This is a genomic window from Haloarcula amylovorans, from assembly GCF_004681185.1.
GTDB lineage: Archaea > Halobacteriota > Halobacteria > Halobacteriales > Haloarculaceae > Haloarcula > Haloarcula amylovorans.
Genome location: NZ_SRIF01000004.1, coordinates 1 through 228,000, shown reverse-complemented (window position 1 = coordinate 228,000; position 228,000 = coordinate 1). Strand labels below are relative to the sequence as shown.

General features: G+C 61.2%; 211 protein-coding genes and 6 pseudogenes (1 of these 217 only partly in view). 111 read left to right on the top strand and 106 right to left on the bottom strand.

All coding sequences use genetic code 11. The annotated features are described in order from the left end of the window. Positions 1-374, bottom strand: a pseudogene (locus E4S61_RS17020) (Cdc6/Cdc18 family protein) (its annotated part extends 360 nt beyond the left edge of the window); the annotation flags it as partial. Positions 375-444: 70 nt separating this feature from the next. Then, positions 445-669, bottom strand: coding sequence for a hypothetical protein (locus tag E4S61_RS17015; RefSeq protein WP_135305153.1), 225 nt, complete (start codon positions 667-669; stop codon positions 445-447). Positions 670-925: 256 nt separating this feature from the next. On the opposite strand from E4S61_RS17015, the gene E4S61_RS17010 reads away from it, so the two are divergent. Continuing rightward, positions 926-1,486: an HTH domain-containing protein gene (locus tag E4S61_RS17010; RefSeq protein ID WP_135305152.1), complete on the top strand. Its 561-nt coding sequence runs from the start codon at positions 926-928 to the stop codon at positions 1,484-1,486. Between the two features lie 264 nt (positions 1,487-1,750). On the opposite strand, the gene E4S61_RS17005 is transcribed toward E4S61_RS17010, so the two are convergent. Continuing rightward, on the bottom strand, positions 1,751-2,107 hold the full coding sequence (locus E4S61_RS17005) for a group I truncated hemoglobin (RefSeq protein WP_135305151.1): 357 nt from the start codon (positions 2,105-2,107) through the stop codon (positions 1,751-1,753). A gap of 216 nt (positions 2,108-2,323) precedes the next feature. Next, a complete protein-coding gene (locus tag E4S61_RS17000) occupies positions 2,324-2,683 on the bottom strand; it encodes an NAD(P)/FAD-dependent oxidoreductase (RefSeq protein ID WP_135305150.1) in 360 nt (119 codons plus the stop codon). A 218-nt stretch (positions 2,684-2,901) separates the two neighbouring features. Here E4S61_RS17000 and E4S61_RS16990 point away from each other — a divergent pair, with 218 nt between their 5' ends. Beyond that, a complete protein-coding gene (locus E4S61_RS16990) occupies positions 2,902-3,162 on the top strand; it encodes a winged helix-turn-helix transcriptional regulator (protein ID WP_135305149.1) in 261 nt (86 codons plus the stop codon). Positions 3,163-3,182: 20 nt separating this feature from the next. Here the strand turns inward: E4S61_RS16990 and E4S61_RS16985 are convergent, their stop codons facing one another. The 5 genes from E4S61_RS16985 to E4S61_RS16965 all read right to left on the bottom strand — a co-directional run bounded on the left by E4S61_RS16985 (position 3,183) and on the right by E4S61_RS16965 (position 9,321). After that, positions 3,183-4,733 (bottom strand): TrkH family potassium uptake protein, encoded by a 1,551-nt coding sequence (locus tag E4S61_RS16985; protein ID WP_135305214.1) that lies wholly within the window; start codon positions 4,731-4,733, stop codon positions 3,183-3,185. Positions 4,734-4,841: 108 nt separating this feature from the next. Beyond that, a complete protein-coding gene (locus E4S61_RS16980) occupies positions 4,842-5,552 on the bottom strand; it encodes a potassium channel family protein (protein WP_135305148.1) in 711 nt (236 codons plus the stop codon). A gap of 250 nt (positions 5,553-5,802) precedes the next feature. Next, complete coding sequence (locus tag E4S61_RS16975; protein WP_135305147.1) at positions 5,803-6,567, bottom strand: Lrp/AsnC family transcriptional regulator; 765 nt, start codon at positions 6,565-6,567, stop codon at positions 5,803-5,805. A gap of 59 nt (positions 6,568-6,626) precedes the next feature. Then, positions 6,627-8,897, bottom strand: coding sequence for an amino acid permease (locus E4S61_RS16970; protein ID WP_135305146.1), 2,271 nt, complete (start codon positions 8,895-8,897; stop codon positions 6,627-6,629). After that, positions 8,890-9,321: a universal stress protein gene (locus E4S61_RS16965; protein WP_135305145.1), complete on the bottom strand. Its 432-nt coding sequence runs from the start codon at positions 9,319-9,321 to the stop codon at positions 8,890-8,892. The genes E4S61_RS16970 and E4S61_RS16965 overlap by 8 nt, the downstream gene beginning before the upstream one ends. Before the next feature lie 210 nt (positions 9,322-9,531). Here E4S61_RS16965 and E4S61_RS16960 point away from each other — a divergent pair, with 210 nt between their 5' ends. After that, positions 9,532-10,404: a universal stress protein gene (locus E4S61_RS16960; protein WP_135305144.1), complete on the top strand. Its 873-nt coding sequence runs from the start codon at positions 9,532-9,534 to the stop codon at positions 10,402-10,404. Between the two features lie 300 nt (positions 10,405-10,704). On the opposite strand, the pseudogene E4S61_RS16955 reads toward E4S61_RS16960, so the two are convergent. Then, positions 10,705-11,147 (bottom strand): annotated as a pseudogene (locus E4S61_RS16955) (DDE-type integrase/transposase/recombinase); the annotation flags it as partial. Between the two features lie 1,371 nt (positions 11,148-12,518). Here E4S61_RS16955 and E4S61_RS16950 point away from each other — a divergent pair. From E4S61_RS16950 to E4S61_RS26735, 3 genes and pseudogenes are all read left to right on the top strand, one after another. After that, complete coding sequence (locus tag E4S61_RS16950; protein WP_135305143.1) at positions 12,519-12,770, top strand: AbrB/MazE/SpoVT family DNA-binding domain-containing protein; 252 nt, start codon at positions 12,519-12,521, stop codon at positions 12,768-12,770. Continuing rightward, complete coding sequence (locus E4S61_RS16945; protein ID WP_135305142.1) at positions 12,771-13,205, top strand: PIN domain-containing protein; 435 nt, start codon at positions 12,771-12,773, stop codon at positions 13,203-13,205. It abuts the gene before it with no gap. A gap of 267 nt (positions 13,206-13,472) precedes the next feature. Beyond that, positions 13,473-13,685 (top strand): annotated as a pseudogene (locus E4S61_RS26735) (DUF262 domain-containing protein); the annotation flags it as partial. Between the two features lie 6 nt (positions 13,686-13,691). Here the strand turns inward: E4S61_RS26735 and E4S61_RS26225 are convergent. The 9 genes from E4S61_RS26225 to E4S61_RS16890 form a co-directional block, all read right to left on the bottom strand. Continuing rightward, positions 13,692-13,883: a hypothetical protein gene (locus E4S61_RS26225; protein WP_135305141.1), complete on the bottom strand. Its 192-nt coding sequence runs from the start codon at positions 13,881-13,883 to the stop codon at positions 13,692-13,694. A gap of 789 nt (positions 13,884-14,672) precedes the next feature. After that, positions 14,673-15,419: an SDR family NAD(P)-dependent oxidoreductase gene (locus E4S61_RS16925; RefSeq protein WP_135305140.1), complete on the bottom strand. Its 747-nt coding sequence runs from the start codon at positions 15,417-15,419 to the stop codon at positions 14,673-14,675. Then, on the bottom strand, positions 15,419-16,366 hold the full coding sequence (locus E4S61_RS16920; RefSeq protein ID WP_135305139.1) for an ACP S-malonyltransferase: 948 nt from the start codon (positions 16,364-16,366) through the stop codon (positions 15,419-15,421). The genes E4S61_RS16925 and E4S61_RS16920 overlap by 1 nt, the downstream gene beginning before the upstream one ends. Positions 16,367-16,402: 36 nt before the next feature. Continuing rightward, positions 16,403-16,858, bottom strand: coding sequence for a holo-ACP synthase (locus tag E4S61_RS16915; RefSeq protein ID WP_135305138.1), 456 nt, complete (start codon positions 16,856-16,858; stop codon positions 16,403-16,405). Position 16,859: 1 nt separating this feature from the next. After that, complete coding sequence (locus E4S61_RS16910; protein ID WP_135305137.1) at positions 16,860-18,086, bottom strand: beta-ketoacyl-[acyl-carrier-protein] synthase family protein; 1,227 nt, start codon at positions 18,084-18,086, stop codon at positions 16,860-16,862. After that, positions 18,087-18,332, bottom strand: a complete 246-nt coding sequence (locus E4S61_RS16905; protein ID WP_135305136.1) for a phosphopantetheine-binding protein — start codon at positions 18,330-18,332, stop codon at positions 18,087-18,089. It lies immediately after the preceding gene. 90 nt (positions 18,333-18,422) lie between these two features. Further along, positions 18,423-19,412, bottom strand: a complete 990-nt coding sequence (locus E4S61_RS16900; RefSeq protein WP_135305135.1) for a quinone oxidoreductase family protein — start codon at positions 19,410-19,412, stop codon at positions 18,423-18,425. A gap of 2 nt (positions 19,413-19,414) precedes the next feature. Continuing rightward, a complete protein-coding gene (locus E4S61_RS16895; protein WP_209309533.1) occupies positions 19,415-20,548 on the bottom strand; it encodes a ferritin family protein in 1,134 nt (377 codons plus the stop codon). Between the two features lie 517 nt (positions 20,549-21,065). Continuing rightward, positions 21,066-23,732 carry a PAS domain S-box protein gene (locus E4S61_RS16890; protein ID WP_135305134.1) on the bottom strand — a complete coding sequence of 889 codons (2,667 nt, stop codon included), beginning with the start codon at positions 23,730-23,732 and terminating at the stop codon, positions 21,066-21,068. Between the two features lie 393 nt (positions 23,733-24,125). Between E4S61_RS16890 and E4S61_RS16885 the strand changes: the two genes are divergently transcribed. Both E4S61_RS16885 and E4S61_RS16880 read left to right on the top strand, forming a co-directional pair. Further along, complete coding sequence (locus E4S61_RS16885) at positions 24,126-24,956, top strand: class I SAM-dependent methyltransferase (protein WP_135305133.1); 831 nt, start codon at positions 24,126-24,128, stop codon at positions 24,954-24,956. 351 nt (positions 24,957-25,307) lie between these two features. After that, a complete protein-coding gene (locus E4S61_RS16880) occupies positions 25,308-26,303 on the top strand; it encodes a DUF7351 domain-containing protein (protein WP_135305132.1) in 996 nt (331 codons plus the stop codon). A gap of 294 nt (positions 26,304-26,597) precedes the next feature. On the opposite strand, the gene E4S61_RS16870 is transcribed toward E4S61_RS16880, so the two are convergent. Continuing rightward, positions 26,598-27,647 carry an RNA-guided endonuclease TnpB family protein gene (locus E4S61_RS16870; protein ID WP_135305131.1) on the bottom strand — a complete coding sequence of 350 codons (1,050 nt, stop codon included), beginning with the start codon at positions 27,645-27,647 and terminating at the stop codon, positions 26,598-26,600. 363 nt (positions 27,648-28,010) lie between these two features. Between E4S61_RS16870 and E4S61_RS16865 the strand changes: the two genes are divergently transcribed. Beyond that, positions 28,011-28,553 (top strand): cupin domain-containing protein, encoded by a 543-nt coding sequence (locus E4S61_RS16865; RefSeq protein WP_209309532.1) that lies wholly within the window; start codon positions 28,011-28,013, stop codon positions 28,551-28,553. A 110-nt stretch (positions 28,554-28,663) separates the two neighbouring features. Continuing rightward, a complete protein-coding gene (locus tag E4S61_RS16860; RefSeq protein WP_394346455.1) occupies positions 28,664-29,272 on the top strand; it encodes a transposase in 609 nt (202 codons plus the stop codon). A 615-nt stretch (positions 29,273-29,887) separates the two neighbouring features. Here E4S61_RS16860 and E4S61_RS16855 read toward each other — a convergent pair. Then, the gene (locus E4S61_RS16855; protein WP_245180800.1) at positions 29,888-30,553 is read right to left on the bottom strand and encodes a DUF7509 family protein; all 666 of its coding nucleotides are present in this window, start codon (positions 30,551-30,553) and stop codon (positions 29,888-29,890) included. A gap of 77 nt (positions 30,554-30,630) precedes the next feature. On the opposite strand from E4S61_RS16855, the gene E4S61_RS16850 reads away from it, so the two are divergent. Continuing rightward, positions 30,631-31,026 (top strand): ArsR/SmtB family transcription factor, encoded by a 396-nt coding sequence (locus E4S61_RS16850; protein ID WP_135305130.1) that lies wholly within the window; start codon positions 30,631-30,633, stop codon positions 31,024-31,026. Positions 31,027-31,682: 656 nt separating this feature from the next. Here the strand turns inward: E4S61_RS16850 and E4S61_RS16845 are convergent. Continuing rightward, on the bottom strand, positions 31,683-32,057 hold the full coding sequence (locus E4S61_RS16845; protein WP_135305129.1) for a hypothetical protein: 375 nt from the start codon (positions 32,055-32,057) through the stop codon (positions 31,683-31,685). 539 nt (positions 32,058-32,596) lie between these two features. Between E4S61_RS16845 and E4S61_RS16840 the strand changes: the two genes are divergently transcribed. Beyond that, entirely contained in the window at positions 32,597-33,604 is a 1,008-nt protein-coding gene (locus E4S61_RS16840) for a hypothetical protein (RefSeq protein WP_135305128.1), read from the top strand. 67 nt (positions 33,605-33,671) lie between these two features. Here E4S61_RS16840 and E4S61_RS16835 read toward each other — a convergent pair. Continuing rightward, positions 33,672-34,073, bottom strand: a pseudogene (locus E4S61_RS16835) (integrase core domain-containing protein); the annotation flags it as partial. Between the two features lie 25 nt (positions 34,074-34,098). On the opposite strand from E4S61_RS16835, the gene E4S61_RS16830 reads away from it, so the two are divergent. Further along, positions 34,099-34,455, top strand: coding sequence for a DUF2891 family protein (locus E4S61_RS16830; RefSeq protein ID WP_135305127.1), 357 nt, complete (start codon positions 34,099-34,101; stop codon positions 34,453-34,455). Between the two features lie 49 nt (positions 34,456-34,504). On the opposite strand, the gene E4S61_RS16825 is transcribed toward E4S61_RS16830, so the two are convergent. Beyond that, positions 34,505-35,302 carry an alpha/beta fold hydrolase gene (locus E4S61_RS16825; protein ID WP_135305126.1) on the bottom strand — a complete coding sequence of 266 codons (798 nt, stop codon included), beginning with the start codon at positions 35,300-35,302 and terminating at the stop codon, positions 34,505-34,507. A gap of 202 nt (positions 35,303-35,504) precedes the next feature. Between E4S61_RS16825 and E4S61_RS16820 the strand changes: the two genes are divergently transcribed. Then, positions 35,505-36,191 (top strand): helix-turn-helix domain-containing protein, encoded by a 687-nt coding sequence (locus tag E4S61_RS16820; RefSeq protein ID WP_135305125.1) that lies wholly within the window; start codon positions 35,505-35,507, stop codon positions 36,189-36,191. Positions 36,192-36,281: 90 nt separating this feature from the next. Here E4S61_RS16820 and E4S61_RS16815 read toward each other — a convergent pair. Next, a pseudogene (locus E4S61_RS16815) lies at positions 36,282-36,754 on the bottom strand (permease); the annotation flags it as partial. 211 nt (positions 36,755-36,965) lie between these two features. Here E4S61_RS16815 and E4S61_RS16810 point away from each other — a divergent pair. The 3 genes from E4S61_RS16810 (at position 36,966) to E4S61_RS16800 (ending at position 40,361) form a co-directional block, all read left to right on the top strand. Next, positions 36,966-38,543 carry an ABC transporter substrate-binding protein gene (locus tag E4S61_RS16810; protein ID WP_135305124.1) on the top strand — a complete coding sequence of 526 codons (1,578 nt, stop codon included), beginning with the start codon at positions 36,966-36,968 and terminating at the stop codon, positions 38,541-38,543. Continuing rightward, a complete protein-coding gene (locus E4S61_RS16805) occupies positions 38,540-39,847 on the top strand; it encodes an APC family permease (protein ID WP_135305123.1) in 1,308 nt (435 codons plus the stop codon). Before E4S61_RS16810 ends, E4S61_RS16805 begins: the two co-directional genes overlap by 4 nt. A 316-nt stretch (positions 39,848-40,163) precedes the next feature. Continuing rightward, positions 40,164-40,361, top strand: a complete 198-nt coding sequence (locus E4S61_RS16800) for a hypothetical protein (protein ID WP_135305122.1) — start codon at positions 40,164-40,166, stop codon at positions 40,359-40,361. A gap of 376 nt (positions 40,362-40,737) precedes the next feature. Here E4S61_RS16800 and E4S61_RS16795 read toward each other — a convergent pair whose 3' ends face one another. The 3 genes from E4S61_RS16795 to E4S61_RS16785 all read right to left on the bottom strand — a co-directional run bounded on the left by E4S61_RS16795 (position 40,738) and on the right by E4S61_RS16785 (position 42,132). Then, positions 40,738-41,121, bottom strand: a complete 384-nt coding sequence (locus E4S61_RS16795) for an ACT domain-containing protein (protein WP_135305121.1) — start codon at positions 41,119-41,121, stop codon at positions 40,738-40,740. A 132-nt stretch (positions 41,122-41,253) separates the two neighbouring features. Then, positions 41,254-41,586, bottom strand: coding sequence for a hypothetical protein (locus E4S61_RS16790; protein WP_135305120.1), 333 nt, complete (start codon positions 41,584-41,586; stop codon positions 41,254-41,256). A 165-nt stretch (positions 41,587-41,751) separates the two neighbouring features. Then, positions 41,752-42,132 carry a YkvA family protein gene (locus E4S61_RS16785; RefSeq protein WP_135305119.1) on the bottom strand — a complete coding sequence of 127 codons (381 nt, stop codon included), beginning with the start codon at positions 42,130-42,132 and terminating at the stop codon, positions 41,752-41,754. A 159-nt stretch (positions 42,133-42,291) separates the two neighbouring features. On the opposite strand from E4S61_RS16785, the gene E4S61_RS16780 reads away from it, so the two are divergent. Beyond that, positions 42,292-42,597, top strand: coding sequence for a transporter associated domain-containing protein (locus tag E4S61_RS16780; protein ID WP_245180798.1), 306 nt, complete (start codon positions 42,292-42,294; stop codon positions 42,595-42,597). A gap of 288 nt (positions 42,598-42,885) precedes the next feature. Further along, the gene (locus E4S61_RS16775) at positions 42,886-44,844 is read left to right on the top strand and encodes an archaea-specific SMC-related protein (protein ID WP_135305118.1); all 1,959 of its coding nucleotides are present in this window, start codon (positions 42,886-42,888) and stop codon (positions 44,842-44,844) included. 5 nt (positions 44,845-44,849) lie between these two features. On the opposite strand, the gene rdfA is transcribed toward E4S61_RS16775, so the two are convergent. Together rdfA and E4S61_RS16765 are read right to left on the bottom strand one after the other, a co-directional pair. Further along, positions 44,850-45,458, bottom strand: coding sequence for a rod-determining factor RdfA (rdfA, locus tag E4S61_RS16770; protein WP_135305117.1), 609 nt, complete (start codon positions 45,456-45,458; stop codon positions 44,850-44,852). A 335-nt stretch (positions 45,459-45,793) separates the two neighbouring features. Beyond that, positions 45,794-47,722, bottom strand: a complete 1,929-nt coding sequence (locus E4S61_RS16765) for a GH32 C-terminal domain-containing protein (protein ID WP_209309530.1) — start codon at positions 47,720-47,722, stop codon at positions 45,794-45,796. Between the two features lie 252 nt (positions 47,723-47,974). Between E4S61_RS16765 and E4S61_RS16760 the strand changes: the two genes are divergently transcribed. The 6 genes from E4S61_RS16760 (at position 47,975) to glpR (E4S61_RS16735) (ending at position 54,836) form a co-directional block, all read left to right on the top strand. Beyond that, positions 47,975-48,154: a hypothetical protein gene (locus E4S61_RS16760; RefSeq protein ID WP_135305115.1), complete on the top strand. Its 180-nt coding sequence runs from the start codon at positions 47,975-47,977 to the stop codon at positions 48,152-48,154. 311 nt (positions 48,155-48,465) lie between these two features. After that, positions 48,466-49,305: an ATP-binding cassette domain-containing protein gene (locus tag E4S61_RS16755; RefSeq protein ID WP_135305114.1), complete on the top strand. Its 840-nt coding sequence runs from the start codon at positions 48,466-48,468 to the stop codon at positions 49,303-49,305. Positions 49,306-49,477: 172 nt separating this feature from the next. Beyond that, positions 49,478-50,689 carry a sugar ABC transporter substrate-binding protein gene (locus tag E4S61_RS16750; RefSeq protein WP_135305113.1) on the top strand — a complete coding sequence of 404 codons (1,212 nt, stop codon included), beginning with the start codon at positions 49,478-49,480 and terminating at the stop codon, positions 50,687-50,689. Positions 50,690-50,698: 9 nt separating this feature from the next. Beyond that, a complete protein-coding gene (locus E4S61_RS16745) occupies positions 50,699-51,733 on the top strand; it encodes an ABC transporter permease (protein ID WP_135305112.1) in 1,035 nt (344 codons plus the stop codon). 995 nt (positions 51,734-52,728) lie between these two features. Beyond that, positions 52,729-53,880: a PTS fructose transporter subunit IIC gene (locus E4S61_RS16740; protein ID WP_135305111.1), complete on the top strand. Its 1,152-nt coding sequence runs from the start codon at positions 52,729-52,731 to the stop codon at positions 53,878-53,880. 191 nt (positions 53,881-54,071) lie between these two features. Continuing rightward, positions 54,072-54,836, top strand: a complete 765-nt coding sequence (glpR, locus tag E4S61_RS16735; RefSeq protein WP_135305211.1) for an HTH-type transcriptional regulator GlpR — start codon at positions 54,072-54,074, stop codon at positions 54,834-54,836. Positions 54,837-55,133: 297 nt separating this feature from the next. On the opposite strand, the gene E4S61_RS16730 is transcribed toward glpR (E4S61_RS16735), so the two are convergent. Next, the gene (locus tag E4S61_RS16730; RefSeq protein ID WP_135305110.1) at positions 55,134-56,531 is read right to left on the bottom strand and encodes a glycoside hydrolase family 68 protein; all 1,398 of its coding nucleotides are present in this window, start codon (positions 56,529-56,531) and stop codon (positions 55,134-55,136) included. Positions 56,532-56,749: 218 nt separating this feature from the next. Then, on the bottom strand, positions 56,750-58,057 hold the full coding sequence (locus E4S61_RS16725) for a glycoside hydrolase family 68 protein (RefSeq protein ID WP_135305210.1): 1,308 nt from the start codon (positions 58,055-58,057) through the stop codon (positions 56,750-56,752). A gap of 1,292 nt (positions 58,058-59,349) precedes the next feature. On the opposite strand from E4S61_RS16725, the gene E4S61_RS16720 reads away from it, so the two are divergent. The 5 genes from E4S61_RS16720 to E4S61_RS16700 all read left to right on the top strand — a co-directional run bounded on the left by E4S61_RS16720 (position 59,350) and on the right by E4S61_RS16700 (position 62,551). Next, a complete protein-coding gene (locus E4S61_RS16720; RefSeq protein WP_135305109.1) occupies positions 59,350-59,613 on the top strand; it encodes a hypothetical protein in 264 nt (87 codons plus the stop codon). 282 nt (positions 59,614-59,895) lie between these two features. Next, entirely contained in the window at positions 59,896-60,186 is a 291-nt protein-coding gene (locus tag E4S61_RS16715) for a winged helix-turn-helix domain-containing protein (protein ID WP_135305108.1), read from the top strand. Positions 60,187-60,375: 189 nt separating this feature from the next. After that, a complete protein-coding gene (locus tag E4S61_RS16710) occupies positions 60,376-61,560 on the top strand; it encodes a LolA family protein (RefSeq protein ID WP_135305107.1) in 1,185 nt (394 codons plus the stop codon). Positions 61,561-61,860: 300 nt separating this feature from the next. Next, a complete protein-coding gene (locus E4S61_RS16705) occupies positions 61,861-62,232 on the top strand; it encodes an ArsR/SmtB family transcription factor (protein WP_135305106.1) in 372 nt (123 codons plus the stop codon). A gap of 1 nt (position 62,233) precedes the next feature. Then, positions 62,234-62,551 carry a DUF7521 family protein gene (locus E4S61_RS16700; RefSeq protein WP_135305105.1) on the top strand — a complete coding sequence of 106 codons (318 nt, stop codon included), beginning with the start codon at positions 62,234-62,236 and terminating at the stop codon, positions 62,549-62,551. A gap of 424 nt (positions 62,552-62,975) precedes the next feature. Here the strand turns inward: E4S61_RS16700 and E4S61_RS16695 are convergent, their stop codons facing one another. Next, positions 62,976-64,031 (bottom strand): TrmB family transcriptional regulator, encoded by a 1,056-nt coding sequence (locus E4S61_RS16695; RefSeq protein WP_135305104.1) that lies wholly within the window; start codon positions 64,029-64,031, stop codon positions 62,976-62,978. Between the two features lie 94 nt (positions 64,032-64,125). Continuing rightward, positions 64,126-66,117, bottom strand: coding sequence for a glycoside hydrolase family 15 protein (locus E4S61_RS16690; protein ID WP_135305103.1), 1,992 nt, complete (start codon positions 66,115-66,117; stop codon positions 64,126-64,128). Positions 66,118-66,213: 96 nt separating this feature from the next. Here E4S61_RS16690 and E4S61_RS16685 point away from each other — a divergent pair, with 96 nt between their 5' ends. Next, complete coding sequence (locus E4S61_RS16685; protein WP_135305102.1) at positions 66,214-67,707, top strand: extracellular solute-binding protein; 1,494 nt, start codon at positions 66,214-66,216, stop codon at positions 67,705-67,707. A gap of 110 nt (positions 67,708-67,817) precedes the next feature. Here the strand turns inward: E4S61_RS16685 and E4S61_RS16680 are convergent, their stop codons facing one another. Then, entirely contained in the window at positions 67,818-69,152 is a 1,335-nt protein-coding gene (locus E4S61_RS16680; RefSeq protein WP_135305101.1) for an aminotransferase family protein, read from the bottom strand. Positions 69,153-69,314: 162 nt separating this feature from the next. Here E4S61_RS16680 and E4S61_RS16675 point away from each other — a divergent pair, with 162 nt between their 5' ends. Continuing rightward, the gene (locus E4S61_RS16675) at positions 69,315-70,307 is read left to right on the top strand and encodes an ornithine cyclodeaminase family protein (RefSeq protein WP_135305100.1); all 993 of its coding nucleotides are present in this window, start codon (positions 69,315-69,317) and stop codon (positions 70,305-70,307) included. Positions 70,308-70,484: 177 nt separating this feature from the next. On the opposite strand, the gene E4S61_RS16670 is transcribed toward E4S61_RS16675, so the two are convergent. The 8 genes from E4S61_RS16670 to E4S61_RS16635 form a co-directional block, all read right to left on the bottom strand. Continuing rightward, the gene (locus E4S61_RS16670; RefSeq protein WP_135305099.1) at positions 70,485-72,020 is read right to left on the bottom strand and encodes an aldehyde dehydrogenase family protein; all 1,536 of its coding nucleotides are present in this window, start codon (positions 72,018-72,020) and stop codon (positions 70,485-70,487) included. Between the two features lie 22 nt (positions 72,021-72,042). After that, on the bottom strand, positions 72,043-73,407 hold the full coding sequence (locus tag E4S61_RS16665) for an NAD-dependent succinate-semialdehyde dehydrogenase (RefSeq protein ID WP_135305098.1): 1,365 nt from the start codon (positions 73,405-73,407) through the stop codon (positions 72,043-72,045). 25 nt (positions 73,408-73,432) lie between these two features. Next, the gene (gene pdxS, locus E4S61_RS16660; RefSeq protein ID WP_135305097.1) at positions 73,433-74,341 is read right to left on the bottom strand and encodes a pyridoxal 5'-phosphate synthase lyase subunit PdxS; all 909 of its coding nucleotides are present in this window, start codon (positions 74,339-74,341) and stop codon (positions 73,433-73,435) included. Next, positions 74,334-74,627, bottom strand: a complete 294-nt coding sequence (locus E4S61_RS16655; protein ID WP_135305096.1) for a MarR family transcriptional regulator — start codon at positions 74,625-74,627, stop codon at positions 74,334-74,336. The genes pdxS and E4S61_RS16655 overlap by 8 nt, the downstream gene beginning before the upstream one ends. Before the next feature lie 204 nt (positions 74,628-74,831). Beyond that, on the bottom strand, positions 74,832-75,842 hold the full coding sequence (locus E4S61_RS16650) for an agmatinase family protein (protein WP_135305095.1): 1,011 nt from the start codon (positions 75,840-75,842) through the stop codon (positions 74,832-74,834). Positions 75,843-75,844: 2 nt separating this feature from the next. Beyond that, a complete protein-coding gene (locus tag E4S61_RS16645) occupies positions 75,845-77,170 on the bottom strand; it encodes an aspartate aminotransferase family protein (protein WP_135305094.1) in 1,326 nt (441 codons plus the stop codon). 31 nt (positions 77,171-77,201) lie between these two features. Continuing rightward, positions 77,202-78,323, bottom strand: coding sequence for an ABC transporter ATP-binding protein (locus E4S61_RS16640; protein ID WP_245180792.1), 1,122 nt, complete (start codon positions 78,321-78,323; stop codon positions 77,202-77,204). Positions 78,324-78,325: 2 nt separating this feature from the next. Beyond that, the gene (locus tag E4S61_RS16635; RefSeq protein ID WP_135305093.1) at positions 78,326-79,558 is read right to left on the bottom strand and encodes an ABC transporter substrate-binding protein; all 1,233 of its coding nucleotides are present in this window, start codon (positions 79,556-79,558) and stop codon (positions 78,326-78,328) included. A 216-nt stretch (positions 79,559-79,774) separates the two neighbouring features. Here E4S61_RS16635 and E4S61_RS16630 point away from each other — a divergent pair, with 216 nt between their 5' ends. Next, positions 79,775-80,671, top strand: a complete 897-nt coding sequence (locus E4S61_RS16630) for an ABC transporter permease (RefSeq protein ID WP_135305092.1) — start codon at positions 79,775-79,777, stop codon at positions 80,669-80,671. Next, the gene (locus tag E4S61_RS16625; RefSeq protein WP_135305091.1) at positions 80,671-81,492 is read left to right on the top strand and encodes an ABC transporter permease; all 822 of its coding nucleotides are present in this window, start codon (positions 80,671-80,673) and stop codon (positions 81,490-81,492) included. The genes E4S61_RS16630 and E4S61_RS16625 overlap by 1 nt, the downstream gene beginning before the upstream one ends. A gap of 295 nt (positions 81,493-81,787) precedes the next feature. Here the strand turns inward: E4S61_RS16625 and E4S61_RS16620 are convergent, their stop codons facing one another. Beyond that, complete coding sequence (locus E4S61_RS16620; protein ID WP_209309529.1) at positions 81,788-83,068, bottom strand: glutamine synthetase family protein; 1,281 nt, start codon at positions 83,066-83,068, stop codon at positions 81,788-81,790. A gap of 233 nt (positions 83,069-83,301) precedes the next feature. On the opposite strand from E4S61_RS16620, the gene E4S61_RS16615 reads away from it, so the two are divergent. Next, positions 83,302-83,946, top strand: a complete 645-nt coding sequence (locus tag E4S61_RS16615; RefSeq protein WP_135305089.1) for a type 1 glutamine amidotransferase — start codon at positions 83,302-83,304, stop codon at positions 83,944-83,946. 39 nt (positions 83,947-83,985) lie between these two features. On the opposite strand, the gene E4S61_RS16610 is transcribed toward E4S61_RS16615, so the two are convergent. Beyond that, positions 83,986-84,477: an Lrp/AsnC family transcriptional regulator gene (locus tag E4S61_RS16610; RefSeq protein ID WP_135305088.1), complete on the bottom strand. Its 492-nt coding sequence runs from the start codon at positions 84,475-84,477 to the stop codon at positions 83,986-83,988. 104 nt (positions 84,478-84,581) lie between these two features. Next, the gene (locus tag E4S61_RS16605) at positions 84,582-85,088 is read right to left on the bottom strand and encodes an Lrp/AsnC family transcriptional regulator (RefSeq protein ID WP_135305087.1); all 507 of its coding nucleotides are present in this window, start codon (positions 85,086-85,088) and stop codon (positions 84,582-84,584) included. 193 nt (positions 85,089-85,281) lie between these two features. Here E4S61_RS16605 and E4S61_RS16600 point away from each other — a divergent pair, with 193 nt between their 5' ends. After that, positions 85,282-86,019: a hypothetical protein gene (locus E4S61_RS16600; RefSeq protein ID WP_135305086.1), complete on the top strand. Its 738-nt coding sequence runs from the start codon at positions 85,282-85,284 to the stop codon at positions 86,017-86,019. Between the two features lie 595 nt (positions 86,020-86,614). After that, on the top strand, positions 86,615-87,622 hold the full coding sequence (locus tag E4S61_RS16595) for a C-terminal binding protein (RefSeq protein ID WP_135305085.1): 1,008 nt from the start codon (positions 86,615-86,617) through the stop codon (positions 87,620-87,622). 36 nt (positions 87,623-87,658) lie between these two features. Here the strand turns inward: E4S61_RS16595 and E4S61_RS16590 are convergent, their stop codons facing one another. Further along, positions 87,659-88,636, bottom strand: a complete 978-nt coding sequence (locus tag E4S61_RS16590) for a TIGR03557 family F420-dependent LLM class oxidoreductase (RefSeq protein WP_135305084.1) — start codon at positions 88,634-88,636, stop codon at positions 87,659-87,661. Between the two features lie 196 nt (positions 88,637-88,832). Next, entirely contained in the window at positions 88,833-89,597 is a 765-nt protein-coding gene (locus E4S61_RS16585) for an IclR family transcriptional regulator (RefSeq protein WP_135305083.1), read from the bottom strand. Between the two features lie 289 nt (positions 89,598-89,886). On the opposite strand from E4S61_RS16585, the gene E4S61_RS16580 reads away from it, so the two are divergent. The 3 genes from E4S61_RS16580 (at position 89,887) to E4S61_RS16570 (ending at position 93,994) form a co-directional block, all read left to right on the top strand. Continuing rightward, positions 89,887-90,864, top strand: coding sequence for a TIGR03557 family F420-dependent LLM class oxidoreductase (locus E4S61_RS16580; RefSeq protein WP_135305082.1), 978 nt, complete (start codon positions 89,887-89,889; stop codon positions 90,862-90,864). A 103-nt stretch (positions 90,865-90,967) separates the two neighbouring features. Further along, positions 90,968-92,707 (top strand): thiamine pyrophosphate-binding protein, encoded by a 1,740-nt coding sequence (locus E4S61_RS16575; protein ID WP_135305081.1) that lies wholly within the window; start codon positions 90,968-90,970, stop codon positions 92,705-92,707. A 96-nt stretch (positions 92,708-92,803) separates the two neighbouring features. Beyond that, on the top strand, positions 92,804-93,994 hold the full coding sequence (locus E4S61_RS16570) for an MFS transporter (RefSeq protein WP_135305080.1): 1,191 nt from the start codon (positions 92,804-92,806) through the stop codon (positions 93,992-93,994). Positions 93,995-94,012: 18 nt separating this feature from the next. Here the strand turns inward: E4S61_RS16570 and iolM are convergent, their stop codons facing one another. The 3 genes from iolM to E4S61_RS16555 form a co-directional block, all read right to left on the bottom strand. Next, positions 94,013-95,170, bottom strand: a complete 1,158-nt coding sequence (iolM, locus tag E4S61_RS16565; RefSeq protein WP_135305079.1) for a scyllo-inosose 3-dehydrogenase — start codon at positions 95,168-95,170, stop codon at positions 94,013-94,015. 66 nt (positions 95,171-95,236) lie between these two features. After that, positions 95,237-96,040, bottom strand: a complete 804-nt coding sequence (locus tag E4S61_RS16560; RefSeq protein WP_135305078.1) for an aldo/keto reductase — start codon at positions 96,038-96,040, stop codon at positions 95,237-95,239. A gap of 46 nt (positions 96,041-96,086) precedes the next feature. Then, positions 96,087-96,869, bottom strand: a complete 783-nt coding sequence (locus E4S61_RS16555; RefSeq protein WP_135305077.1) for an SDR family NAD(P)-dependent oxidoreductase — start codon at positions 96,867-96,869, stop codon at positions 96,087-96,089. Positions 96,870-96,989: 120 nt separating this feature from the next. Between E4S61_RS16555 and E4S61_RS16550 the strand changes: the two genes are divergently transcribed. Further along, positions 96,990-98,492: a CoA-acylating methylmalonate-semialdehyde dehydrogenase gene (locus E4S61_RS16550; protein ID WP_135305076.1), complete on the top strand. Its 1,503-nt coding sequence runs from the start codon at positions 96,990-96,992 to the stop codon at positions 98,490-98,492. Positions 98,493-98,656: 164 nt separating this feature from the next. After that, positions 98,657-99,709 carry an alcohol dehydrogenase catalytic domain-containing protein gene (locus E4S61_RS16545; RefSeq protein WP_135305075.1) on the top strand — a complete coding sequence of 351 codons (1,053 nt, stop codon included), beginning with the start codon at positions 98,657-98,659 and terminating at the stop codon, positions 99,707-99,709. Between the two features lie 73 nt (positions 99,710-99,782). Here the strand turns inward: E4S61_RS16545 and E4S61_RS16540 are convergent, their stop codons facing one another. Next, on the bottom strand, positions 99,783-100,574 hold the full coding sequence (locus tag E4S61_RS16540; protein ID WP_135305074.1) for an HpcH/HpaI aldolase family protein: 792 nt from the start codon (positions 100,572-100,574) through the stop codon (positions 99,783-99,785). A 278-nt stretch (positions 100,575-100,852) separates the two neighbouring features. On the opposite strand from E4S61_RS16540, the gene E4S61_RS16535 reads away from it, so the two are divergent. The 6 genes from E4S61_RS16535 to E4S61_RS16510 all read left to right on the top strand — a co-directional run bounded on the left by E4S61_RS16535 (position 100,853) and on the right by E4S61_RS16510 (position 107,841). Next, positions 100,853-102,265 (top strand): extracellular solute-binding protein, encoded by a 1,413-nt coding sequence (locus tag E4S61_RS16535; protein WP_135305073.1) that lies wholly within the window; start codon positions 100,853-100,855, stop codon positions 102,263-102,265. Between the two features lie 94 nt (positions 102,266-102,359). Then, the gene (locus E4S61_RS16530) at positions 102,360-103,304 is read left to right on the top strand and encodes a carbohydrate ABC transporter permease (protein WP_135305072.1); all 945 of its coding nucleotides are present in this window, start codon (positions 102,360-102,362) and stop codon (positions 103,302-103,304) included. Further along, positions 103,301-104,218, top strand: coding sequence for a carbohydrate ABC transporter permease (locus tag E4S61_RS16525; protein WP_135305071.1), 918 nt, complete (start codon positions 103,301-103,303; stop codon positions 104,216-104,218). The genes E4S61_RS16530 and E4S61_RS16525 overlap by 4 nt, the downstream gene beginning before the upstream one ends. Positions 104,219-104,300: 82 nt before the next feature. Continuing rightward, a complete protein-coding gene (locus E4S61_RS16520) occupies positions 104,301-105,452 on the top strand; it encodes an ABC transporter ATP-binding protein (protein WP_135305070.1) in 1,152 nt (383 codons plus the stop codon). A 90-nt stretch (positions 105,453-105,542) separates the two neighbouring features. Then, positions 105,543-106,343, top strand: a complete 801-nt coding sequence (locus E4S61_RS16515) for a sugar phosphate isomerase/epimerase family protein (protein ID WP_135305069.1) — start codon at positions 105,543-105,545, stop codon at positions 106,341-106,343. Positions 106,344-106,605: 262 nt separating this feature from the next. After that, entirely contained in the window at positions 106,606-107,841 is a 1,236-nt protein-coding gene (locus E4S61_RS16510; RefSeq protein ID WP_135305068.1) for a mandelate racemase/muconate lactonizing enzyme family protein, read from the top strand. Between the two features lie 78 nt (positions 107,842-107,919). Here the strand turns inward: E4S61_RS16510 and E4S61_RS16505 are convergent, their stop codons facing one another. Beyond that, the gene (locus tag E4S61_RS16505) at positions 107,920-109,002 is read right to left on the bottom strand and encodes a Gfo/Idh/MocA family protein (protein WP_135305067.1); all 1,083 of its coding nucleotides are present in this window, start codon (positions 109,000-109,002) and stop codon (positions 107,920-107,922) included. A gap of 59 nt (positions 109,003-109,061) precedes the next feature. On the opposite strand from E4S61_RS16505, the gene E4S61_RS16500 reads away from it, so the two are divergent. Continuing rightward, positions 109,062-109,247 carry a hypothetical protein gene (locus E4S61_RS16500; protein WP_135305066.1) on the top strand — a complete coding sequence of 62 codons (186 nt, stop codon included), beginning with the start codon at positions 109,062-109,064 and terminating at the stop codon, positions 109,245-109,247. Between the two features lie 92 nt (positions 109,248-109,339). On the opposite strand, the gene E4S61_RS16495 is transcribed toward E4S61_RS16500, so the two are convergent. After that, positions 109,340-110,161: a sugar phosphate isomerase/epimerase family protein gene (locus E4S61_RS16495; RefSeq protein WP_135305065.1), complete on the bottom strand. Its 822-nt coding sequence runs from the start codon at positions 110,159-110,161 to the stop codon at positions 109,340-109,342. Between the two features lie 551 nt (positions 110,162-110,712). Between E4S61_RS16495 and ppsA the strand changes: the two genes are divergently transcribed. The 5 genes from ppsA to E4S61_RS16470 all read left to right on the top strand — a co-directional run bounded on the left by ppsA (position 110,713) and on the right by E4S61_RS16470 (position 119,561). Beyond that, positions 110,713-113,007 carry a pyruvate, water dikinase gene (gene ppsA / locus E4S61_RS16490; RefSeq protein ID WP_135305064.1) on the top strand — a complete coding sequence of 765 codons (2,295 nt, stop codon included), beginning with the start codon at positions 110,713-110,715 and terminating at the stop codon, positions 113,005-113,007. A gap of 1,341 nt (positions 113,008-114,348) precedes the next feature. Next, complete coding sequence (locus tag E4S61_RS16485) at positions 114,349-115,416, top strand: glycoside hydrolase family 88 protein (protein ID WP_135305063.1); 1,068 nt, start codon at positions 114,349-114,351, stop codon at positions 115,414-115,416. Positions 115,417-115,485: 69 nt separating this feature from the next. After that, complete coding sequence (locus tag E4S61_RS16480) at positions 115,486-116,820, top strand: glycerate kinase type-2 family protein (protein ID WP_135305062.1); 1,335 nt, start codon at positions 115,486-115,488, stop codon at positions 116,818-116,820. 103 nt (positions 116,821-116,923) lie between these two features. Further along, entirely contained in the window at positions 116,924-118,273 is a 1,350-nt protein-coding gene (locus E4S61_RS16475) for a DUF362 domain-containing protein (RefSeq protein WP_135305061.1), read from the top strand. Positions 118,274-118,463: 190 nt separating this feature from the next. Further along, positions 118,464-119,561 carry a Gfo/Idh/MocA family protein gene (locus tag E4S61_RS16470; RefSeq protein WP_135305060.1) on the top strand — a complete coding sequence of 366 codons (1,098 nt, stop codon included), beginning with the start codon at positions 118,464-118,466 and terminating at the stop codon, positions 119,559-119,561. Between the two features lie 101 nt (positions 119,562-119,662). Here the strand turns inward: E4S61_RS16470 and E4S61_RS16465 are convergent, their stop codons facing one another. From E4S61_RS16465 to E4S61_RS16440, 7 genes are all read right to left on the bottom strand, one after another. Further along, on the bottom strand, positions 119,663-120,472 hold the full coding sequence (locus E4S61_RS16465) for an aldo/keto reductase (RefSeq protein WP_135305059.1): 810 nt from the start codon (positions 120,470-120,472) through the stop codon (positions 119,663-119,665). 99 nt (positions 120,473-120,571) lie between these two features. Next, positions 120,572-122,617 (bottom strand): RICIN domain-containing protein, encoded by a 2,046-nt coding sequence (locus tag E4S61_RS16460; protein ID WP_135305058.1) that lies wholly within the window; start codon positions 122,615-122,617, stop codon positions 120,572-120,574. 141 nt (positions 122,618-122,758) lie between these two features. Then, positions 122,759-122,923 carry a hypothetical protein gene (locus tag E4S61_RS25515; RefSeq protein ID WP_167768544.1) on the bottom strand — a complete coding sequence of 55 codons (165 nt, stop codon included), beginning with the start codon at positions 122,921-122,923 and terminating at the stop codon, positions 122,759-122,761. Position 122,924: 1 nt separating this feature from the next. Next, positions 122,925-124,088: an ABC transporter ATP-binding protein gene (locus E4S61_RS16455; RefSeq protein WP_135305057.1), complete on the bottom strand. Its 1,164-nt coding sequence runs from the start codon at positions 124,086-124,088 to the stop codon at positions 122,925-122,927. Between the two features lie 6 nt (positions 124,089-124,094). Continuing rightward, positions 124,095-125,006: a carbohydrate ABC transporter permease gene (locus E4S61_RS16450; protein ID WP_135305056.1), complete on the bottom strand. Its 912-nt coding sequence runs from the start codon at positions 125,004-125,006 to the stop codon at positions 124,095-124,097. After that, the gene (locus E4S61_RS16445) at positions 125,003-125,953 is read right to left on the bottom strand and encodes a carbohydrate ABC transporter permease (protein ID WP_135305055.1); all 951 of its coding nucleotides are present in this window, start codon (positions 125,951-125,953) and stop codon (positions 125,003-125,005) included. Before E4S61_RS16445 ends, E4S61_RS16450 begins: the two co-directional genes overlap by 4 nt. A gap of 94 nt (positions 125,954-126,047) precedes the next feature. Beyond that, positions 126,048-127,568, bottom strand: a complete 1,521-nt coding sequence (locus tag E4S61_RS16440) for an extracellular solute-binding protein (protein WP_245180789.1) — start codon at positions 127,566-127,568, stop codon at positions 126,048-126,050. Between the two features lie 168 nt (positions 127,569-127,736). On the opposite strand from E4S61_RS16440, the gene E4S61_RS16435 reads away from it, so the two are divergent. Continuing rightward, entirely contained in the window at positions 127,737-129,791 is a 2,055-nt protein-coding gene (locus E4S61_RS16435; protein ID WP_135305054.1) for a hypothetical protein, read from the top strand. Positions 129,792-129,830: 39 nt separating this feature from the next. Here the strand turns inward: E4S61_RS16435 and E4S61_RS16430 are convergent, their stop codons facing one another. Further along, positions 129,831-131,435 (bottom strand): glycoside hydrolase family 28 protein, encoded by a 1,605-nt coding sequence (locus E4S61_RS16430; protein WP_135305053.1) that lies wholly within the window; start codon positions 131,433-131,435, stop codon positions 129,831-129,833. Positions 131,436-131,574: 139 nt separating this feature from the next. Between E4S61_RS16430 and E4S61_RS16425 the strand changes: the two genes are divergently transcribed. Beyond that, the gene (locus E4S61_RS16425; RefSeq protein WP_135305052.1) at positions 131,575-132,342 is read left to right on the top strand and encodes an IclR family transcriptional regulator; all 768 of its coding nucleotides are present in this window, start codon (positions 131,575-131,577) and stop codon (positions 132,340-132,342) included. 1,386 nt (positions 132,343-133,728) lie between these two features. After that, positions 133,729-134,550 carry an SDR family NAD(P)-dependent oxidoreductase gene (locus tag E4S61_RS16420; protein WP_135305051.1) on the top strand — a complete coding sequence of 274 codons (822 nt, stop codon included), beginning with the start codon at positions 133,729-133,731 and terminating at the stop codon, positions 134,548-134,550. Between the two features lies 1 nt (position 134,551). Here the strand turns inward: E4S61_RS16420 and E4S61_RS16415 are convergent, their stop codons facing one another. After that, positions 134,552-134,854: an L-rhamnose mutarotase gene (locus E4S61_RS16415; protein WP_135305050.1), complete on the bottom strand. Its 303-nt coding sequence runs from the start codon at positions 134,852-134,854 to the stop codon at positions 134,552-134,554. 75 nt (positions 134,855-134,929) lie between these two features. On the opposite strand from E4S61_RS16415, the gene rhcC reads away from it, so the two are divergent. Then, complete coding sequence (gene rhcC, locus E4S61_RS16410; RefSeq protein ID WP_135305049.1) at positions 134,930-135,799, top strand: L-rhamnono-1,4-lactonase; 870 nt, start codon at positions 134,930-134,932, stop codon at positions 135,797-135,799. Positions 135,800-135,823: 24 nt separating this feature from the next. On the opposite strand, the gene E4S61_RS16405 is transcribed toward rhcC, so the two are convergent. After that, the gene (locus E4S61_RS16405) at positions 135,824-138,004 is read right to left on the bottom strand and encodes an LUD domain-containing protein (RefSeq protein ID WP_135305048.1); all 2,181 of its coding nucleotides are present in this window, start codon (positions 138,002-138,004) and stop codon (positions 135,824-135,826) included. 2 nt (positions 138,005-138,006) lie between these two features. Next, the gene (locus E4S61_RS16400; protein ID WP_135305047.1) at positions 138,007-138,528 is read right to left on the bottom strand and encodes an LUD domain-containing protein; all 522 of its coding nucleotides are present in this window, start codon (positions 138,526-138,528) and stop codon (positions 138,007-138,009) included. Between the two features lie 135 nt (positions 138,529-138,663). Between E4S61_RS16400 and E4S61_RS16395 the strand changes: the two genes are divergently transcribed. The 9 genes from E4S61_RS16395 (at position 138,664) to rhcF (ending at position 148,731) form a co-directional block, all read left to right on the top strand. Continuing rightward, positions 138,664-140,118 carry an ABC transporter substrate-binding protein gene (locus tag E4S61_RS16395; RefSeq protein ID WP_135305046.1) on the top strand — a complete coding sequence of 485 codons (1,455 nt, stop codon included), beginning with the start codon at positions 138,664-138,666 and terminating at the stop codon, positions 140,116-140,118. A 60-nt stretch (positions 140,119-140,178) separates the two neighbouring features. Continuing rightward, the gene (locus E4S61_RS16390) at positions 140,179-141,105 is read left to right on the top strand and encodes a carbohydrate ABC transporter permease (protein WP_135305045.1); all 927 of its coding nucleotides are present in this window, start codon (positions 140,179-140,181) and stop codon (positions 141,103-141,105) included. Then, a complete protein-coding gene (locus E4S61_RS16385) occupies positions 141,105-142,070 on the top strand; it encodes a carbohydrate ABC transporter permease (protein WP_209309528.1) in 966 nt (321 codons plus the stop codon). The genes E4S61_RS16390 and E4S61_RS16385 overlap by 1 nt, the downstream gene beginning before the upstream one ends. Before the next feature lie 120 nt (positions 142,071-142,190). After that, positions 142,191-143,357 carry an ABC transporter ATP-binding protein gene (locus E4S61_RS16380; protein WP_135305043.1) on the top strand — a complete coding sequence of 389 codons (1,167 nt, stop codon included), beginning with the start codon at positions 142,191-142,193 and terminating at the stop codon, positions 143,355-143,357. A 184-nt stretch (positions 143,358-143,541) separates the two neighbouring features. Beyond that, a complete protein-coding gene (gene rhcE, locus E4S61_RS16375; RefSeq protein WP_135305042.1) occupies positions 143,542-144,573 on the top strand; it encodes a 2-keto-3-deoxy-L-rhamnonate dehydrogenase in 1,032 nt (343 codons plus the stop codon). Between the two features lie 116 nt (positions 144,574-144,689). Next, positions 144,690-145,895 carry an enolase C-terminal domain-like protein gene (locus tag E4S61_RS16370; RefSeq protein WP_135305041.1) on the top strand — a complete coding sequence of 402 codons (1,206 nt, stop codon included), beginning with the start codon at positions 144,690-144,692 and terminating at the stop codon, positions 145,893-145,895. A 2-nt stretch (positions 145,896-145,897) separates the two neighbouring features. Then, positions 145,898-146,929: a TIGR03560 family F420-dependent LLM class oxidoreductase gene (locus E4S61_RS16365; protein WP_135305040.1), complete on the top strand. Its 1,032-nt coding sequence runs from the start codon at positions 145,898-145,900 to the stop codon at positions 146,927-146,929. Positions 146,930-147,072: 143 nt separating this feature from the next. Continuing rightward, positions 147,073-147,831 (top strand): IclR family transcriptional regulator, encoded by a 759-nt coding sequence (locus E4S61_RS16360; RefSeq protein WP_135305039.1) that lies wholly within the window; start codon positions 147,073-147,075, stop codon positions 147,829-147,831. A 51-nt stretch (positions 147,832-147,882) separates the two neighbouring features. Then, positions 147,883-148,731 (top strand): 2,4-diketo-3-deoxy-L-rhamnonate hydrolase, encoded by an 849-nt coding sequence (rhcF, locus tag E4S61_RS16355; RefSeq protein ID WP_135305038.1) that lies wholly within the window; start codon positions 147,883-147,885, stop codon positions 148,729-148,731. A gap of 383 nt (positions 148,732-149,114) precedes the next feature. Here rhcF and E4S61_RS16350 read toward each other — a convergent pair whose 3' ends face one another. Further along, positions 149,115-149,525: a TRAM domain-containing protein gene (locus tag E4S61_RS16350; RefSeq protein ID WP_135305037.1), complete on the bottom strand. Its 411-nt coding sequence runs from the start codon at positions 149,523-149,525 to the stop codon at positions 149,115-149,117. Positions 149,526-149,701: 176 nt separating this feature from the next. Here E4S61_RS16350 and E4S61_RS16345 point away from each other — a divergent pair, with 176 nt between their 5' ends. Continuing rightward, a complete protein-coding gene (locus E4S61_RS16345; protein ID WP_135305036.1) occupies positions 149,702-149,908 on the top strand; it encodes a hypothetical protein in 207 nt (68 codons plus the stop codon). Between the two features lie 83 nt (positions 149,909-149,991). Here E4S61_RS16345 and E4S61_RS16340 read toward each other — a convergent pair whose 3' ends face one another. After that, a complete protein-coding gene (locus E4S61_RS16340) occupies positions 149,992-150,609 on the bottom strand; it encodes a class I SAM-dependent methyltransferase (RefSeq protein WP_135305035.1) in 618 nt (205 codons plus the stop codon). A 92-nt stretch (positions 150,610-150,701) separates the two neighbouring features. Beyond that, entirely contained in the window at positions 150,702-151,709 is a 1,008-nt protein-coding gene (locus E4S61_RS16335; RefSeq protein WP_135305034.1) for a DUF7544 domain-containing protein, read from the bottom strand. A gap of 173 nt (positions 151,710-151,882) precedes the next feature. Here E4S61_RS16335 and E4S61_RS16330 point away from each other — a divergent pair, with 173 nt between their 5' ends. Then, a complete protein-coding gene (locus E4S61_RS16330) occupies positions 151,883-152,398 on the top strand; it encodes a hypothetical protein (RefSeq protein WP_135305033.1) in 516 nt (171 codons plus the stop codon). Positions 152,399-152,411: 13 nt separating this feature from the next. On the opposite strand, the gene E4S61_RS16325 is transcribed toward E4S61_RS16330, so the two are convergent. From E4S61_RS16325 to E4S61_RS16315, 3 genes are all read right to left on the bottom strand, one after another. After that, on the bottom strand, positions 152,412-153,224 hold the full coding sequence (locus tag E4S61_RS16325) for a hypothetical protein (protein ID WP_135305032.1): 813 nt from the start codon (positions 153,222-153,224) through the stop codon (positions 152,412-152,414). Next, complete coding sequence (locus E4S61_RS16320) at positions 153,221-154,318, bottom strand: PQQ-binding-like beta-propeller repeat protein (protein ID WP_394346458.1); 1,098 nt, start codon at positions 154,316-154,318, stop codon at positions 153,221-153,223. Before E4S61_RS16320 ends, E4S61_RS16325 begins: the two co-directional genes overlap by 4 nt. Before the next feature lie 185 nt (positions 154,319-154,503). Then, complete coding sequence (locus tag E4S61_RS16315; protein WP_135305030.1) at positions 154,504-154,818, bottom strand: hypothetical protein; 315 nt, start codon at positions 154,816-154,818, stop codon at positions 154,504-154,506. Between the two features lie 126 nt (positions 154,819-154,944). On the opposite strand from E4S61_RS16315, the gene E4S61_RS25510 reads away from it, so the two are divergent. After that, a complete protein-coding gene (locus E4S61_RS25510) occupies positions 154,945-155,088 on the top strand; it encodes a hypothetical protein (protein ID WP_167768543.1) in 144 nt (47 codons plus the stop codon). A gap of 223 nt (positions 155,089-155,311) precedes the next feature. On the opposite strand, the gene E4S61_RS16310 is transcribed toward E4S61_RS25510, so the two are convergent. Next, complete coding sequence (locus E4S61_RS16310; protein WP_135305029.1) at positions 155,312-155,980, bottom strand: AIM24 family protein; 669 nt, start codon at positions 155,978-155,980, stop codon at positions 155,312-155,314. A gap of 213 nt (positions 155,981-156,193) precedes the next feature. Here E4S61_RS16310 and E4S61_RS16305 point away from each other — a divergent pair, with 213 nt between their 5' ends. The 5 genes from E4S61_RS16305 (at position 156,194) to E4S61_RS16290 (ending at position 159,746) form a co-directional block, all read left to right on the top strand. Next, positions 156,194-157,018, top strand: coding sequence for a YihY/virulence factor BrkB family protein (locus E4S61_RS16305; protein WP_135305028.1), 825 nt, complete (start codon positions 156,194-156,196; stop codon positions 157,016-157,018). 127 nt (positions 157,019-157,145) lie between these two features. Further along, positions 157,146-157,820, top strand: coding sequence for a hypothetical protein (locus E4S61_RS16300; protein WP_135305027.1), 675 nt, complete (start codon positions 157,146-157,148; stop codon positions 157,818-157,820). Positions 157,821-157,932: 112 nt separating this feature from the next. Continuing rightward, positions 157,933-158,082, top strand: coding sequence for a hypothetical protein (locus E4S61_RS25505; protein WP_167768542.1), 150 nt, complete (start codon positions 157,933-157,935; stop codon positions 158,080-158,082). Between the two features lie 65 nt (positions 158,083-158,147). Then, a complete protein-coding gene (locus E4S61_RS16295) occupies positions 158,148-159,089 on the top strand; it encodes a diacylglycerol/lipid kinase family protein (protein ID WP_135305026.1) in 942 nt (313 codons plus the stop codon). Between the two features lie 3 nt (positions 159,090-159,092). Next, complete coding sequence (locus E4S61_RS16290) at positions 159,093-159,746, top strand: PHP domain-containing protein (RefSeq protein WP_135305207.1); 654 nt, start codon at positions 159,093-159,095, stop codon at positions 159,744-159,746. Between the two features lie 39 nt (positions 159,747-159,785). Here E4S61_RS16290 and E4S61_RS16285 read toward each other — a convergent pair whose 3' ends face one another. Together E4S61_RS16285 and E4S61_RS16280 are read right to left on the bottom strand one after the other, a co-directional pair. Next, positions 159,786-160,739 (bottom strand): TIGR03557 family F420-dependent LLM class oxidoreductase, encoded by a 954-nt coding sequence (locus E4S61_RS16285; RefSeq protein ID WP_135305025.1) that lies wholly within the window; start codon positions 160,737-160,739, stop codon positions 159,786-159,788. A 108-nt stretch (positions 160,740-160,847) separates the two neighbouring features. Beyond that, positions 160,848-161,627 (bottom strand): GNAT family N-acetyltransferase, encoded by a 780-nt coding sequence (locus E4S61_RS16280; protein ID WP_135305024.1) that lies wholly within the window; start codon positions 161,625-161,627, stop codon positions 160,848-160,850. A gap of 181 nt (positions 161,628-161,808) precedes the next feature. Here E4S61_RS16280 and E4S61_RS16275 point away from each other — a divergent pair, with 181 nt between their 5' ends. Both E4S61_RS16275 and E4S61_RS16270 read left to right on the top strand, forming a co-directional pair. Further along, positions 161,809-162,261, top strand: a complete 453-nt coding sequence (locus tag E4S61_RS16275; RefSeq protein WP_135305023.1) for a hypothetical protein — start codon at positions 161,809-161,811, stop codon at positions 162,259-162,261. A 414-nt stretch (positions 162,262-162,675) separates the two neighbouring features. Then, entirely contained in the window at positions 162,676-163,236 is a 561-nt protein-coding gene (locus E4S61_RS16270) for a metal-dependent hydrolase (RefSeq protein ID WP_245180787.1), read from the top strand. A 49-nt stretch (positions 163,237-163,285) separates the two neighbouring features. Here E4S61_RS16270 and E4S61_RS16265 read toward each other — a convergent pair whose 3' ends face one another. From E4S61_RS16265 to E4S61_RS16230, 8 genes are all read right to left on the bottom strand, one after another. Further along, positions 163,286-163,609, bottom strand: a complete 324-nt coding sequence (locus E4S61_RS16265; protein WP_135305021.1) for a DUF7130 family rubredoxin-like protein — start codon at positions 163,607-163,609, stop codon at positions 163,286-163,288. A gap of 130 nt (positions 163,610-163,739) precedes the next feature. After that, entirely contained in the window at positions 163,740-164,018 is a 279-nt protein-coding gene (gvpM, locus tag E4S61_RS16260) for a gas vesicle protein GvpM (protein ID WP_135305020.1), read from the bottom strand. 30 nt (positions 164,019-164,048) lie between these two features. Then, the gene (gvpL, locus tag E4S61_RS16255) at positions 164,049-164,900 is read right to left on the bottom strand and encodes a gas vesicle protein GvpL (RefSeq protein WP_135305019.1); all 852 of its coding nucleotides are present in this window, start codon (positions 164,898-164,900) and stop codon (positions 164,049-164,051) included. Beyond that, positions 164,897-165,262, bottom strand: coding sequence for a gas vesicle protein GvpK (gene gvpK / locus E4S61_RS16250; protein ID WP_135305018.1), 366 nt, complete (start codon positions 165,260-165,262; stop codon positions 164,897-164,899). Before gvpK ends, gvpL begins: the two co-directional genes overlap by 4 nt. Continuing rightward, on the bottom strand, positions 165,249-165,758 hold the full coding sequence (gene gvpJ, locus E4S61_RS16245) for a gas vesicle protein GvpJ (RefSeq protein ID WP_135305017.1): 510 nt from the start codon (positions 165,756-165,758) through the stop codon (positions 165,249-165,251). The genes gvpK and gvpJ overlap by 14 nt, the downstream gene beginning before the upstream one ends. Further along, a complete protein-coding gene (locus E4S61_RS16240) occupies positions 165,751-166,647 on the bottom strand; it encodes a hypothetical protein (RefSeq protein WP_135305016.1) in 897 nt (298 codons plus the stop codon). Before E4S61_RS16240 ends, gvpJ begins: the two co-directional genes overlap by 8 nt. 94 nt (positions 166,648-166,741) lie before the next feature. Further along, positions 166,742-166,993, bottom strand: coding sequence for a gas vesicle protein GvpG (gene gvpG, locus E4S61_RS16235; protein ID WP_135305015.1), 252 nt, complete (start codon positions 166,991-166,993; stop codon positions 166,742-166,744). 1 nt (position 166,994) lies between these two features. After that, positions 166,995-167,624, bottom strand: a complete 630-nt coding sequence (locus E4S61_RS16230; RefSeq protein WP_135305014.1) for a GvpL/GvpF family gas vesicle protein — start codon at positions 167,622-167,624, stop codon at positions 166,995-166,997. 226 nt (positions 167,625-167,850) lie between these two features. Here E4S61_RS16230 and gvpA point away from each other — a divergent pair, with 226 nt between their 5' ends. From gvpA to E4S61_RS16215, 3 genes are all read left to right on the top strand, one after another. Continuing rightward, a complete protein-coding gene (gvpA, locus tag E4S61_RS16225) occupies positions 167,851-168,132 on the top strand; it encodes a gas vesicle protein GvpA (RefSeq protein WP_135305013.1) in 282 nt (93 codons plus the stop codon). 23 nt (positions 168,133-168,155) lie between these two features. After that, entirely contained in the window at positions 168,156-168,767 is a 612-nt protein-coding gene (gene gvpO / locus E4S61_RS26560; protein WP_135305012.1) for a gas vesicle protein GvpO, halophile-type, read from the top strand. A gap of 114 nt (positions 168,768-168,881) precedes the next feature. Beyond that, on the top strand, positions 168,882-169,544 hold the full coding sequence (locus tag E4S61_RS16215) for a helix-turn-helix domain-containing protein (RefSeq protein WP_135305011.1): 663 nt from the start codon (positions 168,882-168,884) through the stop codon (positions 169,542-169,544). A 52-nt stretch (positions 169,545-169,596) separates the two neighbouring features. On the opposite strand, the gene E4S61_RS16210 is transcribed toward E4S61_RS16215, so the two are convergent. Beyond that, complete coding sequence (locus E4S61_RS16210) at positions 169,597-169,797, bottom strand: hypothetical protein (RefSeq protein WP_135305010.1); 201 nt, start codon at positions 169,795-169,797, stop codon at positions 169,597-169,599. Between the two features lie 388 nt (positions 169,798-170,185). Between E4S61_RS16210 and E4S61_RS16205 the strand changes: the two genes are divergently transcribed. Beyond that, positions 170,186-170,821 carry a helix-turn-helix domain-containing protein gene (locus tag E4S61_RS16205; protein ID WP_135305009.1) on the top strand — a complete coding sequence of 212 codons (636 nt, stop codon included), beginning with the start codon at positions 170,186-170,188 and terminating at the stop codon, positions 170,819-170,821. Between the two features lie 9 nt (positions 170,822-170,830). On the opposite strand, the gene E4S61_RS16200 is transcribed toward E4S61_RS16205, so the two are convergent. Beyond that, on the bottom strand, positions 170,831-171,112 hold the full coding sequence (locus E4S61_RS16200; RefSeq protein ID WP_135305008.1) for a hypothetical protein: 282 nt from the start codon (positions 171,110-171,112) through the stop codon (positions 170,831-170,833). Positions 171,113-171,352: 240 nt separating this feature from the next. On the opposite strand from E4S61_RS16200, the gene E4S61_RS16195 reads away from it, so the two are divergent. Both E4S61_RS16195 and E4S61_RS16190 read left to right on the top strand, forming a co-directional pair. Further along, complete coding sequence (locus E4S61_RS16195; RefSeq protein WP_135305007.1) at positions 171,353-171,565, top strand: DUF4177 domain-containing protein; 213 nt, start codon at positions 171,353-171,355, stop codon at positions 171,563-171,565. Next, positions 171,562-172,638, top strand: coding sequence for a hypothetical protein (locus E4S61_RS16190; protein ID WP_135305006.1), 1,077 nt, complete (start codon positions 171,562-171,564; stop codon positions 172,636-172,638). Before E4S61_RS16195 ends, E4S61_RS16190 begins: the two co-directional genes overlap by 4 nt. Before the next feature lie 66 nt (positions 172,639-172,704). Here the strand turns inward: E4S61_RS16190 and E4S61_RS16185 are convergent, their stop codons facing one another. Beyond that, positions 172,705-173,259, bottom strand: a complete 555-nt coding sequence (locus E4S61_RS16185) for a hypothetical protein (RefSeq protein WP_135305005.1) — start codon at positions 173,257-173,259, stop codon at positions 172,705-172,707. 232 nt (positions 173,260-173,491) lie between these two features. Continuing rightward, positions 173,492-174,619 carry an AI-2E family transporter gene (locus E4S61_RS16180; protein ID WP_135305004.1) on the bottom strand — a complete coding sequence of 376 codons (1,128 nt, stop codon included), beginning with the start codon at positions 174,617-174,619 and terminating at the stop codon, positions 173,492-173,494. A gap of 114 nt (positions 174,620-174,733) precedes the next feature. On the opposite strand from E4S61_RS16180, the gene E4S61_RS16175 reads away from it, so the two are divergent. The 5 genes from E4S61_RS16175 to E4S61_RS16155 all read left to right on the top strand — a co-directional run bounded on the left by E4S61_RS16175 (position 174,734) and on the right by E4S61_RS16155 (position 181,396). Continuing rightward, complete coding sequence (locus E4S61_RS16175; RefSeq protein ID WP_135305003.1) at positions 174,734-176,050, top strand: hypothetical protein; 1,317 nt, start codon at positions 174,734-174,736, stop codon at positions 176,048-176,050. 62 nt (positions 176,051-176,112) lie between these two features. Further along, positions 176,113-177,099 (top strand): hypothetical protein, encoded by a 987-nt coding sequence (locus tag E4S61_RS16170; protein WP_135305002.1) that lies wholly within the window; start codon positions 176,113-176,115, stop codon positions 177,097-177,099. 90 nt (positions 177,100-177,189) lie between these two features. Continuing rightward, positions 177,190-177,447 (top strand): hypothetical protein, encoded by a 258-nt coding sequence (locus E4S61_RS16165; RefSeq protein WP_135305001.1) that lies wholly within the window; start codon positions 177,190-177,192, stop codon positions 177,445-177,447. Positions 177,448-177,701: 254 nt separating this feature from the next. Continuing rightward, a complete protein-coding gene (locus tag E4S61_RS16160) occupies positions 177,702-180,350 on the top strand; it encodes a heavy metal translocating P-type ATPase (protein WP_135305000.1) in 2,649 nt (882 codons plus the stop codon). A 56-nt stretch (positions 180,351-180,406) separates the two neighbouring features. After that, positions 180,407-181,396, top strand: a complete 990-nt coding sequence (locus E4S61_RS16155; RefSeq protein WP_135304999.1) for a ring-cleaving dioxygenase — start codon at positions 180,407-180,409, stop codon at positions 181,394-181,396. A 138-nt stretch (positions 181,397-181,534) separates the two neighbouring features. Here E4S61_RS16155 and E4S61_RS16150 read toward each other — a convergent pair whose 3' ends face one another. Further along, complete coding sequence (locus E4S61_RS16150) at positions 181,535-184,378, bottom strand: S8 family serine peptidase (protein WP_167768541.1); 2,844 nt, start codon at positions 184,376-184,378, stop codon at positions 181,535-181,537. Positions 184,379-184,711: 333 nt separating this feature from the next. On the opposite strand from E4S61_RS16150, the gene E4S61_RS16145 reads away from it, so the two are divergent. The 3 genes from E4S61_RS16145 to E4S61_RS16135 all read left to right on the top strand — a co-directional run bounded on the left by E4S61_RS16145 (position 184,712) and on the right by E4S61_RS16135 (position 187,155). Further along, positions 184,712-185,296, top strand: a complete 585-nt coding sequence (locus E4S61_RS16145; RefSeq protein WP_135304997.1) for a TetR/AcrR family transcriptional regulator — start codon at positions 184,712-184,714, stop codon at positions 185,294-185,296. Continuing rightward, complete coding sequence (locus tag E4S61_RS16140) at positions 185,293-186,780, top strand: MATE family efflux transporter (RefSeq protein ID WP_135304996.1); 1,488 nt, start codon at positions 185,293-185,295, stop codon at positions 186,778-186,780. The genes E4S61_RS16145 and E4S61_RS16140 overlap by 4 nt, the downstream gene beginning before the upstream one ends. 195 nt (positions 186,781-186,975) lie before the next feature. Further along, positions 186,976-187,155, top strand: coding sequence for a hypothetical protein (locus tag E4S61_RS16135; protein ID WP_135304995.1), 180 nt, complete (start codon positions 186,976-186,978; stop codon positions 187,153-187,155). Here E4S61_RS16135 and xacF read toward each other — a convergent pair. Beyond that, a complete protein-coding gene (gene xacF, locus E4S61_RS16130) occupies positions 187,145-188,587 on the bottom strand; it encodes a 2,5-dioxovalerate dehydrogenase (protein WP_135304994.1) in 1,443 nt (480 codons plus the stop codon). The two genes, E4S61_RS16135 and xacF, sit on opposite strands and share 11 nt — an antisense overlap. Before the next feature lie 92 nt (positions 188,588-188,679). On the opposite strand from xacF, the gene E4S61_RS16125 reads away from it, so the two are divergent. Then, on the top strand, positions 188,680-189,546 hold the full coding sequence (locus E4S61_RS16125; RefSeq protein WP_135304993.1) for a fumarylacetoacetate hydrolase family protein: 867 nt from the start codon (positions 188,680-188,682) through the stop codon (positions 189,544-189,546). Between the two features lie 272 nt (positions 189,547-189,818). Here the strand turns inward: E4S61_RS16125 and E4S61_RS16120 are convergent, their stop codons facing one another. The 3 genes from E4S61_RS16120 to E4S61_RS16110 form a co-directional block, all read right to left on the bottom strand. After that, a complete protein-coding gene (locus tag E4S61_RS16120) occupies positions 189,819-190,079 on the bottom strand; it encodes a hypothetical protein (RefSeq protein WP_135304992.1) in 261 nt (86 codons plus the stop codon). Between the two features lie 98 nt (positions 190,080-190,177). Next, positions 190,178-191,275: a Gfo/Idh/MocA family protein gene (locus tag E4S61_RS16115; RefSeq protein ID WP_135304991.1), complete on the bottom strand. Its 1,098-nt coding sequence runs from the start codon at positions 191,273-191,275 to the stop codon at positions 190,178-190,180. A 6-nt stretch (positions 191,276-191,281) separates the two neighbouring features. Further along, complete coding sequence (locus tag E4S61_RS16110; protein ID WP_135304990.1) at positions 191,282-192,457, bottom strand: mandelate racemase family protein; 1,176 nt, start codon at positions 192,455-192,457, stop codon at positions 191,282-191,284. 129 nt (positions 192,458-192,586) lie between these two features. On the opposite strand from E4S61_RS16110, the gene E4S61_RS16105 reads away from it, so the two are divergent. Genes E4S61_RS16105 through E4S61_RS16095 form a run of 3 tightly spaced genes read left to right on the top strand, consistent with a single transcriptional unit; the run spans position 192,587 to position 194,775 of the window. After that, a complete protein-coding gene (locus E4S61_RS16105) occupies positions 192,587-193,393 on the top strand; it encodes an SDR family NAD(P)-dependent oxidoreductase (protein ID WP_135304989.1) in 807 nt (268 codons plus the stop codon). 4 nt (positions 193,394-193,397) lie between these two features. After that, positions 193,398-194,270: an amidohydrolase family protein gene (locus E4S61_RS16100; protein ID WP_135304988.1), complete on the top strand. Its 873-nt coding sequence runs from the start codon at positions 193,398-193,400 to the stop codon at positions 194,268-194,270. A gap of 49 nt (positions 194,271-194,319) precedes the next feature. Next, positions 194,320-194,775 (top strand): universal stress protein, encoded by a 456-nt coding sequence (locus E4S61_RS16095; RefSeq protein WP_135304987.1) that lies wholly within the window; start codon positions 194,320-194,322, stop codon positions 194,773-194,775. A 14-nt stretch (positions 194,776-194,789) separates the two neighbouring features. Here E4S61_RS16095 and E4S61_RS16090 read toward each other — a convergent pair whose 3' ends face one another. Next, on the bottom strand, positions 194,790-195,587 hold the full coding sequence (locus E4S61_RS16090; protein ID WP_135304986.1) for an ATP-binding cassette domain-containing protein: 798 nt from the start codon (positions 195,585-195,587) through the stop codon (positions 194,790-194,792). 136 nt (positions 195,588-195,723) lie between these two features. Between E4S61_RS16090 and E4S61_RS16085 the strand changes: the two genes are divergently transcribed. Next, complete coding sequence (locus tag E4S61_RS16085) at positions 195,724-196,710, top strand: ABC transporter permease (protein WP_135304985.1); 987 nt, start codon at positions 195,724-195,726, stop codon at positions 196,708-196,710. A gap of 72 nt (positions 196,711-196,782) precedes the next feature. Next, entirely contained in the window at positions 196,783-197,868 is a 1,086-nt protein-coding gene (locus E4S61_RS16080) for a substrate-binding domain-containing protein (protein WP_135304984.1), read from the top strand. Between the two features lie 97 nt (positions 197,869-197,965). Here the strand turns inward: E4S61_RS16080 and gfo6 are convergent, their stop codons facing one another. From gfo6 to E4S61_RS16055, 5 genes are all read right to left on the bottom strand, one after another. Beyond that, the gene (gfo6, locus tag E4S61_RS16075; RefSeq protein WP_135304983.1) at positions 197,966-199,048 is read right to left on the bottom strand and encodes a D-xylose 1-dehydrogenase Gfo6; all 1,083 of its coding nucleotides are present in this window, start codon (positions 199,046-199,048) and stop codon (positions 197,966-197,968) included. A 70-nt stretch (positions 199,049-199,118) separates the two neighbouring features. Beyond that, positions 199,119-199,877 carry an HpcH/HpaI aldolase family protein gene (locus tag E4S61_RS16070; protein WP_135304982.1) on the bottom strand — a complete coding sequence of 253 codons (759 nt, stop codon included), beginning with the start codon at positions 199,875-199,877 and terminating at the stop codon, positions 199,119-199,121. A gap of 451 nt (positions 199,878-200,328) precedes the next feature. Further along, positions 200,329-201,090, bottom strand: coding sequence for an IclR family transcriptional regulator (locus E4S61_RS16065; RefSeq protein ID WP_135304981.1), 762 nt, complete (start codon positions 201,088-201,090; stop codon positions 200,329-200,331). 72 nt (positions 201,091-201,162) lie between these two features. Continuing rightward, a complete protein-coding gene (locus E4S61_RS16060) occupies positions 201,163-202,134 on the bottom strand; it encodes a carbohydrate kinase family protein (protein WP_135304980.1) in 972 nt (323 codons plus the stop codon). Between the two features lie 25 nt (positions 202,135-202,159). Further along, positions 202,160-202,831: a transaldolase family protein gene (locus tag E4S61_RS16055; RefSeq protein WP_135304979.1), complete on the bottom strand. Its 672-nt coding sequence runs from the start codon at positions 202,829-202,831 to the stop codon at positions 202,160-202,162. A 220-nt stretch (positions 202,832-203,051) separates the two neighbouring features. On the opposite strand from E4S61_RS16055, the gene E4S61_RS16050 reads away from it, so the two are divergent. The 4 genes from E4S61_RS16050 to E4S61_RS16035 all read left to right on the top strand — a co-directional run bounded on the left by E4S61_RS16050 (position 203,052) and on the right by E4S61_RS16035 (position 207,086). Next, positions 203,052-204,269 (top strand): sugar ABC transporter substrate-binding protein, encoded by a 1,218-nt coding sequence (locus E4S61_RS16050; RefSeq protein ID WP_135304978.1) that lies wholly within the window; start codon positions 203,052-203,054, stop codon positions 204,267-204,269. 24 nt (positions 204,270-204,293) lie between these two features. After that, entirely contained in the window at positions 204,294-205,301 is a 1,008-nt protein-coding gene (locus tag E4S61_RS16045; RefSeq protein WP_135304977.1) for an ABC transporter permease, read from the top strand. Continuing rightward, the gene (locus tag E4S61_RS16040) at positions 205,298-206,128 is read left to right on the top strand and encodes an ATP-binding cassette domain-containing protein (RefSeq protein WP_135304976.1); all 831 of its coding nucleotides are present in this window, start codon (positions 205,298-205,300) and stop codon (positions 206,126-206,128) included. Before E4S61_RS16045 ends, E4S61_RS16040 begins: the two co-directional genes overlap by 4 nt. A gap of 64 nt (positions 206,129-206,192) precedes the next feature. Further along, positions 206,193-207,086 carry an SMP-30/gluconolactonase/LRE family protein gene (locus tag E4S61_RS16035; RefSeq protein WP_135304975.1) on the top strand — a complete coding sequence of 298 codons (894 nt, stop codon included), beginning with the start codon at positions 206,193-206,195 and terminating at the stop codon, positions 207,084-207,086. A gap of 6 nt (positions 207,087-207,092) precedes the next feature. Here E4S61_RS16035 and E4S61_RS16030 read toward each other — a convergent pair whose 3' ends face one another. Beyond that, on the bottom strand, positions 207,093-208,058 hold the full coding sequence (locus tag E4S61_RS16030; protein WP_135304974.1) for a mannonate dehydratase: 966 nt from the start codon (positions 208,056-208,058) through the stop codon (positions 207,093-207,095). A gap of 159 nt (positions 208,059-208,217) precedes the next feature. On the opposite strand from E4S61_RS16030, the gene E4S61_RS16025 reads away from it, so the two are divergent. Continuing rightward, positions 208,218-208,562: an L-rhamnose mutarotase gene (locus tag E4S61_RS16025; protein ID WP_135304973.1), complete on the top strand. Its 345-nt coding sequence runs from the start codon at positions 208,218-208,220 to the stop codon at positions 208,560-208,562. A 41-nt stretch (positions 208,563-208,603) separates the two neighbouring features. Here the strand turns inward: E4S61_RS16025 and E4S61_RS16020 are convergent, their stop codons facing one another. Genes E4S61_RS16020 through E4S61_RS16010 form a run of 3 tightly spaced genes read right to left on the bottom strand, consistent with a single transcriptional unit; the run spans position 208,604 to position 211,177 of the window. Beyond that, on the bottom strand, positions 208,604-209,062 hold the full coding sequence (locus E4S61_RS16020) for a MaoC family dehydratase (protein WP_135304972.1): 459 nt from the start codon (positions 209,060-209,062) through the stop codon (positions 208,604-208,606). A 44-nt stretch (positions 209,063-209,106) separates the two neighbouring features. Continuing rightward, on the bottom strand, positions 209,107-210,132 hold the full coding sequence (locus E4S61_RS16015) for an aldose 1-epimerase (protein ID WP_135304971.1): 1,026 nt from the start codon (positions 210,130-210,132) through the stop codon (positions 209,107-209,109). A 43-nt stretch (positions 210,133-210,175) separates the two neighbouring features. After that, on the bottom strand, positions 210,176-211,177 hold the full coding sequence (locus E4S61_RS16010) for an LLM class flavin-dependent oxidoreductase (RefSeq protein WP_135304970.1): 1,002 nt from the start codon (positions 211,175-211,177) through the stop codon (positions 210,176-210,178). Between the two features lie 90 nt (positions 211,178-211,267). On the opposite strand from E4S61_RS16010, the gene E4S61_RS16005 reads away from it, so the two are divergent. Beyond that, positions 211,268-211,930, top strand: coding sequence for an RraA family protein (locus E4S61_RS16005; protein ID WP_135304969.1), 663 nt, complete (start codon positions 211,268-211,270; stop codon positions 211,928-211,930). Between the two features lie 35 nt (positions 211,931-211,965). On the opposite strand, the gene E4S61_RS16000 is transcribed toward E4S61_RS16005, so the two are convergent. The 3 genes from E4S61_RS16000 to E4S61_RS15990 are packed head-to-tail and all read right to left on the bottom strand — an operon-like array spanning position 211,966 to position 215,152. Then, positions 211,966-212,754: an SDR family NAD(P)-dependent oxidoreductase gene (locus tag E4S61_RS16000; RefSeq protein ID WP_135304968.1), complete on the bottom strand. Its 789-nt coding sequence runs from the start codon at positions 212,752-212,754 to the stop codon at positions 211,966-211,968. Positions 212,755-212,808: 54 nt separating this feature from the next. Beyond that, complete coding sequence (locus E4S61_RS15995; RefSeq protein WP_245180785.1) at positions 212,809-213,870, bottom strand: mannonate dehydratase; 1,062 nt, start codon at positions 213,868-213,870, stop codon at positions 212,809-212,811. 46 nt (positions 213,871-213,916) lie between these two features. Then, positions 213,917-215,152, bottom strand: a complete 1,236-nt coding sequence (locus E4S61_RS15990; RefSeq protein ID WP_135304967.1) for an ABC transporter substrate-binding protein — start codon at positions 215,150-215,152, stop codon at positions 213,917-213,919. Between the two features lie 89 nt (positions 215,153-215,241). Between E4S61_RS15990 and E4S61_RS15985 the strand changes: the two genes are divergently transcribed. The 3 genes from E4S61_RS15985 to E4S61_RS15975 all read left to right on the top strand — a co-directional run bounded on the left by E4S61_RS15985 (position 215,242) and on the right by E4S61_RS15975 (position 219,389). Beyond that, a complete protein-coding gene (locus E4S61_RS15985) occupies positions 215,242-216,438 on the top strand; it encodes a CaiB/BaiF CoA transferase family protein (protein WP_135304966.1) in 1,197 nt (398 codons plus the stop codon). A gap of 72 nt (positions 216,439-216,510) precedes the next feature. Then, positions 216,511-217,695 (top strand): glycoside hydrolase family 88 protein, encoded by a 1,185-nt coding sequence (locus tag E4S61_RS15980; RefSeq protein ID WP_167768540.1) that lies wholly within the window; start codon positions 216,511-216,513, stop codon positions 217,693-217,695. Next, positions 217,692-219,389, top strand: a complete 1,698-nt coding sequence (locus E4S61_RS15975) for an acyl-CoA synthetase (protein ID WP_135304964.1) — start codon at positions 217,692-217,694, stop codon at positions 219,387-219,389. Before E4S61_RS15980 ends, E4S61_RS15975 begins: the two co-directional genes overlap by 4 nt. A gap of 20 nt (positions 219,390-219,409) precedes the next feature. Here E4S61_RS15975 and E4S61_RS15970 read toward each other — a convergent pair whose 3' ends face one another. Both E4S61_RS15970 and E4S61_RS15965 read right to left on the bottom strand, forming a co-directional pair. Continuing rightward, positions 219,410-220,045: a DUF4864 domain-containing protein gene (locus E4S61_RS15970; RefSeq protein ID WP_135304963.1), complete on the bottom strand. Its 636-nt coding sequence runs from the start codon at positions 220,043-220,045 to the stop codon at positions 219,410-219,412. Between the two features lie 300 nt (positions 220,046-220,345). After that, positions 220,346-222,571, bottom strand: coding sequence for an AAA domain-containing protein (locus tag E4S61_RS15965; RefSeq protein WP_135304962.1), 2,226 nt, complete (start codon positions 222,569-222,571; stop codon positions 220,346-220,348). A 1,068-nt stretch (positions 222,572-223,639) separates the two neighbouring features. Between E4S61_RS15965 and E4S61_RS15960 the strand changes: the two genes are divergently transcribed. The 5 genes and pseudogenes from E4S61_RS15960 to E4S61_RS26730 form a co-directional block, all read left to right on the top strand. After that, positions 223,640-224,422: an SDR family NAD(P)-dependent oxidoreductase gene (locus E4S61_RS15960; protein WP_135304961.1), complete on the top strand. Its 783-nt coding sequence runs from the start codon at positions 223,640-223,642 to the stop codon at positions 224,420-224,422. Between the two features lie 61 nt (positions 224,423-224,483). Next, positions 224,484-225,320, top strand: a complete 837-nt coding sequence (locus tag E4S61_RS15955) for a class I fructose-bisphosphate aldolase (RefSeq protein WP_135304960.1) — start codon at positions 224,484-224,486, stop codon at positions 225,318-225,320. Positions 225,321-225,395: 75 nt separating this feature from the next. Next, positions 225,396-226,175, top strand: a complete 780-nt coding sequence (gene glpR / locus E4S61_RS15950; RefSeq protein WP_135304959.1) for an HTH-type transcriptional regulator GlpR — start codon at positions 225,396-225,398, stop codon at positions 226,173-226,175. Positions 226,176-226,375: 200 nt separating this feature from the next. Continuing rightward, a complete protein-coding gene (locus E4S61_RS15945) occupies positions 226,376-227,803 on the top strand; it encodes an extracellular solute-binding protein (RefSeq protein WP_135304958.1) in 1,428 nt (475 codons plus the stop codon). 41 nt (positions 227,804-227,844) lie between these two features. Next, positions 227,845-228,000, top strand: a pseudogene (locus E4S61_RS26730) (carbohydrate ABC transporter permease); the annotation flags it as partial.

Sequence of the window (228,000 nt, the reverse complement as noted above, 5' to 3'; positions counted from 1 at the left end):
TCCGGAAATTCCTTCACGAATTCGGCCACGTTCAAGAGCTTCTCCCGCCTGGCGAACTAAATCGTCTGTAATAACGTCTGTATCTTGATCTCGTGCTAAATCACCCGTCTTCATAGGAGGTCAAGTGATTGCCGTGCATCACCAGCGTCTTTCGCACCATAGGCAGCACAAAGTTCGATAACACCGTCATCAATTACATCGTCGTGGAATGCGACAGCAGCACGCTGTTCGAGAATTTCGATTAGCTCTTGGGCGTCGTACGCCGGGAACTGTAGTTCTTCCTCACAGAGCGAACTTTTGACCTTGGGAGAGAGATTGTCTCGGAAAGAAAAGTTATTCGGGATTCCAATGATGCCGATTTTCGCTTCTGAAAGGAGTACTAGGCCAAGGACGATGCCAGCCGTCACACGAGGCTGCAGGTAAGCCCACAGAACTGACCATCGCTTAGTCGCCATCGCTGACCACCTCGGTCTCGGCTGTTCGCTTCAGCAAGTATACCGTCGGTCCAGGCTGCTTACAGCGAGCATGCCGACGGGTCGTCTCGCCAACGGCCAACTGTTCTGGGACCCCACCGTGGCGATGCGTCGCACCACAACACGTGCACCGCTCGACGGCATACTCCGTGCCCTCGATTCGGTCGATAACGTTGACCGGCAGGTACTCCTTCATACCTGCTCCACCCATCGGTCATCGACACGATGTAGCCGAACCGCCAGCCGTCGCGATAGATCGATACCCAGTGTTGCCACTCCGGCAGCGTCTCTGTCTCCTGACATCACAGGCAAACCAGAAGGTAGACAGTGATAAAAACCGACATAACCGTTTACAGCCCCGAGATACCCGTTGATAGCTATCAACCCTGCCCCGTATCGTCAACAACCCCCAATACAGCCCTTTATTCTCTCCGATTGTCTAACACAAGTCCATGGCACGGATGCCGGCGGAGTTTGCAAAGGAGTTCAAGGCAAAGGGGAACCGATTCTTCGAGATAGCTGCGCTGCTGTATGCCAATCCCGATCACCAGTATACGCAGGGCGAACTCGCCGAGACGTTCGACTGCTCGACGACGACGATTAGCAACCACATTGGAACGATGAGCGAGTGGCTCGACCGTCGTGACGGCCAGACCACCTATGCGTGGGGCGTCGACGTCCATGACCCTGGCCACACAGAGACCACCATGGCGGTACAGCGATTCTACGCCGACCTCTGGGCCCTTCTGAAGAAACACTCACGGACTGGGCCAGGGGCATTTGCGCTGCTTGGGTTCGTCATGCTCCTCACTGGTTCCGTCGTACTCTCGATTTACGTGGGGTTCGTGCTGGAGCTCTTTGCAGAGTCGGCGCTACCAGCTAGCGTCTACTTGGGAACTGCAATCGTATGTCTGTTCACGGGTGTCTTGGTGACGCTCTGCTCACCATACATGGCTTGGATAAGCGGGATTCTGTGGCCGCGGTTGCCTGACAGTCCGTTCGAAAAGGAGTGAGAATTTAGCCTCAAAGTAGCCATAAGCTCAGTTCCGTCGTTCCCAACCGACTCCGCGGGCTTAGAGAGTTACCTTTGGGCGAGATATCATACCAGTCGCACGACCATTCGTCAAGGAAAGCATGTACGGGTGATCCGCACCGTTCGTTACAAAGCGGGATCGGGCCGTTGAAGCGGGAGTGCACCCGTTTGTTGAGCCGACTACTGACTACACGAGTTCCCCACGCTGACCACACAACAGAGAACCTTCGAACCCACGCGGGCCCTAACACTGCACAATAGCGTCCTCGTACTGCGTGAGTGCATCGAGCACTGCTTGCCGATCCGACTCTGCAATATCGAATTCGACCATCGTCTCCTCAAGCAACTCAGCGATGACCGCAAAGTGCGTGGGGTGAATATCGAGATGACTATGCGCCGAATCCATCTCCCCACCGGAATACGTCACAGGCCCACCCATAATCGAGCTCAGAAACTGTGTCTGATGCGCTCGCTGCTGTTGCATATCCGTCCCCTCGAAAAAGTGCGCGACGCGGTCATCGTCGATGACACGGTCGTAAAACGAGTCCACAACTGCCGCGATTGCGTCTTCACCGCCGAGTCGTTCGTAGAGTGTCGTCATACAACTACACCGCGAGCGGGGCGACACATAGGCGAAGTGTGGATTCCCAATCTATCGGCATTGGAGAAAGCGTTAAATGCCGGTGCGCTGGCGAGGGACGCTTCTCTCAGTCGACGGTTACACGACAGCTCACAGCGCCTCCGGGAACTGCATTGTTTGTTTCGACTGTCGATTGGAGCGTCTCGACAGACAGACGCCCCTTCTACGCGCCTCAAATTATATCCCGGACGGAGCCACGTCACATACCTCTCGAAACGCCCCCTGAACGATCTCTGAGAGGGCCGGGTGAATATGAATCGTCTCGGCTATCGTCTCAGCGTCGGCACCGGCCGCGACGGCCGTACTCACCTCGTGGACCAGGGTCGATGCTTCCGGGCCGATGATGTGGCAACCGAGGATCTCTCCGTCGGCACCGACGATGGCCTTCGCGAACCCATCGTCGTCGTTCAGCGTGGTCCCGAGCGCTTGGTCTTCGTAGGCGTACGTGCCGGTCTCGTACTCGACGTCGTCGTCGATCTCGCGTTCCGTCTTTCCGAGACTCCCCACCTGCGGGGACCCGAATACCGCGTGAGCCATTCCGGGATACTCGACCTTGCGGTCGTTGCCTCGAACGGCGTTCTCGACGACGGCAGTCGGATACGCGCATCCGAGAATGCCGGCAGTGCGGGACGACGCTTGACGAAGAGACGACTGCCTGCCCAAACTGTGGGTCAACCGAAATCGCACAATACCAATTTGCGTGACTGGCCGCACACACCCGAGGGATTGTAGCGGTAGTCCCCGTAGAGACACATATGGTGGCACCAGATGCGAATGACCACCTTGCTGATGCGCCGCCCAGTGCGAAGCTCGTCTACAAAACACTGGAATACGAGGGGGAGCTGACCCAGAGTCAACTCGTCGATGAAACACGACTCTCAGTGCGTACTGTCCGGTATGCCCTGACGGAACTTCAGGACCGAAATGTGGTTCGCGAGGAGATTTACTTCGCTGATGCCCGCAAACGCCTCTACTCGCTCAAGTCAGCCGACGAGTTATCTGAGACCACCGAATAGGACAACCGGCCCATGGTGAATTATCGATACAAATTGAACCGCTGCAGGACGGAGCCAACAAGCACCGCGATGGGAATGATTTCGAGCCGGCCGACCCACATATTGAGTATTAACATTACTTTTGCAGTATCAGGCATATTCGGCCCGGTAATCCCACTGCTGAGACCGACGTTACTCTGTGCACTCATTACGTCGAAGATAACGTATTCTAGTGGATGAGCTGGTGAGAGAACACGGAGCAACACTGCGACGCCGATAACCAGGAACGTAATCCAGAGGATAAACACGACTGTCGCTTCTGTGTACTCACGTTGGGTCTGTTCTTCGCTGAGCTTCCGGTCGCCTATCTGCAAGTACGCGATCGCGGATTGCGGACGGAACACGTCCTGAATCTGCCAGACAGTTCCCTTGATCAACGTTATTACGCGGATGAGTTTGAGGCCACTGACTGTCGAACCCGCTGCAGCACCGGTGAGCATGCCGAGACAGGCCCATAACGTGGCACCAGCACTCCAGACTTGCTCGGTCCCGCCACCGATTGCTGTGCTTCCGAAGCCAGTGTTCGATGTCGCGGAGACGAACTGGAACAGCGCAACCCTGAACGTCTCTTCGAGTGTCGCGTACTGCCCGTTCGCGTACAGAATTGCCGTGAGGATGAGTGAGCCAATGGTGAACCAGATGAACACCCATCGGGTCTGGAGGTCGGTATACAAATTCCGCACCTCTCCTTTGAATATGAGGTAGTGAATTGGGAACGCGATACTCCCCGCAACCATGATGGGCACCGTCGCGTACTCGATCAGCGGACTGTCGTAGAAGCCAATCGAGGCCGCGTGAACGGAGAACCCACCGGTGGCGATCCCGGTCATCCCGTGGTTGATCGCGCCCCACAGCGGCATGCCAGCCAAGAGAAACAGAACAATCGAGCCGATGGTGAGCCCGACGAAGATTTTCCAGATCTCCCGGACGGTGGTCACGATACTCGGATGAATCTTCTCGGAGCGTGCTTCGCTCTCGTAGAGGGTGTAGGAACCGCTACTTCCACCCCGCCGAAGGATAGCCACAGTCAGGACAATCACCCCGACGCCACCGACCCACTCTATGAACGACCGCCACCAGTGAAGCGACCGCGGCAGTTTTTCTTCGACAGCGGCCACGGTCAGTCCGGTTCCAGTGAAGCCGCTCATACTCTCGAACACGGCATCCAGCGGATTGAGAAAGATAGCGGTCGTTTCGTCCATCGCCGGCGTGTTCATCCAGACGGGTAGCGGGTCGAGCTGGATGGTCCACGCGATGAGGAGAAACGGCAGCCCGCCGAGCACACCGACAAGCGCCCACGCGGTGGCGGCAGTGACCATCGCCTCACGTTTCTCCGGTGGGTCAGCGTCCTGATAGCGCCAGGCGAGTAGACTCCCAATACCGGCCACGATAACCGCTGAGACAATGAAGGCCGGGATGGCAAAGAACTCGCCGTTCACCGCTGCGACGACGAGAGAGATCACCATCATCAACGAGATGGCCTGCACGATGCGACCGACGTCACGTCCGACAGTCCGTCTGTTTACGATCATGCTCATACGTACTGCTGGTTCGTCCGATAGACGAGGGTCCGAAGCTGTGTCACGGTCACGAGGACTGTCACGGGTATCACGCTATCCGATGGGCGAAAGGCCGATTGCTCATAGGCTGAACACGCTCGAATTGTTCGTTTCGTGGTCTTCGTAGTGGCCGAAAATGTCGGTCACTTCAGGTGTGGCTCCCGTGCCGGAATACACTGTCAACAGGTCCCCCTGTTCGATACGAGTCTGCCCACGCGGAGTGATGGGTGAGTCCGATTCTTCTCGTTCGATCGCCACGACAAGCGTGTCCTCGTCGAGCAGTCCTTTCTCGTCCGCCTCGATGAGGTTTAGGCCGGCAATCGGTGCGTCCTCCGCGACCGTGATCTCGAACACTTCGGCGACATCGCCGACCCGCATATAATCGACAATCGATGGCCGGTCCACAGATCTGAACAGCGATTCGGCGATAAGGCGCTGTGGGTTCTCCATCGTGTTGACGCCGATTTGCCTGAAGAGGTTCATGTGCTCGGGGTTGTGAACGACTGAGACGATGCCAGGGATTTCGAGTTCCTGTGCGAGCAATGAGATCATGACGTTGGTCGCGTCCTGGTCCGTTGTCGAGATGATCGCGTCTGCGCGTTCGGCCCCGGCATCCTCTAACGTCTCCTTGATCGTTGCGTCCGCATTAATGACCATGCAGTCGAACTCGCTGGCGACTTCATCCGCTCTCGCAGCGTCCTTTTCGATGACCACGACTTCGTTTCCGGTTCCCGTTGCGATTTCGATGAGCGGCGTTCCGATATCGCCAGCTCCGACAGTGATTATGTACATATGTTATATGTCCTACTGGTGCCGTTTTTCGCTGTGTCCCTCGTAATCAGTATACTGTACGCATTGCTCGTCTCGCTGCCTGCCGACACACCGCGGACGTGAACGAGGGCTCACTTGGAGAAAATTACGGTCTAGAAATAAAAAACCCTCTATCTTACTTCATCCACATACTATGGAGGTTTAGGACAGCAATCCGAAGAGTGGTAGATTATGCGACCAGTCTAGAAATAACAAATAATCGGTCGGGCCTTCACGAAGGTGTCATCGGCTGGTTCGTATTGCCAAACGACTCCAGGGTCGATTCTGGCACGCCGTCCCGGGCGAACACCGAGATGAGGTCACCGGAACAGATTTCCGTATCACCTTTGGGGGTAATCATTTCATCTCCACGTTCGATGGCGATAATAAGCACTTCACTGCCAAGCAGCGATTGCTCGTTGGCTTCCCGTAGCGTCGTATTGACAATCGGCGCGTCTTTGCTGACTGTTACGTCCACCACTTCAGCGCCGCCGGAAAGCGACACCATATCGGTCATTGCGCCCTGCTTGCTCGCGCCGTCCGGCCCGAACGGCTCATACGGTGTAAAATACTCCTCCTGGATCAGATCCTCGTCCTCGATCTCTAAGCCGAGTTTGCTGAGCTGATGGGCTATTCGCGTGAGGTCGCTCATCTCCTCGCCCACGGCCTTGATCTGGAGGTTCCCGCGGCCTGTCCGGAGCTCACGAACGTTCACGACTCCCGGAACCGTGAGCGTCTTTCTGGCGAGATTCTCCCGCTCACTGGCCGAAGTGTTACAAATGAACAGATTAGTCATGCGACTCTCACAGCGTTCGTAGTCGATATCAGCGTGATATCCTTTGATAATGCCCGCGTCTTCGAGTTGATTGATTCGATTCCGAATCGTCCCGGCAGAAACGTCCATTTCTTCGGCGATCATCGGAGCCGAAATGTTCCGTGCATCCTGCTGCATCGCATATATAATGCGCTTGTCAATTTCGTCGAGACGCCGACTCATACGAGAAATAGAGGGTGCGTGCAAATCCCTTTTTCCCCTTCTCCCAGTACACCCACTTTCTACGATTCGAGACGTCGAATGATGGCCTGGCGGACTGACATCGCGGACTCTTCGGGACCCCGCGCCATAACCACAGTCCGGTCAGTTTGTTCACCGATAGTCTCAGGTAGCGAACCGAAAACGGCCTGTGTCACCGCACTGGAGCGGGTCGCGCCTACACAGATTGTATCATACTCTGTGGCCGCGTCGAGAATTGTCCCCTCGATATCCTCGGCCACCTCGATACGATTGTTATATTCCAGCCCTTCAATGTCGGCTCGTTCGACGAATTCCTCAATGAGCGCCTGCCCACGCTCCTGTGGGGAAAGGCCCTCTTCGTCGTCGCCCGGTTCCTGAACGTTGAATAGCGTCACCGAGGTTTTTTCGCCGGAGGCCTCGGCAAACTCCGTCGCTCGGCGGGCGGCGACTGGAGCGTGTGGCCCCTCGCCGGCCAGAACCATGATGTCGCCTGTCGCGCGCCCGTCCTCCGGTCCGATTTTCACGAGTGTCGCATCACAGGGCGCGCGGCCAATGACGGGGTCAATGGTAGAGCCGAGGACGTGTTCCCGCCGGCTCCGCTTGCCTTCCCAACCGAGCAAGACGTGGTCCGCGTCCTCCTCTTCGATGACGTCCAGAATCGCCGAACCGGCGTTGCGGCCGACGATAGCGCGTGTTCGCAATCCGACATCAAGATTGTCGGCGATATCCCTAGCGGAGTCCAGCAGTTCCTGCTGGCGTTCAACGCGTTCCTCCTCGAAGGTGAGGTCCTGTGTCAGCGACGTCTGCTGTGGGACTTCGATGATGTTCACCGCGATGATCTCAGCTGACGCGCTGTCGTGTGCGTGTGCACTAGCCGCCGCCATTCGGAGTAAGTCCCGTTCGGTCTCAGGGTTGGCCACCGGCACAACGACTCGGTAGCGGCCCTGTCCGTCGGCGACTTTCGCAGGTTCTGGCGCAATCGCTTCCCCGACCAGACTCTGGCTGAGTGCCCGGTCGCGGGCATAGGCAAAGTACCAGATGACACCGAAGACGACGATAACACCGCCGATAGCCTGCACGATGAGGCTCATCTGAAGCAGAATGGCGAGACAGGCGACGAACCCGAGAACCGGGACGACCGGGTACAGCACGCTCGGAATCCGGAACGATGGGTTGTAGGCTTCAGGGTCAGCCCGTCGCAGGACGATGACAGCGACGTGGACTAGCGCGTACGTGACGAGATACATGAAACTCGCCACTTCGGCGAGTGTTCCGATACCAACACCGATAGCAATGAGAACGAGCGTAATGATGCCAGTCGCGGAGATGGCACGGTATGGGGTTCGGAACCGGTCGTGGACCTCGTTGAGCCAGTTCACGAGAATGCGGTCCCGACCCATAGCGAAGTTCACACGCGCCGCCGAGAGGATACTCGCATTGGCACTCGATACAGTCGCCAGGACGGCACCGACAATCATCGCCAGCGCGCCGATCGAGCCCATGAATTCTGTCGCCACGTCAGCGACCGGAATCTGCGAGGCTGCGAGTGCCTCAATCGAGAGTGTTCCCGTCGAGACGAACATTACACCGACGTACATGAGCGTCGGCGTCACGACGGCCGCAATCATCGCCAGCGGGAGGTTCCGGCTCGGGTTCTTGATCTCCTCGGCGCTGGTTGCAATCACCTCGAATCCAATGAATGTAACGTAGACGGTTCCGATAGTGGCCGCGACAGCCGGCCAGCCGTTCGGATTAAAATTCTGGATAGTGGGGCCATCGAGAATCCCGATGCCGAGAAAGGCGACGATGAGGCCGACCAGTGTGAGGACGATGACGTTCTGGAGCGTCCCAGTCTCTTTGACGCCGTAGTAATTGACACCTGTCAAAAGCGCCGCCATGACGAGTGCTGCGACGGTAATCCCAATCTCACCCCATCCAGCTAAGAAGCCAATGTACTGTCCAAGCCCAGGGAGCAGGTATTGACCGAAACCGATCATGTAGAAGGCACTGGCGAAGGTCAGTCCAGCCCACATGCCCCACCCGACAATACTACCGAAGAACGGACCGAGCGCGCGATTGACGTAGTAGTAACTCCCGCCGGCTTTCGGCATCCCGGTAGCCAGCTCCGACAGCGAGATGGCAGCGAGCAGCGACACTAGACCGCCAGCGAAGAAGGAAATCATGCTCGCGGGCCCGGCCTGCTCCGCGGCAATGCTCGGGAGGACGAAGATGCCGGCACCGATCATTGTCCCAAGGCCGATCGTGTACGCTTCGAGAAAGCCGAGGTCGCGTGCGAGTTCCTGGTCAGTCATGGTCTGGTAGTGCGATAACGGGCAGGTCGCTCTCCGAGACGAGAGACAGTGCCACGTCGCCGGTCAACAGGCGAAGCCACCGGCTGCCACCTCGTGGAGTGAAGACGATGGCACTCGCGTCAAGTTCGTGTGCGGTTTCGATAATCGTCTCTGCAACGTCGGTCCCGTAGCGGATTTCGGTAGTGAGCGTGAGCTCGGAGTCCGCCAGCGCATCACGGGCGCTATCGAATATTTCACGGGCGTATGCCTCCCGCTGTTCGACTGAGGCCTTGTCCGGTGCGCCGCCAGCCTTCTCAATCACGTTAACGACGGTTAGGTCTCCACCGGCCGATTCCAGGTACGGTCGAATAGCTCGCATCGTCGCTTTAGCGTCCTTCGGTGAGGATACAGGCACCAACGCATGAGTGAACAACGGTGCAGGCATGTTACAGCCACCTAAACCCGGTCTCAATGCATTGAGTCTGATACCTTCCGGTAGCTGTGTTCCGAACCATACTTCATACTCTACGGGACTGCTTTATCAATTGTTTGTCTCCACCGTTACCAGTCCACCGTATAGAGAATATATATTATTCTAGCTTCTGAATCCGGAGCGATGGTGTGGATTTATTACGGATAGACAATCAGTAAGCCCATGGCTCATACTGAAACGAGTCTCCAAGAGTTTCTGGAGCGGTCCGAGACTCCAGATTCTCCACCGCGCATTCTCTACCCGATTTTCAGTTCACACGATAATTTCACGTTTGAGGCTGCATTGAATATTGCAGAGGGTGTGGGAGGGGAACTTATCGTGCTGGATTTGCTTACAGACGCTGATTCCCATAGTTCGGAGACTACACGTGTCAGTCGAAAGCTACTGCAAGCCAATCTGGATAAGGGTCACACTGCCGAGGCACATCTGATTATCGAAGAGACGAACAGCCCACTCAAAACAGCGATTAGCGTTGCACAGCAACGGGATATTCAGCTTGTCGTCCTGGATAAACATACACCTGAACTGTTTGGAGAAGGGCTCCGCGGTGATGCGGCCGACAGAATGCGAAGGAAAGCATCGTGTGACGTTGTCTCAGCTACGTACTCGCGTGCTAGTCAGGGAGTCGCATCAGTGCTTGTTCCGATCGCCGAAGGCAAACATTGTGACCTCGGCGCCATCGTCGGAGGCGCTCTCGGGGTGGGCGCAGATGCTCCCGTTGACCTCTTTCACGTGTCTGAGGAGAAAACCGAGGCTGAAGTAACACGGGTTGAAGAACTGTTCGAAACGGCCCGGGAGCGTCTCCCCGAATCTGTCGAACTGAACACGTGGCACCTTGAAGCGCCCAACGTCGCGGAGGCAATCATCAACGAGTCCGCACACTATGATGTGACTGTAATAGGCAAGCCGACGCAAACCCGTCTCCGGGAGTTCGTTACGGGTTCGATCACTGCTACCGTGACAGAAGAGTCAGAGAATGCGGTCCTCACAGTACAGCGGAATGATGGTGAGGGATTCAGCTTTGGCCACAATTAGAAAGTTGTACATCAAGCGCGAATGATCACTGAGGCACCCCCGCGTTCGAACCGAGCCCGCATGGCCACACTACTCGAGCGCTGGCTACGGTGGTCAGCTGTCTGGGGTGCCCGTGGTATGCTTCTCAGTGCTGTTTTCTTTGTTGGGTACATCCTGATTGGATGGGTTCTCACAGTATTCGATAGCCCATGGGTGCCATCAGAATTTCTCTCAACAACAGGGGACCCAGGGTTCTTTCTGACAGGGACTCTGGTGTCTCTGTTTGTTATCCAAGCGACAGGATCGCTAATCCGGCACTGTCTAGTTTAGGACCACCTCAGCTGGAGTTCGATTGTTGAGCGATTGATGCGGTCGCTGCTGGTTATAGTAATGCATGAACTGTTCAAGCCACCGGCGGACGCTGGCCCGGCTGCCCACCTACGAGTGATGAAAGCGGTCGATGCGCATTTTGAAGGTGTGAAACCACTTTTCGATGAGGTTTCGGTCGATGGAGTCAAGCCGACCGCTCAGATCTAATCGAGCAAGGGCAGTCAGATAGCCGTAGCCATCGACGAGAAACACAGCTTCAGAGAGATCGTGTTTCTCGGCCATTCCATGCAGAAACGCCGCTGCTGGATCGGTGCCACGACGGCCAACACGGCGACATCGAGAAGCAATTTTGTACCGGTTTCGATTGCATCATATAGCCAAGACTGCTCGCCATTGACTTTGACAGCGGTCTCGTCGACGGCGGGTCCCTTGGGCCCAAACGTATGGCGCCACAGCCAGTCGGTCGTGAACCAATCCACGATGACCCAGTCGGTACTTGCCTCGGCGTAGGCCTCCTGAATTTTCTCGCGACCCCAGGCAATGCGGGGCGTTGAGTCGAGGGGGCCCAGCGGCAGCTCACCCAGCCCGGCACGATGCCAGTGATTGTAGATATCATACGCAGTGTCGCGAGCATCGAACGCGACGACCGGACTGCCGTCTTGGTTCAAGTCGGCGAGCTTCCGGTACGTCGAACGATAGAGTTCCCAGTTGTGGTGGCCCGTGAGCACCTCCAGAAAATGTCGGTCGCCAGCAGGGCTCTCAGCAACGAGGTCAACGACGTAGTCATCCACGGGCTGGTACGACCACGTGGCCCACCCTTGCAACGCATAGTAGACCGCACAGAGGCCGACAGTCACCCTGTGGGTGAGCCCTTCCTTGGGGTCACCGTCGAGCGCCGGGAACTCCTCGCGTTCGCTGATGAGTGTCCGAGCCTTCAATGTCGGCGCGTACTCGACCGTCTTCCGCAGAATATGCTGTGTACGCAGGAACACTGACCGCTGGTCGGCAAACCACGCGTGGTCACCGAACGCCTCGACGAGCTCTTGATCGACCATAGGATCGGTCCGCAGTCGTTCAAGCTCGGCTTGATTGAGGTCGCCAAACAAGCTGTCCCAGCTCGGGAGTTTGTCGGCCAGCAGATGGTTCCCTCGGACGACCTTGCCGTTCCAGAGTGCGATGAGGCGCTGGAGCGCTTCGACACGGTCATCGATAAGCTCCATCGACGGGTCGCCGGCGGTCACCTCGACAGGTCCAGTAGTGTGTGTCGGCTGCTGTCCTGACGGCAGGTCTTTGGGCGCTACCTCGACACTTCGTGGATCATGCCCGTACTTCCATTCGATGTACTCGGGTGTGACCCACGCAACGTGGGGTACCGGAAACGTGTTGGTCATGCGGACGAGGTCATCAACGGCGGCGGGAGCTCCGAGATCGTAGTGGTCGAGCGGCCAGACGGTGGGATCAGGACCGTCCGGATTGGGGTCGAAATTGCCGAAGGTTGCGGGTTCGGGACGCGGGGCGTCAGCCTTGTCGCGCAGTTGTTCGCTGAAAATGGTGCGCACGTCGTGGCCCTCGTAATCGAGGGAGTGGGTTTCTTCGTGCCAGTTGGGCCACCGCGTGGACTCGTCAGTCGAAGGGCGATGGGGCACAGGCTGTGGTGAGAGGACCGTTGGCAAAAGGATTCGGCGACACATATTGCTGCCGAGCGATCTATCGAAGACGGGTGCCATTCATGGCAAAGAGACGGGTACGGCCGCGTAGTGTGACGACACACTAGTCTTTTCACTCCCGGTCGCATACGGTACCGTATGAGTAGTGACCGAATCGACGCTGAAAGTAAAGTTTCGGGCAACCAGGCCAATATCCCGGCACGCATTCGGCGTGAACTCGACATCGACGACGGAGACCAGCTCCGGTGGCAGGTCAAAGACGACGGCAGTGTTCGAGTACAGGTCATTCAACAGCGTGCCGGAACATTTGCCGAGTTCGATGGGTACGATGGTGATGAGGCAACTGACGTGACGATCGACCACGACACCTGGGGCGTCGACGTCGAGTAAATGCCCCGCGCACTGATTGATACGACCGTCCTCTTTGCTGCAGCGTATCGACGAGATAGTGCCCACGACACGGCGCTCCCGATACTTCGGGGCATCGACGATGGCTCGCTTCCAGAAGCAGTCGTCCTTGATTACGTACTTGCGGAGACGCTCAACGGGCTCACGACCCACGCCGGGCACGACGCCGCTGTAGACTTGCTTGACCGACTTGAGGAGAACGCACGCTTTCACATCGAGTCGCTCTCTGCTGACGCCCTCGCGACGGGGAAAGCCCTGTTCCGGCAGTACGAACCACTCTCGTTCGTCGATGCCTGTCTGATCGCGTATATGCAAACCGAGGGCCTGGGTTATCTGTATGCGTTCGATGACGACTTCGATGTAGCAGACGATGTCTACCGTCTCGATACAGCGATGGACCCCTACGAGCCCGACTGACGCCGTCATGTCGGATTTCTAGTGGTGTTTGCGAGCGTTAGCGATGTTGGATTTCTCTATCATATAATGCCGGAATTCTCGAGAGTTCGTCTGGAAATCAAAATCCGGCTCAGCTAGCAGTTTAGACTCGGCAACTGTGCGATGTGAGAACTGTTAAGAATTAGAACTCCCCCATCGGTATCAATGTATGATCAACGGGTGACAATCCGCGATGCAGTTCGACAAATCGAAAATGGGGATTACCTCCTGCCAGCGATCTAACGTGAAATTGTCTGGAAGCGGAACCAGATTACGGATCTATTCGACTCGATACTGCAAGGATATCCGATTGGAACCTTTCTCTACTGGGATCTCCAAGAAGAAAATTGGGACGAGTATACTATGTACGGCTTTATCAAGAACTACATTACCTCTACGAAGTGGATTGAGACAAATGCGCAGGCTCGAAACTCGAAGGTAAAGCCAGATGGTGCAGGAGATCTGAAATTAATTCTTGATGGCCAACAACGGCTCTCTTCGTTCTACATCGGCCTCAAGGGGACGTACACGTACAAGGTGTGCGTAGATCCGTTCGCCCTCTTGCTCAAACTCGAACCGGGTATCCCCACTCACTTCACCGGCATCGGTGTTTGCAACGCCAACAAGCGTCCGGCCATCGAGAGAGATGTCCTCTGCCATAAACTGTTCCATCATCTATGAAGGCAAAAAACCCCGACCGAAGTTCTGACCTCCTTTGTATTCAGCAGATCGCCTTCAAGATTCGCTGTCTCTGACAGAGAGACCGGGACTCAATCTGCAACCTAACTAACAGCTGTTTCAGATACTGTGCTGAGTAATAAATGGCGGTTCGAGGGAATCTGACGAACTAGCTAACCAACATTCGAACAAATCATGCCGGTCTGTTGGTTAGCCTTGTCTCAATTACACCGTCACGCGCTGGTCAACGATACGAGGAGTTTCGCTGTGACAGCCATGCAACTGCCGAGACGTTGAGCAGCTAACTGCCTGTGCGAGAGAGGTGAGCAACACAGACGGATTAGGTCCGACGGGTGCCGCGAGCGCGATGCCGGCGAACCATCCCGTCGCGACGATGATGGAGACGATCGCGAGGCGGGTCTGCTGGTCAGTGGTCTTCGGGCTAGGGGTTCATTGATGGCTGCTTGCAGCGATGCGGGGGTCGTGTTTAGTTAAGGGTGAAAAGTGAAGCAGACGAATTTCTTGGAGTCCATGCCAGAAATCAGCCGCCTCAGCGGGCATAGAAACGGGATTGGTTTGGATTTTGTGGAGCGCGAACGGACACCCGAGCCGGCGATGAAGACTGGTATCAATCGTACGTTGTGGGGCTCTCACCACCGAATACCATCGAATAACTCGACTCGATGGGATATCCAACGATCAAAAAAAGGCGACTCACGATGGTCCAGAAAGCCTGCTTCAAACTAAACACTACCAGTGGCTCTAATGCGTTCACAGCACGAGGCCGTCGTCCACCCGAAGGACCTCACCGTTGACGTAGGTAGCGGCGTCACTCGCGAGGAACGTAATCACGTCGGCAACTTCTTCGGGTGTCGCCAACCGGCCACTCGCCGTGTTTTCGGCTACTTCAGACTCGTGGCCGCCTGTCGATTCCAGTAACTCCGTATCGGTGTAGCCCGGTGCAACCGCGTTCACCCGAATACCGTTACTCCCAAGTTCGCGCGCTGCCGCCCGAGTGAGGCCGAGCACACCGGCTTTGCTCGCTGCATAGTTTGCCTGTCCAGCCCATCCACGCAGGGCGGCGACGCTGGCGACGTTGACGATGCGGCCGTCTTCCTGCTCGCTCTGAAGTAACTGCTTCGTTGCTGCTTGCATGCAGTAGAACGTTCCTGAGAGATTCACGTCGAGGACTCGATTCCAGCGCTCGGGTGAGAGCCGGACGAGCAGGCTATTGGCGACTGTTCCGGCGTTGTTGATGAGTATCGTCGGTGTGCCGTATCGCTCGGTGATGACCTCGAAGGTGGCTGCCACCGCTTCGTGCTTGGCAACGTCGAACTGCTTGACGGCGGTCTCGACGGGATAGTCGGCGAGTAGTTGCTCGGTTGCCTCGGCATCCGCTTTGTTTTCGTGGTAGGTTGCGACGACGGTCGCGCCGCCCTGGGCTAGTCGCTGTGCGACCGCACGGCCGATACCACGCGTACCGCCGGTGACGACCGCGACCTCGCCGGTGAAATCCATCACGTGAACGCCTCCCGTGCGTCGGCAGGCGTTTCGAGAGTGAGACAGTCTATCTCCGGTGCGATTCGCTCGACGAGCGACGAGAGGACGCCAGCGGGCGGGAACTCGACGACTCGTTCGATCCCACGAGTCCGAAGCGTCTCGACGACGGTAACCCAGTCGACGGGCGACGTGATCTGGGTGGTCAGATCACGGCGGGCAATAGCTGGCGCTGTGTATGTCTCACCGGAAACATCCGACACGATAGGGACTGTCGCCTCGTGCATCGTCACCTCGGCCATCGCGGCTTCGACGCAACTGACTGCCGAGGCCATCACCGGCGAATGAAACGCCGCGCCGACGTCGAGTTTGCGGAAGCGGGCGCGAGACCTCGCTTGGAGTGTCTCTTGCACTGCAGCAACGCCGTCGCTCGTCCCGCTGATGACTGTCTGCCGCGGGGCGTTGTACAACGCGACGCCCACGTCATCCCGGGTCGAACACGCGTCATCGGTCGCCGCTGGGTCGGCCATAAGCACTGCAACCATCCGGCCCGGGCCGTCTTTGCTCGCCGCTGCCTCCATACAGCGGCCTCGATCGCGGGTGAGGGTAACCGCGGTTGCTGGCTCCATCGCGTTCGCTGCTGCAAGTGCGGTAAAGTGGCCGAGACTGTGACCGGTGACAATCGCTGGCTCGACGCCAAACCGCTCTGTGACTGCCTCGTGCGTCGCAATCCCCGTCGCCAGCAGAATCGGTTGCGTGACACTCGGCTGTTGGATCGCCTCGGCTGTCCCATCGAAACACAGTTCCCGCAGATCAATATCGAGCGTCGCGTCGAACGCGTCGAACGTTGCTCGCATCTCAGGCCACTCGTCGTAGAACGCACGCCCCATTCCTACGTGCTGACTGCCTTGTCCGGGGAAGACAAACGCGGTCCCTGAACGTCTCGTCAGTGACTCCGCGGTGACCATACTATCGAGGTGAGTCGCGGGGGCTGGTAATAGGGGTTATTGTCCCCGGACGCCGACGACAGTCACCGATCCGAGCGCGTAGCCAGCGGACTGATCGTGGCTGAGGCTGACCGCGATGTCAGCTGAGTCGGGATCGACGCCTTGCGCTGTGAGTGTTGATTCGAGCGCAGCTTGAGCAACTGGGGCTAACAAGAGCTGTGGACCGGTATCCCGCCGACAGACCTCAATAGCGTGGGTCGGAACTGTCGGTGACGGCGTTGTGAGGGTCTTGAGAAAAGCTTCTTTTGCTGCCCAGCGAGCGGCATAATGCTGGGGTGGATCGGCCTGTTGTTCACAGTAGGTCTGCTCGGTGTCGGTGAACACCCGATCGCGGAACGACTCGCCGAACTCCGCGCGGAGGTCACCGATACGGTCGATAGCGATGATATCGACGCCGTGACACACGGTAATCGGGTTTTCAAAGTCCGGTTCGAGGGGGTTATCGTCGGTCATCTCAGACACGCTCGAAGACGAGTGCGCCGTTGGTTCCACCGAACCCGGCGGACGTACTGATAGCCACGTCGACGGCCATCTCCCGTGGTGAGGTGACGACCGGAACGTCACAGTCTGGGTCGGGCGTTCTGTAGTTCAGCGTTAGGGGGATCGTCCCAGTGTTGATCGTCTGTGCGACGACGGCCGCCTCGATAGCGCCTGAAGCCCCCAATGCGTGGCCGAGATGACCTTTGACGCTCGTAACTGGCGGAACATTTGTGTCGGCGAACACTGACTGCAGACCTTCGGTTTCACGGGCATCGCCGACTGGTGTACTCGTCGCGTGGGCGTTAACGTGGTCGACAACCGATGGTCCGTGGCCAGCGTCGTCGAGTGCCCGTTCGATGCAGCGCCGCAGGCCGTCCCCACCTTCGGCCGGGCGCGTCCGGTGGTGTGCGTCGGCTGTCCGACCGATCCCGGTAACGGCAACGTATGGTCCCACACCTCGGTTTCGGGCATGTTCACGGGATTCGAGGATGACGATTCCACACCCTTCGCCAAGCACCAGTCCATCGCGGTCGGCGTCGAACGGGCGACTTGCCGCCCTCGGGTCGTCGGTGCGATTGCTGAGTGCGCGCATCGAGTCGAAACTTCCGACGCCCAGTGGCGAGATCGCAGCGTCGGTTCCTCCAGCGATCACGATATCGGCCCGATTTTGACGGATATCTTCGACCGCACTGGCGATAGCGTGTGTTCCTGCTGCACAGGCCGTTCCCGGCGCGCGATTTGGCCCCTTTGCATCGACGAACATACTGACGTGACCGGGGGCGAGGTTCGTTAGCGCGGTCACGAGAAACGAGGGGGCAGGGCGCTCGCCGGCGGCAGCCTCGATTTCCGAGAGACCGCCTAGTCCAGAGCCGATACTGGTCCCAGTTCGCTTGGCCGTCCAGTCCGGCGCAGCGGGATCGAACCCAGCGTCGTCGACCGCTTCGATGGCCGCAGCGACGGCAAACTGTGAATACCGACCCATCACTCGGTCGTCGATCGGGTCGTCGGGCGGAATCGTTTCGGGATCGGACTGGACCTCACAGGCGATGTCTCCCCGAATTCCGGCGGCTTCCGCGTCGAACCGCGTTATCGGACCTGCGCCGCTCGTGCCGTTGATGAGTTCCGCCCACGTTTCCGTAGCCGTCTCACCGAGGGCAGTCACTGCACCGAGGCCCGTCACGACGACATCTCTCGACGTCATTCAAGCGCGATCGGCGACGTAGCTCTTCAGGTCGCCGACGGTGTCTATGTCTTCGAGAGCCGCGTCGGGAATGTGGACGCCGATATCGGCTTCGATGGCCTCCGCGATCTCAACCATATCGAGCGATTCCGCGTCGAGTGTCTCACTGTCGAACTCCGTCGTCGCATCGAACGTGTCTTCGTCGACTCGTAGGCGATCCGCGACGATCTGTTCGGTCCGATCGTCGACTTCTTGAACGTCAGACATATGACTCACTTTCGGAGCATCGGCCAAAACCGCCTCGGTTCCAGTCGACTTCCGTTCGTTTGGGGGTTCAGGGACTCGCTCTCACTGCATTCATGGTTCGAGAACGACCTTTCCAACCGTCTCACGATTCGACAGCGCGTCGTGTCCCTTCCCTGCCTGTTCAAGCGGGAGTATTCTGTCGATAACGACCTCTAGACGACCCGTTCCAAGCGATTTCACGAGCGCTGGCACCGCATCGAGGACCCGCTCGGGGACGTGTTCGATTGCATGTTCGAGATGGTAGCCGACGACCGACTGATTCGCGAAGAAGAGTCGGGGAGTCGCCACTGTCGGGACCGAGCCGCTGGCCATTCCGAAGGAGACGATTCGTCCGGCGGGGGCAAGCGCCTCGACGCTTGCTGTGAAGGCGTTCCCGCCGACGCCGTCGAGCACGAGATCGACGCCCTCGCCGGTAGTCAGTTCCTGTACGGCATCGGCTACGTCTGTCGTCGTGTAGTCGATCGCGTGATCCGCACCGAGATCAGCTGTAAGTGTACGCTTCTCGGCAGTACTCGCGGTGGCGTACACCGTTGCGCCAGCAGCATCGGCCAGCTGGACGGCGAGCGATCCGACGCCACCGGCTCCGGCGTGGACGAGAACGCGCTCGCCAGCCGACAGCTTGCCCCACCCGTGGAGTGTGTTGTGGGCGGTCAGCCCCTGAACGGGCAGCGCTGTCGCTTCGGCCATCGACAGCGAGTCTGGAATCCGGATGGTCGTCTCGATCGGCGCTGTCGCGATTTCCGCGTAGCCGCCACGAGACGTAAGTGCCGCGACTCGATCACCGGGCACCAGATCAGTCTTTGCTCCGGTGTCGTCATCGTCGCCAATTTCGAGGACTATCCCGGCGACTTCCAGTCCGGGGACGAACGGGGGACTCGGACTGTCAGGATAGTTCCCGCGGCGTTGCTCGATGTCGGCGAAGTTGATGCCTGCGGCCTCAACGGCGATACTGACCTCACCGATTGTTGGCTCGGGCACAGGTCGCTCTGTGAGTGCCAGTTCGTCACTATCACCATACGCAGACACTTCGATTGCGCGCATGGTCACTGTACTCGCCCAGATCTTCGGCCAGATCGACTCACTGATTCGTCGCCAAATAGTTGCTCGAGTCGGTTCTCACGCTGGTCGGTGACGAACGAAACGAGGTCGCTTCCATCGGGACCCGGAAAGTGTTTCCAGCCCATCGCCCCGACGACGGCATCGACCGGCGCAGCGAGATCGCTAACGGTCTGTCTGACGAGGGTTTCTTCGACCGCTCCGGTCTCCAGCAAGTTCGTTAGCCGCTCCATCCCGTATCCGACGTGGCGGCCTTCGTCTTGTCTGACGGCTCCGAACCCCTCTACGAGTCCCGGAAGCGATGGGCCGTCTGTGTTCGACCCGAACGTCTTCTCGATGGCGTAAAATCCAGTTTGTCCGAAAACTCCTTCGATGGTAAGATGGTAGTGGCAGTAGGCTCTGGCGCGTGTCTCGGGACGATCGTCTGTTCGCAAGCGATCCATCGCGTCGGTTGTCCGGTCAAACACTGTCTCGTAGGGTTCGGTGAACCATCGGTCGGCAGTCGGATCGGTTCTTTCCAGTCCACGTGCCGCTTCGACCGGGTTGATCACCTCCTTCCAGTACCGATCGAAGAAGGCTGCGTGCTTGGCCTCTTCGTAGACGTGACTCGCGACGAACCGCTGGTCTGCAGGCTCCTTGACGGTCGCTGCCAGTGGAATGAGATCCTCGGTGACGCGCTCCTCGCCGGCACCGAACATTGCCACGGTCGCACGGAGTTGCGTGAACGATCGTCGCCTGATCCCTTCGAGTACATTCTGATCTGTCGAGAGATCGATCTCGTAGGGACTCCAGTGGCGCTCGACTGCGTGACGGAAGTACCGCGCTGCGGTGGCTTCCTCCTCTGTTCCCATGGCGTGACAGTTCGACAACGGGTGGGATAAGAATGGCCGTTCGAGATGGGCAGCGGCAACTAGCTCCGGATCTTCGTTCTCGCCGATGACTTCATCGGGACTCTCATCACTGGCGATTGTCACGATCTGCTCACCGTGTGTCTCTTCCGGGAAATTGGGAACCGCGGGAACCGACCAGAACATCGCCTCCGAGAAGACCTCTTCGGGGGCGTCCGCCATGCGGCCACGCCATGCAGAGAGTATCTCGTGTGCCGTCGCGCCCGGGTACATCAACTTATATCGACCCTCAAAGGGAGGAACGCTCCAATTCGGTACGGATGTATGTCTACGGATTGCGCAGTAGGGGTGATGTAGACATCGTTCAGTACAGAGTGTGTATCTTGCAGGAGCGTCTTCAAACTACCCGGCGGCTGACAAAATCACCGTGCTGAATAGAGGGCGCGGGCCGTGTTTAGCCGCCGAAATTCGAGGAGTACGGGTCTGTAGTACGTGAGTGGTTACAGCCGATTCGGAAATGGAGCTAACGTAGAGGAGCGTGTCTCGACCACATCTCCGTTTCAACTGCTCTACCGAAGATTGAGGAACACCATCGCCTCGGTCCGTGGTCAAAACTCTCAACGATGACATGTATATGCTGACCTGAAACCGATATAGAGCCGTTCTCGAGCACGTCTAAACAAAGCCGAGGGCGCGTATTCAGCACGCTCCTCATGCCGTGAAATGATAGTTGTGAACGGGATTCAACGTGTAGATAGCTGTCTGAAGTAACCCTATCGGATGCTCAGATCTACTGTGGGTCGTGATCAAGGTTCGCGAATTCGAACCGCGCCCCGCCGTCCTCGCTCTCGACGACACGGCACTCCCAGTCGTACACCTCCGCTAACTCGTTGACGAACGCCAACCCGAGGCCAGTCCCTCCTCTATCGCCCGCCGTCGTGTACCCCTCCTCGAACACGGCGTCGTGCTTGTCCGGCGGAATCCCAATCCCATCGTCAGACACGTAGAACCCGTCCTCGAGTTCGCCGACCGTGACCGTGACGTTGCTCCCACCATGTTCGACCGCGTTCTCGAACAGGTTTCGGAACAAGTGGTACAGGTACGTTTCATCAGTGTGTAGCCTACGCTTGGTTTCGATGTCCAGCATCGCATCCAGGGTGTCCACCTCGGTCCACGCCTCGCGTGCGGCGTCCGCAAGATCGACCGCCGTCTGCTTGCCGACCGCCTCGCGGCCCCGGGTCAGCACCAACATTACGTCGATCATCTCATCAATCCGATCGAACGCCTCCGTGACGTACTCGACCGCATCCGCGTCCGTCTCACTCGGCAATTGCTGGCTGTAAATCTGCCCGATATTCACCGGGTTGCGGAGTTCGTGGGCCAGCATACTGGCGAAATTATCTAATCGCTTGTTCTGGTTCTGGAGGTGACGCTCGCGCTCGGTCCGCTTGAGTGCGGCTTCCGCGGTCGCCGCGACGAGGTGGACGAGGTCCTGTGCGTCCATCGCGAACGTCTCCCGTTCGGCCTCGGTGACGGCGAGAACGCCGTACTGCCCGAGCGGCACCACCATCGTCCGACGGTCACCTGCCGCCATCTCGGGGGCGACTGATTCCACAAATCGCGTTTCACCCTTCCGAAAACTCGTCCAGAGGGTCGAGTCCGCATCGGCAGTAATAGCTGCCAACTGATTCGTGTTCAGCGCGGACTCGAACGACGTACTCACCGGGTCCAGCGCGTTCGCGTCCGGGTCGAAGCGGTACACGACTGCGTCGGCCAGTGCGGCGTCGTCCGTGAGTGTCTCGACGATGATGTCGCCAATCTCCGTCTCGGTCTCCGTGTTGAGCAACTTGCGCGTCGATTCCTGTAGCGCAGTGAGCGTCTGCTCGCGCTCCTTGCGCTTGATTGCGGCGATGGCGTGACTGATCGTCTCGCCCAGCTCGCTCAGCACCTCAATCTTGCGCTCGTCGAACGCGGACTCGCTCTCGGCGTACACCGTGAGCACGCCATATTCGTTCTCGTTGTACTGGAGCGGCACCGTGATTGCCGACTCGTAACCTTCCGCAAGCGAGGCGTCTCGCCACGGTTCATCCGAAAGGTTGCGGTGCAGCTGGTGAATGGGCTGGACTGTGTGCTCTTTCAGGGCAGTCGCCCCAACGCCGCGTTCCGTTCGCTCGGTGGGGTCCGCGTCCGCCGTCCGAATCGCGTCCAGATACGCCTCGTCGATGTTGGCCCACGTTCGGGGCGTGATGATTTTGTAGTCGTCGGTGTATTCGGCGATCCACGCTGCCGAATAGGTGTCCGAGGCGGCCAGTCGGTCACAGACCGCCTGCTCGATCTCCTCGCGGGAGGTGGCCGTGACGAGCGCCTGATCGATGTCGCGGATGACCGCATTGATCTGGTTGAGCTCGTCGAGTTCGTCGTGTTGCGTCTTGAGCCGTTGTTCGTACTCGTGGCGCTCGGTCATATCCCGAGTCACCTTGGCGAACCCGCGGAGGTTGCCGTCGTCGTCGTGGAGGGCCGTGATGATGACGTTCGCCCAGAACCGCGAGCCGTCTTTGCGGACGCGCTCGCCTTCGTCCTCGATGCGCCCGTTCTCCCGTGCCTTTTCGAGGTTTCGTTCGGGGCGACCCGCCTCGCGGTCCTTCCGGGTGTAGAACCGGGAGAAGTGCTCGCCGATGATTTCCTCGTCGTCGTATCCCTTGAGCTGTCGCGCCCCGTCGTTCCACGTCTGGACGATTCCGTCCGTATCGAGCATGAAGATGGCGTAGTCTTTGACCTCCCTGACGAGCGTCTCGAATCGCTCTTTCTCCGTGTGGAGGCGTTCCTCGTACTCGTGGCGCTCGGTCATATCCCGGGTGACCTTGAGGAATCCCTGTAGGTCCCCGTTGTCGTCGTGGAGTGCGGTGATGGTGACGTTCGCCCAGAACCGCGAGCCGTCCTTGCGGACGCGCTCGCCTTCGTCCTCGACGCGCCCGTTCTCATGTGCCTGTTCGAGATTCTGCTCGGGGCGACCCGCCTCACGGTCCTTCCGGGTGTAGAACCGCGAGAAGTGCTCGCCGATAATATCGTCCGCTGTGAAGCCCTTGATCTGTCTTGCGCCGTCGTTCCACGTCTGGACGTGGCCGTCGGCGTCGAGCACGAAGATGGCGTAGTCGGTGACCGCCTCGACGAGTTCGTCGAACTGTGCTTGCTTGAGTGTGGATGTCGAAGTCGATTGACTGACCTGCGATTGGACAGTTGGTCGCCACCAGATGCGGTGCGCCCCGTCGATGGCCTTAGTCTGGAGTTCTCCTTGGTTGGCAAGTGATTCGAGGTTGCTAGAGGCTGTGCGGGGTGGACAGTCTAACGCGTCAGCGACCTCGTTCGTCGTGAGTGGTGTATCGAACGCATCTCGCTCGGTGAACACATCGAGTGTCTCGGCGAGGGTGTGTTCCGACGATGGCCCTGACGTTCCCATGAGCGGTCAAAACTCACTGTATTCCTAAAAATCCTTGTAAACGAGTAGCACCGGTTACTACATCGCTTCTCGGCTTTCTTACCGTCTCCACGGTTTCACAATAACAGTAGTTGATAATCCGAGTCCTTTATTCAGACTGTCTGAAATTGAGGCGCTCAGATTCGGTAAGTAGGCACATCTACTGACTAGCGTATTCCATCTAGTCACTTTGTTCCCAGAAGACAGCTCTGAATTACCCGATCAAACTTTCTCGTATCCGAGAATCCATCCGTGGAGAACCGACGAGTCTGTTCCGATACCCAGTGGTGCGGACCTGAAAACGGCTTTCAAGAGGTAAAATCTTTCACGAGACATCTTCATCTCCTCAACGCGCGTAGGTAGTACCGAGGAAAGATGACTACTCAGCAACGACAGCAAGCTCAGGAGGCGTGGGACGCGATCGCGGCGGGCTACGACGAGTTCGTCTCCCCCACGCATGCACACGTTTCAAAGGCGGCCCTAGACGCCGCAGATCTTCGACCGGGAATGCGGTTCTTGGACGTGGCGGCAGGCGCCGGGGCCCTCAGCCTCCCCGCAGCGCGCCTCGGCGCGGAGGTGGTAGCGACGGACATCTCTCCAGACATGGTCGAGCGCCTCGCGGCAAACGTAAAGGAAGAGGGACTCTCCAACGTAGAAGCGCGGGTCATGGATGGTCACGCCCTCGAACTGGAGAACGATTCCTTCGACGTCTCCGGATCGCAGTACGGGGTCATGTTCTTCCCCGACCTTCCCCAAGCACTTGGGGAGATAGTTCGCGTCACTGAGCCCGGTGGCCGTGTCTTCATCGTCGTGTACGGAAATCCGAAGGAGGTAGAGTTCCTCGGTTTCTTCCTACGTGCTATGCGCGCGGTCATCCCCGACTTCGAAGGGCTTCCGTTGGACCCCACACCGCTCCCGTTTCAGGTGTCGGACCCCCAGAAGCTGCGCCAACGGCTCCAGGAAGCAGGACTGGAGGGCGTGCGCGTGGAAACAGTTGCCGAGGAGCTGGAGTTCCACTCCGGGCGACAGTTGTGGGACTGGCTGATGAACAGCAATCCCATTCCGGGGACGCTGGTGTCGGACACCACCGAGGAGCAACGTGCCGCGGCTCGCGAGGTGCTCGACGAAATGCTGCGCGAGCGCTCCGGTGGCAGCGGCCTCGCAGTTCTCACCAGCCCGGTGCACATCGGCATCGGGACGAAGTGATACAGCAACTGCCGGAAGGTGATTTTATCAGTAGTCTGACAATAGAAGCCCTGGAACGCCGAATTTCGGCTACCGCTTGCTCCTTTGTTCCACTTTGTTCAGGTGGCTGAAATCCGTGACGCAATCCGGTGCAATAAATAAATTCTGGAATATTCAAGGCATCGAAAACAAGCGATTTAGACGCTTAGAGAGACACATATATAAACAAACGCATGCCACCAGTGATGAAGTCTTGTCGAAGAGACACTGCTGGGGTAGTGATGGATACACAGTGCGCACTGTACAATTTTCTCAGTCTCCCGCGGACTCTCTGGAGGTGCGTTTTATGAATCTAGAATGTGTATTGTTATCATGGGCCAAAACAGATTCACTCCTGATCTCGAACTTAACAAGCTTTCCCCGGACGAGGCCTTCGCCACGTTGGGGAACGAAATACGGCTAGACATCATCCGAGTACTCTGGCGGGCAGGTGCCGCCTACGAATACGACGACGGCTCTGACGCCGTCGAGACAGTGCCATATTCTGAGTTACAAACCGAGATTGATATCGATGATAACGGGAAGTTCAACTACCACCTCTCGAAACTCACTCCTCATTTCGTCCGACGAACTGACGACGGATACCGGCTGAGCAGTGCGGGTAAGCAGATCGCCAGAACGGTGATAGCCGTATCCGGAGCAGGCCGCCTCAACTTCTCCCGGGAGATTGACAAGAATTGTCCGTTATGCGGGGCAGCCGTTGCGGTCACCTACGAGGATCAATGGCTCCGAGTCAGGTGTACCGAGTGCTACGGATTGTTCGGCGATCAGGCGCCGGCTGGGACGCTCTTCCTCACGAACTATCCAGCAGCAGGTCTGACGACCCGTGACTCTGAGCAAACACTCGCAACCGGACTCTATCGGTGTGCTCTGGACATAACCTATCTGATGTATGGTATCTGTCGTGAGTGTGCAGGACAGATCTCGTCGTCGGTGACGTTCTGTGACGTGCACAAAGTGAAAAACGGCCAGCCCTGCGATACCTGTGGAACACCATTCCCGGTTTGGGCAGACATGAAGTGTGATACCTGTGGGTTCGCCAAGCGGTTACCGGTCGAGATGTTCGCGACAGGTCTCGTCTTGGCGACCGAACTGACCGGCAATCCCGAGTTGGACATCGACTCACCGGCGGTTGACGAGGCCATCGAACTGCTTCAGAACAACGTCGAGACCGATATCTCGGCGAAGCCCCTCCGCGTATCACTCTCTATCGAGCTTGAGACGACGGTGTTCACTCTTACGTTGGACGACGAGATGAACATCGTCGAGTTCGATCGGGAACCACGGACTGACACCGTTGTTTCTTGACATCCTCCCCGCCCTAAAGGGCGAGGATTCCCCGAAGGGGATATTCAGGTTGCGCGTTTCCTCGGGCCTCAAATACGCTTTCGCGTGGGCCGTCGAAGGTCGCCGTCCAGTTGTGACCAAGGACGTGCTTTCCAGCGCATGTAGCCCTGTCAATGGGGCCTTCCTCCCTGTCAACTACAGGCGTCAACGACGGCTGGCTGTTCAACCAGCGAGGTAGCACGGGTCGCCTCACCCGAAGGCTACGGAAATCAGAGATTTCCGTGCGCCCGAAAACGCGCTGCGTTTTCGAGGATGTTAGGCCGTGCACGGTTCTCCCTCCCGTTGTGCGATATTCTCCGAAGCGTTCAGGTCGGCGTGTCGTCCACGACCGCACTCCGAACACGAGAAGTGGTCGCCATCACGGGTTCCCATCGAACCACACGCCGAACATCGCTGGCTGGTATGATAGGCGTCAACCTTCTCGACGCGAATACCAGCGCGTTCGGCTTTGTACGTGGTGAACTGTTGGAGTTGGTGGAAGTGCCAGGAGTGAACGCCCGACCACGAACTGTTCTCGCGGATGCCTTCGAGGTCTTCCAGCCGAATGACGGGGTTCTCGAACTGTTCCGCGAACGTGATGAGGCGACGGGAGAGTTTGTGATTTAGGTCTTTGATTCGACGCTGCTCTTTGTCACCCACACGGTTACGTGCGCGAAGCGCACCCACTTGCGAAAGCGACTCGCGTAGGGAACGATATTTGCGTCGAACGTACTTCGCCTCACCACCAGACACCAACATCGACTCGTCTTTGCCGTAGGCTGTCACAGCGAGGATATGTCGTTCACCAATATCGACACCGATGGGCGTCTCACCCGACGTGTCGGCGTCGTATTCGATCTTGAACGTACAGAACCAATCGTCACCACGACGGTAGACCTGTAGACGGGTCTTGTCGGCATCTCCTTCAAGTAGTCTGTCTACGGGGTCTGCTATGTCGTCGTACACTTCTATCGGGGTGTACCACCATTGGGAGACGCATGGGAAGCCGACGACGACTGTGCCGTTCTCAGTCGTGTCGATTTCCCAATTCTGGTTGTTGACGGCGAACGGCTGGCTCTCTCGGTAGCGAACTGCTCCGTCCTCACTGTGGTCGGATTTGGCCTCTCGGATGGCTTGGTTCTGAATGGCCGAGTAGAGGTCGTTGTCGATGCTAGCCGTGGTCACGGATTTGCCGAAGTCGCCGTTCTCCCATCCGTCGATGCAGAACTGTTTGGTGCCACGGTAGAGGCGAGAGGCGCGTTGCCACTCTTTCCGTCGTGAGAGGGATGGGTTGTAGAACTTCGCGGTGACAGTCACCGTGACCATTACATTTGTAATTATGTTTGTTTGATTAAGTATCTGTTGGAATATCAGGCCGTGCTATTGTCGGTGGTTTGTGTAGTCGGTTGTCGGATTCATTCCCGCCCTAAAGGGTGGGGCTTTCTCCTCGCACTTTCGTAATCCGGACACTCTGGCCCTGTTAGAGAAATATTGTTCTCCTAATACATAAGTTCGAGCTCACCGCTAGCACTAGCTGCTCGGATCAGAGCACGATCCAGCGACGTGGCGTCCGCTACGTGGAGGTGCCTCGAGCCGACACAAGCGGTGGAACGGACGGCACAGAATGTGGTGAATGACTATGACAAGCAAACCGATGCCGAACAGCGAGTATACCACGGGGGGAACTCGATGACGGCAGTAGATCGCGGCAAGCAGGATCGCGTCCTCGATTGGGGCGGTTTCCCTGGCCGCTGGGAAATCACGCGTTCGACAGCGGACACGGACGGCGAACTGTTGGAAATGCGATTTGAGATCGAAACCATCCCGGAAGAAGGCCCGTTCGTCCACACCCATCCACATGCCGAGGAACGCTACGAAGTGGTTTCAGGTGTGCTGGAAGTGTACATGGATGGGGAATGGATGGAGGTAACGGCTGGTGAGGAACACACCGTCCCTCCAGGCACGGCCCATACATTCAGGAACACGACCCCCGTCGAGATCATAAACGTCCACGAGCCCGCCCTACAGCACGAGGCGTTCTTCCGTCGGTTCCACGAACTCGTCACGGAGCGGGGTGTGTCATTGCCTCCGGAGGGATTCAACGACATCCTGCTGTTGGCGATGCTGACGACGGAACACGAGGAGGATATCTACGCGGTGAGTCCGCCGCATTGGGCCTTCAAGGTCCTGACTGTCCTCGGACGTGTGTTGGGATACCGTCTGCCTGACTAACCGATGGCGAAGATGACATGATGACTTCCAATACGGCTCTGTTGAAATCCTCAGAGAGTTACAGGTTCGAGCAATAATGTGACCGAATGTAGGCCCTCCCAAAGTCGCAGTTGCTTCGGTTCGTTGAGCAGGCGTATCACTTGGCTCGGCGAACTGTTGCCCGCTACTCTTCGAAGTTCTCGAAACAGCGGTACACACTTCACCAGCACATCGTCCTGCTTTGTCTCAAGGTGCGAAAGAATACGACGTACCGAACCCTGCTTGACGAACTCATCGAGATGCCTCGGATTCGGAGGGCCATCGAACTGGAGGAACTCTCCTCCCCTTCGACGTTATGTAAGGCGTTCAACCGGCTCAGTATGGCGGTTTGGCGCGTCTTGCTCAATCTCTCGGTCACACTCCTCCCGACCAACGGTGTCGTTGGAATCGACGCCTCCGGCTTCGACCGTAGTCACGCCTCGAAACACTACACCAAGCGAATAAAGTTGACGATTCAGCAGTTGAAAGTCACGCTCCTCGTAGACACGGGATCGAACGCAATTATCGACTTACACGTAACGACGACACGAAAACACGACTCGCAAATCGCACCCTCGCTCATCAAGCGGAATTCCGGGGAAGTAGCGGTTCTCCTTGGCGACAAGGGATACGACGAACAGGCTCTGTTGAAATCCTCAGCAGGTGACAAGTCCTGCCCCGGTTGTGGGCAATACAGGTGAAAGAAGTAGCAGCAGTACAAGCCATCTCTTCAAATCAGTCGCATCCGGGTTGTTGACGGCTAATTTCCTCTCCATCCAGCACTATTTTGAAAAGATAGTCCCCACATTGACCAGTACTCGCTACCCATTCGGCAGAGTCAACGGCTGTATCCACTAAAATACGATATTCTCCTGATTGAGTTGCGACATTAGACATATCCCTTGCTTGGCCAGCGCTAATGGTAATTTCCTCCGTGAATTCTGGTTGTTCATTCTCTGAAGACGTGAGCGAGGCTGTGAACGCTACTGTATGGTCTGTATCCCCTTCATTATGAATCAGGATTCCTTTTGGCGGGCCTACTTTCCCACAGTGACAGTCATCATCGTCATCAAGGCCGGCAGTACATCCCGACAAACTGACGCTAAAAAGGAGAGTGCTATTTTGAAGGAGCTCTCGCCGGTTCATACTTCACTTAAATAACTATTTAGATAAGTAATTGACCGATGGTAAAAACCGCATTTGAGGAACCACCTCTCACCCAATTCTGATTTTTGGTCACTACGCACGTCTATTAAGCGGTTGGTTCCTGCCTTCTTGTGAGTAACGAGCGATGGGTAAGACAAGTGGAGAGGTTGTCAATCCAGTTGCGAGAGGTTACCATGTTGTTCTCGGCGTGCGAGCTCACGGACGAACAACCGGAGCTGATGGACAAGATCATCGCGATCGTCATACGAGTAGATGCGAGCGTCCCACCGATCTTGCACGGCAGCAATCATCGCACTCCGAACACCGGACTCGTGGATGAACAGGACCCGTTCTTGCTGTGCAGCCGCCGACGTTCGCTCATCGTGTTCACGAAAGATCGCCTCAAGAACGGAACCGGTTTCGATGCCGACACCGAGGTTATCCCCAATCCTCGGGACAATATAGATGATGGCGTTACTGGCGAGCGCGAATTCGATACTCTGTGTGGCAGCGTCCATCTCCTCCAGCGGGATGTCGATATCGATGGCTAGAAACGCATTGACACCTGGGTCAGTCCGAAGCCGATCGCGGGCGTAGAGCAGTAGACCGAGTACTGCCTCCTGCTGGTCGAGATCCACGTCCGACCCGACAAGCGAACCGAAATCAACGGTCTCTGGGATCGAACGGAGTGCCTCGCCGTCGTCCTCTGCGGCGTTCTGCAGTGCATCGACGTCGAACGTCTTGTATGGGCCCATCAGATAGACGAGAAAGCGTGAATGGGCGAGGTCACCGAGTTCGCCGAGTAGACGGTCGCGCATGATGTCCTCATCTTGCATCCGTATATAAATACGCTGCTTTTCTGTGACTGCTGAGTCAGCGAGCACTTATGGTTCTGCTTGCGTAACTACTGTATATGGCCGAAACCGGACGTTCGTCTTCCGATAGAAACGATCTAGCTGGTCTCTTGCCGGAGCAGAGTCTCCTCTCGCTCGAAGCGTATCTGGAGATGCAGCGAGCGATCGGTAACGAAACCCGGTTTCGGATTCTCCATTTCCTTACCGAACAAGGTGCTCACAGTGCAAAAGAGCTTGAAGAGGAACTCGACCTTCCGTCGAACACGCTGCACTACCATCTCGATACACTCGTCGACGTGGGACTTGTCGAGAATCGCAAACGGAAGACGCCTGACAGCGACAGTCTCTACTCGTATTATCGGGCCACCTCACTCGGCGAGGGAATACTCGAACACGGCGTTCGAGAACTGATGCGCGAGGAGTGGGACCTCCTCGATGCGTACGGTGACTCGTAGGAGTACTCCCAGTCCTCCGGCCACACTGATCGCTCAATATGCACGCGCACCTAACGGGAATTACAGACTGCAGTCCGTGAATAGAAAGATGCCATCGTGCTGAACCTTTCCTCTGTATCGGTCACGCCGTTACTGACAGTCACAGAATAGTTCGCAAAGCCGATACTGCATACAGGTCTAGAAGTAATCATGGAAATGGTGATCCATAGAGCCACAGGTACGGATCTATTCAGCCACAATACGATCTGCTCACCGTGCTACTGCCAGCTCCCGAATTATAATATGAAAGGAAGTGTTAGGACACGGAGCAGCTAGCGTCTCTGTGACTGTTCGTTTTTCATCCATGACTGCCTGAACATCGTACTCGCCGCCATCAACGATATTGTTTGTCTCTATATCTTGCCCACCTCCTAGTTCAAAAGTACGTTCGTAAACCACGGATTCTGTTCCTGTATCCGTGAGTTTGACCACAATATTATGGGGGGTCTCCTGATGGTTCTGAACATAGAGGTACGCATGCTCTTCAGTTAGCGTCGTACAGCCAGCGATAGTCGAAACTCCTCCAATGCCGCTAATGAGGGTCAGGAACGTTCGACGTGGCTGAGAATCTGGTATAGTTGAGATTCACATAGACTCCAGTAAATGCTTTGTCGTGATCAGGTCCACAACCAAATGACCCACCCAACAACAACGAGTCCGAGAGCGACGACGGCAGCTTGAACCGAGATGAGCGTCGCTGCGCCCACCGATGCGCCGGAGATACCGACTCCCCAAAAGACGTTTTCCATCCGTTCGTTCACGGTTGCGACGCCCTCTTGCCGCGTTTGTATCCATCGACGCATCGTCAGCACCACGCCGCCAGCAAGGCCGATTATGGTTACACCAACAGAGAAGGCTATAATTGCCCCCAGCGCCCAGGGAATATGGAGGTGGTGTCCGGAGGGGCCTGGGGTCGGTGTCATCTGAATATCAGTCGCAATTGAGGCCTCTATCCCGAACTCAGTCAGTAATACCTGTGTACAGTCACTCATGACTCCGAGACACTGGCGTGGTATTTGTTGGATATACTTTGTTTCAGAGAAATCCGGTATATATCTTGTGTTGCTCTCGTCCTGTATCGGGCGGTGAATTCGCACAGCTATTGGGCGAGTATACTGCCGCTCTCGGTCTAAAACAGAGCGACGGCTTGATCAATGCAGGGGATACAGCTACCAGCTGGCTGTTTGCAAGATCCCCATATTTGCAGTTTCAAAAGAAATGGAATTAAATAGCCTGCCAATGAGGAAGACAACGACGAAGGTACCGAACAAAATCAACACGGCTAGAAGGAAATCGATAGGACTTCCCGACCCCTCAAGACCATCTTGTAAGTAACGATGATTTATAAAGTTGATATTCCTTCAATCGGAGGCAAACAATTATAAGAGACAGCAGATCGACATGGGCAGCAAGTGTACCCATGTCGAGTGAGTCTAACGTCTCTTTCCCATGCCCTTGATACTTCCATCTAACACTCTGACTCAGAGCAGGGGCAGAAAACATATACCTGTACCATCAGGAACAAATTGATATGGCTCAGCCCTCCCGAAGACAGGTCCTTTCGGCCCTTTATGCAGGCAGTGTCGCCCTCCTCGCAGGCTGTACCGGACCAGGAAAACCGACCGATACGAATGATACCGACACACAGACGGTAAGGGACGGCACAACAATACCAACCGGATCGCCCCAGTCGATTCCGGACTTCCCCGGGGATACCGCCTCGAATGCGTGCCCACCCTTTGATGGTATCGAACAGGTCGTCTGCTATGGAGCGGTCGATCCTGAGGCGATGCCACTTGTCCTTGATCCAGAGACCCAGTCAGTCCAATCGGACCAGGCGACCGGGTTTACGCTCCGAAACCGGAGCCGACAGGAGTTTGAGACCAATTTCTATCACTGGCAACTGTACAAGCGCGTCAATGGCGACTGGTTCTACATCGCGCCCCAAGGCTCGCCACAACCGCTAACACCGCTTTCAGCTGGCAAGAAACACACGTGGACCGTCACAGTAGCGACCGGTCGCGTCAGCGACGGAACCTCCATCGAACGTGTCGAGGGGACGGAATCGCTCACTATCGCCGGCCTCGGCGGCGGCCACTACGCGTTTGGGATCGACGGGTGGTTCACAACTGAGTCACACGAAAAGAGTATCGCGCTCGCAGCAGGGTTCGAGTTGAACGCCGACCCGCTCCAGTTGACGCCAACAGCAGCAATCGCGGAGACAGAGTGGGATGGTGAAACGCTCGTCGCATATTTGACGCGCGGCGAGCCCGATGACGAAGCCGACCACCCCGATGCGTTCGTTCTCGAACGCACCGACGGTTCTGAGACCGATGCAAAACGAGTCATCGTCGAGCAGGTCGTTCGCAACGACCAGTTGCGCGACGCTCTCGCATTGAGCCGAAAATACGACGCCGACCGGGTCCGATTGGAGGAGTTCAACCGCTCGATTCCGCCGTTCGGACTCCAAGAAGCACGCATGTACGAGTTCCGGGACAACGTCTATCGGGCGACTGCAAGCAAGGGCGGATCGTCGTAGTGTCGGTTTTGTGATCCAGAGGTTCAAACTAGGCACTTGATAGAGGTGATGTAGATATCGGCACTGTCTAGTTTAGGACCTCCTCAGCTGGAGTTCGATTGTTGAGCGATTGATGCGGTCGCTGCTGGTTATAGTAGTGCATGAACTGTTCAAGCCACCGGCGGACGCTAGCCCGACTGCCCACCCACGAGTGATAGAAGCGGTCAATGCGCATTTTGAGGGTGTGAAACCACTTTTCGATGAAGTTTCGGTCGATGGAGTCAAGCCGACCGCTCAGATCTAATCGAGCAAGGGCAGTCAGATAGCCGTAGCCATCGACGAGAAACACAGCTTCGGAGAGATCGTGTTTCTCGGCCATTCCATGCAGAAACGCCGCTACTGGATCGGTGCCACGGCGACCAAACACGGCGACATCAAGGAGCAATTTTGTCTCGGTGTCGATTGCAGCATACAGCCAAGACTGCTCGCCAGTGTGCGTTCCCTCCATTGCAAATATGGCGTCGGCCGTCTCCACATTTTTCCAGCAGTGGTTTAAAACGTCCATCCCGGAAATCGCCGACCATCCAGATAATTCCGCCTTGCAACCTGTCGACGTTAACATGGATAGCGACGAAGGGCTCGAACTCCATTTCGTGGGGATGAATCTCTCGAAGGCGTGGTCGATGGTGGGTATCGCCAGTGCACTTACTGGCCAGTCTACCGTCAAAGTGCTTGAACGAGGTGCACAGCGCTATGTTGAGCATAGCTTGGAGCTGGCATTCACCAACGACTACGCGGGCGCACACTGGCTCTCATCCTTCGTTCTGTACTTGTTGACCAGAAACGAAGGTGGAATCGCGCCCAATCAGTGAGTAGATGGGAACGTCAGTAGTCACGCTATATCGACGAACTCTGGACTCGCTATTGATATTGTTGGAGGAACGATTCGACTTCCGCCGAAATCAAGCCCGGTGCTTCGCCGGGACCGCTGTGGCTGATACCGTCGAATTCGATGAGACGGCTATGTGGGAGCGCCTCGTGAATGCCGCAGGCACTCTCACGGAGGAAGTCCGGCCCGTTAGTGCCCGTCATCACGAGCACGGGCGCTGGGACATCGAGCGTAGCAGGTAGCTGGTACTGTTCGACGGCACGGTTCATGCGGACGACTTCTTCGGCGAGTTTCACGCAGTCCGGCCAGACCGGCCACTCTGCCAACCACGTATCAAGATCGTCGATGCCGTCGGGGTGGAGGACCTGCTCAATGTAGCGTTTCACTGCCTCTTGGCGTTCACCGTTCTTAATGAGTGCTGCCATTCGGTCGGCGAGATCGGCGTTGTTCCGGTAGTCGTCAGGGAGGACCGCCGGTTCGTATGTGAGGACCGCTTTGACCGCAGCATCCGTTGCGGCCTCGACTGCCGTCAGCGCACCATAGGAGTGACCGAACAAAATCGGCTCGCCGTCGACAGTGTCAACGAGCGAGCGCACGTACTGCACCTCATGATCCAGTATCTCACCGGGGCGTGTTTCTGCGGAGTCATTGATACAGGTCCCGAACCCCGGTCGCTGCGGGATCACAGCAGCATACTCATCGAAGTATGGCAGGACCGCATTCCAGTACTGACGGGGGGCCATTCCACCGTGAAGGCAGATTAGTGGTTGCCCGTCGCCGTGTCGTTCGTATGCTATCTCGGTGCCATCACTGGATTGTGTCGATACCATGCGACTCTGTGTTTGAGAACAACGAAGCTAAACCGTTCTCTCAATCATCCGGGTATTGAAAAGAGGAGTGGATGTATACAAAATATCATCATTATAATAGTGGGTTGAAAATTGTCGAAATTGGTTATAAAAAACACCCGAAAGATCGGTCTTGTAATCGGTTCTTCGATACCGCCATTACTATTGGCGTGAACGTTGGCGTATGAGGCTCGTCGCTGAATTCGAGATTTCCTGTGACGCACTTCCACTTGTCGGGGTCGCAGCGACAGTACCCGAGGCAACGCTGATCCTCGAACTGCAGTTCAATCATGGGAAACGACCTCTGTTTCTCGTCACTGTAACAGATTGTTCACACAGAGCGGTTGCGAACGCGTTTACTGACGCCTACGATGTTAGTGAATGGACACTCATCGGACAGGCTGGTGATACAAGTCGCTATCAGGTAATGCCAGCGCTCAGTTTCGAGGAACAGCTCGGCGACCAGATCGACGACCTCGCGGAGCTTGAGGCACTCGCCACGGCGGACGCAATTATCGAGCGAATCGAAGTATTACCGGACGGATGGCGACAGACGGGCTGGTTTGCCACCCGAGATGCGTTCACCGAATTCTCGTCGTTCTGGCAGCAGAATGCCGATTTCCGGTTGTCACGGCTCACCCGTGGTAGGGAGTCTGAACCGCCTGGTGATGGGCTGACCGACCAGCAGCAGGAAGCGCTCCGGACGGCCTACGAACTGGGCTATTTCGATATTCCGCGGCAGACATCACTGGAAGAAGTCGCTGCAGAGCTGGAAATCTCTGCGTCGTCGGTCTCTGAACGGTTGCGTCGCGCCGAGACGCAACTCATTGAGGAAACAGTGGCGACGACGTGGCCACCACTTCCAGAGTGAACCGCTGGCTGAGACTAATATTAATCAGTGCTGATGATGCGATCAGTCACTGGCAGTAACCGGCAGACCTTTCGCTGCGTATTCTGGAATGGGGACGGGGTAGACGAACCCCAGGGCCATCAGCCCAATCAGCATGAACCCGCCGACGACGTCGGCGGCCAGGAACTGCCAGCCCAACAGGAGGGCGATGACGGCACCGATCTCGATGACGAGGTTCGTCGAGGCGAACATGGACGCCCCGAGCGTCGCAGCCGCCGAGCTGCCCTTCTTGAAGAGGGTCTTCGCCGTCGCTATCGCGGAATAGGAACGACGAGGAGACGAAACCGAACAGCGAACCGTAGCGGAGTTCGCGGGGCCAGTGGCCGTCGAGGAGTTCGGCGACCTGTTCGTCGGAGGTCCACGCTTCCACGCCGGCGATGGCGAAGCCGAAAACGAGCGCCCACCACCCATCGACACGGTCGTCGAGAGGAACTGTCGGAGGCTCTCGACGAAGAACGTGCCCAGCGGTTTCGTCGTGGTGAGACGCCGATGGCGACCGTCAAGAGAGCGATCCCACCGAGCATACTCCCTCGACTCCATATCCGGCCGAAACGGAGTTCTGGGCATCCGTTTTTTGGCTTGCAAATGAAGGGGGAACAAGCCCCCTGGCTAGCCTGAAATATTTGTTCCCGTATCGGTTTTTGCGATGGAGCTACCCACCGTTCGATACTCTGGGGAATCCCTTGCCAGGAGGGCATTTATGGTCGCGCACGGGCTACCCTTGAGAAACCTCGTATGGTCGAGCACAACGCCCGGCTTGGTCGGCGAACCGTTCTGACGGGCCTCGGCGCTGGAATGGCATCACTCGCCGGATGCTCGACGATCGCGAGCGACTCCTCCGAAAACGAGATCCGCATTGGGACAATCCACCCGCCGATGGAACTGGACCCGATCGTCGCGACGGACGTTGGATCTCTCCAGACGATCGCCCGCGTCTTCGACGGGCTCTACACCTACGACGACGGCACGGACGTCGTCCCACAGATCGCCACGGGCACTCCCTCTGTAGCGGACGACGGCCGACGGATAACAGTCGAACTCGACGCTGCCGCCAGGTTCCAGAACGGTGAGCCGGTCACGGCGTCCGACGTACAGTACTCCTTCGAGGCACCCCAGAAAGAGGATACACCGAGCCAGTGGCTAGTGAGCCCGATCGAAACCGTCGACACCGTCGATGAACAGACCGTCCGCTTCCAGCTCGAGCAGCCGTATCCCGCATTCGAACACGCGCTGACGTATCCAATAATTCCGAAGGACGTCCGCGAGACGGATCGGGAGGGATTCGCCAGCGATCCCATCGGGGCGGGACCCTACCGTGTCCGATCGTTCAGTGAGGAAAAAAAGGCCGACCTCACTCGCTGGGAGAACTACTGGGGGGAGCCTGCACCTGCTCTCGATCGAGTGACGTTCGCGTACGTCGAATCGCCGATCACGCAGCTGATGGGACTTGTGACTGGGCAGTCGGACGTTATCGAGCCGATATCGCCGCGCTTCCGACGGGATATCACGGACATCACGGACGCGATGATCGCCGAACGCCCCGGGTTCCGATCGTTCTACTTCGGGTTCAACTGCAACGAGGGGCCGACAGTCGAGCGGGCGGTCCGAGAAGGGATCGTCCGCTGTATCGATCTCGAGAAGCTGGTCGAACAGTTCGTCGAACCGGTCGGCTCACGGCAGTACAGTCTCCTCCCACGGGATGTTGCCGACGAGTGGAACCTCCCAGTCGAGAAGTGGGCGGCGGCCGTCCCGCCGAAGGACATCAATGAAGCGAAGGCGCGTTTCGAGGAGGCGCCAGTCTCTGTCGGTAAACTTACTATCCTCACCTCGAAGCATCCGGTCTGGAAGGAACTGGCCTACGCGCTGGCCGCTGGCCTCCGCGAGGCTGGACAGTCCGTTCTCGTCAACCCCGTCAGTTGGAAGAAGTACCTCGAGCTATCCGTCACGGGCTCGGCTAAGAACTACGCGGTGTTCGTCGGGGAGATCGCTGGCAACGGGGATCCCGACTCGTTCCTCTATCCGGTCTTTCACGAGAACACCCAGGGCGGGACCAACGGAATCTTCTACAACGAGGAAGACGTGATGAGCCAGCTCCTTGAGGCCAGACAGACGACTGACCGAGATCGGCGACGAGCTCGTTACGAGGCCGCAATCACGCGGCTCCACGAAGAGCAGGTCTATGTCCCGGTCTGCTCGTTCAAGAACAGCTTCGCCCACAAGTCCAATCTCAAGAACTTCCGCGTCCACCCGATCGCCGGACTGAACCCGAGAGTGACGAGACCCGATGGGGCGATTAGCGTAGAGGGACGATGAGCGAGGAGTTCGGCCTGCCAACGGGGGTCGCCCTGGGCGTCGGCGGTATCGTCGGCGGCGGCATCTACGCCGCCATCGGTATCGTCGTGATGGCAGCCGGGGTGCTGACGTGGTTCGCGTACTCGTTGGCGACGGTCGTCGTCATCTGCTGTGCGTACTCCTACGTGAAGGTCAACGCGATCACCGACTCCGCTGGCGGCTCGGTCTCGTTCATCGAGGAGCTGACGGGTCGTGGAACTGTCGCCGGCGTGGTCGGCTGGACACTGGTCGTCGGGTATATCGGGACGATGGCCATGTACGCCTATGCATTCGGTGCGTACGGACAGATGCTACTTGGCATCCAGTACGTCTGGGGACTGCCGTTTCGGCCGTTCCTCTCGGTAGCGATCGTCGCCTTGTTCGTCGGCCTGAACGTTCTCGGTGCGTCGGCGTCGGGGGCGACCGAGCGGTACCTCGTCTTTGTGCAGGCGGGGATCATCGGCATCTTCGGTCTCGTCGGGCTATGGTTCGGGTTCTCGGTGGGAGATCTCCGTCTCGGGCTCTCAGAGTTCGCGACGGGCCCGATTATCGCGGCATCAGTCGGCTTCGTCTCTTTCGAGGGGTGGCAGCTCCTGTTCTACGACCAGGAGCAGTTCGAGGACCCGCAGTCGACGCTCGCGAAGTCCGTGTTCATCTCAATCCCGATCGCTGCGGCGATCTACATCCTCGTCGGATTTGTCATCACGAGCCTCTTGCCGCCCGAGGTCGTCTCGGCGCAACCGGAGGCGGCGCTGCTGTACGGTGCCCTCCGAGTCAGCAAGTGGCTCGCGCTCGCGGTTGGCCTCGCGGGATTGGTCTCCACCGCGAGCGCGATCAACTCGACACTGTTCTCGGAAGCCATCTTCACGAAGAACCTCATCGCCGACGACATCCTTCCGTCGGAGATGGGCGACCCGGACGACGACGCCGCGCCCGCTCGGACAGTGCTCGTTATTGGGTTCTTCACTGCTGCCTTCGCTGTCCTGGGTAGTCTTGAAGCCGTTGTCGAGTTCGCGTCTTTGGCGTTCATCGTGGTTTTCGGTACTGTCAGCGCTTTGGCGTTCGTCAACCGCGACGAAACCGACATTCGGACGCTCCCGCCGGTGGTCGGCATGGTCGGCTCAGCGGCGTTCTTCGTGATGTTGCTGTACTTCTTGTTCACACGGCTCCCGCACGTGTTCTTCCTCGTCGTCGTCATCGCCGTGGTCGTCTTTACCGTCGAGGCCGCGTACTTCAAGCGAGACTCAATCAAGGAGGGGATACGTGAGGTCGAAAAGGAGGTCTGACCGACAGCGGTCTGTTTGTGGTTCGAACAACGAATAGCATCACCTACGTTCCTACGGCTGATACACCAGATACGTGGTGGAATGAGGCCACTCTGCTACAGACATCCTCTAAGTCTTGCACCCCGATTGTGACAGAAACTGGTGAGAACACCAGCCGGTGCGATATATCACCTCTCTATATTGATCCCGTCAAGTCAGAATCTCTCCTCTTTTGAGGATTTCCACAAAGCCATTTATCGACATTCCAGCCTCTATCAGAGGGAAGTTCATCGCTCGTCATTTTGTGCGGCCTCCAGCGGGTGGATGCATTCCAGAGATGCACGCCGAACCAGGTGATGGAGTCGAACCGACCTTCCTCGAAGAAGCACCCATCGGTCCCGATATCGACCGAGTTCTTGTCGCGGAACGCGGCTTGCCCTTCTACGTCGACGTCGACCGTCCTGAGGAGGTACCCGCCGACGAGACTGAGCAGATGATTGACCTCGCGACCGAGCGGCTGAGTTACGACGAGTGACGTAGCGAGAGCGGGGGCTCTCTCGGTTACGAGACGGCTTGGGATCGGGATCACTGCGGTGTGTCAGTCGCGGTCACCAGTTCGTCGGTGACCGAAGTAAGGAGTGACTCGGAATCCGGCACTGTCGAGCGTGGCGCTGCTTTCCAGAGTTCGACGTCGACTTCCTGAGCTGTGTTATCTGGCCATCTGTCTCGGTGACTTTGAGAATCGCTTGTTGGTAAAGCACTGACCGGGGCTGCTACCCGTATCTCTGGACGTTGCCATAATCGACGTACAAGACGGAGACTGAGTTCGGTCTACAGGTATTTGGATCTCACAGCAGGACCAGCGCGGAAGCCCACTCCTTTCGGGGTGGGTCACTGACTGTCGATAGGCATCAGTCGGTGACGGTACAGCCCAACTCTTCGAGCCGCAGGACAGTAGCATCAAGCTCGTCTTCCTTGACAAACACGTGATCGGTTGAGTACGTAGAAATGACGAACACCGAGACATCTACTTCGGCAAGGGCTGACGCAACCGCCGCCAGAAAACCAACGAGTTCGAATGGGAGGTCCATCTCGAATGTCAGTCGCTTCCACCCGGACTCAATCGCCCTGGCATCGACCGTCTCGACAGCATCTTGCTCGATGACCACCGTAGTCTCCGTCTCGTCTTGAATAGTCGCAAATGCACCGGGATGATTGTAATCGGCCTGGCAGACTGCATAAGTGGCGTCCGATACGCTGACTGTCCCCTTTTGGAGAAAATCGGTCGGATCCATACGGACGAGGACTAGACAATGGCGTAAAAAAGTATGTCACGAGCAACGCACCCGTTCGGCGGTACCTGGGACTCTTTCTTGGCACCTGCATTCACATCCACGGAGAACTACATGAAACATGGCTAGCGTGAGCTACTGCTCAATCCGCTGGACACGATGTGGCGGATAGCTGACCGTGGCGCTATCGTCAGCATCGTCCCGGCACCGCACCCAGCCGCTCTCATCGATATTTATTAGCTCATACGCCTCGCTGGTGACCGATCCATCGTCAGGATCGATGAGATACACTGTCCCTTCCTGTCCGGATTTCGAGTGGACCCATGAATCAAGCGATGTCTCGACAGATGGCGGCCCGCCGGTGGTTTGACTGACTGGAAGGCCTGCATCGTAGGCAATCACGGCTGTCAGCTCGTCCAGCTGGTCTTGGATTTTCGCGAGCTCGTCAGAATCATCAGTTGATGCCATAGTAGTGCTACTGTCATCAGTACGCGTAGTTTTTTCTATCGCTGGATATTGTGAGGACATCGGCTGTCGTCTCTATGCGCTTCTCCTCGTCCAGTGACGCATGTCGAGGTTGTGGCAGAGTCCCCTACTCACTGATCGGGGGCTTGTGCGGACTCCTGTCCTTCGCTATATCCAGTTCGTGGTGGTGCGAATTACGAGCATACCAAGTACGGGCCAGGTCAAGAGTACGAGGCCCGCCATGATCCACCGGGCGCGTCCGACGTCGATCTCCTCGTCAGTCTGTGCTCGGCACTCATCCATGAGCTCGTCTGGGATGAGCCACAGGGCGATCGTTACGCCGACAGGAAGCACAACTATCTCGTCAAGATAACCTATGCCCGGAATGAAGTCTGGAATCGGATCGATTGGGCTGACAGCGGAGGCGATGATCAGCGCGATTACGACCTTCGCTGCTAACGGCGTTCGGCTATCACCAAAGACCAGATACAGGGCATAGACCTCTGTTTCCAACTCTTTTGCACGGTTCTTCCACGAGTCGAACGCCATTGCGCATCCATGCTGCCTCCACAGACTTAGCTGGCCATCACGTCATCAGTGCTGCATACTCCCGTTGTCTGCACACTCCGCTTGACTCGCTCCGTCCCTGTGACCGCTGCGATGGGTGTCCACCAGTACACTCTCACGAGAGAATCGCCGAGTCACACAGTGGGACTGATTGACACTGCACCGCAGGGCCCTGCTATCGAGCAGCGAAACGACGGTACGTACGTCGTTGACGGCGGCGTCCCAGTCCAAGACGTGAACGAACGACTTGGTGCCACGTTCGAGACCGACGAGGTCGAGACAATCGGCGGATTCGTCTTTAGCCAGCTCGGACGAGAACCTGAAGTCGGTGACCAAATTGACCAGCAGGGATACGTCATTCGCGTCGACGCTATCGACAACGCACAAATCGAACGCCTCGTGATCCAGCTACCAGAGACATCTCAAACGGAGACTGACGAGGTATAACTATATTCGGCTGTTCTAGATTCTATTGTCCCTATATGGGAAGAACATCTGGATATTTAGATACAGAATGTTTTAATTATCTCCATACATGGACAATATACACACTAAGCCAGTTTTACAATCCTCAATAGGCAATAATTGAACAGAGGTAATTTGGTAGTCCTACGAATTAGCGCTCGACTCTCTAACGACTGATTGGGCCCACAGGTAGTATAACATCGGTACCGGTGTTAGTATAGGCCCGAACCATGGAAATTGATATATATGTGAACAGTCAACATCGTCTCAATGACGGAGTCACCAAAGTTGGGACAGAGATCTCGATTCGAGGTCGAAAACATCGGCGGGATAGACAAGACAACCGTCGAGATTCCACCTGGCGTTACAGTACTTGCCGGGAAGAATGCAACCAATCGAACCTCGTTTTTACAGGCTATTATGGCCGCGATGGGAAGTGATCGAGCGACAGTAAAAGGTGACGCTGACGAGGCGCGGATTATTCTAACTCACGACGGGGACACCTACGAACGGACGCTCTCTCGCAACGAAGAAGAGACCGTCATCAGCACAGGAGACGGGCTCCTTTCGAACCCCTCCGTTGCCGAACTGTTCGCGTTCCTCCTAGAGACTAATGAGGCCCGCCGAGCGGTCGCACGGGACGACGACCTACGCCGCCTCATTATGCGACCAGTCGATATTGAGGAACTACGAGCCGAAATACGCCGGACAAATGAACAAAAACAGGCCATCAACGACGAACTAGCGACCATCGAATCGGTGAAACAGGAACTCCCGGAGTTGGAGCGACAGCGGACGGAGCTCAGAGAGCAGATAGAAGCGAAACGTTCAGAACTTTCGGACCTCGAAGCTGAAATCGATCGCAGCAGTGGAGAGATAGAAGAGACACGGAAAGAGCAGGAACGACTCGAAGAAAAACTCGAAGCGTTGCGAGACCAACGTAGCGAACTCGCCACCATCCGTGACGAAATCGACAAACAGGAACAGAGCCTCGCCGCGCTCAAGCAGGACCGAGCGGAGTTACAGAGCGACCAAGACGACCTTGACGAATGGGGCGACAATATCGATCTGGACATCGACGCCAGACTCTCAGAACTTCGTGAGGAAAAGCGCGCCCGTAACGCCGAGATAAACGACCTTCAAAGTGTCATCACCTTCAACGAAGAAATGCTTGGAGACGCCGACAGCGCGGTCCTGAACGCCGTAGAGAAACGGCCGGAGACGATGGGGGACATTACGAACCAACTGCTCGAACGACAGCAAGACGTGACCTGTTGGACCTGCGGATCGAGCGTTGAGAAAGAAGATATTGAACGGACGCTCGACCAGCTACAGACCTACCGACAGGAACAACTCGACGAAATTCGTTCCATCGAGTCCGAACTGGAAGAGTTAAAAGAGCAACAGCGGGAGCGAGAACAGGTGCGCAAGCGCCGGGCCGATATCGAGCGCCAGCTAGAGGAGATCGACGACGAAGTCGCGGAGCGAACCGACCGGTTAGAGCAGTTGCGGACGCGCCGGAGTGCGTTGACCACGGAGATAGAGACACTTGAATCGGAGGTTGAGAGCCTTCGCGTCGAGGATTTCGACGAAGTGCTCGAATTGCATAAGGAAGCGAATCAACTGGAGTTCGATATCGAACAGCTAGAGTCTGAGTTAGAATCCGTCGCCGAAGAGATTGCTGAGAAGGAGGCGACCATTGCAGAGGCAGACGACCTACGAGAACGTCGGGAGGAACTGATGGACGAGCTTGAAGATCTGCGGACGCGCATTGACCAGCTAGAGCAGGCGGCCGTCGAGCAGTTCAATAATCATATGGAGCGGGTACTCGATATCCTTGGGTACGACAACTTAGACCGAATCTGGATAGAGCGACGCACGCGGGCAGACAGCGGCGGGCTGCCGGCGGCCGAGGGGGCCAGAACGTTCGAACTCCACGTTGTCCGAACCACGGAGACCGGAGCCGCCTACGAGGACACGATAGCACACTTGAGCGAGAGCGAACGAGAGGTAACAGGACTCATATTCGCGCTCGCGGGCTATCTGGTTCACGACCTCCACGAGACGGTGCCGTTCATGCTCATGGACTCACTGGAGGCCATCGACTCGGCCCGCATTGCCGATCTGGTCGACTATTTCGCAGAGTTTGCGGAGTATCTTGTAGTTGCACTCTTACCTGAAGACGCACAGGCATTATCGGAGTCATACAACCGAGTCACCGATATCTGAAGGCGCTATCCGCATTCACAACCGCCCGCATCGAGCAGTTCTTCGATACTGTACTGAGAGTCACAGGACTCACAGAAGACGTTGACACCCACGAACATACGGAAGGTCCCGAGGTCGATTCTGTCCGTATCCCGCAGGCGTTCGAGTTTCTCCCGGCTGACCGCCTCTGTCCGGGTGATGAGTCGTTCTAGTCGTTCCTGTTCCTTGGCGACCTGCTCGCTGTCTTCGGTCTGTTCGTAGCTCGCACCGCGGACGTTCTGGAGGTACCCCCGGATGGCCTGATAGGTAACGAAGTCGTTGGTGACTTCGTCGACGTCGATACCATGCTGTTCAAGATCACGTCGGGCCTCCGTCGCACGCCCGGCGCTCACCTCGTCGCTGTCGAGGAGTTCGTAGTACGACTCGGCGTCACTGTCGACAGCGCTCATCCCGTGATTGCGCATCTGCGTTCGTAGCAGTTTCTCGTTGAACAACGTAGCTAGATCTCGAAGGCTCTTGCGTTCCACGCCCTCCCCTGTCCAGTACGCTTCGAGTTCTGTACCGAACCCGTCGAGTTCGTATATCTCGATGAGACGCCCAACCTTCGTCGTCGGCGTGTCGTCAGGTCCGCTCATACGAGTGTTTTCTCCCATCACGCAGTTATCAGTTCCGCCTTGACGTCTGCTGCCGATTCGTGTTCGATTCGAGTGTCGCTCGCCGACCAAGTCCGTTCAGTGACGAGAGATAGCGTGGGCGTTCACGGCGGAAGTAAATACTCGGAATCGAGTAGTTTTGGTGGAGGTGGCTAAGCGCGACGCCTCGCCGTATTCGGCCGTTCGTGCAGAACCACCATCGGACGAATGAAAACTGACCACGACTGATAGGAACGCGCACGAACGTGCAGCGACTGATGTGTAGGTCCGTTCGAATACCGAGCAAGCGACGTCTCCGCCTTGCTGAATCGGTCGGATCAGTCGAGGCGTTCGAATCGCCAATACTGGTTGTCGCTGCCCCACCACTCCCACTGCATTCCGTTCGCGCCGTCGGCCGTCGACGCGTCTTCGACATCCAGGTACCACCCGCTGTTGACGTTCTGCAGGCGGTAGAGCCCGTTCGACATCTCCTCGACGGCCCACTTCTGATTGTCGCCACCCCACCACTCCCACTGCATGGTGTACGCTCCTTGCTCGGTCGACGCGTCCTCGACGTCCAGCACCCGGCCGCTGTTGACGTTCTCGAACCGCCAGACGCCCGAGGCGACTTCGTGCGCGGCCCACTTCTGGTGGTCGTAGCCGAGCCAGTCCCACTGCTGGACGCGGTTACCGTCGCCGGTCCCCGCGTCTCGGACTTCGAGCGTCTTCGCGCTGTTGTAGTTCTCGATGCGGTAGGTCGCGCCATTGACCAGTCCGGGTTCGAACCCGTAGGCCGTGAGACTCTCGAGCGTGGCGGTCCCACCGCTAGCCGTCAGCGAGGTCCCGATGCTATCCTCGTGGGGGAAGATCTGGTTCGACATGTTGAATCGGCCGTCGTTACCGAATATCTCCACAAGACTACGATCGACCAGCACTCGTAGCTGTATCGTCCCGTCGCTTAGCGGGTCCATCGGCCCGCTAGCGACGTCCTTGTTGGTATTGCCGAAGAACACGCCCGAGTCGTTGCGGTCGAAGACGAGTTCGGTATTGACGGCGTCGTAGGTAATTCGCGTCGTCTCGCTATCGCCCTCGCGGACGCCGAGCGTCACGGAGTCGGCGTCGCCGGGGTCGATGGTAGCGAGGATTTCGAGTCGCTGTCCCTGCACGTTCGTTCCCGAGAGCGGGTCAGCCGTGGACGAAATCGGCTCGTCGCTCAGCGAGGCGAGTCTGTTCTCCCGAGTGGATTCGAGCGCGCCGTCGGGACGTTGGCGCGGTTCGATGGCGCTCCCCGTATCGTATAGCTCCAGTCGCTGTGGGAACGACTGCGCGCCTTTCCACCCGTTATCGGGTGTGTCCGTCGCGTAATCCCAGTGGTTCATCCAAGAGAGGCTCAGCCGGGTATCGGTCGCCGGTTCGTTGTCCCAGGACTGCCCACCGTAGAAGTCCCGGCCGTCGTTGGCGTACACCGTGTTCTCGACGGTGAACGTCGTGCCGTCGAAGTGGCCGACGTGGTGTTCGACGTGGTCCCACTCGACGGACACGGTCATCACCCACCGACGCTCGCCGGTGTTCGTGACTGGGAGTTCGTAGAGATCCGGACACTCCCAGCCAGCGCCGCCCGATTCGTAGGTGCTCAGATACGTCCAGTGCTTCAAATCGGGCGAGCGCCAGATTTCGATGCCCGCGGGATACGTTGTTCCATCGTACGTCGTCGAACTGACGCGAGCGATGGTCATGCGCCACTCACCGGCGGGCTCGTACCAGAAGGGGTTCGGGTCACGCCAGTCGTCGTGGTTGGTGTCGATGACTGGATTCCCCGCGTACTTGGTGACCGTATCGCCACCGTCGGTGCTGTAGGCGAGCCGCTGGTCCTGGGTTCCGTCGTCGTGGCGGCCCGTATACATGCAGACAAGCGCGTCTGTGCCGAATCCCGATGTGTCGTTCGCGTCGATCACCGCGCCACCGGAGAACGCCTGAATCGTGCTCGTATCCGGAATCTTCGTCCCGTGCTCCGTCCAGTTGACGAGGTCTGTGCTGGTCGCGTGGTCCCACCGCCGTCGGTCCTCGCCCGCCTGATAGAACAGGTGGTAGGCGCCGTCTTGATATACCATCCCGTTCGGATCGTTCATCCACCCGTCGTCCGGCGAGAAGTGATAGTCTGGTCGATACGGTTGGCCGTCGGCGCTGGCCGTCTCGACGATTGACGTGTCCTCCGAGAGGGCGCCGCCGAAAATGGCTGTCGAGAGCCCCGCTCCGATACCCTTCAAGAGTGTACGTCGTCCTAACCGCGTGGAATGCCTCGAATTCGTAGCGTTCGTCGGAGCTGTGCGTTGCCGAACCGGGTCGTCGATATCTCGTGTCATGGTGTCATGGATGGCTGCTTGCTTGTCTCTCCCTAGCACGTTCCCTGCAGCCATACGACTAATATCGATGATAATTAATAATAGTTGTCCAATATTGTACTGTAGAACCGCTGAAACGGGCTATTTACCGTATCGAGCCGGTTCACTACAGTAACGATGCCACCCAAAGGATATCAGACGATAACGGTCAGCGAGGAGACCGCCGCGTTGCTCGCGGCGGTCATGGAGGAGTACAGCGTCGAAAGCAAGGCTGCCGCGGTCGACGTGGCGTCGACCATAGCACTGGAACGCGACGAGGCGGAACTGGCGCGGCTACTGGCAGAACGACTCGACTGAGAACGGAGCAGACGGGGTGGGTTGAGGTGCTCACCAACTGCAATACACTACGTTTACGTGATATAGATGATTTAGTATGGAATTCCAGATGGGATAACGTATCATTCGGGCCTGGTTGGGGTTTCCGGGTCAATGCGACAAGCGGACGAAGACGCGAACGTCCGTCGTTCGAGTTCTCGAGATATTTGTACGACGAGACCTCGATACCAGCGGTGACGGTTCCGGAATGTGACGAGGCGAACAGCACCGTTATTTATTTATATTATTTTCTACTCAGTTTGGGGTACGTGGTAGCACACGGAGCGGATCATATGACCAACGACGACACTCCCCTCATCGCAGTAGACGGTATCGAGAAACGCTTCGGCACAGTGGAGGCGCTGTCAGGCGTGAATCTGGAACTGGAGGACAACGAGGTACTGGGCCTCGTCGGCGACAACGGCGCCGGCAAGTCCACGCTCATCAAGACGCTGGTCGGTATCCACCAACCGGATGCCGGCGAGATACGATACGAAGGTGACCCCGTGACTATCGACGATCCGAAGGGTGCGCGAGACCTCGGTATCGGGACCGTGTATCAGGACCTTGCGCTCGTCGACGAGTTGTCGGTGGCCTCAAACCTATTTCTCGGACGTAATCCCGTCAAGAAAATCGGCGGACTCATCCCCGTCATCGACGAGGAACACATGAACGAAGAAGCAGAGCGCATCCTCAGAGAACGGCTGAACATCCATGTCGACCCCGAGACGCCGGTCGAGTATCTCTCGGGCGGTGAGCGCCAAGCTATTGCCATCGCGCGAGCGCTCGTCACCGACCCTGACATCGTCCTCTTAGACGAACCGACCTCCGCGCTCTCGAAGGCGGCGGTCAATCAGGTCGAGGAACTCGTCGCCACGCTCAAGGACAACGGTCACTCTGTCATCATCATCGACCATAACCTCGAAGAGATATTCTCCTGGACCGACCGCATCGCTGTCCTCTACAACGGTCGCGTCGTCGACGTTGTGGACACCGAAGACGTAACCCGTGATGACATCGTCTCGATGATGATCAGCGGGCAGCCGGTCAGTGGCACTGGCACAACCACAGCAGACCCGGACGAACAACGTGCCGAATCAGAGTCGACCACGTCGTCTTCATCGACAGCGTAGTCAAATTCGCTGTCCCTGTCTCGACATTCCTCTTTTTCGAACACGCCACTACCGCCACAGTAGCCTCGCTATCGGTGAAATACTCCCGGTTGGACCCTTTGTCAATGATAGTTAGAAAAGCTTAAGTATAGTTGAATATCATTCTATCTCGGGAACACATCCCATACTAGCCATGCGAGTAAGTAGACGCAATCTCCTGAGAGGGATAGGTGCAGCCAGTTGTTTCGGTGCGGCCGGTTGTCTAGAATCCAGCGGGGGTTCGGACGGCGGGTCGACAAGTAACGGCGACGGCGGCGCGTCGACTGGGACCACGAGCGGCGGGAGCGGGTCTAACAGCTACCACTTTGGCATCTCCATGAAAGGAATGGGGCAAGCCGGCCTGTTCGTACAGGGGCTCGCTGGAAAGTGGTACACGCAGGACACCGATCACAAGGTGACCATTACCGACGCGCAGTTCGAAGCCTCCAAGCAGACAGAGCAGGCCATCAACCTGCTGAACCAGGATGTCGACGGTATCCTCCTCAACCCGGCTTCAGGTGAAGCATCCGCGAAAATCGCCCAGCGGGCCGCGGAGGAAGACGTCCCCGTAATGAACTTCGACACCGCGACGCTGAGCAACGAAGTCATCCTCGGTAACATGTTCGGGCAGCGACGCGGTGGAAAAGTCGCCGCCGAACGGTTCGTGAAGCTACTCGAAGAGCGAACCGGCAGCAAGGAGGCGAAGGTCATCACCAGCGTCTTCACATTCTCGGCACCGACGAGCCAGCAGCGACTGTACGGGTTCACCGAGAACCTGCCCGATAGCGTGGAAGTCGTCTCACGCGTCGAGAGCAACGGTACCGCGGAGGAGACGACGCCAAAAATGGTCAACGCTCTCCGAGCGAACCCCGAGGTCAACGCTATCTACTCCAACAACGTCGGGAGCGGGATGGGCGCGCTACAGGCGCTGCAGCAACTCGATCGCTACAAGAAGAAAGGCGAAGACGGCCACGTCATGGCATTCGGGATTGACGGCGGGCCGACGCTCAACAAGCGCATCGAGGCGGGCTACTACGACTTCGCCGTCGACCAGCCGCTTCACTTCTACGCGCCGATGACCATCGAGCTCATGATCGATTACATCGAGGGCGGGAAAGAGGCGCTGCCGCAGGTCGGTTCGACGGTCACACCCGGCGATAACCTTACCGTCGAGAACAAAGAGGTGTTCGGCGTTAAGCCGTGGAGCAAGAACTTCTGGGGGCCGGCCCCGATGACGGAATTCAGTTCGAACGACAAGACGTGGTTCCCGTGGCTCAAGGCCCGACACGCCATGATCACCGAGGACAACGCCATGGAACCGTACCTCTACGGCAACATCGCACGCCGCTACCAGGAACAGCAGTAACTGCCGATAATGAGTACCCTGACCAACCTGTCGTCGTCCATAGAGGGCCTCCGCGATGCCAACCGGACCCAGACGCTGTTGTTCCTTATGGACAACCTCATCTGGCCCATCCTGCTGGTGTCATTCCTGTTTTTCTCGGCGCTGCTGCCCGAGATCTTCACCGACTATAACAATATCCGATTCCTGTTGTATACGAGTGCGGGACTCGGTGCAATCACCCTCGCGGAGGGTATCTGTCTTATCAGCGGTCACTTCGACCTCTCAGTGGGGTCTATCGCGGGATTCTCGGCGATGACCGGGGCGCTATTCTTGACGAAGTGGGCACCGGGGATGCCCGGTGTCGTCGGCATCGCCGTCGTCCTCGGAATGGGAGCGCTTGTCGGCTTCGGGAACGGCTTCTTCATCAGCAAGTTCGGCGTGAACCCGTTCTTGCAGACCCTCTCGACGCTCATCATCTTCGAGGGCGGTATCCTCGTCCTCTCCTCGACATCGATCTACAACCTCCCGAAGACGTTCACCTACCTCGGCGGCGCGACGCTCGACCTGCCCCTGTTCAAGCCGATGCCCATCGCCGTCTTCTTCCTGTTCGCGCTGTTCGTCGCCATCTTCCTTTGGCTGACGAAGACGCGGTTCGGCCGCGCTATCTACGCCGTCGGCGGTGACAAAGACGCCGCCGCGGAAGCCGGCATTGATGTCGACAAAGTCGTCATCAGCGTCTACGTCCTCTCCGGAATGCTCGCCGCAACCGGCGGGCTCCTGCTGACCGGCTTCACCGGCGGGGCCACGCCGACGCTCGGGACCGCACAGCTATTCCCGGCGTTCACGGCGGCGGTCATTGGCGGCATCAGCCTGTTCGGTGGTCGCGGGAACGTCCTCAACGCACTGGGTGGTGTCCTGCTACTTGGTACCATCAGCGCCGGCCTCGTGATGTTGAACGTCGGCCCGCAGATCGTCCAGACGGTCAACGGCGTCATCTTGTTCGCGGCCATCCTGCTGTACACCTTCGTCGGCCGGTACCGCGAACGCCTCCTCTCGGACCTCTAAGGTCCTCGGTTCTCTTCGTCAGTCCGTCTCATCTCTCCGGTTCAGGAAATCTACCGCCCATCATCGTGAGTTGAAGCCCTTGTCACAGTGTCAGATTGCACTTACAAACGGCGTGACGAACCAGCCACGGCGACCTACGCTTGCGAAGTCCTTCGCCATAAGTAGACGTAGCTAGGTCAGCGGCGACACTCGATTCTGCTGCTAAGAAGTCGACGACGAGGCTCTGGGTGGGTGTGTTTCTCCTCGTAAATGAACACTCTCTGTCGGGGGACCATTTGATTCGCCCGCTGTTCGGTTTCCCGGATAAATCGGCGATTTCGCAAAAAATCACACACTGTATAACATCGGTACCGATGTTATTCAAGCCGAAATTGAGGTGAAGCAGTACCAAGACACATATATAACTGTACAGGATGGGAAACGGGAGAGACCGGCTGAAGGACTGTCAGTCGAACTGCGGCAGATACAACTCGATAACCGCAAGAAACTGTCGTAAGTCGGTCTCACCGGTACTTACGAACCGTTTGGCGAGTGCATTTTCGAGAACGAGCGATTCGCGGTCGCTCAATCCATCGACCAAACGAGAAGCCGGCAGTGAAGTGGTCACCCACGCTGATCGTCAGTTAGGGGTCGGCGACGGGGGAGACGGCGATTTCGTCCGCCCTACTGTCGGTGATACACTTCGACGAATTTGAGCGTGGTCGTGTGCGTGGATGATGAGCTTCCCGTTGCGAGCGAGAGGGCTGTCTGATAGCGAGCGCACATATTCCGGACGTCTCCTTAGTCCTACAATCCCGTTGCGCGAACTACAGCTACGTTCCTCGTTCTCAATCACAGCGTCTGCCCGTTTCCGGCCTGACTCACTTCGGTCCTCCATCCGTGCCGAACAGTAAGGGACAGTATCCGTAATATTTGGTCTGTTTCGAACGCAAACGCACACAAACCCTCACTTACACAAATATTATTATGTGCGAAGTGGAGGGTCTTGGTAGGACATGTCAAAGAAACTCTTGGAGGGGGCCCTGCGAAGATACCTCACGTCGGTTCGCGAGGACTTGATGACCGGGGTATCGTACATGGTACCGTTCGTAACGACCGGGGGACTCCTGTTGGCGATTGCGTTCGCGTACGCCACGTTCTTCGGTGACGGAACGGTGTCCGTCTTCGAGACGACCGGTTCCGTCGGATGGTTCCTCGCAGAACTCGGCACCGCCGGGCTGACGCTGATGGTGCCGGTCCTCGGTGCGTACGTCGCCTACTCTGTGGCCGGACGACCGGGCATCGCACCGGGCTTCATCCTCTCGTATATCATCCAGCAGGGGACAGTGCTAGAGGCCGCCGGCGAAGCCATCGGATTCTCCACCGCGACGGCAGAAGCGGGCTACCTCGGTGCGCTCGCAGTGGGTCTCGTAGTGGGCTACGTTGTCCGCTATATTCGGTCGTTGAACGTCCCAGACGCGCTCAAACCAATGATGCCAGTAATGATTCTCCCGGCGGGAACGGTGCTGTTGTTGTTCCCCGTCGTGTTGTTCTGTATCGGTGTGCCGGGTGCCATCGTCAACGAGTGGCTGCAAGGGTCACTGATAGACATCCAAGGCGGGCAGGCCGTGGTCGTTGGAATGGTCCTCGGCGCGATGATGGCGTTCGACATGGGTGGACCCATCAACAAGGTTGCCTACCTGTTCGCGTTTGACCTATTGCGGGCCGGCATCTACGAACCGATGGCCGCCGTCATGATCGCGGGGATGACCCCGCCCATCGGAATGGCAATCGCCACCGTCATCGCTCCGCACAAGTACCCCGATGCGATGTACGAGAACGCGAAGAGCGGCGTCATCCTCGGTCTGTCATTCATCACCGAGGGGGCGATTCCCTACGCCGCGGCCGACCCACTCCGCGTCATCCCGGCACTCGTCGCGGGTAGTTCCGTGGCCGCGAGCCTCTCAATGGTCGCCGGAATCACGATGCGGGCCCCTCACGGTGGCCTGTTCGTGGTCCCTCTCTCGAACGCGCCGCTCGCGTTCGTCGGGATCATCCTCTTGGGGTCGCTCATCACTGCTGCAACGGTGACACTCATCAAACCGGACCCAAACTGTGACGGGGAGGGTGATAGTGAGGTCTCCTCGATACGCGCAATGCGGAACTAAGCTTGAATTTAAAAATTGTCGTAGTAATAACACCAGTTGAAAATCACATATACAACTACTCTAATATGCCCCGATAAACAGTACTTCCTGCAAGCGATAAGGTGTTTAGATGACCGATAGTGCTTGATAGCAGTATACGGGTGAGACTGAGCGGATGAATGCGAATGAATAACGAACGACCGATATCAACGATGCTACCAGAAAAACGCAAACGACTCATCGTCGAACGAGTGACTGAACGAGATGGCTGCAAGGCCGCAGTTCTCGCGGAGGAGCTGAGCGTCTCGACGGCAACGATTCGTCGTGACCTCCGCGCTCTCGAAGACGAAGGTCGGATCGAACGATCACACGGCGGTGCTGTCCCAGCGACGGCACTCGCAAACGAACAGTCCTACAGCCAAAAAGAGGTCCAACACTTAGAACAGAAGCGATTGATAGCCGAACGTGCCGAAAAGGAAATCCGCGACGGTGAGGTCGTCTTCTTCGATGCGGGGACGACCACGATGCAGATCGCTAAACGAGTCGAACCGGAACAATCCTTTATTGCGGTCACCAATTCTCCACTCCAGGCCCACACTCTCGCGGAGAATAACTTCAGAGTGAAACTCACCGGTGGGACGTTCCGAAACGAAACGCGTGCCTGTGTCGGCCCAAGTGCTGAGCGATTCATCGACCGAACAAGCTTCGATCTGCTCTTTCTTGGAACGAATGGTATTGCTCCTAAAACGGGGCTAATGACCCCGAACGAATCGGAAGCAGAGATTAAGTCGAAAATCGTCGACGCCGCTTCACGGGTTGTCCTCGTTACTGACAGTTCAAAGATCAACCAACAGAGTTTCGTCCGCTTTGCTGAGATTGAAGATGTCGATCTCCTCATAATTGATTCGCTGGACGACGCAGGAGTCTATGGGGCTTTTGAAGATGCAGGTGTGACTATTGCCGAAGTATCGAACTGACCGACAACGCACAGACCAGCGAGTGGTTCTAGCAGTCGGACTATCTCGCACTGGACCACCCAAAATGAGTTGCTCAGAAGGTAGACGAGGTGTTTACAAGTTCGAGAAGTCATCAGCGGGAAGGTTCTGACATCGTCGACGCCAGAACGGCAGACGGTGACAATACGATTTAGTGACATTCTCCGCGTCGGCTCTCTCGCCTCTAATTTTGTACGACTGTTGCCAGTCAGGGCACCCGCAAAAACCGGATTCGGAATTGCACGCTACTGAGAGGGGGAGGCTCGCCGAGACGCTTCGCTAGTTGTTCCCGTTGCCGCGCGAGCGTGCGCCAACAGATGCTGGGAACTGACCGTCCTTGAGTTCCGTTGTGATGCTCGTGTCAGTTCCGTCGATATCGACTTTGAGGCTCGGAGCGAGCGTGCCACCGAACGCCTCCTTCAGTTCGTCGCCAGGAAGACCGAGTGTGTCGACGTCCTGGAAGTTCACGAAGCTCTCGACAATACTGTCCTTTCCATGGGGCATCGCGAGCCACGAGTATGTCTGGAAGGGAGCTTTCTCCGGGTTCGCCACTACCAGACTGCTTCCGTTGAGTGGTTCCATCTCACTGTCGTACAGACCGTCTGCGGCAAATCCGTGGAGGGCTTCCGGCCCCGGCGGTTCGCCTTTCTTTTCGAATCGGCCACCGTCGCTCCAAAGCTGGGGAGCGTACGTGAACTCGTGGGTGATGAAGAAGAGGTACCACTTGTCTTCGTGGAAGACGAAGTGGGGACGTTCAGTCTGCTGGCTTACGCCCACTGCCTCGAAGATCGGCGGCTTCAGTTCCCACTCGGTGAGATCCTCACTCGTCGCTTTCGCTGCACCGATGTTTCCGTTGTAGTTCAGTGGGCTATTTGGATTGTCGTTCTCCGTGGGCGTGTTACCCTCGAAGATCATCCAGTCTTCGCCAGTCTCGGGGTGCTTGAAGTACCACGGGTCGCGGAACGCAGTGATGATTCCGCTGGAATCTTCGAGTTGTTCGTACATCTCGCCGTCGGCCTCAGCAAGAATGTGGTGGGATTCGGACTCAGTAACGGTAACGTCCTGTGGTCCCGTTTCGACGGTAGCCCCTTTTGCGAGCGCGAGGCGCTGACGTGCTTCGGGGAGAGCTTCTGCGGCCGTGTAGAAGTGGTAAATCTGCTCTTCGTCCTGGTCGTACATCGCAGAGCCGGCCCACGTCTGGTTCCCGAGGAAGGCGTCTTCGTCGAAGACTTCACCACCGAACTGCCAGCCATTCGGTCCCTCACTCTTGCCAGTTCGGGAGTAGAAGTACCCTACACGCGCGTAGTTGTGACGGTCACCGGGAACGTCAATCTCTGGGTGGCTCTTATCAGCGACTAGTGAGAAGATGATTTGCCAGCCATCGATGACTGCAATCGACCCATCGCGCTTTCGGAGTGGCCACGTGTCCCAGACCCAGTAGCCTGCTTCTTCGGCAATCTGAGTTGGGTCCTCGTCGAGGTACGGTGCGGTGTTTTCCTCCGTACGCTCGATTTCAGCGACCATCTCTTCGGTCCACTGTGCTGGTTCCTCTACTTCGACTGCTGCAGCCGAACCACTCGTAGCTCCGATACCAACTGTGGCGGCGAGGCCAACAGCTCCGGTCGTTCGAAGGAACTTGCGACGTCCAAGCTCGTGTTTGGAATTCTCTTCCGTCATTCCATCTTATCACAGGCCGCATTTACACATAAGCCTTTATACTTAATATATATTCTAATATTAGGGAATAATAGAGATGTCACTAGGTAAGGGCACGAATCGGGATTTCCCATCTGGAAGTTATCTCGATCCGTTTCGGTGCAATCCTCTCAGCGAAACGATTCCGAGGTGGATACCACGAAGCCTCGAAATCTGAGATTATACCCGCTGTGAATCTGTTATCGAGGACTGTTGGCTGATTGTGAAGATTTGACTGATGGGAGGAAGTGACCATCCTTGAGCTCGGTTACGATGCGAGTCTCCGTCCCATCAAGCTCCAGTTTGAGAGTGGGAGCGAGTGATCCGCCGAACAGCTCTTTTTGCTCTTCTGGTGGCAAGTATCCCACTTCATCAAGGCTGATCGCACCGCGCGACGTGTCGTCGAGGCCACGGAAGTTCTCGAAGCTCTCAGCGAGGATACCATCGCCGTGCGGCATTGCGAGCCACGAGTACGCTTGGAATGGTGCCTCTTCGGGATTCGAGATGACTAACCCACCTTCGTTGAGTGGTTCGTAGTCACCGTACATCGAGTCAGCCACGAACCCATACAGCGCATCAGGTCCACTCAGACCCGGCGCAAATGTGAACTGGTGGCTAATGGTGAACAGATACCACTTGCCGTCTTTGAACACGTAGTGTGGACGTTCAAGCTGCTGGTTGGTACCGATAGCTTCTAGAACCGGCGGCAGCAGTTCCCACTCGGTCAACTCGTCGTTCTTCGCTCGCATGACCCCGATATTCCCGTTGAAGCTCTCAGGGTTGGTGGGGTCTCGGCTCCCAGTTGGCGTGTTCGCTTCGAAAACGACGAGGTCTTCGCCAGTTTCGGGATGCGTGAAGTACCACGGGTCCCGGAAGGCGTAGACGATCCCTTGCTCGATCGATTGTTCGTAGGTCTGGTACATCTCGCCATCTGGGGTCCCCATGATGACGTGTTCCTGCTCACCAACCAATTCAACGCCTTTGGGGCCCGTTTCGATTGATGCTCCTTTCCCGAGTGCAGGCTTTTGCCGGAACTCAGGGTAGGAACTCACAGCTGTGTAGAAGTGGTAGATTTGTTCTTCGTCTTGATCGTACATCGCCGAGCCAGCCCACTGATGGTGACCGAGTGGCGAATCAAACGCTTTCCCGCCTTCGTGCCAGTCGTGCCCGTTACGCGAGTAGAAATACCGGATGGTTGCTTCGTTGTGCCGAGCACCGGGGACGAGGTCATTCGAGGCTGTAAGCGAGAAGACAATCTGCCAGCCGTCAATCTTCACGATAGAGCCGTCGCGGTTCCGAAGCGGCCACGTGTCCCAAATCCAGTAATCATCGGAGATGGATTCAGAATTGCCCTTGATAATCGGTGCCGTGGTGTCGTCGGTCAGTTCGATATTTGCTGCCTCTCCGCGTGTCCACTGATCCGCCTCGCGCGGTTCGACGGCGGCTACGGACCTGGTCGCTGAGGGTAGTCCAAGACTGGCGAGACCGACGCCAGCAGCCGTTTTCATGAAACTTCGCCTGTTCGTCTCCGCCAGATCATCCTGGTCGAACATCGCAGGTGAAAGTATTTACTACAGGTGTAAAAAATATTTTGGCGCGCATAATAATCTATATATTGGTTCATTATATTACCATTATTTGAAGCTGTATAAGAATAATCAGGCAACAGTAATTCTTTGCGATGGATTCAGACGAGAGAACGACTATAGCGGTGTCTTCGGTCAATAGTGTGATCGAAATCGGTAATTCCAGATGTGTCATAAATCTATATCTCGGGTATCTACCCTTCTCACCGATGGCTAAGAGACATTTATAATAAATATATTTCATATGTTGTGAGGGTAGAGAGTCGTCTGTGAACTACTCTTCTTACTCCCTTGGCGGTTCTTGGGTTAGGGAACTTCTTGTTCTACAACGCGCTGTGCAGACACATATGCAAACGGAGGGCACAACTATCTGTATGCGTTTGATTCTTGTTTCGACACCACAAATGATGTTTTGGCACGAACACACCGATCTTCCCGAAGCGTTCCCTTTGTGGCTTCCGACCCCAGCGAACCAGTGTCAGTTACAAACTGCTGAAGTATAGCCTATCGCGCTTGAAACGCTTTCGGGAGATACGTAGTGATTGTGTATATATAATTAGCAGAGCAGCGAGTTGTTCAGGCGGTTCGATAGCGTGTACTGCATACAGGCTGTGGAGCCAGCCCCATCGAAGACGGGGGCGAGACAGGGAATACTATCGCCAGACTGAACAAATAATGAATCAAGACGAATCAAATCTGCTGCTTCTGTACGTATCTTATCGTCTATATATTGGTTTCTCGCCCCATATCGTTAGTATCTATGCGATATAAGAGAGTGAAATAGAGATGGAATCTCAGATTGGCTAATATTCTGATACTTATATTTCCATAATCTGCCATTTTGTGTATTAGTAGTCATTATTCGGCAAGGTATATTATTTTATATGGCAAATATAGAATCAAATGGCCCTGTACAATCCCAAATATCGGGATTCAGTTCCCCTATGCCGATTAATCTCCCTTTTAACTAGATTGGAAAGAAAATATGCTGATAGGAAAGGCCAGGGGCCTCCGCGTTGATACTAGCGAACTGAGCAGCGAACTGGTCACGAACTGCTTGGCAGGATGCAACGGTACGTGCCCTGCTGTCGTTGACGCAGCTGATTGCTAGCTGCAGGACTGGGCAGGCGACCCATTGTGTCAATGGGAGAGTGAGTGTTCGGAACGGTCCGGTGGCAGCGGTCGACGACCTCATAACAGATGTGACAGACTAAATGTGGCGCTGGACGGCGTCGATCCCCACTCGTGAATTTCCAACCGTCGCCGAGAGCAGGGCCTACATTGGTGGCGCGTCGCTCCGTGCGCTCGACATAGATGACGGCAGCCAGACCTGGGCGCGTAGTCCACCAAACTGCCAGTACACGACGCCCACCATCGGCCCCGAGGCCGCCTATTCGGCCGTGACCAATCAGAACATTCGGATCGCCGCCGCTGAGACGTCGACCGAGTTTCGACGGTCGCTCCCGTTGCTCGGGTGAACTGAAAGTGAACGTAGCAGCTACGAATGAGAACCCAGTGGTCAGTCTTCACTGAGGAACTAATCGGCCTGGAAATAGTTACTCATTCGAGAGAGCGCAGTACTCACGGAAGACGGGACGCGTCTCGCCGAGAAACGACCGGTTACTGGCAGTAGACCCCAATTTCGTAGTTCTATCCCGACGAAACTATCAGGGCTGTTAATCAGCTACCGACCGGTAGATATCGACTCAACACGTAATGATGGTGGAATACACTCGTACTCGACAAGCGGAGGTCGGCCGATGACAGACGACGAGCAGTGGGACGATATCAGCTTCGTGATCAGTTCAGGCTACCGCGTTGCGACACTACAACGGCTCTCGGACGGACCCGCGACGCCATCACTCATCACTGATGAAACGGGGCACAGCATCGCACACGTCTCTAGAGCGCTCCGGGAGTTACGCGACGCTGGTCTCATCACGCTCTTAGTCTCCGAAGACCGCCGTAAAGGTCGAGTCTACGGGGTAACGGACGCCGGCGAGGCCGTCTGGGATACTATCGAATCGCAAAATATGGCCAAAGCCGAGTAAGGGACACTCATCTCCGCCTGACCGCAAACTGTTTGATCGCTGATCGAACTCAGTGTCGTGAGCCATCCTGTCTGTGAGTATTTACTTATGAGTTCGGTGTAACTCTCGGTCCAAATTACGGTGACGAGCGTCCAGAAGTATTTAGCCTGCGGCAATCCGATACGTAATCGAAGCTAACTCCGCCACAGTATGAGGCTCTTACCACCCCCACTCGACCGCCGCACACTCCTCGCGCTCTTGCTCCTCGGCGTGGCGCTCCCCACGGTTCTCTGGGCGTCCGGAGGTGTGATCGGCGACGAGAGACCGTCAGTCGACACGAACGTGACCGAGCGCTATCGTTCCGTCGATGCACTCACCGGGACACAGACGACGACGGTACGAACAAACGGTACCGTCACGACCCGGAACGTCGCCGACGTCACGCTCGCTCCGGGGACCGACCGGAGACGAATCCGCTTCCAGAACGCATCGGACAGGCGGTACGAACTACAGGTCTCGAACGGATCGGCGCTCTGGCTCCACGACACAGGGGAGAACACGGTGACTGTCGTCAACCTGTCGGGACCGCCGACCGGTTCACAGACGGCCACTCGACTCCAACGGCTCGTCGCGGCTGCGGGGCTGACCGACGGCTCGGGCCGGCCACAATCGATCAGCGTGTCACCGCTGCCGGTCTTGCCTCGGCACACCGGTGTCGCTCCGCAAGCGGACGTGAGCCGCAGCTACACCGTCGAGTTCGTCGAAACCGAGACCGTCAGCGGACGGGAGACGTATATGATTGACATCACTCCTGCGACCAATCGGAGCGAGGTGCAGTACCGACAGCGGCTGTGGGTGGACACCGAGTGGTTCTACCCGCTGCGCAAGCAAACGGCATGGACGGATGACGACACCCGACGATCGGTGACGACGACGTACACAAACGTGACGATTAATCCGAAGCTATCGGAAGATGCATTCCGACCCGAAGTAGACGATAACACGACGGTACGGCGCGAAGACACTCCGACCACGGAGTGGTATCGGAGCCGCACCGCGCTAGAGGTTCGGAGTTCGCTCTCGGTGCCGGACCCGGCTGTCCCACCCGGGTTCGAACTCGTCTACGCCACACGGACGACCGGCCGCATCGACGGGGTCGGCCTCCGCTACGTCGCCGACGGACGCGAACTCACGGTCGCGAAGTACAACTACACCCTCGACGTCAGCCCCGGCGAGCGCGACGTGACGATCGACGGCCAGCCGGCGGTCTTTGACCGGGGGCCGACCACCTCGCTCTCGTGGGACTGCAACGGCTACGGCTACACCGTCCGGGGGAACGGCGTCGAAGCGGACCGCTTGACTGAAGTTGCCCGGTCTGTGGGCTGTCGGGCCTGAGAACGCACGAACTTCTGGGTCAGAAACTCGCCCCCCTTTTATATTATCCAACGGCCCCTCGACTCAAATGCAATGGGCCCCGTCGACCTGACAGCGTGCTGTCCTCCCCAGCCGTACCGCGCTGTATCCGCGGCTAGCACGACGCTTCCCATTGTGGTCTCCGCTGACGCAGATCCCCCTCCACAGTATCGCCGTACTGCGCCGACAGCCCCGCCGGACTCCCGACCGAACCGGTCGCTACGTCTCCGCGTTCGAAATCCGGGGGCATATTAATCCGATAGGCAGTCATTCGAGCGAAACGTGAGTGAGGATCCGGCGCTGGGTGATATTCTCGATATCCTCAGCGACGAGTACGCCCGGGACATCCTCGCAGCGACGAGTATCAAACCAATGTCCGCACAACAGCTCGCCGACGAGTGTGAGATGTCCGAACCGACGGTCTACCGCCGGGTAGAGCGATTACAGACGCACGGACTCCTCGACGAGCAGACCAAGGTTCGGACCGAAAACAACCACTACAGCGTCTATACGGCGACGCTCTCGGAATTCTCCTTGGCGCTAGACACCGGGTCCTTCGAGGCGGCCGTGACGCACACCGACGACGAATCGTTCCCCGGCGAAGGGGAGAGCGACACCGCCGACCGCTTTGTGAAGATGTGGGAGGACCTCTGAGATGGGGCCTCTTCCCGTCGCTTCGATCATCGACTGGCTCATCGTCGCACTCGCCCTCGGGTCGACGCTCGTCGGTAGCTACGTCGGCTATCAGGCCTACCGCGGGTATCGCCGCCACGACAGCCGAACGATGCGAGCGCTCTCTCTTGGTTTGTTTTTCCTGACAGCCGTTGCGTTCGGAATTGCCTTTGTCGGTTCGTTGCTCCTCCGCGAGGGGTATCTCGGGCTGCAGTATCAGCCGTTGCTCACACTCGTCACGCGGCTGTTCCAGTTCCTCGGCGTCCTGTTGATCGCCTACTCTCTGCATTCGCGTCAGTAGCCGACACGAGGGTAACCGAGCCACCACAGCCAATTTCCAGTCCGATGAACACGCCGTCACTGATGGTTTTTACAGCGGGTCGTGCCCCCGTCAGAACAAATACAGGGTGGTATACTGTCGGATTCGAGCTTCGTCAGCCGAGGCTCACCAGAAAGCACTTACCGGATGACAGAGGAGGCCAAGATGCAGAGACGGTCGATGCAGATTTCCTGCACTCGACGTCGACCATTCGTCGTCCGGGACGAGAAACGGGCGACGACGCCCTCACTGGGGGTCGCGGCCGCGGCTCCCATGGGCCTCCCTTCGACCGAACCGGTCCACCCGTTAGTCACACCTCGAATCGCCCTCCGTGAAGGGCTTCTCTGCGTGCCGACCGCGCTGAGCGCTGACTGGCCGGCAACGACGTTGCGATGACGCGCTGCTATCACTCGTCAGCCATGGGTTTCAGCGTGACGCGCTCGGCCTCGAAGTCCTCTAAGAAGGCCTTGGAGCCACCGACGGTGAACGTCCCGTCGGCCGTCTCGACGACGAACGATTCCTGCGTCGGAAACTCGTTCGAGAAGGGGCGGACGAGACTCTGCTTCACGTCCACGATCGTCCCCGTGACGGTCTCGAAGGGCTCCACGCTCTGTGTGGAGCGAACGTCCATCTCGACGGTGACGGTCTCCCCATCCAGTAAGTACAGCGCCGCTTCGAACACCGCGTGGCGGAAGCTATCGAAGGTTCTGGGCAACGGCTCGGGTCGGGAGACGTGTACCTGCTCGCCCATCGGCCAGTAGTTCGCGATAAACGAATCGAACAGCGAGGAGACGATGTGTTCTTCCGCGTGGTAGATCGCGTATTCGTCCGAGTTCGAGTTCAACAGGGCGTCAGCCGATGAGACGATGCCGGCCGAGCGGTCGACGGTGAGCGTCACCGGCGCTGGGGCGCTCCACGTCTGTACGACGTTCGCTATCGACTCGCCGATGGGGGTCTCGCCGTCGTACTCCGTCACCAACAGCATACAGAACACCCCGCGTTCCCGCGCCGCTCGGAGCGACGCTTCGACCCGCTCCAGTGCCGACGCCGGTAGCGCGAGGACGATCTCGGACTCCGCGGCGTCGATCAGCTCGCCGAGCTGCGTGAATATCGTTCGACGCGACTTGATGATGCTGAACTTCTCTTGCTCGTAGCTCTCCGAGTCGAACAGGTCGTCGAGTTGCGTCTCGATGGAGTGCAACTGGGAGACCAGATTTTCGATGCCCTCCGAGGGTGGGATCGCCCGCAGTCGCGTCGGCTGGACGTGGTCGTCGATCTCGATGAGGTCGCGCTCCGCTAACTTATCGACGATGTCGTACGCGTAGCTCTTCGAGATGTCCGTCTCCTCGGAGACCACGCGAATCGTCGTGGAACCGTTCCGGAGGACGGTCACGTACGCGAGCGCCTCCTTCTCCGAGAGACCGAACCGGGTGAGACTGTCGACGATGTCGTCCGCCGCCATACCCATCCGTTGGGCCGATGCCCGAGATAAAGCTTAGTATCGGAAGACCGCTCGTGGTGGTTGGTCGGTACCTGGGACGGGCATTTCGAGGCGCTCACGCGTTCCGCGAACGCCGAGCCGCGTACGTCGCGAGTCGGATGGCGTGTGACCAACCCAGCGGTGTCGCACTGTCCGGTGTGCCGGAATCGAAGAACTGTTCCGGTAAGTAGCCCGAATCAAGACAGAGCGACCCCGTGAGGTCGATCTCGGCGAACAGCCGGTCGGCCCACGCCGTCGGATCGAACTGTCGGCTCGTCGATGGGAACAGCCGAGTCGCCTTCTCGGCCGCGTACGCGCCCCAGCCGGTCGAGACGGTCCAGACCTTCTCACTCGACTGTCCGCGTCGACGCCACGTATCCGCCTCGAACCGCCTCAGCCCTCGGATGTCGTCGGTTTCCGTCCAGAGCCGTTCGAACGCCGCTTCGAGATGAGTTTCGAGCCGTCGCCGTCGCTCATCGTCCACGTCCGCTACCGCTTCGTAGGCCAGATGCGCGTCGATCAGCGAGAACGTGGTGCTATCGACGCGCGTATCCAACTCCCCGTCGTCCAGTCGAAGCCCGTAGATGTCCTCGTCGGGACACCACATCGTCTCCAGCGCGTCGTACATTCGGTCCGCCTGCGCCGCTGCGTGGGTCCGAACGGCGTCGTTCAGCGGTGCGGTCGCAATCGAACTGTAGGCGTGCAAGAATTTCGCCGCGGTGTGCGTGAAGCGTCCGTTCATGTTCTCCCAGGCGTTTTCGCACACGGTCGGCAACCCGTCCGCTTCCAGCGAAATGTCCATCCCCTTGACGCCCGACTCCAGCGCGCTCTCGACGTTGAGCGCCATCTCGGTCGGGAGCGAATCGCGGTGGGTAGCGAGGTACTCCGCGAGGAAGACGAGGACGCTCGCGGTCTGGTCGGCCTGATACTGGGTCTCGGATCCCTCGACGTGGCCGTTCGCCCACCCGGGGGCCAGTCGACCGTTCCTCGGCCACACCCGGTGGGGCCACCGGCCGTCGGCGAGTTGCGTCTGGAGGTAGAACCGGGCACTCTTGCGGTGTTGCTCCCCGGCGTCGAGACCGAGTCGCTCGTCGGCTTCCAGGAGGAACGTCGAGATCTCCCCGTCGTCCCGGAACCACGTGTACCCGTAGCCACCGGAGTACTGGTAGTGCGGGTCGAAGTCGGGACCCGCTATCCGAGCCCCGGTCGGCGCGGACAACAGATCGAGGACGTGAAGGTCTGTCTGGACGAGCTGGTCCGTTCCGTCAGTCGACTGCATCGACTGTCGCGCAGCGGTGAGAAACTGCGATGGGGCGCGGTAGCGCTGCGTCCGGTCGGTGATCCGTGCGAGACTCTCGGAGCGCGACTGATCCTCGATATCCGACAGCGTGGTGACGACCGTCGTCCGTCCGCCTTCGAGCTCGGCCCGGAAGGAGACACCACCGGTGAGGCGACTCCCCTCGTAGCTCTCGGATTCGCCCCCTCGCGGAAACGATTGCGGCTCGTCGGCCAGAATCTCGTCGAACTGCTCCATCACTTCCGGCGTGATCGTCAGTTCAGTCGATGCCGCCAGATAGTCGTGCTCCCGGTCGTGGTACAGTTCCACGACCTCGTCGTCGTGGACTAATTGCCCGACTCGACTGTCTCCTTCCGGGGCGAACTCGACGAACCCGACGATTTCGAGGGGAGCCGGTGATTCGCCGACGAGTTCGAACGAAGTCGCGTGCGAGAGGTCGTCGGTGAAGTCGCGCTGGACGACGTCGAAGGTCTCCAGTTCGTGGACCGTCTCGACGACCGCGTTCGCTTCGCGCGAGGTCTGTGACGACCCGTCGAGGGTGTCGAACCACGTGACCGTTCCGTCGATTCGAACGCCGAACCGGGAAGAAGCGATTCCGTGAAATCCCGAGAGCGGATACGAGTACTCTCGAATCGACCCGGCCGGGTCGACGTGGACCAGCCGCCGATTCGAACTTGTAAACCGCCCCGCCTGCGTGCGCCGCTCGCCGGGGAATACGTCTGCGCTCTCTCGGTTTCGTTTGTAATCGTCGAGTGCCCGTCGGAGTCCCATACCGGAGTTGCGTTACACTGCAGATAAAGTTCTTGTGATATCTCAATTCAAATCCCTAAACTATAAGTGGACGTATTTTGATTGACAAAGCAAGCGATGACAGAGAACTCAGCGAACGGTGAGCGGCGTAGCATCTCGCGGCGACGGTTCGTCGCGGGAGCGGGCGCATCGGGGATCGCAGCGGGACTCGCGGGCTGTGCAAGCGTGTTCAACGGCGGGGAGGGTGACGGAAACGCCGGCGGAACGCAGACCGGCGAGGCCGGAGGCGAAGCGACGACGGTGACGTGGGGATTCGACGCGACGGTAGTGCAGGACCACGCCGACGAAGTCCGTGACGCGCTTCACGAGAAGGGCGGGCTTTCAGATACTATCCAAATCGAGTTCGCACAGGGACAGCCCGACAGCGGGAAGCGACGGGCCAACTACAACCGCCTCCTGAGCTCACAGGAGACCGAACCGGACATGTTCCTGATGGACAACGGATGGGTGAACGTCTTCATCCAGCGAGGGCAACTGGCCAACCTCTCCGAGGTCCTCACGGACGACATGCTCTCGACCATCGACGAGGAGTACTTCAGCGGTTTCACCGAGACGGCCATCGACCCGGCGAGCGGCGACCTCTACGGCGTGCCGCTCTACCCCGACTACCCAACGATGCTGTACCGGAAGGACCTCGTCGAAAAAGCGGGGTACAGTCCGGAGTCCGAGAACTGGGCCACCGAACCGATGACCTGGAAGCAGTGGTCGAACGTCGCGGCCGACACGCTCGACGCGGCAGACGTCGAGTACGGCTTTACGACCCAGTGGGACATCTACGAGGGGACTGCCTGCTGTACGTTCAACGAGGTCCTGTCCTCGTGGGGCGGCGCGTACTTCGGCGGCCGCGAGAATCTCTTCGGGCCGGTGGGCGACCGGCCCGTCACCGTCGATTCCGAACCCGTCGTCAACTCGCTGAACATGATGCGGAAGTTCGTCCACGACGAGGACTTCGACGGCCTCGAAGGCTACGGCGGCGGCTTCACGCCGACGAACATCCTCGGCTGGATCGAAGACGGCTCGCTCGCGCCGTTCCTCGACGGGAACGCGGTCTTCCATCGCAACTGGCCCTACGCGATCAACCAGGCCGCCTCGGAGTTCGGTGACGACCTCGGGACGATGCCGATCCCGTACGCCGTCTCGGAGAGCGACGCCGAGTTCCAGGGAACTGGCGGGACGACGTCGGCGCTGGGTGGCTGGCACGTCACTGTCAACCCCTACAGCGAGCGGCACGACGCCGTCAGCAAGGTCATCGGAGCCACCATGAAGCCCGAGTTCCAACTGTTCCTGCTGGAGATGGAGGGGTGGCTCCCGCCGCGGGGCAGTCTGTTCAACTCAAGCGAGGCGTCGAATATCGACCCGATGGGCGGCTACATGGACACGCTCCGCGTGGCCGGCGAGAACACGATGGCCCGTCCGGTCACGGCCGTCTGGAGCGACCAGTCTAGCAAGATTGCCCAGCAAGCCAACCGCGCGGTCAACCAGGACATCTCCTCCGCGAAGGCGATGGCCACGCTCCAGTCCGGCTTAGAGCAGACCGAAAGCAGTAACTGACGCGACCGGTTCGGCGCGTTCGTCTAGCGCGGTCTCACTCCTCGTCGATTCAGCGAGAAAAACGTCGCGTGGCTCGCTGCGACCCAGTCGGGATACCCTCGTTCGCAGCGTCAGTTGAAAACCGTCTCGAACGCCTCGTCGAGGATGCTGACGGCCTCTCGAATCTCGCTCTCGTCCACGCACAGCGGCGGGGAGGCGATCAGTTGGTAGTCCGGGCGTCCCATGCCCACGAGCAGGCCCTCGTCTTCGGCGAATTCGGTGATGTCGTTGAGAGGATTGTCGGTGTCCTCGTCGCTGACCCAGCTATTCTTGAACGGGTCGCCCGTTTCGGGGTTCTCGACGACGATCGACCAGTGGAACCCGCGTCCGCGGACGGTCGTGATCTCCTCGTGATTCGCCGCTAGCGACTCCAGTTCGTTCTCCAGTATCGGCGCGAGTTCCTGAACGTTCTCGATGAGATGGTCCTCGTACTCGTCGATGGCCGCCAACGCGGCAGCACAGCCCACCGGGTGGCCAGCGAACGTCTGTCCGATGTCGGTGCCGCTGCGAATCGACTCCCCGACTTCAGGGCGCATGATCACGCCAGCTAGCGGCGCATAGGAACTGGTGACGCCCTTCGCAAATGTGAGCATGTCCGGGACGACACCTTCGGTCTGCATGCCGAACATCTCACCGCAGCGGCCGAATCCGGTGATGACCTCGTCGGCGATCATGAGGACATCGTACTCGTCGCAGATCTCGCGCAGTCGCTCGAAGTAGCCCGGCGGTGCGGTGTAGCTACCGCTCGACCCCGCGACGGGTTCGATGAGGATGGCGGCGACAGTCTCGGGACCCTCGTTGCGGATGACGAACTCGACGTGGTCGGCGGCCTGTTTCGCGAGGGCCTCCGGCGAATCCGCATCGAAGGGCGAGTCGTGTGCCCGCGCAGGGAGGAACTTCACTGCGCCTGTCGTGGCCGCGTGAGTCTCCACGGCGTTGCGCGTCGTCGGCTCGCCTGTGAGCGCGCCCGCACCGTACGTGCTCCCGTGATAGGAGTTCCAGCGCGTCAGGATCTTCGAGGCGTCCTGTTTCTTCCGGGCGAACTGAATCGCCAGTTCGTTGGCCTCGCTGCCCGAGACGGAGAAGACGACGTCGGAGAGAGAGTCGGGGGCGATGTCCGCAAGCCTGTCCGCCAGTTCCGTTCGAGTGTCGTTTTCCTTCGCCGAGGAGACGTACGGAACCCGTTGCAGTTGCTCGGTCATCGCGTCGATGATGTTTTGGTTGTCGTGCCCGGCGTTGGCACAGTAGAGCGACGAGACGAAGTCGAGGTACGCCTCGCCAGTCTCGTCGAAGAGATACGGTCCCTCTCCCTCGTTCACTGTGAACCGGCTGCCCTCCGGGTCGTGCCAGTGGGGGATATGAGATGAACCTGACGACGAAATCTCGGTTTTGCTATTGTATGCCATCTCATTCTATGCCTTATTTTTCGAATCATATATTACTTTCGCCGCCGGGGCGGTGCACTACTTCAGATATGGCTGTCATCCGAATAATTTGGGAGTTATAGAATACTGGCCAATATTAGGGCCATCAAATCAGCTATTATCCTACGTAGTGTTGGTCACGCTATGAGCGTGCTCCTACTGAGCAGCGAGAACGTCAGAGACTGCGCGGAGATGAGTGACGTTATCCCGGCGGTCGAAGACGCCTTCGCCGCCTACGAACGCGGAACCGCACAGATGCCAGCGAAGTCCTACATCGACCTCGTCGAGTACAACGGCGACTTCCGGGCGATGCCGGCGTACATGGACGCCGGCGAGTGGGACGCCGCCGGTATCAAGTGGGTCAACGTCCATCCCGACAACCCCGACGATCACGGCCTGCCGACGGTCATGGGGACGATGATCTACTCAGACCCCGACACCGCACTTCCGCTCGCGATCATGGACGGGACGGAGCTGACGATGAAGCGGACGGGTGCCGCGGCGGCCGTGGCGACCGACTACCTCGCTGTCGAGGACGCCACCTCGCTCGGCATCATCGGCGCGGGCGTCCAGTCGTACACGCAGGTACAAGCTATCTCCGAGATCCGGCCGATCCGTGACATCGTCGTGAGCGACCCCGACGACGAGCGTGCGCAGGCGTTCGTCGACCACTTCGGCGACGAATTCTCGGTGCGAAAAGGCGACATCGCCGACGCCGCATCGTGTGACGTTCTCTCGACCGTCACGCCGGTTCGAGACCCGATCGTGAGCCGCGAGGACCTCGGTGACCACACGCACGTCAACGCCATGGGAGCCGACGCTGAGGGCAAGCAGGAACTGGCCGACGAAATTCTCCTCGAAGCGAAACTCGTCATCGACGACCACGCACAGACCACTCACTCGGGCGAGATCAACGTCCCCTACTCCGAAGGGACGCTCACCGACGAGGGCATCTACGGCGACCTCGGCGAAATCGTCGTCGGGGGCAAAGACGGTCGCATCGAAGACGATTCCATCACGGTCTTCGACAGTACCGGACTGGCGATACAGGACGTGGCGGCCGCGCGCGTCGCCTACCGCGCCGCCCGCGAAGCCGAGGAAGGGGCCGAGTTCGACCTACTCGGTACCGGCCGCTAGGGCGAACCGCCGACCTCGACTGTCGGTCCCAGCCTCTCACGCGTTCTTTTCGGGGAAACGGCGAACCGCGACTCTCGCCCAGCCGCTCCTCGACTGCGTTTTCGGCTCACTACTCCGGTCGGCTACTATGTAGTGAAAATTCCGAACCAGGTTCAACAAGCCGTGCGATTTTCTAGACTATTCGTCGCGAGGACGGAGTTCCGGGTCGTCGAGAGCGACGTTGACCGTCTTGGTCTGCTGGTACTTCTTGAGCGTCTCTTTCGCACACTCTCGGCCAATGCCCGAGCGCTTGAAGCCGCCAAATGCTGTTCCCGGGACCAGCCGTCCGTACTGATTCACCCAGACGGTTCCCGCATCGATGTCGTCGGCAGCACGGTGGGCAAGCGAGAGGTCCCGCGTCGCGACACCGGATGCGAGACCGAAGTCGACATCGTTGGCGATCTCGATGGCTTCCTCGTAGTCCTCGAAGGTGATGACCGAGGCGACGGGACCGAAGATTTCCTCCTGGGCGATACGCATGTCGTTGTCCACGTCGTCGAAGATCGTCGGCTCGACGAACCAGCCCTCGTCGTCGCCGGCGAGGTCAGCCGGCTCGCCGCCGTACGCCAGCGTCGCGCCCGCTTCTTTCCCGACTTCGACGTACTCGCGTACCTTCTCGAACTGCTGTTCGGAGGCGAGCGGACCAAAGTCCGTCGAGTCCCGAAGCGGGTCGCCGACCTCCCGGGTCGCCGCCTCCTCGATGAACAGGTCGAGGAACTCGTCGTGGATAGACTCGTGGACGACGGTCCGGGAGAAGGCGTCACAGGACTGGCCCGTGTTGTAGAAGATACCGTCCGCGGCAATCTCGGCGGCTTCCGCTAAGTCGGCGTCAGGGAAGACGACAAAGGGTGATTTCCCGCCAAGTTCGAGCGTGACAGGGGTTATCTGCTCGGCGGCGGCCTTCATAACGACCTCGCCAGTTCTGTCCTCGCCGGTAAAGGAGAGCTTGTCGACGCCCTCGTGTTTCGTCAGTGGCGCGCCCACCTCGTCACCGAATCCGTGGACGACGTTGAGCGTCCCGTCGGGGAGGATACCTTCGGCCAGTTGTGCGATGCGCGTCGCGGTCAGCGGCGTGTTCTCCGCCGGTTTCAGGACGACGGAGTTTCCCGCCGCGAGCGCCGGGCCGAGCTTCCACGAAGTGAGTATCATCGGGTAGTTCCACGGGACGATGAGGCCCGCGACGCCGTACGGTTCCTGCGTGGCGTAGGCGTGTGCGTCGTCTGCGACGGGAATCTGGCTTCCCTGTTCGCCGCGGACGACGTGGGCGTAGTACTCGATGTAGTCGAGCGCCTTCCCGACCTCGTATTCGGCGTTCGCCAGTGGTTTCCCGGTGTCGAGGCTCTCTAGGAGCGCCAGTTCCTCGCTGTGGTCTCGCAGCACGTCGGCCCAGTCGAGGATCGCTTCGGATCGTTCGGAGTTCGTCAGATCGCCCCATTTGCCTTCGAAAGCATTTCTTGCGGCGTCGACGGCGGCGTCGACGTCGTCCTCGTCACAGCGTGGGACCGTCGTAATCGGTTCTTCGACGGTTGGGTCGCACGTCTCGAACCGCTCGCCACCTGCTGTAGTGTGTGCCGCGCCGTCGATCCACGCGTCGAACTGAACGTCGGCCGTCGCTTCGTCGATCGCTCGCTGGTGGTTCTCCCGCGTCGTCTCGGTGAATTGACTCTGTGTCATGTGGTATCGTTTTCCGTTGAAATCAGCGTTCGACCCAAATCGTCTTTGCGTTGGTGAACTCCCGGATGCCGTGACCGGCGAGTTCCGACCCGTAGCCCGACTCCTTCACGCCGCCGAAAGGGAGACGCGGGTCCGATTTCACGACCTGATTGACGAAGACGTTGCCCGCGGTAATGCGCTTTGCGAGCGCTTCGCCTCGGTCGGCATCGGCTGTCCAGACGCTTCCGCCGAGGCCGAACTGCGTGTCGTTGGCCGCCTCGATCGCCTCGTCGTCGCTCTCAACCGGGAAGACGGCCGCGACGGGACCGAACAGTTCCTCGGTCGCCGCCGGGCAGTCCTCGGGCACGCCGGTCAGCACCGTCGGCGGATAGAAGTTCCCCTCGCGGTCCAACGGCTCGCCACCGGTCTCGACAGTTGCGCCCGCCTCGACGGATCGCTGCACCTGTGAATCTAACTCTTCCAACAGGTCGGCACGCGCCTGCGGACCGACATCCGTTCCTTCCTCGGTCGGGTCGCCGACGGTCAACTGCTCGGCTTCGCGTGCGAACCGCTCAACGAACTCGTCGTGGATGGACTCGTGAACGAAGAAGCGCTTGGCGGCGATACAGGTCTGTCCAGAGTTCTGGTTTCGCGCCGTCACGGCGGCGTCGACCACCTCGTCTAGCGGTGCGTCCGCTAACACGACGAAGGGGTCGCTCCCGCCCAGTTCTAACACGGTTTTCTTCAGGTTCTCGCCGCTCGCCGCCGCAACCGCTCGACCGGCTCCCGTGCTTCCGGTGAGCGTCACTGCGCGGACCCGATCGTCGGCGATAATGTCCGCGACTCGTTCGTCTTCGACCTGTATCGACGCGAACGCGCCCGCCGGGTAGCCCGCTTCCTCGAAGCACGCTTCGATGGCATTCGCACAGCCGAGGACGTTCGGCGCGTGTTTCAGCAGGCCGACGTTCCCGGCGGTGAGCGCGGGCACGGCGAAGCGAAACACCTGCCAGAACGGGTAGTTCCACGGCATGACCGAAAGTACCGCGCCGAGCGGTTCGTAGGAGACGTACGTCTTCGTCCCCGGTTCGGCCCCGATTCGTTCGTCTTGGAGGTGTTCGGCGCTCCGCTCGGCGTAGTAGTCACAGAGGTCGGCGCACTTCTCGACTTCGGCGACGGCCTGGTCGAGGGGTTTCCCCATCTCGTGGGTCATCGTCGCCGCGTACTCCTCGGCGTTCGACCGCAGAATCTCGCCGAGCGATACGGCGAGGGCCTCTCGCTCTTCTATCGGGCGCTCGCGCCAATCCCGAAAGGTCTCGTCGGCGCGAGCCAGTAGCTTCTCGACCGTCTCTGGGCTGTGCTGTTCGTACGTCGCGATGGGTTCGTTCGTCGCTGGATTTGTCGTCTGCATCGTGTGTGTCCTCTCGATAGTCGCCTCAGACGCCGCGGCTCTGCAGTTTCTCTTCCTCGGGGAGGTCGGCGTTAGCGTCGCCGCGCATCCCCGAACCGACGTTCTTGCTGATCTCTACGAGGGCGCCGGGGTCGTCCCAGTTGTTGACCGCTTCGACGACGGCTTCGCCCATCGCTTCGGGGTCTTCCGCGCCGAAGATGCCCGAGCCGACAAAGATGCCGTCACAGCCGTGGGACATCATGAGCGCCGCATCCGCCGGCGTCGCGATGCCGCCGGCGGCGAAGTTCACGACCGGGAGACGACCCCGCTCCGACGTTTCGTGGACCAACTCGGCCGGTGCTTCATTTTCGCGGGCCCACTTCTCTCTCTCCTCGTAGCTCGCGCCTTCGAGTTCCCGGATCGCGCTCGAAATGGTGCGCTGGTGATGGACGGCTTGGTTCACGTCGCCGGTTCCTGCCTCACCTTTCGTCCGAATCATCGCCGCCCCTTCCTCGATGCGCCGGAGCGCTTCGCCGAGGTTGCGCGCGCCACAGACGAACGGCGCGGTGAACTCGCGCTTGTCGATATGGTAGCGGTCGTCCGCCGGCGTGAGCACCTCGCTCTCGTCGATCATGTCCACGCCAGTGGCTTCGAGGATCTGGGCCTCTTTCGTGTGGCCGATACGGGCTTTCCCCATTACGGGAACCGACACCTCGTCGATGATCTGCTCGACTTCGGCGGGGTCGGCCATTCGGGCGACGCCACCACGTTTGCGGATATCGGCTGGCACTGCTTCCAGAGACATGACCGCCACTGCACCCACGGCCTCGGCGATGCGAGCCTGTTCGCGCGTCACCACGTCCATGATGACGCCGCCTTTCTGCATCTTCGCGAAGCCGCGCTTGACGAGCTCGGTCCCACGGCGCAGCTCCGCTACGTCCGTCGCCTCAGACATCTCGCGCCCCGCGCGGTTCAACGTGCTGGACGTACTCGTCAGTCAGCGAGTACAGGCGCTTGCGCGCGTCGCCGAAGTGAACTTCCTCCTCGACGAAGCCGGCCTGCCTCAGTTCTCGAAGCGCGTGCCGCGTCGTCCGGCGGGGCATGTACGTCTCGTCGGTCAACATCTGCTGTGTCAGTTTCTCGTCGGCGTTTTCTAGCACTTTCAGCACCAGCTTCGCGCTGGGCGGGAGCTCCGCCAGCGTCGTTGTGGGTTGTGTGGGCGGTTCTTTTGACTTGGACATTCGAGACAACCTCTGGAAAGAGAATGGACTCAGTCCAATATAATAGTTTGTGTTTCAATACTGTCCGATTCTGAGATGGATTGCAGTACTGTAGACAATAGGGTGGGTGGGGAGAAATACGTGGAGACCGGTCTCGCTTCGGTCGCCCGTCCGCGGAAACCGTCCAAAATATCCACTCCCGCGACCACGGACGAGCGTCGGTATTCAGAACCGGCGTTCGAGGAAGGCGGCGAGGAGGTAGGCCGCAAGTTGCTGGGTGTTGTCCGCGGGGTCGTAGTGGGGCGCGACTTCCATCAGGTCGATCGCCCGGACCGCGTCGACATCGCCGAGTCGCTGCATGACGGTGAGCGCCTGATGCGCCGAGAGACCACCGGGTTCGGGCGTCCCGGTGCCGGGGGCGACCGAGGGGTCGACCGAGTCGATGTCGAAGGTGACGTAGACGGCGTCGGTCTCCGCCGCCGCGGCGTCGATGGCGTCGTCGAGGATCGGCCGGATACCGCGTTCGTGGATGTCGGCGGTCGAGAACACGCTGAGCCCGACGTCCTCAGCGAAGTCGAAGAAGTCGGGCGCTTCGTAGCCGCGGATGCCGACCTGACTGACGTGTTCGTACGACGAGAACTCGGAGTTCGCGATGTGATGGGTCACCGATCCGTGGTACTCCTCGCCGAACAGGTCACTCCGGGCCGTCGTATCCGTGTGGGCGTCGATCTGGACCAGTCCAACGGAATCGAGGTCGGCTCCCCGTGCGAACCCACGGAACGCGGGGTACGTACAGTGATGGTCGCCGCCGAGAAAGACCGGGAACGTCTGTTCGGCGAGGGTGGCGACGTGGGCCTCGATGCTGTCGGCGGTCTTGGTCGCGTCGGTCGGGAAGACTGGGACGTCGCCGCAGTCGGCCAGCGAGAGCGACGAGTAATCCACCTGCTCACCGGTGTACATGTTCGTCAGGCCACCCTTGTATCCCGAGAGGTAGGCCAGCCACGAACTCGCCACGCGGATGCCGTGCGGGCCGTACCGGGCACCGGGACGGTTGCTCACCGTCCCGTCGAAGGGCGCGCCCAGAACGGCCGCGTCGACGCCGCTCACGTCCTCGATATCCCGACTGGCGGCCTTCATAAACGTCTTGATACCGGCGTAGGGCAGCTCGACGTTCGTCCCCGTCGTCGCCTCGCAGAAGGCCTGTGCGTCGGATCGCTCCGTGGAGTCGTCGGTCATGGTCACGTGTTCGCCTGAATCGCCTGTTCGAGTGAGTCCACAGTGCGTTCTAGCTGCTCGCGCGAAATCGTCAGCGGCGGCTGGAACCGCATGACGTTCTTGTGGAACCCGCCGACGCCCATGATTATCTGCGACGACTCCCGGAGGTGTGTCCCGACGGCTTTCGCCAACTGCGAGTCCGGGGCTGGCGCGACCCCGGCTGGACCGGTGGTCGTTGGATCGACCAGTTCGACGCCTTGCATCAGACCGAGGCCGCGTGTCTCGCCGACGACATCGTACTCCCGTTCGAGTTCCACCAGCCGGTCGGACAGCCACTCGCCCTGCGTGCGGGTATGGTCGAGTATCCCGTCCTGCAGCGCGTCGATGGTGGCGAGACTGGCCGCACACGTGACCGGATTCCCGCCGAACGTCGAGAGGTGGTCACCGGCACCGAAGGAGTCCGCGATCTCCGCCGAGGCGGTGAGCGCGCCCAACGGAAGCCCGTTGGCGATGCCCTTCGCCTGCGTGAGGATGTCCGGGACGACGTCGAAGTGCTCCGAGGCCCACATCTCCCCGGTCCGGCCGTAGCCCGTCTGCACCTCGTCGACGACGAGCAGCGCGCCGTGGTCGTGGGCGATGTCACGGACGCGAGCGAGCCAATCTTCCGAGGGGACGACGATGCCGCCCTCGCCCATCACCGGTTCGACGATGATAGCCGCGAGATCGTCGGCGGTGTGGGTGTTGATGACCTGTTCGATGTCCGCGGCACATCGGCCGGTACAGCCGTCCTCGTCCGCACAGGACTGGCACCGATAGCTGTACGGCGCGCTGGCGTGCGTGACATCGTTGATCGTCGGGGTCATCCCGTCCTTGTACGCCTTGTTCCCGGTCAGCGCGAGGCTCCCGAGCGTCCGCCCGTGGAACGCCATTTCGAGCGCGACGACCTCTTTGCTCCCGGTGTACTTGCGCGCGAGTTTGATGGCCCCCTCGACAGCCTCGGTCCCGGAGTTGCAGAAGAAGGTCTTCTGTAAGTCGCCAGGCGTAATCTCGGCGATGCGTTCGGCGAGATCGGCGACGGGTTTGTTCGGGTGGACGTACGAACACCCGTGGACGAACTCATCGAGTTGGTCTTTCGCCGCCTCGATGACCCGTTCGTTACGGTGGCCGACGTTCGTCACCGAGATCCCAGAGTAGACGTCGAGATACTCCGTCCCGTCGAAGTCCTCGACGGTACAGCCCGCTGCACGGCGCAGCGGGACGTTGAGACTCTTCCAGATAGGCATCAGGTACTCGTCGTACTGCGCCTCGATACGTTCGTTCGTCAGTTCCTGCGGCTGGTGTTTCGACATAGATGAATCTCCTGTGAGTGCTCGACCGACGCTATTCTGGGACGATCTCGACGGCGTCGGCGTCGAAGCCGACGGTGACGGTCTCGCCCGCTTCGAACTTCTCGCTGCCGTCGACCTGCTGTTCGATCTGTATCTCCGTCCCGCCGACGTCGACGCCGTACTTGTTGAACGACCCCTTGTATATCGTCTCCGTGACCGTCCCGGTCCACTCGTTGGCGACGCCGAGATCGGCCCCTCGGTCGGCGACCGCGATGCGCTCCGGTCGCACCGCGACGGCGACGGACTCCCCGTCCCGGTCGGACGACTCGGCGACGGCGATGTCCACATCGCCGGTTTCGACCACGGACCCGCTAGCAGTCGAGCGTAGCGTCCCCTCGAAGATGTTCGTCTCACCGAGGAACGTGGCGACGAACTTCGTGTTCGGGTGTTCGTACAGGTCGTTCGCTGTCCCGATCTGTGCGATTTCGCCGCCGTCGATGACGGCGATGCGGTCGGACATCGTCAGCGCCTCCTCCTGGTCGTGGGTGACGTAGATGAACGTGGTGCCGAGTTCTTCTTGAATCTGTTTCAACTCGACCTGCATATGTTGGCGTAGCTTCCGATCGAGACTCGCCAGCGGTTCGTCGAGCAGGAGCACGTCCGGTTCGCGGACGAGCGCGCGTGCCATCGCCACTCGCTGTTTCTGTCCCCCGGATAGTTCGGTGGCCGGGCGGTCCTGATAGCCGGGGAGTTCGACCATCTCGAGGGCCTGTTCGATGCGTCCCTCGCGTTCGGATTTCGAGACACCGTCCATCTCCAGCCCGAACGAGACGTTCTCGCCGACCGTCATATGCGGAAAGAGTGCCCACTCTTGGAACACCATGCTGGTGTTTCGCTTGTTCGCGGCCTGCGGCGTGACGCGGTCGCCGCTGATGAAGACGTCCCCGTCGGTCGGCGTTTCGAGCCCACTGATCATGCGTAGCGTCGTGGATTTCCCGCAGCCGGACGGGCCCAAGAGCGTCAGGAACTCGCCGGGCCGGATGTCGAGGTCGATCCCATCGACGGCCACCGTATCGCCGAACTCCTTCCGCAGGTTCTCTAACTGTACGGCACCCTGCCCCTCGACGTCCTCGGGGTCGTCGTCCATGGTTCCTGGTACTGTTTCGAGTGACATCGTTAAATTCCTGCTCTCGATTTCGCTTCGGTCCAGAGGTCGGTCCACTTGCCCGTGATCGGCGAGAACTCGTACTGGGTCGTGTTCTCGATGATGTTCGGCGCGGCGTCGAACCCGTCCTCGTCGAACATCAGCGCCTGTTGCTGGTCGGCGCTGAACTGGTCGAAGGAGTCGGTGTTGACCGGCGGACTCTTCGAGGACGGTTCCCACGAAATCGTGTACTGGCCCTTCTTCTTGATGACTTCACGCTGGTACTTCACCGCTAACTCCCGGTTCGAGGGGTTCTTGACGATACACATACCCTCCGTCCACTGCATCCCGCCTTCCTCGGGAATCGTCACCTCGACCCACTCGTTGCCGGCCGCCCGGAGGTCGCTCATGGCGAAGTTCCCGACCGGGGCCATCACGATGTCCTCCTGTAACAGCGCCTGTCGAAGCGCGCTGGTGCCACTGTAGACGGCTTTCATGTTCGAGAACGTCTGGATGAGCTTCTCTTTGATGTCCGCTAACTGCTCTTCGGTTTGCTCGAACGGCGGGTAGCCGAGCGTCATCGCTATCTTCGGGATGTTCCACGTCGGCCAGTCCATGATGCCGATCTTGTTCTTGTACTGCTGGTCCGGGCCGCCGGTCCAGAGCACCTCGTACGAGGAGTAGTGGTCCTCGGCCACTTTCTCGGAGTTGACCGTCATCGTGTCCCAACCCCAGCGAGTCGGCAGCGCGTACATCTCGTCGTTACGCGCGAACGCGGAGAACGGCCACTTGAAGTGCTCCATGAACGAATCCATCTCCGGATAGTCGTCCGGCTTGAGCGACTCAATGGTCCCCGCTCGGGCGTGTCGCTGTGCCCACGTGTTGTTGAGCGTAATGAGATCGAACTTGTCCACGCCGCCGCTTTTCAAGATATTGAACGCCTCCGGGTCGCTCGAAACTAGTTTGATATTAACTGTCGCGTCGTGTTTGTCCTCGAAGTCGCCCAGAATCGACTCGGCACCGTACCCCTCCCACGTCAGCACGTTGAGGGTGCTACTGTCGCCGCCTCCGGAACTGCCGGCCGTTCCCCCCTGCGTGCCGCCGCCGTTCCCGTCGCCGCCGTCGCCGCCGCCACCGCTCATGTCACGCTGGCCGCCACAGCCGGCGAGAGCAACCGCACCGACCGCCCCTGCGCCCGTGATGAACTGTCGTCGCGTCCGGTCGCTCGCTGCGTCGGTATCGTGACTTGGAGTATCATTACTCATGCTTGTGGGTCTACGTAGTATTGAAATCGGACAGATACTTATATCTAACCATTGCAATGAGATTCAGTCTAATCTTCATCGGCATATACTGAACTCAATTCGGTGTCCCCTGTGGGCCGCTATTCCGAGTCCCAGTGCAACGACGGTTGCTGAAATATCCGAGACCAGTATCGAAATACCACAATCTATATTGGAGTGTGTTCAGTATAGAGGTGTATGTCTCAGGAAAATGTGGCTGATTCCGGTTTAATTGGGACAGTATACAATAGGCTGCGCGTGTCACGGAGCCTGCTGGCGACCGCGGGGCCAGTCGTACTGCTGGAGCTATTGCTCTTCATCGCACCGATCGGCATCATGTTCATGATCGCGACGATGGAGATGCAGGACCTGACACTGGTTCCGAACTACTCGCTAAACAACTACGTGCGCGTGTTCACGGACTACGTCAATCGATCCGCGTTCGTCAATACGACGGTGATCGCGGCGCTCACCACCGTCACCGCTGCCGTCCTTGCGTACCCGCTCGCGTACTACATCGCTCGGTTTGGCGGTGAGTACAAGAATCAGCTAGCGATGTTGGTCATGATTCCATTTTGGACAAACTACATCGTCCGTATCTACGGATGGAAGATAATCCTCGGATCACAGGGCGTCATCAACAGCGGTCTCATCGCTTTGGGCATCATCAACGAACCGATCGGGTGGCTCATCAATACGCAGTTCTCTATCTGGCTCGGCCTCACCTATCTGTGGCTGCCGTTCATGATTCTCCCGCTTTACTCTAGCCTCGAACGCATCGACCCGTCACTCATCGAAGCAGCCTACGACCTCGGTGCGTCCCGAACCGCTGTCTTCCGGCGCATCATCTTGCCGCTCTCGATTCCGGGCCTCGTCGGCGGGGTCATGTTCGTCTTCATCTTCAGCATGGGCGCGTACATCGTGCCCGCGATGCTCGGCGGCGGCGAGCTGTTCGTCGGGACGCGTATCGCCTACGAGTTCGGTATCGGTGGCGACTGGCCGATGGGCGCGGCACTGGGTAGCGTGCTGATGCTCATCGTCAGCGGCATGCTGTGGTCGATGCTCGGGTACATTAACGTGGAGGACCTCTTCTAATGAGCCTCAAAACGGACAACAAAGTCGATACGGGAACGTCGGTCGAATCGCTATGGCGAGTCGTCGAAAGCCACTGGATAAAGGTGTGGGCCGCCGGGGTCTTCGTGTTCCTGTATGCCCCCATCATCGTGCTGATAGCGTTCTCCTTCGAGGAAGGAACGTTCTCGACGCTGCCTTGGAGCGGGTTCACGCTCGAGTGGTACGGGCAGTTGCTGAACAACGGCCGCCTCGTCAGTTCGGCGTTCAATAGCCTCTACGTCGGCAGCGTGGTCACCGTTGTCGCGACGGTGCTGGGGACGCTCGGTGCGATCGCGCTCGTCCGACACGACTTCACGCTCAGCAAGGCCTACCGTGCCCTCGTCATTGCGCCGATGACCGTGCCGGGGCTCATCCTCGGCGTCGGCCTGCTCATCTGGTTCAAGTACGTCGGCTTCAGCACGTCGCTCAAGACGGTCATGCTGGGCCAGCTCGTCTTCGTGACGCCGTTCGTCCTCATCACCGTTAGCTCGCGGCTGCAGGGCTTCGACCCCGAACTCGAAGAGGCCGCCCGCGACCTCGGCGCGAGCAAGTGGCAGACGTACCGTCGGGTGACGCTTCCGCTGCTGATGCCCGGCATCGTCAGCGGCGCGCTGTTCGCCTTCACCCTCTCGTTCGACGACTTCCTCATCGCCTTCTTCACCAGCGGGGTCCAGAACACGCTCCCCATCTTCATCTGGTCGAAGATTCAACACGGGACGAGCCCGGTCATCAACGCCATCAGCACCATCGTCCTCTTCCTCAGCATCTCGCTCATCGTCGTCAGCGAGATGCTGCTCGACTAGAGGACGGTTCTTGTTTTTCCCGACGGCAAGTTACTCATGTTCTGAGACTGCAACGACGCCACGCAATCGGCCCGGCGACGGACGCGCTACAGGACTTGTTTCGTTGTTCGTAGCTAGTAGCCTGGCTAAGGCTGTTCGAAGGGTTCTCAGAAATTGTGATAGTACCAATTGAAGCGATTTACACCCGATTGCACTGCTGTCGTGCAATCGGGTGTGCCGTGACTTTTGCTGACAACTATAGTTGGGCCCTGGTTGTGTCGGACACGTCATCGTGGCGATCCGGTCGAAGACAGCCTCAGAGCGTCTCGACGTACTGCTCGCGCTCCCACTCGGTGACGGTGTCGTGGAAATCCTGCAGTTCCCGCCGCTTCGAGGCGACATAAGCCTGTATCAATCGCTCGCCGAACGTCTCGCGGAACACGTCGTCCGCTTCGAGTGCTTGCAGGGCGGACTCGGGCGTCTGTGGTAAGCGCGGCCGCCTGCCGGTCGGGTCGCCCTCGACGGGATCGGTCGGTTCGAGTTGCCTGCGGATACCGTCGATACCGGCGGCGAGCGTGCTGGCGATAACGAGGTACGGGTTCGCGTCCGCGCTCCCGATACGGTTCTCGATTCGCGTCGTTCCCTGCGGGATTCGCAGCGCGACCATCCGGTTGTCGTAGCCCCACGACGCCGTGTAGGGGGCGAATCCCTCGGGGCTGAACCGCTTGAACGCGTTGAGCGTCGGCGTCTGAAACGCTGCGAGCGCTGGAGCGTGTTCCAATAGTCCGCCGACGAAGTGTCGAGCGGTGTTCGAGAGGTCGCCGTTCGCCGCCGTGAAGGCATTCTCGTCGCCGTCGAAGGCGCTGACGTGAAGATGATACCCGCTGCCCGCGCGGTCGCCGAAGGGCTTGGCCATGAACGTCGCCCACTGCTCGGCGAGACGGGCGGTCCGTTTGACGAGTCGCTTGAAGTCAAACGTCGTGTCGGCCTGCGCGAGTGGTTTTCCGTAGTCGAAAAGAATCTCCAGTTGCCCTGCTCCGTGTTCGTGTTGCAAGGACGTGAGGTCGACACCGTAGTCGCCGGCCCAGTCGCTCAGCGTGTCGTAGAACGGCGAGATCTCCTCGGTGGCCCACGAGACGCACTCGTGTTTGTGGTCCGTCGCCGGTTCGTAGCTGTCCTCGCTCTCCTCTAAGAGGTAGAATTCGAGTTCACTCCCGATGTAGAAGTCGAACTCGAAGTCGCAGTCGTCGAGCACCCGCTTGAGCGCGTTCCGCGGCGCGGCGCTCACCGGTTCGCCGTCGTACTCGACATCACAGATGACACGCCCCGTATCTTCCGTCCACGGCAGTACCCGGAAGGTGGCGGGATCCGGTCGCAACACGCCGTCGCCGTAGTCGATCTCCTCCCCGTAGCCCGATCCCGTCGGAATCTCGCTGCGCGGTGTCTGAACCAACAAGAGGAGGTTTATCGGAAAGCCGTCACGCCACGAGTCGGCGAAGTACCCGGCAGAGACGGTCTTCGACCGCGAGATGCCGTTTATGTCTGCGAACTCGACGACTACGTGTTCGACGCCCGCTTCCTCGATTCGGCGTTCCATAGCTTCGGCACTCGATGTCATCGTGGTGTAGGGAAGTGTGCTCGTGACCGCTCGTGTAGACGACTACTGTCGCGTGACGCGGCGATCGATATCTCTTCTTGGACGACGGTGATACTTGAACCTTGCTCTTATATTCGGACTTTATCTACGACAGAATACGATAGGGGGAAGAAAACGTGGACAAGATACAACATTGGGTAGATTTATTGTGTTACGTACAGTACCGGCGAGTGATGATTCTCGTCCTCGACAACGAGGTACAACCGGATTACCGATATCTCGGGCCGGAGATCGACCGATTGCTCCCGGAGAGTGAGTATGTCGTCGGCGCTGGCGAAACCGAGGCTCCCGACCCGACGGCGTACGACGGTGTCGTCTTGAGCGGGAGCACGGCGAGCGTCTACGACGCCGACCACGCGTCGTGGCTCGAACCGCAGTACGAGCTCATCGAGCGGTCCATCGAGAAGCGAGTGCCGTTGCTGGGAATCTGCTTCGGCCACCAACAGGTGAATGCCGCGCTCGGCGGGACAGTCGAGGAAGACGAGCGACGGGCGACGTTCGTCGAGATGGAGCGACTGGGCACCGATACGATCCTCGGCGGACTCGAACCGGTCGTTCCGGTCCTCCACGCAGACCTCGTGACCGAACTGGGAGACAGCATGGAAGCGACGGCGAAGACGGCGTACAACGAGTTCTTCTGTAGTCGACACGAGTCGGCACCCCTCTGGACTGTGCAGTTCCACCCGGAGTTTACGGAGCGAGTCAGCGACCGACCTAGCGATTGGAACCCGGAGCGGGACACCTTCGACGATTCGAACGCGACGAAGGTTTTGGACAACTTCGCCGACGCATGTCGCAAGAATCGAACCGGCGTGTGAGTTGTCAACAGGCCTAAATGAGTGCGGTTTCGACGTCTCTCACTCCGTCTCGGAGACCATCCTCGTCAAGGCCTCGCCGGAGTACGCCGCGAGGGGGTTTGTCGTCTCTTTGACTGTCGTGATCACGAACTGCGAGTTCGTTCGGTTCACGCCGTCGATCTCTTCGAAGTTCGCGATGAGTTCCTCCACCATGTTCCGATCTGCGAGCTTCGAAATCACGACGAAGTCGGTATCACCCATCATAAAGTACACCTTGTTTACGCCCTCAATCTGACTCAGCTCGTCACCCACCTCAGTGTGATATCCCTCATCGTACTCCGCAGAGATTTCAGAAATAAGGGTGATCTCCAGGCCGACGTTCGAGAGGTCGATGGAGTACAGATCGTCCTCGATGACCCCCGCCTCTTGGAGTTTCGTGATGCGATAGTGGACCGTAGATTTAGGAATATCCGTCTTTTCCTGGATTCGTTCCGGACTTCCGGTACCCAGCTCCGAGATAGCTGATAATATCTGGAGGTCTTTTTCGTCCATGGTTCAATATAGAGTTGAACAACTAAACAGTATCCGAAATTATAGCATATTGCCGGTATCTCGTATCGCCCAGCACTCGACCTCGCCCAATGCTGAAACGGGGTCTACTGTGTCACCGGCTCCTGGTCGATACCGAGCGTCTCGACGAGCGTCTCCATCTCGAAGTCGTTCAGCGGCCGGTTCTCGTCTTTGATGGTCTTGATGACGAACTTCGAACTCGTTCGAGCGATCTCGTCGATGGATTCGAACTGTCGGATGAGATTCTCGACCATCCCTCGATTCGAGAGGTGTGAGATGACGACGAAGTCGGTATCACCCATCGTGAAATACACCTGGTTGACGCCCTCGACTTCGCCGAGTTTCTCCCCCACTTTGTCGTGATACCCCTTGCTGTACTCGGCCATTACTTCGGTGATGACGGTGATGTTCAGTCCGACCTTCGTCAGGTCGACGTCGAAGAGGTCGTTCGTGATGACGCCCTCTTCGCGCAGGTTGTCCAACCGATAGTGGACGGTCGATTTCGGGATGTCGGTCTCCTCGGAGAGTTTCTCGGGACTGCCGGTTCCCAGTTTGGCGACCGCGGCGAGAACCTGAATGTCCTTTTCGTCCATCGTTGACTTACTACCTAATCTGACCCCCGCTGTTGAATATCTTCCGACCGGGATTATGTTCTCTCGGTCCCAAAACAGCCAGTCGTCGATCAGTCTGTTCTACAGGAACCCGATGTTTCATCGTGTCTACACGGATCCTTCTCTGAGCAAGCAAGAACTGGCATCTACGTTTCACCGGCGTCTCATCGCAGATATGGATTCAGAGACGCGACGATCGTATTCCACGAAGTGGGCAGTCGTCTTTGATTGTCTTGTCGCCGGCCTCCTGACGTTCGCCGTTGTCACTGTCGTCTTGACCACTGTCCTCGATCCGCTGCTATGGCCGTCGCTCCTCGTCAGTCTCCCGCTCGGTTTCGCCATCGGGAGTGCCGTTGCCGTCGTCGGCTACTACTACGCCACCCGTGTGCCCGAGAGCCGTATCGACCGGCGGACGATCAACATCGGTATCGTCGCCACCTTCCTCGTGTTCGGCCTCCTCGTCGGCGGCCTGTATGCACTCGGGCAACAGCGGCTGGACGAGAGCTACGAGAGCACCTACGAGTATCAAGTGACGCTCTCGGCGGACCACATCGACACGGCCGACCCGTTTGTCGACGAACCCATGCTCTCGCGACCGTACAATCGGTCAGAAGTCGAGTGCGCGTTCGCCACCGGTAGCCGACACCGCTGTTACGAGTACGACGGGCGGGTGTATGCGAACTACGACACGGCAAACGATACCACAGTCTCTCTTCGGATCTCTCCGGCCGTAACGAGTGGCCCTCCGGTGGATGGACCGGAAACGAGTACCGAGAGTGGGTCCACGTCGAACTGCGGGGCCCACAGGAGGGCTGGTATCTCGCTGAAGGCGAACTCGAAGTCGGGAGCAGCAACTATCGAGAGTGAGCTGTCGCCTTCGAAATGGCATAGAAAAACAGAATGGGAGTTTTGACCAAAGGATAGCTGTAAATATGCCCACATATGTATATCCGAGACATCTACTGAGGTAAATTCTCGGTCATCTCTCAAATAACGGCCCGGACCTATCGCACTTCTGGTTAGGAGCGGATATTTTAGATATATAGCCGGGATTCACACCATAGCCATAGGTATATTGGGCTATTATAGTCCGAATTTCCCCATACACAGTCAAAATCGCCCAGCATACACTGAAGGTTGGGATAGTCGAGTCCAAAAATAGGAGGGATAGATTGTCCTCAAGGAGGTTCGATCCCGTCGACCGATGCGGTCGAGTCGAGACCATTCTCACCGAGGCACGTCGTGAGAAGCGAGTTAGATAACGATAGTACATATGTTATGTATGTGGGCTCGCTTCGCTGGACTCGGCCGAAGCCCCACAGACGCGTATGAAGAGCGAGTGATGAGTCGTCCCTAACCGGAACCGAGCCAGCCCTCACACACTGCTGTTCGTTTCTCCCAAACCAAGGCGCCTCGCTCGTCTCTATCGGCGAGTCTCGTGCTGACGACGTCAAATAGATCACGGGAAAAGATACATTTAGCTGCACCGACGACGTGCTACCGACGATATGAACGAGCGACGTGAAACTCCAACCGTAGGCGTAACTGCCGGAAGCGCGTTCGACCTCTCGATCGAACAGGACGTCTTCGCGGGGCTGGACGTGACGCTTCGGCCGGTCGACGTCGAGTCGACCGACGACCTCATCGCGGAATTGGCCGACGTCGACGCGGTCATCGACAGGTTGCTGGCAGCGCCCTACACGACCGAAGTGATCGACGCGCTTACCGAGTGTCGAATTATCGCCCGCTGTGGAATCGGCGTCGACGCGCTTGACACAGATCACGCGGCCGAGCGGGGGATGTACGTGGTCAACGTCCCAGTCTACTGCCAGAACGAGGTTTCGGAACACACCCTCCTGCTGATTCTCGCACTCCAGCGCAACCTCCCGACCTACGATTCGGCGATGCGGGACGGCATCTGGGCACAGGACGTGACGACACCGACGGTCCATCGCCTCGACGGACAGCGGTTGGGGCTCGTCGGCTTCGGAACCATCGCTCGCCTCGTCGCTGAGAAGGCACAGGCGTTCGGCATGGACGTGGTCGCATCGGACCCCTACATCGATTCGGCGGAGATGGGTGAAGCAGGCGTCGAAAAACGAAGTTTCGAGGCCGTACTCGACGATTCGGACGTGGTCTCACTGCACGCACCGCTCGTCGAGGAGACCCGGGGGACGATGGACGCCGCAGCGTTCGAGCGGATGAAAGACTCCGCGTATCTCGTCAACGTCGCTCGCGGCGGCCTCGTCGTCGAGGAAGACCTGATCACGGCGCTACGCGAGGGGGAGATAGCCGGTGCAGGACTGGACGTGTTTGCCGAAGAACCGTCCAGTCAGGGAGATTCGTTCCCGCCGTTCGAGAGTCCGCTCCGGGAGTTCGACAACGTGGTCCTCACACCGCACGTCGCGTGGTTCTCCGAGGAAGCCAACGACGAACGCCGACGGACCGCCGCCAGCGACGTTCGCAGAGTCTTAGAAGGGGAAGTGCCTGAGAACCCGGTCAACGACCCGCAGTAGCGCAGAGGTGGGAGACGCGGCCGCCAGCTACTGGCCTTACAGCGAGGGGATGACCTCGTCGCCCATGATCTCGAAAAATTTCTCGGGCTCGGGACTCGTGTTCCCGAGCGTGATACGGTCGAAACCGAGTTCGGCGTACTCCTCCAACTGAGCGGCAATCTCGGCGGGGTCGTCGGCGATGAGGAACTTGTGTTCGACCTCCTCGCGGGTGGCGTCGTCGCCGACAGCCTCGATCTCCTTGGGGTTGTAGAGGCCGCGACTGAACACGTCCTGCGTGGCCGCCCACCACGGCTTCGTCGCTTCGTAGGCTCTCTCGTAGTCCTCGTCGTAGGAGGCGGTGACGAGTAACGTCGTCTCTACCGCGTCGGGGTTCCGGTCGGCCTCCGTCGCGTGGCGACGAACTGCCGGATAGAGTTTGTCAGTGTACTCCTCGTCTTTCAAGACGGTGATGAACCCGTCGCAGTACTCCCCGGCGAGAGACGCCGTACTCGGCCCGTTGGCGGCGACGTGGACCTCCGGTGGCGTTTCGGGTTTTGTGTACAGTTTCGCCCCGTCGAGTCGGTAGAACTCCCCGTCGTAGTCCACGAAGTCGTCCGATTCCCAGAGGAGATGACATATTTCGAGCGACTCCTTCAGCCGTTGCCGACGCTCGGGATAGTCGGGCCACGGGAAACCGAGTGGCTTCTCGTTCATCGCCTCACCCGTGCTGACGCCGAGGACGACGCGCTCGTCATGCATGACTTGGAGCGTGGCGAACGCCTGTGCGACGATGCCCGGGTGGTAGTGGCCGGTCGTCGGCGTCACGCAGGTCCCCATCGGCAAGTCGACACGTTCACAGAGTGCGCCCAGCCACGACCACGCGAAGCCGGACGAACCCTGGCTGTGAAACCACGGGTGGAAGTGGTCGGAGGTCCAGATCATGTCGAACCCGGCCGCTTCGGCTAGTTCGGCGTAGTGCAGTAGCTCGTTGGGTTCATACTGCTCTTGGTGTGCGTCATAGTCAATCTTGACCATATACCACATCTCGCTGGCAGTGTCAAAATACTTGCTACTGGGCATCAGGATTGCTCCGATTCTGCCATCTTAGCCGTTCACGTTCGCGTCTGCGGCGAGGTGAGATAATAGATGTACTGCCGTGCGATTCCCTGAGAGCGGTGAGACGAACCGGACTGTTCGAAACCCTGTTCGGCAGATGCGAACGCTCGTCCGCCTACGAGAACTGGGAGTTGATCTCGATGACGTTCGCGGAGCGGGTCACCATCTTCGGGAGTTCCTCCTCGTATAGTTCTCCTTCGAACCGACTCGCGGGACCGGAGACGCTCAGCGCGCCGACGACCTCCCCGCCTGTTACGACGGGTGCGGCGACACAGCGCAGTCCCGCGATCTTCTCCTCCCGGTCGAAGGCGTAGCCCTGTTCGCGTATCGTCGCCAGTTCGTCGAACAACTCGGACTTCGACGTGATCGTCGAATCGGTAAAGCCCTGCAGTCCGTGCCGATCGATTATCTCCTCGACGCGCTCTCTGGACATGTGGGCCATCATCGCCTTTCCCAGTGAGATGCAGTGGAGATACTCCCGGTCGCCGGTCGAAGAAGCCGTCTGGACGGCGTTTTCGCCACCGGTCTTGTAGAGGTAGACCGCGCGGCCGTGCTCTTCGGTGGCGAACTGCGCTAGCTCGCCGCACTCGGCCGCCAAGTCGTCGAGTTCGTTTCGCACCACATCGTATATCTGGAGCCTGTCGGTGACCGTCTCGGCGAGTTCGAGGTAGCGGAGGCTCAACCGGTAGCACCCGTCGTCGTTTACGACGTACTCGTTCTCGGCGAGCGTCGCCAGGTGACTGTGTATCGTCCCCTTCGAACGGCCGAGTTCGTCGGCGAGCTCGGTTATCCCGGCCCCGTCTCGCTCCTGAAGGAGTTCGATGATCTGCAGGGCAGTCTCCACAGCGTCCACAGTTCGAGGTGAAGATTTCGTGGCCATACCTAGGGTGAGACACACTGTATCATAAATGTTCGGCAGGCGCGAACGGCGAAAAGCGTTCGTCTCTTGCGAACGGACACTAAGTCACCAGTGTGAGTGGCCGCCCACCACCTTTATTTTCTCCGAATATAGTCCCGAAAGTACTGTCCGACCGCATCTGGTGACGACTCGTCGAGGGAGGCCGTTCGGTTCTTGCGAACTCGGGAAAACGGGGGCTGGCGCGAGCGAGCCGCCCGTCGACGGTGGCGGGGAAACCAATATTAAGCACGCCGCGCCATGAGCACGTACGATGGTCAGCATCGACTACATGGCTCATCAGGAACAGTACAGCCCCTCGCAATTGTTGCGATTCTCGGAACTCGCCGCCGACAACGGCTTCGATTTCGTCTGGACCTCCGATCACTTCCACCCGTGGTTCCACACGGACGCCGAGGCTGGCTTCGCCTGGTCGTGGCTCGGCGCGGCCGCCGAGCGAATCGACGTTCCCATCGGCACCTGCGTCACGCCCGCGGGCGAACACTACCACCCTGCGCTGATGGCCCAAGCCTTCGCAACGCTACAGGAGATGCACGACGAGCGCGTCGTCCTCGGGCTCTCTACGGGCGAGGCGATGAACGAGAAGCCCATGGGCCACGAGTGGCCCGACTATCCCGTCCGACGAGACCGGCTCGAAGAGACCCTGGAAATCGTCCACGGTCTCTGGGAGAGCGACGATTTCTACAGCTACGAGGGCGAGCACTTCACCGTCGACGACGCGAAGCTATACACGATGCCCGAGGAACGCCCCGAAATTCAAATCGCCGCCAACGGCCCGTCTACGGCCTCGTTGACCGGCGAGTACGGCGACGGCTTCATCACCGTCAAGACCGGCGAGGAGTATACCGAACGGATGTACCCCGCCATCCGCCGCTACGCCGACGAGGAGGGCCGCGACCCTGACAGCATCGAGACGACGCTGCTGGTCATCGCCTCCTACGACGAGGACTACGAGAAGGCACGGGCCGCGACCCGGCCGTGGTGGGCGACCACCCAGAACGTCTTCGACCGCGCGATGGCCAATCCCAAGGAAATCGAAGCCGAAGGCGAGAAGGCCACCGAAGAGGAGATCGAGGGGAAGTTCCTCATCGCCGACGACCCGTCGGACATCGCCGGACAACTCTCCGCGTACGCCGAGATGGGCTTCGACCGCATCGCGCTCGGCAATACGAGTCCCGAGCCCGAGAAATTCTTCGAGATTATGGGCGACGAGGTCATTCCCTCGCTATAGCCAGACGATAGCCGAGCGGGCGTTTAGACGACAGTGAAATGGGACGTTCGGACGGCAGTCGGGGGAATATTTAAGAAATGGCCCGTCTATTTCTTTGAACGAGATGCCCAGACTGAACGGTGGCGAGATTATCGCCAAGTACCTAGAGAAAGAGGGCGTCGAGTACCTCGTCGGCATTCCCGGTCACGGGAGCACGAACCTGCTCGACGCCTTCAACGATTCGGACGTAGAAGTCATCCAACCACGACACGAGGAGGGCGCGACACACCTCGCCGACGGCTATGCTCGCGCGAGCGGTGAACCACTGGCCGTCTTCACCTCCATCGGGCCGGGTGCGACTAACACCGTCACCGGCGCGGCGACGGCCTACGTCGACTCCATCCCGATGGTCATCTTCACGGGTGCACCACAGACCCACGAGTACGGCGAGGGAATCCTCCAAGAGATCGAGCGCCAGAAGCCCGGTGACTTCCCCAGCGTGATGGAACCCGTCACCAAGCAGAGCTTCGTCGCCGACGACGTCGAACAACTCCCGCGAATCCTCCGGCGAGCGTTCCAGGTCGCGCTCTCGGGGCGACCCGGTCCGGTCCACGTCGACGTTCCCATGGACGTCCAGGGCGCGGCCGCCGAGGTCGAGTTGCCCGAGCCGACCCAGAGCCGCCCCCACAGCCGACCGGGTGGAGATCCCCGAACGGTCTCGGACGCCGCGGAGCTACTCGAAGACGCCGAGCGGCCGGTCATCGTTCCCGGCGGCGGGACGATGATCGCCGAGGCGTGGGACGAAGTGCAGGAACTCGCAGAACACCTCCAAGCACCCGTCATCCCCACCTTCCAGTCGAAGGGAATCATCCCCGAGGACCACGACCTCTTCGTCGGCTACGCGGGCTGGATTGGCTCGACGGCGGGCAACGAACTCGCATCGAACGCCGACGTGGTTCTCGCGGTGGGATGCCGATTCACGGACATGCACACGTCCTCCTTCGAGGAAGGCGTCAGCTTCGATATTCCGCCGAGTAAGCTGATTCACGTCGACATCGACCCCGAGGAGATCGGCAAGAACTACCCGGTCGAAGTCGGCATCCAGGGCGACGCGAAAGTCGTCACGCGCCAGATTACCGAGGAACTCCAGGAGCGCATGGACCCGGTCTCGACGGAGGACAACGAGTACTACGACGAGATCCAGGGCCTCTGGGAGGAGTGGGAGTCGATGGTCGCCGAGCGCTGGGAGGACGACGCGGTGCCGATGAGTATCTCCCGGGCCATCGCCAGTCTTCGCAACGTCCTGCCGCGTGACGGCGTGGTCGTTTCCAGTGCTGGGCAGCCACAGGAAACGGTCAATCCCGAGTTCCCGGTGTACGAGCCTCGTACCAACATCTCCTGTGGCGGGTTCTCGACGATGGGTTTCGGCGTCTCTGCCGCTATCGGCGCGAAGCTCGCCAAGCCCGACAGCCCGGTCGTCGACGTCGAGGGCGACGGGAGTTTCATGATGTGCAATCAGGAGGTGGCCTGCGCCGTCCAGCACGACATCGACGTGAACTACCTCATCGTCAATAACCACGGCTGGAAGTCCATCAGGAACCTACAGGTCGCCAAGTACGGCTGGGACCGCGTACTCGATACGGAGTTCGACGAGGAGACCGACATCGACTTCATGTCGATGGCCGACGGATTGGGCGTCGAGTTCGCCGAACGGGTCGTCAAACCGGAGAATCTGGACGATGTTCTCGAAGACGCCATCGCCCACGACGGCCCGGCAATCGTCGAAGCGATGGTCGAACCGGACAACCCCGACTCCGGTGCCATCGTCACCGGTGAGTGGGACCTCGCCGACCTCGAAAAGTAAGGCGCTCACACTGTCGCTTCTTTTGTTCCGACACTCGGTCCGGTCGTCACCGGCGAGACACAACGGTTTTTGAGACGCGCGGAGAGGGTCACGAACGTGACCGCTATCGACGGCCGAAATCGACGCCGCTGGACCACCGCTATCTTCGCGTTCGTCGGCGTCACCGCCGTCGGGTTCCAGATGCGGGGGGCGCTGTTACCGAGTCTTCGTGACACGTTCACTGTCTCGCCGACGCTCCTCGGATTCGTTGCGACGGCGGGAACGCTAGGGTTTATGCTGGCTGTCCTCGCTACCGGGATGATTGCCGGTCGAATCGACGTAACACGAATCCTCTTTGGGAGCGTCGCGGTCGTGTCGGTGGCCATCTTCGCCATGGGACTCGCACCAATCTTCCCCATTTACTTGGCGACGCTGTTCGTCCGCGGGGTCGCCACGGGACCGTTCCGCGCGCTGGACCGCGCCGTCCTGAGTCACCTCTATCCGGACTCGCGCGCTCGTATCTTCAACCTCTATGCCCTAGTATGGGCTGTGGGGGCGGCGCTGGGGCCGCTAGTCGTGACCGGGTCGCTGGCGCTCGGTGACTGGCGTTACGCCTACCTCGCGCTCGGCTGTCTTCTCGCACCCGTGGCCGTCCTCGTCTACCGACTCGACGCGCCCTCGGCGGTCGGAACCGAACGGGTGCTGACGGTCGAAGAGCTCAGGGCGGTCCTGCGAAAGCCCGCCATCTCGGGGATGGTCGCCACGCTCGTCCTCAGTGGCGGCGTCGAAGGGAGCCTCTTTACGTGGTTGCCGTACTTCGCGGCGTCGTACCTGCACATCGACGACGCGAATCTCGTCCTGACGACGTTTCTCATCGCTTACGTCCCCGCTCGCCTGTTCTACAGCATCGTGGTCGAGCGCTTTCGCTACAGTCTCGACCTCGTCGTCGTTCTTGCGATTCTCGGCGTTCCGATCCTGTGGATGCTCGTGACACGCGTCTCGGGGAGCGGCGTGTTTCTCGTGGCATTCTGCCTCGGCTTCGTCGTCTCTGGCATCTTTCCGACGCTCTCGGCGTTCGGCGTCGAAGCGGCTCCGGAGTACAGCGGCCCCGTGAACGCCCTCTCGACGGCCGCCTCGTACACTGGCATCGCCGTGGTACCGCCCGTCGTCGGCTTCCTCGCCGAGCGAAGCGACATTCAACAGGCCCTTCGACTCCTGCCAGTGTTGCTCCTCGTGTTCATTGTCCTCGCCGTAGTGACGCGGCTTCGACTCGACGACGCTGTCTCGGCCACGGTGAGTGAGTCGTAGAAAACTGCTGGCGCGCCGTTAGCTCATCTGGACGAGGACTTTCCCGTCGACGCGCTTCGCGGCCTGTTCGACGGCCTCGTCGGCGTTTTCGAGATCGTACGTCGAAGTGATCATGGGGAGGTTGTCGAGTTGTCCGCTGGCCATCAATCGAATCGTCCGCGGGAATACTTGCTGGCCGGTGTGGCCCTCCGACCCGTACAACTGGGCGCTGCTGCCCTGATATTTCCGTAGGGCGATTTCGGGGTCCGAGCCGGCGTTGCTGATGTGGACGACGTTGGCGCGTTCGGCCAGCGAGTCCTCGATGACGGGGTAGGTCACGCCCACCGCACCGCTGGTCTCGACGTGGACGTCAGCGCCCTCGCCGTCGGTCACGTCGGCGATTGTCTCGACGGGGTCGACTTCGATGGGATCGTAGACGTGCTCGAAGCCCATCTCGTGGGCGATCTCTCGGCGCGGGTCCGACGGTTCGAACGCGATGACTTTCCCCGCACCAGACGCCCGCGAGACGTTCATCCCGGTGAGGCCGATGGGACCGGTACCGTGATAGACGTGGTAGTCACCGGGCCAGATTCCCTCGGCCCGCCCGAACAGGCCGTAGTAGCAGATAGTGCTGGGTTCGACAGTTGCGGCCGCCCGGAACAGGTCGTCCTCGTTGTCGTAGGTCTGTTCCAGCGACGCGACGCTCCAGAGAATTTTCTCGGGGACCGTGACGTACTCCGCGAACGCGCCGTCCATCGTGAACCCGAGTTGCTCGAAGTTCTCGCAGTGGCCGTGGAACCCCTGCCGACACATCTGACACCGACCACAGTAGTCGGTGACTTCGGCGGTGACGGGTTCTCCCTCCTCGAAGAGGGCCGCGTCGTCGCCGTTCTCGACGACGACGCCGGAGAACTCGTGGCCGGTGACGCTCGGTAACTGCGTGTACGCCGAGTAGTGCATGTAGCCGTCGTCGCCGGTCTCGTACATCGAGATGTCGCTGCCGCAGATACCGGCGTACTTCACCCGGACGAGCACCTCGTCGTCTGCGGGTTCGGGTCGGTCGCGCTCTTCGACGGCGAGTTCGGGGTTCTGCCATATCTGCCCGGAGTTCATCGCGCGCTGTCGCTCGCGCTCGTCGTCCGAGAGGTCGTATTGCGGTCGCGGATTCCACTCCGCATCGAGTACTAAGGCTCGCATAGCAGAACGGAACAGCCACAGTACAATAAGTCTGGGTGGTCAGCGCCGCTTCGACGGGGAGAGCGGCTACCAGGTCATCCACGACGGATTTTCACAGCGGTGGGTCCGCTCGATGCCGTCGATGCGCTCGATATCCTCGTCGTCGAGTTCGAGGTCCAGCGCCCCGAAGTTGTCCTTGAGATGGTCGATGGAACTGGAGCGGGGAATCGCCGCGACGTTCTCCTTCGAGAGCAACCACGCCAGACTCACCACCGCCTCGGAGACGCCGTGTTTCTCCGCGACGGAGTTGATCGCATTTTCGGAGAACACCTCGCCCTGTGCCAGCGGGGAGTAGGCGACGAGTTGCGCGTCCATCTCGTCAAGGTACTCGCGCATCTCCGTCTGCTGAAGCAGGGGATGCATCTCGACCTGATTTGCGGCGATAGGCACGTCCACGAGGTCGCGGGCAAGATCGAGGTCGTCGGTGGTGTAGTTGCTGACCCCGAGGTTGTCCACACGGCCGTCTTCGACGTGCTCCGCCAGCAGCGGGAGCACCGTCTCGATATCGTCCTGGTTCTTCGGCCAGTGGTGATAGAGAAGGTCGATGCGGTCCAGCCCGAGTCGGTCGAAGCTATCGGTAACGGCCTCGCGGACGTATTCCGGTGTCTTCTCTGGTTCCTCGAAGTGAGCGACCTTCGTGGCGACGAAGAGGTCGTCGCGGTCGATGTCAGCGGCGGCGATGGCGTCGCCGACCGCTCGTTCGTTCTCGTAGAGGCGCGCCGTATCGACGTGACGGTAGCCCGTGTCGATGGCCGTCTCGACGACGGCGCTACCCTCGTCACCGGTCAAACTGTACGTTCCGAAGCCGAGTCGTGTGGCGGTATCGAACACGCTAGCGGCGTACTCGGGCCGGATATAAAGTGGTGTCGTCGGCCGATCAGAAGGTTTGCCAGCCGCCGTCTACGTACACCATTTCGCCGGTGACGTAGTCGGCCTGGTCGCTGGCGAGAAAGAGCACCGTCGGCGCGATGTCGTCGGGGTAGCCCGGCCTGTCAAGTGGTATAGGTTTCAGCAGGTCGTCGTCGGCGACGGACTCCTCTTTCTTTTCGGCTCCGGAGCCGAACTCGGTGGCGATGTGGCCCGGCGCGACGGCGTTGACCCGGACGTCGTCGGCCAGTTCCAGCGCCGCCCCGCGCGTTATCATCCGAATCGCGCCTTTCGTGGAGTCGTAGGGCACCTGTTTCGGTTGGGCGTGCGTCGAGCTGATGGATGCCGTATTGACGATGACGCCGCCGTCGCCTCGCTCTCGCATGTCCGCGGCGGCCGCCTGCGTGCCGAAGAAAACGCCGTTCGTGTTGACGCCGTGGATGGTCTCGAAGGTTTCCTGGTCGACGGAGAACAGGTCGCCGCGCGTGAACCAGCCGGCGTTGTTCACCATCACGTCCACGCCCCCGTACTCGCGGGCGGCCTCGACGACGGCCGCGAGGTCGTCCGGATTCGAGACGTCGGTTTCGGCGTATTCGGCGCTTCCGCCCGCAGCTTCGATAGCCTCGTGGGTCGGTCGTCCGGCGTCGACATCCTTCGGGTCGGGGTCGATATCCGCGTTCAACACTGTCGCTCCCGCCTCACCGAAGGCGAGTGCGATTGCTCGGCCGATACCGGAACTGCCGCCCGTGACGATTACTGTCTCTCCGTCGAAGTCGAAGTTGACGCGTCCCATACTTCTGCGTTCGACCCGACTCTGATAAGCGTTGGGTGGCTACCGGTAGCGGCGGCTCACACCGGCACGGGGCCGTCTGTGCGTAACACCTATGTGTCTTCACACAGTCGGTCTGCATGTATGACAAGCAAGCAAGAGCAGTCGCCAGCGGCGACTGCCGTACCCGACACCGTGCAGAACTACGTCGGCGGTGAGTGGCGATCCGTCGAGAGCGACGACGGCCAGCCACTCGTCAACCCGGCAACGGGCGAGACACTGGCGGACGTGCCGTACTCCACCGCGGAGACAGTCGACGAGGCGGTCCAGACGGCTAACGACGCCTTCGAAGACTGGCGCGCGACCTCGCCGGTCGACCGCGTCCAGTACCTCTTCGACCTCAAGCAGGAACTCGAAGACCGCCAAGAGGACATCGCACAGGCGCTCACGCGCGAACACGGCAAGACGCTGGCCGAGGGCCGGGGTGAGATTCGCCGCGGCATCGAGAACGTCGAAGTCGCCGCAGGCATCCCGAACATGCTCCGGGAGGGCAGCGGCAACGTCGAGGGCATCGGCACGAACATGGACGAACACGCTGTTCGACAGCCGCTTGGGGTCTTCACGGCCATCACACCGTTCAACTTCCCGGCGATGATCCCGCTGTGGTTCCTGCCCTACGCCGTCGCCACGGGCAACACGTTCATCCTCAAGCCCAGCGAGAAAGTGCCGCTCAGTTCCCAGCTCATCTTCGAGGCTATCGACGCCGTTGACTTCCCCGACGGCGTCGTCAACCTCGTCAACGGGAGCGCCGACACAGTGAACGCGCTCTTGGAGCACGACGATATCGCCGGCGTCTCCTTCGTCGGCTCGACGCCTGTCGCCCAGCACATCTACGAGACGGCCGCCGAACACGGCAAGCGCGTGCAGGCCCAGGGTGGCGCGAAGAACTACGCTGTCGTCTCCGAAGACGCCGAGATCGAGGAGTCGGTGCCGAACATCATCGGCTCCGTCTACGGTAACGCGGGGCAGCGCTGTCTCGCCAACGACGTCGTCGTCGGTATCGGCGACGCCTACGACGACTTGCGCGAGGAGGTTCTCGACGACATCGACGACCTGACCGTGGGTAACGGTCTCGACGAGGACACCGACGTTGGGCCGCTCATCACGGGCGAATCCGCCGACCGCGTCGTCGAGATGATCGAGGACGCCATCGACGAGGGCGCGGACCTCGTCGTGGACGGTCGGGACTTCGAGCATCCGGACTACCCCGAGGGGAACTTCCTCGGGCCGACGCTGCTCGAAAATGTCACGACGGACATGGACATCACCCAGACCGAAATCTTCGGTCCGGTGATGGCCCTGACGAAGGCCGACGACTTGGACGAAGCCATCGAGATGGTCAACAGCACCGAGTACGGCAACGCCTCCTCGCTGTATACCGAGAACGGCGCGGAAGCGCGCAAGTACCGCTACAACGTGGACGCGGGCAACATCGGCATCAATGTCGGCGTCTGCGCGCCGATGGGCTTTTTCCACTTCGGCGGCCGGAAGGGGTCGTTCTTCGGCGACCTCCACGCCCAAGGCGAGGACGCCGTGAACTTCTACACCGACAAGACCATCGAGATTCAGCGCTGGTACAGCAACTGAATCCTCCCGCGGTCCCAGCTATCCCTTCGGCGTGCGGTTCGAATTTTTCGCGTCGCTCGCGACCCTGTGTGACGACTACGTGTTCCGAGCAGCAGGCCGTCCCCGGCCGAGCCGACGGCTACCGAGGAGCTATATGCCGCCGTGGAGACGCTACGCCCGTATCCATGCAAGCAGTCGCACTCCTGCGCGAAGACAGGGCGCTCCGACTCGTCGAGAAACCCCGACCGGAGCCGGCAGACGGGGAAGTACTCGTTCGGACGCTCTCGGTCGGTATCGACGGCTCCGACAGGCGACTCGTCGACGGCGAAATCGGCGAGTTTCCCGAGGGCGAAGACCACCTCGTTCTCGGCCACGAAGCCGTCGGTGTCGTCGAAAACCCGAACGGGACGGACCTCGAATGCGGTGACTTCGTCGTCCCGCTGGTGCGCCGGCCGACCGGCGACGCCGGCGACTCTGTGGAACTCGATATGGCCCAACCCGGGACGTTCGTCGAGCGCGGGATATTCGGGGCGCACGGGTATATGGCTGAGTTCTTCACCAGTCAGCCGGAGTATCTCGTCACGGTCCCCGAATCGGTCGCCGATTACGGCTTCTTCGTCGAACCGGCCAGTCTCGTCGAGAAGTCACTCGAACAGGCGTTCGCGGCGCGCTCGGCGTTCGACTGGTCACCCTCGACGGCACTGGTCCTCGGGAACGGCAATCTGGGGCTGTTGGCACTCGCCCGGCTCGCGGACCGACCGGAGTTCGACCGGATGTACTGTCTCGGTCGGCGGGGCCGACCGGACCCAACCATCGACTTCGTCGAAGCCGTCGGCGGGACGTACGTCGATTCACGAGAGACGCCACCCGAAGCGATACCGGAGACATACGAGCCAATAGATTTCGCTTTCGAAGCAACCGGCTATCCGAACCACTCCGTGGAAGTCCCCCGTGCGCTGGCTTCGAACGGCGTCGCGACGCTACAGGGGATTCCCGGGTCAGCAGAGACGGCGATCGACATCGGCGAGTTCCATACGGACCTCGTCGTCGAAAACAAGGCCCTCCTTGGCGTCGTAAACTCGCGGTCGAGCCACTTCGAAGCCGCAATCGAATGGCTCGCCGAGACGGACCCGGAACTGCTCGACACCCTGGTGACCGGCGTCTTCACCCCGGCGGCGGTCGATGCGGCCTTTGCCGACGACGACGAGACGATGAAGACGGTCGTCACCTTCGAGTAGTGAACTGCCGAGCAGACGGAGTATACGCTCCGACGGCGTCACGAACGACGAACGAACGAGTAGCGAAGAAAAGTCAGTCCGAGGACGCTGGAACCGCCGTTTCGAGCGCGTCTTCGTAATCTGACAGTGCGCTCTCGACGCTGTTCATCAGCAGTGAGATGTCTTTGCCGGCGATGAGGAAGTCGAAGCCTTCGTCGACTCGCGATTCGATGGCGTCGGTATCGACGGTCAGCGTTCCCACGGGCGTCCCGGCGTTGTCGCCGGCCTCGATGACTGACTCGACCGCGTCGGTGAATTCGTCGGTGTCCCACTCGGCGAACAGCCCGAGGGCCGCCGAGAGATCGGCCGGGCCGACAAACAGCGCGTCGATGCCGTCGACGCGTGCTATCTCCTCGGCGTTTTCCAGGCCCGCTTCCGTCTCGATCTGGGCGATAGTCAGGATAGATCCGTTAGCGTTGTCGACGTATTCCTCGAAGTTGCGACCGTACCCCGTCGCGCGACTCCCGGCGATACCGCGGATACCGTCCGGGGGATAGCGTAGCGACCGGACGAGTTCCCGAGCCTCCTCCGCGTTGTCGATCATCGGGACCATGACGCCAGCGATACCGATGTCGATGACGCGCTTCAGCCGAACTGGGTCGTTCCACGGAACCCGAACGACGGCGTTCGTATCGCTCTCCGCGGCGTCGACGGCGCGGGCCATGCTCTCGACGGTTTCGAGGGACATCGTCGTGTGTTCCATGTCGACCAGGAGGAAGTCGAGGTCGAGCTGTGCCAGTCCTTCTGCGACCGCCGGGTGTCCAATGGAGGTCCACGTTCCGAAAGGGTAGTCGCGGCCCTCGATTGCGTCCTTGATGTGTGTCATAGTTATCGCGTGGGCCAGTCCCGCCAGCGCTCCACCCGCGTGAGAGCAGGTCTGGCAGTGACTGCCTCTCTACAACAAACGATTTATTCGAAGCCATAAAAATATACGGGCTGGATCGCTGTCAGTACAGTGCCGGGCTTGGCGCGACTTCCGGGTTCGAACGAGTGCGTCCGAACGGAGACCAGTCGCGTGCGACTAGTGCCCCGAGAGCCGACGAGCGACGACATGTGTTCGAATTAACCACACATTTTATAACAGAGGAACACAACAGTCGGCGTATGGCGTCTGAGAGCCAGTCAACCAGAGATAGTGATTCGGCTAGAGAGGAGGGTCAGTCGGCACTGAGTCGACGCAGTTTCATCGCCAGCACCGGCGTCGCATCGGCGGTTGCACTCGCCGGTTGCGGCGGCGGTGGCGGCGACGGCGGCGATGGCGGCGGATCGACCGGGAGCGGAACGAACCAGACGGCGAGTGAACTCTCGGTGGCCGCAGTCGAAGGGTCGGGCCGATTGTTCAAACGCCTCATGGACGAGTACGTCAGCGACGACACCGGCATCGACGTCAGCGTCCAACTGTTCCCGTATGCGAACCTCTTCGAGAAGACGAACAGCATCCTCTCGACAAAGAGCGACGCGTACGACATCATGTTCATGGACGACCCGTGGTTCCCGCAGTTCGCGCCGAACGTGGACCCGCTCGTCCAGTGGCTCCCCGGCGAACTCCCCTCGGACGCGCTCATCGACCAGGTTGAGCGGATCGCGACCTGGCCGACACCGGACGCGCCCAAAGTGCCCTCGGCGGAAGGGATGGAACAGCAGATTCGCGGGCAGGTCATCGTCGGAAATACCCAACTGTACGCGTACAACAAAGGATACTACGATCAGGTCGGCGCGGACGCGCCGGAGACCTGGGGCGACGTGCTGAGCGCGGGGAAGAAGATCACGAACCAGATCGACGGCGCGAACGGCTACATCATCCGCGGGAAGCGCGGAAACCCCGCGATGGCCAACTTCTTCTCGCTCGGCAACGCCATCGGCGGCAAGATGTTCACCAAAGATTGGCGCTACAACTGGAGCACAGAGGCCGGCACCAAGGCCGTGGAGTTCTGGGCGAAAGAACTCAAGTCCATCTCCCCCGACGGCGTAACGTCGTTCAACAGCGACGCAGTCCTCAACGGACTGGGGAGCGGCTCGGCGGCACAGGCCCCGGCGTGGCCCTCGGCGGCCTCCCTCTTGCTCGACTCCGAAGAGTCCCAAGAGGCAAACAACATCGAGTTCGTCCCGATTCCGAAAGGGCACGAAGGGGCAAAGCGCCAGGCACCGACCCAAGGCAACTGGATCATGGGTATCAACAGCCACATCGCCGATTCGCGGAAGAAGGCGGCCGGGGAGGTTATCCAGTCGGCGATCTCCGCGGAGGCACAGAAACAGTACGTGGAACTGGGCGGCGTCCCATTCCGGCACGACACCTTCGAGAACAACATGGACGCCCAACCGTGGTTCCCCGCCCTGTACGAGAGTCTACAGAACGCACAGTGGCGGCCCCGGACGCCGCTTTACTCCGAGTTCGGTGTCAACCACGGAGAACTACTCAACAGCGCGCTGGCGGGTGACATGTCGCCCAGCGAGATGACACAGAAGGCGAAAAACCAGATCGAATCGACGTTAGAGAACGCCGGCTACTACGAGTGATTCGACATGGACGCAAACTTACAGAGCCGCGATGTGAACACGACTTCGCTCCCGCCGAGACGACTTCGCTCGTCCGGGCACCCACAGAGGAACGATGGCAACTGAGACAGAACAGGACGTAGCGGCCTCAGAGGTCTCCAGCTTCCAGACCGACCAGTCGACCCGAGAGCGAGCGCTGCTGTGGGTGGACGATCATCTCAAGTGGCTGATGACGCTGCCGGCGGTCTTCATCCTCTTCGCGCTGACGTTCTACCCACTCGTCCGCGCGCTACAGATGTCGACCCAGCAGTTCCTGCCGACCGGGACGACGTTCATCGGGATCCAGAACTACGTCGATCTGGCCAGCAACGAGGCGTTCCTCAACTCCCTCGCCGTCACCGGAAAGTTCGTCGTCATCGCGGTCGGCGTCGAGTTCGTCCTCGGGTTCGCCATCGCGCTGTTGTTGAATAAGAAAATCAAGTTACGCGGCCTCTGGCAGACGCTCATCCTCATCCCGATGATCCTCTCGCCAACGGTCATCGGTCTCATCTGGCGGCTCATGTACGCACCGAGCGGGCTGCTTGACTACATCGCCGCCCCGCTGACCGGCGGCGCGAACGTCGGGTGGATCAGCGAGACCAGCGTGGCGCTGTATTCGGTCATCCTGACCGACATCTGGCAGTGGACGCCGCTGGTCGTACTAGTACTGTTCGCGGGGCTGCAGTCGGTGCCCGACGATATCAGGGAAGCGGCGATTATGGACGGAGCCTCCCGAAGACAGCGGTTCATCGACATCACGCTGCCCTACCTCAAGTCGCTGATCGTCTTGGTGCTGATCATCCGACTCGTCGACGCGCTACGGGTGTTCGCGAAGATATACATCCTCACGCGCGGCGGCCCGTCCAGTGCGACGAACGTGATCAGCATGCAGATGTATCGGACCGCGTTCCGATTCAACAACTTCGGTGAAGCCTCGGCGATGGCCGTCTCGCTGCTCGTGCTGGTGTTGATACTGGCAATGAGCTTCGTCAAAATCGCCAACGTGGAGTTCGGATCATGACAACGAAACAAGACGGGGCGGCGAACGTACAGCCCTACAAAGAGCCATCGGGACTCGAACAGTTCCAGCAACGACTCGCCGACTACGGCGTCACGAAAGGCGTCGTCTACGCGTTGCTCGGCGTCTTCCTCGTTTGGACGCTGTTCCCCATCTACTGGCTCGTCACGGCGACGCTCAAGACGCGACAGACGCTGCTCTCGTTCCCGCCACAGTGGATTCCGCTCGACGCGCAGTTCGGTAACTTCGCACAGCTGTTCGCTCAGCGACCCGACTTCGTGACGTTCCTGATCAACAGCACGGTCGTGACGATCGTGACGACGGTCATCGCAACGACCATCGGCGCGATGGCGGCGTACGCATTCGTCACCTTCGATTACCCCTACAACCTCGATTTCCACCTGCCCTTCTATATCCTCTCGACGCGGTTCATGCCACCGATCGTAACGATCATCCCGCTGTTCGTCATCTTCCGCGGTATCGGGCTGGTGAACACGCTTCCGGGGCTCATCCTCGTCTACACGATGTTCAACATCCCCTTCGCAGTCTGGATGATGAAGGGGTTCTTCGAGGAGGTGCCCGACAGCCTCATCGAGTCGGCGATGATCGACGGCCACACGCATATGGGCGCGTTCTTCAAGATCGTCGTGCCCCTGGTGAAGCCGGGGCTGATCGCCTCGGCGATCTTCACCACCATCATCACGTGGAACGAGTTGCTGTTCGCCGTCATCCTCGCCCTGAACAGCAACGCGATGACCGTTCCGGTCGGTCTCGCGTCGTTCGTCACGAAGTTCTCGGTGCAGTGGATCAACATGAGCGTCGCGGCGACGATAGCCCTCGTCCCAGTGTTGCTGTTCGCGTTCATCGCGCGTCAGCAACTCGTCCGCGGGTTCAGCATGGGGGCCGTCGGCAAATGACGCGACTCCCGTTCCAGCGAGGAAGCACTTCCCCGGTCGGCCGACCGGCGGCGAGAGACGCGGTTACGGAGGTACGTTAACTATGGTTACAGTCGAATACGACTCAGTCAAGAAGCAGTACGGCGATACGATCGCGATCGAAGACGTGAACTTACACGTCGACGACGGCGAGTTCACGATTCTCCTCGGACCGAGCGGGTGTGGCAAGACCACGACGCTCAGATGTCTGGCCGGTCTGACCCAGCCCACGTCCGGGACGATTACGCTCGACGACCACGACGTGACGAACGTCCACCCGAAGAACCGGAACATCGCCATGGTGTTCCAGAACTTCGCGCTGTACCCGCACATGACCGTCCGCGAGAACATCGGCTACCCGCTGAAGGTCGCGGATGTCGACAAGCAAGAGCAGAAACAGCGCGTCGACCAAGTCGCGGAGATGCTCGAGATTCCAGAGCTGTTGGACCGGGACATCGCCAACCTCAGCGGTGGTCAGCAACAGCGTGTCGCGCTGGGTCGGGCCATCATCCGACGACCGGCCGTCTTCCTGATGGACGAGCCGCTGGCGAACTTAGACGCCAAGCTCAAAGTCAGTATGCGCAGCCGCATCAAGGTCCTCCAGCGGGAGATGGACATCACGACGCTGTACGTCACGCACGACCAGGAGGAAGCGATGTCGCTCGGTGACAAACTCGTCGTGATGGACGACGGAAACATCCAGCAGATCGGCTCGCCGGACGAGGTGTACCACGAACCGGCTAACATCTTCGTGGCCGGCTTCATTGGCAGCCCGTCGATGAACTTCGTCGAAGTCGAGACCGACGGAGACCGCATCCGTGCGAAGCGTGCCCCCGAAGCCTTCGACGTCGAATTCCAGTCATCGGTCGCCGAACGATACCACGACTACGACGAGTTCACGCTCGGCGTCCGCCCGCAGTACTTCAACGTCTACACGGAACCGACCGACAACACGATCCAGGCGGAAGTCGAAGTGACCGAGCCGCAAGGCGACGAGCAGATTATCGACGTCAACGTCGGCGACGATATCGAACTGACCATCGTCGCACCGAGTACGGTGGACGCCTCGCGCGGCGATACTGTCTGGCTCGGGCTCGACGAAACGCTGGTCCACGGGTTCGATGCGGCCACCGGCGACCGTATCGCCGAGACTGATTCCATCGAACGCACGAAGCGCGCTACCTCCTCGGCCGAAACGGGACCGCAGTCGCAGTAATCCAGCGTTCGGAGGTCCGTCCTTCTACCTTCTGCAAATAATAATATTATTTAGAAAGATTAATATCTTGGGGTGTCGTTATTAGCAGGCATGGGTATCGGATATACGACAATCATGTACGACCCCAGTGAAGTTATCGAGACCGGCATCGGTGACGTCGCCGCCTGTCGATATGACGGCCTCGAAATCGGTCTCGGGAAGCTTCGGGAGGCCGGACCCGAGACGGTGGACGACCGCCTCGACGAGTACGATCTGGACCTCTACTGCGTGATGGCCGGCTGGTTGCTGACCGAGGACGACGCCGAAGACGCTATCGACGGGGCGGAAATCGCCGCCGACCTCGGGGCGAGCTTCCTCGGGATTCTTCCCCCGCCTCGCGGACAGGTCTCTGACGACGACTTCGAGACGTGGCTCCACGATATCGCTGCGGCTGCCGAGGACGCGGATATCACCGTCGTTCTTCACCACCACGGCGGCGCGCACATCGAACAGCCGGACGAGATACGCGAGTGGTTGGACCGGACGCCCGACAACGTCGAACTCCTGTTCGATACCGCCCACTACCACCCCTACGGCGATGTCGTCAAGGGCATCGAACGGTACGCAGACGACATCGCGTACGTCCACCTCAAGGATATTGCTTCACCGGCCGGTTTCGAGACACACGTCGAGAACCTCACGGCGGGGAAAGTCGACTTCGACAGCATCATCAACTTCATCTGGGCGTTCCGGGACCTCGGCGAGGGCGAACTCGACTTCGAAGTCATCGACGAGGCGCTCGCGGATGTCGGATACGACGGTCACCAGACCATCGAGATCGAGAACCGTCGAGAACGCCCGCTCGTCCACGCGAAACAGAACATCGACCACCATCGAAGCGTGACCGAATGACTCCCGACCGGGTGGCGTCGTTCGAGACCGCGACCATCGATTCCCGCATCAGCGGGGGCGTCGGGTACTCAACTCATCGGAACTTATAACTGACCGAGCGTCGATATGCTGGACGATGCGATTCGGTACAGACGGGATCGACTGCTGGAGAAGTGTCAGTCCCCCGTCTCTCGCCGAGTTGCCGAGAAAACGCGGTGCACCGACGCGCGTACCACGGCCGACGTGGAACCGGGCCCGGTGCCACTGAACACAGGTACGAACCATGTACGAGGATTTCGCTTCCAAACTCGCAGCGACGATGTGGGCCGACTTCGACGAGACGCCCCGCCGGGCGGACGGCCCCACAGCAGAGATAACCGACCTGAATACGGTGGTCATCGACGGGAACTTCCCGTGGACCATCGTCACCGTCGAGACGGACGAGGGCGTCACTGGCATCGGTGAGGCCTACCCCTCGCCGGGCGTCCACGAGATAATCACTGACTACCTCCGGCCCGTCCTGGTCGGGGAGAACCCGACCGACGTCGAGCGGTTGTACAACCTCATGCGTGGGAGCCTCTCGGGTCGTGGCTCGCAGGAAGGCGTCGGCACCATCGCCATCAGCGGCGTCGAACTGGCGCTGTGGGACGCTGCCGGAAAGCTCCTCGACCAGCCAGTGTACCAACTACTGGGCGGGAAGACCCGCGAGGAGGTCGTCGTCTACGCGGACTGCCACGCTGGTGAAGCGATGGTCGAGTCCGCCGAGGAGGGCCAGGAAGACTCGACGTACGAACCCGAAGCGTACGCGAAAGCCGCCAGAGCGGCTGTCGAGGACGGCTTCGACATCGTGAAGTTCGATCTCGACGTGCCCTCTGGCCGCGAGGTCGATACGCTCTCGCGACACTTCGACCCGCCCGAAATTGACCACAAGAAGCGGGTCGTCGAAGCCGTCACCGAGGAGATCGGCCACGACGCCGAGGTGGCCGTCGACCTCCACTGGAACTTCAGTCCCGAGACCGCAGAACGGCTCTGTCGGGCGCTCGAACCGTACGACCTCGCGTGGATAGAGGACCCGCTGCCGCCGGAGAACACCGACGCGATGCGGGAGCTGAAGCGCCGCGTCGACGCGACGCTCCTGACCGGCGAGAACCGCTACGGTCGCCACGGCTTCCGAGACCTCATCGAGGACCAGGCCGTCGATTTCCTCGCGCCGGACGTGCCCAAGACAGGGGGCATCGCCGAAACGAAAAAGGTCGCCGAGATGGCCGAAGCGTACTATCAAGCGCTTATTCCCCACAACATCGGGAGCCCAGTCGCCACCGCTGCGACGGCCCACGTCGGCGCGACGGTACCGAACTTCGTCGCCTTGGAGTACCACGCCCGGGAGGTGCCATGGTGGGAGGATCTGCTCGCCCGCGAGGAGGACTTTATCCAAAACGGTCGCATCCAAGTCCCCGACGCTCCGGGACTGGGAATCGAACTCGACTGGGACATCGTCGAGGAACACCGCAAGGAGTAGCGTCGAGTTCGCCTTTTCGATGTGAAACTGCGCCTGTCGACGGCGCTCGTTCTTTAGAGAGTCGGTGGAGAGAGGGTTTCAGTCCGCCGAACGTGGGTTCTCGCCGTGATACGTTCGGAACAGGTCGACGATGACCTGTAAGTCTTCGCGCGCCTCGGCGAACGTCGTTCGGACCTCGCTCTCCCCGTCGACGCAGTCGACGAAGTACGCCAGTTCGCGCTTGAACGGTTCCTCGTAAGACGGCGTCTCTACCGAATCGATCAGGTCTTCGGTGCCTTGCTTGATCTGTAGTTCCGTGGGCGTGTTCTTGATGAAAGGGTTCGAGAAGTCCACTTTCACCATCCCGTCGGGCGAGTCGACGCGGACGAACTCCTCGAACCACTTTCGGTCGGAGTCACCCGTTTCGAGAATGCACTCGACGCCGTCCTCGTAGGTGAGGTGGGCCGTCGCGTAACGGCCGTCGGCGAAGACGTTGACGTGGTCGATGCGCTCGACGGCCCCGAACAGCCCACGGAGGGCGTTTACGTCGTGACAGACGTGTTCGAGCTGGAAGTCGTAGGCCTCGATGAGCATCTCGTCGTCCGTCCCGATGGCCGCTTCCATATCGCGCTGCCGCTTGGCGGCGCTCTCCTCGATGAGTTCCTCGGGCGGCATCCCCTCGACGAGGTCGTACACTTCCTTGACGATACGGAAGTGGTCGGGATCGACGTCGTAGGCGGTGACGAGGTCGATTTCGCCGAGGTTGGCGACGACCGCCTGTGCACGCTCGTAGGACGGGTCGTACCGTTTCATATAGGCGACCATCGCCGTCGCATCGCTTCGCTCGGCCGCTTCGACCATCCGGTCCGCGTCCGAAGGTGCCGTTGCAATCGGCTTCTCGACGAGCGTATGGATGCCAGCATCCAGCGTGTCGACGGCGACGTCAGCGTGGGTGTGTGATGGCGTGAGGATGACCACGGCATCGAGGTTGTCTCCCACCTCGTCGAGGAGATCCTCGTGCCCCGCATAGACGTGCGGGACGTTGTATCTGTCCGCGAGTGTCTCCGCCCGTCCCTCAGCGGGGTCGGCGAAGGCGTGTAACTCCGCCTCGGGGAGTTCCGCGAGGTAGGGGATATGCATGACTTGTGCGACGAGACCACAACCGATGATTCCGAATCGCATCACCTGAACTTTCTTGCAATGCCTGTTATAGCTTCTGGTGGTCCGCACCCCATACGGAATTGACGGGATGGACGAGGGCGGCCGTCGTAAACACGTATCTCCGAGTGGGCGGCTGTTCGTTCGTCCTCGTGAAGATGGGGCAGAACAATATCGGGGACTCGCTGGTCGGGACCGTCCTCGGACAGATGTTGGCGCTGGTCGCGTTCACGCTCGTCGTCAGTGCGACGCTCATGCCGTTGGCCTGAAACCGTGACGGAGACGACACAGCTATCGAAACTGTATCCGAAATCTCGGACGTGTTCGGGAGCTACGAACGTGCGGGACGAGAGCGGAAGTGTCAGTCTTCCTTGGGCCGAATGTCCCGCCAGTAGTCGTAGTTCTCTTTGGCGTGGACGAGCGGCTTCTCCGTCTGGTTCTCGATCTCGATGGTGATGTCGCCGTCGTAACCCACGTCGTCGAGCGTCTCGCTGACCGCCTCGAAGTCGATGGTGCCGCGCCCGAGGTCGGTGAATGAGCGGAAGTAGTTGATGACGTGGTCGAGGTGGAAATCGCCCGCCGAGAGACTGTCGCGCATCTCGTCGAACCCGGTCGGCGGTGACACGTCCTTCAGGTGGACGTAGCCGATGTCGTCGGCGAACTTCTCGATGCCATCGGTGACGTCGCCCTCGGGGAAGTTATCGCCATAGGGATAGTAGTGGGCGGTGTCCCACAGGAGTTCGAGCCCGTCTACGGCGTCAAGGAGTTGTCGTATCTCGTCATCCCGTTCGACGTGTGTCGCACCGTGGTGGTGGACGAGCGGTGTCACGCCAACGTCAGTAGCCGCGTCGGCGAGCAGTGTGAACCACTCCTCGACGGTCGCGTCGTCCTGTCGATTGCGCTGTGGCGGGAGGAGGCCGATGTTGTTCACACCGAGGTCCGAGAGCATATCGAGATCGTCTACGACTCGCTCTACTGCGGCTTCCGTCTCCAGCCACTCGCTCATCACACAGTAGCACTCGAGGTCGTACTCCTCGACTAAGTCGGCTACTCTGTCGGGGCCCGCCTCTCGGACCTTCTCCAGCCCGATTTCGACGCCGTCGTACTGGCAAGCAGCGGTATCGCTAATGCCCGCTTCTATCTCTGTACTGTCGTACATCATGGTCGTGTAACCGAGACCCATACCAGTTCACGCGCGGGCAACTGTGAAATAGTTTCGGTCGTTCCACCGAAGTCAGGTTCATTCCTGCGACGAGCCGTCCACAATCCCGGCACGTCTCAGTCCCGTCTACGTCACACGTTCGCAAGAGCCGAACAACGCTACCATGTAGATAACATAGGTACATACGTTATCCCTATCGGCACTTTGTGACGATCGGTAGCAGTACGACTCGCAATCTCGACGGCACGAGAAGCAAACCAGGATTTCCTCTCCGTCTCGCGCACTCTACGGCCCGTTCGAGAGGTGGTTCGTAAGAGCCGAACGCACGATGGCGAGGGGGGCTCAACTAGCGGTTGGGTCTCCGGTATTGCCGGATAGCGGTCTGGTCGTCTCTCGTGGCTTTGGCCGCTTCAGAGCGGGCCGGTCGTTCGACGACAGGCTCGACAGTTCAACTCCCGATGGCCAGCATCGACGTAACGGCCAAACTACCGACAACGCGGCGACGAACGGCTGGCGAGACTCGCATCTGGACCCACGAATTATATATATTGGTGTGAGAAACGGTTGCGTACATGCCCGTAGCCTGGCTGAGCGCCATCAGCACGAGCAACGTCGATACCGCCGGTGGAAAAGGAGCGTCTCTCGGCGAACTCCGAGATGCGGGACTGCCCGTTCCTTCGGCGTTTATCGTCACTGCCGATACGTACCGCACGTTCATCGAAGAAGCAGGAATCGCCGAGGAGCTGTTCGACGCCACCGCCGTCGATAGCGAGGATTCGGCGGCTCTCGCTGCCGCCGAACAACGAGCGCGTGAACTCATCATCGACACGGCCCTGCCCGAAAGCGTCGAATCCGATATTCTCGACGCCTACGACGACTTTCGGAACGACCCGTTCGTCGCGGTGCGCTCGTCGGCCACCGCCGAAGACTTACCCGACGCTTCCTTCGCCGGGCAACAGGAGACGTTCCTCAACGTCTCCCGTGCGGACCTCTTCGAGAAGCTCAAACGCTGCTGGGCGTCGCTGTTCACACAGCGAGCGATCTACTACCGCGACGAGCAGGGCTTCGACCACGAAGCCGTCGATATCGCCGTCGTCGTCCAGCGCATGGTCGACGCGGAAAAGTCGGGCGTGATGTTCACCAGCCACCCCTCAACCGGTGAGCCCGAGATAACCGTCGAAGCCGCATGGGGCCTCGGCGAAGCCGTCGTCTCCGGCGCAGTCTCCCCCGACAACTACACCTACGACCGCAAGACCGAATCCGTCGAGGCGGTGACCGTCGCCACTAAGAAGACCATGCACGTCAGAGACAACGAGACCGGCGAGACCGTCGAGAAGTCTGTCCCCGACGGGAAACAGACCGAGCGCGTCTTGGACGAAGACGAACTCGATAGCCTCCACCGGCTGGGCGAACTCGTCGAAGACCACTACGGCCAACCGCAGGACGTCGAGTGGGCTATCGACGACGGAGACGTCTTCCTCTTGCAGTCTCGGCCCATCACGACGATCGATGAAGATGCCAACGCGGCTGCCACGCGGAATGGCGACAGCGGCGACAGTGGCACGGCCTCGGACGACGGGAACATCCTCGTCGACGGCCTCGGTGCGAGTCCGGGGACGGCCACTGGCTCCGCACGTATCGTCGGGACGCTCGACCAACTCGACAAGGTCAATCAGGGCGATATCATCGTCACGGAGATGACCACACCCGACATGGTTCCCGCGATGAAGCGAGCGAGCGCGCTCGTCACCGACGAGGGTGGGATGACGAGCCACGCCGCCATCGTCTCGCGCGAGTTGGGCGTGCCCGCGGTCATCGGCTCGGAGACCGCGACACAGACGCTCACCGACGACCAAGTCGTCTCTATCGATGGCGACCGAGGCGTCGTCGCCGACGGCCACCGCACGCCTGCCGACGAGGACGACGGAACCGGCGATTTGGCGGCGGAGCCGCGAGCGGGGCGACAGGGCAGTAAGCCCATGACGGCGACGGATATCAAAGTCAACGTCTCCATCCCCGAGGCGGCCGAACGGGCGGCAGCGACGGGTGCGGACGGCGTCGGCTTGCTTCGCATGGAACACATGGTGCTCTCGACGAACAAGACGCCACAGCGGTACGTCGAGGACCACGGCGAAGAAGCGTTCGTCAACACGCTGACCGACTCGATGCGGACGGTCGCCGAGACGTTCTATCCCCGACCGGTGCGCATCCGCACGCTCGACGCACCGACCGACGAGTTCCGCCAGCTAGAGGGCGGTGAAGACGAACCCAGCGAGCACAACCCGATGTTGGGCTACCGCGGCATCCGCCGATCACTGGCTGAACCCGAGACCTTTAGACTCCAATTGGAAGCGTTCAAGAAACTCTACGAGATGGGCTACGACAGCCTCGAATTGATGCTCCCGCTCGTGAACGATGCCGAGGACGTTCAGCGGGCGAAATCACTGATGCGAGAGGCGGGCATCGATCCAGAGAAACGCGACTGGGGCGTGATGATCGAGACGCCCGCCAGCGCGCTCTGCATCGAAGAACTGTGCGAGACGGGACTCGATTTCGTCTCCTTCGGGACGAACGACCTCACACAGTATACGCTCGCCGTCGATCGCAACAATGGAACCGTCGCCGACCGCTACGACGAGCTCCATCCGGCAGTGATGCGCTTACTGCGTGAGACCATCAAAACCTGTCGCGCTCACGACGTGGCGACGAGTATCTACGGACAGGCGGCGTCGAAACCGCGGATGATCCGGGAACTCGTCGAGACGGGCATCACGTCGATAAGCGTCAACGTCGATGCGGTTTCCGACGCACAACGCGAAGCAAAACGTGTCGAACAGCAACTCATCTTGGAGTCCGTTCGAGACTGAGGCTCTTTGTCGCCTCGATGGCCTATTATCGGTCACGCTGATAGTTGTTGGTGATATCTGTGGTCCGAATCCGGGATTTAATAGCCTATCGAGCAGCCATACTCCTAAATTCCACAATTTAGTTGAGATATATACATATATGCCAAATCTGAGATTGTATTAAAGAGTTTTCAGCAAATATCGGGATATATGATTCTATTTAGATCGAAGATACAGCTAGACTTCGTGAGATGGGTCCAAGTACGCAAGAGACAACCGGACAGATCACGCCCGGCAACGTGACCGGTGGCGGGGTCCACGAGCGCCTATCGCGGTACGGCGAGATAGAAACTGTCGACACTCTGTCTACGTAGCATCCGTCAGAATTCTCAGTCGCCTCCATCGGAAGGCGAGAGGAACTCTGATTCCTCCCGCAATACCAGAACTGCAACGATGGAGTGGCACGACCACCTCCCTTCGTCTGAGAGAGTTGCGCTATCTAACCTTATTGGGATCAGACAGCATCCCACTACCGACCGCGTGTTCTTGACATCTCCGAGTGCACGTTTGAACACGTGCATCCACGGATAGAGGAGAGTGTCTCAAAACTCTATTGGCCGTTAGACCCTATCGACTACCGGTATCCGGACCGGTGCCGGATATGCCTGGGACAGGACCCGGAGACGAACCGACCAGTGATCCGCGATAGATGATCCCCGTTTTTGCGAACGCCTCACCAGAAAGCATTTATTGAATGACAACGAATAACAAGGTGCAGGCACGGTCCCTGCATGTAGCGTCGACCGTTCGTCGCCCGATACGAAAGACGGGCGACGGTGCCCTCACTGGGAGTAGCGACTCCCATGGGCCTCCCTTCGTGAACGGCTCTATCTCGTGGTGAGCTATGCAACACCGGCCAGTTGGGACGCTATAGTAACACTTGAAACGATTTCCACATCGATTGCGCTGCTGTCGTGCAATCGGGTGTGCAGTGACTTTGAATGGCTATTATAGTTACACTCACCTGCCGAGCGGTTTCAGCGAGGTGACTTGCGAACGTCGTCGCGAGACTGTTCCGGTTCGAGAGGTGATTTTAGGGCATAGATCCATCTAATCCGGTTATAGTGCCATCATCTCCAAATTGGTGAGAAGAAGGGGGATAATTTGGTAATATATCCCCAGTATCCAATTATTTGCAGTTTCCCCAATGATATTTATCTCTATATTTATGATTTAGTAGTTAGGAGAGGTGATATCGGTCATAGAGGTACTCCAATGTTTCCACTCGCGCTGACTTGCCGAAAGCGTGGAGTCGCCTCAGACACGCACTTTTTTAACGGTACAAGGAGAGATGCCAGATAGATGGCGTCAGAGAATTCTACACCCCCAGAAGTACGTGCAGCGTCACATCTACGGACCCTCGATCTCGACGGTAAGTCGTGGATCACCGGCGTTGCGATTAATGGCTTACTGGCTGAGGGAAGTGAGGAGTCGATAGAACTCGCCAGGGAACTCGTCGATAGAGCCGTCGCGACGCAGGATGACGACGGACAGCTGGGATACGGACCGAGCTATCCCATCGAGGTTTTCAGCCACGGCCGGGAGTACGAGGCCAGTTGGGAACTGACGGTGAAAAAGTGCATGAATGCGAACAACACGACCGCGATCGGCCACGGCGTGCTCGACTTCTACGAGCGGACGGGGGACACGCAGTATCTTGACGCGGCGAGAAACGAGTACGAGTGGCTCATGTCCGTCGAGCGGACGGCCACCGGCGGCATCCCCCACCACGACCCGGAAGTGGCCGGCATCAAGTCGCTCTGGATCGACTCAGTGTACATGATGTGTCCGTTCTTCAGCAGATACGCCGAGGCGGCGGACGAACGAGCGGCACACGACGAGGCCGTCGAACAGTACGAGGTCCACGCCGAACACCTCCGCGACCCGCGAACCGGGCTGTTCCGTCATATCTGGGTCGAGGAGCCCGACCACTATCCGCAGGGAACCTTCTGGGCGCGAGGAAACGGCTGGGCCGCCACAGCGGCCGTCGAAATTCTCGACCGATTGCCCGCAGACCACGACCAGCACGACGCGCTCGTCGAGCAGTTCAGAGGGCACTGCGAGTCGCTACTCCCACTCCAAGACGGCAGCGGTTTCTGGCACAACCTCGTCGACGATCCGAACACCCCGCTGGAATCGTCCGGGACGCTGATGTTCGCCTACGCGTTCAACCGTGGCATCGAACTCGGATTGCTCGACGAGGCGCAGTACGGCCAAGCGGCGGCCGACGCGCTCGATGCGGTAACGCGCGTCGTCGACGGTGGAGCGGTCGGTCGCGTCGCCGGCCCGCCGGGCGGGCCCGAAGCACCACTGACGGTGACGCCCTACGGCCAAGGCTGGTATCTCATGGCGGCGGACAGCGCTCGCTGACCGCGCGAGCGGCCGCGATTCAACGAATCACTGAGGCAGATTTTTACCGGACGACTCGGAACTAGAGGTATGATTCGCAACCGAACCACTCTCGCGGTCAGCCATCGCCACGAGGTCGCACTAGACTGTATCGAGGCCGCCATCGACGCCGCCGCGCCGGAGACGGCCACGCGCTCGGCTGTCGACCTGACCGACGAGACCCTCACTATCGGGGCGTCGACGTACGACCTCGGAGCGTACACCGATGTCGTCCTCGTCGGCGGTGGGAAAGCCACTGGCGGCGTGACGCGTGCGCTCGAATCCCTACTCGGTGAGTTCCTGGCGGACGGGCAAATCGTCGTCAAGCAGCCTGCGGACACCGCGACCGTCCAGAGCGCGGTCGGCGACCACCCATTACCGTCAGAACGGAACATCGAAGCGACGGCCGCGATTCTCGATATCGTCGACGAAGCCGACGAGGAGACGCTCGTCCTGTTCGTGTTGACCGGCGGCGCGAGCGCGCTCCTGTCCGCACCGGCCGGGGAACTAACGCTCGACGACCTGCGAGCGACAACCGACTGCTTGCTCGACGGTGGTGTCCCCATCGACGAGATCAACACAATCCGCAAGCACCTCTCGGCGGTGAAAGGCGGGCAGATTGCACGGAGAGCGGCCCCCGCGACCGTCGTCGGACTACTGATGAGCGACGTAGTCGGAAACGACCTTTCGACCATCGGAAGTGGCCCGTCGGTCCCCGACGAGACGACCTACGAAGACGCCCTCGCGGTGTTCGGCCGCCACGACATCGACCCGCCAGCGGCCGTTCGCGAACACCTCGAAGCCGGCGTCGCCGGGGAGATAGCGGAGACACCGTTCTCCGACGACCCGGTCTTCGACCGTGTCACGAACCATCTCGTCGGCGACAACGCGACGGCCCTCGACGCTGCCGCGACAGTGGCACAAGATAGCGGCTACGAGCCGCTCGTCTTGACCTCGCGCCTGCGAGGGGAAGCACGAGAAGTGGCGAAACCGCTCGTCGCCATCGCCGAGGAGGCCGCGGCGACGGGGTCGCCGGTCGACCCGCCGGCCGTCCTCCTCACCGGCGGCGAGACGACCGTCACGGTCACCGGGGACGGCGGACAGGGCGGTCCCAATCAGGAACTCGTCCTCTCCGGCGCGCTCGAACACGACGGTCGCGCAGTCGTCGCCGCCGTCGACACGGACGGCGAAGACGGAAGCTCAGACGTGGCCGGTGCCATCGCCGACGTAGCAGCGGTCAGTGACCGCGAACGAGCGCGTGAGGCCCTCCTCGCGAACGACGCGGGATCGTTTCTCTCGGCGATCGGGTCGACCATCGAAACCGGACCGACCGGGACGAACGTCAACGACGTGGTCGTGCTAGTGGTTTCCGACGCAGACGAGTGACGGTCTCGATGGTGGGAATTTGCATCGTCCGGTCGACGGAAGAACGCGAGCCGCCGCACGAGCGAGGGGCACGCTTATGAGCGGACAGACTGATACGATGAGTATGGATGCAAACGACCAAGCGATAGCAGCGAACGCGCTCTCCGTTCCCGAGGAGACCATCGTCAACGCCTGCGACGACCCGCCGTTGCCCGAACTGGGGATCATCGAACAGCTATGGGAGACCGACCCAATAGCACTGGACGACGTTGCGGCCCACGCGACCCGAGCGGTCGAGTCGCTGTCGTTCGCCGATGTCCCCAACGGCGGGGAAGTCGCACTAGGCGTCGGCAGCCGTGGGATCGCGAACCTCTCGACGATCGTCACGGGCGTCGTCGACGCGCTCACTGACGCTGGCTACGAGCCGTTCGTCTTCCCAGCGATGGGGAGCCACGGGGGGGCCACCGGCGAGGGTCAGCGGGAGATGCTGAACGAACTCGGCGTGACCGAGTCCGCGATCGGCTGTGAGATTCGCTCTAGCATGGACGTCGTCGAGGTCGGGCGGACGCCGGACCGCGACGTTCCCGTCGTCGCCGACGCTAACGCCGTCGCGGCGGACGCCATCGTCCCGATAAATCGAGTGAAGCCACACACCGATTTCGACGGCACCGTCGAGAGCGGGCTCTCGAAGATGCTCGTCATCGGGATGGGCAAGCAACGCGGGGCACAGATTGCGCACAAGTGGGCCGTAGACTGGTCGTTCAGGCGGATGATACCCGAAATCACCGACCAGCTGCTCGACGAACTTCCCATCGTCGGCGGGGTCGCCATCGTCGAGGACCAACACGACGAGACGACGCTCGTCGAGGGCGTCCCGCCGAGCGGGTTTCTCGACCGCGAAGCCGAACTGCTGGAGACGGCCTACGACCTGATGCCGAAACTCCCGTTCGAGGAACTCGACCTCGTCGTGTTCGACCGGCAGGGCAAGGAGATCAGCGGACAGGGAATCGACACAAACGTCATCGGTCGCCGCCCGTTCTCCATCAACGAACCCGCGCCCGAGAAACCGGACATCAAGCGCATCTACACGCGCGGATTGACCGAGAAAACCCACGGCAACGCGATGGGCGTCGGCTCGGCTGACGTGATTCACGAGGACATCATCGCGGAACTCGACGCGACGACGACGCTCATCAACGCGCTCACGGCCAGTACGATTCGTGGCGTGAAGCTCCCGCCGGTGGTCGAGACTGACCGCGCCGGTCTTGTCGCCGCGCTGTCGACAATCGGCGTCGTCGACACTGACACCGTCAGGGTCCTCCGTGCGGCCGACACGATGCATCTCCACCGCCTCTATGCCTCGCCCGGGCTAATCGAGGCCGCACGTGACCGTGAGGACCTCCGCGTCGTCGAGGAACCGACCCCAGTCGAGTTCGACGACGGGCAGTTCGCCGCGCCGTCGCTCCGGGAGTAGCACCTCGCTTCTGGTCCGGTTTTCCGCCGAGTTCTCATCGTCGAACGCCGCCGTACACTCCAAGCTTTATATAGCACGATACTGAATGACTACCCACGGATATCGACCGCTACTGGTAGCGGACCGTCTCGTCAGCACCGCGGATAGCGAGCGAGTCGCGTCTGCGACCAGCCGCGGGTCCAACACACATATGACATATAGAGCAGGCGTAATCGGCACGGGCGGTATCGCAGGGATGGGTATCCTCGGGATGCACGACGAGGAGGCCATCGGCACGGAGAAGATCGACGCGAGCCACGCCGGCGGGTACGCGAGCACCGACGAGATCGAACTCGTCGCGGTCGCCGACGTCGACGAGGAGAAGCTCTCGACGTTCGGTAGCGCGTGGGATATCCCGTCGGAGCGCCAGTACGTCGGTCACGAGGCGATGCTCGAAGCCGAGGACCTCGACGTGGTCTCGGTCTGCACGCCGTCGTTTCTCCACCACGAACACGCGATCGACGCCGCCCAGTCGGCGGCCGACCCGTCAGTCATCTGGTGTGAGAAGCCCATCGCCTCGCAGGTCAGCGCCGCCGAGGAGATGGTTGAAGTCTGTTCAGAGACGGACACCGAACTCGTCATCAATCACTCGTTTCGATTCACCGACAAACTCCAGCGACTCCACGACCTCATCCACGAGCAGAACCTCCTCGGTGAAGTCACGTCGGTGAGTACGCAGTACCGGATGGAGCTGATGCGTAACTCCACGCACGTCCTCGATACGCTCGTCTATCTCTTAGACGCCCGAGCGGAGCAGGTCAGCGGCTACATCACGGGCGAGAACGAGGCCGTCGATTCGCTGGATGCGACGCAGGACGTCGTCGACGCCGGGGGCGGCGGTCACGTCGTCATGGACGACGGCTCGTTCGTCACCGTCGACTGTACGATTCCCCGGGACATCTCCTCGATGACGCTGAACTTCATCGGCACCGAGGGCAAACTCTATCTGAACAACGACGACGGCGAGTGGCGCTACTGGTCGCTCGAAGACGGCGAACACGTCGAGCAGTCGCTACCCGGAATCGACGGCGCGTGGACGTGGGAAGACGACTACAAGCGCTCGTTCGCGAACGCGGCAACCCACATCCAGGACCTCCTGAACGGCGACGGCGAGAACTACTCGCCCGGCGTCGAAGCCGCCCGATCGCTCGAAATCATCGTCGGCTTCTACCTCTCCCATTACACCGGCTCGACGGTGGACATCCCGTTGGCGAAACCGCTGCGTGAGATTCCGATCACGTCCTGGTAGTCACTCCGTCTACAGCCGTACTGTTTTGTACTGGACTTCACGCCACTGAGAGCACGTCGACCCGACTTCTCGCGTGAAAATTAGTGTCTGCTAGTCGCCGGTCAGGCTTCGAGCCACGGCGCGCCGTCGCGGCTGACGTATCGCTCGGTTCGCTCGATGTCCCGTATCGTCTCGATGTCCTCCGCGTCGAGTTCGAGGTCTGTCGCGGCGAAGTTGTCCCTGATGTGCTCCTCGCTCGTCGCTTTCGGCACGGCGCTGACGTTCTCGCGCGCGAGGAGCCACGCGAGGCTGACCTGCGACGCGCTGACGTCGTGTTTCTCGGCGATTTCCGTAATCTCGGAGATATCGAAGACGTTGCCGCGGGCCAGCGGGGAGTACGCGATGTGGTGGTAACCGTTGTCCTGTGCGTGGCCGACGAGTTCGTCCTGCTGTAACAACGGATGGGTCTCAGCCTGGTGAGCGAACAGCGGCGATTCGAGGTGGTCCATCGCCTCGTCGAGCAGGTCGACGCCGAAGTTACAGACGCCGACGTGGTCGATGAGGTCCCGATCGACGAGTTCGTCGAAGGCCGGCATCGTCTCGGCGGCGTCGTAGTTGCCGACCGGCCAGTGGACGTACAGCAGGTCGAGGTAGTCGAGGTTCAGGCGGTCGAGCGTGACCTCTAGCCCCTCGATGACCTCGTCGTGTGCGAGGCCGAACTTCTCGGCGTGGACCTTCGAGCCGACGAAGACCTCGTCGCGGGGGACGTCGGCGCGGGCGATTCCCTCGCCGACCGCTTCCTCGTTACCGTAGTACTGTGCCGTGTCGATGTGTCGGTACCCCGATTCGAGCGCCGTCTGTACGCTCTGTGCGCACGTCTCTGGATCGGTGTTCTGCCACGTACCGAGGCCTATGGCTGGTAAGTCGCTCATGGTACACGACTCGCCGGCGACCACCATATTTCCTTCGGATGGTCGCCAAATCTGCCGCGGTTCCTCGGCTAATCGACGCGCGACAGGCAATCGACTGCGCTACAGGCGCTCGAACAGCCAGATCTGATTCGCGTTGCCCTCCCACGCGCCTTCGACGACGTTCGCTCCGTCTTCCATCGAGGCATCGGCGACTTGGAACCGGCCGTCGCCCGTCTTTATCTGGTGACCGTTCTCGTAGCGTTCGAGGGTGAACTCCCGTCCGGGCCCCTGCACGGCGTTCTCGCCGCTCTCGTCCAGCGCTAGGCCGCTATGTTCGGCCTCGATTCGCCGGGCGGTGACCCGCCAGTCTTCCCCGCCGCCGGTCACGGTCCACCGCTGGGAGGGCTCGTCGTTCCACGTCCCCTGCTGGACGTTCGCACCGACGGACATCGATCCGTTGGCCACCTCCAGTACCTTGCCGCTGTTCGCGTTGACGATGCGGTAGGTGCCGGGTTCGACCGTCGCCACCGACTCGTCCCAGATCTCCTCGCGGTCGAACTCGCGGTCGGTCGTTGCCTGTGGTCGGTCGACGATGTACTCTAACGTCAACGACTGCTCGGGGTCGGTCCGCCACTCGAAGACGAGGTCCCACTGATCGCCGGTCCACTCGAAGTAGTTCTCCCACGCGAACGCGGCGTCCGGCGCGTCGAGCGGTTGCGCCCGGAGCTGGAGCGAGGACAGTTCGTCGGCCGTCACGCCCTCGACGCGCGCTGCCGGCGACCCGGACGTGATCGTCACCGTTCCCGAGTCGAGGCCGCCGCCCGAGTTCCGGTCGACGACCGTTGTCTCGGAGCCCACGTCGATGAGGCCCTCGGTGCCGCCGCCCCGGACATCGTTGTCGATGAAGCGGTTGTTGAGGCACGCGCCGTCCTCGCTGATGGCCCACGTCTGTTTTCGCTCGCCGTCCGGCCGCTCGTCGGTGATGCGCAGGTTGCTCAGCGTGATTCCCTCGTTTATCTCCGAGGTGGTCCCCTGCAGGCCGAGCGACCAGATGTTGACGCCGGGGCCGTCGACGTTCTTGATGACGCCGCCGAGAATGTTGATATTTCGAACGTCGACGAGGAGCATCCCCGCTTTCCGGCCGCCGTGAATGTTGACCTCGCCCACGGTCACGTCGCGGGTCCCGGTGATGATAGAGACGCCGCGAACGCCGCCGCGACTCACCACGCGCCCGCAGGTAACGTTCCGACAACCGTTGGCCAGTCGGAAGGTGGCGTAGTCGAACTTGGGGTTCTCGCCGACGACCTGTCCCACCGTCGCGTCGAACGTCTGGTTGAGCAGCACCACGGAACTGCCCGGATCGACGCCGATGACCTGGCCGATCTGGATGCGGGTTACGTCGTACGTCTCGACGCCGTGGTGACCGGTTTCTTCGAGGTACACTGTCTCTATCTGGACGTCCTCGGTCCCGCCCTGTATCCTGACACCCTGCACCGTGACGCCCTCGATCCACAGACGGCCGAGGCGGACCTCGCTACAGTCGTCCAGAAAGACCGCCCTGCTGGCGGGGCCTTCGACCGTCAGCCGCGGTATCTCGATGTTCTCCGCGCCCGTCGCCGAGAACAGGTCGCCCGCTTCGCCTTCGACCGTTATCGTGCCCGCGACGTCGACGACGGTGTGACTCGGCAGGTCGACGCCCGTCACCTCGTCGTCGGCGCGCACCGTCCCCGAGTCGGCTACGAGGACGCGCTCTTTGACGCTCCGGTCGTCGCTCAGGCTGTCCACCGCGGCCTGGACGACGCCCATCAGTTCCTCGCCGCTGGCGACGACGCCGGCCTCTCCGTCGGCGTGGTACGTGCCATCGTCGTCGCGCCAGACGACGACCTCCGCCGCGCGGGCGGGCGTGTTGACGTGGTCGACTTCGACGCCGCCGAGGTTCTGGAGACCGTTGCCGCCGGCGTCCACGTCGGCGACCCACTCGTACCACGGTTGGTTCCCGACGCCGCTTCCGCCGCCCTCTCCGTTTCCTTGGGCACTCGCTGACCCGGCGAACGCGCCACCGAAGCTCACGCTCCCGACGGCGCTCATCACCTCCCGGCGGCTGAGTGCGAAGTCGCTCGATTCCGTCTGTGCGTCGTGCTGCTCGCTGTCGTATTCGTCGCTCATGGTGTGCTACGACGCCTCACGGCGTCGGAAATTCCTTCGGATGCACGTTTATTATAATTTTTGTTGAAAAACCGCAACGAATTGGTGGCGGGTCGAGCCGAGAGTCGGAGACAGAAGGGGGTCGAAATGGCGACGAGGCCGTTACATGAGGTGGCGTGGGTCGTTACCGCGCTGTCGCAGCCACGAGTAGAGCATCGGCAAGAACTTGTGACGGACGTCGAAGTACAGCGAGACGAGGCCGTATATCCAGAGGAAGAACAGCACCGTCACGGCGACGATGTACCCGACGCCGAGCGGAGTGACCATTTTAGCTCTCCCCCTGAACGGTCGAGTCGTCGCCCGCACCGGTTCGGTCGACGAGACTGTGCGTAACGGCGTCGCCCGTGGCCGCGTCGAACAGGTGAACGTCATCGCGGGAGAAGACCACCTCGACGGTGGACTGCTCCTCGACGACACGGTCCGGGTCGAGGCTCGCGAGCACCTCTGTCGGGTCGTCGCTATCGCCGACCGCGTCCTCGACCAGCATGTACGCGTACGTCTGGTCGCCGACGGGTTCGAGGACGTCCACCGATACGCTGATTGAGTCGCTCGGGTGAGGGACGCTGTCGGCGTCCTCAGCGAGGTAGATGTCCTCCGGCCGGACGCCGACCCTGACCGCGTCGCCGTCGTGAAGCCCAGTACCGACAGTGTCGAACACAGCCCGGAAGTCGCCCACGTCGAGAGCGTCCCCGTCTACTTCGCCGTCGAAGAGGTTCATCGAGGGGCTCCCGATGAACTGCGCGACGAAGGTGTTTGCGGGTTGGTTGTAACAGACGAGCGGTGGCGAACACTGCTGGAGTTCGCCGTCGTTGATGATCGCGATGCGGTCGGACATCGTCATCGCCTCCTCTTGGTCGTGGGTGACGTACACCGTCGTGATACCGAGTTCCTTCTGGAGGCGCTGGATTTCGGTCCGCATCGACACCCGGAGCTTGGCGTCCAGGTTGGCGAGCGGCTCGTCCATCAGGAACACTTCGGGCTGGCGCACGATGGCGCGAGCGATGCCCACTCGCTGTTGCTGGCCGCCCGAGAGTTCATCCGGGCTCCTATCGAGCATACCCTCTAACTGGACGATCTCGACGGCCCGGTCGACGCGCCGGTCGATCTCCTCCTGGTCGTAGTTACGGAGCCGGAGGCCAAAGGAGATGTTCTCGTAGACGTCCATGTGGGGGAACAGCGCGATGTTCTGGAACACCATCGCGATCTCCCGATCCTTCGGCGGCTTGTCGGTGACATCGAGACCGGCTATTTCTACGGACCCGTCCGTGGGCGTGGTGAGACCAGCGATGGTCTCAAGCGTCGTCGACTTCCCACAGCCCGACGGGCCGACGAGACAGACGAACTCGTTGTCCTTGATCGTGAGGTCCATGCCTTCGACTGCCACTACGTCATCGTACTCTTTGCGAACGTCGGTGAGGTTGACTTGTCCCATGTTGTATCACTCCTTGAGGCCGCCCGAGGTCAGGCCCCGGACGATGTGATCTTGCGCGAAGATGACGAGCACCGCGATGGGGATGATCCCCATGAGGCTCGCGGCCGCCATCAGATTGTACTGCGTGGTGTACTGCTGCTGGAAGTTCAGAATCCCGTACACTAGGACGGCCCAGTTTTCCGGCGAGCCGTCGGTCATGATGAACGAGAAGAAGAACTCCCGGTAGACGCCGATGAAGACGATGATGGCCGCGGTCACCACGCCCGGTGCCGAGAGCGGCATGATGACGCGGAACAGCGCGCCGAGGCGGGTCGTCCCCTCGACGCGCGCGGCGTCCTCTAGACCGTCGGGAATCTGCTCGTAGAACGTCGTGAGGATGAAGATGGTGATGGGGAGACTAAGCATCGTGAACGGGAACACCATTCCCCACGGCGTGTTGTAGAGGTCGGGCGAGGAGACGCCCAGCACGCTCACGGACCCGGTGAGCAGTTCGAAGAGGGGAATGAGGAACGCGATCCCCGGAAAGTACGAGACGACCAGCAACAAGAGCAGGAGCGGTCCCTTCCCGGGGAAGTCTACGCGACCGAAGGCGTAGCCCGCGAGACTGCCCAGCGTGATGCAGACCACCACCGTAATGGATGCGAGCACGATGCTATTGAAGATGTAGTGGTGCAGCGGGTACTGCTGGAAGACAGTGATGAACACGTTCGGGTCGAACGACTCCGGCAGCACGCCCATCTGATAGAGCTGGTCACTCGGCGTCACCGCCAGCACCAGCAGCCAGTAGAACGGGAACAGGGTGATCATAATGAATGACGTCAACCCGACGTAGAAGCCGAGTCGATAGACGTCAGTCGCGTTGTGGACCGCGTACTCGACGATCCGACCTATCGTACCCGTGTACTCTTCGTTACTCATTCTCTTGCCTCCCTGAACCGCAGGACGTACACCATGACGATGACGGCGATGATCAGCGCGGACAGGAACGCGATCGCCGACGCGGTCGGCCAGCGCTGCTGTCTGAACGTCGATACCACCAGACAGGTGAGCGTCGGAACCGTGCTACAACCGGCCGACGCCTCGACGATACCGTAGATCTTCATCGAGCTGATGGTGTAGAAGATCATCCCGATGAACAGCACCGGCTTGACCAGCGGCAGCGTGATGTACCGGAACTGCTGCCACTTCGATGCCCCTGCGACCTTCGCGACATCGTAGAGGTTCTGGTTGATGCTGGCGAGGCCGGCCATGATGATGAGCGCGATGAACGGAATCTTCCGCCAGATGTCGATGAGGATGATGATGAGCGTCGAGTCCTGGCTGCTCACCAGCGGGTTCCCCGAGAAGATTCCGAGCGACGCCAGCGGTTCGACCAGGAAACTGATCGACGGCTGGAACAGCAGATAGAACATCATCCCCTGGATGACGATGGGAATCGACCACGGCAGAATGACGATGGTCCGGGCGAGCGCGCGGCCGCGGAACTCCTTGTTGAGTATTATCGCCATCCCTAAACCCATCAGCGTTCCGACAGCGACGCTGACGCCCGTGATGAGGAGCGTGACGGGAAGCGCACTGGAGAAGGGATCTTCCAGGCTGAGGAAGGGGTAGTTCAGGATGACGTTCATCCCCCCGGTTACGAGCTGGACGTAATTTTCGAAGCCGATAAACTCGCCGATGGGACTCACACCCGTGAGTGAGTCGTCGTGGAACGAGAAGAACAGTGTTCGGAGCAACGGATAGAACGCGAGCACCGAGAGCACGAGGAACACCGGGGCGACCAAGAGGTACCCGTACTTCTCCTCGTCCAACTGCTCGATCTTGAGGAAGATCGGCGATACCGCCTGCTGGACTATTTGTAACATGTTGTGTGTGCTAAGCTTGACCAAGCCAATCGGTTAGTAGTTTACGATAGTTGTCGGTTCGGGAGCTGGTTCGGAGACGACCGACACAGCCGTCTCAGGACTCTTGATTCTCTATCTGTTTCACCTGGTCCTGCGCGGCCTTGGCCGCCGCTTTCGGTGACTTCTGCTGTTTGAGGCAGGCGAGGAACTGCTCACCGATGGCCGATTTCTGCGCGCTCCACACCGCGTTGATGGGCGGAGCGAACTGGTTGTTAGCCTGGTACTGGAGCGTGTCGAGATGCCGGCTCATGACGTCGACGTTCTTCGCGCGGTCGGTTCCTAAGAGCTCTGGCTTGGGCGGCGTCGATCCCAGTTCCTCGAAGATAGTGAGGTAGAACTCGTCGGTGGTCATCGCCTTGATAACCTCTACCGTGGCGGCGAGATGCTCCGTGTTGGGGTTAATGGAGAGATGCCAGCCACCGAGCTTGGAGTTCGACCCGCCGGCCCCCTCGTAGGGAGCCTCGTCTTCTGACATCCCGTAGGGGTACGGCATCACGCCGAGGTTCTCGCCGAATTTCTCCTCCGCGCCGAAGTCGGCGATGGCGAACGACCAGTTGCGATGGGCCACCGCCTCGCCCGCCGTGAACGACTCCATCGAGGGATTGGTATCCCATCCGAGCGCCTCGGAGGGCGTGATGTTGCCGGAGAGCCCCTCGATCGCGTACTCGTCTTCGCTGCCGTACATGAATGTCCGGAGCTGGCGGAGCGTCTGGATCGTCTGTTCTTCGTTGATGGTGACCGGCCGGTCGCCGATGGGGCCGTTCTGGTTCGACATGTCGCCGAAGTAGTTGCCGCCGTTGGTGACCAGTTGCTCGTACCCCGAGATGGAACCGAGGTTGCGCTGGTTGAGCGCCACCGTGTAGCCGTCGTCGGTGCCAGCCTGTTCTTTGGTGTCGGCGACGACTTTCGCGAACCGGTTCCACTGCATCGGCTCCGTGGCCCAGTTCTCGCCTTCGGGGTCGTAGCCCGCTTCCTTCACCAAATCCTTCCGGTACTGGATGGTTGGGATGTCGATGAACTGCGGGATGCCGTAGAGACCGCTGTCCCATCGCATCGAATCGACCATCACCTGCGAGTAGTTGTTCTCCAGTTCGGTCATCGTCTCCTCGCCGAACACCTCTGTGAGGTCGAGCAGCCACTCTCGGGGTGCGAAATACGGGGTGTACGCGAAGTTGGTGAGCATCATGTCCGGCGTCGCACGACCCGCCGAGAGGATCTGATTGTACCGAGACTGGAGGTCGTCGGCCCCCCAGACGGTGGTGGAGAACTTGACGTCGATGCTCTCCGGCAGCCCTGCGCTGTATAGCGTCTCCTTTAGCATGTCGGCGACGTTGCCGAACAGTGGAGCGGTGCTGTATTCCACGGTAACGTCCTCGCCGTCGTACTCGAGGTTCTCGGTGGATGTTCCGCCGCCGCTATTACCATCACCACCGCCGCCATCGCCGCCACTACCGGTGTTCGAACAGCCGGCCAGCCCGACAGTGAGGCCCGATGCGCCCACCGTCGCGACGAACTGCCGCCGAGAGATTGCGCTGGATCGACTAGCCGTACGAGTGTCGTGACTATCACGTTCCATAGTCCACAATACCCGAAGCAAACTATATAAAACTATTGTTGCGGCCAAGTTCGGCCGCTGGCTGGAAGTTCTACTCGATCCCTCTGGTAGACTAACCCGTTTCGCGCACACAAATTATAAATGGTAACCATTTCACATCAAATGCGCTGTGGCAACGCAGCGCACACTATGAGCTACGACGATACAGACATTAGTGACGACGGATCAACAGAGAAAAGCGCGATCTCGCGGCGCGGAACGCTCGGACTACTGGGGACCGGACTCGGCGGCCTCGTGACGGGGACCGCCAGCGCCAGTCAGGGCAACGGGAACAACGGAAAGCAGCCCTGGTACGACTGGAGCGCCGACGTAGACGCGAATCAGCACGCAGTCTCGAATCTCGGGTCGCTCTCGATGTCGGCGGGCGACGCGCCGATCACGGAACTCGCCGGATCGAACCTCTCCGTGACGGACGGAACGCTCAACGCCGACAGTTGCGCCCCCGGGTCCATCCACGTTGTCACGGAATATCCGGGCGAGACGCTCGACCAGAAGGTCGAGAACGTCCTCAAAGCGCTCCCCGGCGGCGAGGACATCCCGAACCAACAGCCGGGTCACCGCATCGTCATCCCTGCTCCGGACCCCGACGATCCCGCCGCGGCCGACGGGCTGCCCGCGTGGCGGGTCGAATCGCCGATGGTCATCGCGAACAACACGGGCAAACTCGTCTTCGACATGGGCTGGACGCTCATCTACGCCACCGATACCATCGAGAGCTTCTTCGTCATCGGCCCGGACGAGAAGACGGAGAACATCACGCTCAACGGCGGGATGTTCTACGCCAAGGAGAATCTCGAACGGTCCTTCGTCGACATCCAAGGGGTTGGGCACATGCACGTCTCTCGGATGTATCTCCAGAACCTCGAAGGGCGGAACACGGTCCCCGCGGGCATCCGGCTCGCCGACTACCACGGCTCTAGCGAACTCACCGTCCTCGATACGGAAGTGACCGGTTGTCGAGACGGGCTCCTCGCAAAGCCCGGCAGCGACGATATCCCGTACGGTCCCGCCTTCGACCTCGACATCTACAACTGGCGCGGCGGCGGCGGAGAGCACAGCATCCGAATCGACGGCGGTGCGACGATCAACCTCGACTCGATTCAGTGCGGCGGCCATCCGCTCCAGTCGGTGAGCGAGAGCATCGTCAAACTGGAGAACTCGAACACGGCGGTGCGGAAGATATCGATCCAGAACGTCCGGGAGCGTCACAACGCGATGGGTTACCACAGCGGCGTTGCCGTCGCCGACGTGACCGACGGGGAGGGGGACCGTCACGACGGCGTCTACATCCAGAACGTCGACTGTTACAACGCCGAGGTCGGCACCGACCTGGAGTACGTCCGGCACTTCGACCAGCAGAACGTGCGCCCACGACCCGTCGTCGCCGACGACGCGGCGGGCTCAACGCGCTGGTTCGACGACGGCACCGAACGCCACCAGACCCACGACTCTCACGCCTTCCACGCCGGGGGCGGCGACGAGGCGTCGTTCGTGATTGGGGGCGACGACGTTCGAGTTCCGGGAGACGGCAACGGCGCGGTCCTCACGACCCCGGATGGGTCGGCCCAGTACCGGGTTCGTGTCGATAACGAGGGGGACCTCGTCACCGAACAGGTAGAAGCGAGCGGGGGCGACCGATCAGGCGTCGTCGATAGCTTCGAGGACGGCAACCTCTCCGAGTACGACGGTGCGACCGACGCCTACGTCGCGAACGGCGAACCGCCGGTGGACGACGGCGAGAGTAGTCTGAAGAACACGTCCGGTGGTACCGCCATCATTACCTCGACGAGCGGCCTTCCGCGATATCCGCAGGCCGGCGATACGTTCGCCGCCGCGGCCGCCCGGACGGCGACGAACAGCAATCTCGGAATCGCCTTCGGCGTGCAGGATGCACAGAACCTCTACTTCGCCCGGGTCTACCCCGAGGGGTCGAGCGACAGGCTCCAGCTCTACAAGCGAGTCGGCGGCGAGTACACGCAGCTGGCCAAATCGAGCCTCTCGGTGGAGACCGGCGTCCTCTACGACTTCGTCGTCAACTGGGCGTCGCTCGGCGATATCGACGTCGAACTCCGCGACCCCGACGGGAACGCGGTGGCATCCGTGACGGCGTCCGACGAGACGTTCGAGGACGGCGGCATCGGCGTCCGAAGCACCGGTGTACTCGACAACGTGCGTATCCTCTGAGACGCTCGACGGACGACCGCAGTCCTTCCGTCGGTTCCTTCACCGCTGCGGTTCCGCGTTGCCGACGACGGTGAAGTCAGTATCGCCGGCCAGCGCCCGCTCCGCGTCCGCGAGATCGTTGCCAGTGAATAGGCGCTCGTCAACGGTATCGGTCGCTTCGAGGAACGTACCGGTCGCCGGACGCGCCCGCGAATTCCGGACCGTGACGGTCGAACAGTCCCGTAGCGATATCGCCGCGTCCCCGCTCCCAGAGTGAGCAGGGCCGCCGTCGAAGCCGTCTATCGTCGCGTCCTCGACGCCGACACAGGCGACGCCGTGCGTGTGATACAACGGGAGGTCGCCGTCCCACGCGACCGCGATATCCACGAGTTCGAGGCCGTCGACGTTCTCGCAGTGAACCGCCGGCACGTCGTGTGACGCAATTGGGGGTCGGACACTCGTGGGCTGGAGGTCGATATTTCCGCCCACCGCGTCGGCGGCCGGTGCGTCGCGGACATCGAGTCGCACTCCGTCGAACCACACGCTCTCGATTCTCGCGTCCTCGTGTCCATACACCAGCGCGCCGTTCTCACAGCGCGCGTCGACGTTCGAAAACTGGACGTTTCTAACGTAGCCGAGATCCGTCGCCTCGTCGCGGGGGACCGACGTGACGTAGAGCGGCTCTGCCTTCCCCCACCACGGCCCCTCGAAGAGCCGCGTCTCGACCGTGATGTCGCTGAAGCGGATTCGCTCTACGTCGCCGCCATCGCGATGCTGGATGCCGAGCCCGCGATTCGAATCGCGCACGACGCAGTTGGTGACCGTGCAGTCCCGGATGGAACCGCTCGTTTCGGACCCGAGTTTGACGGCACACGCCCGAGAAGAGAGCGTACAGTTCGTCACGGTAACCAACTCGCAGGGCTGGCCTGCCGTCTTCGCTTTCAACGTGATGGCGTCGTCGCAGGCCCGTATCGAGCAGTCCGAGACGCGGACGTCGCGCGAGCCCTCGATAGCGATCCCATCGCAGTTCGGTATCCGCGTGTGGTTGTCAACGGTGACGCCGGTGACCGTGACCGACTCGCAGTTCCGTAAGGAGAGCGTCCACGCTGGCATGTCCCGGAGGATGACATCGCTGACCGCGACGTTCCGGCAGTTGTCGAAACAGAGCACCGGCCCCGGCCGAAATGCGGGTTTCGCTACCGGCCATTCATCGGTGCCGTCGGCCGGGTCGAGGAAGGTCTCTCCCTGTCGCGCCCGAGCTTCGCCGTCACTGACGAGCGGGGACGCCGAGGACTGACCGGAGTGCTGACGGATGGGGTCGTCCATTTCCATAATCTCCGTGCCACACCCGTCGACCGTGCCACTGCCCGCTATCGAGACGTTCGTACAGTCGCGAGCGAGAAAGAGCGGCCGCTCGCCGTCGGGTCCGACGTACTCGGCCGGGCACTGATAGTCCGCTTCGTCTGAACTGGCGCGAACAGTCGCGCCTGGAGCGATCAATATGGTAACGTCGTCCGCAAGCGAGACAGACCCCGTCTCGTACTCGCCAGGGGGAATACGAACTGTTCCGCCACCCTCGTCAGCACAGGCGTCGACCGCCGCTCGAAACGCGTGAGTGAAGTCCTTTCCGTCGGTATCGCCGTATTCGGTGATCAGATGACTCATTCCCGGTGTCGTTGTCCCAGTGGTGGGTCGCGCAAAGCAGTTCCGGACCGCGCGTCTCGTGGACTCTGTCCAGTATTACTGAATTCGGGTTTGGCATGGCTGGCGTAGATTTATCAGGGCCGACGTACTCAACACGGGTATGGCCGACCAACAGAACAGTAACGCCGTCAAGACCGCCCGGACCACCTTCGCGATTCTGGAGGAGTTGAAGGAGCGAAACGAAGCGACTGTCACGGAACTCACCGATGCTTTCGACCTCTCGAAGAGCAGTCTGCACAACTATCTCACGACGCTGGAGGCGGATGGATACGTCGTGAAAAACGGGAATACCTACGAGGTCGGACTGCGGCTCCTCGACCTCGGTGGGCACGCTCGTCACCGACAGCGGCTTTACGACATCGCCAGAGAGGAGGTGACCGAACTGGCCGAGGAAACCGGCGAACTGGCGAACTTACTCGTCGAACAGCACGGAAAAGGTGTCTATCTCCACCGCGCCCACGGCGTCGATGCCGTGAAGACGGACTCGTACATCGGACAGCGCGTTTATCTTCACAACACCGGTCTCGGAAACGCGATTCTCGCGCACCTCCCCCGAGAGCGAATCGAGGAGATACTCGACCGACACGGCATGCCAGCGACGACGGAGAATACGATCACCGATCAGGAGGAGCTGTTTTCACATCTCGAACGCGTCCGTGAGGAAGGTGTCGCCTTCGACGACGAGGCTCGCGTCAAGGGACTGCGCTGTGTGGCGGTCCCAATCGTCAACAACAACGACACCGTCGAAGGCGCAATCAGTGTCTCCGGCCCGACGAGCCGGTTTCAGGACGAGCGATTCCGAGAGGAACTGCCGGCCAAACTCAAGAGCGTCGCGAATGTAATCGAGCTGAACATTACCTACACGTGAGTATCGCTGCTATAGAAATTAACAAACCTGCATGGGTACGCAGTAATGCTGAAGTGTTAGCCAGTGATCCTATAGTATGGGCTAAAATGCGTTTTAATTCACCATCTATTGATGGATGTCCTGTATCAGGCGACATATATTCAGTATAACTGAATTGAGGACAGAATAGCTGTCAACAGATGATTGTGGCCCAGACACCGATCGAGAGAGGGATCGAACGATCTCGTTCCCGACGCCCACGCTTCCGGTGCGCCGCCTACCCCTGCCAGCGGGACAACCGAGAAGCCAGTGTGGCCCGACAGACACAATAACATAGGTACATATATTATCTAAGTGGCGCAGGCGAGCAGATCGTTACTTCGACGAGTGAGCGGTGAGGGAGGAGATCAGCAGACGGAACAGAGAAACCGAAAGACTATCCGACGATGCCGGAAGCCTGCCTTCGAGCTGATAAGACCGCTCGACGACACACGCCGAGGCTCGATTCAACACAGACGATTTCCGTAGAGAGCACCCCAAGCGCCGCCATATGCTGGCTCTCCCGAGTTGCCCCGGTGACGAGTTCAGATAGTGCCCGTTTCCGTCTTACCGCGGCTGTCTGTGCTATCGCTAGATCAGCATCGAGAGAAACTGACGAGGTCGTCACTATAGCTCTACAGCCTTGTGAGACCAGCGAGTTGAGTCACCTATTTGAGAGCAGCCGAAATATCCACGGTGAGGAGGGCTCGTCCAGCGACCTCACCACCAGGATAACTAGAGTACGGTTGTTATCCAGCAGTTGTAGTCGACACTCTATCCGCGACCCGATGGGCGACTCACCTGGGAGCCGCTTCTAGGAGTGAGGGGTGTGGAATATGTCCGGCCATGCCGGAAGGGGTGGCGCTACGATTGGCCTCTCGCTGATTATCACCGAGGTAAGGGGAACGTATCTGCGAGGCCATTAGTCGTCGTCGTTCGAACGTTTCAGAGCGTCTCTGGAGCTAAAACAGCGCTGAAGTACTCTCGAACGACAGGGGGGACACCCTGTCGTCCGAATCGGCCAGTCGCCGGTTGGACCCGCATCTCCTCGTCTTTGCTCTTTCGGGACCGAGCCCCCACCGTTCCGAAAACAGTATTGTCCGGTATCGTCGGAAGATCTTATTCTGCACCTACCAATACCAGATATTTATGAGTTGTTCAGAGAACCGGACACAAATATCTCTTCAGTAGTTCGAACAGACAGCTCGGTCCAGTTACCTTGCCTGCCGAACGCAGCCCCGACTCCAGTTGATGTCCGACGGTTCAGAGCGACTGTAGACGCTTCCGATATGACCGAATAGATCGAGAACGCCGTCGTATCTACTATGACCACCCATGCTTAACTCGACGGTCTACTTTGGAGACACTATGCAGGGTGATACGCAGTCGAACGTATCGAATCGCTCAGATTCACGGCTCGCGGGCCGGCATATCGTCGTCACGGGTGCCGCACAGGGCATCGGCCGGGGTATCGCTGTTCGGTGTGCCCGTGCCGGCGCAAATATCTCTGTCTTCGATACGCGGCCCGAGACAGCAAGAGAGACGGCGACGCTCGTGGAAGAAGCAGGTGGGAAAGTGACTGTTCTCGACGTCGACGTCTCCAAGGAAGCGTCCGTCACCACCGGCGTCGAGGCGGCGGTTTCGGAACTGGGCGAGATTCACGGGCTGGTCAACAACGCCGGGATCCAGCGATCGGTGCCGTTACTGGAGACGAGCGCCGAGGAGTGGGACTGGCACTTCGCCGTCAACGCCAGGGGGACGTTTCTCGTGGCGAAGCACGTCGCCGAACAGATGATTGCCGATGGGATCGAGGGCAGCATCGTGAACATATCGTCGGTGGGTGCAGAGCGCCCCTTCCGCGGGCAGGGGGCGTACGGCGCGTCGAAGGCAGCGGTGCTCACGCTGACGACGGTGCTGGCCAAGGAACTCAGCGACCACGGCATCACGGCGAACGCCATCAAACCGGGGACGGTCGAGACGCCGATGGTCGCGGAGTGGCTCGAAGAGAAGGCCGAACAGAGCGGGCAGCGGCCTGAAGAGGTCATGAAGGACTCACTCTCGACACATATCCTGGATAGGCCCGCCCAGCCGGAAGAAATCGGCCACGTCGCCGTGTTACTCTTATCCGACGAAGGCGAGTGGATAACCGGGGAGTCCATCGCCGTCGACGGCGGCTATCTGAAAGGATGAATCAGACCATCCGGTAGACTTCGTCCATCCACTGGTCGTCTTCGTCGACGACGATGGGGTCCATCACCGCGGCCCAGTCGGCCTGTGCGTCGCTCTCTTCCATGACCGCTCTGATCGCTTCGGGATCTTCGACTTCCATATAACCGAAGACGTGCCCGTCTTTCTCGAAGACGCTGTAGGTCTCCAGTCCGGCATCGGAATCGAGATACGCTGATTCGAGCGCCTCGGGGACGGCTTCGTGTTTTTCTCGATACGCCTCTCGTTGCCCCTCCTCGATGCGGAGGTGAAACGCTATTCGCTCCATACGCCATTCGCTTCGCCAGCGCGGTCCTTAGCTCTACGGGTAAGCTTTAGGGCGGTTCCCGGCTACACTCTGCATATGCTCGATACCCATACCCACGCGTGGGGCGCGGCAAGCGACGAACACCCTTGGGTGAACGGGCCGCTACTGGACCTCGTCGACGGGTTCGACGTTCACACTGTCTACACGGCAGAACGGCTCCTCGCTGACATGGACCGGAACGGTATCGACGAAGCCGTCGTCGTCGGCTATCCCATCTGCGACTGGACGGACAACTGGTACACCCGACAGGTGGCAGCGGAACACGACCGACTCCACGGTATCGTGATGGTAGACCCGTTCGCCGACGGCGCGGCCGACCACCTCCGCCAGTGTATGGCCACCGACGGCGTCCTCGGCTTCCGTCTCGGCGCGGCCTGTCCGTACGACCGGATGTGGGAAACGTTCGACCCGGGCGCGACGTGGCTTCGAGACGCCATCGACCAGACCGAGTTCTGGGAAGCCGCCGTCGAAACGGACGCCGTCGTCCAGATTCTCTGTGATCATGGCCAATTAGACCAGGCGCTCGAACTCGTCGAGACCTATCCCGACCTCACGTATCTGTTCGACCACTTCGCGCACGCGGGACCGGAGACGCCGACCGACGAGGGGACGTTCGCGCAGTTCTCGGACCTCGCGTCGTACGATAGCGTCGCAGTGAAGGTTTCGGAGATTCCGCACATGTCCGAGACCACGTTTCCCTACGCGGACATGCACGACCACGTCCGGTGGTTCCTCGACACGTTCGGTCGCGAACGCGTGATCTGGGGATCTGATTACCCAAACGTCAGCGACGTCGCCAGCTACCCCGAAGCGTACAACTGGCTTCGACAGGTGGACTCGATGTCGGAGAAAGACCGGGAGTGGGTGACCGAGCGGGCGTTCCGGGAACACGTCGGGCTGTCGTAGCGGCAATTCCGGCGACTCGCCGCGTCACTCGACCAGCAGCTCGACCGGATGACGGGGCTGCCGTTCGAGAAGCGAGTCTATCTGTTCGAGACAGGAGGTGCCGCTGGCGACGACGGGGCGGTCACGGACGCCCTCGGCTTGGAGTTGTCCCCGAAGGCGGTCACCGACATCCATGCTGACCTCGTAGTAGTCACCCTTGTAGCCGAAACTGCCGGCCATTCCACAGCACTCCACGTCCGAGGTAACGACGTCGTAGCCACATTCCTCTAAGACGGCAACGGTGTGGGCCTCCAGTCCGAGCGTGCGCTGCTGACAGTGGCTGTGATAGGCGATTTCGTCACCGTCAGCGGTCGTCAGGACCGAACCGTCGGCTCCGTTGTCGAGGAGGCCGTAGACGTACTCCAGCACCTCGTAGCTGTTCTCGGCGAGGTCGGTGAACGTGGCGGCATCGAGGAGTTTCTCGTACTCCCGCTGGAACAGCGCGTGGTCACTCGGCTCGACGACGACGATGTCTCGCCCGTCCTCGATATGGGGGGCCAGCGTCTCGGTAACTCGCTCGGCGTGGTCCTGTGCAGTCGCGACCATCCCCTGTGAAAGGGGCGCGCGGCCGCTAGAGGGAGCTTCTGGCACGACCACGTCGACGCCGAGCGCTTCGAGTGCCTTCACCGCCGCCTTGCCGCGCTCAACCTGGACGTGGTTCGTGTAGAGATCGGGATAGAGGACCGCTCGGCGCTCGGGGTCGGAAACCGTCGAGTCGCGCTTCTCGGCCCACTCGACCAGCGTCTCCCGTTCGAACGTCGGAAGTTCCCGGCGGGGGTCGATATCGAGTGCCCAGGACATAGCCCACCGAGAAGCCGACGTGTCGACCAGCCAGTTCGACAGCGGGGCCGTGGCGCTCCCGAATTTCGCGACCGTCTCGAAGTTGCCGAAGAAGCGTTTCTGCAGGGGCGCGCCCTCGTCTTCCTCGTCGGGGACGAGGCCGTCAACGAGCCAGTCGGCGGGACGCTCACCCTCGCGGTTGATACGGTCCCGAACGACCGTGTTTATCCACGGGATGTCGATCTCGACCGGGCAGGCGTTCACACAGCGAGTACAACCCGTACAGAGGTCGTTGAACTCCGCGGCGACGTCGAGTCCCTCGATACCCGCCTCCCAACCGGTCGCGATCCCGCCAGAGTAGGTCTCGCCGCCGAAGGCGTGGCCGCCGACGCTCTGGAAGTTCGCACAGGAGTTCGAACAGGCGGAACAGCGGATGCAGTACAGCGTCTCGCGCAACTGGTCGTCCTCGCGCATCGCCATGCGGCCGTTGTCGATGAGCACGAGGTGAAAGTCCCGGTCGCTGTCGAACTCGGAGAGGGGTGTCTCGTCGTCCTCGAAGTCTACCACGGGCGTCTCGACCGGCGGCGTCAACAGGGAGACGTAAGAGGTGATGTCCTGCCCGGTCCCCGACCGACCGATGAGTTCGATAAAGGGGTCGAGGTCGCCGACACTTGGGACGATTTTCTCGACGCCGGCGACGGTTATCTGGGTGTCCGTCGCGGCGACGGTCTTGCGGGCGTTGCCCTCGCTGGTGACCAGCGCCATCGTCCCAGTGTCGGCCGCCAGGAAGTTCGCGCCAGTGATTCCCACCTCGGCGTCGACGATCTGTTCGCCCAGCTTCTCACGGGCGAAGTGGGTCAGCTCTTGGGCGGTCTCTAAGGGTTCGTCAGGCTCGAAGACTTCGTTGAAGAGGTCGGCGATAGCCTCCCGAGACTTGTGGATAGCCGGCGCGACGATGTGGGAGGGCGCTTCGTCGGCCACCTGCAGGACCCACTCTCCTAAGTCCGTCTCGACGACGTCGACGCCGTCGGCTTCGAGCGTCTCGTTGACCTCGATCTCCTCGCTGGTCATCGACTTACTCTTGACCACGCGGTTCGCCTCCCGGTCGGCTACCACGTCGCGGATGTAGGCGTTAGCGTCCTCGGCATCCTCGGCGACGTACACCGTCCCGCCGTTTTCCTCGACGGTCTCAGTCAGTCGGTCGAGTAGGTCCGGGAGTCGCTCGATAGCGTCCTCCTTGATGGCTCGCGCCTCGGATTTCAGTTCCTCGTAGTTCTCCAGGTCGGCTACCGAGTCGTAGCGGCCCTCGTTGAACGCCTGCGTGTTCTGAGCGATGGCCGCTCCCTCGGTCCGCATCACTTCCCGGAGTTCGTCGGCTTTCGCCATCGTCACTCGTCCTCCTCGACGAGAACGACGTGGACCTCACGCGGGCCGTGTGCGCCTTTTACGAGCGTCCCCATATCCGCTGTCGCACTCGGGCCGGTCGCAAGAATCGCGCTGCCGCGGGTCTCCGAGAACTCCTCGTCCAGTTCTTCGATTGCGGCATCCATCTCCGAAACGATGCCACTTGCCCGGACGACTGCGACGTGGCGCTCGACGAACAGACTCACGAGTTCGCTGGCTTGCTCGGTCAACGCGAGGACGAGCGTCCCGTAGTCGGCGATACCCAACTGCGCGCCGGTCACGCCAGTCGTCGCGTCGCGGAGCGCCGTGGGCGTGGGGTCGACCTCGACGGACGTCTCCGCGAGCGAGAACGCGGCGTCGCCGAACGTCTCCGCCAGTGGGACGCCGACCGCTGGCGCGTCGACCGCATTCTCGATTTCGTCTCGGAACTCCGCTCTATCGACGTGCGTAACCGAGACGCCCAGTTCGTCCAGAGCGCGCTCGAAAGATGAGCCTGTAGTTGCCATCGATACCGCTAGACTCGACCCACATGGTCATTTAGCTTTGGTTGCCGGGCCGTCTGGGCGCACGTGTGCCCGAGAACCATCTGATATACCGATACATTTATGATAGATAGAACCGCTCGTTTGTAATATCGTACCATGACAAACGGCAATGCAGCTAGCGGACTGGATAGACGACAGTATCTCACCGGCGTCGGGACCGCGCTGGCGGCCGGTCTCGCTGGATGTGGCGGCGGTGACGGGGGCGACGGTGGCGGTGGCAACGGAAGCGGCGGGACCGGTAGCGATGGTGGCTCCGGAACGCAGAACCTGGACTTCTGGCTGTTCGGTGGGATTCCGGCAGAACGGGAGTACATCAGCGGCCACTACGGCAACTACGGGAAACACAACGTCAAGTATCAGCACCAGGAGTGGGGCCAGAAGTACCAGATCATCGCCTCGGCGGCGGCGAACGACAACCTTCCGGACGTGATGGCCGGGCAGTGTCAGCAGATTCCCGACTACGCCGGCGCGGACGCGATTCAGCCGCTCGACCAGGAGGGGTTCGCGGATCAGCTCGAAGAGATAAACAGCCACTTCATCGACGCCAACATCCAGACCCAGCTGTACTCGGGGCTGGGCGACTCCGACGAGGAGCGGCAGTGGGGACTGCCCGGCGGCTACGCCGACCTCGGGCCGTTCGTCGACATCCGGACGGACTACCTCGAACAGACGAGTTTCGACGAACCGCCCCGGTCGTGGCCGGAACTCATCCAACTCGGCAAGGAGATGCAAGAACTGGACGAGGTGTCCGCGGCAATCACCGCGCCGGGGACGGACTTCGGGCTGACGACGGGGTACTTCATCGGCTTCGTCTACGCGAACGGCGGTCGGTACTTCGACCCCGAGTCGATGGAGGCGACGGTCGACCAGCCCGGCTTCGTCGACGCCGTCAAACTCTATCAGGACATCGCCGAGGCGGGCCTATTCCCCAACTCGATGGCCGAGAACAACCACATCGCCGCCGGTCGCCTCCTCCGGGAGGGGGAATCGGGCATCTTCATCACGTACTCCCACGCGAACGCGGTGTACCAGACCACCGGCGCGCCACAGGAGTGGCTCGACGGCGAGGGTCACACCGTCACGCGTGCCCCGCTCCCGGAGAATCCCTCGGGGAGCTTCGAGCCGCGCGACCTCCTGCTCCAGAACGCACAGGGGTTCATGATGGGGAAGGGCAACGAGAGCGGTGCGGAACGACAGGCCGCTTTCGACTACATCAAGTGGTGGAACCAGCCTGAACAACTCGCCCCGTGGACCTACGCCGAGGGCAACGACGTCGGTATCCGCGGTCGCGTTCCCACGCTCAAGAGTGCCTTCGAGGAACCGACGGACCTGTTCAAGAGCCAGTTCGGAGACCTCATCACGCTGTACGAGAACGACAACCTGTTCAACCGAACCTCTCGGTTCCCCTCCTTTGCCGGGATCGCCTCGATACAGAGCACCATCAACACGGAGGTCATCCAGCCCGTCGTGCTCGGCGAGGCGACGGCCGAAGAAGCGTGTGCGACCGCGAACTCCTCGGTCCAAGAGGTCGTCGACGATGAGATTGCCTGAGCTCCGAGAGTACGACCGTTTATCATAGCTACATAACATGACACCCGGTACCATCCAACTATGAGTTACGTAGACAGCGCGAAATCGTCGTCCGATAGCCTGGTCGGACGCATTCCGGAGAGCGTTCGGGTGTATCTCCCAATCCTCCCGGTGATGGCGCTCGTCGGAGTGTTCATCCTCTACCCCATCGTCAGGGCCGTCTACTCCAGTTTCTTCTCGAAGGACCTGCTCGCACCCGACGAAGCGGAGTTCGTCGGCCTGGCGAACTACGCCGAGATCTGGAGCAATCCGGACATCCACCAAGTGCTCTGGAACACGTTCGTCTGGGTGACGGTCGGCAGCCTGGTCGCCATCGTCCTCGGCTTCCTGATGGGCTGGTTGCTCCACGAGAAACTGCCGTACACGAGCGTCGCCAGCGCAATCGTCCTCATCCCGTGGGTCCTCCCGCGGGTCGTCGGGGCGTCCATCTGGCAGTTCATGTTCGGCGGGTCACAAGGTATCATCAACGAACTGCTCGTCCAACTGGGCATCGTCAACGAGTACATCGTCATGCTCGGCTCCTCCGACCTGTCACTGTGGCCGCCCATCGTCGGTATGATCTGGCGGCTCGCGCCGCTGTTCGCGCTCCTGACGCTGACCTCGTTCCAAGGCATCGACGAGCACCTCTACGAAGCCGCGCGGATGGACGGGGCGACCCCGTGGGAGCAGTTCCGCTACGTCACCATCCCCATGATGAAGTACAACCTCGCCATCGGCTTCCTCCTGATGCTCATCTACAACGTGCGGAACTTCTCGATGGTGTGGGTAATGACGAAGGGCGGCCCCGGCGTCTCCAGCAGTACTCTCCCGGTGATGATATACCGGGCGGCGTTCGTCGACTTCGAAGTCGGCTTCGCCTCGGCGCTGTCGGTGATGCTGTTCGTCGTCCTGCTGGTGTTCTCGTACTACTACATTCAGTTCTACGACAAGGTCCGAGGTGAGATGTGATGGCGACAGACAACACAGACCCGACGGCGGAGTACCGGAAGAATCAATCGTGGCTCTACGACTCGAAGTCTGGAGCGTACGTCAGAAAGACGGCCATCGGTCTCTTGATGCTGGTCATCGGCGTGTTCGTCCTGTTCCCCCTCTACTGGATGGTCGTGACGGCCTTCAAGACGACGGCGGAGATTCAGCAGATTCCGCCGACCATCTTCCCGGAGGACTTCTCGCTTCAGGGGTTCAGACTCGTCATCGAGTCGTCGATTCAGGCCGGTGGGTACGCTGGCCTCGTCAACAGCCTGTTCGGCATTCAGGTGTCCTCGGCCATCGACATCAACGTCCTCGGCCTCGTCCTGAGCAGTCTGAAGGTCGCGGTCGGGGCGGGTCTCATCGCCGTCGTCCTCGGCACCGGGGCGTCGTACGTTCTCTCTCGGCGGGAGTTCCGCGGGAAGAACCTGCTGATGAGCCTGTTGCTGGCGTCGCTGATGTTCCCAGGGACGGCCATCATGGTCCCAGAGTGGGAACTCATCTCGGCACTCGGCCTGTTCAACACGCACCTCGCGCTCATCCTCATCTACGGCGCGATGACCGCGCCGTTCGTCGTCTGGCTCATGAAGGGCTTCTTCGACGACTTCCCGGACTCCATCATCGAGGCCTCGCGCATCGACCAGTGTTCGGCCTTCGAGACGTTCTGGTACGTCCTCGTTCCGATGGCGCGCAACTCGCTCATCGCGTCGTTCATCTTCGCGTTCCTCTTGGCGTGGAACGAGTTGGTGTTCGCGCTGACGCTGCTGGACAATTCGAAGTTCACCGTCCCACCAGGGCTGCTGACGTTCGTGCAGGGTTTCAACACCCAGTGGAACGTCGTCGCAGCGGCGTCGATCATCGTCTCTATCCCGGTGTTGCTGGGACTGGCGTACATCCAGCGGTACTTCGTGCAGGGGCTGACCGGCGGGGCCATCAAGGGGTAACGACCCACCCCGAACCCCCCTCGAAACTCGCGTATCGGCGTTCGTCTCGATCGACTTTTGGTCCCGTCTGAGCGCGGGAGGACAGTAACTTTATTATGCGGTGGATGGTAGCAATTTGCAATGACACACATAGAGTTAGACGGTGTCACGAAAGTGTTCGGCGACCCCGAGAAGGAGGGAATCGTCGCGGTAAACGACCTCGACATCGACGTTCCCGACGGGGAGTTTCTCGTCTTACTGGGTCCGAGCGGCTGTGGGAAGACGACCACGCTCCGGATGATCGGCGGGCTGGAAGAGCCGACCGACGGTGAGGTCCGGTTCGACGGCACCGTCGTCAACGACGTCAAGGCGCGAAACCGGGACGTTGCGATGGTGTTCCAGGATTTCGCATTGTACCCCCACATGACTGTCGGGGAGAACCTCGGGTTCGGGCTCCGCCGCGAGGACAACGATATGACTGGCGACGAGATCGACGCCCGAGTGAGGGAGGTCGCCGAGATGCTGGAGATCGAGGAACTGCTCAACAACAAGCCCGCACAGCTCTCCGGCGGGCAGAAACAGCGTGTCGCGCTCGGTCGCGCCATCATCCGTGAGCCGCGGCTGTTCCTCTTCGACGAACCGCTGGCGAACTTAGACGCACAACTCCGAAAGACGATGCGGACCGAAATCGACGAACTCCAGTCGGAGGTCGGCATCACCTCCGCGTACGTCACGCACAATCAGGAGGAGGCGATGACAATCGCGGACAAGATCGCCGTCCTCAACGAGGGGCAACTCCAACAATTGGGGACGCCTGACCAGGTGTTCAACGAACCGGCGAACCTCTTCGTCGCGCAGTTCGTCGGCAGCCCGGACATGAATCTCTTCGATGCGACGATCGGGGAGCAGGGCGACGCCTACCGCGTCGACATGGAGTCGGCGTCGTTCGACATCCCGAAGCGACTCGTCGACACCGAGATAACGACCGACGATGTGCTCGTCGGCTTCCGTCCGCAGGACCTCTACCAGCGGCGCAACCACGCGCTGGACGGGCCGGCGTTCGATACGGACATTCGCGTCGTCGAACCGATCGGCACCGAGGCGATCGTCCACGGGAGTTCCGCGCTCGGCGACGTGACGGCGACGGTCGGGAACTTCCACGACCTCTCCTCGGGCGACGAGCTATCGCTCACTATCGCTCCGGAGCACGTCTACCTGTTCGACGCGGAGACCGGAGAGCTGTTGAAAGGACGGCTCGTCGTGGAACGGACGGACGGGTCGGCGACGGCGGACAGCGTCGAAGCCTGAACAGACTACTCGGTAGCACAACCTGCTGCGACAGGCAGACGAGAGAACCGGGAGAGAGCGAAGTCGTCGTTAGAGGCTTCGAGGCCATCAATTTCGGCAATTCTGTGTCGAGACACCCAAAAGTATTAACGCCAGTGTCTGTATGTTCCGAGTGAGTCGAGTAAACCGACCTCTATCAGCAACTATGAAAGCAATTGTTCAGACGGGTCCCCGCTCCGTGGAGACACAGGAGCGGGAGACGCCGACGATCGACAGTGACGAAGTTCTCGTCGAGGTCCACACAGCCGGGCTGTGTGGGAGCGACGCGCACGCCTACAAGTACGACGGCGGATACGAGTGGATCCCCATCCCGCGTATCATGGGCCACGAGTACTCCGGCACGGTCGTGGACGTGGGGGCCGACGTCGAGAACTTCACCGAGGGGCAGAAAGTCATCGAGGAGCCGATTCACGACTGCGGGCAGTGTTTCCAGTGCAAGAACGGCCAACCCAACGTCTGTCAGAACTTCTCTATTACGGGAATGCACAGAGACGGGGCCTACGCCGAGTACGTCGCGGTCGAGTCGAAGCACCTCCACGCGGTCCCCGAAGCCGTCCCGCTCCGGCACGCAGCGATTACGGAGCCGACGAGCATCGCCACTCGCGCGGTCTTCAGCCAGTCGAAGACGACGCCGGGCGACAACGTCCTGATCGAGGGACCGGGGCCGATCGGCGTCCTCGTGGCGGCCGTCGCCGACTCGCTCGGCGCGAACGTCGTCGTCTCCGGACTCGACCAGGACGCGGTGTATCGGCTGCCGCTGCTTGCGGACCTCGGCATCGAGACGATCAACGCCCAGTCGGAGAGCCTCGAAGCCCGGACCGAGACGTTCACCGACGGCATCGGGTTCGACGTCGTGTTCGACTCGACGGGCCATCACACCGGTGTCGGGACCGCCGCCGACTTCGTCCGGAAGGGCGGGCAGGTCGTCGTCGTGGGCATCCCGAACGACGACAGCGAGTTCGCGCTGACCGACGTGGTCCGCGGCGAGGTGGACATCAACACCTCTTACGGATCGACGTGGACGAACTTCGAGCAGGCGCTCCGACTGATGGAACGGGGAGAGATCGACGTCGACGCGATACTGGACGCCTCCTTCAGCACGGACGACCCGGCAGCCGCCTTCGAGTCGTTCCTCGAATCGGAGACCTGCAAACCGGTGTTCCAGTTCGCGGAGTGAGTGCCGTGGCGACCGCGCGTACCGGGCCACATAGAGTCATCTCTGCACATTTATTGCGTAAAATAATCATGGAAAGATATTAGTCCTAGTGCGCGAATAGTTCAGGACAGCACGCCATGGAGATCACAGATATATCCGCGACCAAGGTCAGTACGGAGTCCTGGGGCGAGTTCGTCGAGTTCCCGCTCGTCACGGTGATGAGCAAGTACGAGGAGTACAACAACGCCGAGGGCGACAACCCCCAAGCCCGTCGGAAGTGGATGGGACCGGTCGGCGACGTCGTCGTCGAAGTCGAGACCGACGCCGGCATCACGGGCGTCGGCCACGGTAACTGGGCGACCGGCGCAATCGAGACCATCGTCGACGAGACGCTCTCGAAACTCGTCGTCGGCGAGGACCCGACCGAACGCGAGAAACTGTGGGACATCATGTACCGCGCGACGATTCCGTTCGGTCGGAAGGGCGCGGCCATCGAGGCCATCAGCGCCGTCGACCTCGCACTCTGGGACATCGCCGGGAAAGAGGCCGACAAACCGGTATACGAACTGCTCGGCGGCCCCGTCGAGAACGAGATCGACTGCTACGCGAGCAACCTCCACCCCGTCGACCTCGACACGCTCGAACGCGAGGCGATGGACTACGTCGAGGCGGGCTTCGACGCGATGAAACTGCGCTTCCAGTACGGTCCCGAGGCCGGACGGAAGGGCATGGAGAAAAACGAGGAAATCGTCCGGACGGTCAGAGAGGCCGTCGGCCACGACATCAAACTCGCCGGCGACGCCTACATGGGTTGGTCGGTTCGGTACGCGAAGAAGATGCTCGGCCGACTGGAGAAGTACGACATGGAGTGGGTCGAGGAGCCGGTCATTCCCGACGACCTCGACGGCTACGCCGAGCTCCGCGCGTCCACGGACGTGCCGATCTCCGGCGGCGAACACGAGTTCACCCGGTGGGGGTACAAGGAGATGCTGGAGAAGGAGACGGTCGACATCCTCCAGCCTGACGTCCACCGGATGGGTGGTCTGACCGAACTCCAGCGCGTCGATGCGATGGCCAGCGCTCACGACGTGCCGATCATCCCCCACACGGGAACGAACCCGCACCTGCACTTCATCGCAGCCTCGACCAACGCGCCGATGGCGGAGTACTTTCCCATCCCCGAGTGGTATCAGGAGCAACAGGGCGAGAAGGACTCGACGTACGCCGACGCCATCTACCAGCACCCGCCCGACGCGAACGACGGCGTCATCCCGCTCCCCGACGGCGTCGGCCTGAGCGCCGAACTCAACCGCGAGGCGCTCGACCACTTCGCACTGGAGTGACCATGTCGGACATCAGCTTCGAGTACAACGTCCCCGTCTTCGCCGGTGCGCCGGACGCCGGCGACGACGAGCCGGTTCACCGGGACACGCCGGCGTACGAGGCCCTCGACTGGGAGACGACGCGGATGGGCATCGAGAAGGCCGAAGAGTTGGGCTTCGACGCCGCCTGGGCACCGGACCACCTGATGCTGGGCCGCGACCGCGCCGAGTACGAGTGTTGGACGCTCCTGTCGGCGATGGCCGGCTTCACCGAGGACATCAACCTCGGCTCGCTCGTGCTCTGTAACGACTACCGCAACCCCGCGCTGGTGGCGAAGATGGCGGCGACGCTCGACGTCATTTCGGACGGTCGGCTGGAACTCGGCTTGGGTGCCGGATGGCACGAACCCGAGTACGAGGCCTACGGCTGGGAGTACCGCGACGGCTTCGAGCGGTTGATGCGCTTAGACGAGTCGATTCGGTTGATGAAGCGGATGTGGGACGCCGGGAGCGACGGTGCGAGCTTCGACGGTGACCACTATCAAATCGAGGACGCCCCCTGTGCACCGACACCCGTACAGGACCCGCACCCGCCGATTCTGGTCGGCGGACAGGGCGAAGAGGTGACGCTCAAACTAGTCGCTAAACACGCCGACATCTGGAACACCGACGTGTTCAACGGCGACGTAGAGACGCTGAGCCACAAGATCGGCGTCATCGAAGACCACTGCGACACCGTCGGCCGCGACCCCGAGGACATCGAGTACTCCTGGGACGGTCACGTCATCTGCACGCGCGACGAGGCAAAGTTTGACAGACTGGTCGACCGCATGACGCCAATCCAGTTCGAGGAGGAGTATCAGGACCAGGCACCGATTCGGACCGTCGAGGACGCCCGTGAGTTCTTCGTCATGGGCACGCCCGAAGAGTGCGCCGAGGCCATCGAGCGCCGGATCGAGGCCGGCGTCACGAAGTTCCAGTGCTGGTTCGTTGATTTCCCCGACACCAGCGGAATGGAACTGTTCGCCGACGAGGTCATCCCGGAATTCCGGTAACCGGAGCAGTCGGCGACCGTCACCAGCGAGTATCTCAGACAGTAACGATCAGGTTCGGTAGCTTTGCCACTGCTGTGGCGAAGGGATCATCCGTTCCGGCAATGACGGAAAAGCTTTTTTCGAAATCTCGCTTTGATACGGATATGACCGAACCCGTGCCCGTCAAGGCGGCGAAAATCTCGCTCGAAGTGGTCGAGACGCTCCGCGAACTCGAAGGTGCCGGCGTCTCCGAGGTGGCACAGCGCCTCGATAAACCGACCAGCACCGTCCACGATCACCTCCGGACGCTCGAACAGGAGGAGTACCTCGTCAAGGAGGGCAAGGAGTACTACGTGAGCACTCGATTCCTCCAGTTGGGCAATCAGGCCCGGTCGCGCCAGAAGGTATTCGAGATTGCACGTCCGGAGATAGACGAACTGGCCGAGAAGACCGGTGAGCACGCCAACTTCATGATCGAAGAACACGGCCTCGGCGTCTTCCTGTACAAAGCGCGCGGGCAGAACGCGGTCCAGTTGGACACGCACGCTGGGATGCGCGTTCCCCTACAGACGACGGCGCTGGGAAAAACCATCATGGCGTTTCGGCCACGAGCGAAGGTCGAGGCGATTCTCGACCGTCACGGACTTCCGAAGGTGACCGAGCAGACGATAACGGACAGAGCGGAACTCTTCGATACGCTCGATCAGGTTCGGGAACGAGGGTACGCCTACGACGACGAGGAGCGCGTCAAGGGTATGCGGTGTCTCGCGGCCCCCATCGTCGATGAGGACGGCTACGCCATCGCCGCGGTGAGCGTCTCTGGCCCGAAGAGTCGGATGCAGGAAGAGCGGTTCACCGACGAGATTCCGGACCAGATTCTCCGCAGCGCCAACGTCATCGAGGTGAACCTGACCTACTCGTAGGGTTGGCGTCGAACACAACAGTTAGGTTCTCCGCGCTGGCAGTACCCGTTGATGCAGTTCGTTCGATACACTACTGGCGATACTCCTGCATGGGGCGTCCGCCGCAACGACGAAATCGTCCCGTTGACGGGACTTCGCGAAGAGATCACGTATCAGCAGTTGACCGACCCCGGCTTCCTCCGAGTCGTCGAGGACGCCGTCGACGCCGCCGAGGACCACGCCGTCCCCGTCGCAGATGCGCGACTCCTCGCACCGGTACCGCGACCGGGGAAGATCGTCTGCGTCGGGCTGAACTACCACGACCACGCCGAAGAACAGGACGAAGAGGTCCCCGAGCGACCGCTCCTGTTCGGAAAGGCCGGCGCGGCCGTCACCAACCCCGACGACCCCATCGTCCACCCCACCGACCTCGACGAAGTGGACTACGAGGTCGAACTGGGCGTCGTCATCGGTCGGACGGCAAAGAACGTCTCCGCCGACGAGGCTCGGGAGTACGTCGCCGGCTACACGGCGATAAACGACGTAAGCGGCCGCGACGCGCAGTTCGACGACGGCCAGTTCTTCCGCGGGAAGAGCTACGATACGTTCGCACCGATGGGACCGACGCTCGTCCCCGACGACCGACTGGACCCTTCCAATCTGGACGTCGCCTGCCGCGTCAATGGCGAGACGAAGCAATCTTCGAACACCGAGGAGTTCATCTTCGGCGTCGAGGAGGTCGTCGAGTACATCAGCGGGTTCACGACGCTACGTCCCGGTGACGTTATCTCTACGGGCACCCCCGGCGGCGTCGGCATCTTCCGCGACCCGCCCGAACTGCTCGAACCGGGCGACACCGTCGACGTCGAGATCGAGGGCATCGGAACGCTGACCAACCCCGTCACAGAAGAGCGGGACTAGCGGGCCTCCGGGCGGTTTAGAAATATTGGTGGGGGTTTCGGCGTGAGTAGAGGTGTGTCGACAGGTATCAACAACGTCCTGAAATATCTTTAGCTACTTTGTGCATATAATCGCCACGTTTGTCAATAGATAGTACAGAGAATATCTGAATAGATGTGTCCATGTCCATATTCGGTGAATTTTTCTTTCGGGGGCATCGATTACGGTCTCGTTCACAGATATGACTCGGTAGCAGACGAACCTCGTGGAGTTGAGTTGTTCGGCTCATCAGAATAGATATACCGGATAGCTATACTAAAATGCAAACGAAGGCGAAGGCAGTTTCAGGCACTATCGGCGATCACAGGCGTTCAAACGGTCTCAGCGTGCCTGGTGTAGCGACCTCAGTCGTAGTAGCTGAGTCGTTCTGTAACCTCGGCGAAGGCGACGTTCTCTGTGACGGCCTGAATTTCGACAGCGACGCGTTCGCCGACTTCGGTGTCGGGGACGATGACGACGAAGCCGCGTTCGACTCGCGTCACGCCGTCACCTTGGTCGCCGAGATTCTCGATCTCGACGCGCCGGGTTTCACCCTCTTCGACAGGCGGCTCGTTCGGCGGCGACACGTCCGCCTGTCGATCCGTCTGCTGGGGTGAGTCGTCCGTCGGCGCGGGTAGTAAGGCAACGCGATAGGTCTCACCGGCTTCAACGTCGCCGATGCTGACTTCTTCGTCGGGGACCTCGACGACCAGCGAGTCTCCCGAGCGCTCGATTTCAGCGGAGAACAGACATCGAAGTTGTGGGGGAATTTCCATTTACTCAGACACCGTGTTTTGTCGTCTATTGGGGGCGGCCTATTTGAGTCTACTGCCCCAAAGGGGACGCTGTATGCACGGTCGGCCGAGATCGGATCTCGACTCACCCCGTTGCGCGGTCGAAGCCATTTCTTTGCAAGCACCATACCTACCGCGGGGACGTACGTTTCTGTTGTATGCCCGACCTTGGCAACCCCGCCGGCTTCGATCTGGCGACTGTCCTGACCGGTTCCGGAGTGACGCTCTTGCTCTCTGCGGCGATTATGAAGTATGACGACCAGTTCACCTACACCGCGGCGGAACTCTACGGCATGAGCGGGGTGGCGCTCGTCGTCGTCGGTGTCATCTTCGGGCTCGTGCTCGTCCTCCGCGGAGATAGATAAGGTTCCTCGCAGCGACCGGAATCCATCCGCTCTGCGACGGTGGCGTCGCGCTCACCGTAGTCGGTCCGGACGATTAATCGGTCTCAGAGCGCTCGAAACACGCGAATCGTATCCCGGGAGGTGGGCTCGCGTATCAGTTGAGCGAAACCGCGCTCCGAGAAGATTCCCTTCCAGTTGCGGTGATAGAGCGGGAAGTCGTCGTTCACGTAACTGACGTCCGCCTCGGCCCGGCCACGCTGTGGACTGTTGCCTTCGTTTTCGGCCGTCACGAGGAAGTCGTCTGTGATACGGGCGATCTCGTCGAAGACCCACGTGTCGTCGGGATGGATGTGCTGGAGCGTCTCGACGGTGTAGACCACGTCGAATGTATCGTCTTCGACATCCTCGACGAAGTCCTCGATAGCGCCGGTGTGGAAGGTCCCCGTCTCGGCGAGACGCGGGTAGTTCTCGGCCATCACCTCGAAGGAATCGCCGTTGATATCGATCCCGGTGAGATTCTCGTAGCCGTTCCGGAGCAGGTGCGCGAGATGCCGGCCGGAGCCACAGCCGATTTCGAGAATCGACGCCTCGTCTGTGACGTAGTGACCGAGCACGTCGGCGAGCGTCTCGCTCACCTCGTTCGGTCCGATCTCGGCGTAGTACGTGGGCGAGTACTTCCCGGAGCGCTCGGCCCAATCTTCGCGAACGTCGTCGGGGTCCATACCTCGACCGACGGTATCGAGAAGTAAATGTGCCGCGAAGTGGCCGCGTTTCGGCGTGCTGGGGCAAAAAGTGAGAGAGTGGGTCCCGACCGCTACAGTTCGTCCGTTCGCACGGCCGCACGGCGCTCCGGAATCAGGTCGAATTCGGTGGCGATATCGCCCAAGACCAGTAACGCGTAGTAGCGTAGATAGGTGACGACCGGGACCTGAACGAGGGCGGCGACGGCGAGGAGAGCGAGAACGAACAGGACGCCCACCACCGCGAGGACACCGATGCCCAGCGGCGAGAAGAGGAAGAACAGCAAGAACCCGAGGAGACCAAGGAGGCCGAACGGAATCAGAAGTATCAGTGCCGCCACGCCGGTAGCGACGGCGACGAGGATCCCGGTGACGATCGCGAGGACGAAGTTGGCGACGAGGTAGGCGAGGTACTGCCAGGGTTGACTGGTTATCGTCGGCCAGAGCCGTCGCCAGCTGCCCAAGACAGTCCGATCTTCGAGTACCATGACAGGGACGACGAACGTCGTCGTGATGGTATCGACGATGCCGACGACCAGCGCCAACACGACGATGACCGGCAGGAGTAGCAGAAACCCGACGAGTGAGAGACCATTGACGGGAGCCACACCCGGTCCGATATCGAAGAAGGTTGGGAGCACGAACAGCACGAAGAGGACGACGAAACTGCCGAGGACGAGTCCGTTCACGAGGAGGCGAAAGCCGAACAGGCGGACGCCCTGCCGCCACCGCCGGTCCCAGTACGCGCGGATCGTGACCGACTCGTGGCGCAGCGACTCGACGAGTACGAACTCCATGATAGAACCGACCAACAGGAGCGCGAGTCCGACGAGCAGCGCGACTACCACGACGGCGACCACGAGGAGCACGACGTTGGTCCCGACATCTGGAATCGGCGGCGCGCCTCCCGGCCCCTGATCTGCCGGGACGTTGTACTGCGAGAAGTTGAAGTTCGCGGCCGGACCGCCGACGAAAAAGACGATTACGGCGAGTTTGAGCCACCGGGTCCGATCGATGGGGAAGAGAAACGCCCGCGTCGCGTCGAGCGCGTCGTCGATGTCTTCGAGCGCATAGAGTGTCATATGTCTAAATTGTACGCCCACGTACATAAACGTAAACCGGTGGCGTGGTCACTGTAGGTACCGGCGCGTCAGACGAGAGAAGAGCGGTCCAGCGTGCGCGCGTATCTCTGATACGTGGCGGGCGGGGCCTGTAGAAGAGCGCGTTATTTCTGTGTGGCAGTCACAGTACCGATATGGCTCCCCGACAAACGGCCCTCCTCCTCGCCGGGTTGCTCCTACTAAATGGCGTTTCCGTGGCCGCCGGCGAAGTGTACGACGGTCCGCCGACGGTCACCGTTACGAACGAAGATACGACGACGTATCGCGTGACGGCGTTCACCGCCGATTCCCGGCAGTCCGCGCTGTTGACGAACTTCGCGGTCACGACGAAAGACGGCGACCGCCGCCTTGCGCCGCTCTCGCAGATGGTGTGGGCGCTGGAGTTCCGGAACGTCACGCTGGTCGACGACGTTTCCACCCAGCAGTTCACCGTCGAACCGAACGAGACGGTGACGACGACGATCGAGAGCTGGACGCCGGGTGACGTCACAGTCTACGTCGTCGAGGATCTCGGGGACGACGAGTTGCACGTCAAAACGGAGATAGAGACGTGTCCGCAACGACAGCAAGAACACAGTATGACGCTCGAAAGTGGCGGTTCGAGTGGAACGTCGGTCTGTGCGTCGAGCGTAGACTGGCTGCTTCCCTGACTGCTATCGTCGTCTATCGAGAAGTGGTTCCTGCAGTCTCGTCCGTCTCCCGAACCAGTACGGCGATGGCAACGGCGTGGACCGGAGCCACGACGAGGGTGCTCAGGAACCCGCCCGCGACCGGAATCTGGGCTAGCCCCCACGAAGCGATGCCGAAGGCGAGAATGAGCCAGAATATCGTCCACCCCCAGCCCTCGGACGCCCGAGCGCTCGCACGGAGCGATGGCGCGAACCGGCGGTCGGCTGCCAGAAAGCCGGGAACGAGAAACAGGCGGACCGCGACGAGCGAGAGGACGACGATTCCAGCCACGCCGAGTACCAAGCTGTCGAACTCGACGACCGGGTTCTCCAGCACGCGGAAGAGCAACGCGAGCACCGCGAGGACGCCGAGATAGCGAGCGAGCGAACGGAGACGGCGCTCCGTTCCGAGCGCTCTCGTAATCGTCAGCCATCCGGCGACGCCGACCGCCGAGACGACTAGCAGTTCGAGGGCGACTGCCCCCGCGAGAAACGGCGGTCGCAGGTCCACGAGCGCCGCGCCGCGTCTGATCGTTCGAGCGGTTCCGCTCGGGAACAACGAGTACTGGATGCCGACGGTCTGGCCGAATAGATGTGGTCTCGCGGCGGGGATCGGATCCACCCGCCGAATCCAGTCGGCGACGGCTACGAGGAGACCTGCGACGGTGAGGGGGACGAGAAGCATCGGATCGGCGCGGATTCGTCGCACCGCGGTGCGCAGGACCGAGCTTTCGGTGGTCGAACGCGCCTCTCGTGTAGCCGACGCCTCTCCGTCGGCCGCCGTTCGCTCGCCCGTATCGGCCGTCATCTCGCTTCCTCCAGCGCGATTACCCGTCGCCGGTTCGTCGCGTAGAGGACGCCATCGCCGACGACCGGCGCTGAGAGCGGGACCTCTGAGGGCTCGTACTCGAACAGCTGCTCGCCTGATTCCGCATCGACGGCGACCAGCGCGACCTGCGACCGAACCGCGTAGACGACACCGTCGGCGACGACTGGCGACGTCGGCCCGTCGAACGGCGTCGTCCATCGCGGTTCCCCCGTCCGGAGGTCGAGCGCGTGCAGCGACTCCTGTTCGTCGGCGGCGAAAATCGTTCCGTCGGCGACAGCCGGCGCGCTCTCGACGGCGTTCGCGTCGAGGTCACGGCTCCACAGCGTGGACCCGTCAGCCGTATCGAGCAGCTGGACCCCGTTCCGCGTCTGGACGACGACGCCCGCATCGGTCGCCACCGGTGCGAGGACCATCTGTTCGTCGAGTTCGCGCTGCCAGTGCCGTTCGCCCGTCTCGGCGCGGTAGGCGGTCGCCTGCCGCGGCCAGTTGGTGACGAAGACGAGCCCGTCTCTTACGGCAGGTCTGTTGAACTCCGCGCTCGCTGCGTCGTCCTCGTGATGAGTATTTCGCCAGCGGACACCGCCGTCGTCCGGATCGAGCGCGGCGACGGCGTTCGCCCCCGGAATCGCGGTGTAGATCGTCCCGTCAGCGGTGACCGGCGTCGCCGAATCCGCCGGGCCGAAAAAGCTCGGTCTCGGAGACTGCGAACCGCCCCATCGCTCGACGCCGAACCGCTCGCCCAGGAGCGGAATGCGGAGACCACCGCTGGCATTCAGGCCGAAGACACCCGACGACGCGGTCACCGCGAGCGTATCTGTCTCGTAGACCGAACTCCGAACGCGTGCCGGGGCCGACCCGTAGGGACCGGGGTGGCCGAACTGTCGTTCGCCCGTCTCGCTGTCGAGCGCGAGCAGTCCGTTCCCGGCGATGTGAAGCGTCTCTCCCCGACGAATTGGCGGAGCCGTCCCGAGAAACCACTCGGGTGCGTCGTGGGTCCACGCTATTTCGACGTCGGCTTTCGGCCCCGACGCGGTGGGGTGGTGGCCGGTCCCGGCCGGGTCGTATCGGGCCATCGGCCACTCGTCCACCGAGGGGTCGACTGAACCGCCGCCACCGGTGGCGACTCGACTACCGAACGACCCGGCGAACGCGAGTGCCGAGGCCTGGAGGAACTGCCGTCTGGAGGGGACCATACCCCTCCTATCGCGCACAACGGCACTAATTCTTGACGGTGCGCCCCAAGAAGGGGTCTGCACTCTCAGAACGGCAGAAACGTCTGAAGTCGGTCGGCGAGGGTCGTCTCGGCCTCGTCGAGCCAGCGCATCTCGAACGTCTGGTCCCGGCCGGCGCTAAGGAACGGGCCGGCCTCTCCGTGTGCCTCGTATTCCTCCTGATACGCCTCGACTGCGTACACGACGTTGGTCCGCGCCGCCTCCTCGAACGGCCCGACGCCGCGACAGTCGGTTTTGGGGTCGGTCGCGAGCCACTTCTCCTCCCCGTTCGACTCGCCGGGCAGGAGATCACCCGGTCGCCGCGTCACGTCGGCGCGTTCGAAGACCACACTCGGGTCCATGTGTCGGGATAGCGTGCCACGATAGTAAGACCTGTCGTCCATGTTATCCATGTATGGATCAGCGTCGACCATCATGATGTCTGAGTAACAGCTATAGCCACACCCCCTGTACACCCTACATAGACAATGACATGTGCTAACTGTAAGCGAGATATTGCCGCTCGACGGTACCACGTCCACCTCTCCTCGGGCGAGGCTATGGAGATAATGCTCTGTGAGGGGTGCCGGCACAAGTTCGTCACGGCAGAGTGGGTAACAACCGTCGTCTAACAGCGACCGTGAAGTGACAGACCCGACAGCATCTCGGACAGTCAATTATGCTGTCTCGAAGCGTCCAATCACGGAAGATGCAGTGTGGGACCTCGCACCCGTGGGAGACCGAATCATCGGGGTGACCAAAGGCGGCACACTGGCGTTTCTCTCGTGAGTAGCGGTCGGTACTAGCGGAAAGAAATCTCGCCGAATCGTGGGCGGGATTTTGTTTGCGTCGGTCTCAGGCTCGCTGTGCGGTCTCCTCGAAGGGTTGAACGACGACGAAGCCGCTCGTTCCGTCGAACGCCATCTGATACGTCTCACCGGAGGACTGTCCGATGGCGTTTGCGAGACTGCGGTCGGTGTTGATGCTCGGCGAGAGGTCGCTGGACCACGCGACGGTCGCGTCGGGGTCCGTCTTCACCGGCGGTTCGAGCACCAGCGGGTCGCCGTGGGTCGTGATAGCGACCATCCCTGGCCCGGAGAGGAAGACGTTCGTCAGGCCGGCGGCCGACGCACCGCTGAGCGAGCCGATCGTCCCGATCTTGTAGTCGACGCTGTCCTCGAAGGCCAGCACGTCGTTGCCGTTGACCGTAATCGACTCGTCTTCGTCCAGCGAGAGGGGCTGAATCTTCTTCCCCTGGTCGGCGACGTAGACGTTACCCGTTCCCTTTACCTCCATGACTGGCGTGCCCTCGCTGGACATCTGTCCCTTGATGAAACCGGTCAGACCGCCCTCAGCGGAGGACTTCCCCGTAAAGGAGAGGTCGCCGTCGTAGGCGATCATCGACCCGGCCTTCGTGAGGACCGTTCCGTCCACGTCGATGTCCAGTAGTTTCTTGTTCTCCAGTTCGAACGTGTCTTGACTCTCCTCGGGCGCGTTTTCGCTGACGAAGTTTTCGAGTTCCATGTGACAATTCAGGGCGTTTCGAAACCCGGTCGGCGCTTCGGAGAGCGGGGTCAAAAACCTTCAGGCAAACGAGTGTCGGACAGCAACCGTCACAAGCCGATCAAAATCGAACTGCGATATGCGGCGAGTGAAAGCGTACTGACGAGAGTCGCAAAACGAAGCCGAACTCTATCGGCCCCCGCAGTAAAACCGCTCGAACGTGATAGGGGAACTATGGACACTCGATCGGCCGTCTCGCAAGCGAAGGCGGTCAAGGATGTCTTCAGCGAGAAGAACGTGACCTTTCTCGCGGGCAGTATCGCCTACAGCGCGTTCGTCTCGCTCGTACCGCTGCTCATGTTCTTCTTCCTCGCGGTTTCCGTCTTCGGCGCACCCGAACTGCAACAGCGGATTGTCGAGGTCACGACCGACAGCGTCTCCCCGTCGGTCGGCGGCGTCATCGAGGTGATGATCGACCAACAGAGCAGCGCTGGAACCGGTTCGACGGTCACTGCGTCGATCATCGGGGTGCTCACGCTCGTCTGGGGTGCGATCAAGGTGTTCCGCGGGCTCGACACCGCGTTCTCTGAGATCTACGAGACGACCGCCCGGGAGTCGTTCGTCGGCCAACTGAAGAAGAGCCTCCTGATGCTGCTCACCCTCACGCTCGGCATCGTCGCGATGGTCGGTGCTACAAGTGTCGTCGCCTTCTTCGCGTTCGTCCCGTTCATCGGGCTCCTGGTGCCGTTGATACTCGTCTTCGGTCTCTGTGTCGCTTTCTTCCCGATGTACTACCTGTTCCCGGACATCGACGTCGAGCCACGGGACGTCCTTCCGGGGACAATCGTCGGGGCCGTCGGATGGGTGATCTTGCAGGTGCTGTTTCAGGTGTACGTCTCCCTGAGTGGGAGCGACGGTAATCTCATCGCGAGCATCCTCTTGCTCGTTACGTGGCTGTACTTCAGCGGTGTCGTCCTGCTACTCGGCGCTGTCGTCAACGCGATCGATGCCGGTCGCACGGACGTGCCCGGCAAGCCGAAAGCGAGTGGTGAGAACTGAACAGTAACGGTAGTAGTTCTGGCATGATCACCGAACGCTCCGTTCATATCACGTTTCACGCTCGGCGGTCCCAGTAACAACGCCAAGGCCACAGAATTTATCCGCTCAGCGGCCGGGCTTCCACGGGATGCCCTCCGACGAAGATCGCAGTTTCACCGAGAAAGCTTCGGATTTCCTCGATAGCATCGGTCTCGAAGACCTCACCGAGGACTACCGGGAGGAAAACGGCACGGGTGACGACCGGCTCGCCGAGCAGTTCGACCCGCTCCCCAGCGCCCTCGCGGAAGTGCCGGAGGTCCACGAGGTCAATAAAGTCAACACGCATCGCGACGGCGAGGACATCCTCGTTCCCGTCGTCCCCGTCGTCTTCGAGGATGCGGGCGAACCCGAGATGGACGTCGTCTGGGAAATCGTCGGGTCGGTCCTCGACGCCGTCCACCCCGTGTTCTCGGCGTTCCACGTCCGTCATTACGACATCCAGTTCGCGTACGCCGACGAAGACGAGGCGGAAGTCATCTACCGCCGTATCACCCTCTCGGCGTCGCTGGCCGAGAGCTACATCTCAGACCCGGGGTACGCGAGTTCGGACCTTCGAGACGACGTGAAAGCGGGTGACGACGGCGACGACGGCGTCCCGCCGGTCTACTGGCAGCAGTTCGACGCCGCGTCGATGGCCGCCTCCGGCTCCTACGCCGGCGGTGGCGGAGCCGCCGTCGCCGCGGCGTGTGCCGGGGCGAGTGCTGGAGCGGCAGCCTCCTGTGCCGGCGGCGCGGCCGGTGGGGCGGGCGGAACCGGTTGTTGAGCGCGTCTCCTCTTCACCGCCCCAGTGACGGTAGCAACTCGCGTAGGCCGGTATCGGCTTGTTACTGCAGGCCGATAGTTGATTCTGATAGGGGTCACACGAGCACCCACTGATGGACCGAGCGATTCTGACGCAGGATTGCCAGAGGGACGCCTTCTCCATCGCGCTGGAGAAACTCGAACAGAACGTCCTCGAACTCAAAGGTAAGCGTTCGGAGACCGAGGAACGCGAAGCAGTATTACGGAAGCTACACGACCGCTAACCGAGCCGACGCACGCGAGCGGGACAGAAGCGGGACCGACCTGAGACACAGACGGAACCCAACCAATGGCTACGACATCACCGGCCGAGACGACGGGCGAGCGCGTCGTCGTCCTCAATCCCGTGAGCGGGACCGGCGAGCACCCCGAGACGGTGTACGAACACGCGAAATCCCACGGCTACACGGTCTTGGAGACGGAGGCGGAAGGCGACGCCATCGAACTGACGCGAGACGCGATTGACGACGGTGCAACGAGGATCGCGGCCGCGGGCGGCGACGGCACACTGAACGGTGTCGTGAAGGGTGTCGTGGAGGCAGACGCGCTGGATACCGTCACCGTCGGTGTCATCCCGTGTGGCACCGGAAACGACTTCGCTGGAAACGTCGGCATTACGGGCATCGAACAGGGGTTCGAGGTCCTCGAAGCGGGCGAGCGCCGACAGATAGACCTCGGCTTCGCTGACGGCGAGCCGTTCGTCAACTCCTGTGTCGGCGGGCTGACCGCGGAGTCCAGCGCAGAGACGAGTCCGACCCTGAAAGACCAGTTCGGGACGTTCGCCTACGTCATCAAGACGCTCCGGGTGCTCCCCTCCTTCGACGGGATTCGACTCACTGTGCGACTCTCGGACGTGGACGCCGAGTCGCCCGTCTGGTCGGGGAGCGCCCTCGCTGTCCTCATTGGAAACGGTCGGCGGTTTCCGCCGAGCGGGAGCACCCAGGCGAACATGGAGGACGGGCGCTTCGACGTGACGCTCGTCCACGGCACTGGGTCGCTCGACCTGATGGAGACGGCCGCCGTCGAGCGGTTGATTGGTCGCGAGAGCGACCAGACCTCACGGTACACCGTCTCCTCGCTCGAAATCGAGGTACAGGAGGACGACCCCGTGTCGTTCAGTCTCGACGGCGAGATTATCGAACGCCACGAACTGTCGTTGCATACCGAGCAGCGAGCGCTCACCGTCGCGGTCGGCGAGCGCTACGAACCGATACCCGGTGACGAGGAGTGAATGATGTACAAACTTGATCTACACACGCACACGCGATTCTTCCACTGGAACAAGGGCGAACCGACGCGCTTCGACCCAGTCGGCGCGTCGCTACTCGGCGACGCCGCTCGGCGACGAGACCTAGACGGTGTTGCCCTGACCAACCACGACTACTATCGGCCCTACGACCACGATTCGCCGTTGTCTACTATCCCCGGCATCGAAATCTCGACGACGCGAGGCCACGTCCTCGTCGTCGGCCCTGACCCGCCGACGGACACGGAGCCGGGGAGACTGACTCCGGAGAAAGTGGTCGAGATGGCCCACGAACGAGAGTGTGCAGCGATTATGGCCCATCCCTACCGGAACAGTACCGTGGCCGACGGAGACGCCGAACTCGACGCAGTGGAGATAAACGGCAAACATCCACAGCGGCAGGCCAGAGTCAGGAAACTGGCCGAGAGCCTCGACCTACCGCTGGTCGGCGGGAGCGACGCCCACTACCCCTTCGAGGTGGGACGGGCACACACGATGGTCGACGCCGAGGAGTCGACGCCCGAAGCCATCGTCGGGGCGATTCGTGACGGGCGCGTGGGGCCGCGCGTGGACGACCGTCTCTCGAATCGCGTGCTCCACGAAATCTACCAGCGAGTACACGAGTACAAGGGCCACGTATAGCGGCCGGAAAAGCCACGAAGAGCCGATATGCCGGTCGGGCTAGAACGACGGGAGGACTTCCTCCTCGTAGAGATCGAAGAGTGCCTGCTGGTCGTCGCCGACTTGATGGATGTAGACGTGGTCGTAGCCTGCGTCTATCGCCTGCTGGATGCTGTCGATGTGCGGTTGGGCGTCCGGCCCACAGAGCATGGAACCTTCGGCGATGTCTTCCTCCGAGACCATCTCCGTGGCTTGTTCGAAGTGCGTCGGCGTCGGGAGAATCGTGCTCATCTCGCCGGCGAGACCCGAGTTGGGCCACTGTTCGTGGGCGGTCGAAACGGCCTCGTCCTCGCTGTCGGCGACGCAGGCCGTGAGCTGGCAGAATCGCGGCCCCTCACCGCCGTTCTCCTCCCACGTCTCGACGGTGTCCTGTGGGCCGACCGCCCAAAAGCCGTCGCCGACCGCTGCGGCTGCCTGCGCGGCGCGTTCGCCGTACGCTGAGACGCAAATCGGCGGCGTCTCCTCGGGAAGGGTAAACAGTTGCGCGTTCTCGACGGTGTAGTGCTCACCGCGGTGGCTGACCTCCTCGCCCGTCCAAAGCGAGCGGATCACGTCGATGGCTTCCTCTAACATTTCCATTCGGACCGCGTGTTCGGGCCAGTGGTCGCCGTAGATGTGTTCGTTCAAGCTCTCGCCGGTCCCGACCCCGGCGTAGAACTCGCGACCCTCGAACATCGTCGCCGCCGTCGCGCTCGCCTGTGCGTAGAGGGCCGGATGGATGCGCATGATGGGCGCGGAGACGCCGATACCGACGTCGATGTCCGTCGTCGCCTCGGCGACGCCGCCGAGGGTGGACCAGACGAACGGCGCGTGGCCCTGTTCGGCGACCCACGGGTGGTAGTGGTCGGAGATAGAGAGGAAGTCGAAGCCGACCTCCTCCGCGTTCCGCGCGTGGTCGACGAGGTCGTTCGGTCCGTGCTCTTCGCTCGATAGGGTGTAGCCGATTTCTGTCATGGGCAACGCTCTGTCGAGTGAATCATCGGCCGCCCCCGGGAAGCTGGTCCTTGCGAGAGAAAGGGGGCAAGCGGACGCGGTTCCGGGCAGGAACCGTCTCGCCGGGAATCAGAGGTACGCCGAGTCCCAATCGTCCGGTCGGTGGGTGTTGCCACACTCGTTGCACTTCAGACGGTCGAGGCCGTCACCGGTCACGTCGGTGCTGCCACACTGCGAACAGAAGTATCCCGCCCGATGTTCGGAATCGGCGTCGTCGTAAACGGGGTAGAACGGCGACCGAGTCCCCGAGAGTTCGGAGTCACTGTCGACCGACCGCTGCTGTCCGTCGAGGCTGACTTCGTCCGGAATCTCGACCTCCGGGTCGTCGGCCTCCTCGTCCGCTTTTTCTTCCTGTACCTGTTCGTCTTCCTGTTTCGTGTACACCTGCATAGTGAACTCCATGGACCCGATTTCGACGGTTTCGGTATCGGTCTGGTACAGGTCGAATCGCTGGAGGAACTGATTCCCTTCCCGAGCGCTTTCGAGCAGTCGAGCCGTGAGTTGGGTCGAGTCGCCGTCGAGTTCGTCCTGTAAGCCCTCGACGAGCGAATGACCGATACCGCGTCCGCGAGCCTCGGGATGGACGTGCAGCCAGCGAAGCGAGCCCTCGTCGTCGAGTTCGGCGAACCCGACCGGAGAGGTTTCTACCAGCTCGTCGTCCACTCCCTCGGCGACGAGCAGTCGGTCCTCGCCCGTAGCGATTCGTTCTGAGAGGTTCTCCGGGGAGAAATCCGCCTCCAGTATCGTCTCTATCTCCTGGGGGCTCATCGAGTACGAGGCCCGGAACGAGCGTCGAGCGGTCTCCTGAATACCCTCTCGGTCGTCGTCTGTCGCGGAACGGACGTTCATGTACCTATCTCCGTCCCCGATGGAGAAAGTGGTCACCCTTGCACACGAAACAGATACCGTCTCTTCAAGCGAAGAGTGACGTGGTCGACTGTGTCTGGCCGGGCGCTGATGGGAGAGAGCGGCTGCGCTTGCAGATGCAGGGCCAGGTAACTTCCGGCCCGCAGGCGAGTGTTTAGCCACGATGTCTAAGAAAACGTCACAGATCTCGGAAGTGCTACGGCCCGTCGCGTCGGTTGTCGAGGACGAACTACAGTCCCGAGGCGAATCGAGCCCGGATACCGAGGAGATAAAGGCCGCCGTCAAGGAGGGTGTCACCGAGGCCCTCGAAGAGCACAACGGGAAGGACCTTGACCAGTCTCAGTCCGAAGAGACAGAGAGTTCGTCCTCTGGACGGTCCGGGAAGAAGTTGCTCACCCTTGTCGCCGCCGTCGCCTCGACGGCGTATCTGGCGAACCGGCGACGAAAGAATAAACAGGACGATACGGAGAGCCCGTCGATAGACGACGACCTGTCGAGCGACGACGACACATCGAGTTCGACTGCCGAGAACGAGACTGAGCAGTCCGAGGACGACGAAGCCGACACTGAGACCGAATCTGCGACCGAGGAAGACGAGTCCGACGACGAGTCCTGAAGCCACCCGGCACGTGGCAGAGCGACGCTTCCGTCTGCGCACCGTATGCGAGTCGACGTTCGCAAAAGCGCTTGCGTTTCGGTGCTACCGTTTTCTCAACGAGCGGCCACGACGCGAACCGTCCGTGGTCGAGGGTCGCTGCCTGTCCTCACAAATACGCTCGTTGCGTGTCGTGAACGGCGCGTTCGAATGAGACACCGCCGTCAAGACGCGTCCGGACGTGGTCGAGCTGCCATCGCGCGGGAGTCCGATGGGACTGAAAATATATCAGGGATGGTCTCGCGAACTCGGGCCACATCCTCGGTTCTGAACGACCGAACGCGAGATGTGAGAGCGGTATAGAGAGAGAACCTGCATTTACAAGCCCCAATCGTAGTTGGGACGCACGAGTCTATTCTGACAATGGTAGACGTTATGGGACACATCGCTTTCGGGTTATTGTTCGCCGTCCCCGCGTGGTTCGTCTGGGACGGTCGAGTCAGCATCGCGTTCATTGCACTCACGACGACGACCGCGATGCTCCCCGACGTAGACTTGGTGTTGTCGAGCGTCTTTCCGCAGACGTTCAGTCACCACGGCGTCACCCATACCCTCTTGTTCGTGGTTGCCGTCAGCATCGTCGCTGGCGCAATCGTCACGCCGATCTTGCGGAAGCGAGTCGATAGTTTGACCAGAGGAGATCGCTTCGATAGCACGAGTCTGTTCCTGTTCGTGACCGGCGCGTTCACGCTCGGTGGAGCGAGCCACCTGTTCGCGGATATGCTCTCGGCCCCCGACATCGCCCCACCCGTCAATCCGTTCTGGCCGTTCTTCGCCAAGCCGTGGTCGGTCGACGTCCTGTGGTACAACTCTATTTGGGCGAACTCCGTGTTACTGGCGACAGCGCTCGTGCTCCATCTCGGCATCTGGTACGTCTTCGACCCGTTCGACCACCGCTACCGGATCGAGACGGAGAAAACTGCCGAACGACCATAGTACGCTAGCAGAAAACGAACTGGTTCCAGCGGACGGCGGCTATCTGCGGTTAGTCTTCGCGGACCTTCGAGAGCGCTTCTTTCGGCGCGTCACAGCTCGGACACGAGTCGGGGAGGCCGTCTTCGAGTTCACCCATCTCGCCACATTCCTCACAGCGCCACATGATGTAGCCCTCGCCGAACTCCTTGCCCGGTTGTTCCTCTTCGGCCTCGAACGTATCGTCCTGTGTCGTCACGCTTTCGGACGTGTCGACGGTGAATCCCGATTCGGTCGTCTCGGTGACGACGCCGATGATGGTGCCGTCCTCGTTGTAGACAGTGTCGTTCGATTCGACTGTCACCGATTCGGTGGTCGCACCTTGGTCACTCGTCATAGTCTGTCTTCGAGGGCGACCATCCATAGTCTGGTGCTTGGAAATGCGCGGTGAGAGACAGTCACACGAAGTGAAACTGGTGGGGCTAGCGAGCGCCATCGAACGATTGTCGGCGGCCACTGCTATCCCGTTACCGCTCTCCGCGGCGGTCGTCGTCGCGGCTCGCCGACAGCTTCTCTGTCCGTCCGTCGTCGTCGGGGATGACACGCTGTCTGGCCGCGTCGTCCCACTCCTCGAAGTAGCCGTAGTCGGTCATCGTCGCCATCCCGGCAATCGCGGCACGGAGGCTGATGCCGACGAGCGGGACGTCCGCGACGGTGACGATGACGTCCGCTTGCAAGATGACGCCGTCTCGGAGGATGACGTCGAGCAAGTCGACGACGGCGTCACCGTCACGTGTCGGTTCCATAGGTCACTCCGTAGGCTATCGACTGTCGAGTCATTCGTCCCCGAGCGTCGGTGCGAACGTATACGGCGGCCACGGCCCGGTGTAGCGCACTTCGACGCCGGGCTTTGCCGCAATCTCGTCGAGTCGCTCCCCGATAGCGCCAGCGGCCGCCTCGTCTGCGAGGACCGAAAACGTCGTCTCGAAGTCCGCGTCGTCCCGGTCGTCCTCGTCGAGCGACGTCACGTTTCGGTCGATGCTTTGGGTCTCAGCCGCGTGGTCGTCGAGCGACTCCCGGAGCGAGGCCGTGGTCTCGTGCCACTCCTCGGCGACGAGCGAGCGTTCGCGCTGGTCGACCTGTTTCGACTTCAGGAACGCCGTTCCCGAGTCTGCCTCGTCCGACTCGTCCTGTAGCTCGTCGAGACGGTCGTCGTCCTCGGTGACGCCAGCGCCGAACGCGTCGGCGTCACAGGTCAGTTCGATGCGGTACTCACTTCGGTCCGCGAAGCGTTCGAGCGCCGGTCGCAGGTCCTCGTGTTGGCGGTCGAGCCACGCAGCGACACCGGCGTCGTCCCCCTGCAAGATGGTGTCGAACCGAACCGGGAGCGGCGTGCCGAACCGCTCGTGGGCCGCGTCCACGACACCCTGGTGTTCGAGTAACCACCGCTTGACTGTCGTCTCGTCGTCGGAGTCGTACGGCGTCGCGCGCCGCTGGACGAGCGCCGCCAATTCGCCGTCGACGACGAGATACGGTTCCTCGCCGTCAACGCCCTCGACGTCGAGCATCGTCCCGGTCCCGACGTCCGACTCATCAGCGACATCGACCACGCAGTAGAGATACCGCCCTTCGTCGGCGGCCGTCTCGCTCGCTGCCGCTCCGTCGCCAGTCGTTGCCTCGTCAGTCATCGCGTCCCCTCCCGATCACTGGCGGCCGTCGGTGTGTCCGCGACGGAACCGCGGCCGGTACCAGCGGTCGCCGCCTCGGTGTCTATCATCCGGAGCGCGTCGTCCACGATGCCGTCTAGTTCCGACCGGACGTTGTCGACGTCGTTCTCGATGTCCGAGGTTTCCTTGATGTCGTCTATCTCGGCCTCGATGGCCTGGAGCTGCTGGCCGAGTTGCTCTATCTGCTCGTCGCTCAGCTTTCCGGACTCCATCCGCCGAATCGCCTCCCGCTCCATCGCCTCGACGAGCAACTCGACGACGGCGACCACCAGCGAGAGCAGGCCATCGCTAGCGTCCTCGCCGTCGATATCAATCGTCGTCATTCTCGCCCTCCGTCTCCGCTGTCGCCGCTTCGTCGTTTGCGTCGTCGGTCTGCTCGTCTCCCGTGTCCGCCGATTCCTCGCTCTCGTCCGTCGAGTCGTCGGCGTCTTCGGTCGTATTCTGGTCGTCTGACTCCTCGCTGGGTCCGCCGGGCGAACCGCCACCAGACTGCGCGACCTGAATCTTCTTCGGGTGGCTTCCCGGGGACACCTTGGGCCGCTCGGGCGCGTCGTCGTCGCTGGTGTCGGACGGCGGTCCCAATCGCCCTTGATTTGCCACCTGTTCGATACGCTCCTGGTCGGTTCCCTCAGGGAACTCAAGCCCGTACTGGGCGGCCGTCTCGAAGGAGGCGACTGCGGCCCGAATCTGGATGCCGAGCAGTTCCGTATCGCCCACGGAGACGGCGATGTCGGCGTTGATTACCAATCCCTTATCGAGTAGCAGTTCGACCACGTCGGCCAAGTCGGCCGACGAACGCGTCGGTCCAGCACTAGGCATCGTCTTCCGCCTCCTCGAAGCGGGACCCGTAGATACGCCGTCTGTTCGGTGCTGTCGAGTAGCGCGTCTCCTCGGGCACGGTGGAGAACTTGGCGGTTCGCTGCTGCTTGCCCCCCGGCGGCATGGTCGAGACGGCGGTCGGGTTCCGGGAGTTCGTGGACGTGGAGTTGCGACGCTCGCTGCGTTCGCGGTTCTCCGCGAGCAACTGTTTCAACTGCGCTCGCGCGGCCAGGATGCTCTGTCTGAACTCCCCGACCGAGTCGCTGACACGGGATTGAATCGCGTTCTCCATCGTCTCTTGGTCCAGTCCCTCCTCGTCCGTCCCGAGCCCTTCCAGTCCGCCGAGACCCGTCTCGGGTGACGCTTCCGCTGCGTCACCGGCATCCTCGGGGTCGTCGTCGCCAAAGGGGCTGTCGAACGACGGGTCGTCGAGGAGCCCCTCGTCGGAGCCGTCCTCGTCGCCCGAAAGGAGCCCCTCGTCGTCCTCTTCGTCCGAGAAGTCGTCGACCGCGTCGTCCAGTTCGCGGGACTGTCGCCAGAACTCCCTGGCGTTGACGTTGCCCCAGACCTCGGACATGTCCGTCACCGAGAGGAGTTTGCGCAACTTGATGGCGGCGGTGGGGTTGCGGTCCTCGATGGCCTCGGGAACGTTCTCCAGTTCGATGGCCTCGGGGAGGTTCTCCCATTCAATTTCGCTCAGGAGGTCAGTCAGGTCGACTGTCCCGAGCATGTCCTCGACGTTGTCGGCCACGTCGTGGATGTCCGCTAACAACGCCGCGGCCTCCTCGGCCGATTCGTGTTCGGCGGCGTCGTCGACCTTCTCGCTGAGGTCGTCGATGGCCGCTACGAGGTCGTCTACGGTCAGTTCGGTTTCGTTTGAGTCTGTCATAGTGCTCCGATCCGGGTAGTAACTGCTCGTCGGTCGACTGTCAGCGTCTGCGAGGTAGCGGACAGGCGAGACCGGCGAGTCGTCTCGCGGTTCGTCATCCTTTCACCTCGACTCTCCCGCTGAGTCGCTCACGGGCTTTCTGTGCGACTTCGAGTTCCGCTTCGAGTTCGTCTTTTCGTCGCTCGTACTCCGTCTGGTCCAGTTCGCCGACTTCGTACAGCAGGCGGTTCTCCTTGAGTTCGTCCCGAATCGCCTCGACGTCGTATTGCTCCTCTAACGCCATGTCGTGGATGATCGTCAACAGCGAGACGAACGGCTTGAGGAAGAGGTCGTCGAGGAGGAACATCTCAGGCCTCCGCTTTGATGTGGAAGTCCACGAAACTGTACGGCGCCCACGGACCGGAGTACTGCACGGTCAGGTCCGGGTGGGCCTCGCGGACAGCGTCGACCGCGTCGTCGAACGACTCCCGATCGTCCCGCTCGACGAGATAGGAGTTGTTCAACAGCAGGCGGTCGCTGAACAGGTCTCCGTCGGCGACATCGGCGGCGTGGTCGGCGAGCCCGGTCTCGATGGATTCTCGCACCGAGTCGGCGTCCTCGATGCCATCTTCCGGGAGGAGGACCTTGATGCCGACTTCCTCGTGACCCGCAGCGCGGCGAAGCGACCCCGTAAGTTCGGCCCGGCTGTTCCGGAGGACGTTCTTTAGCGCCCGCTCGGATTCGAACACCATCCCGAACCGCATCGGGACGACCGCTCGGCCGTCACCCTCTGTCATCACCGCTCGGAGCACATCGTCGTGTGCCCGGGCGTTCTCGTCGCTCTCCTCGGGGTCGAGCGTGTCGATATCGCTCACGACAGCGGCGTGAGTACGATGTGAGACAGTGTATACATCGCTCGTACCCTCGACGCCGTCGATAGAGACGTCGATCGAGTCGGCCTCGATGACGCCGTACGCGTAGATTTTATCACCAGACATTGTATGACCTGTGCTCGTGTGCGACGTTTCTCCGTCACCCGACCAAGCCCTGTTGCCAGCATTCGCAAGCCGCTCGCTGGCGTGGCGTCTGACCGCGACTGCAACAGTTCGAAGCGACCGAACGAGACGCGATCAGCCGCCGTCTGGCGAATGAGTGCTACCGAGTGACCGATAGCTTTCGACTGCAAGCACCACGCCCAGGTAGCTATCCCATCAAGCAACACCCATGGCACAACCGGATTCCAGTAGCCTGGCAGCAGTGCTCGACCGCATCCTCGATAAGGGGCTCGTGGTCGACATCTGGGCGCGCGTCTCAGTCGTCGGTATCGAAATCCTCACCGTGGAGGCCCGTGTCGTGGCCGCATCCGTCGACACGTTCCTCCACTACGCGGAGAACATCACGAAGATAGAACAGGCCAGTCAGTCCGGTGAGTTAGAGGAGATGAAAGAGCTCGACATCGAGAAGCCCGCTCGACCCGACAACTATCAGCAAGCCCCGTCCCAGTAGCGACTGCGTCATAGCTCACAACCATGTCACAGTCAGACGCTGAGTCGACCGAACAGTGCCGTGCGCTCACGAGCGACGGCAATCGGTGTCAGAACTCGGCGGTCGAGGACGGATTTTGTCACCAGCACGATGAGTCCAATCCGACCGTCGACGACGAATCCGCAACCGACGAAGCCGAGAGCGAGGCGTCGTCGAGCGATACCGAGGACGAGGCGTCGAACGCCGATTCGGATGGCGAATCCGAGGAGGCCGAATCCACCGACGACGCGGAGACGGACGATGCCGACAGCGGGGAGACGGGCGACTCCGAAACTGGCGAGGCAGAAGACACCGCGAGCGACGACGGGATTTCCATCGGCGGCGCGGGGTCGCTCATCGAGGTGCGTCGCACCGTCGAGGCGGTCACGGCACAATTGATAGAACATCCGCTCGACGGCGTCGTCGAGATAAACAAAGACGGCGACGGCGGCTGGCTGGCGACCGTGGAAGTAGTCGAGCGCCGCGCTGTTCCCGACACGCAGGACATCATCGGCTACTACGAGATCACCCTCGAAGACTCAGAGACGGTAACCGGCTATCGACGGCTCTCCCGATATCGCCGTATGGATACCGACCAGAGCGAGCGACTCGAATGACGACTCGTGGAGCGACCATGGAAGCACGGTCGGTTCCTCGGTCTCGCTTCGCTCAGTAGATTAGATACGAACAAAATGAGTACCTGTTTTGCCTTCGAGGTTCACAATGAAACCATGGCTACGATCGTCATCGGTTCAGTTCCCGCAAAAGAGTTCGCGCTGAAGCACACGCTCGACGTGCTTCCGGACGTACAGTTCGAGTGTGAGCGCATCATCAAAAGTGGCGATGACGCGGTTATGCCGCTAATGTGGGCACGAAACGTCGACCGAGAGGAACTCGAAGCGGCATTCGACGAAGACCCGAGCGTCGATAACGTCCGGATGCTCGCCGATTTCGAGGACGAGTACCTCTACCGGATGGACTGGGTCGACCACGTTGAACTTCTTCTGGGGATGCTCACGAACTCCGAAGCCACGATCCTCGACGCCTACGGCAAGAAAGAGGAATGGCGGCTCCGCGTGATGTTCCCCACCCGCGATAAGTTCTCCGCGACCTACGAGTTCTGTAACGAGCACGGACTCACCTACGACGTCGAGTCGATTCGGGACATGGACGGCGAACCCGCTGGTCGCTTCGGACTCACCGAGGGCCAGTATCAGGCGCTCGTCCTCGCCGCGAAAGAGGGGTACTACCACGTCCCACAGGAGAAGACGCTCGAAGAACTCGCCAACGAACTCGATATCTCCCATCAGGCCCTCTCCGAACGGCTCCGCCGGGGGACCGAATCACTCATCGAAGATACGCTTCTCGTCGGGACCGACCCCGACTTATTGTAAAAACGAGCCCGTTTCTCGGTCGACGACCGTCTTTCGCTTCGTCCGCTCGCCGTTAGCGGAGGTACCGAACGATACGGACCAGCACCGAGGCGAGGGTGCCGACACCGGGGACGCGAGACGACAGTGCCGCCGCGCCGACGAGGAACGCCGCGGCCCACCGGTCGCCGCGGGTGAACGCGCGTGCGGCGTCGATGAGTGTCGAGATGATCGAGAGGTTGTTCCACATCGAACCGCCTGCCTTTGCGTTCTGCATACAACTGAATATGCGCTTCAGCCACCAAAACCGTGTCCTTGAGCCTGCGTGCAGTTTATGGGGCTACTCGGATCGGTAGTGGGTATAGTCTGGACTGCCCGATGGTCCCTGCGACCGGCGTCTTCCCCCCGATGAAACGGATGAAACGGATGCATCTGTCGAATCGGACGAAAATGTCAGACGTTCTGTCGAGAAAATAACATCGTCATACTGCCTGTCCACAGTTGTAGTAACCCATTTAATCAAACAACGCTCGCCATCTTTTGCGGTGCTTAACGAACTGTTTCAGGACTGTTTCATCAGTAAAACGGCAGAACAGGCCCTGAAACTCGTGGAATCCGTAGGAGTGTGAACCCCGTTTATCTATGTCCCCCGTAATCGCTTGGATATGTCGACCATAGTGTCGGGGAACGTCCCCTCGGAGGACTTGGTCTTGGATCACACGCTGCAAACGTACCCGGACCTGACCTTCTCGGTCGAGCAGATCGTCTGTTCAGGAGACGGGTCGCTTATGCCGATGCTGTGGGTCCGCGGGAGCGACCGTGAAGGCATCGCGGAGACCTTCAGAGAGGATTCCACGGTCGAATCGGTCACGCACCTGCGCGAGCTCGAAGACGAATGTCTCTTCCAGATGGACTGGCACGGAAACGTCAAGCTCGTCATCGACATGCTGACTCACTCGGAGGCGACGATTCTGGACGTGACGGGCGCGGGCACGGAGTGGAACATCCGGATGCTCTACCCCGAGCGGTCGATGGTCTCGAAAGCCCACGACTTCTGTGACGAGCACGGGCTCGATTTCGAAGTCGAGAGCGTCCGAGAGATGGACGGCGAGATGGCTGGCCGCTACGGGCTCACGACCTCACAGCACGAGGTGCTGTCGATGGCCGAGTCGGAGGGCTACTTCGAAGTCCCGCGACAGATAACGCAGGCCGAACTCGCCGAGAAGCTCGGCATCTCACACCAAGCGCTCTCGGAGAGTCTTCGTCGAGCAACCGGCACGCTCGTCGACGAAGCGCTGTAGAACGTCCCCCTACTCCGAACGGTCGATCTTCTCGACGATCTGCTGGGCCTTCTGTGTCGCCTCGTCGTCGTCATCGACGGCGTCGACAGGAATCAAAATACTCTGGACCGTCCAGTCGTCGTCGCCTTTCTCGTCACCCGTCCGGACCTCGCTCCCCGAGCAGACGGAATCAGCGGGATTTTCCGCCCAGTCGGGCGTCCGAATCTCGTCGAACTCGTCGGGGTCCCGATACCGGACGTGATAGTACTCGTCGCCCTCCTCGACATCTTCGACGGTCGGATGCTGTGACATACGTTCACGTTTCACTGCAGGAGCCAAAGGCCATCTGCCAGCCATCGCAAGGGCGAACCGGGCGTAGCGAGGTGCGCGTGCCTGCAACTGAAAGCCGTCAGGGCATAGTCGATAGCCTCGTATCCTCTCGTAACTCAGTTATGACGACGTTGCCACCCCGCGAACTGGCCAATGGTTCTCGTCGCCGAGACGAAAGAACGCCCACAGCGGCGCGGCTCGCAGACCCCATTCGTAGGACGTATGACAGATAGGTATCGCGGCCCCTGGGAGTACGAGACGCTCCAGGTCCCCAAAGGAGTGACCCAGAAAGAGTCAGTCGACCCGAAGAGCCAACTCAACGAACTCGGGAGCGAGGGCTGGGAGCTCACGGGCACCGTCGATTACACGGGCGGCGGCGGGACGAAGTTTCTCCTCTTTAAGCGTCCGGCAGAGTCCGACGATACGGAGCAATGAACTCGGCCGTCGACCCTGACGAGGACACGGATATCGAGTTCGAGACGGAACTCGACCCCGACGCCGAAGCGGACATCGGGACGGCCAACACGATGCGCCAGCGTGCAGACGAGAGTCGCGCCAAAATCTGGATAATGCTCGGTGCGAACCGCCTTGTATTGACTGGACTATTAGCACTCATCGTGTTCGTCACCGTCACGCTGGTCGGGACGGAGTTCTACCCAGCATTTCACGCCGACTTGCAGAGCGAGGACACTATCGAGACGATATTCTCGACGATGATCGGCGCAATAATCACCGGGACGACCCTCGTGGTGACTATCAGTCAGCTCGTCATCTCACAGGAGAACGGGCCGCTCGGTGACCAACACGAGCGCATGAGCAGCACGATGAACGTTCGAGACTACACGCGCGAACTCGTCGACCGTCCCGTCCCCGCCGACCCATCGGCGTTCCTTCGCCACATCGTCGACGCATCGGAGACTCGAGCCCGCAACCTGCGCGAGGCCGTTGCGGGCAACGACAACGAAGAGCTGAAAGCGGAGATCGACGAGTTCACGACCAGCATAATCGGGAACGCAAAGCAAGTTCGAGAGCAACTCGACGGCGCGAACTTCGGTTCCTTCGGTGTCCTGTTCGCCGCACTCAACTACAACTACGGGTGGAAAATTTTCCACGTCGAGCGAATCGAATACGAGTACGAAGAGAGTCTCACCGACGACGACAGGGAACTCTTCGAAGGGTTGCGGAGCACGCTGGCGATGTTCGGCCCGGCCCGCGAGCACATCAAGACGCTCTACTTCGAGTGGGCGCTCGTCAATCTATCACAGCTCATCCTCTACATATCGGTCCCGGCACTCATCATCGCCGGCGCGATGCTGGCGTTCATCGGCGAGTCCTCGTTTCCGGGGTCCACCTTCGGTTTTGCCCATATAACGCTGGTCGTCACTGCGGCGTTCACGGTGACGCTGTTGCCACACCTCCTGTTGGTCTCCTACATCGCCCGAGTGGCGACAGTGGCAAAACGCACCCTCGCCATCGGTCCGCTCATCCTCAGGGGTTCACAGCGCTAAACGGGTCGAATACCGGCGCAAAGAAAATCTCTCACAGTCACAGACCAACCGGGACGAAATCGAGAGTTACTCTTCTGGACCGGTTCCATCGCCGACATCAGTGCCGTCGAGCGGTCCCGTGTGGTTGGCCCCACCCGCGTCGTGGACGCCGCTCGCGTCCGGGCCTGCGTCGACAGCTTCCGGCAGGTCCTCGTGGCCGAAGGCGAAGACATCGCTGTCCTCGATGGCGGGGCCGACGATGTCCTGTAGAGCCGGGCCGGGTAGCGTCTCCTTGTCGAGTTCGATAAGCGTCTCGGCGACTTCCTGGGTATCGACGTTCTCGACGGCGACACGGAACGTCTTCGCGGCGACGCGACTGCCCACTTCGCTGCCGAGTGTCTGCTTTGCGAGGCCCGCCGCTCCGCTACCCCCGATGACGCGGGTAGCGAGGATGCGACCCACTGGTCGGCCAATGGCCTGTGCGAGACGGTCGATTTCGATCGGGTCCTCCGCCGGTTCGTCGGCCAGTATCGCCTCGAAATCGACCGCTTCGAGGACCTCCTTGGCGACTTCGGTCGCGAACAGCGCGTCTAATCCCTGCTCGATGCGGTCCAGCTGTTCGTCGCCGGTAGAATCACTCATTCTAGGTTGACGAACGCGTGCCACCCGGATACCGCTGCGGCCTTCGAATGCAACCTCTTTCGGCCGTACATAGTGGTATGTGAACTATGATCACAGAAACATCGAATCAAAGAGCGAGAGATGACGCTGCTCGGCACACCCGGCATTTGCAAGCATCAGTGGTTTCCGGGGAGAGTCACGAAGCGAGATATCTCGGCCCAGCGCGAGTGCCGGTTCACGAAACGAGGCCGATTTAGCCGTCTTCGGCTGAGTCCGCTTCGTTCGGGTCCGATCCCAGCGACTCGGCGGACGTGACTTCCGGCGACACCGGGTCGCCATCCAAGAGCTCTTCGAGGACGATTCTGACGGCCTGAATCCCGACGACGAGGAGGAGCGGTCCCAGAAACAGACCGTACCAGCCGAACAGCATAGAGCCGAGGATGTACGCGAACAGGACCAATCCTGTATGCGTCGCCTGTCCGGCGACTTTCGGCAGCAGAAACGTCATGGGGAGGAGATCCAAGAGGACCAGTGAGACGGCGAACAGCGCTGCGGGATAGATCAACAGCGACGGATCGCTCCGAGCGGCGCGGACGCCGAGGAAGGCGACGAGCGGAACGTAGACGAGTTTGCCGACGACGACGGGGACGAGACTTGCCAGTCCTGTGAGCAACGCTAGCGCCGTCGGTGCCGGCATCGAGACCGCGGCGGGGGCAAGTACATTGTAGCCGTTGTACACCACCGCGGCGAGAACGGCGACGATACCGACGAGGAGGACGTTTCCGAAGTAGATAGTGCCGAGGTCATCGTCGACGGCGGTCACGTAAGCGTGGGCCGTCGTTCCCGTCCCACCGACCGTCGAGCGGAACCACGACGCGAGTCGGGCGTCGTCTCGCAGGAGGTAGAACGCGGCCGTCACGGCGAGGAACAGATGCATCCCGCCGCCGGCGAGCGTCGAGAGGACGCCCGCACCTTGCATGAGTAAGTCCATCGGCGACCCGGACGCTCCACCGGTCACCAGCGAACGAACACGTTCTAACAGGTCCAGCGACTGGGTCTGGAGGTACGGCTGTATCGTCTGTCTGAGCCCGTCGAGCGCGCCGGCCGACAACAGTTGCGTGACTCCCATCACGACGACCGCGGTGATAAGCAGCAATGCAGGGAGCGCGACGACGAGCAACGAGACCAGCGCGGCCGTCCCCGGCGAGAAGACGGACTCCAACCGTTGGTTCAGTGGTCGGATACCGTAGTAGACGAAGAGCGCGAGCACGAACGTCCCGACGAACGAGTGGAGGACGAACAGGAGCGCCAGCCCGACCGCGAAGACGAGCGCCCACCATCCGAGGCGCTCTCGGTCGAGCGTCGGAGAAGAGAGGTCCATGTTTCCGCGTCGAGAGACGCACGGAAAAAATCCCGGCCTGTGCTCCCATCGAGTCGCCAGTGGCCCAGAATGCCGGGGAAAGACCCGAGTGTCTCAGCGTCCCAGTGACAGGTGATGAGTAATCTCGCTCGTACCGACGGGTTCGGCCCGTTCTTCAGGCGATATACGAAGACGTGGCAACACGCGGTGGCAACGGCGGCGCTGACGGCATTTGGTATGTTGACGTTTATCAACCGTCTGTTCGCCGTCGTCGCCATCGCTGCGTATCTCGTTCCCCCAGTCGTCCTCTACTTCCGAAGTTCCTCCACGGAACACGACGTGGCCGACACCGGCCGTCAAGCGAGTGACCTGCCCACCGAATCAACCGACTCGAACCGTGGATGGGAGGCGGATACCACTCAGGAGAGTGCGCCACCGACCGAATCAACCGATGCAGCGACCACGGGGGAATCGGACGCGTCACAGGGATCGGCGGCAGCGCAGGAAGCAAAGCCAGAACCGGCGGCAACGCAGGAATCCGAGTCGGTACAGGACCAGGAGCCGCCGCCCACGTGGACCACCGCGACCGTCCCCTGCGAGGAGACGCTCCACGACGCGGCCGTCGCCGACGGGACGGCCTACGCCGTCGGGTCCGAGGGGAGCGTCCTCGCCGACGATGGCGACGGGTGGAGCGCCGTGCTGTCCGACGGTCCCGGCGCGCAGTCGAACGCGCTTCACGGCGTCGACGCCGTCGAAGGCGGCGGCGTCTGGGTCGCCGGCGACAGCGGGGCCGTCGGCCGTCTCGACCCCGAGAGCGGTCAGCACGTCGACTACTCCGCACCGAACGACGACACGAACAACCTCACGGGCGTGGCCGCGGCCGGTACGGCCGACGACGAGACGGTCCTGCTGATAGACGGGTCCGGACAGGTTCGTCGGGGCCGCCACCGGAACGGGGAGACGGTTTGGGACGAACCAGTGTCGCCGGGAAGCGGGTCGAGTCTCGCCAGCGTCGCCCTACTCGACGCGTCGGTCGGCTACGCCTGCGACACCAACCAGTGCGTCTTCCAGACGGACGACGGCGGCCGGACCTTCACCCAGATGGGACTCGACGGGGCCGACGGGACGCTCACCGACGTCGCGGCGAGTGACGCCGACGCGTGTGCGGTCAGCGACGATAGCGGCGTCGTTCATCGCTACGACGGCGGTCGATGGACGCCCGAGCGACTGGACGAGGGATCGCTGTCGGCGCTCGCGCTCGACGAGACGCTGTGGCTCGCGAGCGGCGATGGCGGAACAGTGTACGAACGGGACGCGAACGCGACCGAGTGGGAGCGAACGCTGACGCCGGCGAACGTCCCGCTCCGGGGCCTCGCTCTCGGTCGGGAGCGCGCGGTCGCCGTCGGTGCGGAGGGCACCATCGTCGAACGTCCCCGGTCGGAAACGCACTGATAGCGCTCAACGACGGGAAATGCATGCAGAACCCGCTTCGAGTCGGACGACGACCAGTCAGTATGGGATTTGGCGTCTCTTCCTCTGTCTCGACTACGGAGGGAGTCCGGGAACGGGCCCTCCACTGGTTTCTCTTGGGCGGAAATCGAATCACCGTCGCGACCTGTCTCACCGTCCTCGTCGTCGTCGTCATCGGCGGCCTCCTCTGGCTCGGGCTGCTCACCGTCGGGCCCAGTAGCCAAGCGGCAACGGTATTCGCAAGCGGGCTCACCTCCGGCGTCGTGACGCTCGTGACCATCTCGCTCTCGATCAACCAGTTCATCCTCTCGCGGGTGTTCGGTACCCCCGACTCGCTCTCAGACCGCCTCGACGGGACTCGGTCGCTCCGCGGGACCGTCGAGGAGCTATCCGGGACGCCGACGAGTCCGAACGACCCCGCCGAGTTCCTCTCACTCACTGCGACGGTGCTCAGCGATCGCGCATCGTCCTTCGAGGAGACGGTTTCGGACTCGGACAGAGAGGTCCCCGACGGCGTCCGCGACGCGATGCGCGGCCTCAGCGAGTACGGCGACGACATCGACGACCACCTCGAATCAGAGGAGAACATCGTCGACGTGCTCAACGTCGTTCTCGGGACGGAGTACGCCCAGAACATGACCGCCGTTCGCCACATCCGGAACGCGCACGCCGAGGCCCTTCCCCGGAAACTGCGCGAGAACCTGGACGCCGTCGACGACCTACTGGAGGCCATCGCCATCTCGCGGCAGTTCTTCAAGACGCTCTCGCTCCAGCAGGACTTCGCTCGCCTCTCGCGGATCATCGTCTACACTGGTCTGGTGGCACTGGTGACAAGCATCTCGCTCACCTTCCTCTACCGGACGAACTCGACGACCACGATTCCGCCCTCGCTACTACCGCTCGTCGTCTCGGTCGGTATCGGCATCATCGTCTCGCCGTTCACGGCGTTCATCGCCTACATCCTCCGGGCGGCGACAATCGCCCGCCGAACCGTCTCGGTCGGGCCGTTCATCCCGCCGGAAAAGCAGTGAGTGAATCCGAGACGCGCCAGCAAACGCGCCTCTATCCTGCAAGCATGTGCAGGCACTACCATTAGCAGGTGCGAAACCGACTGCCCGAACATGACGAACGAAAGCGAAAGCCGACAGCAAGCGCGAGAGAACCTCAACAAGCAGTTCGAGAAGGCAAAGCGGCGCGCACAGGACAGCAAGGCACAGCAAACCGAGAGCCTGAAGACAGAACTCGGCCGGGTCGTCTTCGACCTCGCCGAAGAGAAGTTCCCGGAAGAGGCCCAACAGCGGAAGCGACAGAGCGCGGCGACGGCGTTCGGCGTCGGTCTCGCCGTCGGCTTCCTCGCTCGACACGTCCTCGGTCGGTAACGTCGCGTCGATCGACTGCGGACACGCAGCTTTTCTTCGGTTTTCGGGGTGTCGTCTGACTCGCCGCCCGACCACTGGATAGTGTCCCGAGCGTTCTCCGCGAAGTAGCGGTCAGCGTTGTAGAGACTGACCCAGCTCCAGCGCCGCGCCCACTCTGAGTTAATAACTCAGGGCTACAATATTGCCAATTTGGACCATCTAAGCGGACATCGATAGCAGGAGGATTATTAACTGAGGAAGGCTAGTCTCCGATAATGACCGCACCGAACGGGGATTCACCCGAATCACATGATGACTCCAACGAACACGACCACGCCGACGACGGACACGGAGACGGCGACTGCGTGGCCGAGGACGGTGAGGACGGGTTAGTCGTCGAAGCGAGCGACCGGAGCGAGGTCGCCCACCTCTCGGTCCCCGAGATGGACTGCCCGTCGTGTGCAGGCAAGGTCGAAAACAGCGTCCGGAAACTCGACGGGATTGACACCGTCGACCCGCAGGTGACGACCGGAATGCTCTCGGTGGCCTTCGACGGTGGCGAGACCAGCAGAGCGGACGTCGTCGAGCGCGTCGAGAAGGCCGGCTACAGCGCCGAGGACGCCGAGACGGTGACGGTGAAGTTCACCGTCCCCGAGATGGACTGCCCCTCCTGTGCCGGGAAGATAGAGAACGCGCTTTCGGGCCTCGACGGTCTCTCGGCGTACGAGACCCAACCCACGACAGGGAAGGTAACCGCCACGTACGACGCCTCGGCACTCGCGGAGGCGGAGATCGTCTCAGCCATCGAAGCGGCTGGCTACGAAGTCACCGGCACGACCGGCGAGGGAGCGGAAAGCGGTGAGAACGAGGAGTCATCGGGGAACATCTGGCGGAGTTCCCGCGCGGTAAAGACGTGGGTAAGCGGCGGTTTCGTCGCACTCGGGCTCCTCTTCGAGTTCGCCCTGACCGGGCAGAACGCGCAGGTGGCGACCGTCCTCGGCAGCGAACTTCTCGTCGCCGACGTGCTCTTCCTCGTCGCCATCGCCGTCGGCGGCCAAGAGATTCTCCGCAACGGTTACTACTCCGCACGGAACCGCAACCTCGACATCGACTTCCTGATGTCGACGGCCATTCTTGGCGCGCTGGTCGCCAGCCTCGCCTTCGGCGAGGGGCTGTACTTCGAGGCCGCGACGCTCGCGTTTCTGTTCAGCATCGCCGAATTGTTAGAGCGGTACGCGATGGACCGGGCGCGCAACTCCCTGACCGAACTGATGGACCTCTCGCCCGACGAAGCGACCGTCAAGCGTGACGGCGAGGAAGTGACGGTTCCCGTCGACTCGGTCGAAGTCGGCGACATCGTGGTCGTCAGACCCGGCGAGAAGATTCCGATGGACGGCACCGTCGTCGAGGGCGAGAGCGCGGTCAATCAGGCCCCCATCACCGGCGAGAGCGTCCCCGTCGACAAGAGCGAGGGTGACGAGGTGTACGCCGGGACCATCAACGAAGAAGGGTACGTCGAGGTAGCGGTCACTGCGACGGCAGCGGACAACACCCTCTCGCGCATCGTCGAGATGGTCGAAGACGCCCAGTCGAACAAGACCGAACGCGAGCAGTTCGTCGAGCGGTTCTCGGCGTACTACACGCCGGTCGTCGTCACGTTCGCCGTTCTCGTCACGGTCGCCTCGCCGTTCGTCCTCGCGACCTCGTGGTCGACAGCCATCGTCTACGGGCTCACCCTGCTGGTGCTCGCCTGTCCCTGTGCGTTCGTCATCTCGACGCCCGTCTCCGTCGTCTCGGGCATCACCAGCGCCGCGAAGAACGGCGTGCTCATCAAGGGCGGCAACCACCTCGAAGCGATGGGAGCCGTCGACGTCGTCGCCTTCGACAAGACCGGGACGCTGACGAAGGGCGAACTCACTGTCACCGACGTCGTCCCGCTTCACGGTAACGACGAGACGGACGTGCTCCGCTGTGCGCGCGGCCTCGAACAGCGCAGCGAACACCCCATCGGCGAGGCCATCGTCGCCCACGCCGACGGGAAATCGGCCGCCGGACGTGATATCGAGGCGTTCGAGAGCATCACCGGCAAGGGTGTCAAGGCGGACCTCGACGGGACGCCGCACTTCGCCGGTAAGCCCGGCCTGTTCGAGGAGTTGGGCTTCGACCTCTCGCACGTCCACGCGACGACCGACGGTGGTGTCGTCACCCGGACCGCACAGACTATCTGCGAGCGCAACAACTGTCTGGACCTCTTAGAGGACACCGTCCCCGAGTTGCAGGCGGAGGGGAAGACCGTCGTCCTCGTCGGGACCGAGGCGGAACTAGAGGGCGTCATCGCCGTCGCCGACGAGGTCCGCCCCGAGGCGAAACACGCCGTCGCCCGACTGAAAGCCCTCGGCGTCGAGCGCACGGTCATGCTCACCGGCGACAACGAACGGACCGCTCGCGCAATCGCCGAACAGGTCGGCGTCGACGACTACCGCGCGGAACTGCTCCCCGACGAGAAGGTCGAAGTCATCGATGACCTCGTCGCCGAATATGATGGTGTGGCGATGGTCGGCGACGGCATCAACGACGCGCCGGCGCTGGCAACCGCAACGGTCGGCGTGGCGATGGGGGCCGCCGGAACGGACACGGCGCTCGAAACCGCCGACATCGCGCTGATGAGCGACGACCTCTCGAAGCTTCCCTACCTCTACGAACTGGCCGGTGACGCCAACGGCGTCATCCGACAGAACGTCTGGGCCAGCCTCGCCGTGAAAGCGGGGCTCGCCGTCGCCGTCCCCTTCGGCTACGTTCCGATCTGGCTGGCGGTCCTCGCTGGCGACGCCGGCATGACGCTCGGCGTGACCGGGAACGCGATGCGCCTCTCGCGGCTCTCGCCAGCAGACGGGCAGGCCGTCGAGAGCGAACACAGCGCCTGACCCGGTAACACTCACGTCAGCACGTACTCAAGTTCCTGCAGTCCCTACGCTCGTACATGACAACTCCGACGCCGACGCCGGGCATCCACCACGTGACGTGTATCGCGGGCAACCCCCAGCAGAACATGGACTTCTGGGTCGAGACGCTCGGTCTCCGGTTGGTCAAGCGGTCGATCAATCAGGACGACGCCGGCACCTACCACTTCTTCTTCGCCGACGCCGAGGGGACTCCCGGGACGAGCATGACGTTCTTCCCCTGGGAAGACATGAAACAGGGAAAGGTCGGCTCCGGACAGGTCTCTCGGACCGCGTTCCGCGTTCCCGAAGGCAGCCTCGACTACTGGGAGGAGCGCTTCGAGGAGTACGGCGTCGACTACGACGAGCGCGTCGAGCGCTTCGGTGAAACCGTGCTCCCGTTCCGCGACCCCGACGACCTCCCCGTCGAACTCGTTGCGGTCGAAATCGGCGACGACGACCCCACGGTTCCGTGGACGGAGTTCGTCCCCGAAGACGTCGCCATCCGCGGCTTCCACTCGGTGACGCTCTGGCTCGCCGACCCCGACCCCACAACGGACCTCCTCCGGACGATGGGCCTCGAAGAAGTCGCAACCGAACAAGCCCAAGGCGACACCCCCGGTGACGAGCGAACCCGCTTCGCCGCCGCCGGTCCCGTCGGTAGGTACGTCGACGTACTCCCGACCATCCAGGGCGGGCGACAGGGCCATGGAACGGTCCACCACGTCGCCTTCCAGACGCCGACCGACGAGGACCAGCGGGCGATGCGCGAGGCCGTGCAGTCCGCGGGGCTGCGCCCGACCCAGCAGATCGACCGCCACTGGTTCCGGTCGGTCTACTTCCGAGAATTCGGCGGCGTCCTGTTCGAACTCGCCACCCGCGACCCCGGCTACACCAGCGACGAGCCGCTCGACGACCTCGGCGGCCGCCTCGTCCTCCCCGGGAAGTTCGAGGACCGACGCGAGGAGATAGAAGCCAAGTTGACCGATGTGACGATCCCGACCGCCGACGCCGTCGAGGCAGACGACTGACCGACGCACGTTCAGCGCGAATATCGCTGCGCGCCGACGCTTCGGCGAGAGGGACGTGTGCCTGCAGACGAGGACAGTGACATCGAGTGAGCGATTACGAACGCTTCGATGGGCGAACCCAAAGACGGCTCCGACGGGCTACCTTGCTCGAAGCGTCAGATAGCCTGCGCCGAAGAGGGCGATAGCCGCGAGGCTGGCTGCCGGAAGCGGCCAGGGTGTCGGCGAGTTCCGAGCGGCGTTAGAGAGCGCGGTCGAGCGCTTCGTAGTCGCTACCGGCTCGTCGCGCTCATTCGTTCTCGCGGGTGACCGCTGTCCGGACGGGGCCGAAGTGACAGGTTCCGGCTCCGTCGCCGTCACGGTCGGCGAGTTGGCAGTGGCCCGCCTCGCGGGGTCAGTCCCGGTCGAGATCGCTCTCGTCGTCTCGACTGCCTGTTCCGCCGTCGTAGTCGGTTGCAGTGTCGAGGTGCGGCTGGTTACGTCCGTCCGCGGCGCTGGCTGACTGGGAGAGTCTGACGACGGAGCATCGTCGTCTGGCTCGGGGACAGAGACCCGTCCCGTCGGCTCTGTCGTCTCGGTTCGCGTCTCCGTCGGCGTTTCCGTTGCTGTAACCGTTCGTGCTTCCCTCGGTGTTTCGGTCGCGGTAACCGCTCGGACTCGCGTCGGCGTTTCCGTCTCTTTCGCCGTCGATGTCTCGGTCGGTACCGGACTCGCAGTCGGGTCGGGCGTCGGAGCCGCCGTGGGCGTCGGCGTCTGTGCTGCGGTCGGAGATGGTTTTGGTGACGATGACGGTGTCGCGGTCGGAGTCGGCGGCGCGGAGAACTGCGCGGAAACGTCCCTGACGGTTTCGCTATCGCTCCCACGGAGCGTCACGTCGAGGTCGAGGACGCCCTTCCGTTCCCCATCGAGTTCCAGCGACAGTACGACGTAGTTCGTCTCCGACTCCTCGAACTGGACCCACTCGCCGAATCGAACGGCGGACGCTACCGCGTCCGGTTCCCGGTAGACGACTACGCGCGGGTCTATCCGCCGAAGCGGAATCGTGTTGTTCTCGCCGGCATCGATGCGAAGCGCTTCGAGGCCGGTCACCTCCGCGCGGACGGTGCCGGTCTGTGACTCCTCGCCGTCACGCGGGCGAAAATCGCGCGGATAAGTGTCGTTCCACGACTGGACCAGCGGCCCCCGTTCGAGCGTGATAGCGCGCGTGACGTATTCGCCCTCGGGCACGTCGACGGTGACCGTCCGTGATTCGTAGCCGGGAGCCGTCACGCGGAGCGTCTGGCGACCGGCCGCGGTCGAGAGGCCGTAGGTGCCGGACCGAGACGCGAAGGAGGCACAGTCGGAGACCGTGACGTGAGCGCGCGGAATCGACTCGCCGTTCCGGTCGACGATGGTCCCCTCGATGCCCTGTCCATCGACGACGCGTTTCGTGGCTGCGAACGCGTCGACCGCTCCCGCGCCGTATCGACTCGCGTCGACTTCGTCGGCGTTCGCGGGCGGACTCGCGCTACATCGGAGTGCCGTCTTCAGGATACCAGGATGGACCGACTCGTCGCTAGCGCTTTCCATGAGGGCGACAGTTCCGGCCACGAGCGGCGTCGAAGCGCTCGTTCCGTTGAATCGGCGCGTCCCATCCGTGCCCGCGGGCACGACGGCGCCTCGCCCCGGCGCGACGACGTCTGGCTTTCCGTATTCGAGCGGCCACGTCGGCGGATAGGTGACCGTTTGCCGCTGGTCTCGGGCTATCGGCCCCTCGAATTTCTCGTAGGTTCCCGACGAGGAGAACGACGTCACGCGCCCTTCTCTATCGGTCGCACCGACAGCGATCGTCTCGTAGATCGCACCGGGGTTAGTCACCGACCGCTCACCCGGTCCGTTATTCCCGGCAGAGCCGACGACGACGATACCGAGACGTTGGGCCCGCCGGACTGCTCGGACGAGCGGGTCGTTGCGCCGCTGGGTTATTGGGTACCCCTGGCTGATGCTCACGACGTCCGCGTCGGCTTCGATGGCCCACTGAATCGCGCCGACGAGTGCCGCCTCCCGATTGCCGTTGATGGCCCCGTGCAGCAGTTCGACGTCGGGCGCGACGCCCATGTGGGCGTAGCCGCTGGCGTTATCGGCGGCGACGAGCCCGCTCGTCGATTGTCCGTGGGCACGAGCGATGTGTGGACGGGACCCATCGAGTCGGTTTCCGGCGTTGTCGAACTCTGCCCAGCCGCCCGGATACTGGCGGTCGTCGGGGTCCTCGGTGTAGAGTTCCAGTGTCGGATGGCGAGTGTTTATCCCGCGGTCGAGGACTGCCACGCGAACGCCGTCTCCCCGCGTGTCGTAGCGGTCCCAGACGCCCGTCGCGTTCGTCGCCGCGATCTGCCAGGCGACCTGCCGAGAGCGCTGGTCGGCCTCACTGCCGTTCTGTGTCGGTCGAGCGCCGTCACGTCCCGGCGTCGCCTCGGCGGTTGCGTTGCGAGTCGTCTGACTGTCTCGGCTCTCAGTCGCATTCTCCTTCGGTACGTATCCGAGTCGCTCGACACCATCGACCGCCGCGACCCGGGACAAATTCGTTCGGGCGAGATCGATGCGAAGCAGAACCCGATTGACTAGCCAGAACCGGTTCACGACGCGGATCCCGTCGTGTGAGCGGGCGAACGAGCGGAGCGCAGTCTGACTGCGACCGCTCTGTCGCTTGAGCCGTCCGACGGTCTCGTCGCGGTCAGCGTCGTCGGGAACCGAGACGGCAGAGAGGCGAGCGAGAACCGGTACCGAACCCGAACGGTTCAGGAGTCGTGGGTCGATTTCTCCGTCGCTACGTGCAGTCTTCCTGTCGGCAGTCTGGGCCTGCCCGGAGTCGGGAGTCGCTTGGAGATGGTCCGTTTGGAGTTCCTCGGTCGTCTGACCAGAGACGGGCGTCCAGCCCGCACCGAGAGCGCCGCAAACGAGCAGCGAGCCGACGAGTACGCGAACAACGGTCACTGCACCACTCATAGTCATCTGCCACCGCCCCGCTGGGACCGAGGCGATATCCGGGTTCGACCGACGTGCATGTCCTCGGGAAGTGACCCATTCCATTTTGATAGCAGTCGAATACTTTCTAGTAGGTCTCCGTTACGGGCGGTAAGGCGCTTGTACGGCCATACGTCACTTGCGGCTCGGTGCCACGCCGACAGCCCCGCCGCGGAACAACCGCAACCGAATCCGTTCACGCGCAATCCCGGAACGGGCTTGCGCTCGCGCTCGTCGTCGATGTCTGCCTGCCTCGTGACTGACTGACCAGTCAGTAAGCCTTTTGACTGACCAGTCAGTAAGTTCGGGTGACAGATGGAAACGGACACGCGAACCGAGATAATGCAGGCGACCCGTCGTGCTCTCTGTGCGCATGGGTACGCCGAGTTGACGATCCAGCGAATAGCCGACGAATCCTCGCTCTCGACGGCAGCGATTCACTACCACTTCGATACGAAGGAGGGGCTGTTGCGGGCGTTTCTAGACGAGATGTTAGACGGATTCGAGGGGAAGCTGGCCGCTCGTGCGAGTGATCCGCGCGAACGGCTCGAAACGTTCCTGAACGTCGTCTTCTCGCCCCCGAAGGACGGCAACGGCGAGTTCGCCGTCGCGCTCATGGAACTCAAGGCGCAGGCTCCCTTCCACGATGCGTACCGCGACCGCCTCGTCGAGATGGACAAACTGATGCGTGGCGTCGTCGCCGACGCCGTCCGCGAGGGCATCGAGAGTGGTCACTTTCGAGATTCCGACCCGGAGACGGTCGCACGGCTCGTCGTCACCGCTATCAACGCTACGCACGCACGACAGGTCGCGCTGGGCGAAGCCCCCGAGGAGACCCGCCAGCTCATCGAAGCTGATCTGCGGGAGCGACTCGGGTGGTCGCCGGAGGTGGTGGCGTGAGCCTGTTCAAGGGACAGGACGAGTTAGACCTGACCGAGGGCGGCATCGTCAAGCCGCTCCTGTTCCTGTCGCTGCCCATCGTCATCACGAATCTGATGCAGACGGCGTACAACCTCGCGGACACCTTCTGGCTCGGCCAGTACTCGACCGAAGCGCTCGCGGCCGTCTCCTTCGCCTTCCCGATGGTGTTTCTGCTCATCTCGCTTGGAATGGGCCTGTCGGTAGCCGGGAGCGTCCTCGTCGCCCAGCACACGGGCGCGGACGAGACAGAGGAGGCCGAGTACGCCGCCTCGCAGACGTTCACGTTTGCCTTTCTCGCCTCGGCGCTGCTGGGTGGACTCGGCTACCTCGTCGTCAGACCGTTCCTCTCGTTCCTCGGTGCATCGCCAGACGTGCTTCCCGGCGCGACAGCCTACATGGAGGTCGTCGCACTGGGCCTGCCGTTCATGTTCGGCTTCTTCGTGTTCATCTCGCTGATGCGCGGCGCGGGCGACACGTTGACGCCGATGTTCGTCATGTTCGGGACCGTCGTGATCAACGTCGTCCTCGACCCGTTCCTCATCAACGGATGGACGCTTCTCGAAAACGCCCCGCTGTTCGGCACCGTTGCCTTCCCCGAGATGGGGATTCAGGGCGCGGCCATCGCGACTGTCTTCTCGCGCAGTCTGGCGATGGCCGTCGGCGTCGCCATCATGCTCTCGGGGAACCGCGGGATACAGATCCACCTCTCGGATATGGTGCCAGACACGCAGTACCTGCGGAAGATTCTCCAGATCGGGATCCCGGCCAGCATCGAGGGGACCGGCCGCGCGCTCTCGATCAACGCGTTGTTGCTCGTCGTGGGCCTGTTCTCTACCTCCGTCGTCGCCGCGTTCGGTATCGGCACCCGCGTCTTCTCGGTCATCTTCCTGCCCGCCATCGCCGTCGCCCGCGGGGTGGAGACGATGACGGGCCAGAACATCGGTGCCGGAAAGTACGACCGAGCGGCGAAGGCGAACTACGTCGCCGCGAAGTTCCTGTTCGCCGTCCTCGGTGCCGCCGGCGTGCTCATCTTCTTCGTGCCCGAGCCGATCGTCACCGTCTTCACCGACGATCCGGCCGTGCTGGACCACGGGACGACCTTCCTCCGCTACGTCGCCCTCTCCTTTGGCTTCATCGGCATCATGCGTGCGTTCTCCGGTGGCTTCCGCGGTGCCGGAAAGACGATGATCGCAGCCGCCATCTCCGTCGCCACGCTGGCCGTCGTTCGACTCCCCATCGCGTGGGTCGCTTCGCGCGGCGTGTTAGCGACGGACTTCTGGTTCCTCGCCCAACCCGATCCACGCGGTATCTGGATCGCATTCTTCGTCTCGAACGTCGTCGGTGCGCTCATCGCATGGACGTGGTTCAGCAGCGAGACGTGGCGCGGGGGTGACGTTCGCGGAACGCCGGGTCCCAGCGGCTTCGACGGGGACGAAGAGGAGACGCCCGTTTCCGGCGACTGACAACTCCCGAATAGCACTATTCGGCCATTTTAGGCCGAATATTGTTCCTATATGGGCATATTTGTAGCCAGATGCTTCTAGACGCCCCCATATACTGCATTTTTATATATAAATAAGACATCTTGCTAGTCTATACGGCAAATTCGCCGAAGTCAGCGAATCGATATTGTTGCTAATATCCATCGAATCGTCCGGGTGATCTCCGACTGTGGCGACGGGACCGCCGAGAGCGAGACCAAGCGCATCGACATCCTGCAGATACCCATTGTCGGCGACTGCGGCCGGCGAGTCGCCAGCGACACTCGATCACGCAACTGGTCGAGTGAGAAAAACCGCAGAGAAGCTGGGGCGACGACGGCGGGCTTCAGTAGTTGAGGTAGACCGTCTTCGAGAGGGTGTAGAAGTCCAGTCCCGCGTCGCCTTGCTCGCGATAGGTCTCGCTCGACGAGTCCTTCATGCCACCGAAGGGCACGTGCAGTTCGAGACCGGTCGTCTTCTCGTTGACCTTCACGACGCCGGACTCGGAGTCCTCGACGAAGTTGTGCGCCTCCGAGAGGTCCTGCGTGACGATGCTGGCCGAGAGCCCGTAGCGGACGCCGTTCGAGACCGACAGCGCCTCGTCGTAGCTACTGACCGGGATGACAGCCAGCACCGGCCCGAAGATCTCCTCCTGGGCGATGCGCATGTCCGGTTCCACGTCGGAGAACACCGCCGGCGAGACGAAGAAGCCGTCGCCGGCATCGACCTCCTCGCCGCCGGTTTCGAGCGTCGCGCCCTCGTTGCTACCGACGTCGACGTATTCGAGCGTGCTCTCGAGTTCGCTCTCGCTGACGTGCGGTCCCATGTCGGCCCCGTCGAGTCCGGGACCGATGTCGATGGACTCGGCGGCTTCGACGACCCCTTCGACGAACTCGTCGTAGAGGTCCTCGTGGACGATGGCCCGTGAACAGGCGGTACAGGCCTGACCTGTGACGCCGAACGCGCCGGACGCGGCGATGTCGACCGCCTCGTCCACGTCGGCGCTGTCCATGACGACGACGGGGTTCTTCCCGCCCATCTCCAGTTGGACGCGCTTGCCCGTCTCGTTGGCCTGGTCGCCGACGGTCTCGCCGACGGCCGAACTCCCGGTGAAGGAGACGGCGTCGATGGCGTCGTGGGTGGAGAATGTCTTGCCAACGGCGCTTCCGGGACCAGTCACGAAGTTGAGCGCGCCGTCGGGGAGACCGGCCTCGTCCAGACACTCGACGAGCTTTCGGGCGACGTTCGGCGCGAGCGATGCGGGTTTGAAGGCGACGGTCGTCCCAGTTGCCAGCGCCGGGGCAATCTTCCACGCGGGGATGGCGACAGGGTAGTTCCACGGCGTGATGAGGCCGGCGACGCCGACGGGCTCGTTCTTCGTGTAGAGCGTCGTATCTTGACTGCTAGAGGACTTAACGTCGCCGCCGATGTCGCTCGCCTTCGCGCCGTAGTATGAGAAGATGTCGATGGCGCGCTGGACCTCACCGGCCGCCTCGGGGCGGGCCTTCCCCTCTTCCCGGACGAGCGTCTCGGTCAATTCGTCCTTGCGCGCTTCGAGGTTCTTCGACGCCTCGCGCAGGATAGCGCCGCGTTCCGGGCCGGGCGTGTTTGCCCACTCGTCGGTCGCGGCGGCCGCGGCCTCGACGGCCGCTTCGGCGTCTGCCTCGCTCGACTGTTGGAACTCACCGATGACGTCGCTCCGGTCGGCCGGGTTCGTGTTCTCGAAGGTCTCCCCCGTCTCCGATTCTACCCACTCACCGTCTACGTAGTTGTGGTATGTCTCGCTCATCGTTTGATGCGAAGTGTCCCCCCTACGAGAAAGTTTTGGTGACGGTAGAATCACCGGAACCGACAAGACCCTACGGCGTACAATACCGGGATATGCGATACTACTGTACCGCCGAGGACGGAAAGCGGCGGCTCATCGCTCGTGAGGCCGACGAGGCGTACGATCTGACCGCCGCCCGCCCGAGCGTAACCGCCTTCGACGACTTGGCTCACGTCGCTGACGTGGCCAGCGAGACGGTAGACGAGGTGGCCCGCCGGCTCGTCGAGGAGGCGGCGTCGGTGTCCGTCCCCGACGAGACCGCCGCGGCGATTCCGCTCGACGTGGACGAAGTGTGGGCCGCCGGCGTCACCTACGAGATCAGCGAACAGGCGCGCGAGGCCGAGAGTGGGATGCCGGAGATGTACCTAAACGTCTACGAGGCCGACCGCCCGGAGATTTTCTTCAAGGCGACGCCGTCTCGCGTCGTCGGTCCCGGCGAGGCCGTCGGCATCCGCGGCGACTCGAAGTGGGACGTCCCCGAACCGGAACTGGGCATCGTCCTCCACAACGGCGACATCGTGGGCTACACCGTCGGCAACGACGTGAGTAGCCGGTCCATCGAGGGCGAGAACCCGCTCTATCTCCCGCAGGCGAAGGTGTACGACAGGGCGTGTTCGCTCGGTCCCTGCGTCGCCACGCCCGATGCAGTCGGCGACCCACACGACCTGAAGATGACGATGACTATCGACCGAGACGGCGAGCGGCTGTACGAGGAGGGAACCTCGACCGGCGAGATGGTCCGGACCTGCGAGGAACTCGTCTCCTATCTCACGAAACACAACACTGTCCCGGAGACGGCGGTGTTACTGACCGGCACGTCGCTCGTCCCCGAAGAGGAGTTCACGCTCGAAGCGGGCGATCAGGTCGATATCGACATCGAGCGCGTCGGCCACCTCTCGAACCCGGTGACGACTGTCTGAGTCGGTACACGTTTGCGACGATTCCGTCCAAGCGTCGAAATGGGCGTTCAGTATTACGAAACTCGTGTCCGAAGAGATGGCCCGTTACGCGTGGTCTCTAACCCTACTCTCGCCGCCCTACTTGCCAGTATTCCGTGCTTTCACGGCTTCAAAAGGTCGATTCTTCGCGGTTGAGCGAGTCGTCATTCGCTTAGGTTACCGTTCGTATCCGTCGTCGTTCGCTCGGCTCACCGTCGCGCAAACGCGAGCAGCTCTCGACCGATTACGGTCACTCACTCGGTCGTTGCGGAGTGAAATTCGAACGCTGTCTGTTCGCCGACCGTCGTGCCGCCCGCTACCGATTCGACGCGAAGCGTGACCGGACTGGTCCGCCCGCAGCCGTCGTTGACGACTTCTTCCCACTCGTCGCCGGATCCGACGGGTCCCGCTTTGGAGCGGCGGAGGTACAGTTCGAACGTCTCGCTGCGGAGCGCCGAAGCGATGTTGTCGTCGTCAGGCGCGTAGCGGAGCCGGACGCGGTCGGCATCGGCCATACCGGTACGTGAGTCGCCGAGTAGATAAAAGAGGTGTCCCGAACGCGCGAGCGTTCGTTTCGTTATGTGGAACGAATCTCGTCGTCGACGGCAGAGGTTCACCAGGACGTGATAGTCACGTCGCGTAGTGGCCGGTCCAGCGGGATGGATACCTGCCCGCCGGTGTAATGTGAGATGTAGAAACCCACGATAATCTCCAGCGAGCGCGTGGCTTCCTCGCCGGTCGAGGGATTCGCCATCTCGCCGTCCAGCACCGAGACGATGTCCGACGCGGCGTTGGCGAAGGCGTCGCGGTAGTCCTCGTCCCAGGTCCACGCGCCCTCGATGCCGGGCAGCGGCTCTTCGACGTGGTCACCGCCCTCCAGCCGCCAGTAGCGCCACTCGCCGTCGTCGTTGTTCAGGTAGAGTTTCCCCTCGTTGCCGATGAAGTTGAGCGTCATCGAGGACTCGGCGCGGGGAATCGTACAGTCGATGGTCACGAATGCCCCGTCGTCCATCACGACGAAACCGCCACCGCCAGCGTCGTCCACGCGTTCGGCCGCCTGCAACGAGTCGACAGCCTCGTTCTCGCCGGTGATGTAGCCCGAGACCTGCGACGCCCTGTCGTCTAGGAGATAGACGAGCGTATCCAGTAAGTGCGTCGAGTTCCGCAGCAACTCCATGCGGAACTGCGTCGCGACCGACTGCACCTCGCCGATGATTTCCTCCTCGCGAACGAGGTCACGGAGTCGCCGGAGTTTGCTCGTGAAGCGAAACGAGTGGTTGACGAGCAACTCGGTCTCCGTCTCCGCGCAGGTTTCGACCATCCGCTCCGCCTCGCTCACCGAGGAGGCGATGGGCTTCTCACACCAGACGAGCGACGGGGCGGCCGCAGCCCTGGCGGCGTCGATAACGTGGTCTGCGTGGAGGTACGACGGCGTACACACCGAGACCACGTCGAGGTCCTCGGCGTCGAGCATGGCCGCGTGGCCGACGTACCGACCCGATTCGGGGATGTCCCATGCCTCGCCGAAGCGGTCGAGTTTCTCCTCGTCGACGTCGGCCACCGCGACCAGTTCGACGCCGTCGGCCGCATCGTAGCCCCCCGCGTGACTCGCTCGGACCTTCTTCTGTCCGATCTCGTCTTCGTCGTGCATCCCGAGGATGCCCATCCCGGCGATCCCGCCCGTGCCAATGATACCGGCCTTGTAGGTCATGTCATCTCACTCGTACGTGTGGACGCTCCCGGTCTTGTTGTCCTCGATGTAGTCCCAATCGTACTCGACGCCCAGTCCCGGACCGTCGGGAACCGACACCATCCCGTCGCTATCGACGGTGTCGAGCATGTCGGAGTAGTCGCCCTCGTACACCGGCGGTTGGGTGTTGGGACAGTCGGGGTGGACCAGCGCCAGTTCGTAGTAGTTGGTGTTGCGGATGGCCGCGATACACTGTCGCTGGGCAGGACCGGGCGCGTGGAACTCTACGTCCAGTCCGAACCCTTCGGCGACCTTGGCGCGTTTCATCGCGCCGGTGATGCCGCCGTCGTACTCGGGGTCCGCCCGCAGGAAGTCAGTCGCTTCGTTGGCGATGAAGTCCGTCGCCGGCTCTAATCCGCGGACGTGTTCGGTCTGCAAGATGGGCGTATCGAGCGCCTGGCGGAGTTTCCGGTGGCCGTGTTGGGAAACACCGCCGTCTCGGTATGGGTCCTCGTACCAGAAGAAGCCGACCTCGTCGAGCGCCCGGCCGAGTTTGAGCGCGTCGGCGAACGTCTCCAGTTCGCAGGCCGGATCGTGCATCAGGTCCATCTCGTCGCCGACCCGGTCGCCGACGGCGTGGACCGCGTCGATTTCCCTGTCGAGGTCACGGGAGCCCTCGCTGCCGCCCCAGCCGTGAATCTTGAACGCCTGATAGCCCATCTCGCGACACTCCTCGGCGAAGTCTGCGAACGCCTCGGGCGTGTCGAGGCCACCGTTCTCGTCGCCGTGGTACGTCGAGGCGTAGGCCGGGAACTCGGTCTGATAGGTGCCGAGCAGTTCGTGAATCGCGGCGTCGTGGTACTTGCCGGCAAAGTCCCAGAGGGCGACGTCGATGGGACCGATGCCCATCCGGTCGTACTTCCGGAGCGCGCGTTTCATCTCGCTCCAGTGGCGCTCGCGTTCGAGCGGGTTCTTCCCAACGAGATAGTCCGCGAACATGTTGATCTGCGCCGCGCCGGGGGAGTTCCCGCCCACGTACTCGCCGGTGATGCCCGTGTCAGTCTCGACTTTGAGCGCGAACAGTTTTCGCTCTGTCACCGACCCGGGTTCGTAGACGAGGTTGAACCCGTGCTGGTCGGTTCCCACGTCCTCGATGGGGTAAGAAAACTCTACGGACTCGATGCTGGTAATCTCCGGAGCCATACGAATACCATGAGACACCATCGCAATAAACGTGTGTGCTCCCCGGTGGTGTTGCCGAGAGCGGAAGCGGTCCACGACTGCCCGCGAATCACCGGTGGATTCTTCATCGCACGGCGAGTCGGGTATGCTATGGTAGGCCAAACCGAGTACGACTACAGCGGTGAGTCCGCTATCGTCACCGGCTCTACGAAGGGCATCGGCCGGGGGATCGCCGCGGGACTGGCCGAGGCCGACGCGAACGTCGTCGTCAACTCCCGATCGGAGTCCGAAGTCGAAGCCGTCGCCGAGGAGTTGGGAGAGGCGGGGGCAGGCGAGGTTATCGGCATCGCCGCGGACGTGGGCGACCCAGCAGCTATCGAACACCTCGTCGAACGTGCCATCGACGCTTTCGGGGAGATAGACCTGTTAGTGAACAACGCCGCTGTCTGGCCCGAGGAGGCGTCGCTCGTCGAAGCATCCCTCGAAGACTGGGACACGACGATGAATATCAACGTCAGGGCGCAGTACTACGCGTCGAAACTCGTCGCGGCCCACATGATAGAAGCGGGCATCGAGGGGAGCATCGTCAACCACACCAGTCAGGCCGGTGACCGGCGGACCGGCCTGTTCGGCTTCTATGGCATCTCGAAGACGTCCATCAACGGCCTGACGTGGCGGATGGCACAGGAACTGGCCGAACACGGCATCCGGATGAACGCCATCTCGACGGACGTGACCGAGACGGCCCAGACCCGCCACGAGGCCGAGATGGAAGCGAAAGAGCACCCCGAGAAGACGGCTGAAGAGATTCTGCGCGAACGCGGCGAGAAACGTCCAATCGGCCGTCTTGGCCAGCCCTCGGACCTCGCCGACGCGGTGCTGTTCCTCGCAAGCGACAGAGCGTCCTACGTCGTCGGCGATGTCCTGCGGGTCAGCGGCGGCGGTAACTTGGAGTGATTTCATGAAATTCGTAGACACACACACGCACGCGTGGGGAGCAGACACCGAGGAACTGCCGTGGTCGGCTGAGATTCTCCCGCCGGGATGGGCGGGTTCGTACACCGCCCACGACCTGATTGCCGATATGGACACCGCCGGCGTCGAGGAGAGCGTCGTGGTCACGACGCCGATGTACGGCCGCGGTGTCCGTGCCAACGAATACACGATGCGCGCTATCGAAGCCCACCCCGACCGGCTGTGGGGCGTCGGCCTGATGGACTTCTATCAGGACGACCCCGAGGCGGTGCGGGCCGCCCTCCGCCGCGTCGTCGGCCACGACCGAATGCTCGGCGTGAGGATGCACGCCTGCCTGCGCTACGAGGAGCACTCCACGGAACTCGACCGGACGGCGGACTGGATTCTCGACGACGAGTTGGCACCGGTCTGGGACGAGGCGACGGCCCAGGACGCCGCCATCTTCGTCTTCCCGAAGGCCGAGCAGCTATCGATGATCGAGACACTGGCCGGGCGCTATCCCGACGTGCAACTCGTCATCGACCACATGGCGTTTCCCGACGAGACCACCGACCCCGACGAGGAGCCGTGGACCGACTTCGAGTCGCTGGCCAGCCACGAGAACGTCGCCGTTAAGGTGAGCTCGCTCCCGCGCTCCAGCGAGTCGGGGTGGCCCTACGAGGACCTCTGGGACTACGTGCGCCACCTCACCGAGTGGTTCGGGCCCAAGCGTCTGATGCTCGGGTCGGACTACCCGTGGATGGACGACTGGGCGACCTACGAGGACTGTCTCTCGTGGGTCGAAGAAGTCCCGTTCCTCTCCGCGCGGGATTATTCGTATCTGGCCCACCGGACGTTTGAGGATGTTCACGAGTCCTGACGGCGGTGGCTGCCAAAACAATTAATTGAGACACCAGTGAATCGGACGTATGGCACTGGAACGAATCCTGTTGTCGGTCGGACCGGACGACTGGAACTCCCTCGACGGCCTCGTCGACGCCACTGCAGACATCGCCGAACCGGCGGGTGCGACGGTGTACATCCTGTACGTGTTCCCGCGCGACGAGTACGACGAGCTGCTGGACCAGATGGGCATCGACCAGACCAGCGGCGGTCTCTCGCCTGACGAGGTCGCAGAGCGCCACGACAGCGTGCGCGTTCCTGTCGAGATGTTCGAGGAGCGCGGTATCGACTTCGAGATCCGCGGCGTCGCCGGCGGACAGCCGTCGGACCAGATCGTCCGCAAAGTCAACGAGTTCGACACAGACATGGTCGTCGTCAGCGGGACGAAGCGGTCGCCGGCCGGGAAGGCGATGTTCGGCGACCACGCACAGCAGGTGCTGTTGAACGCGCCGGGTCCGGTCCTGTACGTCAAACAGGAGTAACGGGCAGATACCGGTCAGACATCGGCGGGCTGTTCTCCCCGTTCCTCGTCGGGCATGCCGCCGACCATCCGACTGACGATGTCGTCCCGGTCCGCGGTCGGTCCGTCGATGACGCCAGCGCTACGGCCCTGATGAAGGATATGGATGCGATCAGCCGCCCGCTGAACGTAATCGAGGTTGTGCGAGATGAGGATGATCGAGATGCCCTGACTCTGCATCTGCGAGATGAGCTCGAGGACGCGCTCGGCCCCCTCGACGGAGAGGGCGCTCGTCGGTTCGTCCATGATGACGATCTTCGGGTCCGAGAGCAGCGTCCGCGAGATGCTCACCAGCTGCCGTTCGCCCCCCGAGAGGTTCGCCACCTTCTCGTCTACGTCGACGTGGATCTCTAAGTTCTCTAGAAGCTCACGGGCGCGCTCTCGCATCGCGCGCTTGTCGAGGACGCCCAGCATCGTGTCCGGGCCGGAAATCTCCTCACGCCCCAGAAAGATGTTCTGTGTCACGGTAAGGTTCCCCGCGATCGCGAGATCCTGAAACGTCGTCTCGATGCCGAGCGCTTTGGCCTGTCGCGGGTTCCGTATCTCGACGACCTCGCCGTCTACGCGAATCGTCCCCGAGTTCGGTCTGAGCGCACCGGCTAAACACTTGATGAGCGTCGATTTGCCAGCCCCGTTGTCGCCCGCCAGCGCGAGCACCTCGTTTCGGCGGAGTTCGAACGTCACGTCCCGCAGTGCGACCACTTCGCCGAAAGTCTTGGTGATTCCCTTCATCTCGACGATATGGTCTGTGTCGCTCCGACTGGCGTTCGCCATGCACGGTATGTGTTCACGTGACAGTAAAAGCGTTCGGTCTATAGGTGCCATCTCCCGAAAACGAGGCGCGCCCAGACTATGCTGAGCGTTCACAATCCCCAAAGATATAATATCTCGCCGTCGAAACGAACTTTCCATGTCGCAATCGGTAGCCGACGCCTCGCTCTTTCGGGACAGACTGACTGTCAACGCTATCAGTCAGTACGGACCGATCATCGGGCTCGTTGGATTGTACGTGGCGTTCGCTCTCCTGAACGACCGATTTCTCACGGTCGGCAACCAGGTGAACGTCCTCCAACAGGTGTCGATAATCGGGATCATGGCGATCGGCGTAACCTTCCCCATCCTCTGTGCCGAGATCGACCTGAGTATCGCACAGGTGATGGAAGTCTCGGGGCTGACCATCGCCACGCTCGCTGTCGGCGCGCGCCTTTTCGAGGGGTTCGCCGTCCCGGTGCCGCTCGCTATCCTCGCCGGCCTGGCCCTCGGCGCGGCGTTCGGGACCGTCTCGGGGTACGTCACCGCCCGCTTCGGCGTCCCCTCCTTCATGACGACGCTGGCGATGCTCTTTCTCGCGGACGGCTTCGGCCTCATCGTCTCCAACAACCGTCCCATCATCGGCCTGCCGGAGTCAATAACGGCGATCGGCGGTTCCAGCGTCTTCGGCTTTCCGAGCATCGTCCTCGTCTTCCTCTCCCTGCTCATCGTCTCGCAGTTGATACTCTCCTACACGAAGTTCGGCCTGTACATCTACGCCATCGGCGGCGACCGCACCGCCGCAGAGCGCATGGGTATCAACGTCATGGCAGTTCGTCTGGGCACACTCGTCATCTCGGGCGTGTTCGCGGCCATCGCGGGACTTGTGACGCTTGGCCGCCTCGGCAGCGCCGTCCCGACGATGGGTGCGAGCCTCCTGCTCCCACCGATCGCCGCGGTCATCCTCGGCGGTGCCGACCTCTTCGGCGGGTCGGGCAACATGGTCGGGACGCTCATCGGCGTACTCATCCTCGGCGTCCTCGGAAACGGGTTGAACCTCATGGGCGTCGACCCATCCGGGCGACTCGTCGCACAGGGGATCGTCCTGATGCTTGCCGTCCTCGCAAACGTTGTCGGACAGGACTGAGAATCGATAACTGAGAAGTACATCATATTTACCGATACTTCTTTTAATCGACGGCGCGAAACACGCTAGCGTATGTCACGAGACATCCGCAGACGGACGTTTATCCGCAGCGGCGCGATTGCCGGGACAGCCATGCTCGCCGGTTGCGGTGGCGACGGCGGCGATGGTGGCGATGGTGGCGACGGTGGCGATGGAACCGCCGGTGACGGTGGCACCGGAACGACCGGCGACGGCGGTACCGGAACCACCGACGGAACCGAGGGCGGAACGACCGCCGGTGGGTCCACGCCAACCGTCGCGCTCTCGGTGCCGTCGCTCGAATTCACGTTCTTCGCGCGGATGGAGAACGCCTTCAATCAGGCCAAGAACGACGGGATGATATCCTCAGACTCGGCGTTCTACGACGCCGGCAACTCCCAGAGCCAGCAAGTCTCGGACGTCGAGGCGGCAATCTCGAACGAGGTGGACTTCCTGATGATATCGGCCATCACGGCCGAGGGCGTCATCAACGCCATCCGACAGGCTAACGAGGCTGACATCCCCGTCGTCGCCATCGACCGCAACGTCGCCCAGGGGGAGACGGTCACGTACGTCGCCTCCGACAACGTCCAGCTCGGCCAGCGTTCGACCGAACTCTGTCTCTCCTTCATGCAGGAGAGCGGCGACGCCGACACCTACAACGTCGTCCAACTGGAAGGGACGCCGGGCGCGAGCGTGACGAACGAGCGCGGCGAGGGATTCCAGCAGGCGGTCGACGACAACGACAGCCTGAACCGACTCGCCAGCCAGACCGGCGAGTTCTCGACACAGAACGCCCTGAGCGTGATGGAGGACTTCATCACGCAGTACGGCGACGAGATCGACGGCGTCTTCTGCCAGAACGACCTGATGGCGCTCGGCGTCCACCAGGCGCTCTCCAACGCCAACATGTCGGTTCCTGTCACTGGCATCGACGGTACCGAGGCGTGGGTGCAACGGTTCGCCGACAACCAGTACTACGGCACCATCGCACAGCTCCCCGAGGAGATGGTCAACACGGCCATCGAGAGCGGGAAGGCTCACCTCGCCGGCGAATCCGTCGAGGACACCGTCGTCATCGACGGGTTGGAGGTCACGCAAGACAACGCCTCGGACTACCTCAGCGAGTACTTCGGCTGACCACTCGGTCGCCGCCTCATACGGATTGTTGTAGCTGTTTACCGGTACTCGTCGCACCGGTCCCGAGGATACCGGGAAGAGACTACAACAATCCGTATCAGTCGAGGTCCACCGCGCGCCCCGACTCGGCGGCGTGGTAGACCGCCTTTATCGTCCGGATATCGGTCAGCCCGTGTTCGCCGTCCGGGAGGGGGTCGGTGTCGGTCAGGAGACAGTGCGCGAAGTACTCGAACTCCTCTTCCATCTGGTCGATCTGCTCGAACTCGATCTCGGTGTCGGTGTCGCCACAGGAGACGTGGAGCTGCCGGTCGTCCCACGGGTAGAAGGCCGGTTCGACGCGGACCTGTCCCTCGGTCCCGGTCACGCGAATGTGACTCGCCATCGTCGCGTTCTGGCTAGCGGTACAGAGCGCGAACACGTGGTCAGGGAAGTCCACCTGAAAGGCGGCGTGTTCGTCGGGCACGTCCTCGAACTCGTCTTGGACGGACGCGACAGAACCCTGAACCCGCAGGGGGTCGGCGTCTAAGAGAAAGCGGGCGGTATTGAGCGAGTAGATGCCGATGTCCATCGCCGCACAGCCGCCCGAAACGTCCCAGTCCAGTCGCCACTGGTCTGGGTCGGGGACTAACTCCAGAATCGGTTCCGTCATGTTGCCGTGGACGAACACCGGGTCGCCGATGTATCCCTCCTCGATCAGGTCTTTCGCCCGTCTGACCGCCGGCTCGGTCTGCATCCGGTAGGCGATCATCAGCGTCGCGTCGTGGTCCTCACACACCTCGACCATCCGCTCTGCGCGTTCGATGGTCGCCTCCATCGGCTTCTCGCAGAGAACCGCCTTCCCGAGTTCGGCGGCCGTCTCGACGTACTCCAGGTGGTAGGCGTTCGGCGTCACGACGTAGACGGCGTCGTAGGCGTCGCTTGCCTCGCCGTCGTGGAACTCCTCGTAGGAGATGGCGTGCTCGACGGTTTCGGAGCTGGCCGCGGCGTTCTCGGCTTTCTGTCGGTCGCCGCTGACCAGCACGGTCGTCTCACAGAGGGCGCTCGACTCGACGGCCGGCATCGCCTGCTCACGGGTCCACCAGCCGACGCCGATCATGGCGAAGCGAATCGGGTCGTCTGTCTCGGTCACGTCCTGCCAGTCGCGGTGGTCGAAATCTCCAAGTAGCGCCGATAGGTCCATAGCGATCAATCGACCGTGGGGATAAAAGAAATGTCGGGCAGTTGGTCCTCGTCGAGTTCGCCCACAGCCCCTACTCCCCAAGCGCGTCGACGATGTCTTCGAAGGCGCGAGTGAGGAGCGTTCCGTCGACGCTGACGGCGACGTACTGTGCGCCTGCGTCCATCCACTGCCGGGCCATCTCGGCGTCGTCGGCGTACGTCCCGACGACTTTTCCCGCGTCGGCGGCCCGGTCACAGACCTCGGCCATGAGCGCTTCGACGCGGTCGTCTCGCACCTGCCCCGGGATGCCGATGGACTGAGAGATGTCGTAGGGACCGAGAAACAGCACGTCGATACCGTCGACTTCGACGATATCTCCGATATTCTCCACGCCACGCTCCCCCTCGATGTGGACAATGACGACCGTCTCCTCGTTCTGTCGCTCGGTGAAGTCGTCGCTCCCGGTGTAGCCACCGGCACGGACCTTCGGGGAGAGACCCCGCGATCCGAGGGGGTCGAAACGAGCGTGTTCGACGGCCGCACGGGCGTCCTCACCCGTCTCTATCTGAGGAATCTCGACCCCGGCAGCCCCGATATCGAGGGCGCGTTGTACCTCTGACTCGGAGTTGTTCCGAACGCGGACGATGGGAGCGGCCCCGCCCTGCTGTGCGGCCGCACACATCGCGACGCAGGTCTCCGCAGTCAGCGGCCCGTGCTCTTGGTCGAGAATCGTGAAGTCCAGCCCGGCGACGCCGGCCATCTCCGCGGCCATGGGTGCATCTAACAGCTGAAACGTGCCAAGGACCGTCTCCCCGTCGAGGAGTCGCCGTCTGAGCGATTGAGACGCCATATAGCGTGTCTCGGTAGCACGGCGCATTAAGATACCGTTCATCGCATGTGATGGGACTAGCGTTCACGTCTGCTGAACGTGAAATCCGTCGTGCGGAACGCCGAAGCGATTTCCTAATAACTCGTGTACTATTGTTATTCCATCCCACAGACCATAACTATTTATTGCATATAACGGTGTTCGCCTCGCCTGAACGAACAGTCACTGAAAGCGAACGCACCGGCTGGGAGCGATGGAGTCCGTGATCTCGGTTCGTGAGAGAATCGCAAGATAATTTCGAGGAGATATCTCGTAATCTCCTCTAGAGCCGCATATTGCCCTCTCGTGGCACGCTCGATGTGTTTCGCGTGTTCAGCAAGTTGCGTTCTATCGAGGTATTCAGAGTGGAGGCGACACGAACCAGGAGGTCGACGCAATCCCGCCGTTCAGTTCTGCGGGACGCGGTAACACATCACGAATAGGCGAGATTTATCTCGATGACGTTGGCCGAGGACCGGAGCAGCTCCGGAATCTCCTGGTGGAAGCGGTCACCCTTGATGCGGGTCGTCGGCCCCGAGACGGAGAGCGCCGCGATGAGGTTTCCGTTGTCGGCCACGATGGGAGCCGCCACGCATCGGAGTCCGGGCAGTCGTTCCTCGCGGTCGTAGGCGTACCCCCGGTCGCGGATCTCGTCGAGTTCGTCTTTCAGTTCGTCGGCGTCGGTGATGGTGTTCTCCGTCCGTCGGGGTAACCCGTGCGTTTCGAGGATGGCGTCGACTCGGCGTTCGGGAAGCTGTGCCAGAATCGTCTTGCCAAGCGCGGTGCAGTGCAGTTTCACCCGCTTGCCAGCGTAGGTGTCGACGCTGACTGCCTGCGTTCCCTCCGCGCGCGTGATGTAGACGCCTTCGCCGTGTTCTTCGACGGCGGCGTTCGCCATCTCGCCCGTCTCCTCGGCGAGCGAGTCGACCTCCGGACGAGCTTTCTCGTAGATGTCCATCCGGTTTCTAGTGTACTCACCGAGTTCGAGAAACCGGAGGCTAACCCGGTAGGTCCCGCCCTCGCAAGTGACGTAGCCCTCGTCTTCGAGCGTCCGCAGGTGATTGTGGACGGTGCTCTTCGCGGTATCCAGCTCGGTCGCCACGGCCGTCACGCCCGCCCCGTCAAGGCGTTTGAGCGCCTCAAGCACCCGGAACGACGTTCTGGTCGCAGTTATCGTGTTTTCCTGCGATGACATACCACGGCTACGACGCCCTAGGATATAGGTCTGTTCACCAGAACGGAACGGCCGTCCGCACGGGCCAGACAGCTATTCGACCCAGGGAATCTCGTCGTGAAACCGCCGAATTCGATCGAAGCCGGTCAGCGCCGACACCGCACCAGGCTGGGTCGTGGCGACGGCCCCCGCTGCGTTCGCAAGTGCGAGCGCAGACTCGGCGTCGGTCACGTCGTGAGTCAGCGCGGCGATGAATCCCGCAAGAAAGGCATCACCCGCACCCGTCGTATCGACGACGTCGACATCGTACCCCTCGTGACGCCCCCACCCGGAGACCGGGCTCTCCTCGGTGCCGTAACACAGCGCTCCCTCGCCGCCGAGTGTCAACACGACGGTGTGCGGGCCGTAGTCGGCGACGGTCTGTGCGAGCGCCTCGGGGTCGTCCGTCTCGAACCCGGCGGCTTCGAGGTCCGCCGGCGTCGCCTTGACGACATCGACGGCGTCCAACGCACCCCGGACGACGGCCCCGAACTCGTAGGGGCTCTCCCACATCTCCGGTCGCCAGTTCGGGTCCAGCGACACCGTACAGCGGTCGCTCGCGCGGGACTGGAGTTCGAGCGTGGCCGTCCGACTCGGTTCGACGCTCATTATCACGCCGGTCGTATGGACCCACGACACCGAATCGAGCGTCGCATCGGCGACGCTCCCGGGTCGAAAGCGTGTATCCGCGCCGTCCTCGCGGTAGAACGAAAACGAGCGGTCGCCGTCTTCGTCGTGTGTGACGACGGCGAGCGTCGTCCGCGCGTCCGCGTCGGTCACGAGCAAGTCGTCGGGAATCGACGAGTCCTCTAGATGCGAGCGCAGGAACGCACCGAAGTCGTCGCTGGCGAGGCGCGTCCAGAACAGGGGCGGGACGCCGATGCGGTCGAGGGCGAGCGCGACGTTTGCGCCCGAGCCACCGAACTTCGGCGTGTAGCCGCCCGCCTGTCCCGGTGGGCCCGCCCGCTCGGGAACGAAATCGACCAGCGTATCGCCTGCTACCAGCACGGTTGGATCGTCGGTCATGCCCGAGAGTTGAGCGGCCCCGTACTTAGCTACTGTCGCCGCGTTCATCGAGTGGACTCCCACGGTCGCCCCACGCCGCCTCGAATCCGGCGACGCCCTCGTCGGTCTTCGGGTGTGGGATATGCGCTTCGAGGACCTCCGGCGACATCGTCACCGCGTCGACGCCGGCTTCGTAGAGTGCGACGGCCTGTGTGGTGTTCCGAATGCTGGCCGCCAGAAGCTCCGTCTCGAACCCGTAGGTGTCGTATATCTCCTGCATCCGGCGGACAGTCTCGACCCCGTCCGAACCGGCGTCGTCGAGGCGGCCGACGTAGGGGGCAACGAACGAGGCGTCGTTCTTCGCCGCCAGCACCGCCTGCTCGACGGAGAACACGACCGTCGTTCCCGCCGGAATCCCTCCGGTTCGGAGGCGGGAGAGCGCCTCGAACCCCGCGCGGGTGGCGGGGATCTTCGCCACCACGTCGGCGGCCCACTCCTGATAACCCCGCGCTTCGCGGACCATCTCGTCGGCGTCGGCGGCGATGACCTGTGCGAACACCGGGCCGTCTACTACCTCAGCGATGTCTTCGACCGCATTTCGATACGACTTCTCCGTGCCGGCGACGATAGCCGGGTTCGTTGTCACGCCGTCGAGAACGCCGAGTCGGGCCATCTCACGGATCTGGCCGAGGTCTGCTGTATCGAGATAGAGTCTCATATCCCACGGTGGGCGTCCTGTCGAGAAGAACCTACCGACAGTGGAATCGAGCGGATGTCGAGAGGCGCTGTTCGTGGCGGGCACTGTATTGAAACTCTGCCGACAATAAGACGAATTCACGAAGCGTGATTGCCGTGCCAATCCGCCGGACTCGATAGGTCAACGGGGCATCTGATGTTCAACAACATTTATGTAGGAACGTTCGCTACTGTAGGTAGGTATGTCTGACAATACCAGACGTAAGTTTTTAAAGGCGACTGGAGCGACGATCACCACGGTTTCGCTCGCCGGGTGTGGCGGTGACGGTGGCGACGGCGGCGACGGTGGTACCAGTGGTGACGGCGGGACCGGGACCGGTGGCGACGGCGGAACCACCGGCACGAGTACCGGCGGCGGCGGCAGCGGCAGTCTGCAGAAGGTTGGCATGACCGCGTACGTTCGGGGTGGGGCCTGGATTACGGCGTATATCGAGGCCGCGCGGTTCTACGCCGAGGACCAGGGCATCCAACTGGACGTCCGCCCGAACCAGCAGAGCGCACAGAAACAGGTCCAGGACATCCGCGAGTTCGCCAACGGCGACTACGACGGCATCCTCGTCGGCGTCTGGCAGACGGGTGCTGCTGAGGGAGCAATCAATCAGGCGATAGAGGGCGGGACACCAGTGTTTGCGACGAACGCCGACACGTCCAGTTCCGAGATACCACTCTACGTCGGCTTCAGCAACTACGACGGCGGGGCGAGTTCGGCCGAACAGATGGTCAAAGCACTCGAATCGCAGTATCCGGACAAGGACACGTGGCGTGTGCTGAACGTCCGCGGTGTGCAGGGCAACCAGTCGGCGAACCAGCGTTCACAGGGGTTCCTCGACGTGATGTCCGAGAACGACCGCGTCGAAGTCGTCCAGACGCTCAACGGTGAGTACGCTCGTGACGTCGCCCAGCGGACCGTCCAAGAGTGGATCAACTCCAACGGACGCGTCGATGGCATCTACTCGGGGAACCTCTCGATGGGACTCGGCGTCGTGCAGGCGGTTCGCAACCTCGATATGCTGGTCCCGAAGGGCGAAGAGGGCCACATCTGTCTGACGCAGATGGACGGGAGCCCCGAGGTCAACCCGCTCGTCGGTGACGGAACGATCGATGCCGCCGTCGACCAGCCCAACTACTTCTACAACCCCATCGCGTTGAAGTACATGAAGATGTACGTCGAGGCGGGCAACGACCAGAGCGTCATCCCCGAAGTGGAGAGCGAAGTCACGTCCGACCAGTTCAGCGTCGAGACAGGAAACCACAAGGGTGTCGAGATGTGGTCCGAGCCCATCTGGGAGCCGGGTATCATGCGAGAGCAGAACGGCCACCCATGGTTCAGGACGAACAGCGTCGTGATCACCCAAGAGAACTACGACGAGCCGTATCTCTGGGGCAACATCTGGGGCTAACGACTCCGACTCTCCTCCCAAAAAATGTCTACTGAACAAGGTTTCATCGGCAGGACGGTCGGCGATCGAGACGACGTAGCGCTGACGCTACTGGACAACATGATATGGCCGATTCTGGGCATCGTCATCATTGGAATCTTCCTGACGGTCCCCCAGACGTTCCGGTCGATGCAGCTGATACTGTGGGGCGCAGTTCCGATCGGCTTGTTGGTCCTCGCCGAGAGCCTCTGTCTCCTCTCCGGGCACTTCGACCTCTCGATCGGCTCTATCGCCGGTTTCTCGGCGATGTTCACCGGGATGTTGCTCGGGACGTGTCCGAGTTGCTGGGCCGTCACGACCAGCCCGTGGGTCGGGTTCGGCGTCATCCTGGTGACCGGCGCTATCATCGGGTTAGCCAACGGCGTGATGATAGCGAAGGTTGGTCTTAACCCGTTCCTTCAAACGCTTGCGTTCCTCATCATCTTCGAGGGCGCGAAGACGGCTATGCAGACCCAACCCGTGACTGGACTTCCACGGTTGTACGTCCAAGTTGGCGGAACGCCCGACCTCGCTATCGGTGTCATGCTGCTGGCGTTCCTCGTCTTCGGGTTGGTGTTGCGCTACACTTCCTTCGGCCAGTCGGTGTACGCACTCGGAAGCTCGGAGGTCTCGGCCCGCGAGGTGGGCATCGACACCGAGCGACTCATCATCGTCATCTACACTATTAGCGGCCTGCTGTCGGCCATCGCCGGATTGATGCTGACCGGGTTCGTCGGCGTCGTCCCGCCGCTCATCGGCGAGGGGCTGGTGTTCCAGGCGTTCGCCGGGGCCGTCATCGGCGGCATCAGCCTGTTCGGCGGCCGCGGGAAGATAACCGGCGCGCTGGGCGGGGTTATCCTCATCCAGCTCGTCCAGTCCGCGCTGAACAACAGCCCCGCCGTCGGGGCCACCCAGATACAGATGATAAACGGAATCGTCCTGCTCGTCGCTATCCTGCTGTACAGCACGCAGAGCAAGATTCGCTCTCGCATCCTCGCGAGTGGTGCGGTATGAGCGTCGAGGACAGCCCCACGAGCGGGGAAGAGTCGGCCCAGCAGGCCGACCGCGACCGGACGACGGAGCCGAAGATTCGCGTCGAAGACGTCACGAAGCAGTTCGGCCGCATCGTCGCTCTCGAAGATGTCTCGCTAGCGGTCGAACCGGGCGAGATATACGCGCTCGTCGGTGACAACGGCGCGGGGAAGTCGACGCTGATGAACGTCCTCAGCGGCGTCCACGAGCCCACGAGCGGCAGGATCTACAAAGACGGCCGCGAGGTCCACTTCAGCAACCCCTCGGACGCCCGGGACAACGGCATCGAGACCGTCTATCAGGACCTGGCGCTGATGAACGACCTCGACATCGCGACGAACATCTTCATGGGCCAGTTCCCACGCAAGGGGTTCGGCCCGCTGCAGGTCATCGACTGGGACGATACGTACGAGCGCACCGAACAGATAATGATGGACCAGCTCGGACGCGACCTGGACATCAGGACAGAAGTCGAGTTCCTTTCGGGGGGCCAGCGCCAGCTCGTCGCCATCGGCCGCGCGCTGGCGTTCGACCCGGACGTCATCATCTTGGACGAACCGACGAGCGCCCTCTCCGTCGACGCGACCCGCCTCGTCCAAGACACCGTCGACAAACTCGCCGACGAGGGCATCACCATCATCATCGTCAGCCACAACATCGAGTCCGTCCTCGAACACGCCGACCGCATCGGCGTCCTGTTTCGGGGGTCGCTCGTCGGGACGCTCGAACCGAGCGAGACGGACCTCGAAGAGCTGAACGAACTGATGACTACCGGGACGCTTAACGACGGTCGGCTGGACGACGACTGAGCGCCGCGTTCGGTTTTTCGCTGGGACAGACACGTTTACGGTCTACTGGGGCGAGACGTCGAGTATGACACGACCGGAGCTCGTCGTCGATATCGAGTGTGAGACCGGCGAAGGACCGCTGTGGCACCCCGACGAGGAGCTGCTCTACTGGGCCGACATCCCGCAGGGACGCATTTACCGCTACGACCCGGCGGCCGACGACCACGAACTCGTCTACGAGGACGGCGAGGAGCGTATCGGCGGGTTCACGTTCCAGACAGACGGGTCGCTACTGCTGTTTCAGGAATGGGGCGCGGTACGCCGACTTGACCAGACGACGGGCGCGGTCGACACCGTCGTCGAACCGGAGCCGGAGCGATTTCACGAGCGGTTCAACGACGTCATCGCCGACCCCGAGGGCCGCGTCTTCGCCGGCGTGATGCCCGATACGGAGCGCGACCTACCCGGGCAGCTATACCGATTAGACACCGACGGGACGTTCGAACTGATAGACGAGTGCGTCCTCCCGAACGGGATGGGCTTCACCGGCGACCGCTCGCAGTTTTACTTTACCGACACCGCCGAGGTCGATCCGGACTCGCCGGGGTACATCTACCGCTACGACTACGACCGCGCGACCGGCGAGATCTCGGACCCCGAGACGTTCCTCGACGCGAGCGGTATCGAGGGATATCCGGACGGGATGACCGTCGACGGAGAGGACCACGTCTGGTCGGCGTTCTGGGACGGCAACAAACTGATTCGCTTCGCCCCGGACGGGACCCGCAAAACGACGGTCGAGTTCGACCCGCGGAAGGTGTCGTCGGTCACGTTCGGCGGCGAGGACTACGAGACGGCCTACGTGACGACCGCCTGCGTCGAGACGCGCGAGACAGAAGGCGAGGGCGCGGGGAGCCTCTACCGCCTCAATCTCGGCGTGATGGGCCGCGAGGAGTTCCGGTCGGACATCGAGGTCTGAGAAGGGCTATCGATCTGCATGGGCCTGTTCTCGCAGACCGCGCATGTAGCCGATAGCGAACAGCCGCCCCTTCGTGTGGTAGCCGGGGTTGGAGTTGTCCTCGCCGGCCATCGTCGGGACGTGGTCGGGCCGCATCGGCACGTCCGCGCCGACGTAGTCCTCGTAGGCGCGCATCGCCGCCAGCATGTCCGTCGGCCCGTCGTCGTGCCACGTCTCGACGAAGTGGTCGGCGTCTCCCTCGACGTCTCGGAAGTGGACGAAGTTGATTCTGTCGCCGAAGTGCTCGATGGCCTCGGGGATGTCCGCCCCCATCGCAGCGAAGTTCCCCTGACAGAACGTGAGGCCGTTGTGCTCGCTCTCGTAGGCCGAGAGCACGCGGTCGTACGCCTCGACGCTGCCGACGACGCGCGGCGTGCTGCGCAGCGACTCGCGGGGCGGGTCGTCCGGGTGAAGCGCGAGTTTCACGTCCGCTTCTTCCGCGACAGGCGTCACCTCTTGGACAAAGTATTCGAGCGCCTCCCAGACGTCCTCGTGGGTCACGTCGGGGAACGGTTCGGGGCCGCCCCGCGTCTTCTCGATATCGAACTCGGTGACGTAGGAGCCACCGCGGGACTCGACGTGGGCGGCGGTGCGTGCCCAGCGGACACCGGCCATCCAGTCGTAGGCGACGACGGGGATGCCGACCTCCCCGCAGTTACGCAGGAACTGTTTGAACACCTCTATGTCCGCGTCTCGTCCGTCCGCCCCCACGCGCACCCGGTCGGAGATGGGAACCGAGCCTTCGAGGACGGAAAATTCGAGCCCGGCGTCCGTGAGCCAGTTGTCCAGTCCTTGCAGGTCGTCGTAGGACCAGTGAGTGCGGCCGTTGCCGATTTCCAGCGGATGGATGACCGTCTGCTGGACGCCCATCTGTTTGGCCAGCTGCCAGCGTTCATCGGGCTCCGGGGGGAGAATGAGTGCAGGCGAAACCATAGACGAGTAGCCGTCGCCGTGACACTAATACTCTCGGATTGAACAGTCTCGACACTGCGGGCCACGCCGAGTTCCCGTCGGGTCGGTAGATAAGGAGTGTTCGGGAGCGGGCCGTGAGACGCCGTAACACTCATTGGCTCGCCGGGAGTCGCTTCGGCTATGCCGGAGACAGAGCGAGCGGTCTACGTCCAGCGACTCGACCCCGACCAGCGCGAAGCCTACGTCGAGGCCCACGACGACGTCCCCGACGCGGTGACCGACGCGATGGAACGCGGCGGTGTCGAGGAGTTCGAACTGTACGTCCGCGACGACGTCGCCGTCTGCATCCTGGAATGCGATGATCTCGACGCGTACCTCGACGCCGTCGACGGTGACGAGGAAGTGGCCGACTGGGAGCGCTACACGGGCCAGTTCAAGCAGTCGGGCGTCGACGCCGACGCGGACCCGGAGTCGGGCATCCCCTTCATGGACCGTATCTGGCGGTTCGAACCCGACGGGGAGTGACAGGAGCGGGCCACGCAGACACGCCGCCGACGCGCACGAATCTACGCCCCGGCGTCTCGTCGCTCGACCAGCGTGATGTGCTTACAGACCAACAGCGTCTCCTCGCCGTCGGTCACTTCGTACTGATAGACGACGCGTCCCAGCGAGTCGTTGTACTCCTCGGTCTCGACGACTTCGCGGTGGACGGACAGTGTCGTCCCGATGGGTACTGGATTGACGAACCTGAGCGAGTCGTACCCATACGAGAACGACCGCGGGTTCATGTCGGCGACGAGCGCTTCCGCCACCGAGAACACGAGGTTGCCGTGGGCGATTCGCTCGCCGAAATCCGACTCCTCGCCTGCGGTCTTACTCATGTGTAACGGGTGAAAATCGCCCGAGAGTCCGGCGAAATTGACGATGTCTGCCTCAGTGATCGTCCGGGCATCCTCGACGCTGTAGGTCTCTCCCGCCTCGATTTCCTCGAAGTACCGGTGGGTGTCCTTTGACGGCGCTGACATACGGTCCCGTTCGGCAGAGCGGTAGATAAAGCCACCCCGCCGTCTCACTCCGGCGTCGACCGCTCGGCTCGGTGCGTCGACAACCGCACGGTCGATTCGACGGTTTCGTCGGGCCCCAACTCGTTGGCCGTCCCGTTCTCGACGGCGGCGTCGAGACCGGCGTTGGGAATCGACGTGCAGGGCTCCAGCCCGACGTTGTAGTTCCGGCCGAAGAAGGGTGCCTCCTCGAACCCGCCGAGCGGTTGCCAGTACCAGAGGTACTCGTACAGCGATTCGGGAAATTCGACGGTCACGCCGAGGTCGAGTTCCGGGTTCGAGAGCGTGTACCGCCCTTCCGAGAGGTCCGCGAGCGCCACGAGGTCGTGGACTCGCTCGGGGGCGGGCGGGAACTCCCGGAGGTCTACCGGGCCGCCGTCTGTCTCACAGACCGGCCACTCGAACGTCTCGCCGGGCGGCAGCCGAGCGGTGCCGTTCGTCTGGTCTGGGTCGACGTGGACCGTCTCGCAGGGCACCGACAGCGAGGCTTCGGGGGCGACGAGCGGTTCGCCGAGCGCGATGTGCTGGAGCCACGAGTACTGTACCGGTACCGTGCCGGTATTGGTCACCCGTTCGGTCACTTCGAGTACCGACTCGTCGGCGGCGAGCGAGATTTCACGTTCGAGGTCGAACGGGTATCTGGTGAGCGAGGCCGTGAGTTCGACCGCAACGCGCTCCGGTCCCGAGTCGAGAATCCACGTCTCGAAGGGGACGAGACTCGACTCGCCGTGGAGCGCGAGCGGCGCGCCGTGGGCCGACGACGGGCCGCCCGCGCCCGGCAGGACGCTTTGCCATCCACCGGGGTAGTGGTCGAGAAAGGTGTACGCGCCGTCCGGCGCGCCGACGGTGCCGGTCGCCGGCGCGCGCCATTCGTGGGGCGCTTCGAACAGGACGTTCGTGTCGGTGCGCTTGTCGCGTATCTCCGTGACGTCGCCGCCCTTACCGGGCAACAGTTCGACCCGGAGGTGGTCGTTCTCCAGAAAGACGGCGTCGAGACCCCGGCGCTCGTACTCGTCTGTTATCGTGCAGGTCATGTAGGAATGGTACCGCTTTGTGACATCGTTCTCCGGCCCTCGCTCACCGGAACTCGGGCATGACCTCGTCGCTGAACAGCTCCATCCCCTGCGTGTCGGGGAAATCGAGGAACATCAACTGGAGCTTGTCGAACCCGAGGTCCCGAATCCGCTCGATTTGCGTGGCGACCTGCGAGGGCGTGCCGATGAGCATGCTTCCCTTCTCGCGGGCGTCCTCGGCGTCGTCGAGCGTCTCGTCCATGTCCGACTCCTCGCCCCACGGCAGCGGGAAGATGTTCTCGACGGCTTCTTCGACGGCGGCCTCGTCCTCGCGGACGAGGACGTGCGCAAGCCACGACCGCTCCACGTCGGCGGGGTCGCGGCCCTCTGCTTCGAGGTACTCGTCGAACTTCTCGACCTTGAACTCGATGGGCTTGCCCCGCGCTCTCGCGCTTATCTCGACGTTCCACTCGTCTGCGTGGCGGGCGATAAGCCGCAACATCCGCGGACCGGCCCCGCCAATGACGATGGGCGGGTGCGGGTCGCTCACGGGTTTGGGATTGTTCAGTGCCGCGTCGATAGTGTAATGGTCGCCGGAGAAGCTCGGTTCTTCCTCGGTGAACATCGCCTTGATTAGCTGGACGCCCTCTTCTAACATCTCGATGCGCGTGTCGATGTCGGGGAAGTCGAAGCCGTAGGCGCGGTGCTCCTCCTCGTGCCAGCCGGCGCCGAGTCCGAGTCGGAGGCGGCCCTCCGAGAGGATGTCCACCGTCGTCGCCATCTTTGCCAACAGCGCCGGGTTCCGATAGGTGATAGAGCCGACCAGCGGCCCGAGGTCCACATCGTCGGTTCGTTCGGCCAGCGCCGAGAGGAGCGTCCACACCTCGTACTCCTCGGCTTTCGGCCCGAGCATGAAGTGGTCGGGAGCCCACAGCCCCGAAAGTCCCGCGTCCACCGCGGCGTCTACGCCGTGCAATACCGTCTCTCGTTCGACAGTGTCGAGCATCGGAGTGTCCCGGTGGACCCCTGCGCCTGCGTAACACTGCACCATCCAATCGAACTGCATAGGCCGACTGCGGCCCCAGAGAGAATAATTGTTGGGGCGTGTCCGCCCGTTCGAAGGTAGCTTCTTGTAGGTTCCAAACAGTTCGGGAGTATGACCGACCCGTCACTCGGCGAGTTGTGCGACCGCTACGAACAGCTGTATCCCGGTGCCGTCGTAGACGTGCTCGACGACCGAGGGCTGGCCGACCAGACGCTTTCCCCGGAAATCGCGCCGTTACAGGACGGGATGACCACGGCCGGCGTCGCCTACCCCGTCGAGGGCCGGCCGAACCGGAGCGTCGATCCCGACGAGAACATGCGAAACATCCTCCAGATGCTCGGCGACGCGCCCGAACACGCCGTCCTCGCGTATCAGACCAACGACGACCGGGCCGCCCACCTCGGCGAACTCTCGGTCGTCTCGCTGAAGGCACAGGGCGCTCGCGGCGCGGTCATCGACGGAGGTGTCCGCGACGTGGCGTACATCTTGGGGGAGGACTTTCCCGTCTTCTCGCGCTACCGCACGCCCGCCGACGCCGTTCCGCGGTGGGAGATACTCGATTGGGGCGATGAGGCCGTCGTCGGCGGCGTCTCCGTTTCTGCCGGCGACGTGATTCTCGGCGACGTCGACGGTGTCGTGGTGGTCCCCGAGTCCGTCCGCGTCTCGGTCCTCGAAGCGGCCGAGGAACTCGCCGATACTGAGAACGAAGTCCGCGAGGCGGTCAGAGACGGGACCGCACCGATAGACGCCTACGACGAGTACGGCGTCTTCTGAGCGACGGGAGAGCGGTCGTAGCCGTAACGGGGAGTTCAGAGGCCGCTGTGAGCCAGCCATCCCCCGTCGACGGCGAGATTCGCACCCGTGATGAACCCCGCCTCGTCGCTCGCGAGAAACACCGCCGCGTCGCCGATGTCCTCGGGAGTTCCGAAGCGCGGGAGGAGCGTCTGCTCGCGGGACTTGGCCATGTCTTCCTCGGTGACGATGTCCTGTAACGGCGTCTCGACGTAGCCCGGGTTGATGCAGTTCACCCGGACGTTAGCCTCCCCCAGTTCCATCGCCAAATCGCGGGTCATGTTGACGACGCCGCCCTTCGCCGCGGCGTAGGGCGGGCCGCCGCCGCCTTCGAACCCCCGAACGGAGCCGATGTTGACGATTTGTCCCTCGCTCTCTTTCAGGTGCGGGACTGCGTACTTTGCGCAGTAGAACGCGCCGCTCAGGTCGATGTCGATGGATCGTCGCCACTCCTCGACGGTCGTCGATTGGGAGTCCCCGACAATTTGGATGCCGGCGTTGCAGACGAGGACATCGACGCCGCCGTACGTGTCGACCGTCGCTTCGACCATCGCCTCGACGCTCTCCGGGTCGCCCACGTCCGTCTCGACGTACGTTCCGTCGCCGGGCGTCTCGTCGGTCAGGAGTTCGTCCGTCGGCGTCGTCACGTCGGTGTCGTACTTCTCGCCCTGTTTCGGGTCGCGGCGCACGTCGGCGACGACGACGTTCGCGCCCTCCTCACCGAAGCGTGTAGCGATTCCGCGCCCGATACCGCTGGCCGCGCCGGTCACGATCACTGTCCGGTCGATGTGTCTCTCGCCCGCCATAGCAGGTCGTCGTCGGCCACGGCCTTAAGATTGAGTCCGCCGAGAAGCGGGCGATTACTCCCCTCGTTCGTGACGAATCGCCATCAGCATCCCGTTCAGGTAGCCGACGGCGTGGGCGCGGCCGCGGTGGTCCCAGTCGGTGTCGCCCTCGACGTGGGGCGTGTGGTCGGGGATAACCAGTCCCGAGAAGCCCACGTCGTAGAGCAGGGAGAGAATCTCGTAGGCGTCGTAGTTCCCTTGGTCGATAAACGTCTCGTTGAATTTCGGGACGGTTCCCTCGACGTCGCGGAAGTGAACGTAGAACAGTTTCTCTCGCTCGCCGAAGTAGCGGATGACTTCCGCCAGATCTTCGCCCATCTCGGACCAACAACCCAAGCAGAACTCCAGCCCGTGGTTCTCGCTGGGGACGAGGTTCATCGCCCGCTTGAAGTTCTCGAAGTTGCGGAACAGCTGTGGGACGCCGCCGAGTGACGATACTGGCGGGTCGTTGGGATGGAGACACAGCTTCACGCCCGCCTCCTCGGCGACGGGGAGAAGCTCTTCGAGGAAGTACTCGTAGTTCTGCCACAGTTCGTCCTCGGTGTACTCTCGGTCGTGGGTGAGTTCGTCGGAGACGGCATCGCCGTCGAATCCGGAGGCTCCCGCGCCACCGCGGACGGCAACTTCGGTGTTTCGCCAGACGCCGCTGGGCATCCAGTGGTAGCCGAACATCGGGATGCCCGCCCGACCGATGTTGCGAACCGTCGCTTTGACGTGTTCCATCTGCTCCTCGCGGCCCTCCTCGCCGAGCATGATTTTGTCGTAGAAGGAGATAGGGATATTCTCGATAGCGTTCAGACGGAGACCGGCAGCCTCGATTCGCTCGCGGAGTTCGACCAGATTCTCGTAGCTCCACTCCTCGTCGCCTTCGAGGGGAATTCGCTCGTTGTCCGGCATGTGCGGGTAATCGGGGGAGTACCGATACATGTTCAACAGGATGTCGTCGCAGCCGAGTTGCTTGATGAAGCGGAGTTTCTCCTCGGTCGGGTCCATGAACTGTCCGAGGCCGACGCGCATCGGGAGGGCGTCGAAGTCTACTGACTCGCCGTCGCTATCGCTGGCGCTAGATTGGCTCATATGTATATCTCTGCCAAGGAGAGCATAAGCGTTCCCCGAACTGCGGTCATACCAGCAGGTCGCTCGCCCGTTCGGACGCCGTAGCAAGGCCGTCCTCGGCGGATAGCGACCGCTCGACGACCACTGCCTCGACCATTTCGTTCAGTATCTCGTTCAGTTCGAGGGAGGCCGGAATCCGCGGGAGGGTGTTCACCGGGCCGGTGTTCACCTCCTCGACGATAGAGTAGAACGAGTTCGCCCGGAGGACTTCGGCGTCGCGCCACGTCGAGAAGCGCGTGCCAGAGGCCCCTTCGAGCGTCGTGATCTTGTCGTTTTCCGCCGAGGCTGCGTGACGGATGAAGTCGTACGCGAGGTCGGGATGTTCGCTCCCCTTCGGAACGGTCAGGCCGTAGCAGACCGTCAACGAGGTGTGCTCGCCAGCGGGCGTCTCGGCTCGCGGGATGAGCCCGTAGTTCGTCCGGCCGAACACCGCCGAGTCGGTGGCCTCGGCCATCGCGCCGAACCCCGACCAGTTCCACATCATCGCGGCCTTCCCGTCGGCGTAGAACTGCCCAGTCTCGACGCTCTCCATCTCGATAGACTCCGGCGGCACGACCTCGTGTTCGTGGATCAGGTCGTGGTAGTACCGGAGCGCGTCCCGTCCTTCGGGGCTGTCGAAGGCGGGTCGGCCATTCTCGTCGAGCAACTGCCCGCCGCGGCTCCACAGCTGGATGCAGAAGTCGTAGACGTCGTTGTGGCCATCAGGTTTCGCCGCGACGACAGTGCCCCACAGGCCCTCCTCAGGGCGCGTAAAGAACTCCGCGACCTCCAGAAACTCGTCCCACGTTCGGGGTACCGAGAGCGGACGACCGTATTCCTCGCGGAACGCGCGTTGCTCGGCGACGCTCTCGAATAAGTCCTCGCGGTAGTGGAAGATCTCCGGGCCGTCGTGGTACGGCACGCCGTAGGTGATACCCTCGTAGGCCATCAAGTTACGCAGACTCTCTGCCCACCCGTCCGGCCAGCCGTCGGGCGGCGAGTCGGCGAGGTGGTCCTCCAGCGGGTGGACGTAGCCCGCGTCGGCGACCATCGGAAGCCAGTCGCTCAGACAGAGAAACAGGTCGTAGCTGCCGTCGGTGATGTCGCCGGTCGCGAGCAGCTCCTCGTGGATTTCGGGAAGCGGTCGGTGGTCGCGTTCGAACGTCACGTCGGCGTCGGCCGTCGCCGTAAAGGAGTCCATCTGTCGCTGTAAGGCGTTCTCGAACCCCTCGAACGGGCGGCCGACGAGTCGGAGCGTCGGCATAGTGAGAGTGACGTGAGTTGTCGCATTAATCCTGTCGGCATGTGACACACCCACGAACGTTTATGGCCGAAGCGGGGCGTATGCCTGCTATGGAGCGTGCACTAGAGGGCGTAACTATCGCGGATTTCACACAGATGATGCAGGGGCCGTGGGCGACCCAGAAACTCGGGGACATGGGCGCGGACGTAATCAAAATTGAGCGCCTCGGCGGCGAGTGGGAGCGGGACCTGGAGGCCGGCGGCCAGTTGCTCGACGGCGTCAGTCCCTTCTTCCTCGCCATGAACCGCAACAAGCGCAGCATCACGCTCGATCTGAAATCCGACGAGGGCCGCGAGGTGGCGCTGGACATCGCCGCGGAGGCCGACGTGCTGGTCGAGAACTTCCGTCCTGGCGTCATGGACACGTTCGGCCTCGGCTACGACGACGTAACGGAGGTCAACGCGGAGATCATCTACGTCTCGGGGTCGGGGTTCGGGAGCGACGGCCCCTACGCCGAACGGCCGGGACAGGACCTCCTCTTGCAGTCGATGAGCGGGCTGGCGAACTACACCGGGCGGAAGGACGACCCGCCGACGCCCGCTGGAACCGCCGTCGTCGACGAACACTCGGCGATGCTCATCGCCCTGCACACGATGTTCGCGCTGTTTCACAAGGAGCGGACCGGTAAAGGGCAACACGTCGAAGCGAACCTGCTGAACGCCGCCATCGACTTCCAGTGTCAGGAGGTGACGGCCGCCCTGAACATGGACGTCGAGTTCGAGCGCAGCGAGGAGGGCATCGCGCAGGCGTGGCTCGGCGGTCCCTACGGCGTCTACGAGGCGGCCGACGGCTACGTAGCGATCGCGATGGCACCGATGGCGGCGATAGCCGAGACGCTCGATTTACCGTCGCTGGCGCAGTACGACACCGCCGAGGCGACGTTCGAGCACCGCGACGACATAAAGCGGACGCTGGAGGCGTACACCCGCGAGCAGCCGGCGGACGAACTGCTGGAGGCCCTCCTCGAAGCCGACGTGTGGGCCGCCGAAGTCAACGACTTCCACGACGTGGCCGCGGACCCGCAGGTCGAGCACAACGAACTGCTCGTCGAACTCGACCACCCCGAGTCGGGGACGTTCACCACCGTCGGTATCCCCGTCGAGATGTCGGAGACTCCCGGAGACATCCGGTCGCCGCCGCCGACGCCCGGACAGCACACCGGCGAGATACTCACCGAACTCGGATACGACGATTCGGAGCGGGAGCGGTTGGCGAGCGACGGCGTCGTCGGCGGAATGGTCGATTGAACCGCCGGACAGAGTGACGTGAAAATGCCGTCGAGGGGTAGTTTCAATATCGCCGGCCAGCAAACACGAGGTATGTCAACGGACGCCAACGGCGAGAGCATCGGCGGTGAAGAGTACCGTCGGGCGCTGGCGGCCCTCTGTCATCGCGTTGGGACGGCGCTCGACGCGACGGGCGACCGATTTCCCTACGTCTACGACCGTGACGGCAATCGGTGGGAGACGACGGCGAACGGGAACTGGTGTGGCGGCCACTGGATAGGCCTGCTCTGGCGCGCCGCGGCGTTCGCCGAGGACGACACCTCGATGAACAGCGAGCGGTTCGAGCGGGCCGCACGCGGCCACACCGAGACGATGCGGGCGTATATGCCCCGAGACTCCATGTTCTGCGGGATGAACTTCCTGTACGCCGGCTTTCGCGGCTACGACCACAGCGACGACCGGGGGCTGTTCGGCCTCGGACTGGCGGGCGCGGACGCGATGCGCGCGGCGTTTCACGAGGGGGCGCGCCAGATACCGCTCGGGAAGCTAGCCATCAAAGGGCCCGAACAGTTCCGCGGTCCCGGCTCCGATCACGGGCCGCCGGGCGACCGCATCGGCGCGGTGGACAACCTCTACACGGCGGTGTCGGTACTGTGGCGCGCCTACGAGGAGACCCGCGACCCGCGGTTTCGCGACGCCGCCGTCTCGCACGCCGACCGACACCTCGACTGGTACGTCCGCCCCGAGGGGAAGACGTGGCACCACGCCGTCTTCGACGAGACCGGGGCACTCGAACGGCAGTACAACGAACTGGCCCACGGCGACGACACCTGCTGGGCGCGCGGACAGGCGTGGAGCATCGCTGGCCTCGCCAATGCGTACCGAGCGACCGGTGCGACCCGCTATCGACGCGCCCTCGAATCGCACGTCGAGTACTACCGCGAACACGCACCGTCCGACGGCGTCCCCCGCTGGGACTTCGAGGTGCCGAACCCGGAAGAAGAACCGAGGGACACCAGCACGGCGGCGATTTCGGCGTACGGCCTGCTTCGATTCCTCCCCAGAGACGACGACGCTGTCGCCGACCTCCGTGCGTTCGGACACGACGTACTCGCTTCGCTCGTAGTGGAGTATCTCGTTATGGATTCCAAGGACGATGCCTACGGGCGCGTCACGCAGGGCTGTTTCAACCGCCCCGGGAACTACGCCGTCGACACAGAGCTCGTCTGGACGAACTACTATCTGGCCGAGACGCTGGCAACGGTCCTGGACCCATGAGCGGCCCATGGACCGGATACGAGTTGCCGAGCGCGCCGGAGAGCTACGAGGGGTTAATCGAGGGATTCGCGTGGCAGATTCCGTCGACCTACAACGTCGCCGACCACGCCCTGTCGAACGATCCCGAAGCCATCGCCCTGCAACACGTTCCAGAATCGAACGAGCGGAGCGACAGCCGTGACACGAACGACGGCGATGGGAATCCAGCACCGGTCCGCACGCTCACCTACGGCGATCTGTCGGCGGCGTCGGCGGTATTCGCGGACCGACTACGCCACGACGGTATCGAGGCGGGCGACCGGGTCGCCGTCTGTCTCCCGCAGTGTCCGGAACTCGTCGTGAGCCAACTGGCCGTCCTCCGTCTCGGCGGCGTCGTCGTCCCGGTATCCATGTTGCTCGGCGACGATGCGCTCTCTTACCTGCTCGACCACAGCGACGCGGCGGCGCTCGTCGTGGACGAACAGCGCTGGGAAGCGGCCGAGGGCGTTCCAGACACGGCTCCCGAGACGACGATACCCGTGCGAGTGGACGACGACGGGCCGCTGGGCGGATTGCGTGCGTTCGTCGGAAACGAAGACCGGTCGGCCGAGTCACCGGTAGTCGAGACGGCACCTGACGACCCCGCGTTCGTGCTGTACACGTCGGGGACATCGAGTGACCCGAAAGGCGTGGTACAGTGCCACGGCTACCTCTTGGGGTCACTGCCGGGCTATCACTGTTGGTTCGGACTATTCGAGGAGAGCGAGGCCCGCGCCGCCCGCGTCTGGACGCCCTCGGAGTGGGCGTGGGCGGGCGCGCTGTTCGACGTGGTGTTTCCGACGCTCGCCCTCGGCGGCACGGTCGTCTCGTCGGTGCGGCGGCGCGGGTTCGACCCCGAAGCGGCGCTCTCGCTCGTGAGAGCGCAATCGGTGACCCACACGTTTCTGCCGCCGACGGCGCTGCGAGCGATACGTCAGGAGACAGACCCGTCGCCAGCGGACGTTCCTGATCTCGACACGGTGATGTGCGGCGGGGAGCACCTACCCCCGACGCTCGCTGACTGGGCCGAAGAACGTCTCGGTGCGACGGTCAACGAGTCGTACGGCCAGACCGAGGCCAACGCGCTGATCGGCGAGTGCAAGCGCGTCTACCCCGGAACCGACGACGGACTCGGACGGCCGTACCCCGGCCACGAGATACGCGTCGTGGACGAGGCTGGCGCGGCGGTACCGACCGGCGAAACCGGCGAAATCGCCGTCGCGCTTCCTGACCCCGTCGTCATGCAGGGCTACCTCGACGAGCCGGTAGCTACCGAGGCTGTTCTCGACGACGACCTGCTGCGGACCGGCGACGTGGGTCGGTTCCGTGCCAACGGAACGCTCGTCCACCTCGGCCGTGCGGACGACCTCATTCTCAGCGCGGGCTACCGCATCAGTCCGCTCGAAGTCGAGACGGCGCTAGAAGCGCACCCCGCCGTCGTGGCGGCGCTCGTCGGGAGCGAACCTGACCCGGACCGGGGTGAGCGGGTCGTCGCTACCGTCGTCCCGACGGACGGCACGACGGGGGACGCCAACCTCTCGGCCGAACTGCAGTCGGCCGTCGCCGAGAGATTGGGAAAGCACAAACGCCCCCGACGGATCGAGTTCGTCGACGCGTTGCCGACCACTAGAACCGACAAGACCGACCGCTCACGCGGGAGTGGCGACCGAAGCTAAGTGGGCGAGCAGGCGAGTCCTCACTCGGCGACGACGCCGGTCGTCATCCAGCACCCACCGTACGGTTCCGTCGTCTGAATCGTCTGGAGTTCGAGATACCACGTGTACGCCGTCGTCTCGTTGCCATCACTCACCACGATTCGCTGGGAGGCGCGTCCGCCCCGCCGTTCGAGCGTCTCGTAGGTGACTGTCGACGCGTTCAGCAGCGGACGATACTGGTTCGTGACGACGTCGACGAAGTTCGCATACGATCCGATCGCCTCCCGGTTCGACGGCGCTGCGAACTGCCACGTCGTGTTGATTCCCTCGTTCGTCGCCGGGTCGTTGTTCCGAAGCGCGTTGATCTGGATGTGGACGACCAACCCGGGCGGTCGCTCGCAGTTCGGACGGAGCGAGAGATAGCGGGGCTGGGCAACGGTACGGGCGGTAGTGATCGTCGTCCCGTTCGGTCCCGTCTCTGCGTTCATACCTCCAGCCAAGGCTCGTCCGTTGGCGTCGGCCGCGGGCGCGCGTGCCGTCGTTTCGATGTCCGGAACCGGCGCTGGCGTTACGCCCGCCCCCGTCGTGTCCGCGCCCCCACCGAACAGCGACCCGCACCCGGCTAAGCAGACGAGGGCAACGAGCGCGAGCGACGGATTCCAGCCAGCGAGTGCCATATATTACCAAGGTAGCGCGGAGACTTCGATGTTGGCATCGTCTCGCCCAGTTCGGTCGATAGTCGATCGGCACACGGTCCCGTTCGCGTTAGATGGATGGTTCAGCTTCAGGCGAAGACAAGTAACAGCAATATTCGAGTGACGGCTCGTCTCTGCGAGGGCTTAGCAACCGTGGTCGCTACGTGACCGCCACACATTACTAATATTTGTTTTTCTATTCCTATTTTGGTTATTTTACTTCCAAATCGGCGCAGAATGTATGTCGGTGAAGAGCCTATCGTTCGAAACGCCAACGAACGACTAGATCGGGATAAACTCGGGGTCGACAGCGTTCAACCGGTCGGTGTTCTCGAAGAACTGATAGAACTCGCCGTAAAGGTCTGTACACTTGCCGTCGGCGTCGTACCGAAGCGTGTGCCAGTCGGCAACAATGGCACAGTAGCGTTTCGCGCGCGTCAGCGCGACGTTCAAGCGACGCGGGCCGTCCGTTGGTCGACCCAGAAAGCCGACGTCGCCGTCGCCGTTGCTCCGCACGAGCGAGAGGACGATCGCGGTTCGCTCCCCGCCCTGAAAGGAGTCGATGGTATCGACCGTGATGCGGTCGGCAGGGCCGACTGCGTCGGCGAGCACCTGCCTGATTCGGGCCACCTGTGCGGTGTAGGGCGTGATGACGCCAATCTCGTCGGCGGGAACGTCGTCCAGTAACTCGCTCACGACGTGGGCGACGAGGCGAGCCTCCGTCGGGTTGGCCTTCGAGTGGTCCACCGTCTCGACGCGGCCGCCAACGTTGTACCCCTCGATTGCCGGTCTGTCGGGCAGCGCGTCGATACTGCGGCCGTTGCGTAGCGTTCGGTCGTAGAACCGCCGGTTCGAGAAGTACGCGATGTCGCGGTGCATCCGATACTGCGTCTGTAACTGGAGCCCGACGCCGTCGTAAACGCCGCCGTCGGCGTAGAGGTGTTCGAACAGCGAGTGGCCGTAGCTGGATTCCGGCGGCTCCTCGCTTGCGCTATACGGCGGGAGCTGGCGGTGGTCCCCCGCGAGGACGACGCGATTCGACCGGGCTAGCGGGATACACGAGGCCGTACAGGTGGACTGGGTCGCCTCGTCGAGGACGAGAAGGTCGAACTCCCGGGCCAGCGTCGCGGCGCTGTTGTTCGTCGCTGCGACGACTTCGGCCCGCCCGGGAACGTCGGTGTACCTGCGTGAGACGACGGCGTTCGACGACTGCCCCGCGTTCACGCGGTCGAGGGTGAACTCCCCGTCGCCGTGCTGTCCGTAGGCGTGCAACGACCTCGGATCCGGGTCGTCGGCTGTCGAAGAGCCGGTGAGGAGGTTGTCGACGGCCTGGTTCGAATCGGCACAGACGAGGACGCTCTCGCCGGCTTGGGCGGCTCGGCGGACGATCTCGACGAGCGTGCGCGTCTTCCCCGTTCCGGGCGGCCCGTGGATACACAGCAGGTCGTCCGCCAGGAGCGCGTGTTCGACCGCCAGTTGCTGTTCCTGGTTCAGTTCGTCGTCGAAGGGGTCGCTCCGTGCGGCCGCACCGTTGGTGAACGTAATCGGGCGCTCGCCGGACAGAACCGCCCGAAACGGGTGGTCTCGCAGCTCCTCGATCGCGTTCCGCTCGCGGTCGAACGGGACCGGGTTCAACAGCGCCGTGAGACCGTACGTCTCATCGCCGTTCGAGAGTTCGTTCCCTACGTTGGTCGCCCCGTCCACGTCGGACCAGTCGACGGTCACCCAGAGATTCAGCCCCCGGATGCGTTTCACCATCGCCTCGATGGGAAAGGAACCACCGTCAGCACGTTCGTCCACCCCGTGAAGCAACACCTCGTTGCCCTCGTAGATGCCGAACTCCGACTCGACGAAGTACGCCCAGTCGCCGTCGCGGCGGTTTTCGAGATGTTCGGGGAGCTCCACTCGGAATCGGTATTCGCCGTCGCCGTCGGCACCGACTGAGCTGAGTTCGGGGACGGCGTCGCCGCCGTCGTCGTAGATAGCGGCCGGCGAACGACGCTCTGTCTGCTCTCGGTTTTCCGCCCGAGTCGCCGCGCGTTCGCGCTCGACGTGGTCGAATAATCCCTCGACGAGCGTTCCGTCGGTTGGGTTTCGTGGCGGTTCGCTGTCGTCTATCGGGGAGTCGTACGTCGGTGGGTAGGTGTCGGGGACGAAATCGGAGTGCCAGAATCGGACGCGATCGGCCAGCCGCGTCTCACCGAACGCGTCGACCTCGACGAAGTCGCGTTCCCCGTCGCGTTCGAAGACGAATATCGGGCCGTGTATCGAGTGGTCAGTGAAGGCCACGAACGACCCGGTGGGAATCGCCGAGTCCGCATCGTGGAGCGGGATACACGTCCACTCCTCGGTGGGATGGGACAGCGACGCGTGGTTGTCTGCGAACTCGGCGATTGGCCGCGCGGGGACGACCGGACCACCATCCTCGAGGTCTTCCTCGGTAGCCGCGTACAGTGTGGTCTCCCCGAGTTCGAACTGCCCGATGACGTGGTCGAACAGGAGCGACATCTGTCACCTGGTTTGCCCCTATAGACTAAAACTGTACGTACTTCACGCAGCCTAGCGTCTCGATCGCGTCCGCTATCGGCCCAGGTCACAGTGGCCGGTCGACACAGACCAGCCTGTCAGTGACTGACGGTCGTCAGGCGTGCCGTTCCCGACCTTTTGACGCTGCCGAAGGGAACGTCCCTCGGCACGAATACAACCGAGATTCTCGTATATTCTTCAGTAATCGTCGCTTTTCCGTTGGTCACGACGCAGCTACTTCGGAAAATGGCTATAGTAGACCAAAAATATCTGCACATAGAACATTTCAGATTCGAAAGTGACCAGTATATAATTAGATAAAGAATGTTGGAGGTGGATACTCCGATAGTATTCCCACATATGATATATTTACCGTATACAAACGACAATAGAGATATTTCTCTCTGTAAATCCTACGTCTATAACCGTACACTGAGATAGTATCCGAAAATATTTGTATCAGATGCCAAGTCGAGAAGATACTGCTGAAACTCGACTTCGGTCAGGGTCTGAGTTGTCTCGATTGAATAACATACGTACATACGTTATACAAATTCGAGTGGAAGGGTATTCACGTGATCGAGAGCTCGGTGACTCCACCAGTTTCGGGGACAAGTGTACATCTGTTATCGCCATGGTCGTCGAGGAGATCTCTCCGTTAACCAGAACAGACACGACACGACCAGTTGTGTACCGACTCGGAGCTACACGACAGTCGACTTGGCTTTCATCGGCTGCTGGTCGACGAGCGGGTAAAACAACCGGACCTATACCTGATGCTTCACATTATCTGTTAAACTAATACTATATCAGTCAAAAGATTTCACGCCCCCTCTGGATTGTCAATGATTGAATCGGCGGATGCTACTACTGCATCGAATGTGCCTTGTTACCAATCCCCTATATTGGTGTTGATTTTGGGCATTTGCTAGACGAATCAGCAAGAAACGAGGAGAAATGATTGTGAGTGGGCGACCCCGTGTTTTGGAGAAACGCACGGTCTGGCGCTCACCCAAATATTTAACGTGTATCTCGACCGAGTATGTGCTGATGCCCGACTACAGTTCAGACTTCGACGGAGATACCGTCGTCGTCACCGGAGCGAGCTCTGGAATCGGACGAGAAATCGCCAGTAGATTCGCCAACGCGGGGGCAACGGTCCTCAACGCCGACATCGAACCCGAACCCAAGGCCGCAGAGACGCCAACCCACGAGGTCATCCGTGAGCAAGGTGGCACCGCTGAGTTCGTACAGACGGACGTCTCGGACGCCGACGACATTCGTGCGGTCGTCGAACGCGCCCGAGAGTACGGCGGTGTCGACGTGATGGTGAACAACGCAGGACTGTTCATCGGCGGCGGGCTGCTCGAGATCAGCGAAGCGGAGTTCGAGAAGATACACCAGGTCAACGCGAAGGGAGTGTTCTTCGGCTGTCAAGCCGCAGCACAGGATATGATCGACCGCGGGACCGATGGGGCAATCGTCAATACGGCCTCGATCAGTTCGTTCGTCGCCCAGCGCGACCAGATACAGTACGACTCGACGAAGGCCGCGGTCAAGATGATTACCCGTGGTGCCGCACTCGAACTGGCAGACCACGACATCCGGGTGAACGCAGTCGGGCCCGGACAGATAGCTACCGAGTTCATCGACGGCTGGTCGGAGGACGCGCCCGCGGCAGCGGCGAAAGACGAACTCATCAAACCGGTCCCGGCCGGCCGCGCGGGCACACCAGAAGATGTTGCCGGTGCGGCCCTCTACCTCGCCAGTGACGACGCCGATTACGTGACTGGCGAGGTGTTGATGGTCGATGGAGGGTGGCGAATAATCTGATTGTCATCGCCCGGTAGGAGAATAGTTATGTGGATGGGTTCATACTGATTAACTGGAGCCAATGAGTACAGAGACACTCCTCGACACTCCGTCGGGGAACGCAGTCGTCGTAGCGCTAGATCACGGACTCAGCCTCGGTGCGCCTGACGGATTCAAGAACCCAATAGAGACTATCGACAAGGTCCTCGCGGGCGAACCGGATGGTGTCCTCGTTGGGCCGCACATGGCCCGTCACTACCAGGACCGCTTCGCGGAGGCTGACGTCGACGTCGTCCTCACGGCGGACGTTGTGACGTGGTCGACCAGCCCGGGCCGAGACCACGATAAGGATCTCTGGACGCCAGCGTTCGACGCCGAGTTCCTCGCGGAACTTGACCCCGTTGGGGTCAAGACGGTGCTCGTGTTCGGCCGTGACGACACCGAGACGTTCCGCCGGAACGTCGAGTATATCGCCGAACTCGCCGAGGACCTCCGCGGGACCGACATCCCGCTGGTCGTCGAGCCGGTCATGTGGGGCCGACGCGTCCCGGACAAGCTGGAGACGGACGTCGAGTTCGTCGAAGACGCGATGCGCATGGGCTGGGAGTTCGGCGCGGACATCCTCAAAGCGCCGTATACAGGTAGCGTCGAGACGTTCGAGCCGCTCGTCGAGAACTCGCCGGTCCCCGTAATGATTCTCGGCGGCCCGGCCACCGGCACCACCCGCGCGATGCTGGAATCCGTCGAGGGAGCCATGGAATCCGGTGCCCGCGGCCTGATGATCGGCCGCACCATCTGGAAGTCCGACGACCCGGAGCGAACGGTCTCCGCGCTCATGGACATCGTCCACGACGGCGCGTCCGTCGAGGAAGTGTGGGACGACGCACCAGCCGCCGTCACAGGCGGGCGAGAAACCTAAATACGAGTCGCCGTTACGCGTAGGCATGCTAACCGCATCGGTGCAACGAACGGACCGGCTTCGGGGTGCTGACCCGTGACTACCCCCGAAGAACGTCGTCGGTCCATCACGGAGTTAGTCACAAAGCACGGGGGCCTCTCGGTCGAGGAGTTGGCTACCCGTCTCGACGTGTCAGAATCGACCATCAGACGTGACCTCCGTGACCTCGCCAAGCGAAACCTCGTCGAGCGAACACACGGTGGCGTCGTTCCCACGACGAACGTGGGTATCGAACGGTCGTTCAATCGGCGTCTCATCCAAAACTTAGAGCGCAAACAAGCGATCGCCGACCGAGCCGTCGAGGAAATCGCGGAAGGCCACGTCGTTTACTTCGATGCCGGGACGACCACGATGCAAGTCGCCAAGGCAGCTCCAGACGATGATTCGATCATCGCCGTCACGAGCTCTCCCATGTTAGTGCTCGAGTTGTCGAAATCGGACGGGACGGTGAAAATGACTGGTGGAGAGTACCGAAACGAGACCAAAGCGCTGATCGGGCCGACGACGGAGGATTATATCGGCAATTCCAACTTCGACCTCGCGTTCATCGGCGTCAACGGTATCGGCGCCGATGGCACCTTGTCGGCACCGAACGAGTCCGAAGCAAAGATCAAACAGCTCGTCGTGGAGCACTCGGCGCGGACTGTCGTGGTCACTGTCGCAGAGAAGTTCGGTGAGCAGAGCTTCCGCCGATTCGGGTCGGTCGAGGATATCGACCTCCTCGTCACTGACGCACGTGTGCCCGAAGGGTACCGCGACTTGTTCGACGAGACGGAGCTCGTCGAAGGCGTATTCGAGTCCGGAGCATACGGCTGAAGCGCGGAAATCATCGGTTGCTTTCCGCGAAAGCGGTTACCGCTGCGATAAAAACTAACCAATCGGTTCACCGCGCAGAGCTAATTACGCAAAATCTCCTCCTCTTTCGCAGTGTTCTGCCGTCTGTGACGGCGTAACGGTCGATGAGATGGCAAGGATTAAATGTTATAATACCATTGTCCACCATGTGGTAGCAGAACATGCCAATTGACAATACCAGACGGAAGTTCATCAAAGCGACAGGTGTGGGGATACTCGGCGGGCTCGCCGGGTGCACGCGAGGTGGCGACGGTTCGAGTGGCGGTGGATCGACCGGCGACGGGTCGGGTAACAGTTCCACTGGTGGCGACTCAGACAACCTCGCGATTCCCCTGAGCGAGTACGATAGTGCCGATATCGAGTGGCAACAGTTCGAGGGTGACCAGATAAACATCGGTGCCGTCCAGCATCCGTGGGTAGACGCCATCAAGCCCGCCATCCCGGTTTTCGAGGAACTGACGGGGATCGACGTCAAATGGAATATCCTGCCCGAACAGCAGTTCCGGACCAAGCGACAGACCGACGTGAGTACCGGGGCCGGACAGTTCGACGTCTTCTTCATGGACCAGGTCGTCAATCAGTTCCGCGAGGAGGGGTGGATCCAGCCGCTCGACCCGTACTTCAACGACGGGAGCCTCTACGACGAGGGCTGGTACAAGCCCGACGACCTCTTCGAGGCGTCGCGGTGGCAGGCCCACGGCGGTGGCTACAGCGACAACTGGACCGGGCTACCGATTACGGTCGAGGTCCAGACCCAGTTCTACCGGAAGGACCTCTACGAGAAGCACGGCCTCGAGGTCGCAGAAACGTGGGCACAGCATCGAGAGAACGCGAAGGTCATCCACGAGAACGAGTCCGATATCGTCGGTACGGCCGGCCGTGGGCAGAAGGGCTACGGGATGAACATCTACATCCTGAACACGCTTCTCCGACAGAAAGGGACCAAGCTCTGGACCGAGTTCCCGAACGACTCTGGTCTCGACAGCCAGGGCGTCATCGAGGCGGCGGACTGGTACAGCAAACTGCTCCAAGACTACGGACCGGAAGGTGCGTCGAGCCAGACGTGGTCCGACGTTCAAGCGACAATGGCGGAAGGTCGGACTGGTCACATCGTCGCCGACGCCAATATGTTCTGGGGCGGACTGACCAACGATGAGTCCAACGTCGCCGACACCGTCCGAATCGCGAAAGTGCCCAAACCCGAGGGCGGAGAGCTCAATCCGAACGCGTTCAACTGGCAGATTTCCACGTCGAAGAACGCCAAGAACTCCGAGCAAGCGTTCCTGTTCATGTTGTGGGCAACCTCCCAGCCGACCGACCTCTGGATGCATACAGAGAGCAGCGGTGTGTTCTCGGTGCGCCAGTCAATCTGGGAGAACGACGACTACCGCTCGAAAGTCGGCGAGGACTACGCACAGATCTCGCTCGAATCGTTGCAGGTCGCAGCGCCGGACCCGTTCGATCGCAAGTACCCAGAGTGGGGCCAGCGCTACTCCGAAGAACTGCAGCGTGCCATCGCCGGTCAGAAATCCGCCGAGGACGCGATGAAGAAGGCAGCAACGGTTGCCGAAGACATTTACAGCGGATAACGGAACGTCCCACCCGACACAATATTTTCCACACTACCATAATGAGTACACCAACGAAAACGGAAACGGCGAACGACACGGCCCTCGGGAGCCTCCGGGACGTCTGGAACGACTACCTCCCGTACTGGTTCATCGCACCGATGGTGCTGGTGATGGTGATGATCACCTTCTTCCCCGGTGCCTACGACCTGTACCTC

What these genes read in the sequence shown, in the direction of transcription:
- E4S61_RS17015 (WP_135305153.1), bottom strand. Translation starts at nt 669, where the DNA reads ATGAAGGAGTACCTGCCGGTCAACGTTATCGACCGAATCGAGGGCACG.
- E4S61_RS17010 (WP_135305152.1), top strand. Translation starts at nt 926, where the DNA reads ATGGCACGGATGCCGGCGGAGTTTGCAAAGGAGTTCAAGGCAAAGGGG.
- E4S61_RS17005 (WP_135305151.1), bottom strand. Translation starts at nt 2,107, where the DNA reads ATGACGACACTCTACGAACGACTCGGCGGTGAAGACGCAATCGCGGCA.
- E4S61_RS17000 (WP_135305150.1), bottom strand. Translation starts at nt 2,683, where the DNA reads ATGGCTCACGCGGTATTCGGGTCCCCGCAGGTGGGGAGTCTCGGAAAG.
- E4S61_RS16990 (WP_135305149.1), top strand. Translation starts at nt 2,902, where the DNA reads ATGGTGGCACCAGATGCGAATGACCACCTTGCTGATGCGCCGCCCAGT.
- E4S61_RS16985 (WP_135305214.1), bottom strand. Translation starts at nt 4,733, where the DNA reads ATGATCGTAAACAGACGGACTGTCGGACGTGACGTCGGTCGCATCGTG.
- E4S61_RS16980 (WP_135305148.1), bottom strand. Translation starts at nt 5,552, where the DNA reads ATGTACATAATCACTGTCGGAGCTGGCGATATCGGAACGCCGCTCATC.
- E4S61_RS16975 (WP_135305147.1), bottom strand. Translation starts at nt 6,567, where the DNA reads ATGAGTCGGCGTCTCGACGAAATTGACAAGCGCATTATATATGCGATG.
- E4S61_RS16970 (WP_135305146.1), bottom strand. Translation starts at nt 8,897, where the DNA reads ATGACTGACCAGGAACTCGCACGCGACCTCGGCTTTCTCGAAGCGTAC.
- E4S61_RS16965 (WP_135305145.1), bottom strand. Translation starts at nt 9,321, where the DNA reads ATGCCTGCACCGTTGTTCACTCATGCGTTGGTGCCTGTATCCTCACCG.
- E4S61_RS16960 (WP_135305144.1), top strand. Translation starts at nt 9,532, where the DNA reads ATGGCTCATACTGAAACGAGTCTCCAAGAGTTTCTGGAGCGGTCCGAG.
- E4S61_RS16950 (WP_135305143.1), top strand. Translation starts at nt 12,519, where the DNA reads ATGAGTAGTGACCGAATCGACGCTGAAAGTAAAGTTTCGGGCAACCAG.
- E4S61_RS16945 (WP_135305142.1), top strand. Translation starts at nt 12,771, where the DNA reads ATGCCCCGCGCACTGATTGATACGACCGTCCTCTTTGCTGCAGCGTAT.
- E4S61_RS26225 (WP_135305141.1), bottom strand. Translation starts at nt 13,883, where the DNA reads ATGGCAGAGGACATCTCTCTCGATGGCCGGACGCTTGTTGGCGTTGCA.
- E4S61_RS16925 (WP_135305140.1), bottom strand. Translation starts at nt 15,419, where the DNA reads ATGGATTTCACCGGCGAGGTCGCGGTCGTCACCGGCGGTACGCGTGGT.
- E4S61_RS16920 (WP_135305139.1), bottom strand. Translation starts at nt 16,366, where the DNA reads ATGGTCACCGCGGAGTCACTGACGAGACGTTCAGGGACCGCGTTTGTC.
- E4S61_RS16915 (WP_135305138.1), bottom strand. Translation starts at nt 16,858, where the DNA reads ATGACCGACGATAACCCCCTCGAACCGGACTTTGAAAACCCGATTACC.
- E4S61_RS16910 (WP_135305137.1), bottom strand. Translation starts at nt 18,086, where the DNA reads ATGACGTCGAGAGATGTCGTCGTGACGGGCCTCGGTGCAGTGACTGCC.
- E4S61_RS16905 (WP_135305136.1), bottom strand. Translation starts at nt 18,332, where the DNA reads ATGTCTGACGTTCAAGAAGTCGACGATCGGACCGAACAGATCGTCGCG.
- E4S61_RS16900 (WP_135305135.1), bottom strand. Translation starts at nt 19,412, where the DNA reads ATGCGCGCAATCGAAGTGTCTGCGTATGGTGATAGTGACGAACTGGCA.
- E4S61_RS16895 (WP_209309533.1), bottom strand. Translation starts at nt 20,548, where the DNA reads ATGTACCCGGGCGCGACGGCACACGAGATACTCTCTGCATGGCGTGGC.
- E4S61_RS16890 (WP_135305134.1), bottom strand. Translation starts at nt 23,732, where the DNA reads ATGGGAACGTCAGGGCCATCGTCGGAACACACCCTCGCCGAGACACTC.
- E4S61_RS16885 (WP_135305133.1), top strand. Translation starts at nt 24,126, where the DNA reads ATGACTACTCAGCAACGACAGCAAGCTCAGGAGGCGTGGGACGCGATC.
- E4S61_RS16880 (WP_135305132.1), top strand. Translation starts at nt 25,308, where the DNA reads ATGGGCCAAAACAGATTCACTCCTGATCTCGAACTTAACAAGCTTTCC.
- E4S61_RS16870 (WP_135305131.1), bottom strand. Translation starts at nt 27,647, where the DNA reads ATGGTCACGGTGACTGTCACCGCGAAGTTCTACAACCCATCCCTCTCA.
- E4S61_RS16865 (WP_209309532.1), top strand. Translation starts at nt 28,011, where the DNA reads ATGACGGCAGTAGATCGCGGCAAGCAGGATCGCGTCCTCGATTGGGGC.
- E4S61_RS16855 (WP_245180800.1), bottom strand. Translation starts at nt 30,553, where the DNA reads ATGCAAGATGAGGACATCATGCGCGACCGTCTACTCGGCGAACTCGGT.
- E4S61_RS16850 (WP_135305130.1), top strand. Translation starts at nt 30,631, where the DNA reads ATGGCCGAAACCGGACGTTCGTCTTCCGATAGAAACGATCTAGCTGGT.
- E4S61_RS16845 (WP_135305129.1), bottom strand. Translation starts at nt 32,057, where the DNA reads ATGAGTGACTGTACACAGGTATTACTGACTGAGTTCGGGATAGAGGCC.
- E4S61_RS16840 (WP_135305128.1), top strand. Translation starts at nt 32,597, where the DNA reads ATGGCTCAGCCCTCCCGAAGACAGGTCCTTTCGGCCCTTTATGCAGGC.
- E4S61_RS16830 (WP_135305127.1), top strand. Translation starts at nt 34,099, where the DNA reads ATGGCGTCGGCCGTCTCCACATTTTTCCAGCAGTGGTTTAAAACGTCC.
- E4S61_RS16825 (WP_135305126.1), bottom strand. Translation starts at nt 35,302, where the DNA reads ATGGTATCGACACAATCCAGTGATGGCACCGAGATAGCATACGAACGA.
- E4S61_RS16820 (WP_135305125.1), top strand. Translation starts at nt 35,505, where the DNA reads ATGAGGCTCGTCGCTGAATTCGAGATTTCCTGTGACGCACTTCCACTT.
- E4S61_RS16810 (WP_135305124.1), top strand. Translation starts at nt 36,966, where the DNA reads ATGGTCGAGCACAACGCCCGGCTTGGTCGGCGAACCGTTCTGACGGGC.
- E4S61_RS16805 (WP_135305123.1), top strand. Translation starts at nt 38,540, where the DNA reads ATGAGCGAGGAGTTCGGCCTGCCAACGGGGGTCGCCCTGGGCGTCGGC.
- E4S61_RS16800 (WP_135305122.1), top strand. Translation starts at nt 40,164, where the DNA reads ATGCACGCCGAACCAGGTGATGGAGTCGAACCGACCTTCCTCGAAGAA.
- E4S61_RS16795 (WP_135305121.1), bottom strand. Translation starts at nt 41,121, where the DNA reads ATGGATCCGACCGATTTTCTCCAAAAGGGGACAGTCAGCGTATCGGAC.
- E4S61_RS16790 (WP_135305120.1), bottom strand. Translation starts at nt 41,586, where the DNA reads ATGGCATCAACTGATGATTCTGACGAGCTCGCGAAAATCCAAGACCAG.
- E4S61_RS16785 (WP_135305119.1), bottom strand. Translation starts at nt 42,132, where the DNA reads ATGGCGTTCGACTCGTGGAAGAACCGTGCAAAAGAGTTGGAAACAGAG.
- E4S61_RS16775 (WP_135305118.1), top strand. Translation starts at nt 42,886, where the DNA reads ATGACGGAGTCACCAAAGTTGGGACAGAGATCTCGATTCGAGGTCGAA.
- rdfA (WP_135305117.1), bottom strand. Translation starts at nt 45,458, where the DNA reads ATGAGCGGACCTGACGACACGCCGACGACGAAGGTTGGGCGTCTCATC.
- E4S61_RS16760 (WP_135305115.1), top strand. Translation starts at nt 47,975, where the DNA reads ATGCCACCCAAAGGATATCAGACGATAACGGTCAGCGAGGAGACCGCC.
- E4S61_RS16755 (WP_135305114.1), top strand. Translation starts at nt 48,466, where the DNA reads ATGACCAACGACGACACTCCCCTCATCGCAGTAGACGGTATCGAGAAA.
- E4S61_RS16750 (WP_135305113.1), top strand. Translation starts at nt 49,478, where the DNA reads ATGCGAGTAAGTAGACGCAATCTCCTGAGAGGGATAGGTGCAGCCAGT.
- E4S61_RS16745 (WP_135305112.1), top strand. Translation starts at nt 50,699, where the DNA reads ATGAGTACCCTGACCAACCTGTCGTCGTCCATAGAGGGCCTCCGCGAT.
- E4S61_RS16740 (WP_135305111.1), top strand. Translation starts at nt 52,729, where the DNA reads ATGTCAAAGAAACTCTTGGAGGGGGCCCTGCGAAGATACCTCACGTCG.
- glpR (WP_135305211.1), top strand. Translation starts at nt 54,072, where the DNA reads ATGCTACCAGAAAAACGCAAACGACTCATCGTCGAACGAGTGACTGAA.
- E4S61_RS16730 (WP_135305110.1), bottom strand. Translation starts at nt 56,531, where the DNA reads ATGACGGAAGAGAATTCCAAACACGAGCTTGGACGTCGCAAGTTCCTT.
- E4S61_RS16725 (WP_135305210.1), bottom strand. Translation starts at nt 58,057, where the DNA reads ATGAAAACGGCTGCTGGCGTCGGTCTCGCCAGTCTTGGACTACCCTCA.
- E4S61_RS16720 (WP_135305109.1), top strand. Translation starts at nt 59,350, where the DNA reads ATGTGGCGCTGGACGGCGTCGATCCCCACTCGTGAATTTCCAACCGTC.
- E4S61_RS16715 (WP_135305108.1), top strand. Translation starts at nt 59,896, where the DNA reads ATGACAGACGACGAGCAGTGGGACGATATCAGCTTCGTGATCAGTTCA.
- E4S61_RS16710 (WP_135305107.1), top strand. Translation starts at nt 60,376, where the DNA reads ATGAGGCTCTTACCACCCCCACTCGACCGCCGCACACTCCTCGCGCTC.
- E4S61_RS16700 (WP_135305105.1), top strand. Translation starts at nt 62,234, where the DNA reads ATGGGGCCTCTTCCCGTCGCTTCGATCATCGACTGGCTCATCGTCGCA.
- E4S61_RS16695 (WP_135305104.1), bottom strand. Translation starts at nt 64,031, where the DNA reads ATGGCGGCGGACGACATCGTCGACAGTCTCACCCGGTTCGGTCTCTCG.
- E4S61_RS16690 (WP_135305103.1), bottom strand. Translation starts at nt 66,117, where the DNA reads ATGGGACTCCGACGGGCACTCGACGATTACAAACGAAACCGAGAGAGC.
- E4S61_RS16685 (WP_135305102.1), top strand. Translation starts at nt 66,214, where the DNA reads ATGACAGAGAACTCAGCGAACGGTGAGCGGCGTAGCATCTCGCGGCGA.
- E4S61_RS16680 (WP_135305101.1), bottom strand. Translation starts at nt 69,152, where the DNA reads ATGGCATACAATAGCAAAACCGAGATTTCGTCGTCAGGTTCATCTCAT.
- E4S61_RS16675 (WP_135305100.1), top strand. Translation starts at nt 69,315, where the DNA reads ATGAGCGTGCTCCTACTGAGCAGCGAGAACGTCAGAGACTGCGCGGAG.
- E4S61_RS16670 (WP_135305099.1), bottom strand. Translation starts at nt 72,020, where the DNA reads ATGACACAGAGTCAATTCACCGAGACGACGCGGGAGAACCACCAGCGA.
- E4S61_RS16665 (WP_135305098.1), bottom strand. Translation starts at nt 73,407, where the DNA reads ATGCAGACGACAAATCCAGCGACGAACGAACCCATCGCGACGTACGAA.
- pdxS (WP_135305097.1), bottom strand. Translation starts at nt 74,341, where the DNA reads ATGTCTGAGGCGACGGACGTAGCGGAGCTGCGCCGTGGGACCGAGCTC.
- E4S61_RS16655 (WP_135305096.1), bottom strand. Translation starts at nt 74,627, where the DNA reads ATGTCCAAGTCAAAAGAACCGCCCACACAACCCACAACGACGCTGGCG.
- E4S61_RS16650 (WP_135305095.1), bottom strand. Translation starts at nt 75,842, where the DNA reads ATGACCGACGACTCCACGGAGCGATCCGACGCACAGGCCTTCTGCGAG.
- E4S61_RS16645 (WP_135305094.1), bottom strand. Translation starts at nt 77,170, where the DNA reads ATGTCGAAACACCAGCCGCAGGAACTGACGAACGAACGTATCGAGGCG.
- E4S61_RS16640 (WP_245180792.1), bottom strand. Translation starts at nt 78,323, where the DNA reads ATGTCACTCGAAACAGTACCAGGAACCATGGACGACGACCCCGAGGAC.
- E4S61_RS16635 (WP_135305093.1), bottom strand. Translation starts at nt 79,558, where the DNA reads ATGAGTAATGATACTCCAAGTCACGATACCGACGCAGCGAGCGACCGG.
- E4S61_RS16630 (WP_135305092.1), top strand. Translation starts at nt 79,775, where the DNA reads ATGTCTCAGGAAAATGTGGCTGATTCCGGTTTAATTGGGACAGTATAC.
- E4S61_RS16625 (WP_135305091.1), top strand. Translation starts at nt 80,671, where the DNA reads ATGAGCCTCAAAACGGACAACAAAGTCGATACGGGAACGTCGGTCGAA.
- E4S61_RS16620 (WP_209309529.1), bottom strand. Translation starts at nt 83,068, where the DNA reads ATGGAACGCCGAATCGAGGAAGCGGGCGTCGAACACGTAGTCGTCGAG.
- E4S61_RS16615 (WP_135305089.1), top strand. Translation starts at nt 83,302, where the DNA reads ATGATTCTCGTCCTCGACAACGAGGTACAACCGGATTACCGATATCTC.
- E4S61_RS16610 (WP_135305088.1), bottom strand. Translation starts at nt 84,477, where the DNA reads ATGGACGAAAAAGACCTCCAGATATTATCAGCTATCTCGGAGCTGGGT.
- E4S61_RS16605 (WP_135305087.1), bottom strand. Translation starts at nt 85,088, where the DNA reads ATGGACGAAAAGGACATTCAGGTTCTCGCCGCGGTCGCCAAACTGGGA.
- E4S61_RS16600 (WP_135305086.1), top strand. Translation starts at nt 85,282, where the DNA reads ATGGATTCAGAGACGCGACGATCGTATTCCACGAAGTGGGCAGTCGTC.
- E4S61_RS16595 (WP_135305085.1), top strand. Translation starts at nt 86,615, where the DNA reads ATGAACGAGCGACGTGAAACTCCAACCGTAGGCGTAACTGCCGGAAGC.
- E4S61_RS16590 (WP_135305084.1), bottom strand. Translation starts at nt 88,636, where the DNA reads ATGGTCAAGATTGACTATGACGCACACCAAGAGCAGTATGAACCCAAC.
- E4S61_RS16585 (WP_135305083.1), bottom strand. Translation starts at nt 89,597, where the DNA reads ATGGCCACGAAATCTTCACCTCGAACTGTGGACGCTGTGGAGACTGCC.
- E4S61_RS16580 (WP_135305082.1), top strand. Translation starts at nt 89,887, where the DNA reads ATGGTCAGCATCGACTACATGGCTCATCAGGAACAGTACAGCCCCTCG.
- E4S61_RS16575 (WP_135305081.1), top strand. Translation starts at nt 90,968, where the DNA reads ATGCCCAGACTGAACGGTGGCGAGATTATCGCCAAGTACCTAGAGAAA.
- iolM (WP_135305079.1), bottom strand. Translation starts at nt 95,170, where the DNA reads ATGCGAGCCTTAGTACTCGATGCGGAGTGGAATCCGCGACCGCAATAC.
- E4S61_RS16555 (WP_135305077.1), bottom strand. Translation starts at nt 96,869, where the DNA reads ATGGGACGCGTCAACTTCGACTTCGACGGAGAGACAGTAATCGTCACG.
- E4S61_RS16550 (WP_135305076.1), top strand. Translation starts at nt 96,990, where the DNA reads ATGACAAGCAAGCAAGAGCAGTCGCCAGCGGCGACTGCCGTACCCGAC.
- E4S61_RS16545 (WP_135305075.1), top strand. Translation starts at nt 98,657, where the DNA reads ATGCAAGCAGTCGCACTCCTGCGCGAAGACAGGGCGCTCCGACTCGTC.
- E4S61_RS16540 (WP_135305074.1), bottom strand. Translation starts at nt 100,574, where the DNA reads ATGACACACATCAAGGACGCAATCGAGGGCCGCGACTACCCTTTCGGA.
- E4S61_RS16535 (WP_135305073.1), top strand. Translation starts at nt 100,853, where the DNA reads ATGGCGTCTGAGAGCCAGTCAACCAGAGATAGTGATTCGGCTAGAGAG.
- E4S61_RS16530 (WP_135305072.1), top strand. Translation starts at nt 102,360, where the DNA reads ATGGCAACTGAGACAGAACAGGACGTAGCGGCCTCAGAGGTCTCCAGC.
- E4S61_RS16525 (WP_135305071.1), top strand. Translation starts at nt 103,301, where the DNA reads ATGACAACGAAACAAGACGGGGCGGCGAACGTACAGCCCTACAAAGAG.
- E4S61_RS16520 (WP_135305070.1), top strand. Translation starts at nt 104,301, where the DNA reads ATGGTTACAGTCGAATACGACTCAGTCAAGAAGCAGTACGGCGATACG.
- E4S61_RS16515 (WP_135305069.1), top strand. Translation starts at nt 105,543, where the DNA reads ATGGGTATCGGATATACGACAATCATGTACGACCCCAGTGAAGTTATC.
- E4S61_RS16510 (WP_135305068.1), top strand. Translation starts at nt 106,606, where the DNA reads ATGTACGAGGATTTCGCTTCCAAACTCGCAGCGACGATGTGGGCCGAC.
- E4S61_RS16505 (WP_135305067.1), bottom strand. Translation starts at nt 109,002, where the DNA reads ATGCGATTCGGAATCATCGGTTGTGGTCTCGTCGCACAAGTCATGCAT.
- E4S61_RS16495 (WP_135305065.1), bottom strand. Translation starts at nt 110,161, where the DNA reads ATGGGTCTCGGTTACACGACCATGATGTACGACAGTACAGAGATAGAA.
- ppsA (WP_135305064.1), top strand. Translation starts at nt 110,713, where the DNA reads ATGCCCGTAGCCTGGCTGAGCGCCATCAGCACGAGCAACGTCGATACC.
- E4S61_RS16485 (WP_135305063.1), top strand. Translation starts at nt 114,349, where the DNA reads ATGGCGTCAGAGAATTCTACACCCCCAGAAGTACGTGCAGCGTCACAT.
- E4S61_RS16480 (WP_135305062.1), top strand. Translation starts at nt 115,486, where the DNA reads ATGATTCGCAACCGAACCACTCTCGCGGTCAGCCATCGCCACGAGGTC.
- E4S61_RS16475 (WP_135305061.1), top strand. Translation starts at nt 116,924, where the DNA reads ATGGATGCAAACGACCAAGCGATAGCAGCGAACGCGCTCTCCGTTCCC.
- E4S61_RS16470 (WP_135305060.1), top strand. Translation starts at nt 118,464, where the DNA reads ATGACATATAGAGCAGGCGTAATCGGCACGGGCGGTATCGCAGGGATG.
- E4S61_RS16465 (WP_135305059.1), bottom strand. Translation starts at nt 120,472, where the DNA reads ATGAGCGACTTACCAGCCATAGGCCTCGGTACGTGGCAGAACACCGAT.
- E4S61_RS16460 (WP_135305058.1), bottom strand. Translation starts at nt 122,617, where the DNA reads ATGAGCGACGAATACGACAGCGAGCAGCACGACGCACAGACGGAATCG.
- E4S61_RS25515 (WP_167768544.1), bottom strand. Translation starts at nt 122,923, where the DNA reads ATGGTCACTCCGCTCGGCGTCGGGTACATCGTCGCCGTGACGGTGCTG.
- E4S61_RS16455 (WP_135305057.1), bottom strand. Translation starts at nt 124,088, where the DNA reads ATGGGACAAGTCAACCTCACCGACGTTCGCAAAGAGTACGATGACGTA.
- E4S61_RS16450 (WP_135305056.1), bottom strand. Translation starts at nt 125,006, where the DNA reads ATGAGTAACGAAGAGTACACGGGTACGATAGGTCGGATCGTCGAGTAC.
- E4S61_RS16445 (WP_135305055.1), bottom strand. Translation starts at nt 125,953, where the DNA reads ATGTTACAAATAGTCCAGCAGGCGGTATCGCCGATCTTCCTCAAGATC.
- E4S61_RS16440 (WP_245180789.1), bottom strand. Translation starts at nt 127,568, where the DNA reads ATGGAACGTGATAGTCACGACACTCGTACGGCTAGTCGATCCAGCGCA.
- E4S61_RS16435 (WP_135305054.1), top strand. Translation starts at nt 127,737, where the DNA reads ATGAGCTACGACGATACAGACATTAGTGACGACGGATCAACAGAGAAA.
- E4S61_RS16430 (WP_135305053.1), bottom strand. Translation starts at nt 131,435, where the DNA reads ATGAGTCATCTGATCACCGAATACGGCGATACCGACGGAAAGGACTTC.
- E4S61_RS16425 (WP_135305052.1), top strand. Translation starts at nt 131,575, where the DNA reads ATGGCCGACCAACAGAACAGTAACGCCGTCAAGACCGCCCGGACCACC.
- E4S61_RS16420 (WP_135305051.1), top strand. Translation starts at nt 133,729, where the DNA reads ATGCAGGGTGATACGCAGTCGAACGTATCGAATCGCTCAGATTCACGG.
- E4S61_RS16415 (WP_135305050.1), bottom strand. Translation starts at nt 134,854, where the DNA reads ATGGAGCGAATAGCGTTTCACCTCCGCATCGAGGAGGGGCAACGAGAG.
- rhcC (WP_135305049.1), top strand. Translation starts at nt 134,930, where the DNA reads ATGCTCGATACCCATACCCACGCGTGGGGCGCGGCAAGCGACGAACAC.
- E4S61_RS16405 (WP_135305048.1), bottom strand. Translation starts at nt 138,004, where the DNA reads ATGGCGAAAGCCGACGAACTCCGGGAAGTGATGCGGACCGAGGGAGCG.
- E4S61_RS16400 (WP_135305047.1), bottom strand. Translation starts at nt 138,528, where the DNA reads ATGGCAACTACAGGCTCATCTTTCGAGCGCGCTCTGGACGAACTGGGC.
- E4S61_RS16395 (WP_135305046.1), top strand. Translation starts at nt 138,664, where the DNA reads ATGACAAACGGCAATGCAGCTAGCGGACTGGATAGACGACAGTATCTC.
- E4S61_RS16390 (WP_135305045.1), top strand. Translation starts at nt 140,179, where the DNA reads ATGAGTTACGTAGACAGCGCGAAATCGTCGTCCGATAGCCTGGTCGGA.
- E4S61_RS16385 (WP_209309528.1), top strand. Translation starts at nt 141,105, where the DNA reads ATGGCGACAGACAACACAGACCCGACGGCGGAGTACCGGAAGAATCAA.
- E4S61_RS16380 (WP_135305043.1), top strand. Translation starts at nt 142,191, where the DNA reads ATGACACACATAGAGTTAGACGGTGTCACGAAAGTGTTCGGCGACCCC.
- rhcE (WP_135305042.1), top strand. Translation starts at nt 143,542, where the DNA reads ATGAAAGCAATTGTTCAGACGGGTCCCCGCTCCGTGGAGACACAGGAG.
- E4S61_RS16370 (WP_135305041.1), top strand. Translation starts at nt 144,690, where the DNA reads ATGGAGATCACAGATATATCCGCGACCAAGGTCAGTACGGAGTCCTGG.
- E4S61_RS16365 (WP_135305040.1), top strand. Translation starts at nt 145,898, where the DNA reads ATGTCGGACATCAGCTTCGAGTACAACGTCCCCGTCTTCGCCGGTGCG.
- E4S61_RS16360 (WP_135305039.1), top strand. Translation starts at nt 147,073, where the DNA reads ATGACCGAACCCGTGCCCGTCAAGGCGGCGAAAATCTCGCTCGAAGTG.
- rhcF (WP_135305038.1), top strand. Translation starts at nt 147,883, where the DNA reads ATGCAGTTCGTTCGATACACTACTGGCGATACTCCTGCATGGGGCGTC.
- E4S61_RS16350 (WP_135305037.1), bottom strand. Translation starts at nt 149,525, where the DNA reads ATGGAAATTCCCCCACAACTTCGATGTCTGTTCTCCGCTGAAATCGAG.
- E4S61_RS16345 (WP_135305036.1), top strand. Translation starts at nt 149,702, where the DNA reads ATGCCCGACCTTGGCAACCCCGCCGGCTTCGATCTGGCGACTGTCCTG.
- E4S61_RS16340 (WP_135305035.1), bottom strand. Translation starts at nt 150,609, where the DNA reads ATGGACCCCGACGACGTTCGCGAAGATTGGGCCGAGCGCTCCGGGAAG.
- E4S61_RS16335 (WP_135305034.1), bottom strand. Translation starts at nt 151,709, where the DNA reads ATGACACTCTATGCGCTCGAAGACATCGACGACGCGCTCGACGCGACG.
- E4S61_RS16330 (WP_135305033.1), top strand. Translation starts at nt 151,883, where the DNA reads ATGGCTCCCCGACAAACGGCCCTCCTCCTCGCCGGGTTGCTCCTACTA.
- E4S61_RS16325 (WP_135305032.1), bottom strand. Translation starts at nt 153,224, where the DNA reads ATGACGGCCGATACGGGCGAGCGAACGGCGGCCGACGGAGAGGCGTCG.
- E4S61_RS16320 (WP_394346458.1), bottom strand. Translation starts at nt 154,318, where the DNA reads ATGGCCCGATACGACCCGGCCGGGACCGGCCACCACCCCACCGCGTCG.
- E4S61_RS16315 (WP_135305030.1), bottom strand. Translation starts at nt 154,818, where the DNA reads ATGGACCCGAGTGTGGTCTTCGAACGCGCCGACGTGACGCGGCGACCG.
- E4S61_RS25510 (WP_167768543.1), top strand. Translation starts at nt 154,945, where the DNA reads ATGACATGTGCTAACTGTAAGCGAGATATTGCCGCTCGACGGTACCAC.
- E4S61_RS16310 (WP_135305029.1), bottom strand. Translation starts at nt 155,980, where the DNA reads ATGGAACTCGAAAACTTCGTCAGCGAAAACGCGCCCGAGGAGAGTCAA.
- E4S61_RS16305 (WP_135305028.1), top strand. Translation starts at nt 156,194, where the DNA reads ATGGACACTCGATCGGCCGTCTCGCAAGCGAAGGCGGTCAAGGATGTC.
- E4S61_RS16300 (WP_135305027.1), top strand. Translation starts at nt 157,146, where the DNA reads ATGCCCTCCGACGAAGATCGCAGTTTCACCGAGAAAGCTTCGGATTTC.
- E4S61_RS25505 (WP_167768542.1), top strand. Translation starts at nt 157,933, where the DNA reads ATGGACCGAGCGATTCTGACGCAGGATTGCCAGAGGGACGCCTTCTCC.
- E4S61_RS16295 (WP_135305026.1), top strand. Translation starts at nt 158,148, where the DNA reads ATGGCTACGACATCACCGGCCGAGACGACGGGCGAGCGCGTCGTCGTC.
- E4S61_RS16290 (WP_135305207.1), top strand. Translation starts at nt 159,093, where the DNA reads ATGTACAAACTTGATCTACACACGCACACGCGATTCTTCCACTGGAAC.
- E4S61_RS16285 (WP_135305025.1), bottom strand. Translation starts at nt 160,739, where the DNA reads ATGACAGAAATCGGCTACACCCTATCGAGCGAAGAGCACGGACCGAAC.
- E4S61_RS16280 (WP_135305024.1), bottom strand. Translation starts at nt 161,627, where the DNA reads ATGAACGTCCGTTCCGCGACAGACGACGACCGAGAGGGTATTCAGGAG.
- E4S61_RS16275 (WP_135305023.1), top strand. Translation starts at nt 161,809, where the DNA reads ATGTCTAAGAAAACGTCACAGATCTCGGAAGTGCTACGGCCCGTCGCG.
- E4S61_RS16270 (WP_245180787.1), top strand. Translation starts at nt 162,676, where the DNA reads ATGGGACACATCGCTTTCGGGTTATTGTTCGCCGTCCCCGCGTGGTTC.
- E4S61_RS16265 (WP_135305021.1), bottom strand. Translation starts at nt 163,609, where the DNA reads ATGACGAGTGACCAAGGTGCGACCACCGAATCGGTGACAGTCGAATCG.
- gvpM (WP_135305020.1), bottom strand. Translation starts at nt 164,018, where the DNA reads ATGGAACCGACACGTGACGGTGACGCCGTCGTCGACTTGCTCGACGTC.
- gvpL (WP_135305019.1), bottom strand. Translation starts at nt 164,900, where the DNA reads ATGACTGACGAGGCAACGACTGGCGACGGAGCGGCAGCGAGCGAGACG.
- gvpK (WP_135305018.1), bottom strand. Translation starts at nt 165,262, where the DNA reads ATGACGACGATTGATATCGACGGCGAGGACGCTAGCGATGGCCTGCTC.
- gvpJ (WP_135305017.1), bottom strand. Translation starts at nt 165,758, where the DNA reads ATGCCTAGTGCTGGACCGACGCGTTCGTCGGCCGACTTGGCCGACGTG.
- E4S61_RS16240 (WP_135305016.1), bottom strand. Translation starts at nt 166,647, where the DNA reads ATGACAGACTCAAACGAAACCGAACTGACCGTAGACGACCTCGTAGCG.
- gvpG (WP_135305015.1), bottom strand. Translation starts at nt 166,993, where the DNA reads ATGTTCCTCCTCGACGACCTCTTCCTCAAGCCGTTCGTCTCGCTGTTG.
- E4S61_RS16230 (WP_135305014.1), bottom strand. Translation starts at nt 167,624, where the DNA reads ATGTCTGGTGATAAAATCTACGCGTACGGCGTCATCGAGGCCGACTCG.
- gvpA (WP_135305013.1), top strand. Translation starts at nt 167,851, where the DNA reads ATGGCACAACCGGATTCCAGTAGCCTGGCAGCAGTGCTCGACCGCATC.
- gvpO (WP_135305012.1), top strand. Translation starts at nt 168,156, where the DNA reads ATGTCACAGTCAGACGCTGAGTCGACCGAACAGTGCCGTGCGCTCACG.
- E4S61_RS16215 (WP_135305011.1), top strand. Translation starts at nt 168,882, where the DNA reads ATGGCTACGATCGTCATCGGTTCAGTTCCCGCAAAAGAGTTCGCGCTG.
- E4S61_RS16210 (WP_135305010.1), bottom strand. Translation starts at nt 169,797, where the DNA reads ATGCAGAACGCAAAGGCAGGCGGTTCGATGTGGAACAACCTCTCGATC.
- E4S61_RS16205 (WP_135305009.1), top strand. Translation starts at nt 170,186, where the DNA reads ATGTCGACCATAGTGTCGGGGAACGTCCCCTCGGAGGACTTGGTCTTG.
- E4S61_RS16200 (WP_135305008.1), bottom strand. Translation starts at nt 171,112, where the DNA reads ATGTCACAGCATCCGACCGTCGAAGATGTCGAGGAGGGCGACGAGTAC.
- E4S61_RS16195 (WP_135305007.1), top strand. Translation starts at nt 171,353, where the DNA reads ATGACAGATAGGTATCGCGGCCCCTGGGAGTACGAGACGCTCCAGGTC.
- E4S61_RS16190 (WP_135305006.1), top strand. Translation starts at nt 171,562, where the DNA reads ATGAACTCGGCCGTCGACCCTGACGAGGACACGGATATCGAGTTCGAG.
- E4S61_RS16185 (WP_135305005.1), bottom strand. Translation starts at nt 173,259, where the DNA reads ATGAGTGATTCTACCGGCGACGAACAGCTGGACCGCATCGAGCAGGGA.
- E4S61_RS16180 (WP_135305004.1), bottom strand. Translation starts at nt 174,619, where the DNA reads ATGGACCTCTCTTCTCCGACGCTCGACCGAGAGCGCCTCGGATGGTGG.
- E4S61_RS16175 (WP_135305003.1), top strand. Translation starts at nt 174,734, where the DNA reads ATGAGTAATCTCGCTCGTACCGACGGGTTCGGCCCGTTCTTCAGGCGA.
- E4S61_RS16170 (WP_135305002.1), top strand. Translation starts at nt 176,113, where the DNA reads ATGGGATTTGGCGTCTCTTCCTCTGTCTCGACTACGGAGGGAGTCCGG.
- E4S61_RS16165 (WP_135305001.1), top strand. Translation starts at nt 177,190, where the DNA reads ATGACGAACGAAAGCGAAAGCCGACAGCAAGCGCGAGAGAACCTCAAC.
- E4S61_RS16160 (WP_135305000.1), top strand. Translation starts at nt 177,702, where the DNA reads ATGACCGCACCGAACGGGGATTCACCCGAATCACATGATGACTCCAAC.
- E4S61_RS16155 (WP_135304999.1), top strand. Translation starts at nt 180,407, where the DNA reads ATGACAACTCCGACGCCGACGCCGGGCATCCACCACGTGACGTGTATC.
- E4S61_RS16150 (WP_167768541.1), bottom strand. Translation starts at nt 184,378, where the DNA reads ATGAGTGGTGCAGTGACCGTTGTTCGCGTACTCGTCGGCTCGCTGCTC.
- E4S61_RS16145 (WP_135304997.1), top strand. Translation starts at nt 184,712, where the DNA reads ATGGAAACGGACACGCGAACCGAGATAATGCAGGCGACCCGTCGTGCT.
- xacF (WP_135304994.1), bottom strand. Translation starts at nt 188,587, where the DNA reads ATGAGCGAGACATACCACAACTACGTAGACGGTGAGTGGGTAGAATCG.
- E4S61_RS16125 (WP_135304993.1), top strand. Translation starts at nt 188,680, where the DNA reads ATGCGATACTACTGTACCGCCGAGGACGGAAAGCGGCGGCTCATCGCT.
- E4S61_RS16120 (WP_135304992.1), bottom strand. Translation starts at nt 190,079, where the DNA reads ATGGCCGATGCCGACCGCGTCCGGCTCCGCTACGCGCCTGACGACGAC.
- E4S61_RS16115 (WP_135304991.1), bottom strand. Translation starts at nt 191,275, where the DNA reads ATGACCTACAAGGCCGGTATCATTGGCACGGGCGGGATCGCCGGGATG.
- E4S61_RS16110 (WP_135304990.1), bottom strand. Translation starts at nt 192,457, where the DNA reads ATGGCTCCGGAGATTACCAGCATCGAGTCCGTAGAGTTTTCTTACCCC.
- E4S61_RS16105 (WP_135304989.1), top strand. Translation starts at nt 192,587, where the DNA reads ATGGTAGGCCAAACCGAGTACGACTACAGCGGTGAGTCCGCTATCGTC.
- E4S61_RS16100 (WP_135304988.1), top strand. Translation starts at nt 193,398, where the DNA reads ATGAAATTCGTAGACACACACACGCACGCGTGGGGAGCAGACACCGAG.
- E4S61_RS16095 (WP_135304987.1), top strand. Translation starts at nt 194,320, where the DNA reads ATGGCACTGGAACGAATCCTGTTGTCGGTCGGACCGGACGACTGGAAC.
- E4S61_RS16090 (WP_135304986.1), bottom strand. Translation starts at nt 195,587, where the DNA reads ATGGCGAACGCCAGTCGGAGCGACACAGACCATATCGTCGAGATGAAG.
- E4S61_RS16085 (WP_135304985.1), top strand. Translation starts at nt 195,724, where the DNA reads ATGTCGCAATCGGTAGCCGACGCCTCGCTCTTTCGGGACAGACTGACT.
- E4S61_RS16080 (WP_135304984.1), top strand. Translation starts at nt 196,783, where the DNA reads ATGTCACGAGACATCCGCAGACGGACGTTTATCCGCAGCGGCGCGATT.
- gfo6 (WP_135304983.1), bottom strand. Translation starts at nt 199,048, where the DNA reads ATGGACCTATCGGCGCTACTTGGAGATTTCGACCACCGCGACTGGCAG.
- E4S61_RS16070 (WP_135304982.1), bottom strand. Translation starts at nt 199,877, where the DNA reads ATGGCGTCTCAATCGCTCAGACGGCGACTCCTCGACGGGGAGACGGTC.
- E4S61_RS16065 (WP_135304981.1), bottom strand. Translation starts at nt 201,090, where the DNA reads ATGTCATCGCAGGAAAACACGATAACTGCGACCAGAACGTCGTTCCGG.
- E4S61_RS16060 (WP_135304980.1), bottom strand. Translation starts at nt 202,134, where the DNA reads ATGACCGACGATCCAACCGTGCTGGTAGCAGGCGATACGCTGGTCGAT.
- E4S61_RS16055 (WP_135304979.1), bottom strand. Translation starts at nt 202,831, where the DNA reads ATGAGACTCTATCTCGATACAGCAGACCTCGGCCAGATCCGTGAGATG.
- E4S61_RS16050 (WP_135304978.1), top strand. Translation starts at nt 203,052, where the DNA reads ATGTCTGACAATACCAGACGTAAGTTTTTAAAGGCGACTGGAGCGACG.
- E4S61_RS16045 (WP_135304977.1), top strand. Translation starts at nt 204,294, where the DNA reads ATGTCTACTGAACAAGGTTTCATCGGCAGGACGGTCGGCGATCGAGAC.
- E4S61_RS16040 (WP_135304976.1), top strand. Translation starts at nt 205,298, where the DNA reads ATGAGCGTCGAGGACAGCCCCACGAGCGGGGAAGAGTCGGCCCAGCAG.
- E4S61_RS16035 (WP_135304975.1), top strand. Translation starts at nt 206,193, where the DNA reads ATGACACGACCGGAGCTCGTCGTCGATATCGAGTGTGAGACCGGCGAA.
- E4S61_RS16030 (WP_135304974.1), bottom strand. Translation starts at nt 208,058, where the DNA reads ATGGTTTCGCCTGCACTCATTCTCCCCCCGGAGCCCGATGAACGCTGG.
- E4S61_RS16025 (WP_135304973.1), top strand. Translation starts at nt 208,218, where the DNA reads ATGCCGGAGACAGAGCGAGCGGTCTACGTCCAGCGACTCGACCCCGAC.
- E4S61_RS16020 (WP_135304972.1), bottom strand. Translation starts at nt 209,062, where the DNA reads ATGTCAGCGCCGTCAAAGGACACCCACCGGTACTTCGAGGAAATCGAG.
- E4S61_RS16015 (WP_135304971.1), bottom strand. Translation starts at nt 210,132, where the DNA reads ATGACCTGCACGATAACAGACGAGTACGAGCGCCGGGGTCTCGACGCC.
- E4S61_RS16010 (WP_135304970.1), bottom strand. Translation starts at nt 211,177, where the DNA reads ATGCAGTTCGATTGGATGGTGCAGTGTTACGCAGGCGCAGGGGTCCAC.
- E4S61_RS16005 (WP_135304969.1), top strand. Translation starts at nt 211,268, where the DNA reads ATGACCGACCCGTCACTCGGCGAGTTGTGCGACCGCTACGAACAGCTG.
- E4S61_RS16000 (WP_135304968.1), bottom strand. Translation starts at nt 212,754, where the DNA reads ATGGCGGGCGAGAGACACATCGACCGGACAGTGATCGTGACCGGCGCG.
- E4S61_RS15995 (WP_245180785.1), bottom strand. Translation starts at nt 213,870, where the DNA reads ATGAGCCAATCTAGCGCCAGCGATAGCGACGGCGAGTCAGTAGACTTC.
- E4S61_RS15990 (WP_135304967.1), bottom strand. Translation starts at nt 215,152, where the DNA reads ATGCCGACGCTCCGACTCGTCGGCCGCCCGTTCGAGGGGTTCGAGAAC.
- E4S61_RS15985 (WP_135304966.1), top strand. Translation starts at nt 215,242, where the DNA reads ATGGAGCGTGCACTAGAGGGCGTAACTATCGCGGATTTCACACAGATG.
- E4S61_RS15980 (WP_167768540.1), top strand. Translation starts at nt 216,511, where the DNA reads ATGTCAACGGACGCCAACGGCGAGAGCATCGGCGGTGAAGAGTACCGT.
- E4S61_RS15975 (WP_135304964.1), top strand. Translation starts at nt 217,692, where the DNA reads ATGAGCGGCCCATGGACCGGATACGAGTTGCCGAGCGCGCCGGAGAGC.
- E4S61_RS15970 (WP_135304963.1), bottom strand. Translation starts at nt 220,045, where the DNA reads ATGGCACTCGCTGGCTGGAATCCGTCGCTCGCGCTCGTTGCCCTCGTC.
- E4S61_RS15965 (WP_135304962.1), bottom strand. Translation starts at nt 222,571, where the DNA reads ATGTCGCTCCTGTTCGACCACGTCATCGGGCAGTTCGAACTCGGGGAG.
- E4S61_RS15960 (WP_135304961.1), top strand. Translation starts at nt 223,640, where the DNA reads ATGCCCGACTACAGTTCAGACTTCGACGGAGATACCGTCGTCGTCACC.
- E4S61_RS15955 (WP_135304960.1), top strand. Translation starts at nt 224,484, where the DNA reads ATGAGTACAGAGACACTCCTCGACACTCCGTCGGGGAACGCAGTCGTC.
- E4S61_RS15945 (WP_135304958.1), top strand. Translation starts at nt 226,376, where the DNA reads ATGCCAATTGACAATACCAGACGGAAGTTCATCAAAGCGACAGGTGTG.